The sequence below is a fragment of the Microbulbifer sp. HZ11 genome (assembly GCF_000708675.1).
Classification (GTDB): domain Bacteria; phylum Pseudomonadota; class Gammaproteobacteria; order Pseudomonadales; family Cellvibrionaceae; genus Microbulbifer.
The window spans coordinates 1209944-1440629 of the sequence record NZ_JELR01000002.1 but is presented as its reverse complement, the minus strand read 5'-3'; the positions used below and the strand labels follow the sequence as shown (position 1 = coordinate 1440629).

Below are 230686 nucleotides of genomic sequence, written 5' to 3'. Positions count from 1 at the left end.
TGTCGATCAGGGAGGACAGTCCCTCCAGCGCGTAGTACTCGCACTGCATAGGAATCAGCACGCCGCCGGCAGCACACAGGGCGTTCACCGTAAGCATGTTCAGAGACGGCGGGCAGTCGATAATGATGTAGTCGTAATCGTCGGCGATCTGTTCCAGGGCCTGGCGCAGGCGCGACTCGCGCCCGTCCATTTCCAGCAGCTCGACTTCTGCGGCAGACAGATCGATGTTGGCCGGCATCAGGTCGTAACCGCTGTCGGTGGGCACTATCGCCTTGCGCGGCGGCAGCAGGCTGGCGAGCACGTCGTAACTGGAGAGTTGCAGCTCGCTCTTGTCCACGCCGCTGCCCATGGTGGCGTTGCCCTGGGGATCCAGGTCGATCAGCAGCACCCGTCGCTTGTTGGCGACGAGGGACGCAGACAGGTTGACGCAGGTGGTGGTTTTACCGACTCCGCCTTTCTGGTTGGCTACCGCAAAAATCTTGCTCAAGGTTCTGATCCTGTTGTTCCCGGTGGCGCAGTTCCTCTGGCGGTCCGGGCTCGCCGCTAGGCCGGTGTCACCGGAAGATGCGGCAGCAAAAGCACACCCGCGAACATCGGCCCGGTGTGCTGTTATCGAATTCGTATATTGTCGTCGATCCCGGTGAGGGGAAGGATGGCCTGAGGCTCAATCCTCACGCTGGAGGACGATCAGATGGCGCTCGGCGTCGCACCCGGGTACACGCAATGGGTGCAGCTGTTCGACCTTAATGCCTTTTGGCAATGCACTCAACTCATCTTCCGGGATCTTGCCCTTCATCGCATAGAATCGGCCGCCGGGTGCGAGTAAGTGCTCACTGCCAGACACCATATCCTGCAGCGACGCAAACGCCCTCGAAACTACACCGGCGTACAGGTTCTGCGGCTCATAGGCCTCCACCCGCTGGTTCACCACGTTGATATTGGCGAGCTTGAGCTGACTGGCCACCTGGAACTGAAAGCGGGATTTCTTGCCGTTACTGTCCAGCAGGCTGATGGGGCGCTCGGGGTGGATGATCGCCAGGGGAATCCCCGGCAGGCCGCCGCCGGAGCCCACATCGATCAGCGGGGACTGATCCTCGGCACTGGTGCCGCACAGGTTCACCACGCTCAGGCTGTCGACGATGTGACGCTCGAGCATTTCTGCCGGATCGCGCACTGCGGACAGGTTGTACGCGGCGTTCCAGCGGGCGAACAGATCGAGATAGGCGAGCAGCTTGTCCTGCTGCGCATCGGTCAGATCCAGATCGAGCTGCGCGGCCGCCTGCTGCAGCCGGGTGCGAAACTGTTCCATGGCCTCAAACCGCCTTTTTGCGGTTCAGAAGACCACGTTTTTTCAGCTGGATCAGCAGCAGGGATACCGCCGCAGGTGTGACACCGGGCACGCGGCCGGCGCGGGCCAGGGTGTCCGGGCGCGCATCACTCAGTTTCTGGATCACCTCGTTGGAGAGGCCGGAAACGCCGGCGTAATCGAAATCCACCGGCAGCGGGGTGTCCTCGTAGGCCTGCAGGCGCTCGATTTCATCGCGCTGGCGGTCGATGTAGCCGGCGTACTTGACTGAGATCTCGACCTGTTCGGCCACCTGATCGTTGGTGACTGGCTCGCCTTTGAGACTGGCCACATCCGCGTATTCGAGTTCGGGGCGCTTGAGTAGATCCAGCAGGCTGTATTCCCGCGCCAGTGGCTGCGGCAGCTTCTGTTCCACGTTCTTGGCGGCGTCGGATCCCGGCTGGATCCAAGTATCTCTGAGACGCTGCTGCTCCAGGGCGATAGCCTCGCGCTTTTCACAAAAAGCCTGCCAGCGCACATCGTCCACCAATCCCAGCTCGCGGCCCTTCTCGGTCAGACGCAGGTCGGCATTGTCTTCCCGCAGCAGCAGGCGGTATTCCGCACGGCTGGTGAACATGCGGTACGGCTCTTTGGTGCCGCTGGTGATCAGGTCGTCCACCAATACGCCAAGGTAAGCTTCGTCGCGGCGCGGGCTCCAGGCGTCTTTGTCCTGGGCCTGCAGGGCCGCATTGGCGCCCGCCAGCAGTCCCTGGGCAGCGGCTTCTTCGTACCCGGTAGTGCCATTGATCTGGCCGGCAAAATACAGTCCACCGATAAATTTGGTTTCCAGCGACGGCAGCAGATCCCGCGGATCGAAAAAGTCGTATTCGATGGCGTAGCCCGGGCGGGTGATATGCGCGTTCTCGAAGCCCTTGATGGAGCGAACCAGGTTCATCTGCACGTCGAACGGCAGGCTGGTGGAGATGCCGTTGGGGTAGAGCTCGTTGGTGGTCAGGCCCTCGGGCTCGATAAAGATCTGGTGGCTGTTCTTGTCCGCAAAGCGGTGCACCTTGTCCTCGATGGACGGACAGTAGCGCGGGCCAATGCCCTCGATCACCCCGGAATACATGGGCGAGCGATCCAGGCCGCCGTGAATGATCTCGTGGGTGCGTTCGTTGGTATGGGTAATCCAGCAGCACACCTGATGCGGGTGCTGTTCGCGAGTGCCGAGGTAGGACATCACCGGAAGCGGCTCGTCGCCCCACTGCTCCTCCAGCCCGGAGAAGTCTACGGAGCGGGCATCGATGCGCGGCGGGGTACCGGTCTTCAGGCGCTCTACCCGGAATGGCAGCGAGCGCAGGCGCTCGGCTAGGGCGATGGAGGGCGGATCCCCGGCGCGGCCACCGGAATGGTTGTCGAGGCCGATATGAATGCGCCCGCCGAGGAAGGTACCCGCGGTGATCACCACGGTTTTGCCGAGGAAGCGCAGCCCCGCGTTGGTGACTACCCCGCAAACGCGGTCATTTTCGACAATCAAATCGTCCGCGGCCTGCTGGAAGATATCCAGATTGGGCTGGTTCTCGAGAATATTGCGAATCGCCGCCTTGTACAGGGCGCGGTCGGCCTGGGCGCGTGTGGCGCGCACCGCCGGGCCCTTGCGTGCGTTCAGCACACGAAACTGGATACCGCCGAGATCCGTTGCGGTGGCCATGGCACCGCCGAGGGCGTCAACCTCTTTCACCAGGTGACTTTTACCGATACCGCCAATGGCTGGGTTGCAGCTCATCTGCCCCAGGGTCTCGATGTTGTGCGTCAACAGCAGTGTGCGGCTCCCCATGCGCGCCGCCGCCAGGCACGCCTCGGTGCCAGCATGTCCGCCGCCAATCACGATCACATCATATTGGGTGGGGTAGTCCATAGGGTCCAGCTCTGAGGCCAGCGCGTGCTATTGGCGCCACTGGCTTGGTTGGACCGGCAAACGCTCGGTTTGGCCGGTAAACGATGAGTCACTAAAAATTTGGCCGCACATTATAGGCCTGTTGAGCTGTGCAAAAAAGCGGCATTTGGAAATTTCGTTTTCCGTGTTCTTTTCTATACATAATTAAAGTTATACATATCTCATGTATATGTACGTGATTATGTTTAATGTAATTATAGGGGGCGGCAGTTTTATGTATTTCTCCAAAAAAGTCTTTAAAAACAAAAGGTTAGGTCTAGGATAAGCAGGGGGGAAACCCTTGCTTGCGAGGGGGGACAAGCATGGTAGGCGGATGTGGATGAACGGGATAACTTCCGCCCTTACGCGGCCATTCGCAGTTTGTCCCCGGATTCGTACCGGCTTAGGCACCCACTCACCCATCTACTTGTCCACAGATCGATTTTTAGTACGCTCATATATTGAGTTTGTGCATAAGTCTGTGGTTTTTCGGGATAAATAGCTGTGTGGGAAGCTTGGATAGGTGGTCGATCTGGATAACCTTGTGGATTTTTGTGGGCAACTCTTGTGGTTTGAATGGGGGAGACCTGTGTTGGAGAATGCGCTCCCCTCTATTCGGCCATTGTTCTCGGGCCAAAATTAAGTGGTGCAGGAAATTCGAACCTCTTTTCGTAAAGCTCACCCATTCCTGTTTATTGCGGGGCTGGTGCTCATGGCGGCCTGTCTTCGCGCGCCGGTAACCGGGGTCGGGCCCCTTGTCGGTACGCTTCAATCCGATCTCGGTCTGGAAGCTTCCACCGCAGGCCTACTGACTACCCTGCCGTTGCTGATGTTCAGCGCGGGTTCATTGTTCGCAGCCTCCCTCGCGCGACGCTGGGGACTTACGGTGACCATTTTTATTGCACTAGTCGGCATTTTTGCCGGCATATTGTTGCGTTCAATGGGTTCCACATCGACGCTGTTTGCCGGAACCGCGGTGATTGGGGCGGGGATTGCCCTGGGTAACGTATTGTTGCCGAGCCTAGTAAAAGCGGATTTTCCCGAGAGTGTGGCGCAGGCCACCAGTGTCAGCGGCGTGTCCATGGGGACCGCAGGGGCGCTGGTGTCGGTATGTGTGGTCCCGCTGGCTTTATGGCTGGGCTGGCAGGGTGGCCTGGTTGCCGTAGCGTTGCTGCCGCTATTGGCGATTGTGGTCTGGGCCGTGCGTGTGCGGCGAGTGGGGTGGGGCTCTGGAGCGGCCGCCGCGGCACAGAGTTCTCCAATGATCGGGCGTGCCTCGAAACCCTTGTGGCGATCCTCCATTGCCTGGCAGATCACACTGTTTCTCGGGTTCAACTCGGTGATGTTTTATTCCATGGCGAGCTGGCTGCCGGCGATTCTGACCGATGCCGGTTTCTCAGCGGTGGTTGCCGGCTCGCTGCACGGCGAGATGCAGTTGGCATCAGCGCTCCCCGGCCTGTTTCTCGGGCCGGTGATCGCCCGTTTCGGTGACCAGCGGCTGATGGCTGTGGGGATGGCATTGCTGATGACGGTTGCGCTTTTCGGCCTGCTCTATCAGCCTGGAGTGGCGGTGCTGTGGGTGGCGCTGTTTGGGTTTGGTTCCAGCGGCTGTTTCCTGCTGGCGATTATGTTCATGGCGTTTCGCACCCATAGTGCCGGGCAGGCGGCAAGCCTATCGGGTATGGCGCAGTTTCTCGGTTATCTGGTGGCGGCCTGCGGCCCGACTCTGAGTGGAGCCATGAAAGAACAGTGGCAAAGCTGGCAGGCGCCGCTGGTGGTGGGGGTCTGCCTGACGCTGGTGATGGCGATCTGTGGTGCGCTGGCCGGGCGCAACCGAAAAATCCAGTAGGAAGGCCTCTCACCTGGCCGTTATTTACCGATACAGAAACTGCCGAAGATCTTGCCCAGAAGCTCGTCGGCGGTCATGGCTCCGGTTATCTCGCCTAATGCCTGTTGCGCCTGGCGCAAATCTTCGGCCAGGAGTTCACCGGCTCCCGTGTCACTCAGCTGTGCCTGTCCCTCTACTATGTACGCGCGTGCTCTTGCCAGAGCATCCAGGTGACGGCGTCTGGCACTGAAGGTACCTTCATTACCCGCTTGATAGCCCATGCATTGCTTCAGGTGTTGCTGCAGTTCCTCGATACCCGCACCAGTGCGAGCGCTGATGGCGATGACAGGCACGCCATCGCTGTGTGCCTGTAGACCCGCGGTGTAGTCGGTAAGGTCGATTTTATTCAGTACCAGAGTGAGCTTTTCCGGGTCCGGTAGTTGCCCGGTGAATGCCGGCCAGACTTTTTCCGGGTCCAGCTGGTGTACTTCCGCTGCATCCACCACCAGCAGTACACGGTCCGCGCGGCGGATTTCGTCCCAGGCGCGCTGCATACCGATCTGTTCCACCTGATCCGGGGACTCGCGCAAGCCGGCGGTGTCGGCGATGTGCAGGGGCATGCCGTTAATATGAATATGCTCCCGCAGAACATCCCGGGTAGTTCCGGCGATGTCCGTTACGATTGCCGTGTCTTTTCCCGCCAGCGCATTGAGTAGACTGGACTTGCCGGCGTTCGGTTTTCCGGCAATTGCCACCTGCATGCCCTCCCGCATGATGGTGCCCTGGCGCGCCTGGGCCTCCACCCGGTCGAGCTGTGCGAGCAGTGCCTCCACATCCGCCGCAACCTTGCCGTCGGCGAGAAAATCGATTTCTTCTTCTGGAAAATCGATCGATGCTTCTACATAGATACGCAAATGGGTTAGTTTAGTGGCTAATTCTTCGATTTTTTCGGAGAAAACGCCCTGCAGTGAACGCAGGGCATTCTGTGCGGCCTGGGCGCTGCCGGCGTCAATCAGGTCTGCGATGGCCTCGGCTTGCGCCAAATCCATCTTGTCATTCAGGAAAGCGCGCTCGGAAAACTCTCCGGGGCGCGCCTGCCGCGCGCCGAGCTCCAGCAGTGCAGACATCAGCGTATCCAGAATCACCGGCCCGCCGTGTCCCTGCAGTTCCACCACATCTTCACCGGTAAACGAGTTGGGGCCGGGGAAGTACAGCGCCAACCCTTGATCCAGCAGCAGCTCCCGGTGGGTGAAATCACAGTAGTGGGCGAAGCGCGGTTTGAAGGGGCGGTTGCTCAGCTGTTCACCGATCTCTTTTGCCCTGGGGCCGGAAAGGCGAATCACGCCGATACCACCGCGGCCCGGTGGGGTGGCGACAGCGGCAATGGTGTCTTTGCTGAGGCTTTGCTGGGACATACTTTTGAGTCTATCCGGGTTTCAATTGTTCTGGTGCAAATGTACGAAGGGCCGCTCAGTGCGGCCCAACGTGAAGCATCGGATTCGAAGTAGTTTACGCGGATGTGAAGGAAACCCGGTGTTTTCCCGCCACCGGGGTATTTCGAACCTATTTGCTTACTGTTACTTGCCGGCGCCTGCCGCTTCTACCTGTTTATTGATAAACCAGGTCTGGGCGATGGAGATCAGGTTGTTCGCAATCCAGTACAGAACCAGGCCAGCCGGGAACCACAGGAAGAAGAAGGTCATCATGATCGGCATCAGCTGCATGATCTTCGCCTGGGTGGGGTCGGTGGGCTGGGGCTGCAGTTTCTGCATCAGCCACATGGTGGCACCCATGATTACCGGCAGAATAAAGTAGGGGTCTTTCACTGACAGATCGTGAATCCACAGAATCCATGGTGCGTGGCGCAGCTCCACGGTTTCCATCAGCATCCAGTAGAGACCGATAAACACCGGCATCTGCAGCAGAATGGGCAGGCAGCCACCGACCGGGTTAATCTTCTCTCGGCGGTACAGCTTCATCGTCTCTTCCGCCAGTTTCTGGCGATTATCCTTATATTGCTCCTGCAGCTTCTTCATCTGCGGCGCAAATTTGCGCATGCGCGCCATGGACTTGAGACCCGCTGCGGACAGTGGGTACAGCAGTGCCTTGATGAATACGGTGAGCAGAATGATGGCCCAGCCCCAGTTAGCCACCAGGTGTTCGTGAATCCAGTGCAGAACACGGAACATGGGTTTGGCGAGCCACCACAGCCAACCGTAGTCCACGGTCAGGTCGAGGTAGGGCGATATCTCTTCGAGGCGGTAGACATCTTTCGGGCCCACGTAGAATGAAGCTTCGACGGTGCCCTGTTGGCCAGGTTCAACACGCAGCTGCGGGCTGGAAAAGCCCATGCTGTACAAGCCATTGCCGATCGGCTCCAGTTTAAAGGTGTTGCGTTCCTGCTGGTTGGGTACCCAGGCGCTCAGGAAATAGTGCTGCACCATGGCCACCCAGCCACCTTCGATGGTTTCGGCGGTCGGTTTTTTGGCAATGTCCTCGAAATCCTGTTTGTAATAGTTCTCCTCGCTGGTGTGTAACGCGGCACCAAGGAAGGGGGACATACCGATGCCCATATCCACTGGCGGTTCCAGGCTGTCACGTACAATTTCGCCACACATGCCGGCGAGCAGCGGTTTGTCGCGGCCGTTGTCCACCATATAGGAAACTTTGATTAGGTAGTCGCCGCGAGTAAAGGTGTAGCGCTTGGTAAAGCCGATACCGTTCTGGGATTGCTTCAGGTCCACGGTCAGGGTGTCTTTTCCTTCCTGTAGAGCGTATTCGCTGGCGTCACTGGTAAATACCGGGCGGCCGGCGGAACAGTTGCCCTTGCCGCCCACCAGGCCGCTTTTTGCCACATAGGTGTGACTGCGGGTCTGGTTGAGGAGAATGAGGGGTCGGTCCGGAGTGTCAATTTCCTCGTAAAACTCGCGCAACGCGACTTTGACGATATCGCCACCGTGGGGGTCGATCAGCAGGCTCAGGGTATCGGTGTTGACCGTAATCAGTTTTGGTTGGGCGCTGTGGCCCACTTCCGGCATCGCGCCTTCCGGCAGGTCGTTACCTGCACTGTTTGCGCTGGACTGGGCCTGGCTGCTGGGAAGGGTTTCCGTATCGGCGCTCTGGTGATGCACCACGGTTTTCTGGTCAATGGCGGGGGTGTGTTGCTCTTTGTAAGCATTCCACTGATAAATCAATGCCAGAAGGACCGCGGCGATGCCGCCGACCAGCGTATAGCGTTGCCAATCCATTATGTCGTTAGCCTTGTTGCTTGGGCGGCGCCTCGACGGTCGCCGGTGATTCGGGTGCGTGGTTTGCGGGGGGAACATGGTCTAGCCCCCCCGGGTGCCAGGGGTGGCATTTTATAAGGCGTCGCAGGGTTAAATAACCCCCTTTGCAGAATCCGTGCGTCTTTAATGCTTCTTCAGCATAACAGGAGCAAGTGGGGTAGAAGCGACACTGGTTGCCAACCCAGGGACTGGCGATCAGTCGATAGAGATGGATGAGCTTGATGGCCAGCCAGGTCACTGGTCGCTGCCCGTGGGTTTTGATGGTGTTTGTGGCGAGGTTTGGCTGGAGGACGGGTCTGGTCCGAGCCGTTTACCGGCAGATTTTCCTCGTTGGGACTTGCCGCGACCGCGATTTCGCCCACTAACCTGCTGTGGCTGTGGATCCCGCGCGCGTTGGTCAAGCTTGCGCCACAGTTTGTTGAAGATTTTGCCTAGAGCGGCATTGTCTAAATCACCGGCTCCGCCACGGGCCAGGACAACGGCATCCAGTGGAAACAGTTCGTGCTGACGCAGGCGAAAGGTTTCCCGGGCAATACGCTTGATACGGTTGCGGTCGGTAGCGTTGCGAACGTGTTTTTTGGCAATAACGAGGCCGAGCCTGGGATGTTCCAGCTCGTTAGGACGGGCGAGGATCAGGAATTGAGGTTGCGCGGCGCGGACCGGCGCAGAATCAAAAACGGCGCGATACTGCGCCGCATTGAGCAGCCGCAGCGGCTTGGCGAAAGCGAAGTCGCTGCGTGAGCACTGCATAGTGATTCAGTGGCAAGTATAAGGTTGCTCGCTGGGCGGCAATCTTACGCGCACAGAACCTTGCGGCCTTTGGCGCGACGACGAGCCAGAATCTTACGGCCGTTTTTGGTGGCCATACGGGCACGGAAGCCGTGGGTGCGAGCGCGCTTCAAGTTGCTGGGCTGAAATGTACGTTTCATCGTTTTACTACCTGGATAGTTGTCCTGGAGCCATGTCCGGGAAGTTTGGGTAATTCTTTACCGCGTTTGGCTATAGCCCGTATGCGGTGCGTCCATTCGCAATCAGCGGACAGACTTCGGAGCGGGCTATGCGCTGCGAAGGCGGCGGATTGTATAGAAAGAAGCCAATCAAAGCAACGCTTGCGGCGATTATTCGCTGCGCCACCGCCGTTGTATCACCGTTGTCTTGGGTGAGGGAATTCGTCAGTGGGGCATACCCTGCGTTTGTGTGTTTGATCTGTGCGGTATTGCTCCCTGTTTCTTTATCTGGAGGCAGATTGTCTCGCGCAGTTTAGGCGACCGTTCTGTTGTTTTTGGTGTCATTTTCGTAAGTGGTTGTATTTCAGGCGTTATTTGCGGGAGTGCACCGGTTTGCCCCAAGATATTCACAAGCATTTGTGGATAACTGTGTTGTCGTGCTAGTCAGTTGGCGATTACTAAGTAGACAAGTGATTGATATTTCAAGGCTTTCCTCAGCAAAACTTGTCCCCAAAACCTGCTGAATTGTGGATAACCCCTGGCCTAACGGATATACTGTCGCCCTTCTTTTGAGGTGATGCCCGGCGTATTTGGGGTGGCCCACATAGAATGTGGCGCCGGTTTTATTCGGGCGCAGTTTCACCTCGTTCCGTCGTTCTTAGGGGGTTCCTTGTCTGATTCCGTCTGGAAGCAGTGTGCTGCCTGTTTACAGGATGAGCTGCCACCACAGCAATTCAGCACCTGGATTCGGCCGCTTCGCGTCAGTGATGACAGCTCTGAAGGTGAGTTGCGCCTCGTGGCGCCTAACCGTTTTATCCTCAACTGGGTGAGCGACAAATTTCTTGATCGTATCCGTGAGCTGGTTCAGCAGTTTTCCGGTCGCTCCGTACCGGTAGAGGTTGTGTCTCTGGACAGGCGCACCTCACGCTTTCGTCGCAGTCTGAACGGGGATGGGGCCTACACCGGGCAGTCTCAAGCGCATAGTCAGGCCGCCGGTTTTGGCGGATACGTGCGCTCCGGTGCCGCTGGGCGCAGCGGTACCGATAACTCGCCCTCAGTGTATGGCGGTGCGGGCCCGGTTGGCTCCGGTAGCACATCGGTGCGCCAACAGACCGCGCCCGCTGGCGAGCGTATGCCTGTCGCACAGCCCGCAACACAATCTATCCCTGTTAACCGCAGCCTGCCCGGTATGGAAGCTCATAGCAATCTCGCGGCGGAAGAGGCCGGTGCCGATGCGCTAACGCCCGCGGAGCAGTTGCCGGCAGATTTGCACGGCGGCGAAGCGGCGGTACCGGTGGTACCCGCGGCCGGCGCGCAACGCAAAGTCGAGGTGGAGGGCGCGATCAAACACGGCAGTGCGTTGAATCGCGGTTTTACCTTCGCTTCTTTTGTTGAGGGTAAATCCAACCAACTCGGCCTGGCGGCAGCGCAGCAGATTGCCGACAACCCGGGGGGGGCCTATAACCCGCTGTTTATTTATGGCGGGGTGGGCTTGGGTAAAACCCACTTGATGCATGCGGTAGGTAATGCGCTGGTCGAGCGAAACCCGAACGCGAAGGTGGTTTACCTGCACTCCGAGCGATTTGTGGCGGATATGGTGAAGGCGCTTCAGCTGAATGCGATCAGTGATTTTAAGCGTTACTACCGCTCGGTGGATGCACTGCTGATTGACGACATTCAGTTTTTTGCCGGCAAAGAGCGCTCCCAGGAAGAGTTTTTTCACACCTTTAATGCCCTGCTCGAGGGCGGGCAGCAAATAATTCTTACCTGTGATCGCTACCCGAAGGAAATCGACGGGCTCGAGGAGCGCCTCAAGTCGCGCTTTGGTTGGGGGCTTACCGTCGCGGTTGAGCCGCCGGAACTGGAAACCCGGGTTGCTATTTTGATGAAAAAGGCGGAGCAGGTGGGTGTTGATCTGCCCCATGATTCTGCTTTCTTTATTGCACAGCGGATCCGGTCCAACGTGCGTGAACTGGAGGGCGCGTTGCGTCGCGTGATTGCGAACGCCCAGTTCACCGGGCGCGCAATTGACGATATTCTCGTGCGAGAGGCGCTCAAAGACCTGCTGGCCCTGCAGGATCGGTTGGTCAGTATTGATAATATCCAGCGTGTGGTCGCGGAGTACTACAAGATCAAGGTGGCCGACCTGTTGTCCAAACGCCGCAGTCGTTCGGTAGCCCGTCCGCGTCAGGTGGCCATGTCGTTGGCGAAAGAGCTGACCAACCACAGTTTGCCGGAAATTGGCGACGCGTTTGGTGGCCGCGATCACACAACGGTGCTGCATGCGTGCCGCAAGATCAAGGAGCTGCAGGAGTCCGACGGAGACATTCGTGAAGACGTGCGGCTGCTGACCCGGTCGTTGACGACCTGATACTCTAACGTATTGATATTTAATGATTTTTCGCGGGTGTCCGACGTAGCAACCGCGTCACAACAAGAATGACCTAACGTAGATCAAGGCGATATATATGAAATTCAGCGTAAGCCGTGATGCCCTGGTAAAACCCTTACAGCTGGTTGCCGGCGTGGTTGAAAAGCGCCAGACATTGCCCGTGCTGGCTAATGTTCTGATGCAGCTGCAGGGACAGGAATTGTCGCTGACCGGTACCGATCTGGAGGTGGAAATTGTCGGACGCCTGCAGCTTGAGCAACCCGCAGAACTGGAAGGCGAGGTTACGGTGCCGGCGCGCAAGCTGCTGGATATCTGTCGTTCCCTGCCCGACGGTTCCGAGTTGAAGTTTGAGCGCGATGGGGAGCGGCTCGTGTTGCGCAGTGGGCGCAGTCGTTATCAGCTGTCGACGCTGCCGGCCAGTGATTTCCCCAATCAGGAAGAGACCACCGCCCAGAGCCGTTTCTCCATTTCGCAGCGTGAGATTCGCCGTTTGATTGATGCCACCGGTTTTGCCATGGCACAGCAGGATGTGCGTTATTACCTGAACGGTTTACTGCTCGAATGCCGCCCTCAGCAGCTGCGTGCGGTAGCCACCGATGGCCATCGTCTGGCGCTTTGTGATCGCGATGCGCCCGGTCTGAATGTGGATGCTCCGGTACAGGCCATCGTGCCGCGCAAGGGTGTTCTGGAATTGGCGCGTCTCCTTGAGGATACGGATGCCAGTGCCGACGTTGTGCTTGGCAACAACCATATTCGTGTTGTTTGCGGCCAGTTCACGTTCACTTCCAAACTCGTGGACGGTAAGTTTCCCGATTACGAGCGCGTGTTGCCGCGTGGTACCGGTAATGAAGTATTTGCCGATCGCCTTGCGCTGCGCCAGGCTTTCCAGCGCGCCGCGATTCTCTCCAATGAGAAGTACCGCGGTGTGCGTCTGCAATTGTCCGAGGGGTTGTTACAGATTGTCGCGAACAACCCTGAGCAGGAAGAGGCGGAAGAGCAGTTGATGGTGGATTACCACGGTGATCCGCTCGAGATCGGCTTTAACGTGGGTTATCTTCTGGATGTGACCGGTGCCATCCACAGTGATCAGATTCGTATCGGCCTGGGGGATGCGAACAGTAGCGCACTGTTGCAGCAGCCTGAGCAGGGTGATGCGGTGTACGTGATTATGCCAATGCGGCTTTGAGGCGCCGGTGGGAGCGCCAGATAGCGTGTGCAAGGCTTGAGCCATTTTAGAGTGTTTCAGATAAAGACCGCCCTCCATTTCGGAGGGCGGTCTTTTCGTATTTGCGTGTCTTTGGCGTTTTTCTGTTTCCGTGGTTTGCCCTTGAGGAGGGCAGTTGTCGCTTGCTCAGTGGGGGTAACCCCTTGTCTGTGAGTCGACTCGTTTTGAGTAACTTCCGCAATATCGCGCACGCCGAGCTCAATCTTGCGGGTCAGGTAAGTCTTTTTTGTGGGGCGAATGGCAGTGGTAAGACGTCGTTGCTTGAAGCCGTACATATGCTCGCCAGTGGGCGATCTTTTCGCTCCCGTCAGCACCAGGCAGTAATTCGCTACGAGCAGGCCGCGCTCGCGGTTTTTGGGCGTCTCAATAGTGGTGTGACCCTCGGTGTCGAGAAGCGTCGAGACGGGCAGGGCAGGATTCGGATCAATCAGATGGCGGCTGAATCCAGCTCTCAGCTTGCCGCATGCCTGCCATTGCAGGTGATCAACAGCGAGAGCTTCGCTGCTCTGGATGGGGGCCCTGGGGTGCGTAGACAGTTGCTGGATTGGTCGGTGTTCCACGTGGAACACTCGTTTTCTTTGCACTGGAAGGTCTATCAAAGCGCGCTAAAGCAACGCAATGCACTGCTTCGTCGTGGTAAAATTGCCTCCAATTTGCTCGCACCTTGGGAACAACAGTTGTTACTTAGTGGCGAGGCGGTGGATACCCTGCGCCGCAGGGTTTTCGAGGATCTGAAGCGTGAGTTCGATTCACGTCTTTCCGATTTGCCGGCTGATGTATTCGGCGATCTCAAAGTTAGTTACCGCAGCGGGTGGAAGAGTGATCTCGCTCTTGCGGATGCGATTGATTTGGCCCGTGATGGAGATGCTGAACAGGGGTTTACCCGTGTGGGCCCCCATAGGGCCGATCTGCGATTCACTATTCACGGGCAGCCGGCACACGCCATTTTGTCTCGTGGGCAGCAAAAAATGGCAGTATGTGCTTTGCGCACGGCGATGGCATCGGTGGTTGCTGGCGCTGATAAGCCCGTGTTCCTGGTCGACGATTTGCCGTCAGAGCTCGACCAGGATAATCAGACGCTGTTTGCCCGCTGGTTGAGCCGGTGCGCCAGCCAGGTTCTCGTAACGGGTATCGAGCCTCAGATAACCGCGGCGCCCTGGCTTCAGTTTGAGGGCCCCTGGGGTAAGCCGAGAATGTTCCACGTGGAACATGGTGAGGTGACCAGTATCGCGCAGGCAGGAGACTGACAAAGGCCTCGGAATATATCGAATACCAGGCAGCAACGGATTGGTGGTTGGAAAGCAAGCCCGTAGTAGAACGCGGCGAGCAAAAAATTACCGGAATGACTGATCAAAGCAGGCCCGGCTATGGCCGGCGCGAATGGAGCAACAGAATGTCGCAAGAGAATAACTACGATTCCAGTAGCATCAAGGTACTCAAGGGCCTGGATGCGGTGCGCAAGCGCCCGGGAATGTATATTGGCGATACCGATGATGGCACAGGCCTGCACCACATGGTGTTTGAGGTGGTGGATAACTCCATCGATGAGGCGTTGGCAGGGCACTGCGACGAAATTCGGGTGACTATTCACCCGGACGAGTCCGTGAGTGTTTCCGATAACGGTCGCGGTATTCCCACCGAAATGCACCCGGAGGAGGGGGTTTCCGCCGCTGAAGTGATCATGACCGTGCTCCACGCTGGTGGTAAGTTTGATGACAATACCTACAAGGTATCCGGTGGTCTGCACGGTGTCGGTGTGTCCGTGGTAAATGCACTGTCAGAAGAACTGAAGCTGACCATCCGCCGCGGTGGCAAGATCCATGAGCAGGTATATCGCCACGGCGTGCCGGATGCACCCTTGACCATCGTTGGGGATAGTGAAACTACCGGTACCGCGGTGCATTTCAAGCCTTCCGCAGACACCTTCTCCAATATCGAATTCCACTTTGAGCAGCTGGCCAAACGCCTGCGGGAACTGTCGTTCCTGAACTCTGGTGTGCGTATCGTGCTGCGTGACGAGCGCTCCGGTAAGGAAGAAGTCTACGAATATGAAGGTGGCCTGCGGGCGTTTGTGGAGTTCCTGAACCAGAACAAGACCCCGATCAACAAGGTCCTGCATTTCCAGAATCAGCGCGAAGACGGTATCGCGGTGGAAGTGGCCCTGCAGTGGAATGATTCCTTCCAGGAAAACATCTACTGTTACACCAATAATATTCCCCAGCGGGATGGCGGCACCCACCTTGCAGGTTTCCGAGCGGCGTTGACCCGCGGTCTGAATAACTACATCGAAAAAGAAGGTGTGGGCAAGAAAGACAAGGTCAGCACCACCGGTGATGACGCTCGCGAGGGTCTTACGGCGATCATTTCCGTGAAAGTGCCGGACCCGAAATTCTCATCTCAGACCAAAGACAAGCTGGTTTCCTCCGAGGTGAAACCGGCGGTAGAGCAGGAAATGGGGCAGTCGTTCAACGATTACCTTCTGGAAAACCCGCAGGAAGCCAAGGCTGTGGTGGGTAAAATGATAGACGCCGCCCGGGCGCGGGAAGCCGCGCGCAAGGCCCGGGAAATGACCCGGCGCAAAGGGGCGCTGGATATCGCCGGACTGCCCGGCAAGCTGGCAGACTGCCAGCAGAAAGATCCGGCATTATCCGAACTCTACCTGGTGGAGGGTGACTCCGCCGGTGGCTCTGCCAAACAGGGACGCGACCGCCGCACCCAGGCAATCCTGCCCTTGAAAGGTAAGATCCTGAACGTGGAAAAGGCGCGCTTCGACAAAATGTTGTCCAGTGCCGAAGTGGGTACCCTGATTACCGCACTGGGCTGCGGCATCGGTAAGAGCGAATTCAACCCGGACAAACTGCGGTATCACTCCATTATCATCATGACGGATGCCGACGTGGATGGTGCGCACATTCGGACCCTGCTGTTGACCTTCTTCTTCCGTCAGATGCCAGAGCTGATCGAGCGCGGCCATATATTTATCGCGCAGCCTCCACTCTACAAGATCGGCAAGGGCAAGCAGGAACAGTACCTGAAGGACGAGGCGGCGCTGACCCAGTTCCTCACCAACGCGGCACTGGAGAGCGCTACCCTGTTTGTGAATCCGGAAGCCCCTGGCCTCTCCGGAACCGCGCTCGAATCTCTGGTGAAGGAATACCGCGCGGTGATGGCAACCATCGACCGCCTGTCGCGCCTGTATCCGCAGGAAGTACTGCAGAGCATGGTTTACCTGCCGAGCGTGAAACCGGAAGCCCTGCAATCCAGTGAAGCCATGGCGCAGTGGGCGGAAAGATTGCAGGCGCGCCTGGAGCAGGAAGGTGAGGGCGGTGGCCGTCGTCACACCGTCTCCGTGACCGAAGACAGTGAGCGCAACCTGTATCTCCCCACGGTTGATATAGTGGCACATGGTGTCAGCAGTCGTTACACCGTTAACCATGAATTTTTTGACTCGGCGGAGTATCGTGCCATCTGTCAGTTGGGTGAGAAAATGCAGGACCTTCTCGAAGAAGGCGCCTATATCCAGCGAGGCGAGAAGCAGCAGCCGGTATACAGCTTCCCGGAAGCGCTGACCTGGCTGATGAATGAGAGCCGTCGTGGCTACAGCATCCAGCGTTATAAAGGGTTGGGTGAGATGAACCCGGAGCAATTGTGGGAAACCACCATGAACCCGGAAACGCGCCGTATGCTTCAGGTAACCGTGGAAGATGCGATCGCTGCAGACCAGATCTTCACCACCTTGATGGGGGATCAAGTCGAGCCCCGTCGCGAGTTTATCGAGAGCAATGCCCTGGCGGTGGAAAACCTCGACGTATAAGTCCGCCCTCACTAATCGTAAGCCCGCCCGATACACCCCAAAGGTAATATCGCGCGGGCTCTTTCGTATCTAGATGTGTATCAAGAAACACCAAAGCCACTCAGGCCACCCGGCAGTGCATGGTGATTTCATCCTGATTGGCGGCGGTATTGAACATGCGTTCCGCCTCGCTGAAGCCATGCTGCTGTAAAAAATAGCGGCCGCGCAGATTTTCCTCCAACACCCGGGTTTCCAGCTGAATACGGCCGAACTTGGCCTGCGCCATCAGTTCGCTGCCGACTCCGTGCCCCTGCTCCCCTGGAGATACGAAAATCGTATCCACCTGGCGGTTCTGTGTGATTGTGACCAGGCCCTCGGGTGTTTCGCTCCCGGGGCGGGTATAGACCCAGTGGCTGCTCGTCCCAAGATCTGAGGGCGCGCCGAACCGGCATTGTTCTTTGAGTTTGCGCCGCATGGCGCGGCCCGTATCAGCCCAGTAGCTTACCGGCAGGCTCGGGTGACTACTGCAGGCCAAGTGGAGCCAGAGTTGCAGCAGACGCTCGATATCCGATTCCTGTATCGGTCTCAGCATAAGCTCTCCCATGTCAAACAGGGGTGTAACGGCCCATAGTAGTCTGATTGCTCGGTGCCCCAAAATGTCGCCAGCTTTTCTTGGACACATGTATAAGTAAAAGTCCAGGTCCTTGATGACAATATTTTGTTAAATAAATATAATCGTTCTCATTAATAATATTGATGAGAGATCTGGACTAAGGAGAGCCAATGGCCCGTTTTTACCTCACCCCACTGACCCTTGCGCTGTGTGCGACCTTGAGCAACCAGGGATTCGCCGCTGACGACTACCAGCCGCTGGAAACAATTTCCGTACTGGGCAACGGTGAACAACTGAACCGATTGCCGGGGTCTGCTCACCTGGTAAGCGACGAAGACCTGGAAAAGTTCGAGTTTGTGGACATCAACCGCATGATGCGCAATGTACCGGGGGTATACCTGCGGGAAGAAGACGGCTACGGACTGCGCCCGAATATCGGTATCCGGGGTGCTTTTGGTGAGCGTTCCGGAAAGATCTCCCTACTGGAGGATGGTGTACTGGTTGCCCCTGCACCTTACTCCGCCCCCGAAGCCTACTATTTTCCCACTGCCGGTCGCCTGCAGGCGATCGAGGTGCTCAAAGGTCCAGGCACTCTGAAGTACGGCCCTTTCAGCGTAGGTGGCGCTGTCAACATGCTGAGTACCCAGATCCCCGAAGGGAGTGCGGGTAAGGTGCAGCTGGAAGCTGGCCAGTATGGCGAAAACCGTCTGCATACTTATTATGGCGCCGGCAGCGAAACCAGCGGGTGGCTGATTGAAACCCACCAACAGCAGGCCGATGGCTTCCGCGATATAGACCGTGCTGGTAGCGCCGACATCGCCAAAGAAGATTATCTGATCAAGGGGCGGCTGAATTCCGCGGAGGGTGCCAGCTTCGCCCAGCAATTGGATATCAAGCTGCAGTACTCCGAAGAAGAGTCCGGCATGAGTTATTTGGGCCTCACTGACTCGGATCTCGCAGAAGACCCCAATCGTCGTTACGGCATCAGCGCTCTAGACGAAATGGAAAACCGCCACAGCACGGTGCAGCTGAATCACACAATTGCGCTAGGTGACGACTTCAGCCTGAGCACTCAGGCCTACTACAACAAGTTCAAGCGCGACTGGTTCAAGGTGAGCCTTGGAAGCCTGATCGATGCGGCAAATGCTGGCGATGGGGATGCTCAGGCTGTTCTGGATGGCACCCTCGACTACGCAGATGTCGGTATCAAACACAACGATCGCACCTATGTCTCTCGTGGTGTGCAGGTGAGCGCTAACTTACGCTTGGATACCGGCAGTATCGAGCATGACCTGGAATTCGGGGTTCGTGACCACTACGACGATGTGGACCGCTTCCAGCCGGTGGAAAACTATAGCCAGATCGATGGTGCGCTGGTGTTTCAGGGCATTACGGATCCCAGTGCCAGCAATAACCGCGTCGGCAAAGCCGAAGCCACGTCACTGTTCGTGTACGATCAGATACAGTTGACCAGTGCGCTGGCGGTGACTGCCGCGCTGCGCTATGAAGACATGGAAACCCGCCAACAGCGTTTCGAGAACAATGAGCGCACGGAAGAGGGCAGCAGCCGCGCCAACTCCCTGAGCGAGTGGCTGCCGGGACTGGGTGTGACCTACTCGATAAACGAAACGGTGACACTGCTGGCGGGTGTTCACCGTGGCTTTGCACCTCCGGGCAGCGGTTCCTCCGAGGGTGAAGCGGGTGACCTGTCCACAAACTATGAGGGCGGCTTCCGTGTCCACAGCGGCGACCTGCAACTGGAAATGATCGCCTTCTACAGCGATTATGAGAGCACAGTGCAGAACTGTTCCGTCGCCCAGCCCTGCGCCAACGGCCAGGACAGCGGAAACTATGCGCTCGGTGAATCGGAAATCCGCGGGTTGGAAGCCAGCGTCAGTAGCGAGTGGCAAATGACAAACGGTTGGCTGATTCCACTGCAGGCGAGCTACACCTTCACCGACGCCGAAATCAGTAAAGATAGCCTGGAGTACATCAGCTCCAATGGCGAAGACGGCTTGGCGGCAGGGGACAACTTTACCTATCTCCCGGAAAATGTGTTTGCCCTGACTACCGGTGTCGACAGTGGCGCCGCGTGGCGGATCAACCTGACAGCCGCATATCAGGATGATATGTGCGTCAGTAACTACTGCAACCGCGGTGATACGGACCGGTTCGATGTCACCGAATCTTTGTGGGTGCTGGACGCCGCCGCGCACTACGACTTCAGCAGCGATCTTGCAGGCTACCTCAAGGTGGACAACCTGCTGGACAAGCAGGCCATTATCAACCGCGCACCGGATGGCGCGCGCGTCAACCGCCCTCGCACCGCGTCCCTGGGAGTGAGTTATCGCTTCTGATCGATCATCGGATAGTGCGTAAAAACCCGGCACTTGCCCAATGATGTCCACTTAATGTAGCTGAAGGCGAAGGTGACGATACCGGGCGCGGTCTTGTGAGACCTTCACCGCCAGGGATGGCGGTGCAGAGCCCCCAGGGATGGGTTTACGGCGTGTCTCACATGACCGCACCCGGTAGCGGCGCCGCCACAGAATTACTTAAGTGATCAGTATTAGGCAGTTGCCGGGGTTTTTACTGGGTGGTACCAGTCAGGTGCACGAAATGCGCCTTCAGATAGCGGGTTTCAGGAATGGCGGGGTGGACGGGGTGATCCGCACCTTGTCCGCCACTGCCGATAATACTGATGTTCTTGTCCAGGTGGCGTCCCGCGCCACGCAAAATTTCCAGTAGCGTATCGGACTCAAGGTGCATTGAGCAGGATGCGCTCACCAGCAGGCCGTTCTTTTCCAGCAAGCGCAACGCCAGCTCATTAATATGGCGATAGGCCGCCTCACCGGACTTTTGATCCTTGCGGCGCTTGATAAAGGCCGGCGGATCCAGAACGATGGCGTCGTAACGCTCGCCGCTGGCGATCAGCTCTTTCATCGCATCGATGGCCTTGCCCTGAATGGTGATCAGGTCGCCCTTGCGATTGTTCAGTGCTGCGTTCTCCTCACACCAATCCAGCGCTTGGTCCGAAGCATCCACGCAGGTGACCTCACTGGCGCCGTGAGCAAGCGCTTGCACACCCCAGCCTCCAGCGTAGGAGAATAGATCTAACACCCGCTGCCCCTTGACCCACTGATTCAGTCGCGCGCGGTTGTCCCGATGATCGTAGAACCAACCGGTTTTCTGCCCCTGGTAAACCGGTGCCAGCAGTGACACGCCGTTTTCCTCGAACGGCACCATCTGTGGTACTTCACCGAAGGCCACTTCACAGAGATCCGGCAATTCTTCCACCTTACGCCCCTGGTGGTCATTGCGCAGCAAAATACCGGCAGGCTTCACCAGCGTGGTCAGCGCTTCGACAATATCCTGAATCAGAGTTTCCATTCCCCAGCTACTGACCTGGACCACCAGGTATTCACCAAAACGGTCGACCACCAGACCGGGCAGGCCGTCGGAATCTCCGTAGACCAACCGGTAGCTGGGGTGAGGGTAGTAGCGCTCGCGCAGTGCGAGGGCATTCTCGAGGCGACGCTTCAACTGCTTGGGAGTAAATGGTCCCTTGCGGGATACCAGCCTTGCGCAAATGAGCTGATTTGGGTTTACCAGCGCAAACCCCAGGCTTTTACCGTTGCTTTCTAGAATTTCACACTGACTACCCGGCTGGATTCCTTTGAGCGGACTGCGCTTGGTGTCCACTTCATTGCTGTAGATCCACAGGTGGCCCAATTTTAATCGGCGCTCGGCGCGGGGGTTGAGAATGAGTTGTTGCACGGGATAACTCCGCTTCGTCTGGGGGGCGCCATTGTTTGATTGTGATGGGCAGATTACAAGCATAAATAATCTGCCGTGATACACCCACTAACCATAGCGAAACGGCGGAAACCCCTGGGCAAAAAAAAAGCCCGGCAACCGTTACATTCTCCGGCGCCGGGCGGGTGCTTTTTTCCAGGTGGTGTTCAGACAGCCCCTTAGCGCGTACTGATGGATACCTCTGTGGTCGCTATGACACCACTGCCATCCTGGTGAGCTATAAGACCGAGTGCGCGGGTGTCGCTGCCGAGTCCCATCCATTCGAGGTGCAAGGTGCCCGTACCGCCAACGGTGGCGGTGGCAGGGGCTTCGAGTAGTGTATTGCCACTGTCACCCTGCAGGTTGAAATTAAACAGGGTGTAGGGCGTCGGACCTGGCGCTGATGCGTAATCCACAACGAACACGGCGTAGAGACCGGGTTCCGGATTCTGCATATCCACCTGTTCCGCGGAAGTTGGCGTACCGCTGGAGCCCACCAGCGGCCACCCGGCCGACGCGGGACCGAGTACCTGTAGATCCAGATCGTCGGAACCATCGCCCGCGCCAACGTCTTCATCAAACAGTGCGAAGCGGCTGAAACTGGTGCCAGCCGGGACCTCGAAGAAGATCAGGTCATCGAGACCGTCATCCACCGCACCATCCGCAGGGATACCTTCGACCAGTCCATTCATTGCGGCGCTATAGGTGCCGGAGTAGCCAAACGCGAGCGGTAGCGACAGGATACCTTCACTACCCGTACCCCGTACCGCAGCGGCTGTGGAAATGGGCACCGGACGAATGGCGATAGGGCTACGTACCTTGCGGAAGCCCTGTGACCAGCTGACGGCGCCAAACGCCCATTCGCCAAGCGCAGCTTCCTCAGTCGCGGTAAACGTTACCTGATAGGTAGCAGTCTCGCCTTCCCGCAAGCGCAGAATACGCGGTGTGATTTCCACGTCGATACCTGCTGGCGCATCGACTTCCGCCCAATACCAGTGCACACCTTTTTCCACGCTGGTTACCCGGCGAGTCACCGTCTGGCTGCCCACCAGTTCGGCGATTCCTATCGAAGGCAGGTTAAGGTCCGAAGAATCCGTGGAAAAGCCACTTGCCTCGAGATAATCGCAGTCGCCTGCGGGCACGATGGGGGTCTGCAATTCAGCTCCGCAGAGAAATGCCAGGTAATCGTAAAAACCAGCGTCATATACCAGGCCCGGGAAAAACGCGTTGGCCGGCTGCACCATGCCCGCTCCCAAGTCGAAGGGATCGGCACCGTCGTCGCCAAAGGACTTTCGCAAATTCTGACGTGCGCTGGTCATCATGGCAGAGCGCGCCATTGCCGGGGTCCACTCCGGATGCGCCTGCTTGAGCAGCGCCATGACACCGGCTATATGCGGACTTGCCATAGAGGTACCACTGAGGGCGCCATAAATATCTCCGGAGCCCACCGGCGAAATACCCGCGATGATTCCCACTCCGGGTGCCGCAATGTCTGGTTTGATGATATCGGGCGCGCCCGCGTTGGCACCGCGGGAGGAGAAGCCGGCGATGCGATTGTTCCGGGGAACCTGAATTTCAGGGCTTAGAGTTCCGCTGGGTGAAGACGCGGCAGCAAGCACTGCGCCATCGGGGTAGCGAATCATGATGCCAGGAATCGTAGTGTCCGGGGCCGACATGGTGATGGGATCGATACGGTCCGACGCAGTGCCGTCGTTATACACGATAATGGCACGTGCACCGGCAGCGGCGACCTGGTTGTACTTGTCACTGAACGCGCAGCCGCCGCGTACCACCAGAGCGATATTTCCCGCCATGGACTCTGCGTTAGTGAGGGGGGCACAGGCTTCCAGCGGCTCTGCGTTGATGATCGAGGAGGAAATGGTACCGCTATCGCTGAGCTGTACCGGCCCCGACCCCTGCAACCCTTCAAAGATACCGGCGAGTGCTGTGGGAGAGTCTATTTCGACACCAGTACCGAAGCTTTCGTTGTCTTCACTGGCCGCCACGGAGGTGATCCAGGGGACGCCGGAGGGCGTGCCAATAGTTTCACTTCCGGGGCCCGCATTACCGGCGGAAGTTGCCACGAAAACACCGGCATCGGCAGCGAACAGAAAGGCGATATCATCGGGGCCGGTAAACTGGGTGCTGGCACCGCCGACGGAATAATTGATGACATCTACTCCATCGGCAACCGCCTGATCGATGGCGGCCATGGAATCGGAAGAAAAACAGCCACTGTCATCCGGGTCGGGCGCGTCCCAGCAGACTTTGTACACCGCAACCCGCGCACGAGGGGCAACCCCGCTCAGAGTACCGGTACTTTTACCATTTAGTGTTCCCTCAACACCGTAATTACCTGCGGCGGTAGTTGCGGTATGAGTACCGTGCCCATCCGCATCCCGTGCGGAAAGAAATTCATAGTCCGCCAGAACATTTGCCGAAAGAAAACCTTCAGAAAAGGCCTGCGCCTTCACCAGCTTATTGTTGCAGTCGAAGGGTAGATCATTCGGATTGAAATCCAGGTTTCCGAACTCGCAACCTTCCCCGGTGAAGGATTCCGGAATCGCATCATAGAGTATCGGTCGTCCCATATGCCCGCGCTTGGGTGTACGCGTATCTTCAAGGCTGGGGTGCTCCGGGTGAATCCCTGAATCAATTACACCGATCACCACATCCTCTCCTGTAGCACCGAGTAACCAGGGCCCGGGAAAGTGGTTGAGGCGTAGATATTGATAGGTTGAATTGGTCTGGGGTTTCATAAGCTGATCTTCCCAGACACCGAGTACATCCTTACGGTTGCGCAACTGATCGGCCTGCTTTGCTGACATCTGCGCAGCAAATCCATTAAACGCGACTTCGTAGTTGTGCAGTGTGGGTGCGCCACCAATGGCGGAAAGCGCTTCACTTTTTCGCTGACGTAAATAGTTTTTGTACTGCTTTGCTGCGGCACTGGAAAAATCAATTTTCCGATTGTTCTGTGGCTTGGTGGCAGCGAGCCCCTGGATTGTTCCCTCGTAGGCGATCAGTGGTTTATCGGTAAATTGTACGATGTAGGTTTTTTTTGACACTTCCTGGCGAACCGGCGATTGGGTGTCATCAGTTGCTTGAGCGTGAAGTGAAAACAGCAAGCCTGCTACCAAGGCGCCCAGAAAACCGGCGCTCTTGGCTGCGGAATACCGGCCTTGAGATTGACCAAAAGAAATCATAGAAATTGTGCCCCGTAAAATACAAAGCCCGACCTTGCTCACTTGTGGCGAGCTGGTACGGGCGTTTCCGTGAGATAAGAGGAAAAGGTAGAGAGTGGAGCGTGTCGCGCCTGGTTATTTTCTTCCTTGAACGCTGCGGCACCAGGTCCCTCTCGTTGGTTTCTACGGAAACCAATCTAAGCGAGCAATAGGGTGGCGCCACATTCCTGTTAAGGGCAGCGCAGTATGCGAGCGGTCACAAAAGTGTCACCGGGATCATTCGAATACGGGGAATACAATTGGTACAGGAGATCCAGTCAGGTTTGCGTCCGACACGGGAATAACGTCGGATATCTGACGGTACTGTACGTGGCCATACTTTTCGTATTCACGACGAAAGAATATAAGGGGGAATAACGCGACGAAAAAATTAGCGCAAAATAAATTCTGAAAACTCGGCGAGATCTCGCATGACCCGAGTTTCGATCAGATGCGGGTCGGGATGTGCGATCAGTGTTGCCAGCGTCTGCTCACCAAAACCCGTTCTTACCAGTACCGGTTTGCAACCTTTCGTAACCGCACACTGTAAATCTCTGACCTGATCGCCAACGAAATAGCAGTCGTGCAGGCTGGTATCAAATTCGGCTTCGATCGCATCCAGCAGGCCCGTCTTTGGCTTGCGGCAGCGACAATTATCGTCGTCACTGTGGGGGCAATAAAAAATGCCGGCCACTTCACCACCGGCGTCTTCTACTAGTGCGCGCAGCTTAGCGTGCATGGCCTCCAGGTCGTCAAGATCGAACATGCCCCGGGCAAGGCCTTCCTGATTCGTCGCCACCACCAGTTGATATCCGGCCTGGCTGAGTTCTGCCATGGCCTCGATACTCCCGGGTATGGGGGTCCACTCGTCGACACTGGTCACGTGATCATCACTCTGGTGATTGATGACACCGTCGCGGTCGAGAACGATTATGGCCATGGGAATTTACGCTGGTAGTAGAGAAATCTACCCGTAAGGGCCTGCTTGCAGGCCCTTACGGGGTGGACGGCGATTTACTTGGCGGGTGCCAGCTGGGAAATATCGGCAACCTCAAGGAACAGCGCGCGCAGTTGCGCCAGTAGTGCCAGGCGGTTGTTGCGCAGCTGTTCGTCGTCGGCCATTACCATCACGCCATCGAAGAAGTTGTCCACGGTCTCACGCAGTCCAGACAGGCCTGCGAGGCCTTCGTCGAAGCGCGCTTCCGCGTACAGCGGTGCAACCGCTTCTTCCGCATCGCGAATCGCCAGGTACAGAGCCTTTTCTGCATCTTCCTGCAATAGCGCCTGATCCACTTCGCTCGGTGCCGGGCCGTCGAGTTTCGCAAGAATATTGGAAACCCGCTTGTTGGCTGCGGCCAGCGCTTCCGCTTCCGGTAGCTGGCTGAAGTTGTGCACCGCGTTGACGCGGTTATCAATATCCAGCGGACGGGAGAGTTTGCGCGCGGATACGGCGAGGAAAACTTCAGCCTTGATACCGGCGTCTTCGTAACGGGCGCGGAAGCGCTCGATCATATACGCCAGTGTCTGCTCGACGACGTTGTCGTGCTCCGCCAGCGCGGTGCGCGGGTAACCATCGCGCGCCAGAGTGAGCAGTTCACGCAGGTCCAGATCGATATTCTTTTCCACCAACAGGCGCAGTACACCCAGGCTGGCGCGACGCAGTGCGAAGGGGTCGCGGGAACCGCTGGGCGGTTGGCCGATACCGAAAATACCGACGAGGGTGTCGATACGATCGGCGAGGGCGACAATGGTGCCGGTTTCCGTTTGCGGTAATTCATCACCGGCAAACTTGGGCATGTACTGCTCGTACATGGCCTTGGCCACATCTAACGGTTCGCCATCATTTTCCGCATAGTAGTAACCGGCGATACCCTGCATATCCGCGAACTCGAATACCATTTCGGTAACGAGGTCCGATTTACACAGTTGCGCGGCGCGCTGAGCCAGTGCCGAGTCGCCACCGATTTTTTCCGCAATGGCGGCGGCCAGTTTCGCCAGGCGTTCGGTCTTGTCGTACACGGTGCCCAGCTTGTGCTGGAACACGATGGACTTGAGTTTTTCCCGACGCGCCTCGAGGCTGGTTTTTTTATCGGTCTCAAAGAAGAAAGCGGCATCTGATAAGCGCGGACGGATCACTCGCTCGTTGCCTTCGATCACCTGCTTGGCATCGGTACTTTCAATATTGGAAACGGTAATAAAAAACGGCAGTAGCTTGCCTTCTTCGTCGATCACGTGGAAATATTTCTGATGCTCTTTCATGGAAGAGATCAGTGCTTCTGCGGGTACATCCAGGAAACGCTTTTCAAAGCGTCCGGTCAGCGCCACCGGCCATTCCACTAGTGCGGTGACTTCGTTGAGCAGGTCGTCATCGATAACCGCTTCACCGTTTACATTGTTGGCTTCCGCCTGCACCTGCTCGCGAATCATTTCCCGGCGCTCGGCAAAATCCACCACCACAAAGCCCGGATCGCGCAGCAGCTGCACATAGTCTTTCGCCGATGCAACAGAGAGTTCGCGGTTGCAGTGGAAGCGGTGGCCGCGGGTGCTGTTGCCGGCTTTCAGGCCAAGCACTTCCGCGTCCAAGGTTTCGTTACCGAACAGCATGACCAGCCAGTGCACCGGACGCACGAATTCTTCTTTGCGCGCACCCCAGCGCATGCGCTTGGGGATCGGCAATTGAGCGAGCGATTTGCTAACGATACCGCCCAGCAGTTTCTGGGTGGCTTCACCTTTCTGTTCGCTGATAAACGCCAGACGCTCGCCCTTGTCGGTCTGCACCCGCGCCAATTCGTCGACACTGACACCGGCGCCGCGGGCAAAGCCCTGCGCCGCCTTGGTGGGGTTACCGTCTTTATCAAACGCCGCAGCCACGGCGGGGCCGTGTTTTTCAATCTGCTTGTCTTGCTGCTGCTCGGCGAGATCGCTCACGGCAACCGCAAGGCGGCGCGGGCTGGCATAGGCGTTGACGGCACCGTATTCCAGCTCGGCGTCTTTCAAACCCTGCTCGATACCTTCGGCAAAAGCTTGCATCAATTTGTTCAGCGCTTTCGGGGGCAGCTCTTCGGTGCCCAGCTCAACCAGAAAATCCTGAGCCATTACTTCTTCTCCTTCTGCGCATCGAGTTGAGCGATTACATCGTTGCGGGCCTGCTCGGTGGCCAGTGGGAAACCGAGGGCGTGGCGCGCATCAAAATAGGCCTGCGCCACGGCGCGAGCGAGGGTGCGCACGCGCAAGATAAAGCGCTGGCGCTCGGTAACGGAAATCGCGTGGCGGGCATCCAGCAGGTTGAATGCGTGGGACGCTTTCATCACCTGCTCGTAGGCGGGCAGCGGCAGACCCAGCTCGATCAGGCGCTGGCTCTCGCGCTCACAGTGATCGAAGGTGTTAAACAGGAATTCCACATCCGCGTGTTCAAAGTTGTAGTGGGACATTTCCACTTCGTTCTGGTGGAACACATCGCCATAGGTCACCGGGGTGCCGTCGGCGTTGCGGGTCCACACCAGGTCGTAGATGGATTCCACATCCTGCAGGTACATGGCGATACGCTCGATACCGTAGGTGATCTCGCCGGTAACCGGGTAGCACTCAAGACCGCCCACCTGCTGGAAGTAAGTGAACTGGGTCACTTCCATGCCGTTTAGCCACACCTCCCAACCGAGACCCCAGGCACCCAGGGTGGGGGATTCCCAGTTGTCTTCCACGAAGCGGATATCGTGTACTGCCGGATCAATGCCCAGGGCACGCAGGCTGTCCAGGTACAGATCCTGGATATTTGCCGGGGAGGGCTTCATTACCACCTGATACTGATAGTAGTGCTGCAGGCGGTTGGGATTTTCACCGTAGCGGCCATCGGTAGGGCGGCGGCACGGCTGTACGTAAGCCGCATTCCAGGTTTCCGGGCCGATGGCGCGCAGGAAGGTGGCGGGGTGGAAGGTGCCAGCGCCCACTTCCATATCCAGAGGCTGTAGAATGACGCACCCTTGGCGCGCCCAGTATTCCTGCAGGGTAAAAATCAGTCCCTGGAAGGTGCTCAGGTCCTGCGCCGGGGCAGAACTGCTGGTTTGTTGCTCGGACACCACAATCTCCGGTTTCAGCTGGGAGGGATAGACAAGGGGCGCAATTATAGCGGCAGGTGGTTGCGCACTAAACAGCGCGCAGGGGATTTGATGGCCACAATGGGGCTATTCCCCATAAAAAGATGAAACACGGCGGAGTGTCGCTGCAGTGAGAGGTATGTAACCGTTGGATATCAAAGGGCAAATGGCCGCAGGTGCATTGAAGTTGATCGGGCTACTCCCTCTGCGCTGGTCGCGCCGCCTGGGTAGTGTGGTGGGTTATTGCGCCGCGGTGACCGGGGGCAACAGCCTGCGGATCAGCCGCATTAACCTGCAACACTGTTACCCGGAAATGCCGCAGGAGACGCGAGACCAGCTTGCCCGGCAGAGTGTCATTGGCACGGCGCAAACCGGGTTTGAGGTGGCGAGCCTGTGGCGCAAGCCCTGGAGTCAGGCCGAGGACAATATCGAGCGGGTGCGCAACCAGCAGCTGCTGACCGAGGGAGTCGATGAGGGCCGCGGTGTCCTGGTATTGGCCCCGCACATCGGCAACTGGGAAATCTTCGGCCAATTCCTTGCCACGGTGGGTCCCACCACCAGCCTGTATGCCCCTCCAAAAATTCAGGCACTGGATCCGCTGATTCGCGCAGGTCGTGAGAAAACTGGTGCTAACCTGGTTCCCACCAATGTACGCGGCGTGCGCGCCCTGTTAAAGGCGCTCAAGGCGGGCGGAATAGTTGGCGTACTTCCCGATCAGGAGCCGGAGCTGTCTGGCGGTGAATTTGCGCCCTTTTTCGGGCATCCCACACTGACCATGACTCTCGCCTACAACCTGATTCAGCGGACCGGCTGCAAAGTGGTATTTGGCTTCGCCAAGCGTCTGGAGCGGGGGTTCGAGTTGGTATTTTTACCCGTAGAAAAAGCGATTTACAGCGAAGAAACCAAGGTCTCCCTCGCCGCCCTTAATCGCGGGGTGGAAGCCTGTATCGCGGAAGCGCCTGAACAGTACCAATGGGAGTACAAGCGATTTCGCAAGGGACCGGAAGGCCGAACGGGATTATATAAGAAGAAATAGGCCACTCCGCCGCCCGCTCTGTTGCAAAATCCCCCCCGATAATTTCACCCGGATGTAAATCATTTCTAGCCTCCAGGTCCCAGCGGCACTGGAGGGCCCTCCCTGTCAGATCTCCCAGCGCACTCACATCCCACTGATGGCCGATCCGGTCAGGGAGGATCAGGTAGAAGCGATAATTTTACCCCGGTAAAATTGACTGAAATTAAATTCAGGGTAATAATATTTTACCTGGGTAATAATAAAGTTGAATATCATGACAAATGAGTATGTGGCGATTTATGAGCAGTCGCTGATAGCGCAAGGCCCGCTGGAGACCATTGTTCGCGAAACCATGGCTCGTGGTGATGGGATAGAGCCGATCGTGCTGGAGATAGAATCCTGCAAGCGCATTGAGATCGAATGGCATGGCGATCCCGATACGGTGCTCGCGCGCCTGCACGGGCACTCAGACTCTGCCCGGGGAAAGCGCGGGCGACCCAAGCTCGGGGTGAAATCAAAAGAGGTCACACTGCTGCCACGCCACTGGGAATGGCTGGCAACGCAGCGCGGTGGTGCTTCGGTAACACTGCGCCGCCTTGTGGATGCCGCAATGAAAAACGCCACCGCAGAAGAACGTATCAGCATGAAACAGAATCAGTTGTACAGCCTGCTGTCTGTTTTCGCCGATGCACCGGGATTTGAAGAGGCCGCGCGCGCCATGTACCGCAATAGCCGCATCGGATATGAAAAGGCTATTTCCCCTTGGCCGGAGGATATAAAAGTTTTGCTTCTGCAGAAATTTGATGACATTGCTGCCATTCATCAGGGGAAGGATAGCGAAGCAAGCTAGTCCTCCACGCGAAATAACCGTCTGGCGGGTGGTTTCGCATTCCCGCATACCCGGGAATTTTCTATTAAGCTCATAAGTGCGCCTGCTCTTAAGCCCCGGGTGTACATTGCGAGCCAGTATGCGACGAACCAAGCACACACACATCCCGGACTCTGAATTCAGAGTGAAGAGCCCATTGCGCTACCTGCCCAATGCCCTGTCACTACTGCGTATTGCACTTATTCCGGTAATTTTCTGGCTATCGCTCACTCATCAGCATTTAGCCGCACTGGTGGTTTTCTGCGTGGGCGCATTAAGTGATTTGCTGGACGGGTGGGTGGCACAGAAATTTGGGCTTCAATCCCGGTTCGGATCCTATCTCGACCCCGTAGCGGACCGCCTGTATATCCTGTGTTTGATACCGCTGTTGTGGCACTTGGGTGCCATCAGCGGTACTTACACTGTGCTCCTCATCACGCGTTTTACGATTCAGCTAAGTGCATTTCCCGTACTGTTGTGGTGGCTGAAAAAAAACTTTTATGCGAAACCAGGGTGGCTGTCGCGCAGCGCTATGCTGATTGCGTTTTTAATACTGGGGATGGGTTTAGCTGATCAGGTTGCGATAGAGCGGTTTGATGAGTCATCCGCAGCGGAAAATATTTTTGATAGCACCGTGGAAGCGCTGACGGTGATCGGCTGTATTCTGGAAATCTGGGTGTTGATGAAATTTATTCCACGCTACTGGGATATTATTCGCGGGCGTGCCGATACCTTTGAATAAAAATACCGAAAAATACTGTGGTGGTATCAATGCCGCCAGAATGCGGGTGTGAGTAAAACCAGCAGCGTGAAAATTTCCAGTCGCCCCATCAGCATTGCCAGAATCAATAAGCACTTGGCCACACCATTGACTTCACCATAGTGAGATGCCGCATCCCCCAGTGCCGGGCCGATATTACTCAGGCAGGACGCAACTGTAGAAAATGAGGTGACAAAATTTTCGCCGGTTGCCATGACCAATATGGTCAGGATAAAAAACGACAGAATATAAATCGCAAAAAATCCCCACACCGCATCCGTTACCCGCGGCGGCACAATTTTCCGGTTCACCTTGATCGGCACTACGGCATTGGGGTGGACCAGACGATTGAGTTCGCGCATACCCGATTTTACGATCAGCATTACCCGCACCGCCTTGATGCCCCCGGAAGTGGAACCGGCACAGGCTCCCATAATGCCGAGCAATAGCAAAATATAGGGCAAAAACGCGGGCCAGATCGCGAAAGTCTCGGAGCCGAAGCCAGCGGTAGTACTGATGGAAACCACCTGGAATACACCGTGCAGGAAGCTGCCACGCATATCGAATGTGCCGGACATGTAGAGGTAGCTTATGATGATTGCACAGGCCCCGGCGGTAACGAGAATGTAGAAGCGAAACTCGGAATCCTTCCAGTAGTGCTTCACCGTACGATTGCCAAGTGCGTAGAAGTGCAATCCGAAGTTGATCGCGGCGGTGAGCATAAAAATGATGGCGATCGCCATGATGGCGTTATTGTGGGCGTAAAACCCCATGCTCGCGTCGTGGGTAGAGAAGCCGCCGTTGGCGACGGTGGAAAACGCGTGACCAATGGCGTCGAATACGGTCATTCCCGCCCACCAGTAGCCAATACCGCACAGCACCGTGAGCGCGATATAAATCACAAACAGCGCCCGCGCGGTTTCCGCAATGCGCGGGGTCAGCTTGGTGTCCTTCACGGGCCCAGGCATTTCTGCCTTGTACAGCTGCATGCCCCCGATACCGAGCATCGGCAGAATGGCCAAGGCAATTACAATCACGCCGATACCACCGAACCACTGCAGCTGCTGCCGGTAATAGAGAATGGCTGGTGGCAGGGTGTCGAGGCCGACAATGGTGGTGGCCCCGGTAGTGGTAAGCCCGGAGATGGATTCAAAAATGGAATCCACCACGTTGAGATCCGGCTCCGGGCTGATAATCAGGGGCAGGGCACCAAAACTGCCCAGGATAAGCCAGAACAGCGAGGTCACTACGAACCCGTCGCGGGTGCGGAGGTCCTGCTTTAGGTCGTGTACCGGCAACCACATCAGCAGGCCAGTCAGCAGGGTAATGGCAAAGGCGATGGTGAAGGCGATATGGGTGCCGTCCTCATACCACAGAGATACGCCGATGGGCGGCAGCAGCGTCAGGCTGAATACCGTCAGCAGAATACCGAAGACCCGCGCTATGACCGCTAATCGCATTAACTCGATTCCTGCCGTCAGAAGAAACTGAAGCCGACCTGGAACAGTTGCTCCACGTGGCGGGTATGGCGACGGTCGACAAGGAACACGATCACGTGATCGTCCGACTCTACGACAATATTGTCGTGCGCGATCAGTACCTGGCTCTCGCCATCCCGTTCGCGCACGATGGCACCAATACTGGCGCCTTCCGGCAGGTCGATATCCTCTATTTTTCTTCCCACCACTTTGGAGGTGCGATTGTCCCCGTGGGCGATGACTTCAATGGCTTCGGCGGCGCCGCGGCGCAGGGAGTGCACATTCACCATGTCGCCACGACGCACGTGGGTGAGCAGGCTGCCAATGGTGTTCTGTTGGGGTGAAATGGCAATATCAATCTCGCCGCCCTGTACCAGATCGACGTAGGCGCGATTGTTGATCAATGCCATCACTTTGCGGGTGCCAAGGCGTTTGGCCAGCAATGACGACATGATGTTGGCTTCGTCATCGTTGGTCAGCGCGAGGAACACGTCGGTGTCTTCAATGTTCTCTTCCAGCAGCAGGTCCTGGTCGGAGGCACTGCCGTGGAGGACGATGCTGTTGCTGAGCTCTTCCGAAAGAAAGATACAGCGGTCGTGATCCTGCTCGATGACTTTTACCGAGTAGCGATTTTCCAGTTTGGTAGCGAGACGCAACCCGATATTGCCGCCGCCGGCGATGGTGATGCGCTTGTAGCCCTGTTCCAGCCGGCGCAGTTCGCTCATGACCGCGCGGATGTCCTGCTTGGCGGCGATAAAGAAGACTTCGTCGCCGGCTTCGATGACGGTGGAGCCCTGGGGAATGATGGGGCTGTTGCGGCGATAGATGGCAGCGACGCGGGTGTCTACCTTGGGCATATGTTCGCGCAGGTAGCGCAGCTGATGGCCTACCAGTGGTCCGCCCTGGACGGCGCGCACGGCGACGAGCTGGACCCGACCGTCGGCGAAGTCGAGAACCTGCAGGGCACCGGGATGTTCGATCAGTCGGGAGATGTATTCGGACACGATCTGCTCGGGGCTGATAAGCACGTCGATGGGGATCGATTCGGTGGAGAAGAGTTCCGGATACTGCAGATACGCGGAGGCGCGTACGCGGGCAATTTTGGTGGTGACCCGGAACAGGGAGTGAGCGATCTGACAGGCGGCCATGTTGGTTTCGTCGTTGTTGGTGACGGCTACCAAGATGTCGGCGTCTTCGATGCCGGCTTCCTGCAGGATGTCCGGGTGGGAGGCGTGCCCCTGGACGACGCCGATGTCGATTTTGTCGCGGAGCTCGCGCAGGGTTTTCTCGTCGCTGTCTACCAGAACAATGTCGTTGCGTTCCGAGGCGAGGCTTTCTGCCAGTGATCCACCGACCTGGCCGGCGCCGAGAATGATGATTTTCATAAAATGCGATTGGGCCCGTGGTTTCTGGCCTTTGTGCCACGCTCGGCAAAATGTTCTTTTGTGAGCGCGGTGGCGGCCGGGCACCGGGTACGGGTTTTCAGGACCGCTGTGAACCCATCCCTGGGCGCTTCGGCGCAAACATCCTGTTTGCGACGATCCTGAAAACCCGCACCCGGCACCCGTCCTTCAATTTTTACTATTGTGCTTCGTTAGTGCGGACGAACCATTCTGTAGGGTGGATAAGCGAAAGCGCATCCGCCAAAGAATTACGCATCCTGTGCCTTTTCGAGCTTCGCGTAATAAAACCCATCACCCGCATGGATTCCCGGCAGCAACTGCATACCCGCATCCTGCGGCAGCCCCCAAGGCTGCTCAATCAGCAATTGCGGCGTATTGTCCCTCGCATCCGGTGTCTCCGCAATGAAGCGCGCCACTTGAGCGCTGTTTTCCTCGGGGAGTATGGAACAGGTGGCGTAGAGGAGGGTGCCACCGGGTTTTAACAGGCGCCACATTGCACGCAGGATTTTGCCCTGAAGCGCGGCCAGCTCGGGGATGTCTTCGGCGCGGCGCAGGAGCTTGATATCGGGGTTGCGGCGAATGACGCCGGTGGCGGAGCAGGGGGCGTCGAGGAGGATGCGGTCGAATTGTTCGCCGTCCCACCAGTGTTCGGGTTCGGCGGCGTCTGCACAGATGATCTGGGCGCCAACACCGAGGCGTTCGAGGTTTTCGATGACGCGGTCGAGGCGGTCTTCTTCGATGTCCAGCGCGCTCAGGTCGAGCTCCGGTTGAATCTCGAGCAGGTGGCAGGTTTTGCCGCCGGGGGCGGCGCAGGCGTCGAGGATTTTTTCGTTGGGCTGCGGGTCGAGCAGGGTGCCGGCCAGTTGCGCAGACTGGTCCTGGACGCTGACCAGGCCGTCTTCAAAGCCGGGCAGGCGGCTGACGGCGACGGGGTTTTCCAGCACAAGTCCGGCGGCGGAGTATTCGCATGGCTGGGCGGGGATGCCGGCGTCTTTTAGCTGCGCCAGGTATTCGTCGCGGGTGTTTTTGGAGAGATTCACCCGCAGGGTCATGGGCGGGTTTTCGTTGTTGGCGGTGAATACGGTGCGCGCCTCACTGCCCCAGGCGGCTTTGATGGCCTGCTGCAGCCACTCGGGGTGGGCGGAGCTGAACTGGGGGTTGCCGGAGAGTTTGCGCGTCAGTGTTTCCTTATTGCGCAGGGCATTGCGCAACACGCCGTTGACGACCCCACAGGCGTGGCCGAGTTTGAGGGCCCGTGCGGCCTCGACGGTGGCGCCGATGGCGGCGTGGTCGGGGATGCGCGTGTATTCCAACTGGTACAGACCTACCAGCATCAGTGCGGCCAGTTCTTCATCTTTAATAGGTTTTTTCGACAGTTTGCCGAGGATCAGCTCCAGTCGCGGCGCGAAGCGCGCGGTGCCGTAGCAGAGTTCGCGCAGCAGCGAGCGGTTCTTGCCGTTGCCTTCCGGGTCGTCCACTTGCTTTTCCGCCCACGGCAGCAGCCGCTGCAGTGAGCCGCGGTCCTGATAAAGTCGTGCGATTACCCGCGCCGCCAGTGCTCTCGGATCATTCATTAAAGGTACCCTTGTTTTCGGGACTCAGTGTGATGCCCGCGGCGAACAGCTCGCGGTAGCCTTTCAGAATCTCCGCCACCGGCAGCGCCTTCTTGCCCGGCAATTGTAGTTGCGTCAGACGCAACGCCTCGCGCCCGCAGGCCACAAGAATACCTTCATCGTCCGCACTCAGAATCGTGCCCGGTACATCGGTATGACAGCCCTGTTCCAGCTCTGCGGAATAAACCCGCAAGCGCTGGGGCTTACCCTTGCCATCGAGATATTCCGTCCAGCACACCGGAAATGGATTGAACGCTCGAATCAGCCGCTCCAGTTCCGCTGCTGGCCGCGCCCAGTCCAGACGCGCCTCTTCTTTGGATATCTTGCCCGCATAATTTGCCAGTGCATCGTCCTGAACCTGCGGCTGCGCCGTGCCGCTCTCCAGCAACTGCAAAGCCTCCAGCAGTGCCGGCCCACCGAGGCCTGCCAGCTTGTCGTGCAGGCTGCCACCGGTCTCACTTGCCGTTATGGCTGTACGGGCTTCTACCAACACCGGCCCGGTATCCAGCCCCGCCTCCATCTGCATAATCGCCACGCCACTTTCGGCATCCCCGGCTTCCACCGCCCGTTGAATCGGCGCCGCCCCGCGCCAGCGCGGCAACAGCGAGGCGTGAACATTCACACACCCCAGACGCGGCGTATCCAGTACCACCTGTGGCAGGATCAGCCCGTAGGCCACCACCACCATCAGATCCGCATTCAGCGCCGCCAGCTCCTTCTGCGCCTCTTCATCCCGCAGGGACAGCGGCTGATACACCGGAATATCGTGCTCCAGCGCCAGCTGTTTCACCGGGCTCGCCAGCAGCTTCTTGCCGCGCCCCGCGGGACGGTCGGGCTGGCTGTAGACCGCGATCACATTGTGTTCACTGTCGAGCAGGGTTTGCAGGTGTACGGCAGCAAAGTCGGGGGTGCCGGCAAAAATGATATTCAGGCTCATGGAAAATGCTTTCAGAAAAGAAGGTGTGGGCTCGACGACGAAGCTTAAAACTAGGATGCGAAGGCTGGGTGCCGGGGAGTTGCTTTCAGAAGCGTCGGCGACAGGGACGTCGCCGCCGCAGCGTACAAGGATGTATACACAGCGGTTCTGAAAGCAACTTCCCAGTGCCCTGCCGCCCAAAGACCGGCTTCAAGGCGCCGGCCTAGGGGATCAAGCTCTCTGGCGATGTGCCTTCTCAAGCTTGGAACGAATACGGTTGCGCTTGAGCGGCGAGATGTAATCCACAAACAGTTTGCCATCGAGATGGTCGATCTCGTGCTGGATGCACACTGCCAGCAGCCCCTCAGCCTCCAGCGCATAGGTTTCGCCATTGCGATCCAGCGCCTTCAGGCGGATCTTGCGCGGACGCTGCACCGTCTCGTAGAAACCAGGTACCGACAGGCAACCCTCATCGTACTTGTGAATCTCTGGGTCCAGCACCTCAACCTCCGGGTTGATCAGTACCAGCGGCTCACTCTGATCCTCCGACACATCAATCACCACAATGCGCTCATGCACATTGACCTGTGTCGCCGCCAGGCCCACGCCTGGCGCCTCATACATCGTCTCGAACATATCGTCGATCAACGTACGGTGCTCATCCGTCACCTCAGCAACGGGTTCCGCCACCTTGCGCAGACGGGGATCGGGGAATTCTAGGATTTCCAGTTTGGCCATAACACCTGTGACAAACTTCTAGTCTTAGTGGAACTTGCGCTGATAACATAATGATCGCGCTTGAAATTTGCTGAATTGGGGGGCTGTATCCGCACACTGGCCGACAAGCCAGCTGGCGTTCTATTGCTTCCCGCCCCGGCGACATCAGCCGCCACCGGTTCAGCGCTGTGAGATTATAGCGATATAAACCCGCAGTGATAGCCGTATAAAGATTCAGCAGATTCTTTAGCAGACAGTAAGGCCCCAGCGCTCGCGACAAAAAAAGCATAGGAATGCTTCCATGAAAAAAATAATCCTGGCCGCCGCCGCAACCCTGTTGGCGACCTTTGGCCTGCAGGCGCAAGACGCGCGCCTCAAGCCTGACCACCCGGACACCTATGTCGTACAGAAGGGTGACACCCTCTGGGACATCTCCGGTACCTTTCTCTCCCAGCCCTGGTACTGGCCAGAGATCTGGCAGGTGAACCCCCAGGTAGAGAACCCCCACCTTATTTATCCCGGTGACCGCCTGAACCTCGTATATGTCGACGGCCAGCCGCGCCTGCAGCTGGATCGCGCGCCTACTGCCTACAAGCTGAGCCCGGCGAGCAACAACCGCCTCGGTCCGTCCGTACGCCGCGAGCCTATCGGTACCGCCATCCCGGCGATTCCCCTGGATGCGATCAACGCCTTCCTGTCTCGTACCCGCATTGTGGGTCCGGGTGCTTTCCAGGGCGTACCTTACGTAATTTCCGGCCAGGATCAGCGCATCCTGATGGGTGCCGGTGAGAAGATTTACGCCCGCGGCGATTTCCGCGAGCCCCTCGCCTCCTATGGTATCTACCGTCCCGGTCCGGTCTACGCCGATCCCTTTACCGGGGAAGAGCTCGGCCAGCAGGCCCTGGACGTGGGCTCTGTGGACCTGCGTCAGCTGGATGCGGACAATGCCAACAGCGAATTTGCCGTCGCCACCCTGGATGTGACCCGCACCAGCCGCGACATCCGCCTGCAGGACCGCCTGTTGCCGGTTGAGGAGCGCGCTATTGCCGCGCTGTTCCAGCCGGGTGCGCCGTCTGTTCCGGTGGATGGCGTCATCCTCGGTGTGGAAGAGGGGGTCACCCAGGTTGCCAAATACGACGTGGTGGCCATCAACCGCGGCCTGCGTGAAGGCCTGCAGCCGGGTCATGTGCTGGCGATCTACAAACGCGGCGCCACCGTGCGCGACCAGATCGCCCGTCAGAACGTCAAGCTGCCGGACGAGCGCGCCGGCGTACTGATGGTATTCCGCAGCTTTGAGAAAATGAGTCTGGGCCTGGTACTGGAAGCGGACAAACCGCTGGCGGTGATGGACCTGGTGCGCAACCCGTAGGAATCACTGAAGAGCTACCGCGCGGGCGGCCACCACCAGCCACCCGCTGCGCTTTTCGGCGATCCCCACCTGGCGCCGAACACGATTAAATAAGGAATACGCATGGATGCGTTGACCGCGACTCTCGCACTCCTTCGTCTTGAGGGTATAGGCCCCGGCCTCTACTGGCAGCTGGTGGAGCGATTTGGCTCTGCCGAAGCCGCACTCCAGCAATCCCCGCAACAACTCCCCCGCAAATTGTCGCCACGTGCTCAGGCACAACTGGCAGAACTCCAGCGCCTTGCGCTGGATAGCGAACTCGGCCAGTGGGCCCTTGCCGAGCGAGAGCGCTGTGCGGAAGCCCGTATCTTTCAGCTGCATTGCGAAGACGACGGCTACCCATCGCTGCTGCGTGAAATCCATCGGCCGCCACCGTTACTGTATGTGGCTGGCGACCCCGCGGCACTGTCGCTGCCTCAGATCGCGGTGGGGGGCCCACGCCGCGCCAGCCGCGCCGGGCTCGACAACGCGGAAGCCTTTTCCGCCGACCTCGCTGCGGCGGGCTTTGCCATCACTTCCGGGCTGGCGCTGGGTGTTGATGCCTCGGCCCACAAGGGGGCCCTGCGCGGCGAGGGTAAAACCGTCGCGGTGCTTGGCACCGGTGTGGACCGCATCTACCCGGTGCGCAATGCGGTACTGGCCGAGCAGATTGTTGCCAGTGGCGGGGCTATTGTGAGTGAAATGCCCCTGGCGACGGCCCCGGAGGCCGCTAACTTCCCCCGGCGCAACCGCATCATTGCCGGGCTGAGTCTCGGTACCCTGCTGGTGGAGGCGGCGGTGCGCTCCGGCTCACTGATTACCGCGCGCCTGGCACTGGAGCAAAATCGCGAGGTGTTCGCGATTCCCGGCTCCATTCACAACCCCATGGCCCGGGGCTGCCATCATATGATCAAGCACGGCGCACACCTGGTGGAAACCAGCGCAGATATCGTTGCGCAACTGGGGGGACTGCTGTCGGGTATGGTGGAACAGCAATCGCTGTTCGATGGGTTGGCATCTCCGGCAGACCAGTTGTCACCGCAGCAGCGCGACATTATTGCTGCACTGGGGGGCGACCCCCGCAGTATCGAGCAGCTGGCTCGTGACACCGGAGGTGATACCGGTGATTTGATGGCGACCCTGTTGCACCTGGAACTGGAGGGCTTGGTGGAACAGCTACCCGGCGGTTATCAGCTTACCGGTAGCGGCGCCAAAACCCTGGCCGGACTGGTGGAATAACAAAAAAGCCGTTACGGTCACTCCTGAAATTTGATCGAAAATCCCATGGAGTGACCCCCGATGGATCTGTTCCGATTCCTCTCCCGCTTCTCCCCCCTGCAAAGCACCCTCGCGCCAATGGCGGCGGTTCTGGCAATGGGTGGTTCCCCTGGCGCGCTGGCCGCAGAAGTGCCGCTGGAAAAACTCAGTCTTCCCGAAGGCTTCAAGATCGAGGTTTATGCGGAGGATGTACCCAACGCGCGGCATATGGCCCGCGGAGAAAAAGGCACGCTGTTTGTGGGCTCCCGTCGCGCCGGTAAAGTCTACGCGATCGTAGACAACGACGGGAATCACAAAGCGGATGAGGTGAAAGTCATCGCCGAAGGGCTCAAGTTGCCCACCGGCGTGGCCTTCAAGGATGGCGACCTCTACGTGAGCGCGGTCACCAGCATCCTGCGCCTTGACGATATCGAGTCCCGTCTCGACAACCCGCCCAAGCCGGTCACCATCACCAATCAGTTTCCCGACAAACATCACGGTTGGAAGTACATCGCATTCGGCCCTGACGGCTGGTTGTATGTGCCTATCGGTGCGCCCTGCAATATCTGCGAAGAAAAGGATTATGCGAATATCCAGCGCCTCAAGATCGAGGGTGACAAGGTAGTGAAAACCGAAACCTGGGCCGAGGGCGTGCGCAACACCGTGGGCTTTACCTGGCACCCCGAGACCAACCACCTGTGGTTTACCGATAACGGCCGCGACATGCTGGGTGATGACACACCACCCTGCGAGCTGAATACCGCACCGGTTGCGGGCAAACACTTCGGCTATCCCTACTGCCATGGCAAGGATGTACTCGACCCTGCGTTTGGCGAGGGCAAACAGTGCAGTGCCTACGTTCCACCGGTACAGGAACTGGGCCCGCACGTGGCACCTTTGGGTGTGAAGTTTTACACCGGTGACCAGTTCCCAGCGGAGTATAAAAACCAGGTGCTGATCGCCGAGCACGGCTCCTGGAACCGCAGCAAGAAAATTGGCTATCGGGTGACCATGGTGACCCTGGATGAAAACGGTAATGCCACTTCCTATAAGCCGTTCATCGATGGCTGGCTGCAGGGTGAAGAAGCCTGGGGGCGCCCGGTGGATGTCTTGGTGATGCCCGATGGGGCCCTGCTGGTGTCCGACGACAAGGCCGGCGTCATCTACCGTGTAACCTATCAGGGCTGAGATAAGCTGGCTGACTGGCGCGGGCGGTTGCCGTTGACCGGCCGCGCTCCAGTGCGTTAGTTGTCTAGGCTGGTACTATCCGATAAATTGCCACGCAATTCCGCAGCACGACCCGAAAGAGTCCCAGTCTTGTCAGAAAAAGCCAAACCCGTCGCCCTGGGCGAAGAGAACCCATACAGTCCCCACCTGCCTCACGCCGGCTTTTCCCTGGCCAGTGCCGCGCGCATCCTGGCCGCCGGCGGCGTTATCGCTCACCCCACCGAATCCGTGTGGGGGCTCGCCTGTGACCCGAACAATCCAGAAGCGGTGGCGCGCCTTGTTGGCCTGAAAAACCGGCCATTGGAAAAGGGGTTGATTCTGGTGTCCGGTGATGTGGACCATTTTTCCGGCCTGTTGCACAACCTGTCCGGGGATCAGCGCGCGCGTATCGATGCCACCTGGCCGGGCCCGGTCACCTGGCTGGTCCCACACTTTGACCAGGTACCACCCTGGGTCACCGGGATTCATCACAGTGTCGCCCTGCGCCACACCAGCCACCGTTTTACCGCGGCGTTGTCCCGCGCCTTTGGCGGTCCCATTGTGTCGACCTCCGCCAACCCTGCCGGGTGCCAGCCGGCGCGCCACAAATTCCAGGTGCTGCGCTACTTTGGCAACGACCTGGACTTTGTCGGCGGCGGTAGCACCGGCGGTCGTGCCTCACCCAGCGAAATACGGGACGCCGCCAGTGGCCGTATCGTGCGCGCCGGCTAGCCCGGGGCGAGCTGTCAGTCCGCGAACCCATTGTGTGAGAAGTTTATGAGTACTATCGATATCCAGGCCGTCAAAGAGTATCTGCTGGGATTGCAGGATCGCATCTGCGCGGAACTGGTGGCCATGGACGGCCGTGAGTTCTTGGAGGATGCCTGGGAAAGAGACGGCGGCGGCGGTGGCCGCACCCGGGTGCTGGAAAATGGCAATGTGATCGAAAAGGGCGGAGTGAATTTCTCTCACGTGTTCGGCGATAAACTGCCCCCCTCGGCAACCGCCGCGCGCCCGGAGCTGGCAGGCCGCTCTTTCCAGGCCATGGGTGTCAGCCTGGTGATTCATCCGAAAAATCCCTACGCACCCACAAGCCACGCCAACGTGCGCTTTTTTGTTGCCGAAAAAGAGGGTGCGGAGCCGGTGTGGTGGTTCGGCGGCGGTTACGATCTGACCCCCTATTACGGCTTTGAGGAAGATGTGGTGCACTGGCACCAGACCGCCAAAGACGCCTGCGCACCGTTTGGCGAAGATATTTATCCGCGCTTTAAAAAATGGTGCGATGAATACTTTTATCTGAAACACCGCGACGAGTCGCGCGGTGTGGGCGGACTCTTTTTTGACGATTTTAGCGAAGGTGGTTTTGATAATGCCTTCGCGTTTATGCAGGCGGTTGGCGATTCCTATGTGGATGCCTATCTGCCGATTCTGATAAAGCGCAAGGACACCGAATACGGTGAGCGCGAGAGGGACTTCCAACTGTACCGCCGCGGTCGCTATGTGGAATTCAATCTGGTGTTCGACCGCGGCACCCTGTTCGGCCTGCAAAGCGGCGGCCGCACAGAATCCATTCTGATGTCCCTGCCATCGGAAGTGCGCTGGCGCTACAACTGGCACCCGCAAGCGGGCAGCCCGGAAGAAAAGCTCTATACGGATTTCTTGCCACACCGGGAGTGGGTGTAAATTAGCTCCGTGGCGGTGCCGCTACCGGGTGTCCCTTTGCGAGACACGCCGTGAACCCATCCCTGGAGGCTCTTCTAAAACATCCCTGTTTTAGAAGGTCTCGCAAAGGGACACCCGGCATCGGCACCTTCTCATCAAGCTCGGTAGCAATTAACGGAATATTTGGTTCTTGGAAGGAAATAGCCATGCACAAGGCCCGTCTCGAAGATATCAACAAACTGTTCCTCGAATACCGTCGCCTGTTCGAAGCCCGCAACGCGGAGCAGATCGCTGATTTTTATCGGTTTCCAATCCACTACTATTTTTCCGACGGTAAAAAATCCCAGCTCAGCCGCGAGTACTTTATTGGCCGGGTAAAAAAGCTTTTAAACCTGTACCAGAAACTGGGCGTTACCCAGATCGTCGGTGCGGTTACCGATGTCATCGAGCTGAACGAAAATACCAGTCTTGCTACTCTCAACTGGGTGCTGCTGGATGCGAGCGGTGAAAAGCCGAAGCAGATCTACAGCGCGATTACGCGCTATATGGTGTGTGATTTTGACGGCGAACTGAAAATTGATGGTTTGATCGGGGTGAATGAAACCAGCCAGATCAAGCAGGCGCTAAAAACGTAAAACAACTGAAAAACGGAAGCTGAGAGAAGTAAAACAACATGGACAAGTACGCCGTCATTGGTAACCCGATCAAGCAGTCGATGTCGCCAGTAATTCACACAGCCTTTGCCAAAGAAACCAATCAGGATCTGGAATACGGCAAGCTGTTCGCAGAAGTGGATGGCTTCAAGGCGGTGGTGGATGAATTTTTTATCAGTGGCGCGAGAGGGCTGAATGTCACCGCGCCGTTCAAGCTGGATGCGTTTGAATACGCCGATGAACTGACCGAGCGCGCGCGCACTGCGGGTGCGGTGAACACTCTGGCGCGACAACCGGACGGAACTTTCCTTGGCGACAATACCGATGGGCCGGGGCTGGTCTCGGATATCCGCGATCATCTGGGCTGGGCTATTGCCGGCAAAAAAGTGCTGGTACTGGGTGCCGGTGGTGCTACCCGCGGTACTTTGCTGCCGCTGCTGAACGAGAGGCCCGCACAATTGCATATCGCCAATCGCACCGCGTCCAAGGCGCAACAACTGGCAGAGGACTTTGCCAGTTATGGCCGCATTACCGCTGGTGGCCTGAACGAGGTGCCGGAGGGGTTCGACCTGATCATCAACGCCAGCGCAGCGAGCCTGTCTGGTGAACTGCCGCCCCTGTCACCGCGGGCACTGGGTGAAGGCTGTCGCGTCTACGACATGGTATACGGCGCTCAACCGACACCGTTTATGCACTGGGCCGTGGGCCACGGTGCTGAGGTGTCGGACGGCCTGGGAATGCTGGTTGGTCAGGCGGCGGAGGCGTTTGCCCTGTGGCGGGGAGTGCGTCCATCGGTAGAGCCGGTACTGGCCATGTTGCGGGAGCAGCTAAAGGCCAAGCCCTGACCCAGAATCCCTTTTCTTCGGTTTGCCCTGTCCGGGGGCGCACTCCAGGTGTCGTGACCATGCCGCCACACTATCGTTGGGGTGGCAAAAGCCGCGCGAATCCCACTCAGCAGCATGCAGATCCTGCGGACAGGGCCGCCGGCCTCCACTAAATGCCCACGAAAACCGGCGGAAAGCCCCGTACTGCGTGCTTTCTCGCTGAGTTTTGGTATCCTCACGCCCCTTAATTTGGGGCGGTCGGTCGCTTTTTGGGCGGCTCGGGACCGAAACCAGTGTGTTGACGAGCCACTGCCGGGTATTCCTTCCCTCAGCTCGCTCAACCCTGGCCCGTATAACCCTGGAGTGTGCAGCAAGTGAATCAGCTTCCGTTTGAAAAAGTCACCATCGTAATGGGCTCCCAGTCCGACTGGCCGACCATGGAAATGGCGACCAAGCCCCTGACCGATCTGGGCGTGCCCTTTGCCACTGCCGTGGTCTCTGCCCACCGCACCCCACAGCGCATGGTGGAGTTCGCCACCACCGCTCACGAGCGCGGCACCCAGGTGATCATCGCCGGCGCCGGCGGCTCCGCGCATTTGCCGGGCATGATTGCCGCGATGACCCCGCTGCCGGTGATCGGCGTGCCGGTGGCGAGCAAATTCATGACCGGCATGGACAGCCTGCTTTCCATCGTACAGATGCCCAAGGGCGTGGCGGTAGCCACCCAGGCCGTGGGTGCCTCCGGTGCTTTCAATGCGGGCCTGATGGCTGCGCAGATGCTGTCTCTGACCGATCCGGAACTGCAGAAGCGTCTTATTCAGTGGCGCGAACAGCAGAGCGCCGGCGTTCCTTTTGAAGTCGAATAAGCGACGTTGATTCAACCTGTTAGCGATTACTGAACGAGTACGAGGTGTAGCGGAAATGACAGCCAGACGTGTAGGTATTGTCGGTTGTGGCCAGCTGGCGCAGATGATGGCCCAGGAGGCCCGCCCGCTGGGTATCGAGTTCAGTTTTCTCGCCGAAGGTGGTGAGAACACTACCTGTGTGGAAGGGCTCGGCACCATTGTTAATCCTGGGGCGGTGAATGCGGAGAACAGCGCGGATATCGAAGTGCTGTACAAAGCCATGGGCAGCCCGGAAGTCATCACCGCCGAACGTGAGGGCGTCGATGCCGGCCTGCTGCGCGCGCTGGAAAAATTCTGCCCGGTGTACCCGCGCCCGGATGCGTTTGAAAAAACCCAGCACCGCGTGCGCGAGAAAACCGCGATTACCGACGCCGGCCTGCCGGTGGCACCTTTCCGCCCCGCCAACAATTACGATGATATTTGTGCGGCGGTAAAAGAGCTGGGTTATCCGTCGTTTATCAAAAGCTGTGAGAACGGCTACGACGGCAAAAACCAGTGGCGTGTGAACAGCGACGAAGATCTGGCGGCCATCGCCGACCAGGTGCCGGAACAGGAATACGTGGTAGAGAAGGGCATCAACTTCTCCCGCGAAGTGTCTTTAATTGGCGCGCGCACCGCGGACGGCAAGGTGGTGACCTATCCGCTCGCAGAGAACGATCACTACAACGGCACCCTGCTGGTTTCCACCGCGCCGGCGCCCCATGTGGATGAGAAGCTGCAGACCACCGCGGAAGAATATCTCTCCACTCTGATGAACGCCTGGGATTACGTGGGCGTACTGGCGATGGAGTGCTTCGTCACCGACGACGGTCTGCTGATCAACGAGCTGGCGCCGCGGGTACACAATAGCGGACACTGGACTTTGGCCGGTGCCAAAACCAGCCAGTTCGCCAACCATGTGCGCGCGATTCTCGGTATGGAACTAGGTGATACCACGGCAGAGCGCCCGGCTGTCATGATCAATATGCTGGGTGTGGACAAAAAGCCCGCGCTGCAGAATGAAGGTGTCTGGTCCTACGGTAAGGAGCTGCGCCCGGGCCGCAAGATGGGCCACGTAATCCTGCTGGACGAAAGCCAGGACGCACTGGCCACCCGTATCGACAGCATGCTGGAAGAACTCTACGGCCCCAGCAAACGCCCCGCCTGATATTCAAACCCGTTAGCGGTCTTTTCTGTAAGTTCTGGCATACTTTCCCCATTCCCCCGTCAGGAAATTTCCTGACGGGGCGCGAAAAATCGGGGGATGTTTATGCGCGAATTTATAAAAAATCTTTCCATCTGTTTTGCCGCCGGCGGCATCGCCGGGCTGGGCTATGCGCTCGGCCTGTGGGCGCTTGGCCATTACGGTATTACCCGCGCGCTGTCGGTCGATATCGCGCCGCACCTTTCTAATGCCTACATTTATCAGCGGGTGGTATGGGGCGGTATCTGCGGTCTGATTTTCCTGCTGCCCTGGCGCAAGAGCTGGATTACCCGCGGCTTTCTGCTTTCGCTGATTCCCGCGGGGATTCTGTTGTTGGTATTGCTGCCGATGCGCGGCCTGGGCATCGGCGCGCTGGCCCTGGGTACGATGACGCCGCTGGTGATTATTCTGGCCTGTGCGGCAGGTGGTATCGCCGGGTCGGGATGGCTCAGAGCGCAGGGCAAATAACGGAGGAGGGAAATCAAAATTTCGATTCCAAAGGTGGGTGCATGGCGGCTTACGGCTTTAATACCAGCCCCGCGGCAATGGTCAGCATCATGACCGCAATCCCCAGGTCGATAAACCGCCATACGGTCGGGCGAGCGAGCCAGGGTGAGAGCCAGGCGGCACCAATCGCCAGGCCAAAAAACCAGGTGATGGAGGCGCTGACTGCGCCCAGGGCATAGGCACCGGGTTCGGTTTGCTGCGCGCCGAGTGATCCGATCAAAAGCACCGTATCCAGATAGACATGGGGGTTGAGCAGGGTCACCGCCAGCGTCATCATCATTACGCTGGCCAGTGACCGGGCTCTTTCTTCCTTGCCGTTTTCCAGCCCCGCCGGGCGCAGCGCGCGGCGCAGTGCCCGGACGCCGTACCAGCCGAGAAAGGCGGCACCACCCCAGCGGGCAACACTGAGCAACAGAGGGCTTTCCGCCAGCAGTACCGCCAGCCCAAATACCCCGGCACAGACCAGTACCGCATCGCAGAGCGCACAGACTGCCGCGACCTGAAAGTGGTACTCACGCCGCACTCCCTGCGCGAGCAGAAATGCATTCTGCGCGCCAATGGCAATGATCAGGCCCGCGCCGAGCATCAGGCCGTTCAAATAGCTGTGGAACATCGTGTTTCTCTACCCGCTAAGTCAATTCGGTGGCCAGTTTGGCTCGACCTCTGGTATAAGAAAAACAACATTTCCTAATCCTACATTAGTAAAACTGATATGTTCGATTACAAGTTGCTGGCCGCACTCGCGGCGGTGGTAGAGCAGGCGGGCTTTGAGCGGGCGGCGCTGGCCCTGGGGCTGTCGCAGTCTGCGGTTTCCCAGCGGATCAAATTGCTGGAGGCGCGCGTCGGCCAGCCGGTACTGCTGCGCGGGTCACCGCCGAAACCCACGGAAGTGGGACGCCGCCTGCTGAACCATGTGCAACAGGTGCGCCTGCTGGAGCGGGATATTCAGGGGCAGATTCCCGCGTTGATGGAGGCGGGGTCGGGCCCGGAAAGACTGAGAATTGCCATCAATGCCGACAGTCTGGCGACCTGGTGGGGGCCGGCGATTGCGGATTTTTGTAGCGCGCGCAATCTGGTGCTGGATCTGGTGGTGGAGGACCAGGAGGTGGGGCTCAAGCGCATGCGCACCGGCGATGTGGCTGCGTGCGTGTGCGGTGCGGAGAAGGCGGTGTCAGGGGCGCGCAGTATTGCCCTTGGCGCCATGCGCTATCGCGCGCTGGCGAGCCCGGCATACCTGGGTCGATATTTTCCAGATGGGGTCGATACCTTCACGCTGTCAAAATCCCCGGCGGTGGTATTCGGGCCGGATGATTCCCTGCAGCACCGTTTCCTGGAATCCCTGGGTTTTAGCGGGAGTTTTCCCTATCACCTGTGCCCGTCTTCCGAGGGGTTTGTGCAGCTGGTGGCCAATGGTCTCGGCTGGGGGCTGGTGCCGGAGTTGCAGGCGCAGGACGCGCTGGCGCGGGGTGAGCTGGTAGAACTGTTACCCTATCGGCCCATTGATGTGCCGCTCTACTGGCATCATTGGCGTACAGGCGGGGAGTTGTTGGAGGCACTCACCGGCGAGCTGTTGCGCACCGCCGGTAAGCTGCTGATAGCCGGGGACGGCTAGCCGATCTTCGGCCTTAACCCGGTTTGCGCGCGAGCGGCTGGCACATGCAGTGCACGCCGCCACCACCGGCGGTGATCATGGAGATATCCGGGTCGATCACCTCTAAACCGTGGGCGCGGCACTTTTCTTTCAGTTCGATGTTGTCGGATGGCAGCATCACACGGTCGTTGCCCAGCGCCACCACGTTGACGCCGAGCTCCATCACCTGTGGGTAGGAGATGTCGATAATTTCGAAGTTGCGGGATTTGAACCACTGCACCAGTTCCGGCTCCACCGCATCCACGCACACCGCCACGAGTTTTTCCGCGAGCGCCGCTACCAGCACATCGATATGCAGGAAGTAGGGGTCGAATTCGTAGCCTTTTACTTCCCAGCCTTCCTTTTCGATCCAGCTTTTCATCTGGTTGAAGCCCTGCGGTGAGGTGCGCTCGCCGCTATAGCCGCACAGGATGACGCCGGGTTCGAGCACCATAAAGTCGCCGCCCTCTAAGCTGCCGGCGGTGATGATGTCGTAAATCGGGATATCCAGCTTCTGGTAGGTTTTGACCACGTCGACCCATTCGCCGCGGCGCCAGGGGGAGTACATCTGGGTGACGATGGGCCCCCAGGGGGTCATGACGCTGCTGTCGCGGGCGTAGAGCTGGTAGGGGAGGTTGCTGTCGGCGGGCAGCAGGTGGGTGTTTACCCCGGCCTGTTTGTAGGCGTCGAGCATTTCCCGATGCTGCTGTTTGGCGACGGCGGCGTCGAACTGGCGGCCGAGACGCACGGAGCGGCGGCTGGCGGCGTTGCCCATCTGCCAGGTGTAGTTGTCGATGGGGCCGACGAGGAGGTCGGTGAGCACGCCGTATTCGGAATCGATGCCCCAGTTTTTCAGCGGCGCAGTATCGCCGTTGTCGTTGCGGTGTTTGTAAGTAAATTCTGTCATTTCGGTTCTCGGCGATTTCAGTGGTTTTGGGGAGCTCTGTTTCGGCTCCGTGGCGCTCCTGCTACCGGGGGCCATTCGCGAGACACGGACTAGGCGTCCCCCCCCAACCCATCCCTGGGGGCTCTTCTAAAACATCCCTGTTTTAGAAGGTCTCGCGAATGGCCCTCGGCATCAGGAGCTTCGCGTTGAATTTATTTACGCTGTAAGAAAGTTGTTTAGGTCGCGTTGTTTGCCATCTTCAGCATCGCGTGCAGCAGCACATTCGCCCCCGCCTCCAGATCTTTCGGTTCCGCATTTTCCGCTTCGTTATGACTCAGGCCTTTTTCGCAGGGTACGAAGATCATGCTGGTGGGCGCGACGCGGGAGATATACACGGAGTCGTGGCCGGCGCCGGAGACCATTTCTTTGTTGCTGTAGCCGAGGTCAGCGACGGCGCTGCGTACGGCTTCGACGCACTTTGTATCGAAGGCGACGGCGGGGGAGCGCCATTCTTCGCGGATTTCGTGCTCGAGGCCGGTTTCCTCGGCGACGCTGGCGGCGATTTCGCGGAAGCGCTGGTCCATGGCGTCGAGGGTTTTCTGGTCCGGGTGGCGCAGGTCTACGGCGAGGACGAGTTTTTCCGGGACGGTGTTGCGGCTGCCGGGTTCGACGCGGATGTCACCGAAGGTGGCTCTTGCCCAGGGGGCGTGTTCTTCGGCGAGTTTGTAGAGCTGGTCGAGGATGCGGTGCAGGCCCATAAACGGGTCGCGGCGGCCTTCCATGGGGCTGGGGCCGGCGTGGCAGGGTTGGCCGATGAGGGTGAGGTCGTACCAGTTCATGCCCTGAACGCCGCTCAATACGCCGATGGTTTTTTCTTCGGCCTCGAGAATGGGGCCCTGTTCGATGTGGACTTCAAACGCGGCGGCGAGCGGGCGCGGTTTGGCGGGGGCCTGGCCTTTGTAGCCGATGCGTTCCAGTTCTGCGCCGAAGGTTTTGCCTTCCTTGTCCTGGCGGGCGTAGGCATAGTCGAGGTCGAATTCGCCGGCCCAGACGCCGGAGCCGATCATGGCGGGGGAAAAGCGCGCGCCTTCTTCGTTGGTCCACACGGCGACTTCCACCGGGGCTTCGGTTTCCACGCCAGCGTCGTTGAGAGCGCGGATGACTTCGAGGCCGGACAGTACGCCGTAAACACCGTCGAACTTGCCGCCGGTGGGTTGGGTGTCGAGGTGGGAGCCGGTGAGGACCGGTGGCAGATCCGGCCCGTTTTTACAACCAGTACCGGGACGCTGGGCGAAGATATTGCCCATTTCATCGACGGTGACACTGCAGCCGGCATCTTCGCACCACTTCACAAACAGGTCACGGCCCTGCTTGTCGAGGTCGGTAAGGGCCTGGCGGTTGCAGCCGCCTTTCTGTGTGGCGCCGATCTCCGCCATCTCCATCAGGGAGTCCCACAGGCGCTGGCCGTTGATACGCAGTTGGCGGTAGTCGTTCATCGAGTCTTCCAGGTGAAATGCCGCTGTAGAGTGCCCCCGTAGGGTTACACCAGTTTTAGTACAAATACACAGCGATATTCTGCCCGGCGAGCAGAGGCATGATTATTGAAGTCCACATGCTGGCAGCGAGATCCTGCGGAATTCAGTGGGGGAAAGTGCAGTAACTGCAGGTCCTTTATCCGGGCCCGGGCACTGGTGCGTTGGAATTACATGAGGTGTGATGGTGTGGCCTCGGGTCGGGTAGCCAACCGCTGTACGTCATACATATGGCACGACAGAAAATTTTGTATGACGGTGGGGGGCACAGTAATGCAGCGGGTTTTCATTGGGGTGGTGTTGTTTTTAGCCGGGGCTTTATCGCCGGTGTATGCCAGTTTCGATAAGGCGATGGAGGACTATACCGCTGGTCACTACAAAGAGGCGTATCGTAATTTCCACGCGCTCGCGGCCATCGGCAATTACAGCTCCATATTCAATATTGGGGTGATGTACTTTCGCGGGGAATACGTAGAGAAGAATCCGGCGGAGGCCTGGGCATGGATGCAACTAGCGGCCTCGCACACGGAATCGGACAGTATGTCTGCTACGGCAGAAAAAGTTTTTGCGGCACTTCCTGAAGAATCCCGAACGATAGCACAGGCGCGTCTCCAGGCACTGACCGAGGAGTATGCTGTAGAGAAGATTCAGGCGGATTTAAGCCCGGTGTTGCTCCCAGATGCGGAGTGCGATGTAGATCGCACTCCGGTGTTCAAGAAAAAACCTCGCTACCCTCGTTGGGAGTTGAATCGAGGTCGTTTTGGGCGGGTGGTACTGGAGTATTCGGTCATGCCGGCAGGTCACGTACGCGATATCGAAGTCGTGCAGTCGACAGGCGCCGAATTTTCCCGGGCTGCCGCCATTTCCGGCCTGTCGTACCGCTATGAACCACTGGCGGTGACCGAGCCGACGCAGGGTGTGAGCACCGCGGTTTCTTTCTCGATCCACGCGCGCCCCGGCGATGTTAACTCCGGCGAACTGGCTGCGGAGTTGAATGATTGGAAAGCGAAGGCGGAGACTGGAGATCCTATTGCCCAGTACGTCTACGCGCAACGGATTGGTGTGCTGCGTTCATTTCAGAAATATATGCGGGATGTAGATCTCGAATACCAGACCGCCAACCGCTGGTACCTGGAGGCTGCACGCCAGGGCGTCCCTCAGGCCCAGTTCCAGATAGGACGCAATATGGTTGTGGGACGGGGGTGTGAGGCGGATAGAAAGAATGGCCTGAGGTGGATCAGTGCCGCAGCGGTTGCGGGTATCCCGGAAGCGCAAAAATTTCTTGCCAGCCACGCAGGAGAAATGCCTGAGGCTGAACGCCGGGCCCATGCGCTCCGATGGTTGAAGAACGCCGCGGCGAATGGGCACTATTTTTCCGGCGTACTACTAGCCTGGGAGCTGGTGACCGGTGCGGTGGATGCCGGCCCTGGGGAGTTGCAGCTGGCGCAAGATATGATGGATGCCGAGCCGGAGAACTATTTCGATGAGGTCCGTATCCTCGAAACCAAAGCGGCGGTAGCCGCCGCGAACGGGGAATTTAAAAAGGCGCTGCAGTTGCAGCAACAGGCGCTGGATAGCGCAAAAGACCTGGAGTGGGATCTGCGTGACCTGAGGCATCGCCTTGAGGCGTATACCGGTGGTGATCGGTGGCGCGGTCCCTACTACTACGATATTGCGCTGGAATAACGATAAGCACAGGTGAATGCACTGAAAATCCCGGCGCATGCCGGATTCAGTGTTCTTTCGCCAGGTATTCATCCTTGAGTTTTACGTAGTTACCGGCGGTATAGGTAAAGAAAGACTTTTCTTTCTTGGTCAGCGGCCGTGCCTGTTTCGCCGGTGACCCTACATAGAGGTAACCGCTTTCCAATCGTTTCCCCGGCGGCACCAGCGCGCCGGCGGCAAGTACCACTTCGTCCTCGATCACCGCGCCGTCCAGTACGATGGCGCCAATGCCGATCAGCACGCGGCTACCCACGGTACAGCCATGCAGGCAGGCTTTGTGGCCGATGGTGACGTCTTCGCCGATGGTCAGTGGCCAGCCGCCCTCGTTGAAGTCGCTGGCGTGGGTGATATGCAGTACCGAGCCGTCCTGCACGCTGGTGCGGGCGCCGATGCGCACCCGGTGCATATCACCGCGGATCACGGTCATCGGCCACACGGAGCAGTCGTCGCCCAGCTCAACATCGCCGATCACCGTGCACTGGGGGTCGATAAATACCCGCTCCCCAAGCCTGGGGCTGTGGCCGCGGTGTTCGCGCAGGGTGTACTCGGTTGAATCGGACTTGGACAAGGCTGACCTCCACTGGCGCAATCCACTAGAATAATCCGCATATATTAACCCGTCTCCGTGCGCCCCGCGCTGTTGCGCAGCGCCCATCGACAAGGAATCCCGATGTCTGACATTTCCTCCGCCAATCCGCTGTTGACCGATCCGGTGCTGCCTCCCTTCGATCGCATCAAGCCGGAACATGCCGAGCCCGCCATTGCTGAGTTGATTGCCAAATGCCGCGAACAGCTGCAATCCTGTCTGAATAACGCCGGTGACGAACCGAGCTGGGATGAAACCATGGCACCCCTGGAGGAAGCACAGGACTCCCTCAGCAAGGCATTCTCGCCGGTGTCACACCTGAACAGCGTATTGAGCGGCGACTGGCGCGCGCCCTACGAGGCGTGCCTGGCTCGGGTGACGGAATACTGGACGGAGCTGGGCCAGAACCCGGAGCTGTATGCGGTGTACCGCGCTCTGGCCAAATCTGCAGACTTTGCCAGTTGGTCCCAGGCGCGCAAGCAGGCAGTGCGCCATGGCCTGCGGGATATGCATCTGGGTGGTGTGGCACTGGAAGGCGAGAAGCGCGAGCGCTATGCCACCATCAGCAAACGCCTGGCGGAGTTGAAGAGCAAGTTCGCCAACAATGTGCTGGATGCCACCAACGCCTGGAGCCTGATGGTGACCGACGAGGCCGAGCTGGCGGGGATTCCCGAATCCGCTCTGGCCGCGGCGAAAGCGGCGGCGGAATCCAAGGGGGAGCAGGGCTGGCGGCTGACTCTGGATGGCCCCTGCTTCCTTGCGGTGATGACCCACGGGGAGAATCGCCAGCTGCGCCACAAGATGCACTACGCGTTTATTACCCGCGCCTCGGATGTGGGCCCCAATGCGGGAGAGTTCGACAACGCCAATGTGATGGCTGAAATCCTCTCCCTGCGCGCGGAGCAGGCCCACTTGCTGGGGATGAAAAACTATGCGGAGCGCTCTCTGGCGAGCAAGATGGCGGGTTCTCCAGAGGAAGTGGAAACCTTCCTGTGGGATCTGGCCAAGCGCGCCAAGCCTGCGGCGGTCAAGGAGTTTGCCGAGCTGCAGGCCTTTGCGGCGGATCAGCTGGGTCTCGACAAGCTGCAGCCCTGGGATGTGGCCTTTGCGGCGGAGAAACTCAAGCAGTCCCGCTACGCGGTGAGCCAGGAGGATCTGCGCCCCTATTTCCCGTATCCCAAGGTGCTGTCCGGCCTGTTTGCGGTGGCGGAAAAGCTGTTCGGCGTGGTCGCGGAGCGTGATGATAGCGTGCCGAGCTACCACGAAGATGTGCACTTTTACTGGCTGAAGCGCGGTGGAGAACCCATTGCCGGCTTCTACCTCGACCCCTATGCCCGCGAGAAAAAGCGCGGCGGCGCCTGGATGGACGACGCGCGGGTGCGCCGCCAGACCTTGGCGGGTCTGCAGCTGCCGATAGCCTATCTGGTATGCAACTTTTCATCCCCGACCGCCGCAGGCGCTTCATCACCTGACAAAGACAAGCCGGCCCTGCTGACCCACTACGAGGTCACCACCCTGTTCCACGAATTTGGTCACGGTCTGCACCATATGCTCACCCAGGTGGATGTGGCGGCGGTATCCGGGATCAACGGGGTGGCCTGGGATGCGGTAGAGTTGCCCAGCCAGTTCCTGGAAAACTGGTGCTGGGAGCCGGAAGCGCTGGCGATGATTTCCGGGCATTATGAGACAGGGGAACCCCTGCCGCAGGCATTATTGGATAAAATGCTCGCCGCGAAGAACTTCCAGTCCGCCATGTTCACCGTACGGCAGCTGGAATTTGCCCTGTTCGACTTCCTGCTGCACTCGCGGCCTGAGGGCGCCAATGCCGATGAGATTCAGCGTCTGATCAATGATGTGCGCGCTCGGGTGTCGGTGGTGCCGGTGTCGCCGGACAACCGTTTCCAGAACAGCTTCAGCCATATATTTGCCGGCGGTTACGCGGCGGGCTACTACAGCTACAAATGGGCGGAAGTGCTGAGTGCGGATGCGTTTTCACTGTTTGAGGAAACCGGTATTTTCGATCCGGCCACTGGCAATCGATTCCTCACTACGGTGCTGGAACAGGGTGGCAGCCGCGATGCGCAGGATCTGTTCGCAGAGTTTCGCGGCCGCGCCCCCAAAATAGACGCGCTGTTGCGCCACTCGGGCATCGAGTGACGCTTGTTAAGCGACGTGGTTTGAACGAGGTAATTTTTTGAGCGACGAATTTGAAAAGCCGGTAAAGCGTCGGTTTATTGCCGGCGCGGTATGCCCACGCTGTAGTGAGATGGATAAAATCGTCAACTACAAGCTGGGCGATAAGAATTATCGTGAGTGTGTGGCCTGTGGGTTCAAAGATGAAATCCGCCTGCAGGCATCACCGCGGGAACTGGATACCCGCGTAAACCAGACTGCCGACAGGGAAGTGGAAGAAACCGCAGTAAAAATTTTGCTGCCGCCGAACGATAAAAAATAATCCACCGAACCATTTCTCAGAAGCCAGGCTCTTGAAAAAAATATACCCACTGATCGCCCTGGTGATCGTTCTCGCCATCGCCGGTCTCTACGGTCTCGATCACTATCGCAAGGTGCGCGAACAACAGCAGGCAACGACGGCACATCTGATTACCCGCTGTGTCAATCAGGGTCTGCTTTCGCTGTTCGTGTTGCAGGCCAATGACTGGAATAAAGAGCCCAAGCTACTCGTGACCGAAACCCAACGCCTGCGCGAGCGGGTGGCGGCATTGCCGGATGCGGTGTACGAAGGAAAACCCTATGCGGACTGGCAGGGCGCGTTGGAGGTATGTGACCGCCTGACGGTAAACAGTAATCGCCAGCACAAAACCATATTTCGTGCGCTGGCGGAAATGGCCAAGAAAGAAATCTGGGACCTCGACACCGCGAAAAGTGAGCCTTTTCAGGAGCGGCGCAAAAAAGCGATCTACCGCTCCAAGGTGGCCGCAGAAGCGGCAGACCGCTATCTCGATGATCTGCAGTCCGATATAAAACGCCTGTTGGACGTCAGTCGGGTTTCCCCGGAAGCGCGCGCGTTGACCGATCAGCAGCTACAGGAACATATTTTCCAGAAGTATCGCAAGGGCCGTTTCAGCAAGCATCGTGTGCTTCAGTATCTGGAGCGTCAGGAAGCCTTCTATCAATTGCTTACGGACAACCCCAAAGGATTTACTCTGCGCGGGGGCAGCCTGTATTTCTACAACACAAAGCTGCACCGTAAGGCGGACGACCTGAACCGTTCCCTCCTCCACGGAGAGGCGGACTTTTTTGCAAACTGGCGGCAGATCGTAGAACAGTAGTGCTCATTGGTTGTGAGTGCAAACAGGCCGCGTAGCCCGGAATAATATCAGTGGGAGAGGTCAATTTGCCGGTTGAGGGTGGGCGCCCGTAATTCAATTTGCATATGGTTGGCAAAGTCTGGCCACTCGCCGGGCACGTCTTCAAAGCGCTGTTTGTACAGAATCATCGAAACCAGTCGCGCGGGGTCCAGCTCCGCTGGCTCAAAGCGCTGCAGCAGCACTTCGGCAAGATCGTCCAGCTGGCAGGCAAGGGCTTCACCCAGTAGCTCACGCACCACCAGGTTGGCCACCATCGGATCCATTGGCAGCAATGGCGTGCCGCATACCGGCTGCAGAGTGTCGTTAATCTCTTCCATGATGCGGTGGGTCAGGTAGGCCTCGTCGAGTATCGAGCCGAGGCCGTGCTCCTGTGGCTGTCGTTCGGGTATTTCCCCGAAGCTATGCAGTATCAGATCGCGTACCGGACGGAAATCCAGGCCGCCGGCGTCACATAGTTGCTCCAGGCGCGCCAGCCAGGAAGGAATAACCTGGATATAGCGGATGACAAAACAGGTGATGTGCAGCGGGGCGTCCCGCTGTGGCAGGTGGATACTGCGATGCAGGTTCGGCAAGGTATCGTGCAGAGAACGCCGGAAGCGACTGCGGGCCTGTTCTGCGGCCACGGCGCGCTCGATACACAGTTGGATCAGGTGGTAATGGTCGGACATACGTCAAAACGAAAACGGCGAAACCGCGTCCTCGTTTCTTTGTTCGCCATCCCCCGGTTTGTGCCCGTCGGCGGGCTCAAAAAAGTGTGCGGACAAGACTGCTTAACGATGGATGAGGAATCGGTACCGTAGCTCCAGTTACAGCCAAACTTTGTTTTTAGTGTAGTTGTAAAAATAGACCATCAATCCGGAAGATCGTGCGCCAAACCACAAAAATAAGCTGAACCAGATGCCAGTGTTGCCCAAGTGTCGAGTAATCCACCAAGTTGGTATGAACACCATCACAGAAGCAATAAACATGGTATTGCGCATCTGCCGACTTTTTCCGGCGCCGATGAATACGCCGTCCAGTTGATAGCTCCACACAGCCACCAGTGGCAGCGCACAAAGCCAGGGATAGTATTTCGCGGTTGTCGCCAGTACGGCGGGGATGTCGGTAAACAACGGCAATATCCACGACTTTCCGCCCACAAGGGTGGTGGTAATTGCAACTGCGGTCGCTACGGCGCAGACCGCCGCGGCGCGATTGATACGCTGGAACTGCCCCATGGAGCCGCGACTTACCGCGCGCCCGATCAGTGATTCAGTGGCGTGGGCAAACCCGTCCAGCGCGTATGAGGTCATCATCAGTAGTTGCAGCAGAATGGCGTTGGCTGCCAGTACCGTGTCACCCTGGGCTGCACCCTGGGCGGTGAAAAAGGTGAGAGTGAACAGAAGCAGACAGGTGCGCACAAACAGGTCGCTGTTGATACGTAGCAACTCCAGCCAGGGGCTCACTTTCTGCCACGGCCAGAAGCCGGGGCGACGCAGCGTGTTCGCCATTTCGTCGCGCGCCTGCCGGTGGCGCAACCCCAGAAGCCACCAACCCATGACAAAGCTGCACAGATCTGCGCATACCGATGCCCAGGCAGCGCCGCGGGCGCCCAGTCCGAGCCCCCAGATCAATAACAGATCCAGGGCGATATTCAGCAGGTTCGCCGTCACCAGAATCGCCAGCGGCGCGCGGCTGTCCTGACGCCCGATAAAAAATCCCAGCAGGGCAAAGTTCGCCAGTGCCAGCGGCGCGCTCAACAGGCGGATTTGCAAATAGTCCCGGGCGTGCGGGCTCGCCTCCGTACTGGCATTCATCCATTGGGTTATCAGCGGCAGCAGTGGTGACGCCAGCAACAGCAGCAGCGCGCCCAGCGCAACAGCCAACGCGAGGGCGCGCAGCAACCAGGATGCGCCGCTGTCACTGGCGCGTGCCACCAGTCCCGTGGTGCCCATACGCAAAAAGCCAAACGCCCAAAGAAGCATGGAGATCACGCTGGCGCCAATGGCGACACCGGAAAGATATTCCGGACTGGAGAGGTGCCCGAGCACGGCGGTATCTACCGCGCCCAATAGTGGCACAGTGATGTTGCTCAGAATCATCGGCCAGGCGAGGTGCCAGACCCTCTGATAGGGGGCCATCGTACGGCGCGAAAAGGTACTGGAATGTACCGATGAATTTTTCATGTAAGTTGGCGGTTTAATTGACTTTCTTCTGGTGATGTGTTTCTTTTGAAAGTGCTAGATGCGACAAAAAGACACAGGTTGTTGGTTGTACCTTCCGGGCGACGACATCTGAAGTAAAAATAACAAGTTGCACTGACAGCAGTATCGCGCAGTCGAGGTCTTCGCCCGGTGTGCGAACAGTGTATGTAGTCTTGGTTTACTACAGCTTGTCCACATATCCATGTGGGCGTGTTACCGATTTTGCGATCGGGGCAGTCTCCAGTCCTCGGAACAGCCAGCGGCTGTTTACGGGTTTTGCTATTTTGTGGTTTGCGATGCCGCGACCGCGCACGGTTATATTTCCGTGTTGCATGGCCGTAGCGATCAAGCCGCAGGAAGCGGGCTCGCGAGAATAACAAACATGGAGATCTGCAGGCGATGTTGATGGGCTTCAAACGGCTGTTCGCCTTATTGACCATCTCGGCATGTGCACCCGCTGCGTTCGCGCAGGAGGCTTCGCAAGAAGCCGCGGAGGAAGTGCAACGCTGGGGGGTCAATATGACCCAGGGGGTAACCGAGGTTTCCCGTACCACTTACGACCTACACATGTTGATCTTCTGGATCTGCGTGGCGATCGGCGTTGTGGTGTTCGGGGTGATGTTCTACAGCATGTGGCGTCACCGCAAGAGCAAGGGTTACAAGGCCGCGCAGTTTCACGAGAGTCTCGGCGTGGAACTGGCCTGGACCATCGTGCCCACCCTGATTCTTATCGGCATGGCGATTCCCGCCACCAAAACCCTCTACGATATCTACGACACCAAGGAAGCCGATCTCGACATCATGATCACCGGTTACCAGTGGAAGTGGAAATACGACTACCTGGGTTCCGATGTCTCCTTCTTCTCCAATCTCTCCACCCCACAGTCGCAGATTCAAAACCAGCAACCAAAGACAGTGAACTACCTGTTAGAGGTAGACGAGCCGCTGGTGGTGCCGGTGAATAAAAAAATCCGTTTCCTGATTACCGCCAACGACGTGATCCACGCCTGGTGGGTACCGGATCTGGCGGTGAAGAAAGATGCGATCCCGGGATTCGTGAATGAATCCTGGACCCGCATCGATGAGCCCGGTATTTACCGCGGCCAGTGCGCGGAACTGTGCGGCAAGGACCACGGTTTTATGCCAATTGTGGTCAAGGCGGTGCCGGAAGATGAATACCACTCCTGGCTCAGTGATCGCGCTGCCGCAGCTGCGCGCATCAAAGAGCTGACCAACAAAACCTTCACTTTCGACGAGCTCTATGCCCGTGGTGAAAAAATTTACAACAGCGCCTGTGTTGCCTGTCACCAGGCCAATGGTCAGGGCATCCCCGGGACCTTCCCGGCCATTGCCGGTTCCAAGGTTGCCACCGGGCCCATGGACGGTCACATGAGCATGGTGGTCAATGGTTCTCCAACCAACCCGGCGATGCAGGCCTTCGGCGCGCAATTGAGTGAAGTGGACCTGGCTGCGGTCATCACCTATCAGCGCAGTGCCTTCGGCAACAATATGGGCGACACCGTGCAGCCCATCGACATTCTCAATTTCAAGAATAAGTAAGCAGGAGCCGAAAGGAGTTTAGTTATGGCACACGGTCCGAAACCCGGTTTTACCCGCTGGCTCTACACCACTAACCACAAAGACATCGGCTCGATGTATCTGTGGTTCAGTTTTGCGATGTTCCTGCTAGGCGGATGTATGGCGCTGGTTATCCGCGCCGAACTGTTCCAGCCCGGCCTGCAGATTGTGCAGCCGGATTTCTTTAACCAGATGACCACCATGCACGGGCTGATCATGGTGTTCGGTGCGGTTATGCCCGCGTTTGTGGGGCTTGCCAACTGGATGGTGCCGATGATGATCGGCGCTCCGGATATGGCGCTGCCGCGGATGAACAACTGGAGCTTCTGGATTCTGCCCTTCGCCTTCGCGATGCTGGCATCCACGCTGTTTATGGAAGGCGGTGCGCCCAACTTTGGTTGGACCTTCTACGCTCCGCTTTCCACCGAATACGCACCGCCCAGTGTGACCTTCTTTATTTTCGCCATTCACATCATGGGTGCGTCTTCGATCATGGGTGCGATCAATATCGTCGCCACCATTCTGAACATGCGCGCACCGGGCATGACCCTGATGAAAATGCCGCTGTTCGTGTGGACCTGGCTGATTACCGCTTACCTGCTGATCGCGGTCATGCCGGTACTCGCCGGTGTAGTGACCATGATGCTGATGGATATCCACTTCGGCACCAGCTTCTTTAGCGCCGCCGGTGGTGGTGACCCGGTACTGTTCCAGCACGTGTTCTGGTTCTTCGGTCATCCAGAGGTGTACATCATGATCCTGCCGGCGTTCGGTATCGTGTCGGCGATCATTCCTACCTTCGCGCGCAAGCCGCTGTTTGGTTACAGCTCCATGGTGTACGCCACCGCGTCCATCGCCTTCCTGAGTTTTATTGTGTGGGCGCACCACATGTTTACCGTGGGTATGCCGATTGCCGGTGAGCTGTTCTTTATGTACGCCACCATGCTGATCGCAGTGCCCACCGGGGTGAAGGTGTTCAACTGGGTGACCACCATGTTCCGGGGCTCGATGACGTTTGAGACCCCGATGCTGTTCTCCATCGCCTTCGTGATCCTGTTTACCCTGGGTGGCTTCTCTGGCCTGATGCTCGCCATAGCGCCGGCGGACTTCCAGTATCACGACACCTACTTTGTGGTGGCGCATTTCCACTACGTGCTGGTACCCGGCGCCATCTTCTCGATTACGGCCGGCGTCTATTACTGGCTGCCCAAGTGGACCGGGAATATGTACAACGAAACCATGGGTAAGGTGCATTTCTGGATGGCGTTTGTCGGCCTGAACGTGACCTTCTTCCCGATGCATTTTGTTGGCCTCGCCGGTATGCCTCGCCGTATCCCGGATTACGCGTTGCAGTTTGCCGACTTCAACCAGATCGCCAGTGTCGGTGCTTTCCTGTTCGGCGCCGCGCAGATCGTGTTCCTTTTCAATGTGATTCGCACCGTAAAAGGTGGCAAGAAAGCGACCGATGAGGTCTGGGAAAATCCGGAAGGGCTGGAATGGAGTGTGCCGTCACCGGCGCCGTACCACACCTTCAGCACGCCACCGGTTGTGCGTTAATTTCCTGAAAGAGTTGACGTTATGTCGCTGAGCGCAAACGCAAAAACCACAGCCAAGCTGCTCACCCTCGCGGTCGGCATGCTCGGCTTTGCGTTGTTCATCATGCCGCCGCTGTACGACGCCTTCTGTGAGATTACCGGCCTGAACGGCAAAACCGGTGGTCGCTACGAAGCGGTGCCGGCAGCGGTGGATACAGAGCGCACGGTGAAAGTCCAGTTTGTTGCCAGCCATAACGAAAACATGCCGTGGGAATTCAAACCCGATACGGTGGAAATCCGTGTGCACCCAGGGGAGGCGGTCGATACCGTCTTCCACGCGCGCAACCCCACCGACCGCGACATGATCGGTCAGGCGATTCCCAGTCTGGTGCCGTTCAAGGCCGCCAGCTATTTTCATAAAACCGAATGCTTCTGCTTTAACCAGCAGGCGCTCGCCGCCGGCGAATCCGCCGAACTGGGTCTGCGTTTTATCGTCGATCCGGATCTGCCCGCCGGGGTAAACACTATTACGCTTTCCTACACGCTGTTTGATGTCACGGAAAGAATTGCCAAACAAGCGAACAACAAAAATACCGACTCCGAGCGAGAGGGATAAAAGACTATGGCCACAGAAAGCAGCTACTATGTTCCCGAGCAGTCCCGGCTGCCTATCTTCGCCACCATCGGCATCTTCCTGACGGCCTTCGGCGCCGCCACCTGGATCAATGGCGGCAGCTCGTATATTTTCTTTGCCGGTGCTCTGTCCATGGCCACCGTGCTGTGGTTCTGGTTCGCTGCAGTGATCAAGGAAAACATGCAGGGCCTGAACAGCGATCAGCTCAAGCGATCCTATGTGTGGGGAATGGGCTGGTTTATTTTTTCCGAGGTGATGTTCTTTGCCGCCTTCTTCGGTGCGCTCTATTACATTCGCACCTTTTCACTGCCGTGGCTCGGTGGTGAAGGGGATCGCGGTTCCTCGAATATGCTGTGGGAGGGGTTTCAGAATACCTGGCCGCTGATGGTCACCCCGGAGCAGGCAGTCAGTGGCGAGGCGGCCAAGGTGGTCGGCCCTAAAGGCATCATCGATCCCTGGCATTTACCGCTGCTCAATACGGTATTACTGCTGGCTTCCAGTGTCACTGTACACATTGCGCACGTGTATCTGAAAAAGGATAAGCGGCAGGCCTTCAATCTCTGGCTGGGTGCCACCGTGGCACTGGGTATCGCTTTCCTGTTCTTCCAGGTGGAAGAATACCTGGAAGCCTACCAGCAGCTGGGTCTGACGTTGGAATCCGGTATCTACGGCACCACCTTTTTTATGCTTACCGGTTTCCACGGTGCCCATGTGACCCTGGGCACCATCATGTTGTTGATCATGCTGCTGCGCTCGGTCATCGCCCATCACTTCAAGCCGGACGATCATTTTGGATTTGAAGCGGCCAGCTGGTACTGGCACTTTGTGGATGTGGTCTGGGTAGGATTGTTTATCTTTGTCTACGTTCTGGGTGCGTAACTGGCGTGGGGTGGAGTGGTGGATAAGCGCAGCGCATCCACCAACTTCAACCCGATTTAATATTTGTTGGCCCAGGGCGCGGTGTTGGAAAGGATCCCGCTATCAAATCCATACCAGATAGCGATCAGTAACAATGCCGCCAGAGAGATGCGAATACCCAGCGCATAAAGGGTTCGCTTGGATTGCGGCGCGCCCATATCGCGCAGTAGAAAAATCAGAGCGCTGGTCAGGCTGGCCAGCACGGCAAGAAACAACAACACGATTATTGCTTTTAGCCACATAATAAAACGCCACTTATTGAAGTATTTATTGGCATGACAGCTCCCCAAAAATCGCAGCAACACCGCGATCACGCAGTAGAAGCCGGGAACGCCGAACGCTGTACGGACCACGCGATGGATGGCAACAGTTTATCGCGTGACGCCAGTGTAGCATTTATCCGAAACTGGCCCGTCACCCTTCTCAGTCTGTGCTTTTTTCCGTTGCTTTTGAGCCTCGGCAACTGGCAACTCAATAGAGCGGCGGAAAAACAGCAGATCCAGGACCAGATCAACGGACGACTCTCCACCCAGCCGATTAACCTGACCGGGCGGGTCCCGGAGCCCGGGACGCTGAGTGCCTACACGCCAGTGCGCCTACTGGGCTTTTACAGCGATGAGTACTTCCTTCTCGACAATCGCACCCGCAATGGAAGGGTCGGCTACGAGGTATTGCAGGTCTTTGAAACCGGCAGCGGCGATGCAGCGAAAGTACGCTGGTTGATCAATCGTGGCTGGTTACCCGCCAGTAGTCACCGAAGCGAGCTGCCGCAGGTGAGCTACCCGCTCGCGGCAAAAGTAATCACCGGCTTTCTGTATCCGGGCAGTCTCGAGGGGCAGGGCCTCACCAACCCGCACAGCCGTATTCAGTCCCCGAGGCAATTGAGCCCGGAGCAGCTGAATGTTGCGCAACCGGCATGGCAGGTACGCTTAAGCGCGGACTCGGACACGGCGTTCACAACCGACTGGCAATTGATTACTTCAAGCCCCCAGAAACACACGGGATACGCAGTGCAATGGTTCACCATGGCAGCAGCGCTGTTTGTGCTGTGGCTGCTGACAGCAAGCAACCTCCGTCAAATATTGCGCGAAAAGTGGTTTAAAAAAACAACAGAACAGACATAATCATCCCATAACAATAACGAGCGCATGTGCGGACATCTGGCCGTGAATGGCGCCCAATAGCGAGGTACATAAAGTGACTGAGCAAGTTCAGGCCGAACAGGCGACAGGTCTACAGGCGTCTTCCCGGGACAAACCATCGGGCTTGGGCCGCTGGACGGGTATCGGTGTGGTTGCCTCGGTAGTGCTCCCTATTGTCGCGGCATATGTCATTTTCTACACCGGTCTGGGTATGCCCTCGGACACGGTCAATCAGGGGGAATTGCTGATCCCGGCTCAGAGCGTGGCGGAAATAGATCTGCGGCAGGACGACGGTGCACCGCTGTCGCTGGTGGATGCGGAGCCCAGGTGGCGCTATCTGATCCTCGGTGACGCACAGTGCAGCGATGAATGTGAACAGCTTCTGTATACCACTCGCCAGGTGCATATCCGTCTCGGTGACAAGGCGCGGCGGGTGGAGCGGGTCCTCGCCACGGGAGCGCCGTTGAGCAAGGAGCGTCTCCGGGATCTTGCCAACCAGCATCCCAAACTGCGCTTTTCCAGCGTAGAGCCTCAGCAACTGGATCAGTGGTTAGCGGACAGCGATCACGCTGGGCTGACGCGCCCGAGCGTATTACTGGTAGACCAGCAGGGCTACGCCATGATGGTGTACAACAATTCGCACAGTGGCAACCAGCTGTTGAAAGACATTAAACGAATGCTGAAGTACTCCTACGAGAAGTAGTGGTCAGAGGAGAGCGCGAAATGGATGTGGAATCCGACATCACTGAATTGCGAAAAAACTACAAGAAGGACTGGCGCTTTCGCCTGGCTTTGGCGGGCACCGGCCTTGCCCTGGTGGTGGTAGTGCTCGGTGCTTTCACCCGTTTGTCGGACGCCGGCCTCGGTTGTCCGGACTGGCCCGGCTGTTACGGGCACCTGTTATGGCCGGATGAGCACCATGAAATTGCCGCGGCCAACGCCGCCTTCCCGGATACCCCGGTAGAAACCCATAAAACCTGGCCCGAGATGGTCCACCGGTATTTTGCCGGTCTATTACTGCTGCTGGTGGCCGGATTAACCTATCTCTTCTGGCGCCGCCGCGGTCACCGCGGATTTATCCAGAGTCATATCCTGCTGGGTCTGATTATCCTGCAGGCCGCCTTTGGTATGTGGACTGTCACCCTCAAATTGTGGCCGCAAGTGGTCACCCTGCATTTACTGGGCGGTATGGCTACCCTGTCGGTGTTGTGGATGTTGTCGGAGCGGCTGCGATACCGCAGGCGGTTGATACCGGCTCACGAGTACACCGCGCTTCAGAAACTGCGCCCGTTGGCGGTTGCTGCGGTGATTGTTGTAAGCCTGCAGATCGCTCTGGGCGGCTGGACCAGCTCCAACTACGCGGCGCTGGCGTGCCCAGACTTTCCCACCTGCCACAACCAGTGGTGGCCCGATGCGGATTTCAGGCAGGGATTTAATATTGCGCAGCATATCGGACCGAACTATCTGGGTGGTGCGCTGGAGAGCGATGCGCGCACGGCGATCCACCTGACCCACCGCATCGGTGCAATCATTGTGACATTGATTGTGAGTCTGCTTGCCATACTCGCCTGGCGTGCCGGATCGCCCCGCTGGGGTCAGGGCCTACTCGCGGTGCTGGGCTTGCAAGTGGCCCTCGGAATTGCGAACGTGGTGATGTTCCTGCCGCTGCCAATCGCCGTGGCACACAATGCGGGCGCCGCACTGCTGCTTTTGAGCCTGCTGACATTCTGCTACCGCATCAACACGGTGCAGCCGGCAATTGGAAATTTCCCGAAATGATGTAGTGCGTATGTGGTAGAGGGTTTTGTAGTACCTCAAATAATAATGACAATGAGGTGGTAACCATGAGTACCCAGGCTGTAAGTCTCCGTCGTGCCGGGTGGCGCGATTACTATGAGCTCACCAAACCGCGGGTGGTGATGCTGATGATCCTTACCTCGGTGATTGGCATGTTACTGGCCACACCGGGCATGGTGCCGCTGGATATATTAATTCTGGGGAATGTTGGAATCGCCCTATGTGCCGGTGGCGCGGCTGCGGTAAATCACCTCGTCGATCGGCATATCGATATCAAGATGGCTCGTACTACCAACCGTCCGGTGGCGCGGGGTCGGGTCGAGCCGCAGAAAGCACTGCTGTTTGCTCTGGTTCTGGGCTGCTCCGGCATGGCGATACTACTCGCCTACGTCAATGCGCTCACTGCCTGGCTGACGCTGGCCTCCCTGCTGGGCTATGCGGTGGTGTACACCATGTTTCTCAAGCGCGCCACGCCACAGAATATCGTGATCGGTGGCCTTGCTGGCGCCGCTCCGCCGCTGCTTGGCTGGGTTGCGGTAACCGGCGAGATGCACGGCCATGGGCTTTTGCTCGCGCTGATCATTTTCGCCTGGACTCCGCCGCATTTCTGGGCACTGGCTGTGCACCGTCGCGATGACTACGCCAAGGCAGAAATCCCCATGCTGCCCATCACCCACGGGGTGCAGTACACCAAAATCCATATCCTGCTGTACACCATTATTCTGCTCGCCGTCAGTCTTCTGCCATTTGCCACCGCCATGTTAGGTTGGCTGTATCTGCTCGGTGCGGTAGTGCTTGGGCTTGGCTTTCTGTACTGGGCTATCGAAATGCTGCGGGGCCGCAACCCCAACGCGGGAATGGAGACCTTCAAATACTCGATTATTTATTTGATGGCGCTCTTCTGCATCATGTTGCTGGATCACTATCTGGTGGCGTTGCCAACAAGCGGAGTCTGACATGGGTGAAAACCTGCATCACACACCGGCACAGAAGCGGGGCATCTTGCTTACCGTTGCAGTGCTGGTTCTGTTTATGATCGCCGTCCTGGCGGGTTTTTTAAATAAAATGAATCAGCCGCGAGTAATTACCGATGCGGAGTTGCGGGCCAATGGCGCAATCAAACTGGAGCGGCCGCGCATTCTGGACGAATTTGAATTGATTGCGGACAGTGGTGACGTGTTCAAAACCACACAACTGGCCGGGCGCTGGACATTGGTATTTTTTGGCTTTACCCACTGTCCGGATGTGTGCCCCACCACTTTATCCACTCTGAATAATTTTTATCAGACACTGGATGACGATACCCGGGAGAACACGGATATTCTGTTGGTATCGGTCGACCCGCTGCGAGATAAGCCACAGCAACTCCAGGAGTATGTGCGCTACTTTAACCCGGACTTTTATGGGGTGACCGGCGAATTCATCAACCTAAAACGTTTTGCCAACCAGCTGAACGTGCCGTTCAATAAGGTGCCTCTCGACGATGGGCAATACACTGTCGATCACGGGTCCCAGGTAGTATTGATCAACCCGCGCGGGCACTATCACGGCTTTTTCAAAGCGCCCCTGGATCCGGCGAAAATGAAACTGACGTACCGTTCAATGCGTGCCACTTATAACGGCTGAGCGACAGTGATCACGGTAGGGGAGTGTAGCAGGCGCTATGATGGCGCCTGTTCTTGTTTACCCACTCTGGTGAGCAGAACCGAACAATTCGCCAACGTGCTGAAAATGGATTTTCTATGTTTTCACTCAATGTACAGCGGGGGACGCCGGTGATTGCCGCGGACGCCCCGATTGATGGTAAGTCACTCTGGATGCCTGCGGCATTTCTCTGTCTGCTGGCAATTCCCTTCGGCTGGATCGGTATATTTGCCCCTGCCATCTGGCTCGGCCTGGTGGCGATGGACAGCGCCCAAGGCTGGAAAAAGGCGGTAAGCTATGTGATTACGGGGTTGCTGATGCTGGTGGTGACCAGTGGCGCCATCCCGGGTAACGATCACATCCTGTTGATGGAGCCCTACCTGCAGAACGGCAGTGAGATATATCCCAGCTTTCGCCCGGCCAAAGCGGTTATTGCGGTGACCCTGGTGCTGTTTATGCTGGTGCGGCCGCAACCGCTGAAACGCAAAGACCTGCCATTGATGGCCACCGCCATCTCCGCCCCGATTGTCGCGGGTGCTGTCTTTCTCGACTTCCAGCCTAAGCTCACTACTAGCATCGCCCTTGCCGCACTGCTCAACCTGGTGATTGTGTGTATCGCCGAAGAGGGTTTCTTCCGTTGGGTACTGCAGCGTGGGCTGGGCCAATGGCTACACCGCTGGCCGTGGATTCCGACCATTCTGGTAACCCTGCTGTTCACCTATCTGCACACGGGCTGGGCTGTTTCCACCACCATGTTGTCGCTGGTTGGGCTCGCGGGCCTGGGTTACGCGCTGATCTGGCAATTGCGTGGCAGCTTCTGGGCCTGCGTGTTAACTCACTGGGGGGTAAATCTGTTGCATATGACCTTGCTGCAATATCCGGGTTGAGCCGTTGACATGATATGAATCAGGCAGTTGTTTCCCGGTGAAACAACTGCCCAATCAAAAACAGGCAGCCCGCCGCCAGCACGATCGACGGCCCTGCCGGGCTATCCCACAGCACCGACGCCGCAAGGCCGACGGTCACCGAAATACAGCCGATCAGTGCGGCGAAGCCGGCCATCTGCTCCGGGGTGGTCGAAATACGGCGTGCGGTGGCGGCGGGGATAATCAGCAGGGCGGTGATCAGCAGTACCCCCACCACTTTCATGGCGATGGCAATCAGCAGTGCCAGCATTAGCATCAGCGCCAGGCGCACTCTTTCAACCCTGACGCCCTCGACTGCCGCCAGTTCCTCGTGCAGGGTGAAGGCGAGCAATTTCGGCCATAAAAAGACCAGCAGTAAAGCGATCACCAGGGTGGCGATGGCCATCAATACGAGATCCTGAGTGGTTACCGCCAACAGATCACCCAGCAGCAGCGATAAAAGATCCACATTGATATCCAGCAGGCTGACGGTGACGATCCCCAAGGCCAGCATGGAGTGGGACAGAATGCCCAGCAGGGTATCCACAGACAGATTCTGGCGGCGCTGAAAATAAACCAGTAGCACTGCCAGCAGACAGCTGCTTGCCACTACCGCCAGTGTGGGCTGGATATGCAATACGAAACCGAGGGTCACGCCAAGTAGGGCGGAGTGAGCGAGGGTGTCGCCGAAATAGGCCATGCGCCGCCATACCGCAAAACAGCCCAGGGGGCCACTCACCAGCGCCACCAGCAGACCGGCGGAGAGGGCGTACCAGAGGAAAGTCGATTGGAGAACGTGGGACCATTCCATCAGTCGATCTCTCCGGAGTCTGTCGAAGATGTCCGCGATGGAGGGGGGGTTATCGCGTGGTCGTGGTCGTGATCGCAGCCCTCGTCCACGATTTCACCACCGATGTCGTGGTGGTGATTGTGATGGTGGGTGTAGGGTGCCAGTTTATCGCCGAACATCTCCAGATAAGCCGGGTCCTTGCTGACCTGCTCCGGGTGACCGTGGCAGCAGATATGCTGGTTCAGGCACAGTACCCGGTCTGTGGCGGCCATCACCAGGTGAAGATCGTGAGAGACCAGTAACACGCCGCAGTCGAGTTCATCACGCAACTGGTCGATCAACTGGTAAACCTCGCTCTGGCCGCCCAGATCGACACCCTGAGTAGGCTCATCGAGCACCAGTAATTGCGGCCTGCGTGCCGCTGCGCGGGCCAGTAGCACCCGCTGCATCTCACCGCCGGACAGGTCCGCCAGGCGCGAATTGGCCAGATGTGGAGCGGCAACGCGGTCCAGTGCGTCCGCCACCTTGACCCCACTGATCCCCAGCTGCAGAAAGCGCGCCACGGTCATCGGCATGGTGGCATCGATCTGCAGGCGCTGGGGCATATACCCCAGACGCAGGCCCGGCAGCCGCTCTACCCGACCGGTGGTGGGTTTGGTCAGCCCCAGTAGCAGCCGCAGCAGGGTGGTCTTGCCCGCACCATTCGGGCCGATCACGGTAACGATCTCGGCGGGATGCAGCGTCAGGGAAATATCCTGTAACAGCCGCCGACCAGCGATTTCCAGGCTGACCTGGTGAGCGCGGATAAGCGGTGCGGTTGGGCTGAGGGGGCTCTCCTGCGGACTCTTCAAGGGACTTCCAGACTGGATGACTGACGGGTTTAAAAGGTGGGAATTGGCTGGCGAGTGTAAGCTGGCTGTGATTATATCGCATCCCCTAAATTGGGTGTCATTAACGGCACCTGCGTTACTTGATCCGAAATTGCACCGCTTGAGCCGCCTGTTGATGTCTGAAATAGCCCTTCGCCTGATTACCGCACTGACCATTGTTGCGACCAGCGTGTTCGCGACCGGCGGCTGCAGTCCACAGGAGCAGATCGAGAAGCAGGGGGCACTCAAGGTTGTCGCCAGTATAGGCCCGCTGGCCATGATTGCCCGTGAAGTGGCTGGGGACGACGCTACGGTGCAGCAGCTGATCCGCAATGGGGACCCGCACCATTTTGCCCCCAAAGTCTCTGACCGCCTGAACCTGGAGGCGGCGCAGCTGGTGGTGTGGATGGGACCGCCAATGGAGTCGGTACTGGCGCGGCAGATGGCACTGGTGCCCGCTGAACGTCAGCTGGTGCTATTGGCTGATGAAACGGCCTACGAATATGAAGGCGCGGAACCCACAGACCCCCACCTGTGGCTGCGGCCCCGCAATGCGGCGGTCATGGCCGCGATGATTGCCACGCGTCTTGCCAGCGCCGATCCGGATAATGCGGTGCACTACCGGCAGCGCGCTCGGGATTTCTCCCGTGCCATGTCCAACCTGCAAAAGGTGCAGGACCGCGCACTCTGGGCGTATAAAGATGCTCCTATCGTCACCACCCACCAGGCCTACAGTCATTTTTTTGGCGCAGCGGGTGTCGAGGTTGAGAGTCTGGCGGGATCGGCGGATCACCAGCATGGGGCGCGGACCCTGGTGCAAAAGCGCCGCAAATCAGAGGGAGACCAATCGGAAGGCGCCGTAGCTGGCTGCCTGTTTGGTGAGGCTCCCGCCAACGACCGTGACCGACAGACTGCCGCCAACCTCAATCTCGGTTATCAGGCGCTAGACCCGTTGGGGGTTTACCTACCGGGAAGCGCGGGTTATCGGGACCTGATGGAAAAACTGCTTGCGGACGCGCGCCTGTGCCTCGCGCGCATTCCGGATCGCAGCGAGTAATCCTCCAGCTTTGTGGCGCCACACCGGGTCAGGAGGGCTCCTGTTCCGGATCTGGCTGTTGCTCGTCCTCCACCTGCAGTTCGTCCAGCTTGAGTTCAAGCGTCGGTACCACCCGGTCGGCTCCCTCATCGAGGGCCGCAGGCGCCGCAGAGGCCGGTGCCGAAACATCGGTCTCAAGTGATGGTCGCGGCGCCGACTCCTGTGCCACCTGCTGTGTCTCCTGCGCCGGCTTCAGGAAAGCTTTGACCTGCTGTATCTGCACGCTGCGGACATTGTCCAGCAGCGCCCGCCGGTTCTGCTCTTTCAACATTTCCTGCCGATACTGTTCGCGGTTCTGCTCTTCGACCAGATACACGTTGCTGACGGTTTTCGCCTCGCTTAGCACTTCCGGTACGGCATATGTACTGGTCTCCACATGCTCCATGGTTTCGGCGGCGTAAGCCGAGCCTGTGTTTGCCTGCGTCCGCGGTACCTGCTGATCGGCGCCCTCGCCAAAGGCGGTACCGTTAAACCCCAGGACCAGTGCCAGGGGAATGAAAAGATGGGATTTCATGATCGTGTGCCTCGCTGCGACTTCCCTATACCAAGCCTAGAAGCTGCGGCCGAAACGGGGGTGACACTGAGATGACTGGCGCGGCGGTGACGATGGATTGAACGGCGCAGCGTCAAAATTCGCCGCCGGTGCACGAGCGAAATTCTTCCAAGGCGGGTATCCTGTCGCCCAACAATTCCGACCCACGCAAATCGAATTCCCAACTGTCTATGAGCAACGCCAAGACCTCTTCCGCGCCACTGATTCTGGTGGACGGCTCCTCCTATCTGTACCGCGCGTTTCACGCCCTGCCGCCGCTACAAACCAGCAATGGCCAACCCACGGGCGCTGTACGCGGGGTCATCTCCATGCTACGCAAGCACTTGAAGGAGCACCCGGACAGCCCGGTGGTGGTGGTATTCGACGCCAAGGGCAAGACCTTCCGCGACGAACTGTTTGAAGAGTACAAGGCCCAGCGCCCACCAATGCCGGATGATCTGCGCGCGCAGGTTCAGCCGATTCACGACATCATCGACGCCATGGGGCTGCCGCGCCTGGTGATCGACGGGGTGGAAGCGGACGATGTGATCGGTACCCTGGCGCTGCAGGGCGCAGAGCAGGGCATGGAAGTGATCATCTCCACCGGCGATAAGGACATGGCTCAGCTGGTGCGCCCGGGGGTGACCCTGGTGAACACCATGTCCAACACCGTACTGGATGTGGAAGGGGTGAAAGAGAAGTTTGGTGTGGGCCCGGAGCTGATCATCGACTTTCTCGCGCTGATGGGCGACAAGGTGGACAACATTCCCGGCGTCCCCGGTGTGGGCGAAAAAACCGCACTGGCGCTTTTGCAGGGGATCGGCAGCTTGAAAGACATTTATGCGGACCTCGATGCGATTGCGCCACTGGGTTTCCGCGGTTCAAAAACCCTGGCTAAGAAGATGGAAGAGCACAAAGACGCCGCAGAAATGTCCTATGTGCTCGCCACCATCAAGACCGATGTGGCAATGGACTACCGGCCCGAGAGCCTGAGCAACGGTGAGCCGGATACCGACAAGCTGCGCGAGCTGTTTAAAGAAATGGAATTCCGCAGCTGGGTGGAAGAGCTGGCCGGCGGAGGCGATGCCGAGTCCGCCGCCGAGGCCATGGCAGTTGAACGTATCTCTCGTAACTACAGCATCATCCTCGACGAAAAAGAGCTCGATAGCTGGATCGAAAAACTGAAAAAAGCCGACGTCTTCGCCTTCGATACCGAAACCACCAGCCTCAACTACATGCAGGCCAAACTGGTGGGCGTGAGCTTTGCCGTGGAAGCCGGCGAGGCCGCCTACCTGCCTCTCGCCCACGACTATATGGGGGCACCGGCACAGATCGATTTCGACAAGGCGCTGGCTAAACTCAAGCCGATTCTCGAGGACGAGCAATACAAAAAAGTCGGCCAGAACCTCAAATACGACAGCCACATTCTCGCCAATTACGATATCGAACTGCGCGGTATCGCCCGCGACACCATGCTCGAATCCTACGTGCTGAACAGCACCGGCAGCCGCCACGATATGGACACCCTCGCGCTGAAATACCTGGGCGAGACCACCATCAAGTTTGAAGACATCGCCGGCAAGGGCGCCAAGCAGCTCACCTTCAACCAGATCGAGCTGGACAAGGCGGGCCCCTACGCGGCGGAAGATGCGGATATCACCTTGCGCCTGCATCGGGAATTGAGCTGTCGTCTGGGCAAAGAGCCAAGCCTGGAAAAAGTCCTCGACGAGATCGAAATGCCGTTGGTGCCGGTGCTCACTCATATCGAGCGCAACGGGGCCTATATCGATGCGGCCATGCTGAAAAAGCAGTCCGGCGAGCTGGAAGAAAAAATGCGCGCGCTGGAACAACAGGCGTACGACGAGGCCGGCGAGGAGTTCAATCTCGGCTCCACAAAACAGCTGGGCACCATCCTGTTTGAAAAACTGGAAATCCCGGTGATCAAGAAAACCCCGAAAGGGGCACCGTCCACTGCGGAACCGGTGCTGCAGGAACTGGCGCTTTCCCACAAGCTGCCGGCGCTGATCATGCAGTACCGCGGTATGGCCAAGCTGAAAAACACCTACACCGACAAACTGCCGCTGATGATCGACCCGGCCACCGGCCGCGTGCACACCTCCTACCACCAGGCGGTGGCCGCCACCGGTCGCCTGTCGTCCTCGGATCCCAACCTGCAGAATATTCCGATCCGCACCGAAGAGGGCCGTCGAATTCGCCAGGCATTCGTTGCCGACCCACGCATCAATGGCGGCAGTGCAATCGTGGCCGCGGACTACTCGCAGATCGAGCTGCGCATCATGGCGCATCTGTCCGGCGACAAGGGATTGCTGGATGCCTTCGCTGAGGGTGCAGACATTCACCGCGCGACCGCGGCGGAAGTGTTCGAAGTGCCCGTGGACGAAGTGTCTGACGAGCAGCGCCGCCGCGCCAAGGCGATCAACTTCGGTCTGATTTACGGCATGAGTGCGTTTGGCCTCGCCAAGCAGCTGGATATTCCGCGGGGCGACGCCCAGACCTATATCGACCGCTACTTCGAGCGCTACCCGGGTGTGCTGGCGTATATGGAAAACACCCGCAAGCAGGCTGCGGACAAGGGCTATGTGGAAACCCTGTTCGGCCGCCGCCTGTATCTGCCGGAGATCAATTCCCGCAACGGGATGCAGCGCCAGGCCGCTGAGCGCACCGCCATCAACGCGCCCATGCAGGGCACCGCGGCGGACATTATCAAGCGCGCAATGATCGCGGTGGATGCCTGGTTGCGGGACGAGAAGCTAGAGACCCGCCTGATCATGCAGGTGCACGATGAGCTGGTACTGGAAGTGCCGGCGGACGAGCGGGCGCTGGTGGTAAAACGCATCCCGGAACTGATGCAGGCCGCCGCGGAACTGGACGTGCCGCTGATTGCCGAACTGGGTGAGGGTGCCAACTGGGACGAGGCGCACTAAAAATTTTTAATTTTTTTTAAATTTTTTGGTTTCCGGCGGAACTCCGCCGGAAACAGCCCCTCTAACTAAGCAAGATCGTTGGATTGCAACATCATCCCCCAAAGCTTAGTCAGAAGCCCCTCGCCCCGAAGCTACCCCCATCGGGGCTTTTTTTTGCCTGAAATTTGTACGACGGTGGTCAATAGCGCGGAATACTTTACCGGGTACTGTCTACAAATTGCGCGAAGAGTAGGGTTTTTAGAGTGCCTCGGGGAATAAAGTCTCAGAAACGGAATTTTTTGCCCGCACGGGCGAGATAGGTGGGATACAGTTGCAGCGTCCGAACAGCGAAAAAAAGTGGGGAACCTCGGTGCCCCAGCTTAGTCTTTGTACTGAAGGATTTGGTGTTAAAGGGTTCGCATCGGATGCAGTGGAATTTGGGTGAGAACCCAAGGTCGCGCCCGTCCCCCTGGGCGCGGCTCCCCAGTGTCCATCCCCAAGGACACTGACCCCTGGCCGGCAGCTGCAATCTGCCGGCTTTTTTTTGCCCGCGATTTCCGTCGGCCGCTGGACCGCCTGCCTGCGAGCCTCGCAACCCAACATCCCGTTTTAAGCCCAAAAGACATCCTGTGAGACCGCGTTCGCCTTCGCAGAGCGCGAAATAAGAGCGGCATGTTTTTAGTCTAGACGAATTCTGGCGGCGCAAGTCACCCGGCAATACCCCTGAGTGATCATTTAATTGCAAGTGATAATTAATCGCACTAAAGTGGTGTGAAGAATCCGGCCTTTCTGTTTGGGGGCCGAATACACGTGGATTTGCCATCGGATCGGCCCACATCCGCTCAGGGGATTGTGAAGGGGCCAGAGAGTGGCCAGACAGAGGGGGAGTCTTGTGAACCTGCGATTTCTATGTGCCAACCACCGCCAGTGGTTAATGGAGGATACCCGCCGGGCCGAACAGGCATGGCTGGAGTGGATGGAGCGCGGCAGCGTGCTGTGTGAGGAGGGGAATCAGTCCCGGGCCATTCCATTTCTCGGATGTGCCTTTGAACTGGCGGATTTCTTACTGTTGAAGCGTGCCCCGGGGTTTGCGGTTGCAGCACTGCGCTTTACCGACAGCGCGCGCCAGCTTATGGAGGCTTATCGGCGGCAGGGCGAAACCGGGCATGCAAACTATGTTCAGGTGACCTCCAGCTCGCGTTTGGCCCGTGAATTGGGGGACAAAGTCAATTACCAACTAACCGCGGACTGTATCCGCACCCTGTATACCGGTGAGATCGATCTGCCACCGGGGGTGGCGGAGCGCGTAAAGGCGAGCGGTGGTTGGCAACCTGTGGCGGGCGCCACGGGTGCGTCTACACCGTTGCATTGAGGGTGCAGCCGTGGCCACAACCGAGCACTTTCTCACGGTCCAGATCAGTCAGCGCACACTGGTATCTCTGATTGCGCGCCGGCAGCTCACCGCAGAGCAGCTGCGTGGACTGACCCCAACCGCCCGCCGCACTCTGCGGCGCATTCTCCTCGAAAGCCTGCGCGAGGACGCGCCGCTCGGGCGCCACTGATCGGGTAGCTTCAGCTATCGCCACCCTCCAGTTCGGTATCGTCTGCTTCGGTGGCGTCTGCCAGGGACAGCCACTGATTCAGCTGTCGCTCCAGTTTGTCGAGCCCCTTGCGCTTGGGGGCGGAGAAAATCTGCACCGTGACATTACGGTCAAGCTCCAGTGCCTTGAGTTCTTTTTCCACCGCAAAGCGCGCGTTGTTGGCGGGGCCGTTTTTCAGTTTGTCCGCCTTGGTGAGCAGAATGTGAGTGGGTAGCCCGGAGGTGGTAGCCCAGCTCAGCATCTGCAGATCAAACTCTTTCAATGGCTGGCGAATATCCATCAGCAGCACCAGACCTTTCAGGCAGTGGCGCTGTTCCAGGTAAAACGCCAAGTGGCGCTGCCACTCATCCTTCATTGAGCGGGCTACCTTGGCGTAGCCGTAGCCGGGAAGGTCCACTAACCGCTGCTGCTCACTCAGCCGAAAAAAGTTGATCAACTGGGTGCGACCGGGAGTTTTCGACGTGCGCGCAAGCTTGCCATTGTCGGTCAAAGCATTGATGGCACTGGACTTACCTGCATTGGAGCGCCCGGCAAAGGCGACTTCGGCGCCGGAATCCTCCGGACACTCTGCCAGGGTCGGCGCGCTGATAAGGAATTCCGCTCGGCGGAAATTGATTCGTTCTACATTGGATTCAGACATGGGCCTTCCCGGTACACTCAGATGGCGCGCAAGTATATAATGCCGCGGTTTTATCGTCGCTGATGGCTGCCCGGCGTTTGGTTGCCGTCGACAGCGAAGATCGAATGCAAAACTTCAGCGCGCAACAGGACGACGTATGAACAGCATTATAAAGAAGGCCGCTCTGGCTTTGGGGATGGTAGCTTTCGCCCAGGTGGGACACGCTGCCGGTGACGCCAGTGCGGGACAGGCCAAGGCTGCGGCATGTGTAGCCTGTCACGGTGTAGATGGCAACAGCCCGGCGCCGACCTTTCCGAAGATTGCCGGTCTCGGTGAAAAATACCTGCTCAAGCAGATGCACGACATCAAGGACGGCGCCCGCAAGGTACCGGAAATGACCGGCATGCTGGATAACCTGAACGATCAGGATATGGCCGATGTCGCCGCGTATTTTGCTGCCCAGAACATCCAGATTTCCGGGTCTGACCAGTTCACCGTGATGCTGAACAACGGCGATACCGTGAATGCGCTGGAACTGGGTCGCAAGATTTTCCGCGCCGGCAACGCCGACACCGGTGTGGCTGCATGTATGGGATGTCACTCGCCGACCGGTCAGGGCAATGCGCCTGCGGGCTACCCGCGCCTCTCCGGGCAGTATGCCGAATATGTGGAAAAGCAGCTGAAGGCTTTCCGCGAAGGCACGCGCGCCAACGATGGGGATGCCCGCACCATGCGCACCGTGGCGCGCCAGCTGTCGGACGCCGAGATCAAGGCGGTGGCCAACTATGTGGCAGGCCTGACCGAGTAACCACCACACGCAATAAATCTCAGCGTGTGAGCTATCCGACAAAAGACCGGTCTCAGACCGGTCTTTTTGTATTTGGCCGCCGCGCACGGGTTGCACCGGGCGGTGGGAACTTCAATAATCTTCGCGGTCTATATTCAGCCGGGCGACAGTTAGGCCTAAGTACCCTGTGGGTAATCTGTCCCCGTCACCCAGAATAAAAGTTTGGAGTAAGTACCTATGAGAGCCGTCGTCGCACTATTTACCATGCTGCTGAGCCTCGCAGCCTGCGCCCAGGAAGCCCCGGGCAAGTTCAAGGCCGGCCAGCACTACGAAGTGCTGCCCCAGGCCGTCGCCCAGGATGACGACAGCAAAATCGAGGTAACCGAGCTGTTCTGGTACGGTTGCGGTCACTGCTATCACTTCGAGTCGCCGCTGAAAAAATGGCAGAAGACCATGCCGGCTGATGTGTCACTGACCAAGATCCCCGCCATCTGGCAGCCGGTAATGGAAGTGCACGCGCGCATGTTCTACGTGGCTGACGCCATGGGCGTACTGGACAAGGTTCACGATCCGATCTTTGGCGCTATTGCCCAGCAGCGCAAAATGTTTGCCAACCGCGATGGCCGCGAATGGAAGCCGGATGATGCCGCCATTGCCGAAATTTTCACTCAGGCTGGTGCCGACGGCGACAAAGCGGTGAAACTGATGAACAGCTTCGCCATCAACAGCAAGGTCAAGCAGGGGCAGGCCAAACAGCGCGCGTATAAGCTGTCTGGAACGCCCGAGATGGTTGTCGCTGGTAAATATCGTGTCAGCACCTCACTGCCGGGCTTCAAGGGCAAGTCCAATGGTCAGCAGATGATGCTGGATGTGGTGGATTTCCTGGTGGAAAAAGAGCGCAGCGAAAAGGGCTGATTGCCATCGACCAAGTTCCTGAAAACCCCGCCTCTGCGGGGTTTTTTCTTGCCGGAAGGTGGGAAATCGCCACGAAATCTATGCGTCTCAACCCCGCACAGCCGAGCACTGCTAGGCTAAAAGCGGGTGCCGCCACCAATTCCACCAGAATCACAATGCACCAGACTCGCCCGTTGCCACAGAATGTCTCACTGATCGCCAAGGGGTTGTGCGGCCTGTACCTGCTGTTGCTCGCCGGTTTGGCCCTGGCGCAGACACCGGACAGCTCAGCCGATGCTCAGCAGAATACCGCGGCGCGGGCGGTCAGCCTGCTCTCGTTCGTGGCGGTAGATTACCCGGATGCGGTGCAGGACGGTGCGATCAGTGACCGTGGCCTGTACCGCCAGACGCGGGACAATGCGGAATTTGCCAGCGGTTTGGTAGAGCAGCTGCCGGACAGGCCTGGTCGCACCCAGTTGCTCGGAGCCTTAGCCTCACTGAACAGCGCCATAGCCGGCAAATCTTCCGCGCAATCAGTCCGGCGTCAGGCCAACGCTGCCGCCGATCGCCTGGCTGCCCTCTATCAGTTGCCGCGCTCGCCGGCGGAGTCTCTGCCTGCCGCCAGTGAAGCCCGCGCCCTCTATCAGGATCGCTGCCAGCACTGCCACGGAATTGACGGTGCCGCCGACCAGCCGGAGCGGGTTCTCAACGACCCGGTCCGTATGGCCAACCTGAGCCTTTACGATTTTTACAACGTGCTCGAGCCCACGCGCAACGACGCCCATGACGAAGCAGTGGACAGTGATCTCAGCAGCCGTCAGCGCTGGGCACTGGCGGTCAAGGTCGCCTCGTTTAGTGCACCAGCACTGGCACCAGCGCCGAAGCTCGCCAAGCGCTATCCCGCTCTGGTGGGGCTGCCGGGTATCGCCGTTCTGCGCCCGGCCACGCTTCCGGACGAAGCGCGAGAGTCCTTGATGTGGTGGCGCGCGCACCCGGTGGAAACCCGTGCTCTGCAGCATCCCCTGGCTCGCGCCGCCGGACTCGTGTACCTCGCCCAGACCACCTACCGCAGTGGTGATACCGCCAGCGCCTATCACCAGATCATGCTCGCGCTGCGCACCGGCTATCTCCCGGCCCGGGGGCAATTGGCCGCGCGTAACCCGGCGCTCGCCACCCAGCTCGATCAGCAGTGGCAGGAGCTGCGCACCGCAATCCTCGAGCGGGCACCCTCCACCGAGGTGATAGAACAGTTCCAGCGCCTGCTGGCGAATGTGGTGAAGGGGCGGGAACTGCTGCAGCCTACCGGTGGTAGTGCCATCTATGGTTGGGCGGCACTGATGTTTGTTGCCGCGGTGGGGGTGGGGGCTCTTTTGTGGTTTGGTTTGCGCCGTCGGCGAAAAACGTAGACCCATAGGCTGGTGTGGCGCGAAAACAAAGAAAATTGTCGCTTATGCTGCCACAGTTGAGATTTACGACTAGTCTTTTAATTAGGTTGATCAATTAACCGCCAGTCGTAGAACCCAACAGAGAAGAGTGCCGCATGAAGTTGTTGCGTCAGTTGTCCTTCCGTCCCGTTCTTGAATCACTGCTGCAGGCCTACGCCCTCACGTTTGCAGTCTTTCTAATCCTTCCCACCTTCGCCGAAGCCCAGGAGCATACCCCGGATCAGGCCGCCGCCAAAAACTGGGTGGGCAACTGGCTGGTGGTCGGCCAGGGGGATGAACAGCTCGTGTGGCAGCTCAAGGCTGACGGCACTGGCTTCGCCCACGGTTTCCGCAAAGACGGCCAGCTCACCCACGGTTTTGCCATTTCCTGGCGGTTCGAGGGAGATACCGTGCGTATCCGCACCGGCGGCACTCTGCACTGCAACAGTGGCATGGTGTATGCGCAATTTACCGGTTGGAGCCCCGTCACCCTAGACTTCAACGTGATCGACGGTCGCCATTGGCGCCAGCACAACGGCGGTATCCTGGCCTTCCAACGCCGTCTTGCAGACTGGGAAACCCCCAATCATGGTGCGGAGTGTCCCAACCTGTATCAGCGCGACCGCAGTGAGACCCAGCAGACCGCCTCGGCAGGGAACTGAGGGTTGGACCCAGCCAAGTCATTCGCCCGGCCCGTGCAGGTACCGACGTCACAGGTAACAGTATCCGGGTCCGTGCCGGCGAAGGAAATCGCCGGCTCCGGCCAGCGGGATCGGCAACTCTCTCAGGGACGAATAAAGCGCAAGCGGAGCCCGGCAGTTATGCAGCCACGCTTTATTCCAACACTTCGCGCCGCGAGTCACAGAGCTCTGTTACTCACGGCCATGGTACTGGCTCCGGTAGCCGTCACCACCGCCCAGGACAATGGTGCCGAAGCGGAGGAAACCGATACTGCAGAAGTGCAGAAACACAACCAGCAGGGCGATGCACAGCATCCCGGCTGGAGCGCAGAGTCCCGCCTTGAGGCGGATCAGTGGGTGGGCAGCTGGCTTATCTCCCGGGATGGTGAGGCCCAGCATGTATGGAGTCTCAATAAAGACGGTACCGGTCGCTCATACGCCTTCAGTCGCAGCGGCGACAAGATGAAATTCTCCTACGGTTACGACATCAGCTGGTATTTCGACCCGTTTACCCAGATGGCCAATATCAAGACCGAACGCCGTATCGTATGTCGCGGTGGGCGCTTGTACCCCTATTTCCTCACCCTCAAATCTTACGAAAGTGATTATGCCGTGAAGGGCAAGTACGCCTGGCAGACCACCTGGACGGAAGCGAGCATCGGCCGCAATTATCTGCACAAATCTCTGGTGGTGTTTGTCGCGCCGTTGTCCGGCTGGCACAACCCGGAGAAGGATGCACCCTGTCCCACCTTCCCGCGTATGGATATCGAAAACGATATCGACCTGGCGCTCGATCGCTGGGAGCAGGAAGCGCAGCAGGCGCAACAGTTGGTGGATACCACCCCGGTGGAAGGTGAGCCCGAGTTTGAGGGTGAGAGTTTCGAGACCGAAAAATCTGGCCCGGCGGTACAGAAGCCCAAGGGCAAACTGCCAAACCACAAACGCGACAAGAGCGCCAAGGCGCGCGTGAAAGACAAATCCAGGAGAGAACGCCGATGAATGCACAGGTAAAAATCGACCAGCTGTTATTGCGCCTTACTCCGATTCTGGACCGCGAACGGTTGGGTCTATGCAATCTGGACGAGACACAGTTGCAGAAGCTGTTGCCCGAGTGCCGGTGCATTTTCCGTGAGCGAGAAGGCATCTGTGCTCTGCTGCCGCGCCATATAGCTGAAGATGCAAAACTGGCTGTGGAAGACGATTATCGCCAGATTACCCTGCACTACGCCGCCGGTGTCCAGGTGCCCGGGCTCACCGCGATTATTCTGCGAGAGTTGGCGGATGCCGGGATTCAGGTCAACGTGGTATCCGCGCGCTGTCACGAACATGTTCTGGTGCGAGATTGTGATGCGGCTCAGGCCATGCAGATTCTGTATGGCATCAGCAATCGGCTGCAATACAGCTGAGACCCGGGTACACCGCATTTCCGAAAACCACTGATGGCAGGGAGTGCCGCACAGGAGCTCCTTGCCGACCATGCATATTGCCTATCCGCCGCCACTTCCTCACGGACCTATTCGCCAGCTATTGCCGGATTTTTTTGTCGTGCGGGGGCAGGCCCGTATTGCTCCCGGAGTACTGGTCAATCGCAATATGGGCATAGTGCGCAGCGGAGATGAGTTACTGCTGGTCAATCCGGTGCGCCTCAACGCGGCGCAGGAAGAGCGGCTCACTGAGCTCGGTACGGTGCGCCAGGCCGTGCGTCTGGGCTATTTTCATGGCTGTGACGACCTCTACTACCGGGATCGTTTTAACGTGTTTTTCTGGCGCCAGTCCCACTCCGATCACTATCCGCTTCCACCCGCCGACCAGTTTCTCGTCGACGGTGGCACCTGCCCGGTCACCGGCGGCCGGGTGTTCGAATTCAGTAACAGCAGCGTACCGGAAGCCGCACTGCTGATTCCCCATGCCGGGGGCCTGCTGCTGACCTGTGATGCGTTGCAATACTGGAACGGATGGACCGCGTGCAACTGGGCGGGCAAGTGGATGCTACGTCTCAGCGGCGTTCATCAGGGCATGCAGGTGGCGCCGGGCTGGTGCCGGCGCGCCACCCCGGACAGTGAAAACAATCAGCGCTGGCTGGCCGCAGACTTCCAGCGTCTGCTGCAGCTGCCTTTTCAGCATATGCTGGCAGGTCATGGGGACTTCTGCGCGGACCGGGCTCATGAACTGGCCGAGCAGGCGGTCGCCAGCAGCTTCAGCTGCCTGCAACCCGGCCACTGACCCCGATCCTGTTTGCCTTTGTCTACCTTACGCCGATGCTCCACCGGCGAGCGTGATAAGCTGGCGCCGATTCCAAGAACAGGTTTGAGTCCAGCATGCCCCGCGCCGAATTCTCCGATATCCGTATTGCCCGTAAAATCAAAACCGCGCGTTCCGCGCTGCTCACCGCGGCCCTCTGCACCGGCCTGATCAGCGCCTGCAATACGCTGTCGCGACCCGACGCGATTCCCGCCGCGAACATCGCCGCGATGCGCGTAGACGTGGATTACCTCGCCGCCGATGGCCTGCTAGGTCGCGAGACCGGCAGCCCTGGCTATCAACAGGCGGCAGAGTATGTGGCGGACCGCTTCGCCCACCTCGGCCTGGTATCGGTGACTGGCAACGACTACTTTCAGCAGGTGCCTTTCCGCAAAGCGCGCTGGCCACAACAGGGGGAACATCAGGCTACCCTGATGCTGCACAGCCGAGAGGGCGACATCACCTTTGAGCTGGGTACAGACTTTCTCGCCTCGCCGCCCACCATCAGCGAAGATACCGCCACCAGCGGCGGCCTGGTGTTTGTGGGCTACGGCATCGAGGCACCGGAGTTCGGGCTCGACGACTACGCAGGCCTGGACGTGCAGGGCAAGATCGTGGTGATACTGGACGGGCGCCCCCAGCACCTGCCGAACGAAGTGGGGGCCCACTTCGCCTCCGGTCGCACAAAGCGTGAAACCGCTGCCCGACACGGCGCCGTCGGCTATATCACGCTCAACACACCCGCGAGGGAATTTCGTCGCCCGTTTGCCCGCACCGTTGAACACCTGCAGAACCCGAGTTTTGACTGGGTGCGCGCGGACGAAATTCCCGGAAATGCGATTCCCGGTCTGCATCCAGGGGTGTTGTTGGATATGCCGGCGGCCAAGCAGCTGTTTATGGGTGCCGCGCGCAGCCTCGATACCATCTTTACCGAGATGGAAAATGGTCTGGTTCCCGCGGGGTTCCCACTGCCTTACACCGCCACCCTCACCAGTGCTGCCGAGCACCAGAAAATACTGAGCCCTAATGTGGTGGGCCTGCTTCCCGGCAGCGACCCAGACCTACGAGATGAATACGTGGTGTTCTCCGCACACCTGGATCATATCGGTGTCGATAACCAGGATGAGCACGGCGGACATGATGCACAGGAGGGCAACCACGAGCTGATAAACCGCGACCGAAACTCACTCGATCTCATCAACAACGGTGCCCAGGACAATGCCGCGGGTATAGCGGTGATGCTGGAGGTGGCGCGGCTGTTTGTGGAATCCGGCCGCGCTCCGCGCCGCTCCATCCTGTTCGTGGCGGTGACCGCCGAAGAGGAGGGGCTGCTCGGTTCCGACTACTTCGCGCAACATCCACCGGTACCTCCGGGTGCCATGGTGGCCAATATCAACCTGGATATGCCGATGTTGCTCTACCCCTTCCGGGATGTGATCGCCTTCGGCGCCGAGCATTCCAGCCTGGGCAAAACCGCCGCCCGCGCTGTCAAGCGCGCCGGCCTCAAGGTGAGCCCGGACCCTATGCCGGAGCAGGTGATTTTTGTGCGCAGCGACCACTACAGTTTTGTCCGCCAGGGCGTACCGGCGATATACCTGATCACCGGCCGCGACGCCATTGATGACGAGATCGATGGTGCCAGCGCCCAGATCGAATTCCTCAAAACCCGTTACCACCGGCCCAGCGACGAAGCCGACGATCAGATCAGCTATATCGCCGCCCAGCAGTTCGCGGAAGTGAATTACGCGATCGCGCGGGAAGTGACCGATGCCGACGAGAAGCCCCGCTGGAACCGGGGGGATTTTTTTGGGGACTTGTATACGAATTGAGCGAAGCTGGGGTGGCGCCCGAGGTGCATACCATCAAGGATGGCCATAATAACCTTATTAAACCCCGCATCGCTGCCAGGAAATTGCCGCACTTGCTCAGCTTTTCCGGACAACCACAGCGGTGCGGAGTTTCTCCCTGCCAAAACTCGACATCTGCGCAATATCTTCCCGCGCAATAGGCAAGTACTGGCTATCGAGCGGGTTGTCCTCGTCGTCCACATCCGGGTCGTGCACGTAGAAGCAAATATCATCCATTCCGGTCAGCGTGACCCAGTGCGGTACCTTCTTTCCGTCCAGGCGATAGGTACTGATCAGCAGTAAAACCAGCGCGCCATCTTCCAGCCATTGCTGGCACTGCTCCTGAGTAAAGTCATCGGCAATCACCGGTAAACTCGCTGCCTGTGCCTGCTCCCGGTAGTCCGTATCGACCTGCTCGATCACCCGTTTTTTCTCCTCACTGCGCACACCATTGATAAACAACGGACCGGTCAGATTCAGATAAACCTCGCAGTCAAAGCCCCGCTTCTGCAGCGCCAGCGCTAGGCCGATCGGGTGGCAACCACCGTGACCGGAAGTCATGAAGATGGTGGTGGCTTCCCGCCAGAGGGTGAGCTCGTCACTGCCGTTGGGTTCGTAACTGGAATCCAGTCCGGCCATCGCCATCATCGCCGCCGCCGGGCCACAGGTGAACTCCGTGCGCTGCCCGTACCAGGGCACCTCTGCGGTATGCAGATTCTCCGGGCGGTAGCGGATGCGCTTCTGCATACGCAGCGCATTACCCGAGTCCTCGTAGTAGTTGGCATAACTGCCGAAGGTGCGGTAACCCAGCTGTTGGTAGAGGGCGATGGCGGCGGTATTCTGCTCGGCCACTTCCAGGCGCATATACAGGCGGCCATTTCGGCTACTCGCATCCTCCGCCGCGCTCAACAGCGCCTTGCCAATCCCCTTGCCCCGCCCAGCAGGCCCCACTGCGAGAGAATACAGCCGTGCAAGCCGGGTTCCCCTACGCAGCAATACCAGCACGTAGCCGAGCAGTGCGCCTTCCTGCTCTGCCACCAGAAATACGCGGTTTTCGGTTTTCAGCCAGTGGCGGAAACGCCGGCGGCTCAGTCGGTCGCCGTCGAAGCTGGCCTCCTCCAGTGCGCACAGCTGATCGAGATCGGTGCTGACGGCGGGACGGATTGAGGGTGTCGGCTGTGAGGATTGGGTCATTTGAGGGGAGCTGATAGGCCGGGATGGCCGGGAAGGTTGTAAAGATAGTGCGATTAAAGCGCCGGTTGCGGGTTTGGGCAATATCTGCACAGAAATATTTTGATGAATATCGGCGACCCTGACCGCCTTTGGATGGCGGTCAGGTCATATCTGCAAAGCTCAGTTGGTGACACGGATATAGCTGACGTCAGTCATGGTGATCTTGGACTTGGTGATCCCCAGATCGTCAAAACAATCGGCAAAAGAGCCGGAATTTCCGGACTCCCCACAGTTTTCCAAGGTGTAGGTGTTCTGGGATTGCAGGTAATTACCAAACTTGAAGTAGGATTCCGAATCATCCTCTACCGGAATACCGAAGCTTCTTCCCAGTGCGGTCACGTACACTTCGCCGTAATTATTGAGGACCTTCAGATCAAAGGAATCTCCGCTTCTGATGGTGCCCAGCGCATACTTTTCTTCATTGCCACTGGTGTTACGCAGGCGTACGTAGACGTCAAACACACCGTTGCCCGCCACACTGTCGAAGAAGCCAGACTCCCTGGAGTCGGAAACATAGACTTTCATGATGGTGCCCGTGTCGCTGGCATGGTGCTGAGCGATGATGGTCTTGCCCGCATCGGACATCTCGACTTTCACTCTCGCCGAAAACTCCTCATAGGTGTCTGTCATGGCCACCCGCAGGCTGGATTTGATCTTGTACTCGTGACGCCAGCCGTTGCCATTTGGTGAGGTGTAGCGGGCCTCCAGGGGAAGAAAGACCAGTGTATAGTCATCCACCAGAGGATTGGGGCTACTGCCTTCAAGGTCAAAAATTGTGCCCTGAGCAATACTGGCCGGCACTTTCGTTCCACCGGAACTGGGTGGTGTGGTGGTGCCACCGGTTTCTACCAGTGAGAAATTATCAAATCGTACGTCGCTGCTATTGTTATTGTGCTTGGCAAACACCTGTAGCGAGTTGGTGCTGGCGGTTGTGAATGTGCGGGAAACCTTGGTCCAGCTACCGACATCAAATTTCTTGTTCTTGAATAGGCCATTCAAGTCATTGATACCGATTTGACCCTTGCCGTTCACATAAGCACTGAGGGTGTACTCGGTGTTGGGTTTTACGCTCACCACCTGGTGGACCCGACCGGGATTTCCGCCAATTTTCAGCGAGTTTGAACCGCTGTAAGCAACGCCGGAAATAGCAGCCGGATCCTTTTCAGTCCAGCCCTCCCAGCCGTTCTCAAAACCCGCGTTCTGAATCGTCGCCGCCTGGGCAAGCCCGGCCGCGCTTATCAGTGCCATGCCGGCAAGCATTGATTTGTACATGTGCATCATTGTTTTCTCTCTGATACGGCAATCTATAAAAACCAGTGCCGAGTATTTTTATTTATTTAAGAACGCAAAAATTTTAATGCGCTCTAGGGCTTCGCAATCACACGCCGAATCAAGCGTTGTAAATGCGGACGGAAGGCTAAAGGCTGCGCTAAAAATATGTCAATTTTTGTGGAGAATTGAGAAGTTGAAACAGTGATACCATCAAGCAAAGAAGACTGCAGAATGAGCGTTGTAAGTGCATGAAAAATAAAGAAATTATTTCACATAAAATACGGTTTCTGTTTGTGCGGAATTATCAATAAAAAATACCCTCTACTGGTTCAAAATAATTGGTCTTACACGTGCAAAAATATTGTCGCCAATATCGTCAGTGATTCATAATCATCCATGTACTGAGCGCTGAAGAGAGCCGTGAAAAAGTTATGAATAAACGAGCGAATATGAAAATCCTGAAAGATTTAATGGTTATCTTTGTGTTAGTAATCGCGTCTAAAAGTCAGGCGCGAAACGCTGACTGGATCCTGATCGACGACTTCGAAGAAAAGGGTGCCGTCACAGCCTGGACGCTCGCAGACACCAAAAATGAAACAGAACCGCTCGTGGAAAATCCACAGATCACGGTGCGGCGTGTGGAGTCAGAGAATGGCGTAAAGAATGCATATCTGCTGAAAAAGCCTGCCGCTGAAGGCGTAGTGGGAAATCGCAAGGCACTGACTTTCAAGCGGCTGCCCCGCGCGGTGGAAGTCGGTGAAGTCTACACCTTTTACTCTCGCATAAAGGTGGAGTCATTTCCCAATAATCACGTATTCGGGATCAGCAATCTGGATGCTGAAGGTATAAAGCAGCACGACTACAACGCCTTCGAGGCCACATTGCGGGTGACCGACAAAACAGAATCCTCTGGTCTGGTAAACACCGGCGCGCTGATGGTCAAGGTCGATGGTGGATATGCAAATATTGTCGATCTCGAAAGCCGCGCCGAAGCAAAACCACTGAGCCCCGGCGAGTGGTATGAAATCTGGTATGTAGTGAACAACGCACCAGTGTCCCTCGGCGGCCAAACTTATGATGTATTTGTACGGGGTGGGGAGTTTACCCGGCAAACCCAGGTTTATCGACAGGCGGATTTCCGCATGAAGCGGGAAGCTCCGCTTACCCACTTTCTAATGAACTGTAATACCGGGCCGCTGGACGCCCCCTATGGGAATGGAGGGTTAATGTATGACGATTTGTATATGAGTGCAGGGGTTAATTTGCTTGACCCTAAATCCACTAACTGACCCAATGTGTGCCTGCAACTAAACCGCTACTTGCGTAAACGGTTACACTGGCATCTGTATTTTGCGAATCAAAATCTAGGTTGCGCACATTAAGTATTTTTGAAGCTACAAAGTGCGAATTTCACTTTTGCTTCGCATACTGCCTATTGGCTATTTGAGAAACCAAAAATATTTCTTTCTACTCAGCTTGCGCGCAATCCATTCAGCAAAATAAAGAAATAAAACCGCACCGAAAGTCTCGAGCATCCAAAAGTATTCAGCCATACTTCGGCCTGGCTCGTCCCGGATTGCATGGATTGATGCGAAATAGAAAAGCATTACTAGAAAAATGAAGAAAAATCGTATCATAAGTGCATTCGGTACCCGCCAAAGGAATAAATATAAGCGTCAAGCACAACGCAATAAAGAGCAAGAAACCTATTGGGTAGGATATGAACTTCGACTGGCTATGTTTCAAATACCTAACAGTTGCATAATAATGTAGAAGTGTATGGGAGATAAAGCTGTATAAACTTGTACCAATAAAAAATGCAGAAAAGGCCATATAGATTTATGCCTGTATGTGACTTTGTTGAAATGTTCCAGCGCGTGACCATCTTGATGGTTCAAGAATTTTGGTCAAAGTTTTCTCGGTCAACGTTGTGCTTTCTCGGTAGCATAGCCTTCCCTATCGCACATATAGATCCAATAAATAGGTTGCCTATAAGTGCACATGTAAAAACGTATAGGGCGGTAGATAGATCTGCTTTTTCCAAAACTCTGCAATGATTGTAGGCTGGATCGTCGATGTTGAAGGAGAAACTAAAACCTAGACTCACGACGATGATGGATATGGCTGCAAACTTTTTTGGAATGGTGTCTTAATTCGGCGAACGGAGTGCCAGCCAATGAGTATCCCGGTCGATAAGCCAAGTGTATAAATTACTATCTCAATAAAGGTACACAAGAAATCTTACTGCCTAACAAGATAAAGTAGGCCCAGATTCTACCGGGGCAGAAATTGGATAATGGTTTATTTCTTGTCCTGACGGTCAATAGGAAACAGAAATATATAAATCAGCAGGAAAGCGACGGCTTGACATATCGACAGTAGAGCTAGCTTTACTGTGACAGCGAGCGACCACTGATGCGGCAAAAAGGATGAGTCCAACAACATCGAAATAAATAACGCTACCGAGAAATATTTTGCCGGTTGAAAATTATCTGATAAATACAGATATACAAATACCAGTGACAGTGCAAGATTCACGTAGCCCCACGTAGAAATGTGTACTTGTGAGAACTCCAGTTGAATCAGTACCACACCTACTATCGGAAGCAAGCCGAAAAAAACACAAGTTAATACTTTGCGCAGCAGCACGGATCTTATTAGCCCAGGATGGCGTGAGAAGAATATTTAGTCTTCGTATTCAGTGTGGCTGTTCTCAAGTGCATAAAAAGTCGCCTGCACATAGTCGCTGTCATCCCCGCTATTATTCTGGTTATACACCCCAGCCTTGAAGTACATATATTGATCCTCGGTGTCATAGCCGCTTTCACTCATATCGACCATCTGAATCACATCGTCTTTCCCTTCGCGGAAAATAGTGACGGTGAGTGTGTTGCCCTCGACCCTGATTTCATAACTGAAAATTTCATTCAGCGCGATTCCGTCTTCCGGATTTAATGCGCTACTGGAGCGGCTGCCGATCATTTCGTACCAGGTGTCATCACCGCCTTTGATTTCGTGAGCGATGTAGATACTGCCCTTGCTGTTGTCTGGCAGTTTGCGGTAGTAGAGGCGCAGAGGTTCGTCGTCGTTGGCGTGGATCTGGCCGACGATGACGCGGCCTGTCTGGCCGCTGTCCCCGGTTGTGGTGACGTGGTTGACAGCGAGGGTTGCACGCAGCACGCCATCTACGCCACCGGCGGTTTCACGGGCAGCGATGGGAGCGGAGCTGAATACCCAGTTGTTCTTGTTTACTCCTTGCGTGCTGATACTGGTATCGCCACGGCGCAGCATGCCGCGCAATTCGGTGCGGGTATATGAGGTATTGGTGGAGGTTTTGAAGCCGGCGATGGGGCAGCGGAATACCATACCGCCATCTTCGCCGGTGTAGAAATAATTACTGTTTCCGTAGCCGCTGTTTAATTCAGCTTCGTAGATAGAGTCGGCGCGTCCATTGCCGTCATCGTCAGTCGGTACACTGAGATACCAGGCCGCCAGGTCAAAATTGCTGGAGGGCGGGAGCATTGGGTCCAGCCCACTACCTGAACCGCCACCAGAACCACTGGAGCTGGATGACGAACCTGAAGAAGAGCTCGAAGAAGACCCTGATGATGAGCTGGAAGACGAACTACTCGCTCCGGCGTCGGTGTGATTCGGCTCAGAGTTGTCACTGCCGCAACCGGCTAAGCCTAAACTGAAAATACTGGCGAATAAAATTCGGCAGAGAGCTGGCTTCGATACCGCGTGAAGTTTCCAGATAGACACCGGTGGGGTTCCTTGTATTGTTGATTAAAAAGTTGAACGTCTATAAACCAAAAAGCCCGGAGCGGCGGAGATGAAACGACACCGCTCCGGGAAGCTTCCGCTGAGTGACCCCTTCCTTAAAACTACCTTTTGGGGGTAAGAGCCACCCGCATCACGCGCTCGGGGAAAGTTTATCCTGGCAGTTAATCGTGCGACTGCTCCAGGGCATAGAAGGTTGCCTGGACGTAGTCACTGCCATTGCCAGTGTTGTTCTGGTTATACACGCCGGCTTTGAAGTACTGGTATTGATCGGATACGTCGTATCCGCTGTTGCTCATGTCCACAATCTGCACGACATCATCTTTACCATCGCGCATGATGGTGACGGTGAGGGTGTTGCCTACCACCTTGACTTCATAGCTCCAGATTTCATCCAGCGCGATTCCGTCAGACGGGTTGGAGGCGCTGCTGGAGCGGCTGCCAATCATTTCATACCAGCTATCGCTGCCACCGTTGGGCTCGTGTGCGATGTACACAGAACCCTTACTATTACCGGGCAACTTGCGATAGTACAGACGCAGTGGTTCGTCGTCGTTGGCGTGAATCTGGCCGACAATGACGCGCCCGACCTGACCGCTGTCGCCGGTGGTGGTAACGTGGTTGACCGCGAGGGTCGCTCGTAGCACACCATCCACACCACCTGCTGCATCGCGGGCAGATGAAGGCGCTGAGCCAAATACCCAGTTGTTTTTATTCACGCCCTGGGTGGCAATACTGGTATCGCCACGGCGCAGCATCTCGCGGAGTTCGGTTCTTGTATAAGAAGTACCGGAAGAGGTTTTGTACCCGTCAATCGGGCAGCGGAATACCATACCGCCATCATCTGCGGTATAGAAGTAACTGCTATTGGCGTAGCCGCTGTTCAGCTCGTTCTCTTTGATGGAGTCCGCCTTTCCGTCTCCATTGTTGTCGCTGGGTACGCTGAGGTACCAGGCGCTCAGGTCGAAGTTACTGGAAGGGGGCAGATCCGGGTCGAGGCTACCACCGGAGCTTGAGCCTCCAGAGCCCGAGCCACCGCTTGAACCGCCACTGGAGCTGGACGAGGAGCTGGATGACGAACCACCGGAGCTGGACCCGCTACCGCCCTCACCGCAGCCGATGACATCCATCTCCAGCATGCTGTTCCAGCTATTGGCGGAGTTACCGCTACCGGTAACGCGCACGTAACGCGCGTTGGTATCGGCAACGTCATAGCTTTCCATGTCTGCACTGTTGCCGCTGGATTGCCCGCCGGAAAGTACCATCGTCCAGTTACTGTTGTCGGTGGAGGTTTCCACAGTGAAGAAGCTGGAGCGCTGATCCCCTTTAAACCAGGCGATATCCACGCCTTCTACGGTTTTCTCGCTACCGAGGTCCAGGGTGATCCATTTGATCCCCTGGGAAGACCAGCGCGACTCGTCCGCCAGGCTACCGTCAACAACGTTTGCTGGACCGTGGCCATCATTACTGCCGTCGTCAGTGGCGGATGCCACCGGGAGATTACTGCCGGAGGCGCAGGCGCTACCGCCGGAAGATCCGCCGGACGAACTGCTCGATGAACTACCTGATGACGAACCGCCACCGAGATGTTCAAGCGCAAAGGTATCGAAGCGGCCTTCGCTGCCGTTGTAGGTGCCGAATACGGTAATGCTGCTGGCGCTGCCGGAATTGAAGTCCACTTGCAACTGATCCCAGTCGCCATTACTGATACTGCTGTCGTAGGTAGTGCCGTTTACCACGGCGCCGATGGTACCCGCACCGCTGATATGGGCTGTCAGGCGATAGTTAGTATTAGGGCTGACGGAAACCTGTTGTTCCACCTTGCCACCGCTACCGGAAATTTTTGCGGACTTGCTACCACTATGGGCAACGCCAGAAACAGCGGAAGGGTCAGAGTCACTCCAGCTGTCCCAGTCGCTTTCAAATCCGGGGTTTTGAATAGATGCGTTGGCACCGGCCATACAGACCGACAGTGCGGCGGCGCAACTGATTTTCATCGCTAAGGTTTTTTTACTGCTTTTCATTGAACCCTCTTTATTTTTTGGGTGCTCTAATGGCTTGGGGGCGCAGCGATACCGACTGCTGCTGTTTCTCTCTTTTTATACTCGTTGTAATTTTCGTCCACAGCGAAGCCGCCGTTGGTACGGTGTATTTTTGTTTAACTTGATATTTGGTAAGAGCAGGAGGGCCGGCGACGGAGCGCCGCCGGCCCTTGCACCAGATTAGAACTTGGCGCGTACACCCAATACGAAGCGGCGGTCATTTTCCATAATCTGGAATGCACTGCCGTTGGTACCGGTGTTAATGGTGGGTTCACCAGTGAGGTTCACAACATTGCCGATAACGGTGATATTGTCGTTGATGTCGTAGCTGGCAGAGAGGTCCAGTTGCGCGAGATCTTCACGGTAGTCGTTACCCAGAGTCGGGTCATCGTCCTGTGAAGCGCCGGCCAGAACCAGCTCACCCAGTGGCAGCACCCGCTTGGTCTCTTCGTTGTCGAGGAAACGGTCGCGGTAGGTGTATGCCAGACGGATTCCCAGACCTTCATACTCGTAATACAGCTGAGTGTTGAAGGTGTTCTTGGAAATATCTTCCAGCGGAGTGCCGTCGGGATTTTCGCTATCTGCGTAGGTGTAGTTGGCACTGATACCCAGTCCAGACCAACGGCCCGGCAGGAAGTCGAACGCCTGCTGATAACCCAGTTCGAGACCTTGAATCTTGCCGTTCTCACCGTTGGTGATGAAGTCGGTCAGAATACCCATCTCGGATATCGGGGTGTTTTCGTTGGCGTACTGGATGCCGTTTGCCTGCCACAAACAGATTTTATCGTAGTCAGACACGTTGGTTTTGGTGCTGACGACATCTGGCTGGTTCTCACACTCGTAGGTGCGGGTCAAGAAGGATTCCACGTCCTTAAAGAACAGGGTGGCAGAAACCATGTTGTTGTCCCAGTAGTGCTCGGCGGCGATGTCGTACTGGGTTGCACGATACGGCTCAAGATCTGGGTTACCGCGGCTGGCAGCAATGTAGGCATCGCGGTAGGAGTATGCCGGGCTCAACTCATTGAAGTCCGCACGGCGCATTACTTTTGCGGCCGCAAAACGCAGCTGGGTATCATCGGTAAGTCCCCAGGTCACATTCAGGCTTGGTAAGAAGTCGTTGTAGCTGCTGCTATCGGAAACGATCTCACCTTCCTGGTAGGCACTTGAGCTTATCTCTGTTCCTACGTAGCGGCCACCAACAACGGCACGAACGTCACCGAAGTCCAACTCCGCTTGAACGTAGACCGCAGAGGTATCTTCGTTAACTTCGGAGTAGCCGCCTTCCTGATACTCGAGGTTGTCCGCCAGGCTGCCATTAATCGCCATATTGGTACCGGCGAGCAACTGCTTGACAATATCAAAGGTAGCCTGCTGATCTTGCAACAGCTTGGCATCGTAGGCAGTGAACTTCGCGAGATCATAGGCGCCGGCACGGCCGGAGTGCTCGAAGGCATCGCCAGTGAAGTCGTAGTCGGTCATCGCGTTGGGGAACTGGGCAACAACATCTTCCATCCAGATAATATCGGGATTGCCGTCTGCATCGGTCAGATCTTTAAAGATGTTGGTGATACGGAATTGCTCGCGGCTCTGCTCGTAGTCGCGGGTGGTTACGCGCACACCGGATTTAACTGCGCTTACCCAATCGAGTCCGAAGGGTTCCGCGTATTCCACATCAAAACGGAACGCATTTTCGTTGTTTTTGATGTAATCACGGGTGTCTTCGTAGCGGCGGAAGGCCTGATTCTGCTGATCGGTAAATACGTAGCCGTCGGCGAAGTCGACAACCGGCGCTCCGCTATCGTTACCGCGGTAGGTTACCGGGACCAGCCATTTGTTCTCACCTTCGGCCCCTTGACCTTCAAGAGAGCGATCGATACCGCGGAAACGGAACTCGGAGAACGGAATGTAGCTGTCAGATTCAGCGATAGAGAATTCCCCCTTTACGCTTAATTTCTCTGTGAAGTTCCACTCGCCACCAAAGGCGTGGCTGAAGGAATCACTTTGGCGGAAGCTGGAGCCGGTGGTCATCAGCGGCTGAACTTCGTCGTACATGAAGTTTTGCAGCTGGCCGTTTCCGTCCTCGTAGGTTTCCCCGGGAATCACGGTCGGATCGTCGAGAATATGCAGCAGGGAGAAGGTTTCCTGCGCACCGTCGCGCTCAACCATGTTCAGATCCAGATAGAACTGACCCTGTTCAGAGGCGGGGGCCCACTGGAACGCGAGGTTCAGTGCGGTGCGCTCGCGATCTTCGGTACGGGGATTGTAAGTGTGCTCGCGGGCGTACACATAGTTCCCGCTCGGGGTGTTTTGGGCCGGGCCCAGGCCTTCTACGGGGCCTACTGCGAGCTGTACCAGGGATTCGTCGCGGCGCAGGGTGCGGTCCTGATAAGCCAGTGACGCGATGACACCGAAGGTACCGGCATCACCGAGATCCCAGTTGTTACCCACACCGGAGCTGATGATCGGGGCCCAGTTCTCCGCTTTGTCGGCATATTCGCCCTGCACCGAGACGGCTGCCAGCGGCGCGTTCAGGTCCAGCGGGCGCGCCATTTTCAGGCTGATGGTGCCGCCGAGAGCGCCTTCGGTCATTTCAGGTGTCGGCGACTTAACTACTTCCACTTTCTGCAGGAATGCAGCGGGGAAATCCTGGAAGTCGATGCCGCTACGGGTGTCGCCAAGTACGGAGCGACCGTTCACTTCAACACGGTTCTGGGTAAGGCCGCGAATGGATACCGCAGAACCCACACCAAACTCGCGGTTAATAGAAACCCCGGTTACCCGTTGCAGTGCTTCGGCAATGTTGTTGTCGGGGAGTTTACCGATATCTTCCGCAACCACGGCGTCGACAACACGGGCGTCGTCACGTTTCGCGTCGGCGGCGGCTTCAAGACTGGCGCGAATACCCGTAACAGAGACTTCTTCCAGTGCGGCATCGTCGGTCTGGGCAAAAGTCATGGGGGTAAATGCCATAGCGGAGGCGGATAGCATCAGCACACTGAGGTCTCTCAGGGCGGTCTGCTTATCGAACTTCTTAAACTTCTTATAGTTATCCATCGAACAGTTTCCTCTCATTGTAAGAACGATTTTATTTTTATTAGCTCGCAGCATGGCGAGTTAAACGCGTTCGAGAAAACCTGTCAATAATATTGGTTAACGATATTGGTAAGATAGGTTGTTGTAAAACCCAATTAAATAATTGTTTTATATGGGTTTTTTAGGTTTTTTCAGTGAAAAAATATTTTTAAAGGAATTTAATTGTTTCTATGAACGACTCATCAAATACCCAAGGGTAAAACCAATTGGTTTGATAGGTCGGTAATGTCTGAGGCTGGTAGTAAACAAGGTAATTAACTGACATATAAAAAAAGCGGCTGAATAGCCGCTTATGGTCACTAAAATTACCGAGAGATTTTATGCGCTCTGTATAGCTTCCGGCATGGCAGTTTGCGCAATAATGGCGCCGCGATATTGAATTACCGTACTGGCCAGTAGGTGACCTTTTTTAGCGGCTGTTTCGGCACTGTCCCCCGACAGACGACTCGCCAGATAGCCGGCATTGAATGAGTCCCCGGCCGCGGTAGTATCTACCGGTACCACTTTATTTGCTGGAATCAGCTTGGGATCGCGGTTCTGCTGAACCACGAGGCAGCCATCGCCGCCGAGTTTCAACACAATTTCACCGACACCCCATTCCCGAATACGTGCCAGCGCAGCATCGGTATCCTTGTCCGCAAACAGCAACTGTTCGTCTTCAAAGGTGGGTAGGGCAATATCGGTCAAGCGTAATATCTGCTCGTAGGCTTTACGGGTCAGTGTTTCACTGCCCCACAATCGCGGTCGGTAATTACCATCAAAAATAACCTGCCCACCGCCCTGGCGGAATTCCGCCAGAAAATCGAATAGGCACTCGCGCCCGTAGGGCGAGAGGATGGCGAGGGAAATACCGGATAGATAAACCGCGTCAAACTGTTTTAGTTGCTCGAACAACTGCCTGGCCGCTTGCGGGTTATCCAGCAGGCGTTTAGCGGGTGCGCGATCTCTCCAGTAGTGGAAAGTCCGCTCACCCGTGGCGTCGGTCTCGATCAGGTAAAGCCCGGGCGTTGCATTCGCCTCACGCTTTACCAGATCACAGCCGATACCTTCCGCCTGCCATTGGCGGATCATCCAGTCACTCAGGTGATCATCACCTAGCGCAGTCACATAATCGACGCTGGTGCCGAGCCGGGACATATACAGTGCTGTATTCAAGGTGTCACCACCGAACGAGAGCCCTGCGTTCAGGCGGCGCTCACTGTGATGACTGCGACAGTCGCTGTCCAGGTTCATTTCCAGCATACATTCGCCGATGACTGCTATGCGCTTGTGCATGGTTTCCGCCTATTTACCTCAAAAATCTGAGTATCGGTGTCTTCTCCCTTAGGAGAAGAACAGGCCACCGTTGATGTCGATGTTGGTTCCGGTGATGAAGGAAGCTTCATCAGAGGCCAGGTAAGCAACGGCGTCAGCCACTTCCGGCGCCTTACCTTCACGTTTCAGCGGGGTGGCGTTGGCCACGTTTGCGCGTACCGCATCTTTGGTGAAGGTATCGTGGAAGGTGGTGCTGATCATGCCCGGGCACAGAGAGTTGACGCGAATATTTTTCGGGCCCAGCTCTTTCGCCATGGCGCGGGTGAAAGTCATTACCGCACCTTTGGAGGTGGCGTAGGCAGAAGCACCGGGGCCACCGCCATCACGGCCAGCCTGGGAGGCCAGGTTCACAATGGCACCACCGTCCATGTGCGGAACAACGGCTTTGGTCAGCAGGAAGGTGCTGTTCAGGTTCAGGGCGATCACCTTATTGAAGAAATCTTCATCCATTTCTTCAATGGTTTTGCGCTCTACCAGACCGCCGGCAACGTTTACCAGCACGTCGATGGTTTTACCATAGGCTTCCTGTGCGGCTGCTACAACGCTTTCAACGTCGGCCTGTTTGGTCATGTCGCCTTTGGCAATGATGGCTTCGCCACCGGCCGCTTTGATTTCCGCCAGAGTTTCTTCGGCGGTTTGCGCGTTGCTGAAGTAGTTCACGACCACCTTGGCGCCTTCTGCTGCCAGTTTCAGGGAAACCGCTTTACCGATGTCCCGCGCCCCACCGCTGACGATGGCTACTTTACCTTGAAGTTTCATAGTTACTCCTAACTGTAATTTTGAATTCCGACTTTTGATCGAAGAGTTTTTCAGGTTTGTGTTAGCTCGCTGCTTCAGCGAGTTGCTTCTTTTCCTGTTTGCTACGCACCGGTGCGATACGTCCCCCAACAAACAGAACCGAGATCAACATCAGCGGTACCAAAGAAGCACCGAGAATGAAGAAGGGCGGGTAATAGGTGCCATCGTTGGTAATGATCGGTACCAACTGGATAGCAGTAATCACACTGATCACACCAACCGCGCCGCTGATGCCGGCAAGGCTGGCAACGCTCTTGCCAGAGAAGTAGTCACTGGGCAGCGTCTGGATATTGTTAATGGCGGCCTGGAAGCCGAACAGGATCACGGTAATCAGGGCCAGCGCCGCAGCGGGTGTTGCCGCGACAGTAGTGGCCAGCAGTGCCGGCAGCATACAGCAGCCACCAACCAGCACGGCAAACTTACGGGATTTGTTCACGCTCCAACCGCTGCTCATCAGCTTGCCGGACAACCAGCCACCAAACAGAGCACCGGCTGCGGCACCGCAGTAAGGAATCCATGCGGATGCGCCGATTGCTTTCACGTCAAAGCCGAACTTGTCGTTGAGGTACAGCGGTAGCCAGGCTACGAACAGCCACCAGATCGGCTCGATGAAGAATCGCGCAGAAATCACACTCCAGCTCTGACGGTGTGACAGTAATTCCCGCAGCGTAGGAACATACTCATCTCCATCTTTTTCAGGAGCAATTTGACCAGACAGAATCAGTTCGCGTTCTTCCGGAGTGATCCAAGGGTGTGCGTCGGGGCCGCTCTTGTAGATGATCAGCCAGGGCACCAGCCAGATAAAACCGAGCAGGGCAATAACGATAAACGTTGCCTGCCAACCCATAAACGCATACAGGAAGGCGACCAGCGGGGGAGCGATGATATTGCCGGCAGAGGCACCTGCGCCGAATATACCCTGGGCAAGAGCGCGCTCTTTGGCGGGGAACCATTCGGCATTTGCCTTGGTGGCCCCGGGCCAGTTACCGGCTTCACCGAAGCCCAGCAGGGTGCGGAAAATACTGAAAGAGGTCACGGATGTGGCCAGGGCGTGCAGCGCGATGGACACAGACCAGACCACGATCGACAGCATAAAGCCGAGGCGGGTACCGATGGCATCAAACACGCGCCCAAATACCGCCTGACCGATCGCGTACGCAATCAGGAATACACTCATGATGTTGGCATAGTCATGACTGTCCATCCCAAGGTCTTCGGAAACCCCAGGCCACATAACCGAGAGTGCAGTGCGGTCGATGTAGTTAATGATGGTGGCCAGGGCCACCAGGGACACAATGGTCCAGCGTAAGTTCTTCATTATTATTGTCCTGTTTAGCTTTGCAGAAAGTCTTCCCGGTAGGGACTGAAGGTATCGAGCAGCACTCCGGCCTTTTTACACACGGCACCGTGTTCCAGATGTGGTGCAATGTAGAAGCTGTCGCCAGCTTTCAGCAGTTTTTTACGGCCATCCACCTGCACTTCAAACTCGCCACTTTCGACGTAGCTCACTTGAGTGTGCGGGTGCTTGTGTACGTAGCCGATACTGCCTTCCTCAAACCACACACGCACAACCATCAGGTTGTCGTCGTGGCCTAGAATCTGCCGCTTGATACCGCCGCCGAGATCCTCGACTTCAACATCCTGGGCCTGAACAAATGCATCAGTTGCGGGCATAGCGTTTTTGCCTTCCTCAATTTTTAATCTGAAAGAGCTTGGCACGGCCGTTGAAGTAGTATTCACTGCCGCCGAATTCAAATCGGTTTTCAACCGAATCGTCCACGTCGTTATTGCGGTTATACGCCAGTAACTGTGTAGTGCCGTTTTTACCGCCGATCGCAATCAGCTCCAGGTCACCGGTGCGTTGATGACTGAGGGCGCTTACCTGGCTTTCAGCCTTGAGGGTGAATTCCTTGGAGGGGTTATATTCACCGTGGGGCTCCAGAATGCTGATAAACGTGTGCTTATCTGTGTTATCCCGCCGCGCAATAAAGCTTTTTTCAGCACGCAGGTTAAAATTGGGATCGTTGGCACCGAGCTCGGTAAATAGAAGTTCGGTATTACCGTCTACCAGACTGGACTGAGTGTAAAAGCGGCCGTTATCGTTCAGCCAGGTGACCTGGGCCAGACCATTTGCCGGCTTTGCGTTGGCTTTCAGCCAAAGGTGTTGGTAACCATTGTCTTTACCCAGTGCTCGCAGGCTGTCGGTGAAGCCCTGAAGCTTGAAGTTGGTATCCACAAGCTGGCCGTTGTAGTGCACTGGCAGGTCCAGTTGGTGTTTTTTACGGGACTCCACATCAAACACGTCAATGGCGAAGGTGCTGCCGTTGTCCGGATTGTTGACCAGTGCGAGGGTACGCTTGAGGGTAACACCCGGGTAGGCGGAATCGATTGCCGCAGCGCTGATCTTGACCTGATCGTCCGCGTGGAAAAACAACAGCTCCGGGTGATTCTGATTGGCTACTTTCAGGTTGTTATCGAAGTGGGAGGTTTCGTCGACCACTACCGTATTATGAGCAACGGTCTGTTTGGCCCATGTCTCATTTTCTTCCAGATAGCGGCCACCATTTTTGGCTTCCACATTCAGAAAGCGGGCCGCACCGTAATCGGTGACGATTTCCGCGCCGCGATCGTAAAACTGCCAGGACAGTTTGTCGAAATGGCCGTGTCCCATTCCCTGTGCAGCGGGCTTGAATACCAACGCCTGGTCGCCATTGACCTGCTGGCGCAGAACCACCAGCGCGCCTTCGTCGCCATCTTTACCATCGCGGAAAGCAAAGGATTTGAATTCGTATGGTTGCTGCTGTCCAGCATCCAGTGCCTCGGCAATCTTGAGACCGTCACCGGTCAGCAGAATCTGATCCTGTCGCGCTGCGATATCCAGAAATTGCGGGTCGCCGGATTCGCCGTAGGCAATGGTCACACCCAATACCAATTCCGAGGTATCGATCCCCTTGCTCTTGATGGCATCGTTGATTGGGAAGAACAGATTGTTGTAGCTGAGCTGGATGGTGGTATCGATGGCTTTCATCACGATACCGTCGCGATACTCGAAAATTCCCCGCTCCGGCTCATTATTCTCGATGGCTTTTGCAAAGGTGACGAACGGCATCAGCGCATAGCGCTGATAATAGGGGCCTTCGTTATAGTAGCCATCGGGAGAAAACAGGGTGCTCAGCTGGCGAAGGAAGCCACCCTTACCGGATTTATCCAGATCCAGCAGCGCCTGCTCTACCCACTCCGGCTCATCCAGAACATAGCCGGCCATACCGACGCCGGCAGTGAGCCAGGTACCGTGGTTATGTACCTTGTTGAAGGTTTTTGGCGAATCAACTGAGAGAAATTTGACGACCGGGCGCAGAGCGCCCTGTTCAATTTTATTCGCTTCCTCTCGTGAGAGAGATGGACGAATCAGATCGTAGGCCTGAATGGTGTACACCAGCCAAACCGCTTCATTGAGGCTCTGCCAGAACAGCTTGCCGGGGTTGTCGGCCCCCGGGCGACGCTTGGGGTGTAATGGCAGCGTGGGATACATGTCTGCGTAGGCAAGCAGCATATCCCGTACGCGCTCGGCATACTTTGCCTCTTGGGTGATTTGGTACAGCACACCAGCGTTGTACATCAGCTGGTAATTTTTTTTGTGCTGCTCGTGGGTGTAACCACCGCCGGCATCGGCAGGTACTGGAACTGCAACAGGCGATTCCAGTGCGCGATCTACCGCGGACTGAGTGCTGAGAAAAGTGTTGCGAAAACGGCCGGGTTGTTCAACCGCGCCCTGCATGGCGTCTATATCGGCAGCGCTAATCACCAGGTTGGGATGATCGGCGGCAAATGCAGTCAGGGGATTCAGCGCCAAGAGGGCTGTGGACAGACCTGCCGCCAGTGTAATACCGGCGGCAAGGGATTTACGCGATTTTAAAGCTGGAGTGCCAAACATGATGTCGCTTCTTCTTTTCTTCAGTTCTTCACTTCATTGTTGGCGAGGACTGCGGTATGCGGGCCCTCCGCCACCAATTCAGTGATTTCCGGCAGCGGGGCCTTGAAGAACTGGTTGTTGGCAATATGTGTGACCGGCTCACCCACGGTGTGCTCCACCAGAATACCCGCGCTATCTTCAATGCGGTTGTCGTGGATGTTGGCGACTTGGGTCCCATGTAGCTTGATCAGTGCCTGCGCTTTGTTGCGCTTTCCTTTACCGGATTTGGTAACGGTGTTATCGCTGAAATCTATATGCGGGCCGAAGGTGCTTTCGTCGGTACCACCGCGGTACAGATCAACCAGTGCTCCCTGTACCTTGTTAAAGGTATTACCGGTAACGATCACGTACTCCGCGTTGTATACGCCAAGATCATCGGTCTCTTTATTCAGCTTGAGCAGATCACCGGTGATGTTCTCGAAGTGATTGTTGGTCAGAGTAATGGTATCGGCGAATGCACGCAGGCCAGAATCGAAGAAGTGGTAGGAGTGATTGATATCCAGGTTTTCTACCCGGCTATTGGTCATGGAAAAGCGATAGTTTTTCAGCATGCCCCAAACCGCTGTGCGAATCAGGATATTACCGGCATTATCCGGGCTGCTCGCTCCGGAAATGACCAGGCCATCCAGGGAAAGGCTGCCGCCGTCCTGAATTTCAAACATCACCGGGCGTCCGCTGGTCAGGGTAACCTTGCCGTGTTTTTTTGCCTTGATGGTCAGGGTCTTGTTGATATCCAGGCGCTTGGTTGCGTTGTAGACGCCGTTTTCCAGTACCAGTGTGTCGCCATCCGCCGCACGGGCAATGGCGTCGAACAGAGTATTCTCTCCGGGTCGCACGCTGATGGACTTGCCGCTGTCGAATGGGGTAACCGGTTCCGATTTGGGATACCAGGAGGCGCCGGTCATTTCCTTGGTGGTAACCACCAGGTCTTTGCTCGCGCCCTTATTCGCTACAGACTTATCGGTCGGGTAGAGCAGGCCGTTGTCGGCACGCTTCAGTTTGCCCACGCCTTTATCGATACCTTCGTGAATCTTCTTATCCACAAAGCCATTGGAAACGTTGTTGGCGAAGGTAATGCCGGAGATGTCGTCAAAAATGGAGAAAGGGGACTTACCGCTCTCGGTATAGAAAATATTGTCGGCAATAGTGGAGTCCTGCGGCGTCGCGCTGCGTTCCTGGTCACTGCCTGCGGCCAGGTGGATATGCTCCACATTGATAAAGCTGTTGTTCTCGATCTTCGCGTTCACTACCTGGTGGTAGCGATTGATGGGAGAGTTGGGAACACCGTTCATCACGGTGAACCCACTCCCAAACCGATAGCCTGTGAGACCCTCGAGATAATTGTTGCGAATCACCTGGTCCGCATTGATCACACGAATACCGCCGGTGTGGTCCACGCCGTTGCCCAGGAACACATTGCCTTCGATCAGGTTGCCGTTACCGTGACGCATGGTCAGGGTGCCGCGGGATTCAAAGAAGGTGTTGTTACGCAGAATATTTTTGCCGGATTTGACGGAGATGATTTCCACCTCGCCGTCGCAGCGGTCGAAGAAATTATTTTCGACCACCGTCAGTGAATCGGTCAGAGAGTAGTGGCTGGTGCCGATACGCAGGGTCTCACCGCCGTTGGAGCCCAGGACCGGACGCGGACCGAAGTAGTTGTGGTCAATGCGGTGACGATTTTCCTGGCTCGCTTCGGTGTTCAGGCGCACCGCCATGGTCACACCCTTGTTGCGCTTGCCCGACAGGTGGCTGTGATCGAAACGGTTGTTCTTGCCGTAAATGCTCACCCAGTAATCGGAGTCCATACGCTCCGGCTTGCTGAAGTCCTCGATCACCACTTCAGTCACACGGGAGTTATTGGCCAAGTGGTCTTTGTTGCGGCGAAAGGAGATTACCTCGCTGCTCGGCGTGTAGCCGTCTTTGAATACCAGGCCGGAAACCACCAGATATTCGCCCGCCAGGCGTAGGTTGGACTGGCCGCTAAGGACGACTTTACCCTTTTCTTCCGCAGTCAGCGTAATAGGTTGCTCTTTTTTGCCTTCACCGGTGAATAGGATTTCAAAATCTTTCCAGGTGCCATTAGCCAGTACCACGGTGTCGCCGGCCTCGAGGTCTTTGGCAACCTTCGCGTACTCCTGCGGGTTATGGACCAGGTACTCCTCGGCGGATGCCTGGACGCAGAACAGGGAGGCCTGCCCGCAGGTAAGCAGTGCGGCAGCCAGTAATGGTTTGATTCCTGAAGTTCTCATGATCACCTGAATGTTTTATTAGATTTTTGTTTTCGCGAAAGGCCTGCCCGGTTGCACCATCTCGGGGCGTTATATGGCATCGCGGAGTTATTATGGGGCCAGACTAAATTGGTCAAAAATAATTGTCAACCAATCGGGTTAACCAGTTTTCTCCAGATTTTTGACCGGTTTTGGTGCGCCGCGCAGAATTTTCCGATAAAATGCACAAAAAACACGCAGGGGTCAGTCCAAAATGTGAAGTTTTTCTGAAAATTGGTTGACTGGCTTGTGGGCAGGTGAGAATTTGTGCAAGCCAGATCGCGGACAGCCGATCAAATAACGGTAAAAACGGTTGTCACTGGTCAAGAGGCTGATAATAAAAACCGCGATATGAGCGATGAATAAGGCGCCAGAGCACGGCGCCCTTGTTACTATCAACTAGCGCAGACTTCCTTGGGGGTAATCATGCGTGATAATAATAAAGACGCGAGAGATGTAATGGCTAACGAGAAAACGTTTAAGAAGTCGCTTCTTGTAAGTGCAATTGCTGCAGTGACCTATGTTGGTGCAGCCCAGGCCCAGGACACTGCAATCGCAGAATCCGACCAGGCGCTGGAAGAGGTTGTCGTAACCGGCACCCGCGCCACCATCCAGACCACAATCGATATCAAGCGCAACTCCACCACCATCGTAGACGGTATGTCTGCGAACGAAATTGGTGACCTGCCCGCGCTGTCCATTGGTGAAGCCCTCGAATCTGTAACCGGTGCGTCTTCCCACCGCGAGAACGGTGGTGCCACCGAGATTTCCATCCGTGGTATGGGCCCATACCTGAGCGCGACCACCATTAATGGACGCGCTGCGTCCAACGGTAGTGGTGACCGCTCGGTAAACTTCTCCCAGTTCCCGTCCGAACTGATGAACAAAATTGCGATCTACAAAACCCAGGACGCCAGCCTGATTGAAGGTGGCGTGGCCGGTCTGATCGCTCTGGAAACCCTGAAGCCGCTGGAATATGGCGAGCAGCGTATCCAGATTGACGCTAAAGCGAATATCAACCCGAACCAGTTTAACGTGGAAGATTCCATGGCGGGTGATATGGGCTTCCGTGGCAGTGCCAGCTATGTCGACCAGTTTGAATTTGATAACGGCATGGCGTTCGGTGTGTCTTTGGGTGTGGAAAGAAGTGATATTTCCCAGCCGGAATCCGAGATGCGCTCTTCCAGCCCGAGTGGTACCTCCCTGTGGGCGTGTCTGAATGACCCCAGCAATACCAATGAGGGTTTCTACCGCGGCTCCGCCGGTGACTGTGAAGACCAGATTGATGGTTCCAGTAACCAGGGTTACCAGACTGCGGTGGACCCGGAAACCGGTAAAGCCATCAGCGACGGCACGCCGTTTGCATTTGTGGGCAGCTCTAACGGCTACCGCCAGAACGATACTTCTGACGAGCGCGACGCGGTATTTGTAGCGCTGCAGTTCCAACCGAATGATAAGACCGACATTAACTTCGATCTGCAGCAGTCCGAGCGCATTCAGGCCGAGCAGCGACACGACCTGAACTTTGCCAATATGAAGCGCGCTACTCCCGGTGTGACCGGTGAGAATCTGGTGGTATCTGACACCGGCACCGTTCTGGAGTGGATGGGTGAGACTGCTATCGAGTCCAACAGCGAAACCTATGAGCGTGCCGAAGACTACCTCGGTTACGGCTTGAACGTTGCCTACGCGTTTACCGACAAGCTTACCGTTTCCGCAGACTATTCGTTCTCGGAAACGACCCGTACTGAAAACCAGATTCTGCTGCGCACCCAGTCAGACAGTAAAGATATCTATGGCGAAAGTTCCAACTATCGCCCGCTGGTTGCCTGGGACTTCGACTCCGGTATTCGTCAGTACACTGTGACTGATTTTGATGTGACCGATCACACTCTGTTCTCCGATGCATACCGCATCCGTGTCGACAACGATGTAGACCGTCGTAACTCCACTGAAGCTTTCCGCACCGACTTCGATCTGGCGCTGGATCACGGATTTATCACCGGCGTTAAGGGTGGCCTGCGCTTCTCCGAACTGGAGTATGTGGATCTGGGCTCGGCGCGCGATGAATTCAGCATCAGTCTGGGCAGCGATCAGGAAAAAATTGCCGAGATCAACCAGGCCTGTGCGCTGGAGTTCGCGGAAAGCGATTTTCTGGCCAAGGAAGGTAGCGGCAACCTGATTACCAATGTTGATGAAAATGGCAACGTAATCGGCGGTTCTAACTCCTGGGCGACCTTCGATACCAATTGTGTGGCGGATATGCTGCTGGCGCATCTGGGCGAAGATTTTGCTTACCCGGAGCTTGAGCAGAAAAGTGGTGGTACCACTGACGTAACCGAAACTACGACTGCTGCCTACGTAATGGCGGACTTTGATGCCTCCATTTCCAGCCTGCCGGTACGTGGTAACTTCGGTGTTCGTGTTGTGCAGACTGAGGTAGAGTCTGTGGCTTATCGCACTCCCTATGCCATCACCACTAACGAAGACGGCACTCTGTCAATCGACGAAGTGGAGGGTGCGGAGCTTGAGCGCGTATCCGCCGGTGGCGACTATACCGAGGTGCTGCCAAGTCTGAATGTGATTGCAGACATTCGTGACGATCTGATGTGGCGTGGTGCGATTTATCGCGGCATGTCCCGTCCGGATCCGTCCAACCTCGGTTATTCACGTACTTTTGAAACCAACGGCTCCGAAGAAATCACCGATATCGCGGATTTGCTGGAAGACGTGAACGGCGACGGCAACCCGAATATGCAGCCGTTGATGTCCTGGAGTTTCGATACCGCGCTGGAATGGTATCCGAATGACGACTCCATGCTGACGTTTGGTATTTACCACAAGCGTTTCCAGGGTGGTTTTGAAACTGCGCACGTTACCGAAATGCTGAGTGTTGATGGTCAGCAAATCCCTGCATCTTTTGATATTACTCGCACTACTGAAGACACCAGTGCCTTGAGCGGTATTGAGATTACCGGTACTCACCGTTTCTCTTACCTGCCGGGCTATCTGAGCGGTCTGGGTGTGAAAGCGAGCTACAACTACGCGGACTCTGACTTCGAGTTCGAAGACAGCCTCTACGGTGACTCTGTTGTGCTTGATGAAAGTGGCAACGTGACTTCAGAGAAGCAGGGCATCATTGCCCCGGGTAACCTGCCCGGTTTCTCTGAGAACGTATTCTCCGGCCAGCTGTACTACCAGATCGGGGATCTAGATACGAGCCTGATCTACAAGTACCGCAGTGAGTACTTCCAGCCCTACACCACTAACGGTACCCGCCTGCGTTACGTTGGTGACACTGGTGTGTGGGAAATGAAAGCTTCGTACCAGCTGACCGAGGCTGTGAAGCTGAGCCTTGAAGCCATCAACCTGTTTGATGAGCCGAAGAAACAGTACTTCTTCACCACGGATAACCTGGGTGAAGTAAATAGCTATGGACCGCGTGTATTCCTTGGCCTGAAAGCCAAGTTCTAAGCGCTATCCTTAGGCCCTATGTACTGGGCATAGGAGATCTGCGGTCCAATACCCTCGGTGAGGGCTGCAGGTTTTCGGTTTTGTTTGATTGGTTGTCTCTTCTCCATCCGACAAGGTGCCGCCTGTCGGAAATGATTCGCCCGCCTTGTGCGGGCTTTTTTATGCCTGTGTTTTGGTGAGATATTTTCCCGTGCACTAAAAAGGCCATACCGCGGGTGGCGATATGGCCTGTAAATTTAGCGCTAGTTTTGGAGGGATCAGAAACCGGCGGTTTCTCCCAGGCGGTCAATGGAGAAGCGCTTGCGGCGTTCGGAGACTTCCCGGCGTACCACTTCCACTGCCCTGGCCTCCGAAGCATCATGCAGTGCATTCAGCGAACGGTTGAAGTGCAGGCGCATGGCCTTGCGCGCCGCGCAGGGGTCGTGATTTTCCAGGGCCTGCAGAATGGCTTTGTGTTCGGCCAGGCGTTTTTGCCCGTCTTTTTTGCACACGTTTTTGTGCACCGTCTGGATATCCGGGGAGTGCTCCTGAATATCCCACAGCTTGTCGATGGTGCTCATTAACACGCGGTTGTTGGTCGCGCGGGAAATGACTTCGTGAAATTTGCGGTCGGCGCGTTCGGAGGTCAGATTACCTTCCTCGTTTTCACGCACCATATCCCGGTAAGCGAGGCGCAGGTCTTCGAGCTGCTCTTCGGTAATCATGGTAGCCGCCAGGGCAGCCAGTTCACCTTCGATCAGCACTCGCGCCTCGGTCAGTTCAAACGGGCTGAAATCCTTGGTGTCGGTAAAGGAATTTACCGGCTCAATGACATAAACCCCGGAGCCGGTGCGCACGGCAACCCGGCCCATCACTTCCAGGGCGATGATTGCCTCTCGGATACTGGGGCGGCTGACGTCGAACATTTCCGACAGCTCCCGCTCGGATGGCAGGCGCACCCCGGGGGGATATTCGCCACTGTCGAGGAGGGTCAACATTTTTTCTACCACCTGCTGATAAATGCGGCGGCCATTTCCTACATAATCGCTTTTCATAGCACTAGATTCTATCGTTGTTATATAAGCCTTGCTGATGTGGCGACGTAGAGCCACAGGCTGAAAGTCACACTTGAGTCTACCACAATTGGTCTTACAGGCAATGTTTATTGGTATGATGGCTGATCGTGACAGCTTCGCCTTCCGGTGGCGTCAGCGGTCGGTTATGGCTCCGCAAGGTAGTCAGAATCGCGCTAAAAAACAGCATAAAAAGTATTAGGCAGAACCCCGCTTTTCTTCTATCTTTCGCACATCCAGCGGGCCAATTCTGACCCGCTATCCAGGCCCTCCCGAGATAGTGCATTTTCGTCTCCCGACGCCGCCCACCTTTTATTGAGGCAGACCCCCAACCGATGTCACAGATCCTGATCGTGATCGATGAGCCCGACGACTGGGCACCCTATTACCCCAGCGAGCGGGTAATCACCTTTGCCGACTACCTGGCGCTACCGCCCCGTTCCCAGCGGGTGCGGGTGATTAACCTGTGCGCGGATTACGACTACCGCAGCGAGGGCTATTACTGTTCTCTGCTGGCGGAGGCGCGCAACCACAATGTGCTGCCCAGTGTGCGCACTCTGAACGATCTGGCGCTGCCACAGCTATATAAGCTGCAACTGTCCCAGGCGATCCCGGCGCTGGCAAAACTACCGCTGCCGGAAGCCGGTACCCTGCGGGTAGTGAAATCCTATTTCGGCCGTTGCGCGGATCCCGCCCTACAGCCGCTGGCGCGTGCGCTGTTTGATCGCTTCGCCTGCCCGGTACTGGAAATCCATTTGCAGGCGAACCCCCAGTGGGAAATCGTCGAGTTGAAGGTGTGTTCGCACCGGGATCTCAGTGAGGCGGAGGAAACCGAATTTGCCGAGGCGCTGGACAATTTCAGCAACAAGGTATGGCGCCAGCACAAGAAGCCGAGCAATAGCCGCTACGACCTGGCGATTCTGGTGAACCCGGAAGAAAAACTACCGCCGTCCGATGGTGCCGCGATCAAAAAATTTGTCAGCGCCGGGCGCGAGCTGGGCCTGTCGGTGGAGTTGATCGGCCCCGGGGACTACATGCGCCTGTCGGAATTCGACGGCCTGTTTATCCGCGAGACCACGGCGATCGATCACCACACCTACCGCTTTGCCAAAAAAGCCGAAGCGGAAGGCCTGGTAGTGCTGGACGATCCGACCAGCATCCTGCGCTGTACCAACAAGATTTATCTGGCGGACCTGTTCAACACCCACAAGGTGCCGGCACCGCGCACGCGCATCCTGCGCCGCGGTGACGAGGAGAGCCTGAAGCTGGCGATGGAAGAGTTGGGGCTGCCAATGGTGGTCAAAATCCCCGACGGTTCCTTCTCCCGCGGTGTGGTGAAGGTCAATTCGGAAGACGAGTTGCACGGCAAACTGGAAGAGCTATTTGCGGAATCCAGCCTGCTGCTGGCTCAGGAATTCCTGTATACGGAATTCGACTGGCGCATCGGTGTGCTGGATAACAAACCCCTGTATGCCTGCCGCTACTATATGGCGAAGAATCACTGGCAGATCTACAACCACGGTAACAAGAAAACCGTCAGCGGTGGCTTTACCACACTGCCGACCTTTGAAGTGCCAAAGCCGGTGCTGCAGGCCGCACTGAAAGCCACAAAACCCATCGGCCGCGGTTTCTACGGTGTGGATGTAAAGGAGTCAGCGGGCAAGGGTTTTGTAATCGAAGTGAATGACAACCCGTCCATCGACAGTGGTGTGGAAGATAAATACCTGGGCAAGGAGCTGTACCGTTTGATCCTGCAGGAATTTATCCGCCGCCTGGACGCGCGCAAGGCGGGTCAGGAATAACCCATCATTTTTGTGGTCGTTCGCTAGGGCGCTTGCCGGCAAAGTTCCAGCCAGCGCTCGATACCCGCGCTGCGGTATTTCTGTCGGTGCAGGGCGAAGTAAAACTCGCGGCTGAAATCCCGCTGCGGCACTGGTAGTTCCACCAGGGCGCCGCGACGGAAGGCATCGGTCAGGGACACCCGGGACAGGCAGCTGATGCCCAGTCCCGCTTCCACCGCGCGCTTGATTGCCTCGGTGTGCTGCAGCTCCAGTCTTATATTCAGCTCAGGTAGAAGTCCTGCCAGTGCCCGTTCGAAAGTCTGGCGGGTGCCTGAACCGGTTTCCCGCAGAATCCACGTGGCCTCGCGCAGGTCTTCATCACTTAGCTGCGCGCGCTTTGCCAGGGGGTGGTCCGGTGCGCAGAACACCACCTGCTCGTCGTCCCGCCAGGGGATCATTTCCAGATCCGGGTGGTTGAGTTCACCTTCGATCAGGCCCAGGTCCAGTTCAAAATTGAGCACGCCCTGTGCAATGGCCGCTGTATTTGCCACTTCCAGCTCCACCCGTGCCCCCGGTTGCTCTTCCATATAGCGGGCCATAATCCCTGCCGCGAGGTAATTGCCAATGGTGAGGGTAGCGCCGATCTTCAGGCGGCCCAGGTCGCTGTGTACCAATAAGGTGGCCTCCAGCTCCCGCGCCCGTTCCAGGAGCTCTTCCGCCCGCGGCCACAGCTGACGCCCCAGTTCGTTCAGGCGTAAGCGCTTGCCGGTGCGCTCAAACAGGCGCAGGTCGAACTGTTGTTCAAACTCTTTGAGTGCGGTGGATGCCGCGGATTGTGACATGTTCAGGCTCTCGGCGGCACGGCTCACGTTCTGGTAATGGGCGCAGGCCAGAAAGACTTCCAGTTGGCGTAGGGAGTAGCGCATGGCATTAATCCACAAAATAGATAACGAATATCGAAATATCCCATTTTGCCAATAGATGTGCCAGCGCTAGAATTCACCCAGCAAAAAGGTCAGGAATAAGTGGTTCTATTGTTATGTCAAATTTGAATAAGGAGACGGTGCTCGAAGTCCATCATTGGAACGACACCCTGTTCAGCTTTAAGACCAGCCGCGACCCCGGTTTCCGTTTCGAAAATGGCCACTTCACCATGATTGGCCTGGAGCAGCCCAATGGTCGCCCACTGCTGCGCGCCTATTCCATTGCCAGCGCCAATTATGAGGACGAGCTGGAGTTCTTCAGCATCAAGGTACCCGATGGCCCCCTGACTTCCCAGCTGCAAAAGATCAAACCCGGCGACGAGATCTTCGTCAGTCGCAAGCCCACTGGAACTCTGGTGGCCGATCACCTGCTGCCGGGCAAGCGCCTGTGGCTGCTGTCCACCGGCACTGGTCTGGCGCCGTTTATGAGCATCATCAAGGACCCGGACGTCTACGAGCGCTTTGACCAGGTGATCCTAACCCACGGAGTGCGCTTCAAGTCCGAACTGGCCTATCAGGACTATATCGAGAAGGAGTTGCCAGAACACGAGTATTTTGGCGAGATGGTCCGCGAAGGCCTGCTGTACTACCCCACGGTAACCCGTGAGCCTTACCGCAACAACGGCCGTCTCACCGACCTGATGCTGTCTGGCAAGATGTTCCGCGACCTGGGCGTACCCCAGCCGAATGTGGAAGAAGACCGCTTTATGCTGTGTGGTTCTCCCGCCATGCTCAAAGATCTGACCAATATTCTCGACGACTGGGGGTTCAAGGAAACCCGCGCGGGAATTCCTCACGAATACGTGATCGAGCGCGCGTTTGTCGAGAAGTAAGTTAACCAGGAGGGGCAGGGCAGCGGCGTCGGTACTTAGAAGTAGTTGCGTGAAGGATTGCGCAAGGACAGAAATGGCATTCTGTGCTTCCAAGTGTCGACCCCGGTGCCCTGCCGATGTTTCGGCCGGACCTGCCAGTGAAAGGGTTAACCCCTGTATTGATAACCACCCATCGGGTGGTTTTTTTTCGTCTTCAGAAATTCCCTACGGCAAACATTTGGTGCCACGCCGAACTTTGCATGAATCTTGGGCGCAAAATTTCACCTGTTTCCGGTTGTAAGGGAATGTAATTGACCCGCCGCGCCGCAGTGTGTACTTTTGTATACATCGCAAGTCAGGGAATGCCATGCTCAACAAAAGCCAATCCATATCGGCGCGACTTTCCGCAGAAGACTACGCCTACCTGATGTCCATCGATCGCAATGGCGCCGTCACTCAGAGTGAAAAGGTGCGCGAGCTGATCGCCATGGCAAGGGAGTCTGTGGGTGTGGAGAGTTTTGCCCGCGCCTATCTCGCCTCGAATGAAACCATGTTGCCGGTGAAAGCCCGCTGTGCCGACGAAGAACCCCGCAGCCTGCTGGTGGAAGCCTTGCTGGAGCTGGTGAGCGAAGGCGCCGCTGCGATTCAGGTGTGCGCCGACCAGAAGCCGATGGCACCGGCGCTCGAGCAGAAATCGCTGCCTGCTGTAGAGGCATTTCTGGAAAAAATATTACTTATTGCGTTACAGGATGAACCGCGCATCGCGGAGCCACAAACGGCAGAAATAATCCGAACACGGCTGAAAGCGCTGTTGGAACGCTGACCATCAACAATCTGATTAACAAGAGGAAGGAAACTACAATGAAAGAAGGACTGATGAAACGTATCTCCCGCATTATCTCCGCCTCTGCCAATGCGGTGGTGGACTCGGTAGAAAATGCCACACCGCAACTGGTGATGGAGCAGGCCATTCGCGAAATCGATGACGCCATTGCCGATGTGCGCGATCAACTGGGCAAAGCCGAAGCGGCAAAATACCTGAGCAGCAAAACCCTCAACGATGAAAACACCCGTCACACCAGTCTCGGCGAGCAGATCGAAGTAGCGGTTCAGCAGGGCCGTGACGATCTCGCGGAGGCTGCGATCGCCAAACAAATGGATATTGAGGCACAGATCCCGGTACTGGAAAAAGCCATCGCGGAAACTGACCAGGAAATCGGTGAACTGAATTCCTACATATCCGCATTGCAGGGCAAAAAACGTGAGATGCGTGAACAATTGCGGGAATTTGTTAAGGCGAGCGAGCATGTGAGTAATGGTGCCACCGGCGAGCAGTCCGGTAGCAGTCGCGCTACTGCGGATAAGGTCGACCAGGCCACTGGTGCGTTTAACCGCATTTTGGAAAGTGCCGGTGTGCCCACCGCCGAATCTACTGCCGATGCCAGCAAGCTGGCGGAGCTGGAAGAGCTGGCGCGCAGCAATCGTATCAAGGAGCGTCTGGCGAAAATCAAAACCCAGACGGAGGCCTGATGGGGTTCTTTCTGCAAGACGGCAATCAGTTGTTCACCGGTGCCCTGGTACTGATGTTGATGATTGCCGTGCTCGAAGGTGTGATGTTGATGATTGGTGTTGGCATATCGGACATGCTGGACAACCTGCTGCCGGACATGGACATCGATCTGGATGCACCGGATACCGAAGCGGGAGGTGTACTCACCAAACTGCTCGGCTGGTTGCGTTTCGGGGAGGTTCCGGCACTGATACTACTGGTGGCGTTTCTGGTGAGCTTCGGCGTAACCGGACTGCTGATCCAGATGTTCAGTGAGTCACTACTCGGGGTGTTACTCCCCGGGTGGTTGCTGGCCATCCCGGTGCTGCTTCTGGCGCTGCCGCAAGTGCGCTTCGTGGGGAATATACTGCGCCGTTTTGCGGTTGGCGATGAAACCGAAGCGGTAGGTCGCAACACTTTTATCGGCCGCGTCGCAGTCATCACCATCGGTGAAGCCAGCGCGGGATCACCGGCAGAGGCGCGCTTTAGTGATGAATTTGGGACTACCCATTACGTCATGGTGGAACCGGATACTGGTGAAATTTTTTCACAGGGAGAGCAGGTCTTGCTGGTGGAAGAACGCGGAGCCTGTTTCCGTGTGATTCGACCCACCAACGAGCATCTGCTGCATAACAATTAAATTGGAGAAAACTCAGTGATTCAGAATCTATCCAACATTGCGATCATGGCGGGGGCGGTTCTTGTCGGCCTGATCGTTATCGGCACAATTTTCGCGCGCCTTTATACGCGTGCGTCCAAAGAGCGCTCCTTTGTGCGCACCGGTATGGGCGGGCAGAAGGTCATCATGAATGGTGGTGCGCTGGTGCTGCCGGTACTGCACGAAATCATTCCAGTCAATATGAACACCCTGCGCCTCGCGGTATCGCGCAAAGAGCACCAGGCGCTGATCACCAAAGACCGCATGCGTGTAGATGTGCTCGCCGAATTTTACCTGCGGGTTAAACCGGACACCGACGCCATCGCCAACGCAGCCCAGACCCTGGGTGTACGCACCCTGGACCCGGAAGCGCTGAAAGAAATGATCGAGGGTAAATTCGTCGATGCTCTGCGCTCTGTGGCCGCGGAAATGGAAATGGCGGAACTGCATGAGCAGCGCAGCCAGTTCGTACAGAAGGTACAGCAGGTCGTGTCTGAGGATCTGTTGAAAAACGGTCTCGAACTGGAGTCCGTGTCCCTGACTGGTCTGGATCAGACCGGCAAGGAATTTTTCAACCAGGATAACGTGTTCGACGCCGAAGGTCTTGCCAGCATGACGCGCTCCATTGAGGCGCGCCGCAAAGAAGTGAATGACGTCGAGCAGGAAACCCGCGTCCAGATCGAAACCAAAAACCTGGAAGCCGAGCGCCAGCGCCTGGAGATTGAAAAAGAAAAACGCTACGCACATCTCGAGCAACAGCGCGAACTGGAAAACCGCGAAGCCGCACAAAAGGCCGACATCGCGCGTGAAACCGCTGCCCAGGAACGAGCGGCTCGCCAGGCAGAAATCGAAGCGGAGCGCGAGATTGATCAGTCCCGCATTGCCGCCGAGCAGGCCACCCGCCTGCTGGAAATCGAGAAGGAAAAGCGTCTGCAGGAGCAGGAGATCGAGCGCGAGCGTGTGCTGGATGAGCAGCGTATTTCCAAAACCAAATCGGTGGAAATTGCCGAGCAGGAGCGCGCCATCGCGGTCGCGGAAAAATCCAAAGAACAGTCCCTGGCCGATCAGCAGGCCAATGTGGCGCGTGCTGAAGCGGTGAAAGCAGAAGAGCAGGTGCGCACCGCCAAAGACGTCGAAGTGGCCGAGCGTGACAAGCGCATCGAGATTATCGAAGCGCAGAAGGAAGCCGAGCGTCAAGCAACCTCCATCAAGGTCGCCGCAGAAGCGGAAAAAGCCGCGGCGGAAGACAAGGCCGAAGCCCTGCGCCTGCAGGCGAGCGCTGAAGCGGAAGCGGTGCGTATCAAGGTGGAAGCGGATCGCGAGAAATACGCGGTGGACGCAGAAGGTCAGCGCCTGATGAATGAAGCCATGAACAGCCTGAGCGAAGCGCAGATTGCTCTCAAGCGCGTACTCAGCCTGCACGAAAATCTGCCCAGCATCGTGCGTGAGAGCGTACGTCCGCTGGAGAAGATCGAGGGTATGAAGATCATCTCCGTGGAAGGCCTGAACGGCGTTGGCGGCCGCGCTGGTGGCGGTATTGGCGATGGCGAATCCCAGAGCCAGAGCCTGCCGGAAGCCCTGGTGGGCAGTGCGCTGAAACACCGCGCCATGGCACCACTGGTAGATTCCCTGCTGAAAGAGGCCGGGGTGGGTGACCTTGCCAAGGTGACCGAGCCGGAACTCTAGTTCGCACCTGTCTCCGGGCCCTTTGTGGCCCGGAAGTCTACCGTTCTCTACGCCTTCCCTCAGTTTTTCATCGCGGCCTTTATCTGGCCATTTTTGGCACTAGAATCCATTATTCAGTCACGAATTTCCCACCCAAACCCGCCCCCCGGATCTATCACTAGTTGAGCCTTCACTTCTACTCTCGAGCAGAGGTCTCCCCGGATGCTTGACATTAGTTACACGCGTAACTAAATTCGTTGCACCTGAAACCAAGCGGACCACCGTGGCCACAAGCCGCGTTACCGGTCTCGATAACGATTCCAATCATAAAATGGAGGATCACATGGCCGATTTATTTGAGAACCCCATGGGCCTGGACGGCTTTGAATTCGTGGAATTCACCGCGCCGGAGAAAGGCATCCTGGAAACCGTGTTCGAGGCCATGGGCTTCACCAAGGTGGCTCGCCATCGCACCAAAGACGTGGAGCTGTGGCGCCAGGGCGATATCAACTTCATCACCAACTACGAAAAAGGCAGTCACGCGGACTACTACGCGCGCGAGCACGGCCCCTCCGCCTGTGGCCTGGCGTTCCGAGTGAAAGATGCCACCTTTGCCTACAACGAAGCCATCAAGAAAGGTGCTCAGCCGGTGAACGTGGAAACTGGCCCCATGGAACTGCGCCTGCCGGCGATCAAGGGCATCGGTGGTGCCACCCTGTATCTGATCGACCGCTATAAGGAAGGCGAGAGCATCTACGATATCGACTTTCACTGGTTGGAAGGCGTGGACCGTCATCCGCAAGGCTGCGGTTTCCATACCCTGGATCACCTGACCCACAATGTATATCGCGGCCGTATGGACTACTGGGCAAAGTATTACGAAGACCTGTTCAACTTCCGCGAGATCCGCTACTTCGATATCAAGGGTGAATACACCGGTCTGCTGTCCAAGGCGATGACCGCACCGGACGGCAAGATCCGCATCCCGCTGAACGAAGAGGCCGCCGGTGGCGGCGGCCAGATCGAAGAATTTTTGATGAAATACAACGGTGAAGGTATCCAGCACATCGCCTTTGCCTGCGACGACCTGCTGGCCTGCTGGGACCGCCTCAAGGCGCAGGGCATGCAGTTTATGACTCCGCCCCCGGACACCTATTACGAAATGCTGGAAGAGCGTCTGCCGGGCCACGGTGAACCTACCGAGGAATTCCAGAAACGCGGCATCCTGCTGGACGGTACTACCGAAGGCGGCCAGCCCCGTCTGCTACTGCAGATCTTCTCCGCGAATATGCTGGGCCCAGTGTTTTTTGAGTTTATTCAGCGCAAGGAAGACGAAGGCTTCGGCGAAGGCAACTTCAAAGCTCTGTTCGAATCCATCGAGCGCGATCAGCTTCAGCGCGGTGTGATCGGTGGTGATAAAGGTAAGGAAGACGCGGCGTAATCGCAGCGTCTAACCCCGGAGGCCGTTTATGGCAATTCAACGCATTCATCACGTGGCCTACCGTTGCCGCGATGCCAAGGAGACCGTGGAGTTTTACCGCGATCTTCTCGGCATGGAATTCCAGCTGGCCATCGCCGAAGACCGGGTGCCCTCTACCGGGGCTCCGGACCCATACATGCACGTGTTTCTCGACGCGGGGCAGGGCAATGTACTGGCGTTTTTCGAGCTGCCCAATTCACCGGATATGGGCCGCGATGAAAACACCCCGCAGTGGGTGCAGCATATCGCGATGGAAGTGGAGAGCATGGACGAGCTGCTGGCGATGAAACAGAAGCTCGAAGATGCCGGTGTCGATGTACTCGGTCCCACCGACCACACCATTTTCAAATCCATCTATTTCTTCGATCCAAATGGCCACCGCATCGAGCTCGCCGCCAATACTGCCAAGCCCGGTATGCACAAAGAGCTGAAGCGAGTGGCCGAAGATATGCTGGAAGAGTGGTCGCGTACCAAGAAAGCGCCACATCACGCCGCCTGGATGCACGGCGAAGAAGAGTTCAAGGCGGTTGATCCGTAAATTCATTTGTTCAAAGAGGAAGGCACAGTGAAGTTAGCCAGCCTGAAAAGCGGTCGCGACGGCAAACTCGTCGTGGTCAGCGATGACCTGGCCCGCATGGCGGACGCCAGTGAAATTGCCCCAATGTTGCAAAATGCCCTGGATAACTGGGCAAGCGTTTCTCCGCAACTGGAAGATCTGCAAAAACAGCTCAACAATGGCGAAACCGCAGGGACCCCATTCGACCAGACCCAATGTCACTCACCTCTGCCGCGGGCTTACCACTGGGCGGATGGCTCTGCCTATGTCAATCACGTGGAGCTGGTGCGCAAGGCGCGCAACGCGGAAATGCCGGAAAGCTTCTGGACCGACCCACTGATGTATCAGGGCGGTTCCGACACCTTCCTCGCACCCCGCGAGCCGGTCAAAATGCCGCAGTCCGAAGGCTTCGGTATCGACTTTGAAGCCGAGATCGCAGTGATTACCGACGACGTACCCATGGGTGTTTCGCCGGGCGATGCGCTGAAGCACATCAAACTGGTGATGCTGGTCAACGACGTTTCCCTGCGCGGTCTGATTCCCAACGAATTATCCAAGGGCTTCGGTTTTTATCAGTCCAAACCTTCCAGCGCTTTTTCGCCGGTGTGTGTCACCCCCGAGCAGCTGGGTGACCACTGGAAAGACGGCAAGCTCCATCTGCCGCTGATTTCTGAACTGAACGGTGAAAAATTTGGCGAGCCCAACGCGGGTATCGATATGACCTTCCATTTCGGTCAACTGATCGCCCACGCCGCCAAAACCCGCCCCCTGGGAGCCGGCACCATCATCGGTTCCGGAACCGTATCGAACAAGCTCGACGGCGGCCCGGGTAAACCGGTAAAAGAGGGTGGTGTGGGTTATAGCTGTATCGCCGAGATCCGCATGATCGAAACCATCCAGAACGGCAAACCGAGCACGGCGTTTATGCAGTTCGGTGACAGGGTTGCCATCGAAATGCTGGATGAGCGCGGCCAGTCGATTTTCGGTCGTATCGAGCAGGTTGTAGAACAGCAATAACCTGTGTAATTGGCGCAAATTAAAAAAGGCCATCCTGTGATGGCCTTTTTTTGTGCGTGCAACCCATGTTGATCTCTTTACAGCTTATTGCAACAACTGCTGAAGTACTCCCCTGAATGCGCCGACTTCTTGTGCACCACTGATTACGTGTTCGCCATTGAAGATAAAAAGAGGCACACCGCGCACACCCTTATCGACAATAGCCTGTTCCAGCTGACGCACTTCGTCTGCATAAGTCTGCTTTGCCAACACGTCGCGGGCGGCATAGGTGTTGAGTCCCACCTTGTCTGCGGCGGCAATCAGTACATCAAAACTGCTGACGTCTTTGCGCTGGCTAAAAAATGCCTCGAAAAGCTGCAGGCTTAACGCGTTCTGCTTTCCTTCGTTTGCTGCCCAGTGCAGTAATCGATGCGCATGGAATGTGTTGACCATACGCATATCGTCAAAGTAGTCGAAGGTGAAACCCACATCGGCGCCGAGGGCCGTGATCTGCTGACGGGCTGCGATGCTCTCTTCTGGTGTCGTGCCGTATTTTTCGGCGATGTGCTCCCGTAGATTCTGCCCTTCGGCGGGCATATCTGGATTCAGTTCGAAGGGTAGCCAGTTGATGGTCGGTTCTATGGTGTCCGTGAAGTCATCCAGTGCTTTCTGCAACCGGTAATAGCCGATGACACACCAGGGACAAACGACATCGGAAACAATATCGATACGCAGGGAGAGTTTTTTTTGCATGGAAGATCGCCTTTCATCGGGTGTCTTGCGCTATGGAGTGGGGCGTGACCGCAATAGCATGGCCGGTTGGTCCAACAATCGCGTTGCAAACCAGTGGCCGGTAATCTGGCCATCTGGCCTTGATTGTAGGGGCGCAGACGGGGTTTTTCACAGGCGCCGCATGGACAGCAGCGGCATATTCCGGCGTACTTTTTCAAGGAGTGTGCTACTCAGGGTAGCAGTAATGACCGCTTCCCCTTCGCCTGCTTCCGCCAGAACATCCCCCCAAGGATCGATAATTACCGAGTGGCCCCAGGTGCGACGTTTGCGTGAGTGCTGCCCTCCCTGGTTGGCCGCGATCAAGTAACAGCCGTTTTCGATAGCACGCGCTTTTAGCAGGCTCAGCCAGTGGGCCTGCCCGGTAGTATGGGTAAAGGCGGCGGGGACCACGAGCACTTCGGCACCTCCTATGGCAAGCGCTCGATAGAGCTCGGGAAAACGAAGATCAAAGCAGATGCTGAGACCCAACTTCAGCCAAGGTGTGTCCGCAATGCAGATTTGATCTCCAGGCTCAATACTACGAGATTCCCGATAACTACCGGCGGCATCTTCAACGTCTACGTCGAACAGATGCATTTTATCGTAGCGCGCGCGCACTTGGCCGGTTCCGTCATAGACCAGACACGCAGAGCGACTGCGCTGCCCCTCTGTCGAATTTCCATCGGGTCTGTCGAGGAGCGGCGTCGCACCGGCGATCAGCCAGACCCCCAGTTCTGCGGACCAGCGCTGTAATGCGTGCTGTATAGGTTGTTTACGGGGGCAGGCGCGCCCCCTGGCAAAGGCTTCTGCCGCCGAGTAGCTACCGCTATCGGCGAGGTGGGCAAAGTTTTCCGGCAGCAGGACCATCTGCGCGCCAGCGCCTGCGGCTTTCTGTGCCAGACGGAAACCTTGAGCAAGGTTTGCCTCAACGTCTTCTCCACTGACCATTTGCAGTGCTGCAACCGTCAAATTTTTCAATGAACAATTTCCATGTCTGGTAAATAGGCACCCTGACGACACAGGCTTTCATCGAACCTGGCATGACCCTGTTTTCGGGCAAGAGTGCGCATGTTCTATGCTGTTCTGGTTCGACTTTTATAGTACAGGGTAATTTATCTTGTTGCGAAAGCTGCCATATTTACGGAAAGTCTTCATTCTGCTGTGCCTCGCGGCCGCCAATGCATACGGCCAGGGAACCGCTGAGCCCAGGTCAATCAATGTGGGTATCTATCTGAGCCCGCCTTTTGTAATGGAAGAGGGCGAAAGGCTATCCGGTATGTCGGTGGAGCTGTGGGAAAACATCGCTCAAAAGCAGAATCTTGCATCCAAATATCGTGTGTATTCGGATATTAAAAGTCTGGTAGATGGCGTGCACAGGGGTGAAGTGGATGTGGCAGTTACCAATCTGACCATTACAGAAGCCCGCGCGCGAAAAATCGACTTTACACAACCGTGGTTTGATGCGGGGTTGCGGGTAATGGTCGGTAAAAAGCGAAGAACCAGTATTTCCGATATTGTGCAAGGGCTAAAAAAAACCGGCATGTTCGCCAGCTACCTGTGGATTCTCGCGGTTATTATTCTGGCCACGCTCGCATTCACGCTTTTTGATCGGAAGTTTGACGCGGAGTTTCCCCGGCGCTGGCGTGATGGCCTGGCCGAGAGTTTTTACTCTGTCATGTCTATCGCCACATCCGGCAATGCCCATCGCAAGAATCTGTTTGGCTGGGTTGGAAAAATCTGGGCGGGTATCTGGCTTGTGTGTGGTGTTGCGGTTGTTTCTTTTATTACCGCGTCCATCACCAGTGTGATGACTTCACTGGCACTTACCTCACAGGTAAATGGGCTGCGGGACCTTCCGGGAAAGACAGTCGGTGTGCTTTCCGGTAGTGTCGCCGAGGAGTATGCCCAGGAAAATGGTATCAGTACCCGTGCCTATGAAAGTACGGAGCAGACGGTCTCCGCACTGCGCGCAGGAGAGATTGACGCGATTGTCGGAGATAGCCCGGTGCTCGCCTACTTTGCATTTCAAAACCCTGAGCTGGGGCTGCGCTTGGTAGGGAAACTGTTCAATCCGGATAAGTATGCGTTCGCCGTACCAAAGGATAGCCCACTTGGGCGCCCCCTAAGCGTGGAGATTATCGCCGCCCATGAACAGGGAACGATCATGGATCTCCGAGAAGAATACTTCGGTACCTTGAAATAGCCGTGCAGACGCTGGCGGAATGCGACGGGTCTACGGATCAGCCGGGTAACCTGTCGTCGTGACGCTGCGATACCGTGATATGGTTACCGCCTATCCAACTGCAAAGTATTACTGCTCGGGAGATCCTCGATGGCAAGATATTCGACCGCTATTCCTGTGCGAAACAGGCGTGGGTTAACCTTCTTTCTGATGACCTGCCTCTGGGTGCTGGTCTCGCCAGGGTGGGCGGCCGCTCCCAGCGAGCAACTACAACGGGTCATTGATGACCACTGGCAATTCTACCTGCAGGAAAATCCCACTACGGCCAGCCGTATGGGCGACAAGCGTTATAACAACCGGTTGCCCGGCGTTTCCGGGCAAGATCGCGCCCGTCGTCTGAAAGCAGAAAAACAATTTATTAAGCGGCTTGAAAATATTGATCGTGACAAATTGGATGCCGATGCCCAGGTGAATCGGGATCTGTTGTTGTGGGTGCTGAAAAACTCCGCTGAATCCAATGCGCTTTATCTGGAACGGATACCGGTCAATACGTTCTACAGTTTCTGGAATACTGCACTGAGTGCCAGTCGTGGACTGAGTATGTCACAGGTTTCGGACTACGAGGATTACATACAACGGATTGAGGATACCGGCCGTTTTTTTGACGAGAACATCGCGAATATGCGCGCAGGTATAGACGATGGTTTCGTGCTGCCTAAGATCGTTGTGAAAGGTATTGCACCCACCGTGCGCGCGCAGGTCTACGATGAACCGACCAGAAGTAGTCTGTACGAGCCGTTTGAAAAGTTTCCCGAAAGCTTTTCGGAAGCGGACAGGAAGCGGCTACAAGAGCAGGCAGCGCGGGCGATCCGCGAGCACGCAATGCCGGCGTTCGACCGAGTGGCCACCTTCTTGGACGGCGAATATATGAATGCCGCCACCGACAGTCTCGGTGCGGAGCAGCTGCCTGGAGGTAAGGCATACTACCGCCACGCCATTCGCACTTACGTCACCATGGATATGGACCCTGGGGAGATTCATAAAATCGGCCTCGCCGAGGTCAAACGTATCCGCGGTGAAATGCAACAATTGATCGAAGACAGCGGCTTTGACGGCAGCTTTGAGGAGTTCACCGAATTCCTCCGTACCGACCCGCAGTTTTATGCCAAAACGCCGGATGAGTTGCTGAAAGAAGCGTCCTATATCGCGAAGAAAATTGATTACCGCCTGCCGGAGTTCTTCGGCAAACTGCCGCGCCTGCCCTACGGTGTGGTTCCGGTACCCGATGAAATCGCGCCCAATTACACCACCGCTTCCTACAACCCCGCTGCTATTGGCGGAACCCGCGGTGGCGCCTACTGGGTAAATACCTATGCACTGGATCAGCGCCCGCTATACGAACTGGTTGCGCTGACGCTCCACGAAGCGGTGCCCGGCCATCATCTGCAGGGGGCACTTTCACTGGAACTGGAGAATGTGCCGGAGTTTCGTAAAAACCTGTACCTGAGTGCTTTTGGTGAAGGTTGGGCTCTGTACACCGAGCGCCTGGGTGTGGAGATGGGGGTATACGATACCCCCTATCAGCAGTTCGGCCGCCTGAGCTATGAAATGTGGCGCGCAGCGCGACTGGTGATCGATACCGGCATTCACTCCCAGGGCTGGACTCGCCAACAGGCGCTGGATTATCTCGCGGAAAATACATCGCTGTCGGAAGCGAATGTTCGTGCAGAAGTAGACCGCTATATCTCCTGGCCGGGGCAGGCGCTGTCTTACAAGATGGGTGAAATCAAAATCCGAGAGCTGCGCAAAAAAGCCGAGCAGCAGTTGGGCGACAGGTTTGACCTGCGTGCTTTCCACGATGCGGTACTGGCAAACGGTGCTGTGCCTATGGAAATGCTGGAGGTGCAGATGGATCGGTTTGTTGCGGAAAGTGATGCGGAAAGCAAACGATAATCCATATTCACTCTGTCGAGTGACAGATCTGATATGGAAATAATCAGCAGTAGCCCCCTGTTCTGGGGGTTGGCAATCATCGGTGTGATATTCACCGGCATTTCCAAATCCGGTTTTGCCGGTGGCGCCGGTGTGGTTGCGGTGCCGCTGCTGGCGCTGGTGGTCCCGGTGGAGACAGCGGTGGCGTTGATGCTGCCAATTCTGCTGGTGATGGATTTGCGCACCATCACCTACTACTGGCAACACCGCAGCGGGCTCGAGCTCAAAAAACTGCTGCCCGCGGCCCTGATCGGTATAGCGCTGGGCGGCTGGCTGCTGGCCTGGGTTTCGCCCTTTGCGCTGACCCTGTCCCTGGGCATTCTCAGCCTGCTGTTTGCCTTCTGGCAGAACCTTGCGCCGCTGGTGGCGCGGTTGCCGGGCAGCGCCTGGCTGTGGGGCGCGATGTCCGGTGTCACCAGTACACTGATCCACGCCGGCGGGCCACCGCTGAACATGTATCTGATCGGGCGCGGCCTGCCAAAGCTCGCCTGGCTCGCCACCGCCGGGGTGGTGTTCGGGGTAATGAACCTGATCAAACTGGTGCCCTATACCCTGGCCGGCTTCTGGAACCGGGAGTTGCTGGTGACCGCACTGATCCTGGTGCCGGCGGCTTACCTCGGTGTCTACCTCGGCTACCGACTGCAGTATTACTTCAATGAGTGGGTATTTCTGCTGAGCTGCCGATGGCTATTGGCCCTATCTGGTTTGGCCCTGCTGGGCAAAGCAGTCTCCGGCTGAGCCGGGGCTGTACTCTCCTGAAAGTTCTTTCCACCGCCGACGGAATAGCTGGCTCAGCAGTCAGAGTTGCGCGCGGCCATTTCATGTAATAATGTAAGTTACATGAAAAGAGACAGCAGATTGAGCGGAGTGCTGCACGTGCTCCTGCATATGGCGGAGTTTGACGGCCCGCTTACCTCCGATGCCCTGGCGGGCATGATGCAGACCAACCCCGTGGTGATCCGCCGCATCCTGGCAGGGCTCCGCAAGGAGGGGCTGGTGCACTCGGAAAAAGGCCACGGCGGTGGCTGGCGACTGGCCAAAGACCTGGAAAGCGTCACCCTCTACGACATCCATCTGGCGCTGGGCGCACCCGGTGTTCTGGCCCTCGGGCACCGCACCGAAGCCCCCGGTTGTCTGGTGGAGCAGGCGGTGAACAGTGCCATGGGGGAAGCGTTTGATGCGGCCGAGGCACTGCTGTTGTCGCAGTTTCAGCAAATCACCCTGGCGTCACTGAGCCGGGATTTTCACCAGCGACTGGATCAGCGCGGCATTACCCAGCAGGCACTGAGCGAGGCCGCCCATATGAGGAACTGTAGTGATGGCGACGATTGATGGGACTGAGTTTGATGTAGCGATTGTCGGCGGCAGCTACGCCGGCATGAGTGCAGCCATGCAACTGGCGCGCGGGCACCGCAAGGTGCTGGTGGTGGATGGCGGTCAGCGACGCAATCGCTTTGCCGCTCATGCGCACGGGGTACTCGGTCAGGATGGTCGCGCACCGGCGGATATCGCCGAAGATGGCCGCGCGGAATTGTGGGAGTACCCCACCGTCAGCTGGGCGGAGGCAACGGTGGAGTCCGTTAACAAAGCGGGTGACGGTTTTCATCTGGTCACCCATGCAGGCAAGCGCTACCAGGCGGCGCGCTTGATTCTCGCCACCGGGGTGCGCGATGTGTTACCCGACGTGCCCGGATTACTCGAGCGCTGGGGCACCTCGGTTTTTCACTGTCCCTATTGCCACGGCTATGAACTGCAACGGCAACCCATCGGTGTGCTGGCGGTTGGTGAAGTATCCATGCATCACGCGCTGATGTTGCCGGACTGGGGGCCAACGGTATTTTTCATCAATGAGTCGTTTGAACCGGACGCGGAACAGCTTCGTCAACTCGCCAGACGCAATGTGTGTATCGAACGCACGCCCGTATCAAAAATTGCCGGGGAACGAGCAGTCGTACACCTCACGGATGGGCGCAAGTTTGATTTGGCCGGACTGTTTGTCGCCTCGCGACTGGAGCACCCGATGCCGCTGGCGGAACAGCTGGGTTGTGCCTTCGAGGAGACGCCAGTCGGTGAGGTGATCCAGACCGACGCCATGCAGGCGACAACGGTTGAAGGTGTCTTCGCTTGTGGTGATGTCGCGCGCGGCGCGGGCAATGTGACATTCGCCATGGCGGATGGTGCTATGGCCGGTATCGCGGCACACCGATCGCTGATGTTTGATGGCCTCTGACAAAATCGACTGCAGCAAGTGAATAGTGGCGGGGTAGGCGGAATGCAACGGGAAAGAATACGAAATCTGTTCGAGCAACAGGCAGCGAACTACGATACCCAGTGGGAAAGACTTGCACCGTTGAATGATGCGTTGCATTTGTTGATGCAGAGCCTATTGGCAGGGCTTCCACAAGAAGCGAACTTCCTGTGTGTCGGCGCGGGCACCGGCGCGGAGCTGCGCTTTCTTGCCCGCCAGTTTCCCGGTTGGCGCTTCAGCGTGGTGGAGCCCGCAGAAACCATGATTGAAATCTGCCGGCAGCATGCCAACGTAGAGGGCTTTGCGTCACGTTGCGAGTTTCATCAGGGTTATGTGGAATCACTGCCAGAAAAGGAAAGGTTTCACGGCGCAAGTGCATTTCTGGTGTCACAGTTTATTCTAGAACGCACCGAGCGAACCGATTTCTTTGCCGACATCGCACGGCGATTGCGCCCTGCGGGTAAGCTGGTGAGCACGGATCTGTGCGCGGAGGAACATTCCACAGAGCAGGATCAGCTGCTCGATCTCTGGATACGGGTTATGCGGGGTGGAGAAGCATCCATTGAGGATGTGCAACGGATGCGCGAGGTCTACGACCGTGACGTTGCGGTGCTGACACCGCAGGTATTGCAGGCAATCATTCAGTCCGCCGGCTTTGAGCCTGTCGTTCCGTTTTATCAGGTGGGAATGATTCGCGGCTGGTTCTCTACACGGATTGGATAAGTGCGCGCCCCAGTGCGGAAAAATACCGGCGGAAGGCCGCGTTGATCCGCTCCCGCTGTACCCCGCTGGGGTAAAGCCCCATCTTCGCCTCTTCCGTTGCTTTGGTCCCCGCCACTAGAAAATTATTGGAGATACTCGCGTCCTGCACAAAGGCCTCGAAGGCGCGCGCGCACATTTCCGCCGGGTCCGCGTAGTAGATAGTGCCGTTGGCCTTGTCTGCGGCCTTGGATGCGCGAAACAGTTCGCTGGGGTTTTCCCCGCTTTCATCCAGCATCACCGCGCGGAAGCAGGCAAACAGCAGATCGTTGATCGGGTGGGGAATGGGCGTGGCATCGCGCAGCCAGGCTTCGGAAGCGAACATATTGCCGGGCGCGTCGCTGAAGGCCTTGTCGGCCAGGTAGTGATCCAGCGCGTGAAACCACTCGTGGGCAATGGCGCCGGGGCCCGCATTTTTAGCTAGGGCAAAGGTGCGCGAGCCGATTTCATAGTGGGCGGAAATACCCGGGCGACCACCGCTGCCGTACTGAAACGCGAGGGTGCCGCGCAGGGATACCAGCAGTTCCGGCCCCTGCAAAATGATCATCAGGTCCATCAGCGCATCGTAAAACAACCCTGCGGCACGGGTCTTTTCCGCCTCGGTTACCCAGCGCCCGATCTTGATGCCGCGAAAATCGAAACGCTTGCGCACATCGACAAAGCTCACGCGTTGCCCGCTATCCTGCTCGGTGCGCTGGTGGGGGCTGCGGCGATAAAACTTGCGGTCTAATACCATGGCGGATTAACGGGTTTCCCAGAATTGTTTGAGTGCGGCACCGAGTGTTTCGCCATTGTCGCAGATCCGGGGTTGCCAGTGTTGTGGATACAGGCTGCGATAAAACGGATCGGTAAAACGGTAGTCGGCCAGAATCACCACGCCGCGGTCACTCTCGCTGCGGATCACCCGCCCGGCAGTTTGCAGCACGCGGGTCAGGCCCGGGTAGCGGTAGGCGATATCAAAACCGTTTTCTCCGCGCGCGGCACTGGCACTGCGCAACAGTTCCTGTTCCTCGTTGACCTGGGGCAGGCCGGTGCCCACCACGATGGTCCCCACCAGCTGTTCACCCACGTAATCAATACCCTCACCAAAAATACCGCCCATAATCGCAAAGCCCAAGCTTTCTCTACCGGGTTGAAAAAACTCGAGGAAACGGGCGCGCTGCTGTTCGGAACTGCCGGACTCCTGTTGTACCAGCGCAATTTCCGGAAAGCGCTCGGCGAAAGACTTGGCGACCTGCTGTAAAAAGCGATAGGAGGGTAAAAAGACCAGATAATTGCCGGGCCGGCTGTGAAAAGTGCGCGCAATCATATCCACCAGGGCACTGGTCGCGCTCTGGCGCGCGCGGTAGCGGGTATCCACGTAGGGACACACAAACAGCCCCATTTGCTCCGGATGAAACGGCGACGGCAGTTGCAGGTACGGCGAATCCGCCTGCAGACCAAGCTGCCGGTACACAAAGTGCGCGGGGCGCAGTGTGGCGGAAAATAAAATTGCGCTGTGGAAAAGTCGGTAAGCCTGCTGCAGATATTCTGCGGCATTCAGGCACAGCAATTCGATTTCCTGTTCGTGCCAGCGGCTCTCGGGATTGCTGGAGCGCTGTGCGCGGGTGATATAGCGGTGTTCTTCACCTGCCAGTTGTTCGATCGCCTGGAAGCGGAACAGGTTTTTCAGCCAGTCGGCAATGGCGTCCGGCGGCGGTTGTGCGGCCTCCCACAGCTGGTTGGCCACGGTCAGCACTTTCTGTATCGCGGTGTTGACGGCCTGTGGCGTCTCGTCACCGGGCTGACTTATCCACAGCTCTGATTTTGCGGGCACTGGCTCGGTCGGGTGGTTTTGACTTGTCCGCGACTCCCGCTGCTCTACAACCCATTTATCCAGCGCTCGTACCAGCGACTGGATCGCGCGGCGTAGGCTCGGATGCGAACTTTTGCACTCGGCCGCCGCACGGCGGCTGTCACTGCGCGTGAGTTTTGCGCTGTACATACCGCGCGCGCGATCCCCCAGATTGTGCGCCTCGTCCACCAGCAATGCGCGCTGCCGCAGTGTGTCCCGCAGGTTGTGCATTTGCACCAGAGGGTCGAATACATAATTGAAATCACACACCACCAGATCCGCCCAGGGCAGCATCTGCAGCGAGAGTTCGAACGGACACAGCTGCAACCGGTCCGCTTCCTGCGCGATTATCTCGGGTGTGAGTAACGGTTGCGCGAGCAAAGCTTGGCGGGCCGGCGGCAGGCGATCATAGAATCCCCTGGTGCGCGGGCAGATACCGTCTTCATCGCGGCTACAGAGCCCGAGGCTGCAGGCACAGGTTTTGTCGCGGGCCTGCAGCTCCAGCACGGAAAGTCTCAGCCCCAGTTCGTGCAGGCTCGTTGTGGTTTCCCGCACCACCTGGCGGCCGGAATTTTTTGCGGTGAGATATATCACCTGATCGAGGCCGGTTTCTCCCATGGCCTTTACCGCCGGGAACAGGGTGCTGATGGTTTTGCCGATACCGGTGGGCGCCTCGGCCACCAGTTCACCGCCGTCGCGCAGGCAGCGGTAGGCCGCCACCGCAAGTTGCCGCTGGCCATCGCGATAGCGGCCGAATGGAAATTCCAGAGCCTGTGCCGATACGCGCACTGCGTGTTTATGTGCCTGCCAGCGATGATGCCACTGCACATACTGTGCAAGTGCCTCCCGGGAAAATTGTTCCAGCTCGCGCCAGGAAAATTCCTGTAACTCCGGATAGGTTTTTTTCTCTTTGAGGTTGTGCCAGAGCATTTGCAGCGCGACCGGTGTATCCGCGGAAAACTGCTGCTGCAGCCCATAGCAGAAACCGTAAATTTTCAGTTGCGCCCAGTGCAGCGCGCGGGTGGATTCCGGCAACTTGTGCGGCGGCACATAGGTGGTCTTGATTTCATCCAGTTGCACCGGCCGGTGCAGGTCACTTTGCGGGTGGAGAATATCCACACGACCGCTGAGCACTACAGACTGCGCCTCCTGCTCGATTTCCACCTGCAGGTAATATTCCGCCTCACTATCCGCGGGGCGTTTTTTCTGCAGTTTCTGGTGCGCGCGAATCCCTTCCAGGGCAGTGGGGCCGCCGGAAATATTCGAGACCAGGTCGCCGCTGCGGCAGGCGAACGCCACCAGCTCGCCAACGGAGATCTGAATATTGTCCTGCATTTTTTCACTCAAGGCTGCGTCATCACCGCTCAAGGCTGTTTTGTGTTCGCTCAAGGCTGCCACTCCACATGCAGCACCCGGTGGGGAATCTGGTGTTTGGCAAAAAAGGTCAGCCAGCGCTGCTGGTTCTGTTGCAGGCGATCTCCGGGGCCCTTGACTTCCACCAGTTCGTAACCTGCGGACGCGGGAAACAGAATCAGGTCCGGCAGGCCGCTGCGGTGGTTGGCAATATCGCCGAGCAGGCGACGAAAGATGGCCAGCCAGTGTTCTGTGGGAATCCGTTCCAGCGCCAGCTCTAGCAGAGCCTCCGGCAGGCCTTCCCAGAATACCAGCGGGTTGGCGATACTGCGCTTTTCACGAAAATGTCGCCACACCCATTTATCCAGGTCGCCATTTTCAAGTTCGGCGAGCCGTTGTTCGAAGGCGGCGCAACGCTGTGGATAGAAATCCGCGGTGCGGAAATCGCTAGGGGCAATTTGAAAGGGATTGAAAAAGGCACCGGGAATCGGTGCGAACAAAATATCCCAGATGGCGAGGCCGAGCACACCGTTAAACAGGGTGTTTTCCACGTAGTGGCACTGGTCGCCGGTAGACGGCGCTGCAAGGTGGCTTGCCGCGAGCATTTCCACCCGCTCTTCGGAAGGCGCGAGCATTACTGTTTCCGTCACCGGTTTGTGTTTTTTCGGTGCTGGCCAGGCTCTAGCACTTTCGGTTTTCTTTGCGGTGCGGTGGGCAAACGCCTCCGCAAAGGTGGCCTCCGCTTCGTTGTACGGGGCAGTGAGAATTTCCGCACACAGTGCCAGGCCGCCCTGGATATCGCCACGGCTCACTGCAATCCGTGCGCGCCGCTCCCGTGCCGGTGGGCGACGGCACTGCCGGTATAGCTGCTCGGCTTCCTCCAGTGCGTCTAACCGCTCCAGCTGGCGCGCCAGCGTCAGACGCAGCCTGTCCAGGCGCCGCTGCAGGGTGCCGTCACCATCTATCCCCTGAGGTAATTCGCCTGCAATGGTAGTGATGGCCTCTGTATCTGCCGCCAGTGCGGCCTCGGCCTCCTGCAGGCACTGGTAATAGCGCAGGTGCTGTTCAACTTGCGCTCGTGTCTGGAATGGCAGTTGCTCCCGTTCCAGCGGGTAGTGTTCATAGCGGAAAAGTCCCAGGTCGCGCAACACATAGTCGGTTAGATCCTGGTTGAGGTTGCCGAAAAATAACAGCTTGAAGGTGTCAAAGTGCTCCGCCGCTTGCGCCGCCAGCAGAGGCTCACTGGTCAATCTACATTGAATTGTCGACGCGTCCTGCTTGCACAGCGCCTGCTCCACCGCCGGGCGCTTCAGAGATTTTGTAAGCGGCTCAAGACTGTGGGCGAGCAGTTCGTTTTTGGTAAACAGTGGCAGCAGTTCCCGCAACGGCAAAACCGGATTGCGCAGCAGCAGGCCGGCTTCAATCAATTCTTCGACGGCTGCGTCCAAATCACCGATCTCGCTGTAGGCAAGCTTGCGCTGCCTGAACAGCGCACCGGACGAGGAAGGCACACCCTTGCGGGACAGCAACCGCACATAGAGTCGCTGGCTATCCGGCTGCAGCCGTCGGAAAGTCTGGTAAAACCAACGCTCCTGCGCTGACAACAATTGCCCGTAGCGCGACACCACAAACTCCACCAGCGAGCGGAAATTGTCGAGGTAATAATCGGGTGTCAGTTCGGCAGGTTCGGCCATAGCGGAAGTGGGGTACTCGGCGGGGTTTTGCGTAATGCTGTATGGTTATACAGCATCGGCAGTGACGGGACAAACGTGGATGCGACCGTCTGGACATTCACCGCCTGGTGGCGCAAATACCGATTGCCCGGTAGGCTGACCGGCGGCCGAAAAGCAGGATTACACATGGCACAGACCGCTGAACAAGACATGATAAAAAGAAAGGTATGGCGCACGGATAAGGCCGGGGCCATCAGCCGCCTGACCCTGCGGGAAGAGCCGCTGGGCCCGATACAGGGTGAGCATATCCGTGTCGCGGTGCGTGCGGTGGGCCTCAATTTTGCCGATATCTTTGCCCTGACCGGTCTCTATTCCGCAACCCCGGAGGGCAGCTTTATTCCCGGGCTGGAGTTTGCCGGTGTTGTCATCGCGGTCGGCGACAGGGTGCAAACAGGGTTGCAGGTGGGAGATCGTGTTTACGGCTGTACCCGTTTTGGTGGCTACGCCACGGTGGTGGATGTCCCTCCGCAGCACTGCCGCCACATGCCAGATGAGTGGAGCTTTGCTGAGGGGGCCGCCTTTCCTGCACAGAGTCTGACCGCCTACTACGCGCTGACCAGTCTGGGCGCGGTGAAACCCGGGCAGCAGGTGCTGGTACAGAGTGCCGCCGGTGGCGTTGGTTTGCAGGCCATGCGTATGGCGGTGAGCATGGGGGCAAATCCCATTGGCACCGTGAGCTCGGAAAGTAAACGGCAGTTTCTCGCCGAACAGGGATTCAATGAAATCATCGTGCGCGGCAGTAACTTCGCCGGCCAGTTAAAGCAGCAATTAAATGATCGGCCATTGCACTGCGTGCTCGACGGCATCGGTGGGGAAATTCAGAAGCAATCGTTCGCCGCACTCGCGCCCACCGGCCGACTGGTAGTGTTCGGTGCAGCAGAATTTACCCCGGGTGACAAACCCAACTGGTTAAAAGCCGCCTGGCTGTATCTGAAGCGCCCCCGTTATGATGTCATGGATATGATCAGCAGCAACAGATCCGTATTGGCTTTCAACCTGATCTGGTTGTGGCAGGAACAGGCACTTTTTAGCGAGCTTTTAAATGGTTGTGCTGCGCTCGGATTATCTGCACCCCATATAGGTCACGAATTCGCGTTTACCCAGGCCCATGCCGCAATCGAACAGCTGCGCAGTGGCCGCTCCGTGGGCAAGGTGATATTGAATGTCGGCAAATAATTCTGGCATCCGGATGCGGTTGCCATTTAATTTTTCCTTTTCTGTCATAAAGTCACGCTAGGCTGGTGGGCCAGATTTCATCACCAGGGAGCCGTCACCGTGACCAATCTCAAACGCCGCAGTTTTATCAAAGCTGCGTTAGCCACTACCGGCAGTGTCGCCGTATCCACACCGCTGCAGGCCATGAGCCGGCCGGAGTTACCCTCCAATGTCTCCTTTGATTACGGCGTGGCCAGTGGTGATCCCCTGCAGGACGCGGTGATTTTATGGACGCGGGCGACACCGCTGGACGCCAATCCCACCGGCCCGGTAAAAATTTCCTGGGAACTGGCCGAAGACGCGGGCTTTACCCGCGTACTGCGTGCCGGCACCGTGGAAACCGACCTGGCCCGGGACTATACCTCCAAGGTGGATGTGCGCGGCCTGAAGCCGAATACCCGTTATTACTATCGCTTTAGCGGTGCCAATGAGCAGAGCCCGGTCGGTCGTACCAAAACCTTGCCAGAGGATGAGGTTGACCAGATAAAACTGGCGATTTTCTCCTGCTCCAATTATCCCGCGGGCTATTTCAATGTGTATCAGCTGGCCGCCCAGGCGGATGACTGGGATGCGGTACTGCACCTTGGTGATTACATCTACGAATACGGCGATGGCGGCTACGCCACGCAGAACGCCGCAAAGATCGGCCGCGCGCTGCCGCAAGACAACAGCGGCGAGATCCTGACGCTGACGGATTACCGCAAACGCTACGCACTCTACCGCACCGATGCGGGCCTGCAGGCACTGCACGCCGCCGCGCCGTTTATTGCAGTGTGGGACGACCACGAGGTGACCAACGACACCTGGAAAGACGGTGCCGAAAACCACAGTGCCGATGAAGGGGATTTCTATTCCCGCCGCGCCGCCGCGGTGCAGGCGTACTACGAGTGGTTGCCCATCCGCCCACCCATGGGTGAGACCAATCCCCAGATTTACCGCAGCTTCCAGTTTGGTGATCTGCTGGATCTGCATATGCTGGACACCCGGGTAATCGGTCGCGATCAGCAACTGCAGTTTGCCAACTACATGGACGAGAAAGGGAATTTTGATACCCGCGCATTCAGTCTGGATGTGGCGAGCCCAAGCCGCACCCTGTTGGGAGAGGAGCAGCGCAAATGGCTGCGCAAGACGCTGGCCCGCTCCAAGGGGCAGTGGCAGGTACTGGGCCAGCAGGTACTGATGGGCCGTATGCACTTGCCCGTGGAGCTGATGACCAGCTTCTACCGGGGCGGAGACAAAAATCTGACCTCGGAACTGATTGGCCTGAAAGCCGCAAGCCTGCGCGGTGGGCAGCTCAGCGAACAGCAGCTACAGCGTTTACAGAATGCGGTACCTTATAACCTCGATGCCTGGGACGGTTATGCGGTGGAGCGGGAAACCCTGTATCAGGAAGTGCGCGAGCAGGGTAAGAATCTGGTAGTGGTAGCGGGAGATACCCACAATGCCTGGTATAACCACCTCAAAGACAACGATGGCCGCATGGTGGGCCTCGAGTTCGGAACCCCCAGCGTGACCTCGCCGGGTATGGAAACCTACCTGAAACTGGATGAACGGTCCGCGAAAGAGCTGGCGCGGGGCATGTCGGTGCTGGTGGATGATCTGCAGTACTGCAACCTGCACCAGCGGGGTTTTATGGCGCTCACCTTCCGCCGCGATGGCATCGAAGCGGAGTGGAAATATATCGACAATATCGACAGCACCGAGTTTGCCGAGGTCGACAGCCACCGGGTGACACACAAACTGGTGTAGTTCCTCAATCGGCAATTTATTCTGTCGCAAACGAAAAAAGCCAGCACCGGGGTGCTGGCTTTTTTGTGGTCTGGCGTCTGGACTGCCGCCAGGCAGGGAATCAGAATGCGCCGAAACGCTTGTTGAATTCCACACTGACCATACGCGGTGCACCCTCGATGTAGGTGGGGAAGCCGAAGGCGCCGCCGGTATTACCCGCATCCATGATGTACTCCTCGTCCAGCAGATTGCTGGCTGCCAGGGTAAGTGCCCAGTTGCGATCACTGGCGGCAATGCCCGCGCGCAGACTCAGCAGATCCACCGCATCTTCTTCGTACTGGTTGGCGATATCGAAGTACACGGAAGAGCGATAACTCCAGTTGCCGCTGCTGGTGAACAGCAGTGCGCCGTTGATCGGTGTTTCATAAATGTAACCCAGTGCGGCGGTCAGTTCCGGCTGCAGGCGGAACTGGTTGCCGGCATAGCTGCCGTTGCCGGAATCGTCGTCGATACCCGCATCAATCCAGGCGGCGTTGGCCAGGATCTGCAGCTGTTCTGTGGGATACCAGCGCAGTTCCGCTTCCAGACCGGTGTTGGTAGCGGAGCCCGCATTTTCCGTGCGGCTCTGGCCGCTTTCCTGATCCACCACATTGACCTGGAAATTTTCGTAATTCTGGTAGAAAGCCGCCAGGGTGTAATCCAGCGGTGTATCGCCCAGGCGCCCCTTGATACCCAGCTCGTAGTTGTCGATCTCCTCTGAAGGCAGAATGCTTTCGCTACCGGAGGACATATCCACAATTTCAGAGCGCTCGCCGCGGGACACGGTGCCGTAAACATTTATGTTATCGCTGACGCTGTAGAGCAGGTTGAAGCGCGGCAGCACGGCGGAGTTGTCGGTATCCCCCTGAATGAGGATGCCATCGGTGTTGGGCAGCAGGCCGAAGAAAAGGTCGCTGTCGATGCCCAGAGCTGCGAGCAGCATGGAATTGGGCAGGGTGCTGACATAGCCGGACTCGCGTTCTTCCTGCACCAGTCGTACGCCGGCGGTGGCCTCGAGACGTGAGCTGATCTGATAGGCGACGTCCGCGAACAGGTTGAGGTTGCTGTTGTCGGCGGTATTGGTGAACTCGCTTTCATACAGCAGCTCAGATACTGCGCCACCAGTGAGCAGGGCAGTGGTATCGACATTACAGCCGGCAATACCAGCCGCGGCGAGACCGCCGGAGCAGCTCAGGAAGGTGCCTTCGTCACTGGCGTAACCCACCGATTGCTGCGCGCTTTCTGCGAAATAGCTGGCGCCGACAAAGCCGTTGATCTTGTCACCGCTGAAATTCAGGCGCAGTTCGTGGCTGGTCTGGTCACCGGTGGCGTCTTCGGAAAAGTTCAGCATCTCAAACCCGGTGCCGTCAGCGTCGAAGGCTTCCAGAGAGTCGTAATCGCGCTGTGCGCCGATATAGGTGAGCGCGAGCTGGTCGTTCAGGTCCCAGCTGACCGTCGCATTGAAATCGCTTACGGTGCGGTCCACACCCACGTCGTTCATGCCCAGTACGTTATTGTCCGGAACACTGAGGGCGGCGTTGTCGGTGAACAGCAGTTCGCGGCTGACAAACGCCGTGCCGGGATCGGTGGCTTCATCGTGGTTGTATACCAGGTCAATGGTCAGATCGTCGCTGGGGGTGATGCGCAGGCTCGGGCGAAACGCCTGGCGTTCATAGCCGTTCAGATCCGCCTCGCCGCTGGTATTTTCCACGTAGCCGGCGCGCTCGCGACTGGTAAAGGCCACGCGCCCCTGCACTATGTCATTACCGCCGGTCACCATGCCCTCGACTTTCTGCATATCGAAGTTGCCCGCTGCCACCGTCAGGGACGAGGCAAATTCCTGCTGGGGCTTTGCGGTGATAAAACTCATGGCGCCGATGGAGGCTGCGGTGCCAAACAGGGTGGCCTGCGGTCCTTTCACCACCTCGATACGCTCCATGTCGTACACCTCGAAATAGGAGGCGCGCGAGCGCGATACATCGGTGCCGTTCAGATAGACCGAAACCCGCGCAGCGCCCGGCGCGCTGCCATCGTCCGAGGTGAGACCGCGGATCACATAGCCGTTGTTGTTGACGCTCTGCTGCTGCACCACCAGGCCGGGTACCATATCCGACAGGGTGTCGAAGCGGTCGATACCCAGCACTTCCAGGGTATCGCCATCCAGGCTGCTGATGGTTACCGGCACGTCCACTATGGACTGGGAGCGCTTTTGCGCGGTGACAATCACTTCCTCGATGTCTTCCGGCGCGGTCTGCGCCACTGCAGGCGCGGCAGAGGCCGCGATCAGGGTAGCGAGGATGGAAACGGGAAATTTCCCCCGGAAAAGATGATTCATGGTAACTCCAGCGTTGATGGTCTGTGCAAAAAGCCGGATGTTAGAGAGCAAATGCGTCGGGGCTGTGACTGGAATATGACATTCGTTCGCAACAGCCTTTTGCCAGACGATATTGGCTGGCGTTATTTTGATCGCCGCGCCCATGGCGATGACCCCGCTGGGCTGGTGAGAGATATCCAGCAGATATTCACAGGTCTACCCCGGGAAACTGTGGGGAACTTCATTGTGGATAACCGTGTGCGCAGACGGGGATATATCCACATCGACTTTAAATAAGCCGTATCTTCAGTCTGCTTGACCGGCGTGATGGGAAAACCACTGAGCAACTTGTCGACAGTCGCTGCAGCCAGGTGGCCGTAAGCGCATTGAAAGGCTACAACGCTGTGTAGGGGAGTCGATACCCTGAGGAGGCCGAAAGAATGCAGGTTGAAACGTGTCGCATATACGAAGACGGGACTACCGGAGGCTATCGCGTGCTGGTAGACCGCTTGTGGCCGCGCGGGATCTCCAAGGACGAGGCGAATCTGGATGATCACTGGAAGAGCCTGGCGCCCAGCGATGAACTCCGACAGTGGTTCGACCATGATCCCGAGAAATGGGGAAGCTTTCGGAAAAAATATCTCTCTGAATTAAAAGAGAATAAAGACGAAGTAAAAGCGCAGCTGGAAGAAGTTTCCGGTGAACCGCTGGTACTGCTCTACGGTGCCAAGGATGAAGAGCATAATCAGGCGCGTGTTCTGAAAGAGTATATAGAGAAGCTTAAATTAGAATAAGTGAAGCTGGCGCTAGTGGAGGAGGGGTCCGTTTTGAATATTGAGCTGTCCGCGCCGGTTTTCCGCTGTAGAGAGGAGGAGGCTATTTTTTACGAGCGGCTATCGGCGCTTGCGGGCTGCGAGAAAGTTGTGGTCTGTACCCAATGTGTCGCGGTAACGATAGGGGATGATTGTGCAGCTAGGGCACTGGATGAACTTGGGGAGATTTGTGCTATCTGGAATCTGAGTTTTGAAAGGGTCAGTGGGCGGGAGGATTAGCGCTGGCTTGGAGCGCCTGCGGGTCGAACCTGGGAATTGGGCGAAGCCCTAGGGCTTGGGGTGGCATAAACGCAATGCCCCCGAGAGGATTAGCTCCCTGCGGTCGCTGCTCTCCGGCGCTATGCGCCTCCGGGTCGAACCTGGGAATTGGGCGAAGCCCTAGGGCTTGGGACGATATAAAAGAAAGGCCACCCGTTGGGTGGCCTTTCTTTTATATGGCCCGCCCGAGAGGATTCGAACCTCTGACCTTCGCCTCCGGAGGGCGACGCTCTATCCAGCTGAGCTACGGGCGGAAAACTCTGATTTTTTACATTCGCGCCGTGCCTGAGTCAGGGCGGGAAGCCTGCGGCTTCCGGCGACGCTCCCCTCGCGTTGCTCGGGACCGGCCACCCATCATAGATGGGTGTCGTTCGGCTGCGCGCAAGGCGATGCCTTGCAAGCGCTTGCCTCACCCAGCTGAGCTACGGGCGGAATACACTGGCCTTCACAGCCAAATCGGCGCCAAATCAAGGGGTTAGAGAACCCTAGCGCGGGGGCGGATTATACAGAAGGGCTGTGGCAGGGCAAAGGAAATTGGGGGATTGGTCCAGTTATGGTGCACGGGCCTTCGCAGGGGCGGGCGCTATGCTTATAATGCGCGGCTGTTTGGTAGAGGTTTATGGCGATAGCGCCGAAATCTACGGGCCGGCTTGGGCCTTTAGGGGGAATGGATGAAAGGTGTTTTGAGTTTTATCGCGGCGCTGGCCGTAGCGGCTGGCGCGGCAGTAGCTGTGGCCCAGTCTTCTGTAGACGAAGAGATTGCAGAGCGCATCGCGCCGGCAGGCGAGACCTGCATGAAGGGTGACGAGTGTGCAGCGGCAGCGCCTGCAGCAGCCGCCTCATCTGGTGGAGCCCGTAGCGGCAGCGACGTATACAGTGCCCACTGTGCGGCCTGTCACGCAACAGGCGCTGCTGGTGCGCCGAAAATGGGTGATGCCGGTGCCTGGGGCCCGCGTGTAGCAAAAGGTATGGACACGCTCTACACCCACGCCATCAACGGTTTTAACGCCATGCCGGCGAAGGGTCTGTGTATGACCTGTTCCGACGATGAAGTGAAGGCTGCCGTTGATCATATGGTGGAAGGCAGCAAGTAAGCGACTGCTCGCTTACTGAATGAAAAAGCCGCTCACTGAGCGGCTTTTTTTGTGCGTGAATTTTGGCGTTTTCGGTTCCCCCGCTACCGTTACACCGGCGCAGGCCGGTGTCCAGGGGCTGGATGCCGGATCGAGTCCGGCATGACGAAGAAGAGGCTTTTCGGTGAGTGCTTAGTCACTCGGGCCGTCCCTGGTCGGTGTGCCGCATCACCTCGCCCTTCGGGCAGCCTTCGGCTGTGCTAAACGGCGTTCCGACCGCTCCAGGTACTCACGGCGCCTTCGGCCCTGCCGTTTAGTCAAACATGCTGAGCAGCGACCCCAGCGTCTCCGCCCCTTTGGCCTGATTCTGCTCAGGGGTCGCCTTGCCAAACCCTTCAAAAATACAGTCCTCCTCCGGCAGCTCTTCGAGAAAGCGGCTGGGGGTGGTGTCCTGGTTTTCGCCGAACATCTTGCGCTTGCCCGCCAGGGTCATGGTCAGGGTTTTCTGGGCGCGGGTGATACCCACATAGGTGAGGCGGCGCTCTTCTTCGATATTGTCGTCTTCAATGCTGTTGCGGTGGGGCAGCAGGTTTTCTTCCATGCCGATCATGAACACATGGGGGTATTCCAGGCCCTTGGAGGCGTGCAGGGTCATCAGGCTGACCTTGTCGGTGGCTTCCTCTTCTTCCTGGCGGTCAAGCATGTCGCGCAGGATCAGTTTGGAGATGGCCTGTTCCAGGCGTACGTCCTGCTCCAGCTCGTCGTCGGTGCCTTCCATGGTTTTCATCAGGCTGTCGAGCAGCCAGTAGACGTTTTCCATGCGCTTCTCGGCGACCTTCTCACTGCTGGCGTTTTGCGACAGCCAGCCGGCGTAGTCGATATCGTCGAGCATTTCTCGCAGTGCGGACTCCGGGCTGTTGTCGCGGCAGTTGCGCGCCACTCCTTCCAGCCAGTGGGCGAAGCGGTTGAGGCGCTCGTAGCCCGCTTCGGTAATGTGCTCCTTGAAGCCCAGCTCTGAACAGGCGCTCAGCATGGAGATCTCACGGCCCTTGGCGTAGTTGCCCAGCGCTTCCAGGCTGCTGGTGCCGATCTGGCGGCGCGGGGTGTTGATGATACGCAGGAAGGCGTTGTCGTCGTCCGGGTTGACCAGCAGGCGCAGGTAGGACATGACGTCCTTGATCTCGGCGCGGGCGAAGAAGCTGGTGCCGCCGGAGAGCTGGTAGGGGATCTGGTTTTCCTGCAGCTTCATCTCGATCAGGCGCGCCTGATGGTTGCCCCGGTAGAGCACGGCGAAGTCCTTGAACTGGCAACCGCGGCGGGCCTTCTGCAGGAAGATTTCGTTGGCGACGCGCTCGGCTTCCTCGTTCTCGTTGGCCACCTTCAGCACACGGATTTCGTCGCCGAGGCCGCGGTCGGACCACAGGGCCTTGTCGAACTCGTGCGGGTTGTGGGCGATCAGGTGGTTGGCCACCTTGAGGATACGGCTGGTGGAGCGGTAGTTCTGTTCCAGCTTGATCAGGCGCAGGTTGGGATAATCCTGCTTCAGCTGGCTCATATTCTCCGGGCGCGCCCCGCGCCAGGCGTAGATGGACTGGTCGTCGTCACCCACCACGGTGAGGCCGCCGCCGCTGCCCACCAGCATTTTCACCAGCAGGTACTGGGAGCTGTTGGTGTCCTGGTATTCGTCCACCAGCAGGTAGCGGATCTTGCGGCGCCAGCGCTGCAGCAGTTCGGGGTCGGTGTCGAACAGCTGCACCGGGATCATGATCAGGTCGTCGAAGTCGACGGAGTTGTAGGCCTTGAGGGCGTCGCAGTAGCGCCCGTAGGCCACCGCCATGGCCTGTTCGCCCGGGCTCTGGGCGGTTTCCAGGGCCTTTTTCGGGGGCAGCATGTCGTTCTTCCAGTTGGAAATCTGGTTCTGCACCCGGTCCAGCAGGTCGGTGTCCAGATCGCCGTCGCGCAGCATCAGTTCCTTGATCAGACCACGGGCGTCTTCTGAGTCGAAGATCGAGAAGCCGGGCTTGAAGCCGGCGGCGCGGTATTCCTTGCGCAGAATATTCAGGCCCAGATTGTGGAAGGTGGACACGGTGAGACCGTGGGAGGCCTTGGATTTCTTGCCGTCGGGACCGGTGATCAGCTTGCCGACCCGCTCTTTCATTTCCCGCGCGGCCTTGTTGGTAAACGTCAGGGCCGCGATATTTCGTGCCTGATAGCCGCACTGTTCGATCAGATAGGCGATTTTCCGTGTGATTACGCTGGTCTTGCCGGAGCCGGCGCCGGCCAATACCAGGCAGGGACCATCGATGTATTTGACTGCTTCCGCCTGGCGCGGATTGAGTTTGGTCATGGGTACAACTGCAGTGGAAGAGACGGAAAAGGACGAAGGGCGGATTCTATCAGCCGCAATGGAAATTGGCTGCGTCGCGCTGTGGGATAATATTGACCGCACCGTCGATCGGCGCTCGCAATACAGGAGGCTTTACCCCATGCGGCAGGCCATTACCGGTTATCATCGGGATGAAGAACACCACTGGGTGGCGCAGCTGGCCTGCGGTCACAACCAGCACGTGCGCCACGACCCACCCTGGCAGAACCGTCCCTGGGTGACCACGGTGGAAGGGCGCCGGGAAATGCTGGGTTTCGAGCTCGACTGCAAAAAATGTGACCAGGGTGCGCCCGCTGACCATCAACCGCCCTCACTATCGAGAGAGTCCGATTAATGCCAAAAATCTGGGTGGATGCTGATGCCTGCCCCACGGTCATCAAAGAAATCCTGTTCCGCGCCGCCGAGCGCACCGAAACTGAATTGACCCTCGTTGCTAATCAGCCTGTGCGGGTACCCCCGTCGAAGTTTATTCGTGCGTTGCAGGTTTCCTCAGGCTTCGACGTTGCCGACAATGAGATCGTACAGCGCTGTAGTGAGGGGGATCTGATCATTACCGCGGATATTCCCCTCGCGTCAGAGGTGATCGACAAGGGCGCCACCGCGCTCAACCCCCGCGGAGAAAAATACTCCAAAGCCAATATCCGCGCGCGTCTGAACATGCGCGACTTTATGGAGACCCTGCGCTCCAGCGGTGTGCATACTGGTGGGCCGCCGCCACTGGGGCAGCAGGAGCGCAAGGCGTTTGCGGATCAGCTGGATCGGTGGTTAATGCAGGCGAAAAAGCGCTGAGGCCAGAATCTCGCGGGCTCCCGCAGAGTACAGTGCTAGGCCGGCACGATAGGTTTACGATCCAGGTTGCGATAGGCCAGGGCTTCGGCGATCTGGCCTGTGCCAATCTCTTTCTGCTGATTCAAATCCGCTAGGGTGCGTGCAACTTTCAATACGCGGTGGTAGCTCCGCGCAGACAGGCCGAGTTTTTCCACCGACGCACGAAGTAAAGCACTTTCTGTTTTACCCAGCCGGCAGTGTTCATCCAGTTCGCGGCCCTGCAGTTCTCCGTTAATTTTCCCCTGGCGCTGCTGCTGGATTGCCCGCGCCGTGCGCACCCGCTCCCGCACCACCGCTGACTTCTCCCCGGCCGGGGCTTCCTGCAACTGTGCCGCGCTCATACTTGCCACTTCCACCTGCATATCAATGCGATCCAATAGCGGCCCGGACAGTTTGTTGCGGTAGCGGTCGATCTGATCCGGAGTGCAGCGACAGCGGGATTCGCCCAGATAGCCACAGGGGCAGGGGTTCATCGCGGCCACTAGTTGGAAGTCCGCAGGGAAGGTGACCTGGGCGCGTGCACGGGAAATGCGTACCTCGCCGTTCTCCAGCGGTTCCCGCAAAATTTCCAAAGCAGAGCGGGGAAATTCTGGCATTTCATCGAGAAACAGCACGCCGCGGTGCGCCAGGCTGATCTCCCCCGGGCGAGGGTTGCTGCCGCCGCCCACCAGAGCGGTGGGGGAGGCGGAGTGGTGGGGCGCGCGAAATGGGCGCTGGCGAATGCGGCTAAGCCCGGCGCTGGAATAGAGCGCGGCTACTTCAATCAGCTCACGCTCCGTCAATGGCGGCAGGATGCCCGGTAGGCGGCTGGCGAGCATGGTCTTTCCTGTTCCCGGTGGACCGTAAAAAAGCAGATTGTGGCTACCTGCGGCGGCGACCTCCAGCGCCCGCCGCGCCTTGAGCTGGCCGCGCACGTCCGCCAGATCGGCACAGAGCACTTCATCCTGGGTATCGTCCACCAGGGCGTCGGGCAGCGGTTCGCGCCCGTGTAGCTGGGCGCACACCTGCAACAGGCTGGACGCGGCTTTTACTGGCGCCTTGATCAGCGCCGCCTCGGCGGCGGACTCGGACGCGATCACCAGGGTGCGTCCGCTGTCGCCACAGGCGATGGCCGCGGGCAGGGCGCCGGGAATGGGGCGCAGGCTGCCCGAAAGCGCCAGTTCACCAATAAATTCAAACTGCTCGAGGGTTTCCCCCGGGATTTGGCCGGAGGCGGCCAGCACACCGAGGGCTATGGCGAGATCGTAGCGTCCGCCGGCCTTGGGTAAGTCTGCCGGGGCCAGATTGACGGTGATTCGCCGCTGCGGAAATTCGAAGTGGCTGTTGATGATGGCGCTGCGCACCCGGTCGCGGCTCTCGCGCACTGCGGCTTCCGGCAGGCCGACGATATTGAACGCGGGCAAACCGTTGGCCAGGTGGATTTCAACGGTTACCAGTGGCGCTTCCACGCCAAGTTGGGCGCGGGCAAAGGTAATGGATAGGCTCACTTTTTCTTCCCTGAAAAATAGTCTTCCGTGATGTGTTGTTTTTCACGCGTTGTCGCGCGCTCGCGGTCAGTCGCCGAGCCTGACTTCCAGTTCGCGCACTTGCGCTTCCAGCAGCGCGAGCTTCTCTTCTGCCCGGGCGAGCTTGGCCGCTTGGGTGTCGAATTCCCGCTGGCTTACCAGGGGCAATTTGCCCAGCGCCACTTCCAGGGCATCCCGCAGATCTGAGGTGATAACTGCCCCTTGTTGTTGCAGTTCATCGAGTAACTGTTGCAATTTTTCCGCTGCCAAGCGCAATTCTCCACTACGAAAACCCATTTCAATAGCGGTAAATAGTACCGCAGCCGGGTTTGACCACCAAGGCGTGAACAGTGTGCGCTGTATTGGTTCGCGCCTAGGTGGGCCTCACCACAAAAGTGCCCGCTTGCGGTGCAGGTTCCAAATTGGTGCGCACTGTAATCGGGCAGGGGCGCCGGTGACAGTCTTGGCAAGCCCGTGAATTCCCCTTCGAAACCCGCCTAAGTCGTTGAATTCCCGACGCCTTTTCAAAGTTGGCACCATCTCTGCAAGTACCCCTGTGCAAATCGCCCTGGCAATGCAGGCAGGGGATAGGTCTTCAGTGAAGTGCCTGGGCGAGTGCGGCGAGTGCCGTATCCCCGGCGAAGTCGAAGCCGCAATAAATAAAAAAAACCAAGACGAGTACTTCACACAGAGATCTAGGAGAACCAAAAAGTGGATTTTAATTTCAATAAAAAAGTTGCAGCGATCGTTTCCGGTAGCGTGCTGGCGATGGCTATTTCCAGTGCGGCTACTGCGGAAGATTCTGGCCCCAGTTTCAGTGCAAACGTTGGCGTGGTAAGTGACTATCGCTTCCGCGGTATTTCCCAAACCGACACTGGTCCGGCCATTCAGGGCGGTGTGGACCTCGACCTGGGCAACGGTGTGTACCTGGGTACCTGGGCTTCTCAGGTTGACTTTGCCTACGGCGCTGATGAAACCAAATTTGAGCAGGATTTCTACGGCGGTTACGCCGGAGAAACTGCTGGTGGCGTTGGCTATGACGTTGGCTACATCTATTACGCCTACCACGGCAGTGACTGGGATGAAGACTACCAGGAAGTTTACGGCAGCCTGAGCTTCGGCGATGCCTCCGTAGGCTTTGCCTACTCTGACGACTACTGGCTGCAAAGCGGTGCTTTTTACTATCTGAGTGCCGGCTACTCCTTCGCCCTGGCCAACGATATTTCTCTGGACCTGAGCGCCGGCCTCAACCTGTTTGACGAAGAAGTTTTCCTGGATGGATCTGATTCCTACATCGACTACTCCGTCTCTGTCGGCAAGGAGTTTGGCGGTCTCGCGCTGAGTGCTTCTCTGGTCGGAACCGATGTAAGCGACAAGGAGTGTTTCTACACCGACTGGTGTGAGCCAACCGTACTGGCTGGTGCTTCTTACAGCTGGTAACAGCAAAACGCATTGAGCCCACCTTTGTGTGGGCTCTCATATTTAGGGGGGAGACCATGAAACTGGTAACCGCAGTCATCAAACCATTCAAGCTCGACGCAGTGCGCGATGCGCTGGCAGAAGCCGGCGTCAGTGGTATTACCGTGAGCGAAGTCAAAGGTTTTGGGCGGCAGAAAGGGCATACCGAGCTCTATCGCGGAGCGGAGTATGTGGTGGATTTTCTGCCCAAAACCATGTTGCAGATCGCCGTTGAAGACAGCCAGGTCGACGCCGTGCTGGAAGCCATCGGCACTGCAGCGCAAAGCGGCAAGATCGGCGACGGCAAGATTTTTGTTGCAAACCTTGAGCAGGCAATCCGTATTCGCACCGGTGAGACCGGCGCGGAAGCGATCTAATTAATAGAACAGATTGCCAGAACGATTCTTTGATCAATAGACAATAACTGCCGGGGCGACTCGGGATAGTTTGGGTTAAACGGAGCGAAAAATGGAAAATCAAATTTTTCAATTGCAGTACGCAATTGATACATTTTATTTCCTAGTGTGTGGTGCACTGGTCATGTGGATGGCGGCAGGCTTTGCCATGCTGGAAGCTGGCCTGGTGCGTTCTAAAAACACCACAGAAATTCTTACTAAAAACGTAGCGCTGTTTGCGATCGCGTGCACCATGTATCTGGTCTGCGGCTACGCCATCATGTACGACGGCGGCTGGTTGCTGAGCGGCATCGAAGCCTTCGACCTCGAGGGTGTTCTCACTGCATCCGCAGAAAACGGTTTCGAAGGTGACTCCGTTTACTCCGGTGCTTCCGACTTCTTCTTCCAGGTTGTGTTTGTCGCCACCGCAATGTCCATCGTTTCCGGTGCCGTTGCCGAGCGTATGCGCCTGTGGAGCTTCCTGGTGTTTGCCGTTGTGATGACTGGCTTCATCTACCCGATGGAAGGTTCCTGGACTTGGGGCGGTGCGGAAGTATTCGGCCTGTACAACCTGGGCGACCTGGGCTTCTCCGACTTTGCCGGTTCCGGCATCGTGCACATGGCGGGTGCTGCTGCCGCTCTGGCTGGCGTTCTGCTGCTGGGCGCACGTAAAGGCAAATACGGCCCGAACGGCGAAATCTACGCCATCCCCGGTGCCAATCTGCCGCTGGCGACGCTGGGTACCTTCATCCTGTGGATGGGCTGGTTCGGCTTCAACGGCGGTTCCGTGCTGAAACTGGGCGATGCAGCCAACGCGCACTCTGTTGCCATGGTATTCCTGAACACCAACGCCGCTGCCGCGGGTGGTGCTGTCGCCGCTCTGATTACCGGCCGTATCCTGTTCGGCAAAGCCGACCTGACCATGCTGCTGAACGGCGCACTGGCTGGCCTGGTAGCGATCACCGCTGAGCCTTCTACCCCGACTGCCCTGCAGGCAACCCTGTTCGGCGCCCTGGGTGGCATCCTGGTGGTCTTCTCCATCCTCACTCTGGACAAGCTGAAGATCGACGATCCTGTTGGCGCCATCTCCGTGCACGGTGTGGTTGGTCTGCTGGGTCTGCTGCTGGTACCGGTGACCAACGACGGCTCCTCTTTCAGCGGTCAGCTGATCGGCGCAGCCACCATCTTCGTGTGGGTATTCGCCGCCTCCTTCGCGGTCTGGTATGCCCTGAAGCTCATCACCGGTATCCGTGTTACCGAAGAAGAAGAGCAGCAAGGTGTTGACTTGGCCGAGTGCGGAATGGAAGCTTATCCGGAATTTATGAGCAAATAAGCGCTCATAGGTAGCCGCCAGTGTCGGGACCACTCCCCGCTGGCGGTAAAATAATCTTCCGGTACCGGTTTTCGGGCCGGTACCCGCAAGAACCATAATCAGGGGATAAGCGAATGAAATTGATTACGGCTGTGGTTAAGCCATTCAAACTGGACGACGTGCGCACCGCACTGTCCGAAGTCGGCGTGCAGGGCATGACCGTGACCGAGGTGAAGGGCTTCGGCCGTCAGAAGGGTCACACCGAACTGTACCGTGGCGCCGAATACGTGGTGGATTTTCTGCCCAAGGTAAAACTGGAACTGGCGGTGGACGACAGCATGGTCGACAGCGCCGTTGAAGCCATTACCAAAGCGGCACAGACCGGTAAAATCGGTGACGGTAAAATCTTTATCACTGCGCTCGAAGAAGTTATCCGTATTCGTACCGGGGAAACCGGCAGCGAAGCGGTCTGATCAAAGAATCGGACACAGTGTTTTCTAAGCCCCGCTCTGCGGGGCTTTTTTGTGCCCGGAATAAATCGCTCGGTGGACTCAGGTTTCAAGGCGTGAAAAGGCTCTCTATCTCGAGTGTGACGTCAAAAGTGTGGCGCCCAAAAAAGCATAACCAACAGCAATAAATCGGGTAAAAACCGCACAAAAAAACTCTACCGGAAATGGGAACCTTTTCTGGCAGCCTGGTTGGACACTGCCTATAAATATTTCGCCGCAGGAAATCTTCTGCCCGGCGGATTTTATTTGCCGTTTTCTCGGTGGCTGATGTTTTAGCGACTGTGAAAAGTGAATGGGCCGCCGGTGGAACAGGATGTTCGTTAGAGACTTGCTGCGGCAGCAGGGGTATTCCCTCTGTAACAAGGGGTATCAAGTTACAGGGTAAATGACATGAAAGACGACCAGTCCAGTGCTCGAGTGAAAGACACCGAGGATTTTGCAGAAGAGCGCACGCTTTCCTCCCGCCAGCGGGCCCGCAGCCAACTGAGTGCCGAAGTCGAGGCTTTCCTCGCCAGAGGCGGCGCCATCGATGAGGTGGCACCGGATGTAACTGCAGACCCTCCGCGCAAGCCGCAGCCGAAGTACGGTAGCCGGCCTATCTAGTCTTGAGCGACTAGGCGCGCTGAACGAAGGAAAACACTGGGTGCCGGCACCGCCGGCAGGACGAGGGAATCGAACGGTAGTGTTCCACCAGGAAAGCCACCCGTAGATCGAATGCGTCACCCCGGCAAATGCCGGGGTCCAGTTCCCCTCCGCCCCCGCCACGCCCGATACCCGGGCATCTTCAAAAAAACCGAGCGGCAATGATCAATGGAGATCAGCTGCGTGCCAGCAGATCCGGTAGCAGTCGTTCGAGTACTTCTCCGATATACGACAGGAACATGGTGCCGAGGCTGGAGCGGTAATGATTGGGGTCACTGGAGCCGACCGCCAGGATACCCAGCTGGTCCGCCAGCGGGACCACCGCCGCAGAGGCCACCTTGTCCGCCCCGTCGCCGAACAGATAAGCGGTCTCTGAAGGACGCAGGGTGCCGCACACGGTGCGACCGTTGCGCAGAATGGAACCTATGGCGCTTTCCGCGCTGGTGCGTGAACTGCTGCGTACGGCACCGAGCTTGCTGCTGGAACCGGGCAGGGGGCCGAACAGGGTGAGGGCGGTAGTCTCGACCTGAAAATCTTCTTTAAAGCTTTTTAACAGTGCGTTGCCGGCTTCAGCAACGGTGCGCGCTTCCAGCAGTGCCAACACCAGCTGGCGGCTGTGGGTAAACAGCTGATCATTTTCCCGTGCGGCCTGCAGCAGCTGGTCGAGGCGCTGGCGCATCTCTATGTTGCGCTCGCGCAGCAGGTTGGTCTGGTGGGTCATCAGCGACACGGTCTTACCGGATTCCCTGGGAAGCTGGATGGTTTCCAGCAGCTCCATGTTCTCGGCAAAGAAGGTGGGGTTCTGGATCAGGTAGCGGGCCACCTGTCGCGAAAGCAGCTTCTTGTTGCGCTGGTTTTCGCTGTCGGCGGCTTCCTGGCGGTCCAAGTTGGCCTCGACTTCGCTATCGAGCAGGGGGGCATCGCTGTGATCGGTCATGGTCCGGGTCGTTATCTGGTTATCTGGGTGCGCTCGGTCGGCTGTTGCTAAGCAGAGCCTCAGAGCACGATCTGTCCGTGATATACCGCCGCAGTGGGCCCGGTCATGGTAACCGGCTCGCCGGGTCCCGGCCAGTGGATCGTCAGGGTGCCACCGGGGAGGGTGATCTGCAGCTCCTCGTCCACCAGGCCGCGCAGGCGCGCAGAGACCATGGCGGCACAGGCACCGGTGCCGCAGGCACGGGTCTCACCCACGCCCCGTTCAAATACCCGAAGGCACGCTTTGCCGCGATCCTCGATCTGCAGGAAGCCCACGTTCACCCTGGCGGGAAAGCGCGGGTGGCACTCGATGGCGGCGCCAAGGGTTTCCACCGGCGCCTTGGTGACATCTTCCACCAGCAGTACCGCGTGGGGGTTGCCCATGGACACGGCGCCGACGTTGTACATCTCGCCGTCGACTTCCAGCGGGTAGCTTTCGGCCTGAATGTCCGCCTGAAAGGGTACTTTGGCGGGCTCCAGAATCGGCTCACCCATATCCACGCTCACCTGGTCTTTCTCGCCCACTTTCAGCTCAAGAATACCGGCAGCGGTTTCCACCAGGATCTGCTCCTTGCTGGTCAGGCGGCGGTCGCGCACAAAGCGCGCAAAACAGCGGGCGCCGTTACCGCAGTTCTCCACTTCGCTGCCGTCCGCGTTGTAGATGCGGTAACGGAAGTCGACGTCCGGATTACGCGGGGCTTCCACCAGCAACAGCTGATCGCACCCGATGCCGGTGTGGCGGTCGGCGATCTGGCGAACCTTCTCCGGTGACAGCTTCACCCGCTGGGTGATGCCGTCGACCATGACAAAGTCGTTGCCGAGGCCGTGCATTTTGGTGAATTTAAGCCGCATTCTGTTTCTCTTGTTGGTGGATGCGCTTGCGCTTATCCACCCTACACCTAATTCCAAGCCATCCCGCAGGGTGGATCCGCAAAGCGCATCCACCAAACGAGCTCAATCCTTTTCTGTCAGTCCCTGGCCGGTACCGTAGTCTCGCCGCGCACCAGGTCCGCCAGGGTCTCCCGCGCGCGCACCAGGTAGGTCTTGTCCCCGTCCACCAGTACTTCCGCGGCGCGAGTGCGGGAGTTGTAGTTGGAGCTCATGGTAAACCCGTAGGCGCCAGCGGATAACATGGCCAGTAGCTGACCCTGCTCCAGTGCCAGCGGGCGGTGTTTGCCGAGGAAATCGCCGGTCTCGCACACCGGGCCGACAATATCCCAGCTCTCAGTGTCGCCATTGGACGGGGTGACCGCAACGATATCCTGCCACGCCTGGTATAGCGCCGGGCGCAGGTTGTCGTTCATGGCGGCGTCGACGATGGCAAAGTTGTGCTCGTCGGTGCGCTTCAGGTATTCCACCCGGGTCAGCAGGGCACCGCCGTTGGCGGCGATGGAGCGGCCCGGTTCCAGCACTAGGGCCAGATCGCGGCCGGCAAGTTTTTCCTTCACCGCGCCGAGGTAGTCGCTCACTTCCGGCGGTTCTTCACCGCGGTAGCGCACACCGAGACCGCCGCCCAGGTCCAGGTGCTTGAGTTTGGTGCCATCTTCGGCCAGCTCGTCGATCAGCGCCAGCAGGCGGTCGAGGGCGTCGAGGAAAGGGGAGATCTCGGTGAGCTGGGAGCCGATATGGCAGTCCACACCCACCGCATTGAGGCTCTCGGAAGCGGCAATGCGTGCGTACACCGCGCGGGCACGCTCGATGGCGATGCCGAACTTGTTCTCTTTCAGGCCTGTGGAAATATACGGGTGGGTCATGGCGTCCACATCCGGGTTCACCCGCAGGGATACCGGTGCGGTGACGCCCATCTCGGCGGCCACTGCTTCCAGCCGGTCGAGCTCGCCTTCGGATTCCACATTGAAACAATGCACGCCGACAGACAGCGCGCGGCGCATTTCATCGGCGGTCTTGCCCACGCCGGAAAATACGACTTTGCTGGGATCACCGCCGGCCATCAGTACCCGTTCCAGCTCACCGGCGGAGACGATATCGAAACCGGCACCCAGCTGTGCCAGCACCGACAGGATGCCGAGGTTGCTGTTGGCCTTGATGGCGTAGCAGATCAGGCCAGGATGATCGCCCAGGGCGTCGGCATAGGCCTGGTACTGGCGCTCGTAGTGGGCGCGGCTGTAGACGTAAGTGGGGGTGCCGAACTGCTCGGCAATCTGTTCCAGGCTTACGCCCTCGGCCCACAGGCTTCCCTGCTGGTAGGAGAATTCGCTCATTTGGTTACTGCTTCTGCTTCCGTGTGTTGCTCGGTTTGCTGTTCGGATTCCGTTTCGTCCTGACTGCTTTGTGGTGTCTGCACCGCCCCGGGTTGGCCGTGGCTGTGGATGCCGCTGGTGCTTGAACTCGTTGAGGGTGATGCGGGATCCTGAGGCAGGTAGAGAGGGCCCTTCTGGCCACAGGCGACTAACATCAAGGCGGCGGAGAGGGCGGCCATAAGAGTGACCTGTGAGATCATGGGTGTGCGCATCGGGGACTGCCTTGGCTATATCTGCCGCATTCAAGCGGGACGAGAAGACCGGAAAAGCCTGCTAGTATAGCGACCCGAGCTTCCCAACAACACAGTAACAGTAGTAACGACCCATGACCCAGGCCGATTCCCAGCCCGCATACAATGCCGCTATCGAAGAAACCCTGATTGCCGTCGAGGATGCCCTCGACAACTGCGATGTGGATATGGATTACGAGCGATCGGACTCGGTGTTGACCATCACGCTTGAAGATAATGGCACCCAGGTAATCCTGTCCCGCCAGAGTGCGGTGCAAGAGTTATGGGTCGCTGCGCGTTCTGGTGGTTATCACCTGAAATTCGAGATGCCTGGCTGGAAATGTACAACCACCGGTGAAGACCTGCCGACCCTGTTGGATCGGGTGTTGAGCGAGCAGCAGGGAGCGGCCGTTTCTCTCGGCCTATAAGTCTTAATTGTCATCCCGGAGTTGAGCCGGGCGTTGCCCGGCCTAATCCACGAAAACTTAGCGCGAAGCAATCAGCTTGCGGGCACGCTCGCAGGCAGCCCGCACCTGAGTCGGCGCAGTGCCGCCAATATGATCCCGGGCGGCGACGGAGCCTTCCAGGGTCAGCACGTCGAATACATCCTCCCCGATCACATCGGAAAACTTCTGCAATTCTTCCAGACTGAGATCCGCCAGATCGCAGTCCTTTTCAATGGCAAATGCCACGGACTGGCCAACAATCTCGTGGGCATCGCGGAAGGCCACGCCTTTGCGCACCAGGTAATCCGCCAGGTCGGTGGCGGTGGAGAAGCCCTTGCCGGCGGCAGCGAGCATATTTTCTTTCTTCGGCTTCAGTGCCGGCGCCATATCCGCGAAGGCGCGCAGGCAGTCCAGTACGGTATCGGCGGCGTCGAACAGCGGTTCTTTGTCTTCCTGGTTGTCCTTGTTGTAGGCCAGCGGCTGGCTCTTCATCAGGGTCAGCAGGGCAATCAGGTGGCCATTCACGCGGCCGGTCTTGCCGCGGACCAGTTCCGGCACGTCCGGGTTTTTCTTCTGCGGCATGATGGAGGAGCCGGTGCAGAAGCGATCGGGCAGGTCGATAAAGTCGAACTGGCTGGAGGTCCACAGCACCAGTTCTTCACTGGCGCGGCTCAGGTGCGTCAGCAGCAGGGCGCTGAAGGCGCAGAATTCGATGGCGAAGTCGCGGTCGCTGACGGAATCCAGGGAGTTCTCGGTGGGGGCGTCAAAGCCCAGCAGCTCGGCGGTGCGCGCGCGATTGATCGGGTAGCTGGTGCCGGCCAGCGCGGCGGCACCTAATGGCGAGCGATTAACGCGCTTGCGGCAGTCCATCAGGCGTTCGTAATCCCGGGTCAGCATCTCGTTCCAGGCCAGCAGGTGATGGCCGAAGGTGACCGGCTGCGCGGATTGCAGGTGGGTGAAACCCGGCATGATGGTATCCGCTTCCCGCTCGGCCAGGTCTACCAGGCCGGTCTGCAGGCGGGTTAGCTCAGAGGCTATCTGGTCGATGCGGTTGCGCAGCCACAGGCGGATATCGGTGGCCACCTGATCGTTGCGGGAGCGGCCGGTGTGCAGCTTCTTGCCGGTGGCACCGATGCGGTCGGTCAGCCGCGCCTCGATGTTCATATGCACGTCTTCCAGCGCTACGGACCAGGGGAATTCACCGGCCTTGATCTCCTCGGCGATGTCCTTGAGGCCACCCTCGATCTGCTTGAACTCGTCCCCGGTCAGTACACCCACTTCCGACAGCATCTGCGCGTGGGCCAGAGAGCCCTGTATGTCTTCCAGTGCCATGCGTTGGTCAAACATCACCGAGGCAGTAAAGCGCTCCACGAACGCATCGGTGGCTTCACTGAAGCGGCCGCCCCACAGCTTGGCTGCGGGGTTCTGTGCGGTATTTGCGGAGGAGTTATCGTTGCTCATGCTGCCTCTGGTCGAATGTGACTGGGTTTGTGAATGGTGATGTGGAAGTCGATCCGGGATGGCGGTATCTTCTTTGCCTAGTTGGCAGGTCCAGAATAAAGATAACGTGGTATGACATCTTCCCGGCCCGCGCAAGCGGCGGGCATTATAGCGCAGCAAATTCGCGAAATTGCCCCCAATGGCAAAGATTCTGCGCGTCTGGGCTCCGGGAACTCCCTCATCGAGGATGCTCATCACGACTCTCCTCACTTCCTCCCGGACCTGTGCAGCGTGACCGGTGTGGCTGCGCTAGTGTTGATGGGTGAATTGCTGGCGCTGGTGCTGGTGCTTGCCACCGACGGACTGGCGCCGTTTAACTGGCAGCGTCTGGGACTGGTATCCCTCACCGTGCAGTGGGCGGTACTGCCGTCTGCCGCGATCCTGTGCCGTATGCGTCCCATTCTGGCGCGTCTTTCCCACAAGGTTGCGGCGGCGCTCAGCTATTCCACGGTGCTCGCGGTCTTGCTTGGGGTGCTTGTAGCTCAGCACTGGTGGGCTGCGGATATGACCGGTATGCCGATCGCCTGGCTGTCGCTATTGGCCAACTTCCTGGTCGGCGCAATCTGTGCGGGAGTGGTACTGCGTTACGCCTATGTGCAGCAGCAGTTGCACAACCAGCAGCAGGCGGAGCTCGGCGCCCGTATCGAAGCCCTGCAATCCCGTATCCGCCCGCACTTTCTGTTCAACAGTATGAACAGCCTCGCCAGCCTGATCGCGGTGGATCCGGAGCGCGCGGAAAAACTGGTGGAAGATCTCTGCGTATTGTTTCGCGCATCCCTGGCAGACTCCAAAATGGTACCGCTGGAGCAGGAAATTTCGCTGGCGAAACATTACCTGGAAATTGAGTCCCTGCGACTCGGTGATCGCCTGCAGCAATCCTGGCAGGTGGATGATTTTTCCGGGCCTGCGGAGTTGCCTTCAATGCTATTGCAGCCATTGCTGGAAAATGCGGTGCTGCACGGTGTCGCGCGTTTGCGTCGCGGTGGCACCATTGAAGTTTCCATCCGTGAAAATATTGTCCCGAGTAAATTCGGTCGTCGTCAAAATGTCATTGGCAGAGAGTCCCGCGAACTGCTATTGTCGATTCATAATCCTATTGCAGAGTCTGACGGAAAAACTGGGACGGAAAACAACCGTAATGTCCATGTGGACCATGTTCATTCGGGAAATGGAATGGCGATGGAAAATATTCGCCAGCGTCTCAGTGCGTTTTACGGTGAGCGCTTCCACTTTATTGCGGAAAAGCGTGAAGAAAAATATGTCGTAGAAATACGGCTACCGTTAAACGCCCGTGCAGAAGCCAGAACAACTGAGCCAGTCGCAGTGCGTTCAGTGGAGGTGGTTGGATGAGTACTCTCGATGGTTCCCTTGAGAGTACCGCTGAACGTCCGCTGGGTGTTCTGATCGTCGATGACGAGCCGCTGGCGCGGGCCAGATTGGCCCGACAGTTGCAAACTATTCATGGTTGCCAACTGCTGGGAGAAGCTGCCGATGGGGAAAGCGCGTTACAACAGCTGGATTCACTCGACCCGGACCTGTTGTTACTGGATATCGAAATGCCCGGAGAAAACGGGCTCCAACTCGCCACCCAAATCACCAACCGACCCAACCCGCCTGCGATCATATTCTGCACCGCCCACGATGAGTTTGCGCTCCCTGCCTTTGCGGTTGCTCCATCGGGTTACCTGCTCAAGCCCGTCAATGTGGAACAACTGGCACAGGCGATTGCCCAGGCGCGAAGACTGAGCAAACCACAACTGCTGCAAGCCGAACCGAAATCATCACCTGCCAGCGGCGGCCGCCGCCAGATAAAAGCGGTGAGCCGCCGCGGTGTGCAATTGATTGACGTGGAAGATATCCGCTGCTTTATCGCCGAAGACAAATACGTCATCGCCCATCACTCTGGTGGCGAAACGGTGCTGGATGAATCCCTCAAGGAACTGGAAGCAGAATTCGGCGAGCGCTTTGTGCGTGTACATCGCGGCGCGATTGTTGCAGTGGAGTATATTACCGGCCTGCGCAAGCAGGCATCGGGGACGGTGGTCACGCTCGGTGGTACCGAGCAGACGCCTCCGGTATCCCGTCGTCTGCTTGGGCAGGTGAAAGCCTTGCTGGAAGAATTGGCCTGATATAAATGGAGGCCATCGCTATCGGTTTACAGGCTGCGCAAAACCATCCACAGGCCACTACCCACCAGTAACGCCCCGCCCACCTTATTGAGCGCTTCTCCTGCGCCGCGCTGCTGTACGCGAGAGTGTGCGTGCACCGTAATCCACGCGTATATCAGCATCACACCAACCACACTGACTGTCGTGATGGCAAAAATGATCACCATGTCAGTAAGCGTGATTTCCGCCAGTGGCAGAAACGCGGGGAAGAAACTGAGGTAGAAAAGAATCGCTTTGGGATTCCCGAGGGTGATGGTCAGTCCGATCAACACACTGGAGGTCAGTGAATTTGTCGACGTGGGTGCGACCTTGGTCTTCGTAGACTGCGCCCGCAACAGGCTGATCCCCAGCCAGATCAGGTAGGCCGCGCCGAGATACTGGATGGTGGTAAATACACTCCCCATCATATCCGCGACATAGGCGAGGCCCGAAAGGCACAGGGCGATAAAAATATAATCACCGAAAACGATGCCAATCGACGTAGCCACACCATGCGGCATGCCACCACTGGCCGAGCGCGCCATCACCGCAAAGATCCCGGGGCCGGGAATGGCAGCCAGCACGACCATGGCGCTGAACAGGGCGAGGGCACTCAGTAGTGTCAAAGCGGTACCTCTTCGGGGGAACGATCAATAGATCTGCGGGCCGCTGCCAGTATCGGTGTCGCTGGCGAGGCTCAGTCCGTCGGCGGCGCTGTTGAGGTACTCGGCGTCGGATTCGGATTTGAGCTTGATCATCAGGCGCAGGTCGTTGGCAGAGTCCGCGTGGGCGAGGGCGTCTTCGTAGGTGATTTCGCCGCGGTCGTAGAGCTCGTACAGGGCCTGGTCGAAGGTCTGCATGCCCTGCTCGGTGGAGCGCTTCATCAACTCTTTCATTTTGTGCACCTCGCCCTTGCGGATCAGGTCCGACATCAGCGGGGTGTTGATCATGATCTCGAGACAGGCGCGGCGGCCGTCGCCGTCCGGGGTGGGTACCAGCTGCTGGGCGACCATGGCCTGCAGGTTCAGCGACAGGTCCATCCACAGCTGCTGGTGACGGTCGGCCGGGAAGAAGTGGATGATCCGGTCCAGCGCCTGGTTGGCGTTGTTGGCGTGCAGGGTGCAAAGGCACAGGTGGCCGGTTTCGGCGAAGGCGATAGCGTGGTCCATGGTTTCCCGCGAGCGCACCTCACCAATCAGGATTACGTCCGGCGCCTGACGCAGGGTGTTTTTCAGGGCGGTCTCGAACGAGTCGGTATCCAGGCCCACTTCGCGTTGGGTAACGATGCAGCCGCGGTGCTGGTGGATAAATTCGATGGGGTCCTCGATGGAGATGATGTGTCCCTTCGAGTTCTCGTTGCGGTGGCCGATCATGGACGCCAGTGAGGTGGATTTACCGGTACCGGTCGCACCCACAAAGATGATCAGGCCGCGCTTGGTCATGGCCAGCTCTTTGAGCTGCTCCGGCAGGCCGAGGCCGTCGATGGTGGGGATCTTGGTTTCGATACGACGCAGCACCATACCCACCAGGTTGCGCTGGAAGAAGGCGGATACCCGGAAGCGGCCGACGTTGCGCAGGGAGATGGCGAAGTTGAGTTCTTTGCTCTCTGCGAATTCTTTTTTCTGGCGGTCGTTCATGATACCCACGACCATTTCCCGGGCTTTTTCCGGGGTCAGGGGGGTGGAGGTCACCGGGACGATTTTGCCGTGCAGTTTGATGGACGCGGGTACACCGGCGGTGATGAACAGGTCAGACGCGCCTTTTTCGGTGACCAGTTGTAGGAGTCGTTCGATTTCCATTTTTATTACCGCCTGGGGTAGTCGTTTTCTTCGAATCGTATGTGTTTACTTCGTAGCACTGGATCCCGGATCGAGTCCGGGATGACCAGGCTTTGTCATCCCGGCCTTGAGCCGGGATCCAGCTTGCGGAGGTTTAGAAATTCTCCGGCATTTTCGCTTTTTCGCGCGCGACTTCGCGGCTGATGATGCGCTTCTCGACCAGGTCCTGCAGGCACTGGTCCATGGTCTGCATGCCCACGTTGGCACCGGTCTGGATGGCGGAGTACATCTGCGCGATTTTATCTTCGCGAATCAGGTTACGAATCGCCGGGGTGCCGCGCATGATCTCGTGGGCGGCGACACGGCCGCCGCCGTTGCGTTTGAGCAGGGTCTGGGAGATTACTGCCTGCAGGGACTCCGACAGCATGGAACGCACCATAGCTTTTTCTTCCGCGGGGAACACGTCCACAACACGGTCGATGGTTTTGGCCGCGGAGGTGGTGTGCAGGGTGCCGAATACCAGGTGGCCGGTTTCCGCGGCGGTGAGCGCCAGGCGGATGGTCTCGAGGTCCCGCATCTCACCCACGAGGATGATGTCCGGGTCTTCACGCAGTGCCGAGCGCAGGGCTTCAGAGAAGCCGTGAGTGTCGCGGTGTACTTCCCGTTGGTTCACCAGACACTTTTTGGATTCGTGCACGAATTCGATGGGGTCCTCTACGGTGAGGATGTGCTCGTACTTATTGTCGTTGATGTAGTCGATCATGGCCGCGAGTGAGGTGGACTTACCGGAGCCGGTAGGGCCCGTCACCAGCACCAGGCCGCGCGGGGTGTCGGAGATCTGCTTGAACACCTGGCCCATGCCCAGGTCTTCCATGGTGAGAACCTTGGAGGGAATGGTCCGGAATACCGCACCGGCACCGCGGTTGTGGTTGAACGCGTTCACACGGAAGCGGGCCACACCGGGCACCTCGAAGGAGAAGTCGGTCTCCAGGAACTCTTCGTAGTCCTTGCGCTGCTTGTCGTTCATGATCTCGTAGATCAGACCGTGCACCTGCTTGTGCTCCATGGGCGGCAGGTTGATACGGCGCACGTCGCCGTCCACCCGGATCATCGGCGGCAGGCCCGCGGAGAGGTGCAAGTCGGAGGCGTTCTGTTTGGCGCTGAAGGCGAGGAGTTCTGTAATGTCCATACTGCTACCCTTTATTCTTCTCTTACGCTGCTCTCGTTGTGATATGACCGTCGATATGACGTGCGGGCAATGAGCGCATAGAATGCCCGCCGAGCAAAAGTTGGGTCCCAGTATATGCGCAAAGGGTCAATCCCCGAAAACCTCAATTCCGTCACTGAGCGGATCGTCACAGCCTGCAGTAGTTGTGACCGGCAGGCCGATACTGTCACTCTGCTGGCGGTGTCCAAAACCCGCCCCGCGGAAGACCTGCGAGTGGCCTACAACGCCGGCCAGCGCCACTTTGGCGAGAATTACCTGCAGGAGGCGCTGGAGAAACAGGAGGCGCTGGAAGACTGCGAGATCACCTGGCACTTCATTGGCCCGCTGCAATCCAACAAAACCCGCGATGTGGCGGAGCACTTTCACTGGCTGCACTCCCTGGAGCGGTTAAAAATCGCACGGCGATTATCTGAGCAGCGCCCGGCACATCTGCCGCCGCTGAATGTGTGCCTGCAGGTGAATATTGACGGTGAGGACAGCAAGTCCGGGGTCAGCCCGGAAAAGTTGCCGGAACTGGCGGCTGCGGTGGCGGCACTGCCCAACCTGCAGCTGCGCGGTTTGATGGCGATCCCCGCCCCCCGCAGCGCTCTGGACGACCAGCGCACGCCTTTTATACAGCTGGCAGGCTTGCTGGAAGATCTCAGGGCGCAGCTGCCGGAGCGGCCGCTGGACACCCTGTCCATGGGCATGTCCGGGGATATGGAGGCGGCGATCTTCAGTGGTGCCACCATTGTCCGTATTGGCACCGATATTTTTGGGGCACGGAAATAATTCAGAGGAGCTTATGGCTGACCAACAAAACGCATCTGATCACAAAATGGTCTTTATCGGCGGCGCCGGCAATATGGCGGGTGCGGTGATCGGTGGCATGGTGGCCAGTGGCTACCCCGCCGACAAGATTGTCGCCACCGGCCGCAACGAGCAGAAGCTGAAAGACTTCTGCAAGCGCACCGGCGTCCACGGCAGCACCGACAATCTGGCGGCGATTGAGGGCGCCGATGTGGTGGTGCTGTCGGTCAAGCCACAGGTGATGAAGGAAATGTGCGAGGCGCTTGCGGAAAAAGTAAGTGTTCACAAACCCCTGGTGATCACCCTGGCGGCTGGAATCCCACTGGCGGCCTATCAGCGCTGGCTGGGTGCCGGTGTGCCGATCGTGCGCGCCATGCCGAACACCCCGGCGCTGGTGGGCACCGGTGTGACCGGCCTGTATGCCGGAGATGGTGTCACCGATGAGCACAAGTCCGTGGTCACCCAGATGGCCGATGCGGTGGGTATTGCCCTGTGGGTGGAGCAGGAATCCGGCATCGATCAGGTTATCGCGGTGTCCGGTTCCGGCCCCGCGTACTATTTTCAGTTTATGGAATCCATGATCGACGCGGCGGAGAAAGCCGGCATGGACCGCGCGGATGCCGAGCGCCTTACCTTGCAAACCGCACTGGGCGCGGCGAAACTTGCGGTGGCCGCGGATGTGGATGTGGCGCAGTTAAAGCGCAACGTCATGTCGCCGAATGGGACCACCGAGCGCGCGGTAAAACGTTTTCAGGAGGGTGGCCTGCCACAACTGGTGGAGCAGGCCATGAGCGATTGCGCGGCGCGTGCCGCGGAAATGGCGAAAGAACTCGACAAATAACAGGCTGCAAAGAAAGGACGTTTGATGGTCAACACCTTCAGCAATATCGGCGTATTTATTCTCGCCACTATCGGGATTCTGTTTCTGTTTGCGGTGCTGCTGCGCTTTATGCTGCAGCTGGCGCGGGCGGATTTCTACAATCCGATTTCCCAGGGCATCGTCAAGGTCACCAATCCATTACTGCGTCCACTTCGCAAAATCGTACCGGGGTTGTTTGGCATTGATATGGCCTCCCTGGTGCTGGCGCTGCTGGTTGCCTGGGTGATGATTATCGGTGCGGGTTTCCTCGCCGGTGCCGGTATGCTCAACCCGCTGAGCGCACTGTTGTGGGCATTCCTCGGTGTGCTGATGACGCTGATCGCCATCCTGTTTGTGGGCATGCTGATCTCCATCGTGGTCAGCTGGATTGCCCCGCAGAGCTCTCATCCCGCGCTGATGTTGCTGCGCCAGCTGCTGGAGCCGGTTTACGCGCCGGTGCGCAAGGTGATCCCGCCGCTGGGGGTGATCGATATCAGCCCGATTTTTGTCTTTATCCTGCTGACGGTTGTGGATAAGTTGCTGGTTGGGTTCGCGCAAAGCGCGAATATGCCGCAGCTGGTGTACAACCTGTTCTGGCACATCCCCTTCTAAGAATCACCGCAGAGCTACTGCGCAAGCCTGTGGCGAATCCGGCGGTGCTATTGGTGCTCATGTACTGCGTGTACATTCCGCTCAATGCGCTCCGACGAATCCACCACAGGCTTGCTCGCTACGCTCTGCAGCGATTCTTATTGCACTCCTCAGAACTGTCTTAACTGTCACCTTTTTCGCTTCCCGCTCACTCCCCTTCTTTATTTCTTCTTTCTCTGTCTATCCAGTTCGCGAAATTGCGGTGTCAGGCTTTAACTCCATGGCGGCTTGCTGGAAAATGGCTGTCAAATCCGTAAGTAGTACCAACAAGAACTTATAAACATGGAAGATGCGACCTTGCGCCAGCACATTGCCGATTACGACCGTTGGAAGAAGGGGCTTGATACCCAGTTCAACCGGTTCAGCCACTGGTTGGAAGAACACTTCCCCAACTCCGCCGGCGCCCGGCAGGTGGTTCAGCAGGCGCGCCAGTTGCTGGTGGAAGATCAGTTTACCGTGGCGCTCGTGGGCGAGTTCTCCCGTGGCAAGACCGAGCTGATCAACGCGCTGTTGTCACACACTTACGGCAAGCGCCTGCTGCCCTCGCGCCCCGGTCGCACCACCATGTGCCCTACGGAAATCTTCAGCGATGGCACCGAACAGGCCTCCGTGCGCCTGCTACCCATCGAAACTCTGGCGACCAATACCAGCCTCGAGAGTTTCCGCCGCATCCCGCAGAAGTGGGTCAATTTCGACTTTGACCCGGACGACGCCGATGCCACCCGCGACGCGTTGATGAAGGTCGCCGCCACCAAAGCGGTAACCCCGGAAGAGGCCGCCCGCTACGGTTTCGATCGCCGCCATCTCGATGGCAACGGCAACCTGGTACAGATTCCCGCCTGGCGCTACGCGCTGATTTCACTGCCGCACCCGCTGTTGGCCCAGGGCCTGCGGATTATCGACACCCCCGGGCTGAATGCCCTTGGCAACGAGCCGGAACTGACCCTGTCCACCCTGCCAGGTTCTCAGGCGGTGGCCTTCCTGCTCTCCGCGGACGCCGGTGTCAGCGGTACCGACCTGAATATGTGGGAAACCCACCTGGTGCCACTGAAAGAACACCGCGGTACCGCGGTCATGGCGCTGCTGAACAAAATTGATGTGCTGTGGGATGACCCGGACGAAGATGCGGACCAGATGCTGCGCAAAATGCGTGCGGAAGTGAGCAAGCTCCTCGCGCTGCCGCAGGAAAATGTAGTGGGGGTCTCTGCGAAAAAAGCCCTGCTGGCGCGCGCCGAACGGGATCCGGTGATGCTGCAGCAAAGCCGTTTCGGCGACTTTGAAAAACTGCTGGTGCAGCGCCTGATGGAGCATCGCGACAAGGTCGCCAACCATCGCTCCCTGCACCAGGCCCTGACCCTGATGGCGGATACCCGCGATCTGCTCAAGCGCCGCCTCAACAGTGGCCGCGCAACTCTCGAGCACCTTAAGCGCCACGGTGCCACCAGTCCGGATCAGGTCGAAGAGCTGAAACAGCTGCATTCCACCGCCAAGGAGCAGCACAAATACTGTCACCAGGAACTGCTGACCCTGAAATCCAGTCAGCGCATGCTCGCCCGCCAGCGCGCCTCTCTGCTGGCTCCGGTTTCCAGTCAGCAGCTACAGCAATTGATCGATGAAACCCGCAGAGCGCTCAACGAGCGCTGGTCTCCCCTCGGTCTCGCCCGCGCCATCGACGGCTTTATGGGTGGCGTGGAACACCAGCTGGGCAATCTCGAGCGTGAAGTGGATCAGGCCAACCGCCTCGTCGACGCCATCTACGACCGCTCCACTCTGAGCAATATCATCTCCGCCGAACAGCATTTCGACATCGCCGGCTTCCGTGCCGCCCTGCGCGGCCTGCACCGCCAGGCGGCGCAGCTGCGTCGCTCGCCACAATTGCTGCTGGCCCGCCGCAATCGCCTCACCGAGCGCTTTGTGGCAACTCTCGCCAATGAGGTGGGCCGCATGTATAGCCAGATGATCTCGTCTGTGGATGGTTGGCTCGAACAGGTTCTGGAACCATTGAAACAGCATGTTCAGTACCAGAAGCACCTGCTCAACCGCCACTTGATCAAGCTCACCGAGCTTAAACAGAAAACCCAGAGCAAACGCACCGACCTGCGTGCACTGGAAGAAGAGCTGGTACGCAACCACAGTGCACTCGGTGCGCTGGAAGACCTGCTCAAGCACACCCACGCAGCCCCCCAGCCAATTCCACCGGCACCGGTTGCGAACAACGTGACTCCACTGAAAGCCCCGGCGACCACCTAAGTGCGTCTGTAGTAATACGGATGGGCGGTGTACTACCGCCCCCAGCTTTCGTAAACTTGGCGCCCCGCCCAGTAACCACATGCGAAAGATTTTGACCACGGAAGCGCACACTCCCCAAGCAGGAAAACCGGCAGGATTGCCCGCAAACTCTGTCGGCATCGTCGAGCCGAAAAGCCACACCTTCCCCGGCCCGTTCAAACTGGCCTGTGGCCGTGTACTCGATGAATACACTCTGGTGTATGAAACCTATGGCACCCTCAACGCCGATAAAAGCAACGGCGTACTGATCTGCCACGCGCTCTCCGGCCACCATCACGCCGCCGGTTACCACAGCGAAAGCGACAAGCGCCCCGGCTGGTGGGATCACTATATCGGCCCCGGCAAGCCCATCGACACCAACAAATTCTTTGTGGTCGCGGTCAACAACCTCGGCGGCTGCCATGGTTCCACCGGCCCGTCTTCCGTCAATCCGCAAACCGGTAAACCTTGGGGTCCGGATTTCCCGCCACTGCGTGCGCGGGACTGGGTCCACAGTCAGGCACAGCTGGCGGATTTGCTCGGCATCCAGCAGTGGGCCGCAGTGGTCGGCGGCAGCCTCGGTGGGATGCAGGCCATGCGCTGGTCCCTGGAGTACCCGGACCGGTTGCGTCACTGTGTGGTAATCGCCTCGGCGATGAAGCTGTCCGCACAGAATATTGCGTTCAACGAAACCGCCCGTCAGGCCATCACCTCGGACCCGGATTTTCGCGATGGCCGCTATCTGGAAGAGGAAACTCTGCCACGCCACGGTCTCTCGGTGGCGCGGATGATCGGGCATATCACTTATCTGTCCGACGACGGGTTGGGGAAAAAATTTGGCCGCGAGCTGCGCTCCGGTACTTTTGAGCAGGGCGTGGAAGAACTGGTGGAATTTCAGGTGCAAAGTTATCTGCGCTATCAGGGCGATACCTTTTCCGGTAGCTTCGATCCGAACACCTACATTCTGATGACCCGCGCACTGGATTATTTTGACCTGGCGCGGGAATACAACGACGACCCGGTGGAAGCGTTTTCCCACGCACGCTGCAAATTCATGCTGGTTTCGTTCACCTCGGACTGGCGTTTCGCCCCCGAGCGCTCGCGGGAGATTGTCGATGCGCTGATGCACGCAAATATTCCCGTGACTTACGCAGAGGTGGAATCTCCCATGGGGCACGACGCCTTTCTGCTACCCAATGAGCGCTACGAAAAGTTTTTCTCGGCCTATATGAATAATGTCGCCCGCGAACACAGTGCAGAGATTACCAGTGGGGTGGCCAAATGATTCGTCAGGACCTGGATATCATCTACGACTGGGTACCGGAACAATCCCGCGTGCTCGACCTTGGTTGTGGCGATGGCACCCTGCTTGAGCGGTTGACCAGAGAAAAACAGGTCAGCGGTTACGGCCTAGAAATTGATCCGAAGCAGATTCAGAAGTGCGTCGAGCGCGGTGTGAATGTGGTGGAGCAAAACCTGGACAACGGCCTGAAAAATTTTGCCGACCACAGTTTCGATACCGTGGTGATGACCCAGGCACTGCAGACCCTGCGTTTCCCACACCTGGTAGTGGAGGAAATGCTGCGGGTAGGGCGGGAGTGTATTATCACCTTCCCGAACTTCGGCCAGTGGAAGGCGCGCTGGCACCTGGCGGTGTCCGGTCGTATGCCAGTGTCGGACTTATTACCCTACGAATGGTACGACACGCCCAATATTCACTTTTGTACTTTCAAAGATTTTGAAGTGCTCTGTCGGGAGCACCGCTGGAAAATACTGCACCGGCAGGTGGTCTCAGAATCCCCAGTATCCGGGGTTTTGAAGGATTTTTTGCCGAATCTCTTCGGTGAAACAGCGATTTACCATCTGACTCGCTAATATTGGTAGCAGAAGGTTGTTTCTGGCGCCGCCGAGAAACCAAAGAAACCGATCTACAGGAGAACGCCGTGAAACGTTATTTTGCAGCATTTATTTCCATAGCGCTGTTGCTTTGGGCTACAGCCGCCGCGGCCCAGGGTGCGAAAACCATCGAGAACCACAAGGTCTTTGGCGATTACCGGGTTTCCTACTCGGTATTCAACAGTGACTTTATTTCCCCGGAAATTGCCCAGCACTACAAACTGGTACGCGCCCGGGACCGCGCCTTTGTCAACATCTCCGTCAGCAAGATTGATGAGACCAAAGGGAGCAGTGTTGGCGTGTCCGGAAATGCAACCAATCTGATTCAACAGTCCCGCCCGCTGGAATTTAAGGAAATTCGCGATCAGGGCGCGGTGTATTATCTGGCGCCCTTCCGCTTCGAGCACGAAGAGAGCCTTACGTTTAATATCGACCTGGTTATGCCCGATGGCAGTACCCAGGAACTGACTTTCCGTCGTCAGCTGCACAAGAACTGATGCACACCCGCCGGATTGCGCCGGAACAGTAGAATTTTCATGGATAAAATTGTTCTCGCCAGCGGAAACGCCGGCAAGCTGAAAGAGTTTTCCCAGCTGTTTTCCGGCTGGCAGATTGCGGTGTTTCCGCAGTCGGATTTTTTGCAGGAAGAGGCGGCGGAAACCGGCCTCAGCTTTATCGAGAACGCCCTGATCAAGGCTCGTCACGCCAGTAGAGCCAGTGGCCTGCCGGCGCTGGCGGACGACTCGGGCCTGGCGGTGGATGCCCTCGGTGGTGCACCGGGTATTTATTCTGCCCGTTATGCCGGTGCGGGCGCCTCCGATGCGGACAACAACCAGAAACTACTGCAGGCGTTGGAGGGCGTGCCCATGGAAAAGCGCGGTGCCAGCTTCCATTGCGCCCTGGCCTTCGTGCGCTCCGCCGAGGACCCGATACCCCTGGTCTGTACCGCGCGCTGGGCGGGCCATATTCTCAAGCGCCCGGCAGGTGATCAGGGGTTTGGGTACGACCCGCTGTTTTACGTCGAATCTGAACAGCTCACCTCCGCACAGCTGCCCAGGGAGGTGAAAAACCGGCTCAGCCACCGCGCCCTGGCGGTGCGGAAGTTCGAGCAACTGTGGCACGAAGAGATGGTGCTGCCACAGCAGCGCCGGCCCGACACCGGCAAGACACTGTTCTGACCTGTTTTGAAAACAACTCCACAGGCCACCGGGCTGGCAATGCAACTTCCTCCTCTGAGTCTCTATGTGCATATCCCCTGGTGTGTGCGCAAATGCCCCTATTGTGATTTCAACAGTCATGAATTCGCTGCGGGCGCTCACCAGATCACTGCGGGCGCGATCGAGCATGCCGAGGGGGCGACTGCCGGTGATCGGCAATTGCCGGAAGCCGAGTATGTGGACCAGCTGGAGCGGGATCTTCGCAGTCAATTGCCCTGGGTCCAGGGACGCAAGCTGGGTTCAATCTTTTTTGGTGGGGGCACTCCGAGCCTGTTCTCACCACTTGCCATAGACCGGATTCTGGATCTCGCCGAGTCCCTGACGGGCTTTGAAGAGGGGATCGAAATCACTCTCGAGGCCAACCCCGGCACCTTCGAGCAGGCCAAGTTCGCCGGCTATCGCGCCGCCGGGGTCAACCGCCTGTCGATCGGCGTGCAGAGCTTCGACCCGCTGCAACTGCAGAACCTGGGCCGGATCCACACCGGCGATGAGGCGCAGATCGCCGCCAGTCAGGCCCGGGCGGCGGGTTTCGACAATATCAATATCGACCTGATGCACGGCCTGCCGGGGCAGGGGGAGCAGGATGCGCTGAAGGATCTGGAGCGAGCGGTGGCGCTGGGCGTCGAGCATATTTCCTGGTACCAGCTCACCATCGAACCCAACACCGCCTTTTATTCCGCGCCACCGGTGACCCCGGGCTCGGAACAGATTGCCGCGATCCAGCGGGCAGGGCGGGCCTATCTGGCGGGCGAGGGCTACCAGCGCTATGAGATATCCGCCTATGGCCGAGCCGGGCTCGCCTCCCGTCACAACCTGAATTACTGGTCTTATGCGGACTATATCGGCATCGGTGCCGGCGCCCACGGCAAGTTCACACTTCCCGAGAGTGGCCGCATCATCCGCACCCAGCGCACCCGGGCGCCCAAGCACTACCTGGCCCTTGGCTGCGAGACCGGAGAGCGGGGTATCGCGTTCCCCCAGCCAAAAATCAAGGAAGTCACCGCGAAGGAGCGCCCGCTGGAGTTTCTGATGAACGCCCTGCGCCTGGAAGAGGGCGTGCCGTCGGGGACATATCCCGGCTACACCGGATTGCCACTGGAGGGGCTGGGCAAGGAGTGGCGCCACCTGGAAGCCATGGAGCTGGTGCGGCCACTGGGGCCCACCATCGCCACCACGCCCTTCGGCTATGACTACGTAGACGAGATCCTGCAACGCTTTCTGTCAGATGACTGATGCGGGCGATCGATATGGGAGCCCCACCCCTTGAAAAGGTGGCTGCGGCCCTCATATAGGGCGCAATGCCAATCTGTTGTAATGACGAGCCCGTACAATGGGACGAATTGCCAGTGGCGACGAGACCATATGCCTTGCGGGGCCAGCGTGCGGTACTTATGATGACTTCCGGCGCGGCCGCTGTATGTCTGCCGGCACAGCCGCTGGGCCCAAAGAAATTGAATCACAGGAAAGCACTATGAGCGCGAACATCGTCAACGTAACCGATGCAGAATTTGAAGCCGAAGTACTCAAGGCCGAGGGCCCGGTACTGGTGGACTTCTGGGCACAGTGGTGTGGCCCCTGCAAGATGATCGCCCCGGTACTGGAAGATCTGGCGGGCCACTACGGCGAAAAGCTGAAAATCGTCAAAGTGGACGTAGATGCCAACAAGGAAGCCGCTGCCAAGTACAATGTGCGTGGTATCCCTACCCTATTGCTGTTCAAAGGCGGCAATGTGGAAGGCACCAAGGTAGGCGCCCTGTCCCGCGCCCAGCTGACCGAGTTTATCGACAGCCAGATCTGATCCCTGCGAGCGGGGCGCCTTGGGCGCCCCGCCTGCCGTTTTATGGGCCGGAACGTATAAGAATTAGGCCTTGCAGGATGCCGAACTGCGGTTATACTGCCTAGTAATCAAATTAACTGTTCAGTCCAGACCTGAGCCAAGTCGCCAACCCCGCTGCTGACGCAGCCTCTCCGGCGCAAACTCCTCAAGTTGAACGATCCCCGCCTGGCACTTCTGCCGCATCCGGTGTGCCCTTGCGAGTGGTCATTCGTATTTAGCGAGTCGTTGAGTTCGTGACGAGTCGTTTAATCTGTGAAGAGTTGCGTGCGGTCAGTCAAACCGTCGGCATGTCGAACCGGGCAATATCACCATCGAAACTTCAGCTCCCTCCGCAGAAACGTCCGGCGCGTCCGCGCCAACCGACAGAAGAAACCGTAATAAAGCAATTGGTATGAACCTTTCTGAATTAAAAACCAAACCCATTGAAGAACTGATTGAAATTGCCAAGGGCATGGGGCTCGAAAACCTCGCCCGCTCGCGCAAACAGGACATTATTTTCAATATCCTGAAACGCCACGCCAAAAGCGGCGAAGATATTTACGGCGAAGGTGTATTGGAAATCCTTCAGGATGGCTTTGGTTTCCTGCGGTCTGCGGACTCCTCCTATCTGGCCGGCCCCGACGATATTTACGTATCTCCCAGCCAGATCCGACGCTTTAACCTGCGTACCGGTGACTCCATTTCCGGCAAGATCCGTCCCCCTAAAGAAGGTGAGCGCTACTTTGCCCTACTAAAAGTCAGCGAGATCAACTTCGACAAGCCGGAAAACGCCCGCAACAAGATTCTTTTCGAAAACCTCACCCCGCTGTTCCCCAATGACCGCCTCGGTCTTGAGTGTGGTAACGGCTCCTCCGAAGACCTCATCGGCCGCATCATTGACCTGGTTGCCCCTATCGGCAAAGGCCAGCGCGGATTGATCGTGGCGCCGCCCAAAGCCGGTAAAACCATCATGTTGCAGAACATGGCCCAGGCCATCACGCGCAACAACCCCGAGTGCCACCTGATCGTGTTGTTGATCGACGAGCGCCCGGAAGAGGTTACCGAGATGCAGCGCTCGGTGCGCGGTGAAGTGGTTGCCTCCACTTTTGACGAGCCGCCGGCGCGCCACGTGCAGGTCGCGGAAATGGTGATCGAAAAGGCCAAGCGCCTGGTTGAGCACAAAAAAGACGTGGTAATCCTTCTGGACTCCATTACCCGCTTGGCACGTGCGTACAACACCACCGTGCCGAGTTCCGGTAAAGTGCTCACTGGTGGTGTGGATGCCCACGCCCTGGAACGCCCCAAGCGCTTCTTTGGTGCAGCGCGGAACATCGAAGAAGGTGGCAGCCTCTCCATCATCGCTACCGCCTTGGTTGATACCGGCTCGAAGATGGATGAAGTGATCTTCGAAGAGTTCAAGGGCACCGGCAACATGGAACTACAGCTGGACCGCAAGATCGCTGAAAAACGTGTATATCCCGCAATCAATGTGCGCCGTTCCGGCACCCGCCGCGAAGAGCTGCTGATGCCGGAAGGTGAACTGCAGCGCGTGTGGATCCTACGCAAGCTACTGCACGATATGGAAGATCTCGCCGCCACCGAATTCCTGATCGACAAGCTCAAGGACTTCAAAACCAATGACGAATTCTTCCTGTCCATGAAACGGAAATAATTCCAATACAGAATAAAGGCCTGCGCAATATGCAGGCCTTTTTTGCATGGAATGAACAATTTTTGCAATGCGATAAAACAGGCGTGAAATTACGCCGAATTCAGTTGAAAAGGCATTGCGATAGGCATATAAAGGCCAACAACGAAGTGTTGAACAGTATTTCAACACTGACCGAATTGATCCCGCGCGGCTGGGAAGTCGAGCGACTCTGGATCAATCTCAAATGGTGAACTCGGTGGAGCTGGTTGCCATTTGTGTATTGCTCGACAGCCCACTGACTCTAGTGAGACTTTTTTGTGAATATCTATATCGGAAATCTGGCCTACGGCGTAACCTCTGACGAACTGCACGAAGCATTTGGTGCGTTCGGTGAAATCTCCCGGGCTACTGTAATCACTGACCGGGAAACTGGCCGTTCTAAAGGTTTTGGTTTCGTAGAAATGCCGAACGACGACGAAGCGCGTAAGGCTATCGAAGAAATGAATGATCAGCCGCTGTCTGGCCGTAACATCCGTGTTAACGAAGCCAAGCCGCGCGAAGACCGTCCGCGTCGCCCCCGCTTCTAAGACCTCTTAGAAGTTCGGCAGCCCGCAGCACACCCGCTGCGGGTTGTTCTCCTCCCCCCGTTTTCCCTCCGCCTTATACAAGCGCGGCGTTATTTTTTGCCCTGTCTGTTTTACACTGGCCGCTGCTTACAGTCATCGACCGGTAAAACATGAAATACAAAGACCTGCGCGACTTTATCCAACTACTGGAAAAGCGCGGCCTGCTCAAGCGTATCAAGCACCCCGTCAGCCCTGTGCTGGAAATGACAGAGATTGCCGACCGCGTTCTGCGTGCCGGTGGCCCCGCCCTCCTGTTTGAAAACCCCACTGGCTACGACACGCCGGTTCTCGCCAACCTGTTTGGCACACCCGAGCGCGTGGCCCTTGGTATGGGTAAAGAGTCCGTCAGTGAGTTGCGGCAAGTCGGTGAGCTGCTCGCTTTCCTGAAAGAGCCGCAACCCCCGGAAGGCTTCAAAGACGCCTGGCAAAAGCTACCCATTTTCAAGCAGGTCATGAACATGGGGCCGAAAGTGGTAAACAAGGCGGATTCTCAGCAATTTGAAATCGACACAGGGGGTATCGATCTCAACCGACTGCCGATACAAACCTGCTGGCCCGGCGATGCCGCCCCGCTAGTTACCTGGCCGCTTGTGATCACCCGTGGTCCGGAAAAAAAACGCCAGAACCTGGGCATCTACCGTATGCAATTGATCGGTAAAAACCGCCTGATCATGCGATGGCTGTCTCACCGCGGCGGCGCCCTGGACTTCCGCGAGTGGCAGCAACAGCACCCGGGGGAGCCCTTCCCGGTCGCCGTCGCTCTGGGTGCCGACCCTGCCACTATCCTGGGTGCGGTTACCCCGGTGCCGGATACCCTCTCCGAATACGCCTTTGCCGGACTCTTGCGCGGCAGTAAAACCGAAGTTGCCGACGCCAGGCTCAGTAACCTGCAGGTGCCGGCCAGTGCCGAATACGTGCTCGAAGGTTACATCTACCCCAACGATATGGCCGACGAAGGTCCCTATGGCGACCACACCGGCTACTACAACGAGGTTGATCGCTTCCCGGTATTCACGGTGGAGAAGATCACCCACCGCAAAGATCCCATCTACCACAGTACCTACACCGGCCGTCCGCCAGATGAGCCCGCGGTACTGGGGGAGGCATTAAATGAAGTGTTTGTACCAATACTGCGTAAACAGTTCCCGGAAATTGTGGATTTCTATTTACCACCGGAAGGCTGCTCTTACCGGCTTGCAGTCGTCACAATGAAAAAGCAGTACGCCGGTCATGCTAAACGGGTGATGATGGGGGTCTGGTCATTCCTGCGGCAGTTTATGTACACCAAATTTGTTATCGTCACCGATGACGACGTCAACGCACGGGATTGGAAAGACGTGATCTGGGCCATGACCACCAGAATGGACCCGGCCCGGGATACAGTGATGGTGGAGAACACACCCATCGATTACCTGGATTTCGCCTCGCCAGTCTCCGGCCTCGGTTCAAAAATCGGGTTCGACGCTACCAACAAATGGGAAGGAGAGACCACGCGGGAATGGGGGCGGCCCATCGAAAAAGATCCGGATATCACCCGAAAAATTGATGAAATCTGGGGTGAACTCGGCCTTTGAGAAAGAGATCATGACAACGCCAGGGAGGGCGTATGGAAATTATAAAAACAATCAAACCGGGAGATGATGGCAGCAAACGCTATCACGATAAATATGGCGAGCAACTGTGCGCGGTACGGTACCGGCGATCGCCATGTAAGAAAACCGTATACACCACGGTAGAAATCATCGTCGCACAGCGCGAGGCTTACCAAAAAAATCAATCCAAACGCATCGACAAAACCCACCCCCCACATACCAGCGAATGGGTGGCGGTAAAAGTTGCCTACGATGAGGCTGAGCTACGCGCAGCAGTCCGGAGAATGGGCGGCCGCTGGAGCAACCGCGCCAAAGCGTGGGTGGTAAAACGTAGCATGGCGACGCGTCGAAATATAAGCCACCGAATCGTCGAAGGCCTGATTGACGAATGCCTAGATATAGACATATAAACCGGTAAAGGAAATGTCTAAATATAGCCATACTGGGTATATCTAGACATGTCATGCCTATATGTAGACATTATGTCTATATCTGGGGCTATTGAATAAAACTGTTATAGCTAAAGAGAGTTATGGATTACTTATCACTATTCAGAATGCCAACCCCGATGAAAATCACGGGGCGGTCTTCAAGCATCACGAATTCATTTATTAACTCAATTATCCCAATAATTGTTCCAACAAATGAGCAAGTGAAGGAAGCATTGGAAATTCTTGGCATGGATCACGATAGTTTCCAATGCTCCTATTGTGGTGCCACTGCTTCGGAGTGGGATCACTTGCGACCTTTGGTTCTTAATAAAAAGCCAACGGGGTATATTTCAGAAATCCATAATTTGGTTCCAGCTTGTGGAAAATGCAATCAATCAAAGGGCAACAAGCCTTGGCATACTTGGATTACAAGTTCAGCAAAGTTATCGCCAAAATCTAGAGGCGTGCCAGACCTTAACCAACGCATTGATAAATTGCATAAATACGAGGCTTGGCTAGAGCCAACTAAAGTTGATTTTGAGGCAGTTGTCGGTAAAGAAAAGTGGGCGCAGCATTGGGCAAACTGGGAGTCGGTGCAAAATACTATGCGCCAGGCTCAAACGCTCGCAACTGAAATTAACCAAACAATAGCAAGAGAATATGCAAAGCTATAACAAGGCAATCAACTACGCGCCTGCGGCGCCGGACGCTCGTACCTCGCGCCGGTTATTGCGGCGTTAAGCGTCAGTAAGAGTCAAAATGATAAGGCAAGCTGAAAAATCGGATGCAGCTAACATTGCTGAAATCTATAACTACTACGTGTTGAATACATGCATCACGTTTGAAGTGGAACCGGTAACAGAAGAGGAAATGACCCTTCGTATATTGGAGTGCCAAGAGAATGGTCTGCCGTGGCTTGTCGCGGAGTATGAAGGTGAAGTTGTCGGTTACTCTTACGCAAGTAAGTGGAAGGGCCGTTGTGCTTATCGGCATTCTGTTGAAGCTACGGTATATCTAGATCGCACTGCTGTATCCAAAGGGTGGGGGTCAAAACTGTATTCAGATCTATTTTCAAAATTAGCTAAAAGTGGCGTGCATGCGGTAATCTCGGGTATCGCATTACCAAATGATGCCAGTGTTTCATTGCATGAAAAATTTGGAATGGAGAAAGTAGCTCATTTTAAAGAGGTCGGGCGTAAGTTTGATAATTGGGTGGACGTTGGTTACTGGCAGTGCCTGGTCCGCGCTTAACAAGGTGCTGCAGCTGACGTCTTACTTTATGCACGTTTCGCGCAGTCGCTACGCTCCTATTTTCGCGCAAAACGCGCACAAAGTAAGCCGCCGCTGAGCACGGCGTTAAGTGATTAGATGCAAAAAGAAAGTGCTAGCGTTAAAGAGACGTTGTCAGGGATTTTCTCAATGATCGGTGGCAGCGCGGCTGCAATTGCGCCTGTTCTAATTTGGGGGTCTGGGAAGTCCGTACTTGTAATCGGAATAATATTAGCTCTATTAGCTACTTCAGTTCTTCTGTATGCAATAGAGTATGGATATAAAGTTGCGCTGTATTTTTCGCTTTGTGTAGCTGCATACTCTGCGGGATTTGGGTTCGTCGTATTTATACCTTTATCCTTGTTTCGTGTTGACTATCCGGTTCCAATAGAGGTGTATCTGATCAGTATATTGATTGGTATAGTTGTTATTCTTGCCGGCTATTTTATCGGGCAAAGATTTAAATCACTTAACAAATCGCTGCAGGCCGACGTCTAACTTTGTGCACTTTATGCGCGGTCGCTTCGCTCTCATGTTCGCGCATAAAGCGCCCAAAGTTAGCCGCGGCTGAGCGCGGCGTTAACTGCTGAGGAAATCACTACATGAGTACAGTTGAAGTAGTCACATTGATAAAAGATATTATTCTCGCAGTTGCGGCAGCTACGACGGCATTCATAGCCTATAGGGGAGTAGCGCGGTGGCAGGAGGAGCTGAAGGGCAAAGCTAGTTTTGAGACGGCAAGATCCCTCATTAGAGCTACTTACAAACTGAGAGATGAAATTGATTACTGCCGATCTCCCTTTATTCCTGCCAGTGAGTTTCCGGAAAATTATAGCCCTTTGGGTGATCGCGACCCGAAAATAGAAGGTGATGCCTACTTACATATTTACCGGAATCGCTGGCAGCCTGTTTCAGACGCGGTACAAGAGTTCGAGGCTAGCATTCTTGAAGCAGAGGCATTATGGGGATCAGAGCTAAAAGAAAAATCAGAAATGTTAAGAACCTGTGTTCGTGATTTGAAATCAGCTATTCAAACTGTGATCGAAGATAAGTACTCTGGCGGAGAAGAATTCAAAGATATCGAGTTTCGCAAGGAAACTATGGCAAAAGTATCTGGTAGAAAAAGTGGGGACAATCTGCTGTCAAATAATATCGCAGCCGCGATTGAGGAACTTGAACTACGAGTGCGACCGCACTTGGGCCGCAGTTAACAAAGCAATGCAGCCGACGTCTTACTTTATGTACTTTTTGCACGGTCGCTGCGCTCTCATTTTCGTGCAAAAAGCACACAAAGTAAGCCGCGACTGATTGCGGCGTTAAGTTTCGATCAGTCATATGAAGAAATATATTCTGACAATTTTTGTTCTGGCTGCTACATCTTTAGCACATGGGTCCCTCCCGCCACCTTGCGGCTGGGAAATCATGAATATTCATGAAAAGAATCCTGGGCTAGAGGGGTTTGCAATTCAGCAATACCCAGATTGGGACAAGGATAAAAAGGTTTATAGAGACGGCCATCCCTATATTGTCTTCTTCAAGTTTAAGAGCGGTATGGATCACATCGTTTTCTATTCTGCTTCCGGTCAAGTAATGGGCGGTGAATGGACAAAACTACCTGATAGCCATTGGGAAGAGTATAAATTACGGGGTGTTGCTGACCTTTATCATGAATGCCGAGGCCATCATTCATTGGGCGCGGCGAGTAAAACTTAACAAGCAGCGGCAGTGCGACAGCCAACGCTACGCACCTTTTGTGTTACTCGCTGGCGCTCAAACATTAACACAAAAGCTGCTCCGCGCTGGCTGCGCCTGCGCTGGGCGTTAACTTTCTCAGGAGAAATCGTGGAATTCCCGAAATTTAAATATCATCCAGACCCGATTTCGACGGGTGCTATCAAAGAAAGTGATGAAACTTGTGAATGCTGTGGTGAAGCTAGAGGTTACATATATACCTCTAATCTATATGCTGAAGAAGAAATTGAGTTTATCTGCCCTTGGTGCATAGCCGATGGCTCAGCTGCTAAAAAATTCGATGGTATGTTCTCTGATGATTATCCGCTGCAAGAAGCAGGAGTGTCTGAAGAGGTAATCTCTGAAGTATGTGAGAGAACACCGGGTTATAACTCTTGGCAGCAAGAGGTATGGCAGGCCCACTGTGGAACCGCTTGTGAATTTCACGGCGACGCCGAGAAAGAGGAGCTGACTAATCTAAAAGGTGAAGCGCTAGAGATGTTCCTCCGAACAGAAATGATAAAACCAGATGTATGGCAAAATATCCTCGAGCATTATGAGAAAGGCGGTAATCCAGCAGTCTACAAGTTCAAGTGCACTGACTGTTCAGAAGTCATTTATACAATGGATTTTACATAGTGCCAAAAGTTAACAAGCGCATGTTGTCGGACTGGTTTTCCGCTGCGCTCCAAACCAGCCGCAAATGCGGGCGTTAAGCGTCAATACATGTCGAAAATTAAGATTCTAGTAAATTTGGGTTTGATCTGTATTGCTGTAGCGGCATTTTTATGGATCGATAATCTATTTTTCCGAGATAATTTCTCTGTAAGAGTGACAGATAACTCGGGTTGTAAACTTGAAAGATATGAAATATCTCTTCCGGAAAAAACTGTAGTTGTCAATGAAGAGCAGGCTATAAAAGGTACGATTGGAGCTCTCGGAAAAATTGATACCTTGATTCATGTATACGGTAGGGAAGATAGAGATGGAAAAATTTCTTACGTACTGAGGGCTAGGTACTCAGATTGTGATGATATCGTGGGTGAAAGAAGGGCTGTGAAAAAAGGGTATCTTTTGTATGAATATATAAAAGATGGAAAAGTACATTTTCAAGTGAGGTCCACGTAAGTGGACACGCTTAACAAACAGTGGCAGAGCGACAGCCAACGCTACGCACCTTTTGCGTTACTCGCTGGCGCTCAAACATTAACACAAAAAGTGCTCCGCGTTGGCTGCGCCTGCGCTGGGCGTTATGTGCAGTAAGGAGAATAATTTGAAGTCATCAGAGAAGAGACCGATTTTAGTCTGGCTAATATTTTTATGGTTCGTAGTGACTGGGATATCTGGCCTTTATCAGTTGTACGCGCTTTATTCAGGAGATATAGAAATTCCTGCAGGCATGGAAAAGCCTGAGGGCGTACTTTACTACTTCAAAGGAATTTTTGGCGTAGTTCTTGCTGTGCTCGCTGCAACTCTACTGTTCCTGAGAAAGCCAGCGTCACGATGGCTGTTTCTAGGATTGTTTATTTTCACTGTCCTTTCAGGAGTTTTTACACTTTTCACTCATGACTTTCCAGAAAGTCAATTCACTCTGTTAAAGTATATTTCCGTAATTACTTGGATAATTTACGGACTTATTGTGTGGTATGTTTTCACACTTGAGGAAAGGGGCTACTTCGTAGGGAGCCGCACATAACAAACAGCGGCAAAGCGACAGCCAACACTACGCGCCTTTTGTGTTACTCGCTATCGCTCAAACATTAACACAAAAGGCGCTCCGCGTTGGCTGCGCCTGCGCTGGGCGTTACATGTCCTATGGAATCTGAGATCATCAAATTCGTATCAGAATTTACAGCGATAAAAACGGAAAGAATTTCCAGAGATACTCTAGTTAATTTTGATCTAGGTATAGATGGTGATGATGGGGTCGAGTTTCTCGAGGAATACGCAAAGAATTTTCACGTAGATATAAGTGGAATTAATGAATCGTATTTTGGCTCTGAAGGCCTTCCTATATCATGGCCATACCATTTTTTGCGTTTGCTGGTTGGCTATAGGCCAAGAAACTTAGTGCCACTATCCGTCTCCAGGCTAATAAAGTCTGCGGAGGCCGGAAAGTGGGTCAACATGTAACAAGGCCGGGCAATTCGCTCCGGGCCTGCGGCCCTCCGCGGGACAGCTTACCTTGTGCGCGTTTTGCACGGGTCGCTTCGCTCCCATTTTTGCGCAAAACGCGCACAAGGTAAGCTGCCCCTGCCGGCGGCGTTAATGTTCAGATTCATCATGCCGCCGCCTAAAATTTTCAGTGTGCTTGATGAGCCATTTGGCGGCTTATGTCGTTGTAGAAGCTGCATCGCTAGCAGGGATTGACGGTTGATATAAATAGCCAGCAGTGGCTTCCCTTCGTTAAGGTATTTACTGGCGGCGGAAGAAATTTTGTAGGGTTTTCCTTTTGGGCGTATAAGCCGCTCCAGGGAAAGCGTGGTAGGGTACAGCCAATCGTGCCACCCGTAGTTCGCTGGTAGTTAGCGAGTTCAGGATTGGCGGTTTTTAAGTTGGTAAGTCACTTTCAGGCCTCCAACATTAACAATCACGGGCAGTGATGCTCCGGCCCTTCGGGCCTCCGCGGGACGGCTTACCTTATGCACGTTTTACGCGGGTCGCTTCGCTCCCATTTTCGCGTAAATCGCGCATAAGGCAAGCCGCCCCTGCCGTTAACGTGCTGAGGCAAGAAAGTAGTTCGTGGTTTGGCGGAGAGAAATTGGAGTTAAAAATTTAGAATAGTGGGCTTTGGTTAAATCCACGTTTGCATAGAAAGAACGCTGGTTCTTCGGGATTTTAGCTGCTATCTGAAATTACAGAGAGCGGCAGAGTTCGCTTAAAATTTCTGGCTTCAAGTTAGGTGGCTCGGTTCAACTAGCGTTTTAAAATCCAGGTTTGTTGTAAGGTGCTGAGAGATTTGTGCTAATTTTAACCCTTGCTAAAGGGTGCGTGTGGTAAGTCTCAAGCAAAAAATTTAGTCCGTGGCGGCCCGAAGGGCGGTGCACGTTAACAAGGTGCTGCAGCCGACATCTTACTTTGAGCACTTTGTTGCGCAGTCGCTACGCTCCTATTTTCGCGCAATAAAGCGCTCAAAGTAAGCTGCGGCTGAGCGCGGCGTTAGAATTTTATGAGACTAGTTGGCATAGAGAAAAATATAGTGCTTTTAGGAGCTGCCACTATTTTTGTTTTGGTGGCCTGGATCTACTTTGAAATTACGAAGAGTGAGGTCCAAATTGCGCAATATTCCGAACCCTCGACATCTCTCCTTCGCGGTGAAGCTGAAGCAGAAGAAGACTTCAGAAAAGGGCGGTGGGAATTTAAGATGGCTCGTAATGAGAGGGAAAAGCTTACCTTTCTCGGCGTTGAAGATTCAATAATTAAAGAACAATTTGACGTTGAGCCGTCGGCCTTTGCATACCTATGGTGTGTGGTTGTTACTGAGGGCTATGAATCTTGGAACGTGCCTGAGGATTACAAGCATAACCAGTTTTACGTTGTTGGTTACAATAGAAGATTGTTTGAGCTTCTGACCAAGTAGAATTCTAACAATCACGGGCAGTGAAGCTCCGGCCCTTCGGGCCTCCGCGGGACGGCTTACCTTATGCACGTTTTGCGCGGGTCGCTTCGCTCCCATTTTCGCGCAAATCGCGCATAAGGTAATCCGCCCCTGCCGTGGGCGTTATGAGTCGAATCATGATTAGAGCGATATCAATAGCCTTCATTCTTGCTAGCGCGAACGCATTTTCATGGGAACCTCATTTCCATGAGCTAATTGAGGCTAAATTGACCGCGGAAGTTGGGCGGGATTTAGGGCGAGCTTCTGTAGAAATGGTGCTGAATGAGCCAAATGGAAAAATTGAGAGCGTAGTTATTCGGTCAAACTACGGAGAAACAACCCTAGATGCGTCACAATTCATCGGAGTTGAAATCGTGAGGTTGAGTCAGCTAAGTATTGTTTCTTTTGATCTCGGTATCGAAGATATGGAGCCATCATTCTCTGCGTGTGTGCCATATGGTAAAGGAAAGTTTGTTGAGAAAGATGGCGAGAAAAAATTATTAATGCCTGTATTGGGTATCCGTACTACGGCACAAGGCAGCAACATATTCAAACTGCCGCTACCAGAAGATGGTGTCCGGCATGAAGACCGCGATGGTTGCTTCTACCTTTCGGAGCAGTAACTCATAACAATGCGCTGCAGACCGACAGCTTACTTTGCGCACCTTTTGCGCGGTCGCTGCGCTCCCATTTTCGCGCAAAAGGCGCACAAGGTAAGCTGCGGCTGAGCGCGGCGTTATGCAAAGACAGATGACTTGAAAGTATGATTTCAGAATCAGATTGGAAGAAATTCAAGAAGATAAAAGAGGCTGCTCTAGAGAGGTTCTGCAGTCGCATCTTGAAAGATGTCGAAGATGGACTGGATAGTGAAAAGATTGATACGAGCCATGGTAGGTATTTGTATATTTACAAGTTGATAGAAAACTATGATAAACAGATTGGTTTGCTTTTTAACGATCATAGTCGGTCCAAAGCAGTGATTCAGCTTATGATGTTGCGCGGGGAGGGTATGGTATTGGCTGAAGAGCTAGAATCTCTATCTGCCCAAATTATTGAAGATACAAATCCAAATAAGTATGCATAACAAGTGGCTTTTGGTAGCCGCACAAAATACGTGCGGTGGGACGGCTCCGCTGTCGCTCCGCCGCCCCAAAGCCAGGCGTTATGTGGCATGGAGATAAATTGAAAATCTCAAGGATAGTCAAGTACACATTCATCATGTTTGTAGCGCTCACGGCATTAAGTGCATTCACGACTATGGTAATAGGCGTTCTCGATACAGCTGCGCTGTCGATTGGCAAGGTTTCAATATATCTATTACTTCCGTCATTTGCATTAGCAGTCGCCATATATGCACTGATGGCCAAACGAGACGTAGCAAGAGCATGGAGCTATGCTGCCAGTGTGTATTTGTGTAATTTTTTATTGGGAACTATAAGCATTTCACTGCTAATGCAAGATCTACATATCCCAACAACATGGGTCGTAGATCTGCCTTTATCTTTAGTCTCAGCAGTTGTCGGCACTATAATTGGCTTGAAGTTGGGTGTAGAAAATGCGATTACCACATAACAAACGCAAGCATCCGACTCGCTACGCTCCCGGCTGTTGCGGGCGTTATGAGAATAGTTAGGGCCAAATATGAATTATACCCTTTACTCAATTTCTAAAAATAATATAGACGTAGTTCTCAACGATCACCTTGCAATGGCTTTAGTAATCGAGCCAGATGATAAGTCAATGTATCTTGATGCTTTAGAAGGGAAAGGAGCAAAAAAATCTGCTTTAGAAAAGGTACTTTCTATTTTTTCTAGAAGACACATTCCTAGTGTAGATAATGACCAAGAGAAGAGGTTCTCGTATCAGTTAGAATGGGAGTATCTTCCAATGCAGTATTGTTTCGAGAAAGAAAGCAAAGAAAAGAATACTCCATTTGATTTCATTGTTTCTGGTGGTCAAAGAATAGGTTATGAAATTGGTTGGGACAAAGTTAGAGTTTTTGCGCCATCTGAAGTTTCAAGTCTCATTAGAGAAGTGTCCGAAGTAGACAGTGAATTTATCGAGAAAAACTTCGATGCAGAAGATATGCTGAGTAGAGATCTCTTTTCTAGAAAATGGAAGATGGAGTACGCTGAGGATACAAAGTTGGATCTTAAGAGAGGCATTAAAGATCTGGGCAACTTTCTTGAACGCTGTAAAGTTAAGGGCTGCGGGTTTTATGTGGTTTTGAGCTAGCCCCGCTCATAACAATCAGCGGCAGAGCGACAGCCAACGCTACGCACCTTTTGTGTTACTCGCTGTCGCTCAAACATTAACACAAAAGGAGCTCCGCGCTGGCTGCGCCTGCGCTGGGCGTTATGCAATCAAGTAGAAACTTCACAAGGAGAATGTGATGCCAAAACTATATCAATACCTCGGAATTACTCTTTTCTTCTATAGCAATGAGCATGAACCTATTCACGTCCATGCAAAATATGAAGGAAAAGAAAGTAAGGCGGAAATTCATTTCTTCCACGGAAAAATCAGCAAGATTATCATCAAGGATAAAGGGCAGGGTTTAGATCCTAAGAAGAGAAAAGAGTTTGAAGAATTTGTCAACGTATATGCTGATGAAATCGTTGAGAAGTGGGTTTCATACTTCGTGAGAAAGCAGCCTATTGCTCCTAAAGTAATCACGCAGAGAGTTAAAAATGTCAGAAATTTTGGTTGAGTCTGTCCGTCACCTAAAATCTCACATTCTTGAAATAACTTTCAATGATGGCCACAAGCAGATCGTAGATTTTGCACCATTCATATTTTCTGTGGGTCATCCAGACTATGAACAGTATAAGTCTGAAAGAAAGTTTCTTGAGTATGAGATAGTGGATGGGAACCTAAATTGGGATGATTACACAATGATTTTCCCTGTAGAGGATCTCTACGCTAACAAAATACTCCGAAGTGCATAACAATCATCGGCAGAGCGACAGCCAACGCTACGCACCTTTTGTGTTACTCGCTGGCGCTCAAACATTAACACAAAATGCGCTCCGCGCTGGCTGCGCCTGCGCTGGGCGTTAAGCCACTACAAGAATGAGATACGTGGAATCAAACTGTTGGAGAATCATGGTATTAGTGCTGTCAGTTACGACAGTTCTAATATTTTTCCGATTCCATATTTACATGACAGTAACTCCATTTGAATGTTGGAGTATCGAAGACGTATGGGATTATCGCCCTGATACTTTGAATCCATTTTGGATGTATGCTTTGGTGTTCTTGTTGCTCGCAATCTGGTCATTTATTGAGCTTTTGATCGGTATATCCGCAAAAAATCTACGGTTTGTACCGTTCGTTTCGTTATTTTTAATGATCTCTGTTTTGTTTGGCCATTTACACTTTTGGCAGTCTTTCAAAATTTTGCGTGGCGAAGAGGAGTTCAATTACTTTACGCTTAAGCTGGTCCACTTTGTAGTGCCAGAACCAGCAGTAAGACTTTCGGGGTCTCCGCCTAGCTGGCAAGAATACCTGATTCAAAATAGGTGTAATAAAGGACTGGCAATTTCTAATATGTCAGAGCAAGAATACGCAGAGCTTCGCAATAGCTTCTTGGAGCTCTGGGAGTAAAGGCTTAACAATCAGCGGCAGAGCGACAGCCAACGCTACGCACCTTTTGTGTTACTCGCTGTCGCTCAAACATTAACACAAAATGCGCTCCGCGCTGGCTGCGCCTGCGCTGGGCGTTAATGTTCCGGTTCATCATGCCGGCGCCATCGAGAGTTGTGAGGCAATTTACTAGTGATTCGGCGGCTGTCGGCCTTGTTGCGGCGTAATCGCTGGCAGGATTTTACGGTTGATTTTAATCGACAGCAGTGGCTTCCATTCTTTGCATTTATTGGTGGCGCCGGAAGTAGAGTAGGGGAGCAGTCCTGTTTGGCTCATTAGCCGCTCCAGGGAAAGCGTGGCATGGTACAGCCAATTGTGCCGTTTGTAGTATGTTAGCCTTTGCTGGCTTCAGGTTTGGTGATTTAAAGAGGCAAAGTCACTTTAAGTTTCCCAACATTAACAATCACGGGCAGTGATGCTCCGGCCCTTCGGGCCTCCGCGGGACGGCTTACCTTATGCACGTTTTACGCGGGTCGCTTCGCTCCCATTTTCGCGTAAATCGCGCATAAGGTAATCCGCCCCTGCCGTGGGCGTTCAGGCTGTAGARAAACTCTAAAACCTAGTAGATTTTGATAAAATCTGCGGGCCCGGTTCCGAGATCCCGTCATGCCCAACTTCAAGCCCTATAATTACAGCCAGGACACAATGGTTGTAATCAATTTCGAAGATCAATTGCAGCCGAATACCTTCGAGTACACGCTGCATCACCTGATCGATAACCGTATCAATCTTTCCGCTTTCTACGACAAGTACAAGAATGAAGGTGGTGGGCGGTCTGCATACGATCCGGCTATTCTCTTGAAGATTATCCTGTTCGCTTACTCCAAAGGCATCACGTCTAGCCGGGAGATCCAATGGCAGTGTGAGCATAATATACTGTTCAAAGCTCTGTCCTGTGACAGCGTGCCGCACTTCACCAGCATTGCCAGCTTTGTCAGTAGTTATCCCGATGCCATACAGTCTGTCTTTGAGCAGGTGCTGATGGTTTGCGACCAGGAAGGTCTTTTGGGTAATGAACTCTTTGCCATTGATGGCTGCAAGATGTCGTCGAATGCCAGCAAGTCACACTCTGGAACTTTTAAAGAGCTCGAGCAAAAGCAGGCGAAGATCCGCAAGAAGATCCGTCATTGTCTCTCAGAGCATAAGAAGCTGGATGGAAGGAAGCCCGCCGAACGGGAGCGAAAGCAGCGTCTCGAGCAGGCGCAGAAGACCTTGGAGAAGCACTTTGAAAAGATCGACAACTTCCTAAAGACGCAAGCCCCAAGGATGGGGCAGGGCAAGAAACCGAAAGAAGTAAAAAGTAACATCACCGACAACGAGTCGGCCAAGATGAAGACTAGTAAAGGCACCATCCAGGGCTATAACGGAATTGCGGCGGTCGACAAGAAACATCAGATTGTCGTGGAGGCGCAAGCCTTCGGGGAAGGGCAGGAAGCGCATACCTTAAAGCCGATTCTTGACGGCATTAACACGCGTTATCGGAACGCAGGTATCGCCGAGGATATTCTTTCGGACCAGGTCATTGTTACCGCAGATACCGGATTCTCAAGTGAATCTAATAACGAGATGCTGAGAAGTGAAGGTGTCAATGCCTTCATTCCCGACAACCAGTTCCGTTCCCGCGACAAGGCGTTTGCCAAGCAAAAAGAAAAACACGGTAAGCGTCACCAAGATACGGTAAAGGGCGTTAAGCAGGTTCTGCCCGCTAGCGAGTTCAGACTCAATAAAAGAAGTAAGACCTGTATCTGCCCCGCCGGCAATGAAATGTTGCTCTACCGAGATGAGCGCGTCAGCGAGGGGAAGCAAAAACTTCACTTTGAAGGGCGACTCACAGACTGTCGACACTGCCCGCTAAAAAGCCAATGTATGCGCAATCCCGAATCGGCGGATACCCGGGATGGCCACGGACGACAAGTCTCTTTTACTTGGACGAATGGTAAAACAGCAACGGACTGGATGAAAAGACGGGTCGATAGCGTGGAAGGCAAGACAATTTACAGTCATCGCATGTCGGTGGTCGAGCCAGTCTTCGGTAATATTGGCACAAACAAGCGACTGAGTCGCTTCTCGTTGCGTGGAAAACACAAGGTGCAGGGACAGTGGCAGATGTTCTGCTTGGTGCATAATATCGAAAAGTTGATGCGATACGGCGCAGTACATTAATTCCTAGGGGCTTCTGCATTAATTTTGGGGCGATATGGTGAAAATACGCGCATGCGTGAGTAAGTGAAATTAGTGTGGTTAAATGGCGGTCAGTATGTAAACGAGAAAAGAGCCTTGAGGCGACGACTGCTGGGAGTTGTTTTTCTACAGGCTCGTTAATGTTTTTTAGAGCTGTGGAAGGGGTTTTAGATTCAAGGTTCCTAGGGTTTGGAAAAGTGGTAGCGGATGCTTCTGTGGTAATAGGCCGTTACGTGAAAACGTGGAACCAGCATTTGACTTCTGCTGCCGGGCTTCGTCATGCTTTTCAATTGCCCCATTTGTGCCGTGCCGCTGGTAGGTTCATCGTCGGCTTCGCCCACGATCGGTAATCTGAAATTCTGTGCCAAGTAGGGCGGCACCGCACGTTAGTTTTAAAGGTGTCCGCAAATGTTAATATTGGTAAGCGCTCAATAAACCCCATCTAAAACTCGGCAACCCTGCCCGGTACGCTTCTGATTTTTAACGATCAGGAGATCCACATGACCACCCAAAGTAAAACCGATTTCTGGCAGCAGCATATTGCGGACTGGCATGCTAGTGGTTTATCTCAGGCTGCCTACTGTGACCAGCACAATCTAAAGCTCAGCACCTTCACCTACTGGCGCAGCAAGCAGAGCAAGCCCCGGCCGAAATTGATCCCGGTATCTATGCCGACAACCTCCGATCTGGCTGAGCTCTCACTGCCGGGCGGGATTCAGCTTCAGCTTCCGGTCACCGCTCTTGAGCAAACGCTGCCGATACTGTGGCGCCTGCTGCGAGAGCAGCGTACATATTAAGGCCGGCACAGTCCGCCCAAGTTTACCTGTACATGGAGCCGGTGGACATGCGCAAGTCCATCGACGGCCTCGCGGCACTGGTGGAGCTGGAGATGGAGCTGTCGCCAGCGCTCGAGGCCATCTTCGTGTTCTGCAATCGCGGGCGCGACAAAATCAAGCTACTCTACTGGGAACGTAACGGCTTCGTGGTCTGGTACAAGCGCTTAGAGAAACAGCGCTTCCAGTGGCTGCGCGATGCGGACTTTGTCTATCAACTGCGCACTGGCCGCGATCTGAACCAGCTCCTCGACGGACTCAATATCTGGAGCCAAAAACCCCACCGATCTATCCAGTTCGACTCGGTTACCTGAGCCCGCGCTGCGATACAATGGCGGTCATGAAGAAGCTGACCGCCGAACAACTCCCAGATGATATCGATGCGCTGAAAGCGCTTCTGGTTCAGCAGCAATCTCAGTTGCTGCAGAAGCAGCAGCGTATCGACCTGCTCGAAGAGCAGATTCTACTGATGCGGGACACGCACTTTGCCCGCAGCAGTGAACAGTCCCCGGATCAGTACGGCTTCTTTGATGAGGCTGAAGTCGAATCGGAAACGCCTGCGCCGGATCTTGCCGCAGAACCCCCTTCTGAAAACGCCACAAAACCTCAGTCGAGAAAGACCTCCGGTCGCCGCGCCTTGCCGGCGGAACTTCCACGTGTCCGCCGTGAGCACGATCTGCCGGAGGAGCAAAAGAGCTGTACTTGCGGCTGCCAGCTCCAGGCTATTGGCGAAGAGATCAGCGAACAACTCGACATCATCCCGGCCAAAATCCAGGTCATCCAGCACGTACGCAAGAAGTACGGCTGCAAGACCTGCGAGTCCAATGTCAAAACGGCGCCACTACCGGCCCAGCCCATCCCGAAAAGCAATGCCAGTCCCGGCCTGCTGGCCCAGGTCACCGTTGCCAAATACCAAGATGCACTGCCGCTGGCCCGACAGGAGAAGATCTTCGCCCGATATGGCGTAGATCTCCCACGTAACACTCTGGCCAACTGGATTATCCGCTGCGGTGAGCTGGTACAGCCACTGCTGAACCTGATGGAAGACCGATTACGATCAGGTCCCATCATTCAGTGCGATGAAACACCAGTGCAGGTACTCAAGGAGCCCGACAAGCCACCGGAGAGCAAATCCTATATGTGGGTACGCCTCGGCGGCCTCCCGGATGAGCAAGTCGTACTCTACGACTACCACGCCAGCCGCAGTGGCGACGTGGCCGGCCGCCTATTGTCCGGCTACACCGGCTATCTACAGACCGACGACTATGCCGGTTACCACGCCGTGGGTAGTGAAAACACCATCACGCACATCGGTTGCTGGGCCCACGCGCGGCGGAAATTTATCGAGGCACAAAAGGTTACCGGCGGCAAAGATAAAAAGAGCAAAAGCAAATCGAAATCGCCCAGTAAAGCCGATATTGCATTGAATTACATCGGCCACCTCTATGGCATCGAGCGGCAAGCTAAAACGTGTACTGCGGAAGAGCGCTATCAGATCCGCCAGGCGAAAAGCCTGCCCGTACTGGACAAGCTGCGCGGGTGGCTCGATAAAAACCTACCGAAAATACTACCCAAGAGCACACTTGGCAAAGCAATGTCGTACCTCGATAAGAACTGGACGAAGCTCTACCGGTATACGGAAGATGGCCGCCTAAGAATCGACAACAACGCCGCTGAGAATGCTATCCGTCCGTTCGTAATCGGCCGCAAGAACTGGCTCTTCAGTGATACGCCAAAAGGTGCCAAAGCCAGTGCAGCACTGTATAGTCTGATTGAAACGGCTAAGCTGAATGGCCTGGAGCCGCACAAATATCTGGCTGCGGTATACAGCCGTCTGCCACAAGCCGAATCAGTGGAGGCCACCGAGGCATTGCTACCGTGGAAGATCAGAGCTGCTGGGCTACCTGAAAGCAATACTCGCGTCGAGGGCGGGGAAGACTGATCGTTTACTAATATTGTTCGTTCTATTCGGTGGCCGGCTCAAGCCCAGGTAAAATATAGCGGGTCAAAATTTGGCCCAACATTAACAAGCGCAAGCAAGAGTGCTCCGGCCCTTCGGGCCTGCGCGGGACGCCCAACGCTGTGCACCTTGTGCGCGGTCGCTGCGCTCCCATTATTGCGCAAAAGGCGCACAACATTGGGCGCCCATGTTGCGGGCGTTAATTCAATAGAAGCGAAGTATGGAAGAAATATACATAGAGAATTGGTCAGAAATTCTTGATTTGGAAGTTGAGTTTCCTCTCGACTATTTCCGAGGTCAATCTTGCGCAGATTGGCCTATTTCTTCTGCGTTACAAAGGTTACTCTCCGGTTCAGACTATGAGGATGATCCATGTAATCTTGAATATTGGATGCTAAGAGAATTTAAGCGTGGAGCCGGGCGATACCTTGAAGAAACGCCACCAAAAGAAGACTTGGTAACGTGGTTTTCCCTTATGCAGCATTATGGGGCTCCAACGCGATTGGTGGATTTCACTAGCTCATTCTATGTGGCATGTTATTTTGCTCTATCAGGTGCAAAATCAGATGCTGCAATCTGGTCTATTAATCCATTTCTCGGTTTCGATATAGTATCAGAGGTGTTTGGAACATCGCCGCACAATGAGCTGCGAGATAAATGGGATGACCATTCAACTCAATGTGGGAATGATTATTTAAATTCCGTTTTAGAATCTGCAAGCACCGCTTCACAAGCGGATCAAAAATTAGGGGTTATTGCAGTTGAACCGTATGAGCAGCATACAAGAATTGGCATTCAGCAAGGTATATTTTTGATGCCTTTAGATATTTCCGTTTCATTTATGGAAAATATAACGCCCTACCTTAAGGATGGAGATGGCAGATTAAAGAAAATAATTATTCGTGAAAATGTAATAGAAACTGGGCTGGCTCATTTAAAGGCTATGAATATCACTTCGGAGACCCTTTTCCCCGGCATTGAAGGTTTTGCAAAATCTATCGCCCATAAGTGCCTAAACAAGAATTAACAAGCGCAAGCAGTATGCTACGGCCCTGCGGGCCTCCGCGGAACGCCCAACGCTATGCACATTTCGTGCGGGTCCCTATGTGTCAGGGTAGTTGTCGCCTGAACTTTTCAGAGGACAACCATGCCCCACTATTCACCTGAACGTAAAGAGGCCATCCTCAAGAAGATGGCGCCGCCTCACAGCATGACCGTTGCCGAACTGGCGAGCCAGGAAGGCATCAGTACCGCTACCCTGTACAATTGGCGTAAAGCCGCCAGACAACGAGGTGCTGTTTTGCCTTCCAACTCTGCTACTCCCGATAATTGGAGTAGCGAAGAAAAATTCAAAGTCGTCCTTGAAACTGCCCCAATGACTGAGGCGGAGCTCAGTGAATACTGCCGCAAGAAAGGCCTTTACCCCGAGCAGATTGAGGCCTGGAAAACGGCCTGCATGTCAGCCAATGCTGTATCTGACGAGCAGTCTAAACGCAACCAAAAGGCCAGTAAGGCCGAGAAAAAGCGTATCAAAAAGCTTGAGGCAGAGCTGCGACGTAAGGAGAAGGCGCTCGCTGAAACCGCTGCGCTCCTCACACTGTCAAAAAAAGCCGAGGCGATCTGGGGCCACAAAGACGAGGACGAATGACCAGCCTCCCAGATCGCCAGCAGATCGTTGCTCTGATTGCCGAAGCCAATCGCAGCGGAGCCCGGCTGGCCAAGGCCTGTGCCTTGCTGAACTTGAGCGTACGCACCTATCAACGCTGGGTCACTGACGAGGTTGTCAGGGAAGATCAGAGGCCCGTGGTGCCGAGGCCGGAGCCATCGAACAAACTGACGGCTAAGGAGCGTCAAGCCGTAATAGCCCTGTGTAATCAACCTGAATACCGAAGCTGCCCTCCAGCATTTATTGTTGCTGACCAGCTGGATCAGGGCCATTATCTCGCCTCTGAATCAACGCTCTACCGGGTTTTACATGAATACAATCAAGTCCACCGTAGAGGCCGCCAGAAGGCGCCGGAGCGGAAGCGAGCAGCGACCACACACAAAGCATCAGAACCAAACTGTCTGTGGTCGTGGGATATCTCGTGGCTACCAGGACCAGCATGCGGAACCTGGTATTACCTTTACTTGGTTATGGATGTTTACAGCCGGAAAATTGTCGGCCATGAGGTGTATGAGCGTGAGACCGGAGAGTTGGCTTGTGAGTTTATCGAGAAAGCCTGCTGGCGTGAGCGCCTGACGGCGAAGAGCAAGCCGCTTGTACTGCACTCCGATAATGGTAGCCCCATGAAGGCGGCGACATTCCTGGAGAAACTGTATGACCTTGGTATAACCCCCTCGAACAGCCGTCCCCGAGTGAGCAACGACAATGCCTACTCTGAGTCATTGTTCAAGACGCTGAAGTTCCGACCGGGCTTCCCGGCAAGTGGCTTCAAAACGATCAATGAAGCTCGGAACTGGGTGCTGGCGTTTGTGCGATGGTACAACACCGAGCATCGCCACAGTGGCTTGAACTACGTAACACCTGAGCAACGCCATAATGGAGAGGCTCACGAGATACTGATTCAGCGCAAAGTTGTGCTTGAGGCTGCGAAGGCCAAGAACCCTCGACGCTGGTCAGGAGAAACCAGAAACCTCAGCTTGCCGGAGTCAGTAATGCTGAACCCGGACAAGGCGGTAAATTGTTAAAGAGCTGATACCTTAAACGCGACAACTACGTTGACAGATACCGGGCGACGACTGCCGGGAGTTGTTTTTCTACAGGCTCGTTAGGCGTCCGAGTTACTCATAAGTATTGTCATGAAATATTGTCTTATATTGGTAAGTATTTTTTTCATCGCCGGCTGTTTAGGATCTAAATACGAGTCAGCTTCAGGGGTGGTTGTGCAGACGCCTGATCCATTAATTAATACCTCCAAAGATGAAATCGAGTTAGCTTCTTGTATGGCTTCTCTTAAAAATAGGGCTTTATCAATTAAACTTGGCTCCCAGTCACGTGTGAAAGATCTATTTTATAAGCCCGATCTAGAAGAGGTGATTGGGTATCCGACTACTCTCGAGCGTTATATGAGTAGAGGTGTGGTATCAATTAATTACGCAGAGATAGAAAGTTTAGGTTTTGTGCCAATACCAAATGTAAGAGATGAAGTAGAGGCGTCCTATTACTTTGAATTTAATTTTATGGGGGATGAGTTCCCTGGATCTTTGTTAGTATGGGCTGGGAGCACCTCAGGGAAATGCTATTTTCTTGAAACCAAGTAGCCCGGTGCGCCTAACGAATAAGGATAGATCGCGCGCAGCCGCGATCTCATCCAGTTGTTGGACAAGCCCGGGCTTTCCGGAAAGTTCTTTATATAAGCAAATATATTTTTTTGGCGTGGTGGGTGTTTCGCACAAGCTGTGTTATTAATTTTTTGAAGGCGAGCGAGAGCCTTGGCCTTTTCCTGCAGCCAATATGATCGACATCAGTTGCTCATAGGTTGGTTTTCTCCTCGCTTATGACTGTCGGTGTTTAATACGATCCTGAAGGGTTATCCGGATAGCCAGCCAGGCCTGAAGGCCTGAACAAACTGCAGTGGTGCCGTGCATCTCGGGCAAGGCAATACAGGCTTTTCCTGTGCCTTGAATGAGTCAATGACCACTTTCAATGTCATTTGCACGAGCTGCAGCAATCGCTTGGCATTGCCGTGCAGGAACCCGTAATCGCGTACGCGCCGAAAGCCCTTGGGGAGTACATGCTGCAGTACCAGCCACAAGAAGTCGGCGCCAGGTAATGTTCGCGTTTTGGGGTTGCCGCTTTTGCTTTCGATATAGCGGAAGGTTACTTCGCCGTTTCGGTCAGTGAGAATTTGTTTCTCGCTGATTACACCGCGATAAAGGTATTTTGATAAATATTCCAGAGCGGGTTGTCCTCTGCCGACTGATTGGCACTGAACGATCCACTTTATTGGAGTGTCGGGTACTGGCAGTCCAGCCTCTTGCAGGGCCTGGAGCATCCTTGCACGGAAGACTTTGGCAAGTGCTTGGCCGTTGAACAGGTATTTACCCTTTACCTTCTTCCACTGCCGTCTACTTCGGTTCACCACACCGCCGGGAATCACGATATGGCAGTGCGGGTGGTAATCCAGACGTCGGCTATGGCTGTGGAGTACGCTGGTCATGCCGATCTCGCCGCTGAGCTGATCGTCGTTGAGGGCGAAGGTTTTGAGAATCCCGGCGGCAGCGGCCATTAACAGGTCATAGACTTTTTTTTGATGGCGCCAGGTCAGTGTACGAAGCTCCGCCGGGAGGGTAAAAGTTACCATGAAGTACTCCACCGGCAACAGCTTGCGGCGCTGCCGTGCCAGCCACTGGGTGACCTCGTGATTCTGGCACCGGGGGCAACTCCGGTGCCCACAGGGGCGCGGGTTCAACAGAGAGTGATTGCAATCGTTACATTGCCATAGTATCTCGCCAGCAGCGCTGGTACGGCAGCGTAGGATCGCCGCTATCGCCCGTCGCTGTTCCGGTAGCAGGCGCCCAGCATACTTTTGTAAGAGCGCCTCTTGATAGCGCTCAATCAGGTCGGCCAGATGCATTACGGCCTCCATAGATCGACATGCAGGGTGTTAACCAGCGCATTGATGGTGGCGGCAGTGTCCTGTTGGCTGAGCTCGGTAAGATGTTGTGTGGACTGGCGCCAAAAGATGCGGAGTTATTTCGAACAATGCGGTCTATGACTTGGCAGGTGTTTCTGAGCTCTTTGGGGTGACGGAGTGAGCTAGTTTCAGCTAACACGTAATTCGTGTCACCATCAAATTGAATAATCGCTTGAAAGAGGAGTAACTGTAATGCGTGCGCTTAAGTTCACTGTATTCAGCATGTTGCTGGTGGCGGCATTCGCGGCCAATGCCAGTGGTTCTTTTCGGCTGCCCAATGGAAAGCTCATTCAGGAAGGGAAGAGTAAGCAGGAGGTCATTTACCTTGCAGGGGCGCCGCTTTATTCCGAGGTGGAAACGATCGCGGTCGACGAGGGAAACGGCGGTACTCCGATTAAGCGGGAAGTTCTCACTTATCGCCTCCCTAGCTCACTCGGTGGTATGTCTCTCGTGGTTGTTACTGTCGAGAACAATACGGTGGTTGCCGTGGATTCGAAGCAAGAGAGCCGGATGTAGCAGAGATTGCGCCTGTACTGGAGGCACGCTTGGCAGCGTGAAAGTGGAAGATTCTGCCGCCCGTTTTGCGGTGATTCGTCAACTTTTTCTGGTTTGCCCGGATAAGGGCGTGAGTATGCGGGTACGATTCTATACTCTGAATTCTGCTTTGGTGGCGGTGCTGCCATCCTTAACACTTCGTTCGGGAGGATTCTGAAATGGAAGGTATCTTAGGGCTTATTATTCTGATTGCTGATATCTACGCGATCATCAAGATATTGCAGAGCTCGGCAAGCGGTCTCAAGAAGTTGATTTGGGTAATTGTAGTGTTGGTGCTGCCGGTTATCGGCTTGATTGCCTGGTTTCTTGCCGGCCCGGGAGGTAAGGCCGGCTAACGTACTTTTTACCCGGCTAAGATGTTTTTATCGCGGGGTCGCGACTCCCGGTTGCTGGGGATGCACCCGGGAGCCTGTTCGTCGAGTGGGGTAGTTGCCTGTCAGGACGTGCGTGTCGACAGTGCGCTGGTATGCTGTCCCGGTAGTGGCAGTTGCGGGAGTGACGACACCGCCTGGAGCAGGCCCTGTTCGTAAAGCCGTGCTGCTTGCTCTTTTTCACCGAGTGCAAACAGCAGGCGTGCGAGCTCCGCGGAGGTGACCGGGTCCGAGCGCAGCAGTAGGCTTTTTTCAAAGTGCTGGCGCGCTTTGCCCCAAATCTCGTTGCGCAGGCAGAGTCTGCCGAGGCAAGTCAGCAAGTCGGCATTTTCCCCGTATTCTTTCTGCCAGCCATCGGCAACGGACAGTTGCTGGCTGGCATCTGCACCGGTGAGGTGGCCGTACAGGCGCACGGTATCGGCGCGCCATTCGCGATTCAATATCCAGCGCAGATGCTTTTCCGCCTCTACATCTTCTCCCACTTGGTGAAGCATTTCGCCATACAGGTTGCGCAGCTCGATATTGCGCTGCCAACGGCCACTCAGGCTCTGCCAGGTTTCCCGCAGCTTTTCTTTGTCTTTACGGCTTGCCGCTTCCCGCATCAGGTTCTGATAGACCTCGAGTTCCAGCTGTTGTAGTTGGGACTCGGGCATGGTGCCGTGTTTTTCCAGGCGCGGGAGTAGTTCGCGCAGACCGTGCCATTCGCCGATGTGGTAGTACGCCTGGCGCAACAGTTGTAGCAGTGCTGGGTGGTTGGGCTCTTCCTGCATGGCCCGCTGTAAGCTGGCGATACACTGTTCGTAGTGCTTATCCAATAACTGCATGCGCGCCTGGCTGATGGCGACGGCCAGCTGGGTGTCGTCACCGGTGGCTTCCGCTTTGGCGAGCAACTCGTTGGCCTCGTCTCGGTAGCCGAGCTCGAAGGCGCTGCGTGCTGCGGCCAGGTAATTGATGATCGGGGCGTCGGAACGTGCGGCGCTTTTCAGAAGCAGGCGGCGGGCGCGTGCCCAGTTGCCCTCCATGTATTCCACCAGGCCGTTGGTCAGGCGCCGGCGCGCCATTCGGCTGCGGCCAAAGCGAATGCGGCTGACGCTGCCGCCGATGGCGCGGGCTAGGCTGCGTAACAGCCAGATAAACAGAAATACAGCGAGTAGGGTGAGTGCCAGGCCGCCGACCGCAACCCACAGGTTCATTTCAATACGTTTGCCGCTGTCGCCGCCGACCATTAACAGCAGGTAACCGGGGTAAGACCGCATGGCTTCTGCCAGTAGCGCGCCTCCGAGAAGCAGGACCAGGGTAAAAAAGAGGAAGCGTTTCACCAGTTGCTACCTCCGTTGTCATCATCGTTAGTCTGTCCGGAGGAGACCTTGTGCATTTTGTCGATAAAGTTGCGCAACGCGCTTTGTGATGCGCTGAGATCCGGCAGTTCTGTCTGGATTTTTTCCTGGCCGAGTGCATCCAACTCCCGCAGGATGACCTGTCTCTGTTGATTCTCTACGCCGTAGTCCAGCAACAATTGGCGGGCGTGATTGATCGCATCCTTGTAGACGGTGTCGTCTGCACGCAGTACGGCAAGCTCTGCCTGTTCCATATTCAGGCGCAGGCTCTGGCGGAATCGGGTTTCACTCTGCGGTGATAGCAGTACGGGGTCGACCTCGCCGTCGCGAATGCGCACGGATTCTTTGATAAAACTGACGAAATTTTGCCAGCTGGAGCGGAAGTGGGCTTCGCCAACGTCGGCGTTGTCTGCCTGATCTTGCGCTGTGGCGGCATCGCGTTTGGCGAGGTCAAACTGGGGCTGAATGTTGAGTTTTACCATTTGCTCTTCCAGTGCGCGCAGGCGTAGGTAGAGCCCTTCCCGGTCCACGGTTTCCACCAGCTTGAGTGCGGTAATATCGCGGGCGATCTGCTGGCGCACCCCGTAGAGGTCCGGCATATCTACGTTGCGAATGATTTTGTCGACTTCCTGTAGCAGGCCGAGGGCGGCGCGGCTGTCCTGTTCCAGCATCAGGCGCTGGTTGGCGAGGCGCAGCAGGTAATCGGCCTCTGCGAGTTGCCAGTCTTCGCGGCTGGCGTTCCCCAGTTGGCTCAATCGGTTGCCCTGGGCGGTGACATTGCGCTGCAGGCCGGCGATCTGTTGCTGTAGCTGCGCGATGGTCTGGTTGAGCTGTTCCACGGTCTGGTTTTGGGTGGCCAGTTGTTGGCGCAGGTTATTGATCTGCTCCTGATTCTGGTGTTGTGGTGGCTCTGGGGAGGTGGCGGATGGCTGGCTCGGTTGCGGTTCAACCGTTTGCCCCGTTGGTTGTTGCGGTACTGGGGTTGGCACCTGGGAGTCGTAGCCATCGCTGGGGACGGTACGGTCTGCTGTGGTCGCTGCGTCGGGTAGCCCTGTGTTATCGCGGCTGGTTTCGCTATTGCCGTTGGTGGGCGCGGTGTCGCTGATGGCCTTTGGGTTGGTTGCCGTATTGGCGGTGCTGTTGCTGCGCTGCACCCCGGCAGGATTGACCGTAGAAAAATGTCGGCCAATGAGCGGGAGATCCTGCAGGTGCGCGTTTACCTGAGTGCGTACGGTAGGGATGAAATACCAGGCGGCCAACGCAAGTGCGATCAATGCGATAACGAGCAGCCAGAACCAGAGCCAGCCGTGTCCTTTTTTGGTTACGCTTTTTTTGGTGGCGGCGCTGGCTTTGCTTTTTGTCTTGTCGCTACCTGTGCGGCTTCCGGCAGCCTTGGCGAAGTTGCTTTTGGGCTCCGCTTTTTCGGTCACCATCGGCACGTCTTTGTGATCGTCGCTCTGGGGGCCGTCTTGGTTGGAGGAAGCTGGGGCTTTTTTATCGCTCATGGGCTCGCTTGCTCAGGGTGAGTGCGTTTGGGGCATGGACCGCTAGCGGTAGTCAGGTCGATCGCGGGTGCGGCTACCGATAGAAAATTTGTCGCCAAATTATAGCGACTGCAGCCGCTCTTTATACGAAGTCTGGCGCGGAATTAAAATTTTTTACTGTTGTAGGCGTCAATTCAATAATCGTGGGCGGATAGTGCGCCCCGCAGCGCGGTGAGCATGGCACTGTCCCCGGCATTGGTGGCGGCAGACGCACCGGTAAAACCGAGGGTGCGGGCGTGATTGGCCACGCGCAGGCTGGGGAGAATGACCGGTTGCGCCATCAATGCGTGGCGCTTTTCGGCGTCGAGGGCGCTTAGCGCCCTGTGGAAATTTTCCAGAGTCTCGCCGCTGTGCAGGGTTATGGCGTCGGGAATATGGCGGTAATCACGCAGTTGCTGCTCGGCCTGCGGGGGCAGCAGGCGCTGGTACAGTTCGCAGTAATCGAGGCGTGCGCCGCGCTGTGCCAGTGTATCGCCCATAAGCGGGCGCCCGCCCTGACCGCGAAAGATGATCACCCGCTCGCCCTGGGGATTCTGCAATGACGCAAGGGAGAGCAGGGCCTCGGAATCCATGGTGTCGCCAGCGCAGGCCTCGGGCACGGCGCCACGCCGGCGGATGGCGCGGGCGGTGGCGGCGCCTACGGCGTAGTAGCGGGGTCCCTGTGGCAGTTGTGGCCAGTAGTCATCCAGCCAGTCGAACGCCTGCTGTACGGCGTTCTGGGATACGAAGATGGCGTGGTCGAACTGATCAAAGTCCATGATCAGGTTTTTAATCCCCTGCTTTGCTGCCGGGTCTTGCACGGGGGCGATTTGCAGCAGCGGTATGCTGTCTACGCGGGCACCCTGAGCTTCAAGTAACTGTTGCCAGCTCGCGCTTTGCTGTGCGGGGCGGGTGATAAGAATGCGCTTGCCGGCAAGTTCGTGAGTGTCTGGCTGGTGCATGCTGGTGTTCCAAACGCGAGGCCGCAGCCTCAATCAGATATCCGCGAGAATCTTGTCGGCACCGGCCTGTAGCAGCTGTTCGGCGAGCCCAATACCCAGCGCTTCCGCTTCCTCGATGCCGCCGTGTACCTCGGCGTTCAGCATGGTTCCGCCATCCGGGCTGCCTACCAGCCCGCGCAGATGCAGTTGGGTTTTTGCCGCGTCGGTAAACACCGCGTAGCAGCCAATGGGCACCTGGCAGCCGCCGTTCAGGCGTTTCACCATGGCGCGTTCGGCCACCAGCCGATGGCTGGTATCGGTGTGATGCAGGGGGGCGAGGAGGTCTTCCAGTGCCGGGTCGCGGCGGCACTCAATGCCCACCGCACCCTGGCCACCCGCCGGCAGCAGAACTTCGGGTTCAATATACTCCGCGATGCGCTCGCGCATCTCCAGGCGCAACAGGCCCGCGGCGGCAAGGATGATGGCGTCATATTCGCCGGCATCCATTTTTGCCAGACGGGTATTCACATTGCCGCGCAGGAACTTCACTTCAAGGTCCGGACGGGCGGCCAGCAACTGGCACTGGCGGCGCAGGCTGGAAGTGCCGACCACGGCGCCCTGAGGTAGGTCTTTGATGGAGGCGTAGTGATTGCTTACAAACGCGTCGCGGGGGTCTTCCCGCTCACAGATGACCGGCAGGTGCAGACCTTCGGGAAATTCCATGGGCACGTCTTTCATGGAGTGCACGGCGATGTCCGCGCGGCCTTCGAGCATGGCTTTTTCCAGCTCCTTCACGAACAGGCCTTTGCCGCCCACTTTGTTCAGGGGAATGTCCAGCAGCTGGTCGCCGCGACTGGTCAGTGGCAGTAGCTCGACGGTCAGTTGCGGGTGGTGGTGCTCAAGTTGCTGCTTGACGAAATTGGCCTGCCACAGGGCGAGAGCGCTCTCGCGGGTGGCGATACGGACAGTGGAAATGGGCGCTGAAGCGCTAGTGGAAGTTTGAGACATGCGAGGAACGAGACCGGCTTGAATTTCGCGCAAGTCTACCAGTTTGCCCTACGGATTAGCGAACCTGGCAGCACGGCTGGTGGCTACTTTTGGTTGGAATAGGTGCGCAGCCAGTCTTCGAGAAAGATGCGTGCGGCAATGGAATCCACTGGCTGATTGGCGTAGTCCCCGCGGTGTCCCCGTTCACGGGCCTCATCTTTGGCGGCGCGGGTGCTAAGGCGCTCGTCGGCGTACGCCACCGGCAGGCCCAGGCGGCCGTGCAGCCGCTGGCCAAACTTGCGCGCGCGGGCGCCAAAATCGCTTTCGCTGCCGTCCATATTCAGCGGTAGCCCGACCACGAGAATCTTGGGTTTCCACTCATCAATGATGCGCTGCACCCGGTCCCAGTCCGGTTTACCGTCTTTAGCCGGTAGCGGGTCCAGTTCGCGGGCACTGCCGGTCAGACTCTGGCCATAGGCGAGCCCAATGGATGAGGTACCGAAGTCGAAGGCGAGGGCGGAGATGGGCTTCATGGTGACGGCTCAGGCGTGACCGGATTGGGAACCCATCCCGGATAAATCGATGCCATGGCGGGCGGCGGCGGATTGCCAGCGGCTTTCCCAGGGGGTAGCAAACAGGATTTCCGGCTCCGCCGGCAGTGTCAGCCAGGCATTTTCGGCGATTTCCTGTTCCAGTTGCCCGGGCCCCCAGCCTGCGTAGCCCAGGGCCAGCAGTACGTCGTCGGGGCCGCGTCCGGCGGCGAGGGATTCGATGATGTCCTTGGAGGCGGTCAGGCTGATGTCGTCGGAGACTTCGGCGGTGGAGGCAAACTGCATCCCGCGGCCGTGCAGCACGAAGCCCTGCTCCTGTGCCACGGGGCCGCCAATGAGCACCGGTTCTTCGCCGCGCAGGCTGGCATCTTCCAGGTCCAGCTGTGAGAAGACTTCTTTCCAGGTCACCTTACTGGGTGCGTTGATCACCACACCCATGGTGCCCTCGGCGCTGTGCTCACAGATAAACGTAACCGCGTGTACGAAGCGCGGGTCTTGCATACCGGGCATGGCGATCAGCAGTTGCCCGCGCAGGCTGTTATGGGTGAGGTCGCTATCGATTGCGGAGGGGCTGTTTGATTGCATGGCTCTAGTTTAGGACCTGTCAGCCGCGACTGGGAGATTTACCAGCGGCGGTAGAGAACCCGGTCATTTCAAAACGCCAGGTGCGAATGATTTCCAGGCGGTCCGCCTGCTGGCGGATCTCTGCGGGAAAGGGCGCAAAGGGGGCCGCGAGGCGCACAATCTGTTGCGCGGCGTCGTCGAGAATGCGTTCGCCGGAGGATTCCAGAATGACCACTTCTTCCACTGCGCCAGTGGGCAGTAGCCGCACCATCATGCGCAGGTCACCGGTGATCTGGCGGGCGAGGGCTTCCTCGGGGAAGTTGTCGTTGCCGACGGCTTCCACCTTTTGACGCCAGTCGTGCAGGTAGGCGGCGTCGGCAGAGGCCTTGGTAGCAACGGAGGTCAGGCGTCGGACCCGCGGGCGCTGGGCGATGGTCTGGCGTATTTTGTCGAGACGCGCCTGTAGGCTGGCAATCTCCGGATTGCTGGGGGGCAGATCAGTGGGGGCGTCGCCGCGCTTCTCTTCCGAGCGCTTGTCTTCGGCCGGCAGCTCCGGGGCCTGGGTCGGGCTATCGCCAATCGTCGTGATCAACTGTCGCAATTGCTCCGCAGGGCGTGCGGCCTGCTGCTGGGGCAGCGGATTGACCTGGCGGATACTGGTATCGGCAATCTCCGCCTGGCGGTCGGTGGAGAGTTCCTTGGGGGTCTCGGCGGTGCCGCTGGCCTGCTGATTGTGTTGCGCCAGGTAGTCCGCGTCTTCCGGTGCATCGACGGATTTGTGCTGAGCGAGGGTGACCTCAAGCGTGGGTGGGGCCTCTCTGGCCTCGGGCGCGGTAAAGGCAACACCAAAAATAAGCAGCGCGTGCAGCGCGCAGGCCAAAAACAGGGCAAAGGTGAAGCGGTCTCCCGAAGAGGGCTGGCTGCCCGGGAATGACGCGGGTGCCGGTGGGAGGCTCTGTGATTGGCTGGCGACTGCGTTCATTGTGCTTATTGTTGTGATACGGCTTGTTTTGCTGCGGTTTCTGTTGGTGCGGCCTGTGCCTGCACACTTTGGGGTGGCTCCAGCCTGTTCTGGAGCCGCAGAAAAATTTCGAGGCGCCAGTTTATCCCTTTTTCGCCAATCGGTCTGTGATGGCGTGCATCAGCAGGTCGCCAATATTGGTTCCAAAGGCGGCGTCGATTTCCCGTACACAAGTGGGGCTGGTGACGTTTACTTCGGTGAGGTAGTCGCCGATTACGTCCAGTCCCACAAACAGCAGGCCTTTCTCTTTGAGGGTGGGGCCGACACGGCGGGCGATTTCAAGGTCGCGCTCGTTCAGGGGGCGGGCCTCGCCGCGGCCGCCGGCCGCCAGGTTGCCGCGGGTTTCACCACCCTGGGGAATGCGCGCCAGACAGTAGGGAACAGGTTCTCCGTCCACCATCAGGATACGTTTGTCGCCATCCATGATTTCGGGAATATAGCGCTGGCCCATGATCTGGCGTTTGCCATTGTCGGTCAGGGTTTCCAGGATAGCGCCAATATTCCCGCCGTCGGGCTTCACATGAAAGATCCCCGCGCCGCCCATACCGTCGAGGGGCTTGAAGATCACATCCCTGTGCTCGCTATGAAATGCGCGCAGTTGCTGCATATCGCGGCTGACGATCAGCGGTGGAATGCAATCGGCAAAGTGCGTGGCGAAAATTTTCTCGTTGCAGTCGCGCAGGGACTGAGGCTTGTTGGCGACCAGGGTGCCGGCGCGTTCCGCCGCTTCCAGAATGTACGTGGAATAGATGTACTCATTGTCGAAAGGTGGGTCTACACGCATCAACAGTACATCCAGGTCACCCAGGCTCACCGGGGCGCGCTCGCCCAGCGTGAACCAGTTTTGCGGGTCGTCGAATACCTGTAGGGGTGCGCCGTTCCCCATGGGGGTACCGCCATCCAGATAGAGGTCGCTCTGCAAAAAGTAGTGTAAGTCAAACCCGGCGCGCTGAGCCGCCAGTAGTAGCGCCAGGGTGGTGTCTTTCTTGAAGCTGATATTGGCGATGGGGTCCATGACCACGCCGAGAGTCTGGCTCATAGGATTTCCGTAACTCTGAATGTTGATTCGGATCTGTGCCGGGTGGGGCGGCGGGCCTGGGGCCTGCGCAAAGTGGGTAAGGTAAGAGGCTGCGACCCGCTTCGCAAGATGCGGTTTGAAAACGCGCGTCCAACAAAGTGCGGCACCGCTCACAAAATGACCATTGGGTGCAGCCCGGCTTGTACGTCGCTAGATTCACTCTGGTATCTGTGATACAAGTTTGCATCTGATCTGCGCCCGCCGGTCACCGGGTTTGTGAGATGGCTCGAAACCCGCCCCAGGTGGCTATCCGCAGCGACGATCGGACCCCGTAATGAGGTTGCACAGACAGGCCCGGCGCATTTTGCCGGTAAGCCTGAAAATAAGTAAAAGGGGATTTGGGAACACACTATGGAGCTCAACTGGGAAAGTCTCACCGTGATGGTGATCGACGACAGTAAAACCATTCGTCGCACCGCGGAAACGCTATTGCAGAAAGCGGGTTGCGCGGTGGTGACTGCCACCGATGGATTCGACGCCCTGGCAAAAATTGCCGATTCGCGTCCGGATATCATTTTTGTAGACATCATGATGCCGCGTCTCGACGGCTATCAGACCTGTGCACTGATCAAGAACAACAGCGAGTTCCGCAGTACGCCGGTGGTCATGCTGTCCAGTAAGGACGGCCTGTTCGATAAAGCCAAGGGGCGCGTGGTTGGCTGCGATCAATATCTGACCAAGCCGTTCAGCAAGAGTGAATTGCTTGGCGCTATTTCCGCTCACGCCAAGCCGCATCACGCCGCCTGAGAATAAGTTCTCAAGCTGGGCGTGAAACCCGTGGCAAAAATGGCGTAGACTATGGCGTCCTGCGTGGCTGAATGCGCGTGCCGCCTCTGATTGGGGTGGGTGGTGCAGAATCGCCGTACGCCGTACAGCCGCAGCAACGTAACGTATAACAAAGCGTAAGGTCGCGCTTCCCAGTGAGGGGCGATCGGTGCCGACAACATTCACCCGGCGAAATTGCGATGGCCGGAGTGGACAACACTATCTCGGGGGACAAGATGGCCAGAGTGCTAATCGTCGATGATTCACCAACCGAAACCCACAAGCTGACCACCATTCTGGAGAAGAATGGTCACGCTGTTATTACCGCCACCAATGGCGAAAATGGCGTGGATGTGGCGCGCGAACAGCGTCCCGACGTCATTTTGATGGACATCGTTATGCCGGGCCTGAACGGCTTTCAGGCGACTCGCCAGCTGAGCAAGGGCGACCAGACAGCGGGCATTCCGATTGTGATTGTAACCACTAAGGATCAGGATACCGATCGTGTGTGGGGCATGCGCCAGGGCGCGCGCGCTTACCTGACCAAGCCTGTCGATGAAGGCAAGCTGCTGGGAACCATCGAGGAGGTGTTGGCCTGAGGCCGACGTTGAGTCTCTGTGCAACCGACACTAACCCCCTACCTCGCACTCGTCGATATAGCCAAGCGCGCCAAGGCGCAGGCTAAGGGGCTGCCTGCCCGTCAGGAAGTCAAACCTTACTGGACGGGGATTGGATTCTCTTTGCTGGGGCATCGATTCGTGGCCGCCATGGAAGACGTGGTGGAACTGCTTGAAGTGCCCCAGTACACCTTTGTTCCAGGCTGTCAGCCCTGGGTGCGCGGTGTCGCCAATGTGCGCGGCCGGTTGCTGCCGCTGTTTGATATGGCGGCATTCTTCGGTGGGCACCTTGTCAGCCCGCGTCAGCGTCGCCGGGTGCTGGTGCTGGAACACGAAAAAATCTATGCCGGTCTGATCGTCGATGAACTGCACGGGATGCAGCATTTGGCGTTGGAGTACGGCCAGATGCCGCCGTCGGATCTGTCGGAGCCGTTCGCGCCGATGGTGGGTGGTCAGTTTGTGCTGCAGCAGGATCGCTGGCTGGTGTTCGATCTGCAGGCGTTGATTCACGATTTTCAATTTGCGGATGCCGCGGCTCACTGAGCTGCGGCATTCTGCGTTCAGGCGTGGGCTCCTCAGTCCGCGCCGGCCTGCCTCGGCGGGCCGCTGAGGGGAGGCGCGCTTTGTGCGTCAAACCAGTGTCCGGTAACGCGATTGTCCGTTGGGCTTGCGCGGATGCCGGGCGCAACCGTAGTCGGCAGTCGCCGGTTTGGGGGTGCCCACCCAGTGGGCAGACGGGGATCTGAGGCCGCAGTGCCTCAACAGTGGTGATAACAAGAATTGGCCTGAGGGACAGGTCCGCCAGGAGTAAATTATGAAAACAGGCTCCCAGAGTTCATTCTCCGCGCTGCGCAGTAACCCTGCCGCGCTGTTTATGGGTTTCTTGGTACTCGCCACACTGGCGGGGCTGATTGTCAGCATCTATTTGGTGCAGAGCCACGCTGATCGGGATCAGCAGTACCTGGAAGACGTAGCGGAACTGCGTGCACTGTCCTATCAGATGGTGTCTTACGCACCGGCGGCCACCGCGGGTGACGAGCAGGCGTTCGCAGACCTTGAACAGGTGGTGAACCAGATGGCGGCTACCTGGAGCGAGTTGCAGGGCATGGACCCGGGCAGCCGCCGTGCGCTGGAAGAGGAGCTGGCGGTGTATGGCCAGGTCTGGCGCCAGATGCGCGAACAGGCCGACACCATTATCGGTAACAAGGATTCCATTATCTTCCTGAACGACGTGGCGAGTACCCTGAATGACTCGCTGCCGGAATTGCAGGCGGAGCACAACAACATCGTGGAAATCCTGCTCTCCAACAACGCCCCGGCGAACCAGGTAGAGCAGGCCCAGCTGCAGGTGTGGCGTGCGGAGCGTATCGGCCGGAACATCGATAAGATGCTGCAGGGCGGTGACGACGCGGAAGCCGCAGCAGACCAGTTTAATACCGATGCCAGCCTGTTCGGTAAAGTGGTAGAGGGTATGAAAGGCGGTGACGTGGTGATGGGTATCTCCCGCGTAACCGACAGTGAGGCCCGTGAGTCCCTGGAAGAAATTACCGAGCTGTTCGAATTCGTAAGTTCCTCCGTACGGGAAATCTTCGAAGCGACTCCGGCACTGTTTGCTACCCGTCAGGCAGCGGATGGTATCTCCATATCTTCTCCGCAGCTGCTGGAAGCTCTGTCGACACTGAATGACCGCATCAGCGGCCTGTCCAGTGAGCGTCAGCCAAACAACCAGACCATCGCCATCGTTGCCGCTATTTTCGTACTGTTGATCTTCGGCATGATGGTTACCGCATTCTCCGGTACCCGCCGTAACCTGCGGGAAGAGACGGAAACCAACGAGCGTAACCAGCAGGCGATTATGCAGCTGCTGGACGAGCTGGCCGACCTTGCAGATGGTGACCTGACAACCTCCGCGACGGTAACCGAGGCCTTCACCGGTGCGATCGCGGACTCCATCAACTACACCATTGACCAGCTGCGGGTACTGGTAAGCCGAATCAACGGCGCGGCACAGGAAGTGTCTTCCCTGTCCCAGGAAACCCAGCAGACCGCTCTGCATCTGGCCGAGGCCTCTGAGCACCAGGCGCAGGAAATTGCCGGGGCATCTGCGGCGGTCAACGAAATGGCCGTGACCATTGACCAGGTATCTGCGAACGCCGCGGAATCTGCCCAGGTAGCAGAACGCTCGGTACAGATCGCGAGCAACGGTGCCAAGGTGGTACAGAACACCATCAAGGGCATGGACACGATCCGCGAACAGATTCAGGACACTTCCAAGCGAATCAAGCGACTGGGTGAATCCTCCCAGGAGATTGGTGACATCGTAAGCCTGATTAACGACATTGCCGACCAGACCAACATTCTGGCACTTAACGCTGCGATCCAGGCCTCCATGGCCGGTGACGCAGGCCGGGGCTTCGCGGTGGTTGCGGACGAGGTACAGCGCCTCGCAGAACGTTCCGCAGCGGCAACCAAGCAGATTGAAGGCCTGGTAAAAGCGATTCAGTCGGATACCAACGAAGCGGTAGTTTCGATGGAGTCCACCACCACCGAGGTAGTGCGCGGTGCCCGCCTTGCTCAGGACGCGGGTGTTGCACTGGAAGAGATCGAGACGGTATCCACCAACCTCGCATCCTTGATTCAGAACATTTCTAACGCGGCACGCCAGCAGGCCTCTTCCGCGGGTCACATTTCCAACACGATGAACGTGATTCAGGAAATTACCTCGCAGACTTCTGCGGGTACCCAGGCTACCGCACAGTCCATTGGTAACTTGGCACAGACCGCTTCCGCACTGCGCGACTCCGTTGCCGGCTTCAAGCTGCCGCAGGAAGACGATGTGGAAACCGAAAGCGAACTGTACGATGGCGATCTGGCGGACCTTTCCGAAGAGTTCCCAATGCTGGAAGACGAAACCGTGGAAAGTGTGGCGGCTGAAGAAGACAGCTTGGCTGCGTTGTCTAACGAAGAGCGCGAAGAGCGGGCGATGGCCTGATTTACCGCAGATATTCATAACGACAAATAGCGGGCATTCTCAACGCCTGTCGGTGAGTGGTTTACCGGCAGGTGCGTAGTGGGAATGAAAAGCAGCCCACCGGCGGCGGTCAGCGCGGTCGTGGCTCGTGGGCGGGCAAACTGAATTACTGAGGACTTGGCGTGCGTCACGACAATCCCAACTTTGTGGCCCTGGACTGGCTGATTGGTGAAATCAACGAAACGTTGGCCCAGGCGCGCCAGCAGTTGGAAACTTTTGCCTCGGATTCCTCTTCGTCGGATGCCACCAGCGGTGCCGCAGGTAATGATGCGGACAACCTGCTGAAAAACTGTCTCAACCTGATCCACCAGGTGCACGGCAGTCTGCATATGGCTGAGCTCACTGGCGCCGCCATGCTCGCCGAAGAAATGGAGCAGCTGGTTCACGCCCTCGCAAGCGGCGAAGTGGAAAACAGCGATGAAACGCGCGAATTTCTCATGCGCGCGTTGCTGGAACTCCCCCTCTACCTCGAAAAAATTGCTTTCCAGCGTCGCGATAATGCGGTGTTGTTGCTTCCCCTATTGAACGATCTGCGCGCGGTTCGCCGCGAGCGACTGATTACGGAAGGCGCTCTGTTTGCGCCGGATCTGTCTGCACTGGAACACGCCAGTGGAAATCGTCAGCCCCTGCTCGCCAACAACGCCAAGCTGCAGGAGCTGGTGGGCAAGCTGCGCAAGATGTACCACGTGGCGGCCGCCTCGCTGATTCGGGATGTAAACAGTGGTGAAAGTCTCGCTTACCTGAACAAGGTCAGCGAAAAAATGGCGCTGTTGTACAGCGGCAGCCAGCGTCAGCACCTGTGGGAAATTCTGCAGGGGCTGCTCGAGGGGATTGCCGATCATCGCGTCAATGTATTGCCCGCCTTGCGCCAGTTGCTGCGCCGTATCGATGTGGAATTCCGTCTGCTTTCTGGCCAGGGTGCGCGGGTGCTGGATGCGCGCCCGGATCGCGACCTGATTCGCAATCTGCTGTTCTATGTGTACCTGTGTGGACCCAATGGGCCGCGCACCACTGCGCTGTATCAGAAATACGCCCTCGATCAGGCGGTGCCGGGTACGCCGCGACCTGATACCGAAGATGCTCTGGCCATGGGGCCGGAAGCCATGGGCACCGCCGTCACTGCTCTGCGTGAAGAGCTTGCCAGTGTGCGCGAGTCCCTCGATCCCAGTATCAGTACCAGTGAGCGGGCGCCGCTGTCTGACACGGCGGTCGTTGCCAAGCGTATCGCCGATACCCTCGGCGTGCTTGGCCTGGAAAACCAGCGCACCCGTGCGCGCAGTATTTACGAATACCTCCGCGATGCGTCCCGCAGCGAGGCGCCGGATGACCTGCTGATGCAGGCCGCTGCCGAACTAGTTCAGCTGGACTCCGGGCTGGCCGCTGCGGCCGAACGGGATCGCAAGATCGATAGTGAATCGCCGCTGATGGGCGAAGCCACCGAGCAGGTGCTCCGTGAAGCGCGCATCGGTCTCGAGACCGTCAAGGAAGCAGTGGTCGAGTATATCGCCAGCCACTGGGATGCCGGTCACCTGTCGCAGGTACCCAAGCGATTGCAGGAAGTCTGCGGCGGCCTGGATATGGTGGGCTATCAGCGCGCCGGTGAGATTGTCGGCGCCTGCCGTAATTACATTGAAGAGCGGCTGATCAATGCCGGTGATCAGCCCGACTGGAAACTGCTGGATACCCTGGCGGACGCAGTGACCAGTGTCGAGTATTACCTCGAGCGTCGCGCCGATGGCATCGAAGATGCCGATATGCTGCTTGCATTGGCGGAAGAAAGTGTCGCGACACTGGGCTATGCGGTGGCCAATGGCGAGGGTGCGCTAGAATCGACCGCACAAGAAGAGAGCTCGCCCACTACCGCCACTGAGTTTGATACTACCGATGCTCTGGACGGCATCGAGCTGTTTGAGGAATGTGAGCAGCAGGCGCCCGTTGCAGAGGTGGAAGAAGAACAGCAGGCGCTGGACAGTTTTGAGTTTACGCTTGATCTCGATGAGGAGAGCGATAGCCCTGCTCCCATAGAGCCTGCCGATCCGCTGGCCGGTCTCTCTCTAACGGATTCCGAAAAGCCCGTTGAGGCTTCCCCTGAAGAGCCGGTTGCCGAGATAACCACTCAGCCTGTGGCGGATAGCGCTGCGGAAGAGCCCTCGCTTATCGAGGAGAGCTGGTTTGCGGAAGATGCAGCAGGTACCAGCGAAGCTGTCTCCGAAGAGCCCGCATCCCCCAGCGAAGAAATTTCGACTGCGGCGGTAACCCCAGCGGTTCTCGAGGAAGATGACGACACCAGTATCATCGACGACGAAATCGTGGAGATATTCCTCGAGGAGGCTGGCGAGGTCCTGGAGACCATCAATCACTATTTCCCGCAGTGGGCCTCGAATTTCGCTGATCGCGATGCGCTGGTGGAATTCCGTCGTGGCTTTCACACCCTCAAGGGCTCTGGCCGTATGGTCGAAGCACTGGAAGTGGGTGAGCTAGCCTGGGCGGTGGAAAATATGCTCAACCGGGTACTGGACGAAACCGTCTCTCCGGTGCGTGCGCACGTGCTGCTGATTGAGCAGGTGCTGGCGAAGTTGCCGTCGATGATCGATGGCTTCCGCACTCGCACAGGTGATCCTGACCCCGCGCGTACCGTGGAGCTGGAAGGCTGGGCGAAACAGCTTTCTCACGGCGAAGTACCCGATGCTCTCGCGCAGTCTGCGCCCGCCGAGGCCGCCGCGCCGGCGGAATATACTGCGGACGAAAGCCTGGTCGATGCAGATGACAATGCGCAGTTGTGGGAAATCTTCGCACAGGAAGCGGAAACCCACCTGGCTACCGTGGCCGAATTCCTCGCAGAGATGGACCGGCTTGCTCCCGTCTACGGTGTTCCATCGGACCCGCTGCACCGCGCCCTGCACACCCTAAAAGGCTCCGCGCATATGGCGGAAGTCACTCAGGTGGCCGAGCTGATGGCGCCGCTGGAGCGTTTTGCCAAGGAACTACGCACCTATCAGGTCGCTATCGACAGCGATATCTATGACCTGATCGCCGATGGTGCCAGCTATGTTCACGCGGTTCTCCAGCAGATCTATCGCAATGAGCCCCTGAGCGTCGAGCGCAGTGATCAGTTTCTGGCGCGCGTAGCCGAACTGCAGGAGCGCGCGGTTGGCCATCTGATCCGTGAGCGCGAGGCCAATGAACCAAAAGCGGTAGATCCTCAGCTGCTGGCGGTCATTATGGCCGACGGCATGAAAGTGCTGCTGGATGCCGACCAGATGCTGAACCAGTGGCGTGCACATCCGGGTGATAAATCCATTTTATTGCCGGTTGCGGAAGAGCTGGATGTGCTGCAGCAGGCCGCCGGTCAGGCGCAACTGCCGACGCTGCAGGAATTGTCTCAGTTGTTATTGGCGGTCTATCGCCAGGTGATTGACGGTCACCTGGAAGAGGAGCCCGCCTTGTGGGCGGCACTGGAGCAGGGCCACAACGAACTCCTGGATCTTGTGGATGCGGTCGCTGCATCTACGGATCTGCCTCAGGTCAGTGATGCCGTCGGCGAAGCCCTGCGCACACTGGCTCAGGGTGATGACAGTGTCGATGACGAAGATATCGACCTGTCCGAATACGGTATCGACAGCAGCGAGTTCAGCTTCGCCGATGTGGAAGAGGTCTCCGCGGAGCCGGTTGCCGAAGTTGCAGATGCGGGCGTCGAGGACGGCGTGCTGGCGGGTCTTGGGTTCGATGACCTGGTTGCCGAGGAGACTGCGGCGGATCAGGTTACCGCACTATCTGGCGGCGATAGCGACGGCTTTGGCGATATGGCCGGCGAGACAGAGCAGACAGCGCCTGCGGTTTCAGAGCCCGCGGAAGAAATCGCCCCTGGCATCAATGCAGAAGTGGACGACGAGCCGGAGCTCACCGTCGAATGGCTGGAGGCAGAGCTCTCCGCCACCAATACCGTTAGCGAGGAGGCAGAACTGGCGCCCGCAATGCCAGCTGTCGAATCGGCCACAAATATCGAGACCGTCGCCCCGGCGCCTGAAGAGCCTGCGCAGCACCGCGAGGCGCCAGCTGCCACCCCAGTGGCTGCCGGCGCCCCTGTGACATTGTCTGACGATGACATCAGCGATGTGCAGCGTGCACTGCTCGCGGACATCGACCCGGATGTGGTCGAGGTGTTCCTGGAAGAGGCGGTGGACCTGATCGACGAGCTGGAAGAGCTGATCCAGAACTGGGAGCAGGCGCCCGATGACCATGCCATGCCCGAGGCGCTGAAACGCGTGCTGCACACCTTCAAGGGTGGTGCGCGTATGGCGGCTCTGATGGGCCTGGGTGAGGTGGCACACCGCTTTGAAACCGATATCGAAAACATGCAGAGCGGAAGCGCTCCGTCGAGTTCCTTCTTCGCCGATGCTCACGGTATTTACGACCGCATGGCTGCAGGTGTCGAAACCGTGCGCGCCTGGATGGGCGGTGATGAATTGCCGGCCTTCTGTGCATTACTGGAAACTCAGTGGGCGGATGTGGCGGCAACCGACGTAAGTGCGCCCGCAGATTCGACACCGGCGACAGAAGGGATTGCTCTCGATATGCCTGTGGTCGAGGAGATTGTACAGGCCGACGTGGAAGCGCAGCCGCCCGCGCCGACCGAGCCGGAGCCCCAAGCGCCTGCGGAAGTTATCCCCGCTGCCGACAACAGTAATGTTCTGCCGTTTATACGCAAGGGAAAAAACGTTTCCGACCGCGACGGCGGCCAGCCGCGCAATCAGCCCCAGGAAATGGTCCGGGTTGCATCGGAGTTGCTGGAAGAGCTGGTAAACCTGGCCGGTGAGACCTCGATTTCCCGTGGTCGACTGGAAGAGCAGGTGAGTGAATTCGGACTGGCGCTGGACGAGATGGACTCTACCCTGTCCCGTCTGAACGAGCAGTTGCGCCGTCTCGACAAGGAAACCGAAGCACAGATCCAGTTCCGCCAGGAACAGCTGGCGGAACAGGATGTGGACTTTGACCCGCTGGAGATGGACCGCTATTCGTCTTTCCAGCAGCTGTCCCGCTCCCTGCTGGAGTCCACATCGGACTTGCTGGAGCTGCGACAGACTCTGGGCAATAAGGCTCGGGATACCGAAACATTGTTGCTGCAGCAATCGCGGGTAAATACCGAGCTGCAGGAAGGCCTGATGCGCAGCCGCATGGTTCCTTTCTCCCGACTGGTGCCGCGACTGCGCCGTATCGTGCGTCAGGTCAGTGCGGAGCTTGGCAAGCAGGTGGACCTGGTGTTCTCCAACGTGGAGGGCGAACTGGATCGCTCCATGCTGGAGCGCATGGTTGCGCCGTTGGAGCATATGCTGCGGAATGCGGTGGACCACGGTATTGAGTCCCCGGAAAAACGTCGCGAAGCGGGTAAACCCGAGCGTGGCCGCATCGCCGTGGCTGTGGCGCGGGAAGGCAGTGAGGTAGTACTGACCATCAGTGATGATGGTGCCGGTATCAACCTGATGCGCGTACGCGAGAAGGCCATCGAAAGCGGCTTGATGCGCCCGGACGCGGAACTGTCCAACAGCGAAATTATGCAGTTTATTCTGCAGGCGGGCTTCAGTACCGCCGACCAGGTAACGCAGATTTCCGGTCGTGGTGTGGGAATGGACGTGGTATCTGCGGAGATCAAGCAGATCGGCGGCTCCGTCTCCATTGATTCCCAGGCCGGTGCGGGTACGGAATTTGTGGTGCGTCTGCCATTCACGGTGTCGGTAAACCGCGCGTTGATGGTGCGGGTGGGAGACGATCTGTTCGCCCTGCCACTGAATACCATTGAGGGTATTGTGCGCCTGAGCCCGTTCGAGCTGGAGCACTATTACCGCTCCCCGGAAGCACGTTTTGAATACGCCGGCGAGCCCTATCAGGTGAACTACTTCGGCAGCCTGCTGCAGTCTTCGGCCCAGCCACGACTGGCGGTGGAGGATATGCAGATGCCGGTGCTGCTGGTGCGCTCCGACAATACGGCGATGGCACTTCAGGTGGATGCCATCATGGGCAGTCGCGAGATCGTAGTGAAGAGCCTCGGGCCCCAGTTTGCGACGGTACAGGGGGTCTCCGGTGCTACGGTTACCGGTGACGGTACGGTGGTTGTGATCCTGGATGCCCACGCATTGCTGCGCAAACACTCGGCGCTGCTGGCGCGTCCAGAAACGCCATTGCTGCAGGAGATGCCGGAGGTCAGCACGCGCGAGGAACCGGAAGCCCAGAAACTGGTTATGGTGGTGGATGATTCGGTTACCGTACGCAAGGTGACTACGCGCTTCCTCGAGCGGGAAGGTTTCCGCGTGATCACCGCCAAAGATGGTCAGGACGCCATTATCCAGCTGCAGGACGTGATTCCGGATGTGATGCTGCTGGACATCGAAATGCCGCGCATGGACGGCTTCGAGGTGGCGCGGAATATTCGCTCCAGTAGCCGGCTGCGGGATATCCCGATCATCATGATCACCTCACGAACCGGTAAGAAGCACCGCGATCACGCGCTGTCGCTCGGGGTCAACCACTACCTCGGTAAGCCCTACCAGGAAGAGGTATTGCTGGAAGCCATCCATGATTTCACCCTCGCGGAGTCAGACGCGTGATGGCAATGGGTAACAACAACATCGAGACGCCAGCAAGCGGCGGAGAGCACACAGCATGAGCGGAAATGGCATAGAAGCCCTGCCAACCACCGAAATGCCCCAGGAAGTCAGCAGTCTGCTGTTGCCACTGGCCGACGGCCAGCTGCTGGTGCCGGTGGATACTCTGTCGGAAATTATCGCGCTGCAAAGCCCGGTTTCGGCATTTGACGCGCCGGACTGGTATATGGGGGAGTTGCACTGGCGCGAGTTGCGTCTGCCACTGGTTTCTTTTGAGGTGATGCGTGGTAACGCCATGCCGACTCTGCGCAGTAACTGCCGTATCGCGGTACTGAGCAGTGGCAATCCCGATGGTGATCTGCCGTTTTTTGCGGTTGTGCTTCAGGGGACGCCAAGACTGGTGCGGGTGACACCTGAAGAGCTTGCCGGTCGTGAAGGCGCATGCGCCATGGGTGAATTGATGCACGTGGCCCTGTCCGGGGAGGCGGCGGTGATCCCGGATCTGGGGACCATGGAAGAGGCCTGTCTCGCGTACCGCAGCTCCCGCTGACCACGGCCCCAAACACCATAAACAAAAACGCCGCCCTCAGGGGCGGCGTTTTTGTTTATGGGACAACGCTGAATTAGAACAGCTCTTCCGGCAGAGATTCCTGCGCCTGCTCATTGCTGCTGTCCGGCGTATCCGGGCTGTCGGAGTAGATCGATGGATAGTTGCTGTAGGTCTCGCGGCCGGGTACCCGATCGGCGCGGAAAATCTCAAAAATACCACCGCGGGAAGTGCGCAACCCGGTGCGCGGGTTGATGCGCATGGTCACTATGCCGTCCGGTTGTGGCAGGTGGCGCTCCGGCAAGCCGTCCAGGGCGACGGTCATAAAGTCGATCCAGATCGGTAGCGCCGCGGTGCCGCCATATTCATTGCGTCCGAGGGGGGTGTTGGCATCAAAGCCGACCCACGCACTGGTGGCCAGGTGCGGACTGTAGCCGGAGAACCAGGAGTCGCGAGGGCCATTGGTGGTACCGGTCTTACCGGCGATATCACCCCGGTTCATCGCCAGCGCCTTGCGGCCGGTGCCGCGCTTGACCACGTCTTTCAGCATGGAATCCATGATAAAGGCGGTTTCCGCAGACATGGCGCGGGGCGCGCGCGGGCGCGCCTGCTCGTCGGCACTGAGGGGGGCTACGGGCAGAGTGCGTAGCTCCAGTGGCTCTTCTTCATGGGCGTTGGCAACGGCTTCATGCTGCACCGACTGCAGGTCAATGGGTTCTGGCGCCGGGCCGCGGTCCTCGCCCATCTCCGGGCAGTCCCGGCAAACGGTCAACGGTAGTGCCTGATAGACCGTATCCCCGTGTACGTCCAGAACCTGATCCAGCAGGTAGGGCTCCACTCGGAAGCCGCCATTGGCGAAGGCGGCGTAGCCACGCACCATTTCCAGCGGTGTCAGTGCGGAGCTGCCGAGAGCGATAGACAGGTTGCGTGCCAGTTTAGCGCGCTCGAAACCGAAGCCTTCGGCGAATGCCAGTGCACGATCCAGCCCGAGGGACTGCAGCAGGCGAATCGAGACCATGTTGCGCGACATATACAGCGCCTTGCGCAGGCGGGTCGGGCCGAGGAAGGTGCCGCCATCGTTTTCCGGGCGCCACACATCTTCCAGGTTGGTCTGCTCGAAGATAATCGGGGCATCATTGATGATACTGGCGGCGGTATAACCGTTCTCAAGCGCCGCCGAGTAGATGAACGGCTTAAAGCTGGAGCCCGGTTGGCGCGCGGCCTGGGTCACACGATTGAAGTGGCTTTGACGGAAATCGTAGCCCCCCACCAGCGCGCGAATGGCACCGTCTTCCGGCTCCAGGGATACCAGCGCACCCTGCGCCTCTGGGACCTGGGCGAGGTGCCACTCTTCCCGCGCCTGGGGCTGCTCCTGTGCCTCTTCCTCGTCAAGGCCTTCTGGACTGGAGAACGGGTCTTCGGTCACCTCGGTGTTTGCCAGCTGGTCTGCGGCGGATGCCAGCTCGGCCTCGCGGGCAGACTTCTGTTCTTCTGCCACCTGCTCCGCACTGATCAGTACCCGGCGCAGGCGCACTACGTCACCGGGTGCGAACATCTCGTCGGCGGACTTGAGGCGCGCGCCGCGGGCATTCTCGGAAATATAGGGGCGGATACTGCTAAGCCCATTCTCCCAGGGAATCTCGACCACCCGGCGGTCACGCAGCTGCACCCTGAGGCTTTGTGGGTTTACCGCGGTCACCACCGCTGGTTGCAGGCCGCCGAGTACCGGGATTTCCTGCAGCAGGTCCACCAGCTGATCGTTGTCCGCCAACAGCTCCGTATCCAGGCGCTGCTCCGGACCGCGATAACCGTGGCGGCCATCGTAGGTTTCGAGGCCGTGTTGCAGGGCTTTGCGGGCTGCGTCCTGTAACTTGCTGTCGACGGTGGTAATGACCTGATAGCCGTCGGTGTAGGCGGCATCGCCAAACAGGTCCACCGCCTCCTTGCGCGCCATTTCAGCCACATAGGGGGCGCTGAGGTCCAGGTCGCGGCCATGATAGCGGGCGGTGACCGGTGCGGTAATCGAGTTCTTATATTCGTCCTGGTCGATGTGACCCAGGTCCAGCATGCGTTTCAGAATCCAGTTGCGACGCACCAGCGCCCGGGATGGATTGGCGATCGGATTGTAGGTGGAAGGTGCCTTGGGGAGGCCCGCCATCATTGCCCATTGGGCAAGGTTCAGCTCGTTGATGTCCTTGCCGTAATAGACGTGAGCGGCCGCCTGGAAGCCGTAGGCGCGATTACCGAGGAAGATTTTGTTGATGTAGAGGGCGAGAATTTCGTCTTTGCTGAGTTCCTGCTCTATCTGCAGGGACAGTAGAATCTCGTTGAACTTGCGGATAAAGCGCTGTTCGCGGCTCAAAAAGAAATTTCGCGCCACCTGCATGGTCAGCGTACTGCCGCCGGACTGGATTGAGCCACTGGCCACCAGCTGACGTACCGCGCGCATCAGACCTTTGATGGAAACCCCGCTGTGGGAGTAGAAGCCATCGTCCTCCGCGGCCAGAATGGCCTTGATGAACATGTCCGGAGTCTGTTCGATGGTGATGGGGCTTCGGCGCTTCTCGCCGAATTCGCCGATAAGCTTCATGTCCCGCGAATAGATCCGCAGCGGGGTCTGCAGGCGGATATCGCGCAGACTCTCGACCGAGGGCAGGCCCGGTTTCAGGTACAGGTAGATGCTGGAAAACGCCATGGCACCGGCGGCGGCGCCGGCCAGAGCCAGCCACAGCAGAGACAGCAGGCGGTTGCGGGCTTTTTCGGTCATTGAAATGCTTCTGTATACGTCTTGATCAAAATTATCGGCACTGTTCGACAATTATACGAATAATGTGCACTGATACCTATGCAAAAGGCGGTTGCGACGGTAATTTAAAGTGCTATACCATCAAACCTCCATAACCCACGGAAAAGATAAGAAAAATGGGGATGCTCCCTTTTCTCAACAAGGGCCCGAAAGCCATGCTTGGGCTCGATATTAGCTCCACCTCGGTCAAGTTGCTCGAACTGAGTCGCAGTGGCGAAAAATACCGCGTGGAAAGCTATGCAACCGAGCCTCTGCCACCCAATGCGGTGGTGGATAAAAATATCAATGACGTGGGAGCGATTGCCGAGGCGATACGCAAGGTGGTTCGCCGGTCCAAGACTCGGCTGCGTCAGGCGGCGGTGGCGGTTTCCGGCTCTGCGGTCATCACCAAGACCCTGGATATGCCTGCGGACCTCTCTGACGATGCGCTGGAAGCCCAGATCGCGCTGGAGGCGGATCAGTACATCCCCTACCCGCTGGATGAGGTCAACCTGGACTTTGAAGTGCAGGGGCCGTCCGAAAAGGGTGAGGGGCAAGTTGAGGTGTTGCTGGCAGCCTGCCGCAGTGAGAATGTGGAGCAGCGCATCTCTGCGCTGACGGAAGCGGATCTGCAACCGGGGGTCGTTGACGTAGAGGCCTACGCTATCGAGCGCGCCTATACCCTGCTGGATAACCAGTTCCCCGCCCAGGAGCAGCTGGTGGTTGCGGTCATCGATATCGGCGCCACCATGAGTGCTCTCTCCGTGATGGTAGATGGGCGCACGGTCTACACCCGCGAGCAGCTGTTCGGTGGCCGCCAGCTTACCGACGAGATCCAGCGCCGCTACGGCCTGTCCGCTGAAGAAGCCACACTGGCCAAGCGTCAGGGTGGCAGCGGTCTGCCGGACGACTACTACCCGGAAGTGCTCGAGCCCTTCCGCGATGCGGTGGTTCAGCAGGTGACCCGTTCGCTGCAATTTTTCTATTCCTCAACCTCCTATAGCGACGTCGATTACATCCTGTTGGGTGGCGGCGTTGCCGCGATGGAGGGGCTCGCCGAGCTGGTGGGCGAAAAGCTAAACAAGCCCACGCTGGTAGCCAATCCCTTCCGGGATATGAGTGTCGCATCCCGGGTCAACCGTCAGGCGCTGGCGAGTGAAGCGCCGTCGCTGATGATCGCCGCCGGCCTCGCCATGCGCGAAAGGGAGTTCTGATCAATGGCAAAAATTAACCTACTCCCCTGGCGCCAGGAATTCCGGGCACAGAAGCAGAAAGAGTTTCAGCAGGTTGCGGTGCTTGTGGTGATCGCTGCCGGCTTCTCGGTATTTATGTGGATGAAGACGGTGGATGCGCAGATTGCCAATCAGAATGAGCGCAATCAGCTGCTGAATACCGAGATCACTGCGTTGAACAAACAGGTCCGCGAGATCAAGGATCTGAAGAAGCGTCGTCAGGAGCTGATCGACCGCATGCGCGTGATTCAGGAGCTGCAGGGCAACCGTCCGCTGGCGGTGCGCTACTTCGATGAGATGGTTCGCGCTGCGCCGGAGGGGCTGTGGTTGACCAGCCTCAAGCGTTCCGGCCGCACCCTGCAGATCTCCGGCGTTGCGGAATCCAATAACCGGGTTTCCTCGTTTATGCGCAGCCTGGACCAGTCAGAGTGGTTTCAGTCACCGAACCTCACCGGTGTGACAGCCAAGCCTGAATTTGGTGAGCAGGCCAGCGCATTTGAAATGACGGTCAGTGTCAGCGGCCGCAAAAAAGAAGAGGGCGCTGACGGCGCCAATAGTGGAGCGTAATCGTGGCGCTTGAAGATACTCTCAAACAGCTCAATGAGCTGGATATCAACGATATCGATTTCTCCCGGGTCGGTGTCTGGCCGCTTGCCGGGCGAATCGCATTGCTGGTTATTATTGCTGCGGCGCTTATTGGCGGTGGCTATTTTTTCATGATCAAAGATCGCTACGGTCAGCTGGACTTTGCCGCAAATAAAGAGCGTGAGCTGTTTGCCCAGTTCGAGCGCAAGTCTTTTGAGGCGGCCAACCTGGACGCCTATCGCGAACAGCTGGCGGAAATGGAAGAGACTTTCGGGGCACTGCTCAAGCAGCTGCCCAAGGACACTGAAGTGCCCGGTCTGCTGGAAGATATCGACGAATTCGGCCGCGGTAGCGGCCTTACCATCCAGAAGGTGGCGCTGGAAGGGGAGCAGGTAGGTGAGTTCTACGTGGAGCTGCCCATCCGCATTGAGGTGCAGGGCGGTTATCACGAGTTCGGTGCGTTTATTTCCGGTATTGCGGGGATGCCGCGGATCGTGACTCTGCACGATTTTGATATCAACACCAGTAAGGATGGCAAGGCGCTACTGAATATGGTGGTGAACGCCAAAACCTATCGCTATAAGGATCAGGGAGAAGAAGGATGAAAAAATACTTCGCTCTGACCGCGGCACTGCTGGCGATGACCGGCTGTAGTCTGGATGGTAGTCACAGTGATCTGCGTCAGAAGATGGCGGCGGTGAAGCACAAGCCCAAGGGGCAGATCGAGCCGATTCCCACATTTACTCCTTACAGCCCCTATGTATACAGCGCGGCCGCCATGCGCAGCCCGTTCATCCGTCCGGTTCTGGAGGCGGATCAGCGTCTTGTGGGGCGCAAGCTGGATGTGGCACCGGATATGAATCGGCAGAAAGAACTGCTGGAACGATACTCGTTTGATGCATTGTCTATGGTTGGTACCCTCTCGCGGGGCGGACAGCTTTGGGCGCTGGTGAATGATGGCGACGGGGGGATCCATCGCATCACCATCGGCAACTATATGGGTAAAAATCACGGGCGTGTGGTCAACGCCTCATCGTCACAACTTGATGTATTGGAAATTGTGCCGGACGGCACCGGCGGCTGGATAGAACGGCCGCGGGCTCTGACTTTGGAAGACAAGGACAACTAAAAATGATCACCAAGCAACTCGCCAGTGTATTGGCATGGGGAGCCAATAGGCTGCCGCGCGCGAAAGCGTTGCTGCTGGGCCTGATGATTCTGCCCCTGGCTGCGCCGTCTCTGGCAAGCCAATTGAATGACATCCAGTTCTCCGAGCTGCCGGGAAGCCGTCTGCAGCTGCGCCTCACGTTCAGTGATGTGCCTCCGGAGCCCACCGGCTACACCATTGAACAGCCCGCGCGTATCGTGATGGATTTTGCCGGCGTCGAGAGTGTACTGCCGCAGAAAAAATACAGCATGGATATCGGCGCCGCGCGCAGTGCGGTGATTGTGTCCGGTGAGGACCGTACGCGCCTCATCCTGAACCTGGACGAGCTGCCGGTGTACACCAGTGAGCGCGTTGGCAATCAGGTGGTGCTGGAGGTGGGTGCCGATACTGCGACTACCGCAGCGGTTACCACCGCGCCGGTACATAGCAGCACCAATATCGGCGGCAATGCCCAGTTCAAGCCTGCGGGCAATGTGGGTATCGACAACGTGGACTTCCGTCGCGGCGAGGGTGGCGAAGGCAAGGTCATCGTCAGTCTGAGCGATCCGGCGGTGAACATCGATGTTGAGCGCACCCGCGGCAAGATTGTGTTGACCTTTCTTGGCGCCGAGTTGCCGCCATCCCTGCGCCAGCGTCTGGATGTAACCGACTTCGCTACGCCGGTGAATGCCATCAGCGTCGATTACGACGGTCGCAATACCGTAATCACCGTAGACCCTCACGATGGCGAGTACGATTATCTCGCCTATCAGGCAGACACCGAGTACGTTCTGAGCGTCAAGCCTCTCACTGTGGCACAGGTGCGCGAGAAGCAGAAAGAATTCGCGTTTACCGGCGAGAAGCTGTCCTTGAATTTTCAGGACATCGAAGTGCGTTCGGTGCTGCAGTTGATCGCAGACTTTACCGATCTCAATCTGGTAGCCAGTGATACCGTGCAGGGCCGTATTACTCTGCGTCTGGACGGCGTCCCCTGGGACCAGGCTCTGGAGCTGATCCTGAAGGCCAAAGGGCTGGATAAGCGTCAGGAGGGTAACGTGATCATGGTGGCACCGGCGGCAGAGATTGCCGAGCGCGAGCGCCGTGAGCTGGAAACCCGTAAACAGCTGGAAGAACTGGCGCCGCTGCGCACCGAGTATATCCAGATCCGTTATGCGGATGCCCGTGAGCTGTTTACCCTGTTTGCCGGTAATCAGGGCGGCCAGGGTGGCGGCTTTGGACAGGGCAGCTTTGCTGGCGGTCAGGAGCAGCAGGACGGGCGCAGCATCCTGTCATCCCGCGGCAGCGCTATTGTCGATGAGCGCACTAATACCATTATCCTGACTGACACCGAAGAGAAAATTGCCCAGTTCCGCGACCTGATCGGCGCCATCGATATTCCGATTCGCCAGGTAATGATCGAGGCACGCATCGTGACCGCGAATACCGATTTCGAGAAGAGCCTCGGGGTGCGCTGGAGCTACCTGGAAGATCACAATATCAGCGATGATTCGATCGGTATTGGTTCCGGTTCAATGCTGCCGGGAATTTCTGATGGCGACGGCAATGGTCCGGACCTGTCTGCGCCGGAAACCTCCCATGATCCCATGTTGGTGGATCTGGGCCTGAGCAACCCGGCCGGCAGCGTCGCTTATGCCATCCTCAAGGAAGACTTCCTGCTGGGTCTGGAGTTGTCTGCACTGGAAGATGTGGGCAAAGCGGAAATCGTGTCCCAGCCCAAGGTGGTCACCGGGGACAAGCAGGAAGCGAGCATTCGCTCCGGTGTGGAAATTCCCTACCTGGAAGCGACGTCCTCCGGTGCGGCATCTGTGACCTTTAAAGAAGCGGTGTTGCTGCTGAACGTGACCCCGCAGATCACGCCGGATGACAATATCATCATGAATCTGAATATCGACCAGAACAGTGTCGGTGAGTTGTTCACCAACGTGATTACTGGGGCGCAGATTCCGGCAATCAATGTGAACTCGCTACAGACCAAAGTCTTGGTCGCTAACGGTGAAACCATCGTGCTCGGTGGTATTTTCGAGGCGCAAGCCATCGAAGGTGAGGTGAAGGTGCCAGTGCTTGGTGATATTCCCTTCCTGGGCCACCTGTTCAAAACCACCACCAAGCAGGAAGACAAGCGCGAACTGCTGATCTTTATCACCCCGCGCATCATGCAGGACGAGTTCCTCTCCTTCAGCAAGTGATTACCCAACCCATCTTCCTTGTCGGTCCCATGGGGGCCGGCAAGTCCACTATCGGCAAATTACTGGCAGCCCAACTCGGGCTGCCTTTTGCCGATTCGGATAAAGTACTTGAAGACCGCACCGGCGCCGATATTCCCTGGATCTTTGATGTGGAAGGGGAGGCCGGTTTCCGCCGTCGTGAGAGCGAGGTTTTGGCGGATCTGTGCAATGGCGAAACGCAGGTGGTCGCCACCGGTGGTGGTATAGTCCTGATGCCGGAAAACCGGGCGCTGCTGAAAGGGCAGGGCTTCGTGGTGTATCTGCGGGCCAGTCTTGATCAGCTGGTGGAGCGCACTTCCAAAAACAGCAACCGCCCGTTACTGCAAGTGGATGATCCGCGGGCCAAGCTCGCCGAAATTCTCAAGCAGCGCGAGGCGTTTTACGCGGAAGTTGCGGATCTGGTATGTGATACCGACCACTGCACCCCCAAGCAAGCTGCGCAAATGGTCGCGGACCGCTTGCAGGGCGAAGCCCCCGGTTGACCCCGGTTTTCCGACTCGAATTCTTCTTGCTTCTAGAATTCCCTTATTTTTATTCCGTGCACGTTAGGGAGTAACCATGCACCGTCTGAATGTCGACCTGGGCGAGCGCAGCTATCCGATTCTGATTGGTTCCGCGCTGTTGGATAACCCGTCTTATTTTGAGCAGGCCATTCGCGGCAAACAGGTACTCGTCGTCACCAACGAGACCATTGCGCCGCTGTATCTGGAAAAAATACTCGAGGGGCTGAGGAGGTTTGGCAAGGTCGATTCGGTCCAGCTACCCGATGGTGAGGCATTCAAGACTCTGGATACCCTGAACCGGGTGTTTGATACCCTGCTGGAAAAGCGCCACGATCGCTCCACCACAATTGTTGCCCTCGGCGGCGGTGTGGTTGGCGATATGAGCGGTTTTGCTGCCGCCTGCTACCAGCGCGGTGTGGATTTCGTGCAGGTGCCTACTACCCTGTTGTCCCAGGTGGATTCGTCGGTGGGAGGCAAGACCGGTGTCAATCACCCGCTCGGCAAAAATATGATCGGTGCTTTCTATCAGCCGCAGCTGGTGCTGATCGATATTGATACCCTGAATACGCTCCCCGATCGCGAACTTTCAGCCGGCATCGCCGAGGTCATCAAATACGGCATGATCTGCGATAAGCCATTTTTCCAGTGGCTGGAACAGAATATGCACAAGTTATTGGCGCGGGATCCGGAAGCGCTCGCTTACGCGGTGAAGCGAAGCTGTGAGGACAAGGCGGCAGTGGTCGCCGAAGATGAGCGCGAATCCGGCCGCCGTGCCATTCTCAATTTCGGTCATACCTTCGGTCACGCCATTGAAGCGGTTCAGGGCTACGGCAAATGGTTGCACGGCGAGGCGGTGGCCGCCGGTATGGTGATGGCTGCGGAGCTGTCGCGCCTGCGGGGCTGGATTGGTGAAGATGAGGTTTTACGCCTGCGCACCCTGCTAACTCAGGCGAATTTGCCGCAACAATCTCCTGAGGATATGGCTGTCGACGACTATCTGACGGCAATGTCTGTGGATAAAAAGGTGCAGGATGGCAAATTACGCTTGGTACTACTTCACGGGCTGGGTGATGCGCAGATTATCGACGATACGCCCAAAGAGCAGCTGATGGAGGCTTTGCGCGCCTGCGGCGCTCGGTGACAGTTTTGTAGTTTTACTACCAACCTGAGGATTCTTTGACGATAAGTGGTCGCAAAAGAAGATAAATCGGTTAAACCTGCTGCCAACAGCGAAAAAAACTGGCGAATCTTGCAATTGCAGGGGGGCGCGAGTAATATTGCGCGCCCCCTCGGTGAAAGCCGGGAATAGGAGCCGATAACAACAAACGCAGGCTTGCAATGTGCAGGCGACCCCAAGCCCCTCACGCGGGCTTTTTTTGTCATTGGGGAACACAAATCTCAGTGAAATCTGCGGCACCTTTGGCTCGAGAGTAGATAAATATACCCCCAGGGGCAGTCTATGGACTGTGAACTGATGGCCACTGTGAATTATCCAGGGCCGTCAGGGCGTAGGGGGTAGCGATAACACTTTGAGGAATTCTATGGGTAGCGGTCTGTATCGATTGGATGAGTTCAAAGATAACTGTGGCTTTGGACTCATCGCCCACCTGAAGGGCCAAACCAGTCACAAGTTACTGCAGACAGCGATCGAATCGCTGACCTGTATGACTCACCGCGGTGGTATTGCCGCCGATGGCAAAACCGGTGACGGCTGCGGCCTTCTGCTGCAGAAGCCGGACAGCTTTTTGCGCACTGTGGCCAAGGAGCAGTTTGGCCAGGACCTGACCGACCTGTACGCGGTTGGCTCTATCATGTTGCCGCTGGACGAGGCGGAAGCCGCCGGCGCCCGAAACATTCTCGAGTCAGCGGTGCATGAACAGGGGCTGCGCGTGGCGGGTTGGCGTGTCGTGCCCACCAATGAAGATTGCCTGGGCCCTATTGCCAAGGAGTCACTGCCACGTTTCGAGCACCTGCTGATCAACAACGCAGAGACTGCACTGGAGCAGCAGCAGTTCAATGCGCGCCTGTTTGTTGCTCGCCGTAAAGCCGAACAGCAGCTCACCGACGCCACTTATATCGGCAGCCTTTCCACATCCGTACTTTCCTATAAAGGCCTGATGATGCCGGCGGACCTGCCGGCGTTTTTCCCGGATCTGGCAGACCCGCGCCTGGAAACCGCCATCTGTGTATTCCACCAGCGCTTCTCCACCAACACCATGCCGCGCTGGCCACTGGCGCAGCCATTCCGCATGCTTGCGCACAACGGTGAGATCAACACCATTACCGGCAACCGCAACTGGTCTGTGGCGCGTACCAACAAATTCATTACCGAGCTGGTGCCGGAGCTGTCCGAGCTGACACCGCTGGTGAACCGCGTGGGTTCCGACTCCTCCAGCCTGGATAATATGCTGGAACTGCTCACCGTGGGTGGCATCGATATGCACCGCGCCATCCGCATGCTGGTTCCGCCGGCGTGGCAGAACGTGGACACTATGGACTCGGATCTGCGTGCCTTCTATGAATACAACTCCATGCATATGGAGCCCTGGGATGGCCCCGCCGGCCTGGTACTGACCGACGGCCGCCACGCTGTGTGTACCCTGGACCGCAACGGCCTGCGTCCGTCCCGCTGGGTGATTACCAAAGACGATTTCATCACCGTTGCTTCCGAGGTGGGTACTTATCAGTACGACCCCGCGGACGTGGTTGCCAAGGGCCGTCTCGGTCCGGGCCAGATCTTGTCTGTAGATACCCTGAAAGGTGAACTGCGCCACACCGCCGAGGTGGATGGCGAGCTGAAAAAAGCCCAGCCTTATAAAAAGTGGCTGAAGGAAAAGGCCCGCCGTATTCGTTCCACTCTGGTCACGGCGCCGGTGGACAACAATTTTTCTTTCGAGCAGTTCAAGGTTTACCAGAAGCTGTTCAGCTCCTCTCTGGAAGAGCGCGACCAGGTGATACGCCCGCTGGCGGAAGCCGGTCAGGAAGCCGTGGGTTCCATGGGCGACGATACGCCGATGGCGGTGCTGTCCGAGGGTAACCGCTGCCTGTACGACTACTTCCGTCAGCAGTTTGCACAGGTGACCAACCCGCCCATCGACCCGCTGCGGGAAACTATCGTCATGTCCCTGGAAACCTGCCTGGGCCGTGAAAAATCCGTATTTGAGGAGACCGTCGAACACGCCGACCGCGTGATTCTGTCCTCCCCGGTACTGTCGCACATGAAGTACACCGCGCTGCTGGATCTCGGCCGCGAGGAGTTCACCGCGAAAGTATTCGACCTGAATTACGATCCCGCGCAGCTGGACCTGAAGAGCGCCATCGAAAAGCTGTGCAGCGATGTCGCGGATTCCGTGCGCAAAGACGGTACCGTGATCGTGGTGCTGTCGGACCGTGAAATCGAAGAGGGCAAACTGCCCATCGACGCGCTGATGGCCACCGGTGCGGTGCACCACCACCTGGTGCACAACGGTCTGCGCTGTGACTCGAATATCGTGGTGGATACCGCCACCGCGCGCGACTCGCACCAGCTGGCGTGCCTGATCGGCGTGGGCGCCACTGCGGTACACCCGTATTTCTCCTACAGCATCATCAATCACCTAATCGAAACCGGTGAGCTGCTGCTGGACGCCGCCACCGCGCAGAAGAATTACCGCAACGGCATTATCAAGGGCCTGCTGAAGATCCTGTCGAAGATGGGTATCTCCACCATCGCCTCCTACCGCGGTGCGCTGTTGTACGAACTGGTGGGCCTGTCCCAGGACGTGATCGACCTGTGCTTCCCGGAAGCGCCCGCCCGGGTTCTGGGTGCGGGCTTTAAAGAACTGGAAGACGATATGCGCGCGCGCGCGCAGCTTGCGTGGAAACCGCGCAAGAAGGTTTCCCCCGGCGGTCTGCACAAATTTGTATACGGCCAGGAATACCACGCGTTCAACCCGGACGTGGTCAAGGCGCTGCAGGAAGCGGTGCGCACTGGCGATTACGGTGCCTGGCGCGACTACGCGACCCTGATCAACCAGCGCCCGGTGGCCACCCTGCGCGACCTGCTGGGTCTGAAAAAAGACGTACAGCCGATTCCTTTGGAAGAAGTGGAGCCCGCGGAAAATATCCTGCGCCGCTTCGACTCCGCTGCCATGTCCCTCGGCGCTCTGTCGCCGGAAGCCCACGAGGCATTGGCCCAAGCCATGAACCGACTGGGTGGCCGCTCCAACAGCGGTGAAGGTGGTGAGGACCCGGTGCGTTTCGGTACCGACAAGGTATCCAAGATCAAGCAGATCGCCTCCGGCCGTTTTGGGGTGACCCCGCACTATCTGGTAAATGCCGAGGTGTTGCAGATCAAGGTTGCCCAGGGTGCCAAGCCCGGTGAAGGCGGCCAGCTGCCCGGCGGCAAGGTGAACGAACTGATCGCGCGCCTGCGCTACTCCGTGCCTGGCGTGACCCTGATCTCGCCACCGCCGCACCACGATATCTACTCCATTGAGGATCTGGCGCAGCTGATCTACGACCTGAAACAGGTTAATCCGGATGCGCTGGTGTCGGTGAAACTGGTATCCCGTCCCGGTGTCGGCACCATTGCCGCGGGTGTGGCCAAGGCCTACGCGGACCTGATCACCATCTCCGGTTACGACGGCGGTACCGCGGCGAGCCCGATTACCTCCATCCGCTATGCCGGTTCCCCCTGGGAGCTGGGCCTGGCGGAAACCCACCAGACCCTGCGGGCCAACGACCTGCGCGGCAATGTACGGGTGCAGACCGACGGTGGTCTGAAGTCTGGTCTGGATGTGGTCAAGGCGGCCATGCTGGGTGCCGAGAGCTTCGGTTTCGGCACCGCGCCCATGGTGGCGCTGGGCTGTAAATACCTACGCATCTGTCACCTGAATAACTGCGCCACCGGCGTCGCCACCCAGAACAAGGACCTGCGCGACGAGCACTACATCGGCACCGTGGAAATGGCGATGAACTTCTTCAAGTTCGTGGCCGAGGAAACCCGCGAGTGGATGGCGAGCCTGGGTGTGCGCACCATGGACGAACTGGTGGGCCGCGTGGACCTGCTGGAGACTCTGGAAGGCCGCACTGCCAAGCAGAAGACTCTGGACCTGTCGCCGCTGCTGCATACCGATGCGCTGCTCGACAGCAAGCCCCAGACCTGCCAGCAGGCCAAGAACGAGCCCTGGGACAAAGGTCTGCTTGCGGAGCGCATGGTGAAAGAAACGCTACCGGCGATCGAAAACCTGGCCGGTGGCGAGTTCAGCTTCAAGCTGACCAACTGCGACCGCTCCATTGGCGCGCGCCTGTCCGGGGAGATCGCCAAGCGCCACGGTAATCAGGGCATGGCGGATGCGCCGATCAAGCTGCGCCTCACCGGCGTTGCCGGTCAGTCCTTCGGTGTGTGGAACGCCGGTGGTCTGGAAATGTATCTGGAAGGCGACGCCAACGACTATGTGGGCAAGGGTATGGCCGGCGGCAAGCTGGTGATCCGTCCGCCTCAGGGTAGCGAATTCGCTTCTCAGGAAACCAGTATCGTCGGCAACACCTGTCTGTACGGTGCTACCGGTGGCAAGCTGTTCGCCTCCGGCTGTGCAGGCGAGCGTTTCGGCGTGCGCAACTCCGGCGCCTTCGCGGTGGTCGAGGGTGCGGGTGATCACTGCTGTGAATATATGACCGGCGGCATGATCGCGGTACTGGGCAAGACCGGCGTCAACTTCGGTGCCGGTATGACCGGTGGCTTTGCCTACGTGCTGGATATGGATCGGGACTTCTTCGACAAGTGCAACCACGAGCTGATCGAGCTGCGCCGTATCAGCAGTGAGGCCCTGGAGGAGTACCAGAGCCACCTGCGCGAGGTGATTGAAGAGTTCGTCGCCGAGACCGGCAGTGCCTGGGGTGAGGAGTTGCTGGACAACTTCGACGACTACCTCAACAAATTCTGGTTGGTGAAGCCGAAGGCTGCCAGCCTCGCCGGACTGCTGTCCGATGTACGCAAGCGCGGCGAATAAGGGGGATATTTACTTATGTCACAGCGTCTCAACAACGATTTCCAGTTTGTCGACGTGGGCCGAGTGGACCCCGCCAAGAAAGACATCATCACGCGTACCAACCAGTTCGTGGAGATCTACCAGCCGTACACCCAGAAGCAGGTGGCCAGCCAGGCGCACCGCTGCCTGGATTGCGGTAACCCTTACTGCGAATGGAAGTGCCCGGTACACAACTACATTCCGAACTGGCTGCGCCTGATCAGCGAAGGCAACATCATGGAAGCGGCGGAGTTGAGTCACCAGACCAACTCCCTGCCGGAAGTGTGCGGTCGCGTATGCCCGCAGGATCGCCTGTGTGAAGGGGCCTGTACCCTGAACGACGGTTTCGGTGCGGTGACCATCGGCAACGCCGAGAAATACATCACCGATACCGCCTTCGCCCTGGGCTGGCGCCCGGACCTGAGCGCGGTGAAGAAGACCGACAAACGCGTCGCCGTGGTCGGCGCCGGCCCCGCGGGCCTGGCCTGTGCGGACGTGCTGGTGCGCAATGGTGTACAGCCGGTGGTATTCGACAAGTACCCGGAAATCGGCGGCCTGCTGACCTTCGGTATTCCGGAGTTCAAACTGGAAAAATCCGTGATGCAGCAGCGTCGCGCGATCTTTACCGAGATGGGCGTGGAGTTCTGTCTGGAAACCGAGATCGGCAAGGACATCACCTTTGACCAGCTGATGGCCGACTACGATGCGGTGTTCCTGGCGATGGGTACCTACAACTACATGAAAGGTGGGTTCCCGGGTGAAGACCTGCCGGGAGTGTACGATGCACTGCCGTTCCTGGTGGCCAATGTGAATCGCAACTTGGGCTTTGAGAAGAGCCCGGAAGATTTCATTTCGGTGGAAGACAAGCGCGTTGTGGTCCTCGGTGGTGGTGATACCGCGATGGACTGTAACCGTACCTCCATCCGGCAGGGCGCCAAGCGCGTGACTTGTGCTTACCGCCGTGACGAGGAGAACATGCCGGGTTCCCGCCGCGAGGTGGCGAATGCGAAGGAAGAGGGCGTACGCTTCCTGTTCAATCGCCAGCCGGTTGAGATTGTCGGTGACGGCAAGGTGGAAGGCGTTAAGGTGGTAACCACCAAGCTCGGCGAGCCCGATGAAAACGGCCGTCGCCGCCCGGAAGTGGTACCCGGCTCCGAGGAAATCATCCCCGCAGATATCGTACTGGTAGCCTTCGGTTTCCGCCCGAGCCCTGCTGAGTGGTTCGGTGACCACAATATCGAAGTGGCCGACTGGGGTGGCGTTGTTGCGCCTGAGAAGCAGGAATACAAATTCCAGACTTCCAACGAAAAAGTCTTTGCCGGTGGCGATATGGTTCGTGGCTCTGACCTCGTTGTTACTGCTATCTGGGAAGGCCGCCAGGCTGCTGAAGGTATTCTCGACTTCCTCGAGGTTTAATCTCCTCGTTTATTTTGCCTCCGTGGTACCGCTAGCTGGCTCAGTGGCGGTACTGCTGCCGGTAAACGTTTGCCAGACTCGAGCTAGGCGCCCCCCAGATAACCCATCCATGGGGGCTCTTCTAAAACGTCCCTGTTTTAGAAGGTCTGGCAAACGTTTACCGGCATCAGCGCCTTCTCATCGTATTTCAGTGCTGAGCCGGAACCTCGGACGGGGTTCTCCATGGTTCCGGACTTCTCATCGGCCTGATGCGCAGGCTTTGATAGCGGGTGCACCTACGCGGGACCGTCTGCGGCCTGGACGGCCGCAGCCGAGCCCCCTGGGAAGGGTTCACGGCGTGTCCCGCGTAGGTGCACCCGGTAGCAAAGCCGCCACCGTCCTGCCCAAGTGGGTACCACGGATGCCCAAAACCGGGGCCAAAATACAGATCCATAGCTCGCCCCAATCAACCACATAAATCCTGAGTCAGGCGAGTCTCTGTCCTAATAGAGACCTCGAGAGTACAATGGCCGGCCATTTACCCAGCCCTTGTGATCATGTCTGATACCCAGTTCGCCCCCCTTCAAAACGACCGTTTCCTCCGCGCCTTACTGCGCCAGCCCGTCGATCGCACACCCATGTGGATGATGCGTCAGGCCGGTCGCTACCTGCCCGAATACCGTGCCACCCGCGCCAAGGCCGGCAGCTTTATGGACCTGTGCCGCAATACCGAACTGGCCTGCGAAGTGACCCTGCAACCGCTGGAGCGCTACCCCCTGGATGCTGCCATCCTCTTCTCCGACATCCTCACCATCCCCGACGCCA

Annotated in this window: 203 protein-coding genes and 1 tRNA gene (2 of these 204 cut by a window edge); 133 read left to right on the top strand and 71 right to left on the bottom strand. The window is 57.0% G+C overall.

Annotated elements, in window-relative coordinates; genetic code table 11:
* From AU11_RS13690 to mnmG, 3 genes are all read right to left on the bottom strand, one after another.
* A protein-coding gene (locus AU11_RS13690; RefSeq protein ID WP_043319863.1) for a ParA family protein crosses the window boundary here: on the bottom strand, positions 1 to 487 show its 5' portion. It extends 335 nt beyond the left edge of the window; the window shows 487 of its 822 coding nt (coding positions 1-487); its start codon is at positions 485 to 487; the stop codon falls past the left edge of the window.
* A 177-nt stretch (positions 488 to 664) separates the two neighbouring features.
* Entirely contained in the window at positions 665 to 1309 is a 645-nt protein-coding gene (rsmG, locus tag AU11_RS13685) for a 16S rRNA (guanine(527)-N(7))-methyltransferase RsmG (protein WP_043319862.1), read from the bottom strand.
* A gap of 4 nt (positions 1310 to 1313) precedes the next feature.
* Entirely contained in the window at positions 1314 to 3203 is a 1890-nt protein-coding gene (gene mnmG / locus AU11_RS13680) for a tRNA uridine-5-carboxymethylaminomethyl(34) synthesis enzyme MnmG (RefSeq protein ID WP_043319861.1), read from the bottom strand.
* 730 nt (positions 3204 to 3933) lie between these two features.
* On the opposite strand from mnmG, the gene AU11_RS13675 reads away from it, so the two are divergent.
* Positions 3934 to 5070 carry an MFS transporter gene (locus AU11_RS13675; protein ID WP_081848190.1) on the top strand — a complete coding sequence of 379 codons (1137 nt, stop codon included), beginning with the start codon at positions 3934 to 3936 and terminating at the stop codon, positions 5068 to 5070.
* Between the two features lie 20 nt (positions 5071 to 5090).
* Here AU11_RS13675 and mnmE read toward each other — a convergent pair whose 3' ends face one another.
* The 5 genes from mnmE to rpmH all read right to left on the bottom strand — a co-directional run bounded on the left by mnmE (position 5091) and on the right by rpmH (position 9265).
* Positions 5091 to 6464, bottom strand: coding sequence for a tRNA uridine-5-carboxymethylaminomethyl(34) synthesis GTPase MnmE (gene mnmE, locus AU11_RS13670; protein WP_043319860.1), 1374 nt, complete (start codon positions 6462 to 6464; stop codon positions 5091 to 5093).
* 162 nt (positions 6465 to 6626) lie between these two features.
* A complete protein-coding gene (yidC, locus tag AU11_RS13665; protein WP_043319859.1) occupies positions 6627 to 8297 on the bottom strand; it encodes a membrane protein insertase YidC in 1671 nt (556 codons plus the stop codon).
* Positions 8298 to 8304: 7 nt separating this feature from the next.
* A complete protein-coding gene (gene yidD / locus AU11_RS18145; protein WP_231491928.1) occupies positions 8305 to 8574 on the bottom strand; it encodes a membrane protein insertion efficiency factor YidD in 270 nt (89 codons plus the stop codon).
* Entirely contained in the window at positions 8571 to 9086 is a 516-nt protein-coding gene (rnpA, locus tag AU11_RS13660) for a ribonuclease P protein component (protein ID WP_081848119.1), read from the bottom strand. The genes yidD and rnpA overlap by 4 nt, the downstream gene beginning before the upstream one ends.
* A 44-nt stretch (positions 9087 to 9130) precedes the next feature.
* Positions 9131 to 9265, bottom strand: a complete 135-nt coding sequence (gene rpmH / locus AU11_RS13655; protein ID WP_043319858.1) for a 50S ribosomal protein L34 — start codon at positions 9263 to 9265, stop codon at positions 9131 to 9133.
* Positions 9266 to 9953: 688 nt separating this feature from the next.
* On the opposite strand from rpmH, the gene dnaA reads away from it, so the two are divergent.
* The 4 genes from dnaA to gyrB all read left to right on the top strand — a co-directional run bounded on the left by dnaA (position 9954) and on the right by gyrB (position 16714).
* Complete coding sequence (gene dnaA / locus AU11_RS13650) at positions 9954 to 11654, top strand: chromosomal replication initiator protein DnaA (RefSeq protein ID WP_043319857.1); 1701 nt, start codon at positions 9954 to 9956, stop codon at positions 11652 to 11654.
* 97 nt (positions 11655 to 11751) lie between these two features.
* Complete coding sequence (gene dnaN / locus AU11_RS13645; RefSeq protein ID WP_043319856.1) at positions 11752 to 12861, top strand: DNA polymerase III subunit beta; 1110 nt, start codon at positions 11752 to 11754, stop codon at positions 12859 to 12861.
* A 188-nt stretch (positions 12862 to 13049) separates the two neighbouring features.
* Positions 13050 to 14147, top strand: coding sequence for a DNA replication/repair protein RecF (recF, locus tag AU11_RS13640; protein WP_231491926.1), 1098 nt, complete (start codon positions 13050 to 13052; stop codon positions 14145 to 14147).
* Between the two features lie 146 nt (positions 14148 to 14293).
* Positions 14294 to 16714 carry a DNA topoisomerase (ATP-hydrolyzing) subunit B gene (gene gyrB / locus AU11_RS13635; RefSeq protein ID WP_043319855.1) on the top strand — a complete coding sequence of 807 codons (2421 nt, stop codon included), beginning with the start codon at positions 14294 to 14296 and terminating at the stop codon, positions 16712 to 16714.
* A 100-nt stretch (positions 16715 to 16814) separates the two neighbouring features.
* On the opposite strand, the gene AU11_RS13630 is transcribed toward gyrB, so the two are convergent.
* Positions 16815 to 17285, bottom strand: a complete 471-nt coding sequence (locus AU11_RS13630) for a GNAT family N-acetyltransferase (RefSeq protein WP_043319854.1) — start codon at positions 17283 to 17285, stop codon at positions 16815 to 16817.
* Positions 17286 to 17476: 191 nt separating this feature from the next.
* Between AU11_RS13630 and AU11_RS13625 the strand changes: the two genes are divergently transcribed.
* Positions 17477 to 19663, top strand: coding sequence for a TonB-dependent receptor domain-containing protein (locus AU11_RS13625; RefSeq protein ID WP_043319853.1), 2187 nt, complete (start codon positions 17477 to 17479; stop codon positions 19661 to 19663).
* A gap of 232 nt (positions 19664 to 19895) precedes the next feature.
* On the opposite strand, the gene AU11_RS13620 is transcribed toward AU11_RS13625, so the two are convergent.
* The 5 genes from AU11_RS13620 to glyQ all read right to left on the bottom strand — a co-directional run bounded on the left by AU11_RS13620 (position 19896) and on the right by glyQ (position 28401).
* Positions 19896 to 21083: a class I SAM-dependent rRNA methyltransferase gene (locus AU11_RS13620; protein ID WP_043319852.1), complete on the bottom strand. Its 1188-nt coding sequence runs from the start codon at positions 21081 to 21083 to the stop codon at positions 19896 to 19898.
* Between the two features lie 197 nt (positions 21084 to 21280).
* Positions 21281 to 24169, bottom strand: coding sequence for a S8 family serine peptidase (locus AU11_RS13615; RefSeq protein ID WP_231491924.1), 2889 nt, complete (start codon positions 24167 to 24169; stop codon positions 21281 to 21283).
* Between the two features lie 547 nt (positions 24170 to 24716).
* The gene (gene gmhB / locus AU11_RS13610; RefSeq protein ID WP_043319851.1) at positions 24717 to 25265 is read right to left on the bottom strand and encodes a D-glycero-beta-D-manno-heptose 1,7-bisphosphate 7-phosphatase; all 549 of its coding nucleotides are present in this window, start codon (positions 25263 to 25265) and stop codon (positions 24717 to 24719) included.
* Between the two features lie 74 nt (positions 25266 to 25339).
* Positions 25340 to 27421: a glycine--tRNA ligase subunit beta gene (glyS, locus tag AU11_RS13605; RefSeq protein WP_043319850.1), complete on the bottom strand. Its 2082-nt coding sequence runs from the start codon at positions 27419 to 27421 to the stop codon at positions 25340 to 25342.
* Positions 27421 to 28401: a glycine--tRNA ligase subunit alpha gene (gene glyQ / locus AU11_RS13600; protein ID WP_043319849.1), complete on the bottom strand. Its 981-nt coding sequence runs from the start codon at positions 28399 to 28401 to the stop codon at positions 27421 to 27423. The genes glyS and glyQ overlap by 1 nt, the downstream gene beginning before the upstream one ends.
* A 184-nt stretch (positions 28402 to 28585) precedes the next feature.
* Here glyQ and AU11_RS13595 point away from each other — a divergent pair, with 184 nt between their 5' ends.
* From AU11_RS13595 to AU11_RS17830, 3 genes are all read left to right on the top strand, one after another.
* Positions 28586 to 29455 (top strand): lysophospholipid acyltransferase family protein, encoded by an 870-nt coding sequence (locus tag AU11_RS13595; RefSeq protein WP_043320543.1) that lies wholly within the window; start codon positions 28586 to 28588, stop codon positions 29453 to 29455.
* A gap of 253 nt (positions 29456 to 29708) precedes the next feature.
* Positions 29709 to 30284 (top strand): DUF2239 family protein, encoded by a 576-nt coding sequence (locus AU11_RS13590; protein ID WP_043319848.1) that lies wholly within the window; start codon positions 29709 to 29711, stop codon positions 30282 to 30284.
* A 175-nt stretch (positions 30285 to 30459) separates the two neighbouring features.
* Positions 30460 to 31044: a CDP-alcohol phosphatidyltransferase family protein gene (locus tag AU11_RS17830; RefSeq protein ID WP_051687252.1), complete on the top strand. Its 585-nt coding sequence runs from the start codon at positions 30460 to 30462 to the stop codon at positions 31042 to 31044.
* A 26-nt stretch (positions 31045 to 31070) separates the two neighbouring features.
* Here AU11_RS17830 and AU11_RS13580 read toward each other — a convergent pair whose 3' ends face one another.
* The 5 genes from AU11_RS13580 to def all read right to left on the bottom strand — a co-directional run bounded on the left by AU11_RS13580 (position 31071) and on the right by def (position 37210).
* A complete protein-coding gene (locus AU11_RS13580; protein ID WP_043319847.1) occupies positions 31071 to 32522 on the bottom strand; it encodes a TrkH family potassium uptake protein in 1452 nt (483 codons plus the stop codon).
* 17 nt (positions 32523 to 32539) lie between these two features.
* A complete protein-coding gene (trkA, locus tag AU11_RS13575; protein WP_043319846.1) occupies positions 32540 to 33925 on the bottom strand; it encodes a Trk system potassium transporter TrkA in 1386 nt (461 codons plus the stop codon).
* Between the two features lie 266 nt (positions 33926 to 34191).
* The gene (gene rsmB, locus AU11_RS13570; protein WP_043319845.1) at positions 34192 to 35517 is read right to left on the bottom strand and encodes a 16S rRNA (cytosine(967)-C(5))-methyltransferase RsmB; all 1326 of its coding nucleotides are present in this window, start codon (positions 35515 to 35517) and stop codon (positions 34192 to 34194) included.
* Positions 35510 to 36493: a methionyl-tRNA formyltransferase gene (gene fmt, locus AU11_RS13565; protein WP_043319844.1), complete on the bottom strand. Its 984-nt coding sequence runs from the start codon at positions 36491 to 36493 to the stop codon at positions 35510 to 35512. The genes rsmB and fmt overlap by 8 nt, the downstream gene beginning before the upstream one ends.
* Before the next feature lie 210 nt (positions 36494 to 36703).
* Positions 36704 to 37210 (bottom strand): peptide deformylase, encoded by a 507-nt coding sequence (gene def, locus AU11_RS13560; RefSeq protein WP_043319843.1) that lies wholly within the window; start codon positions 37208 to 37210, stop codon positions 36704 to 36706.
* 280 nt (positions 37211 to 37490) lie between these two features.
* Between def and AU11_RS13555 the strand changes: the two genes are divergently transcribed.
* The 10 genes from AU11_RS13555 to AU11_RS13510 all read left to right on the top strand — a co-directional run bounded on the left by AU11_RS13555 (position 37491) and on the right by AU11_RS13510 (position 46734).
* Positions 37491 to 38558, top strand: a complete 1068-nt coding sequence (locus AU11_RS13555; protein WP_043319842.1) for a LysM peptidoglycan-binding domain-containing protein — start codon at positions 37491 to 37493, stop codon at positions 38556 to 38558.
* 102 nt (positions 38559 to 38660) lie between these two features.
* Positions 38661 to 39815 (top strand): DNA-processing protein DprA, encoded by a 1155-nt coding sequence (gene dprA / locus AU11_RS13550; protein ID WP_043319841.1) that lies wholly within the window; start codon positions 38661 to 38663, stop codon positions 39813 to 39815.
* Between the two features lie 60 nt (positions 39816 to 39875).
* Positions 39876 to 41021 (top strand): sorbosone dehydrogenase family protein, encoded by a 1146-nt coding sequence (locus tag AU11_RS13545; RefSeq protein WP_081848115.1) that lies wholly within the window; start codon positions 39876 to 39878, stop codon positions 41019 to 41021.
* Between the two features lie 129 nt (positions 41022 to 41150).
* The gene (locus AU11_RS13540; protein WP_231491922.1) at positions 41151 to 41771 is read left to right on the top strand and encodes an L-threonylcarbamoyladenylate synthase; all 621 of its coding nucleotides are present in this window, start codon (positions 41151 to 41153) and stop codon (positions 41769 to 41771) included.
* 45 nt (positions 41772 to 41816) lie between these two features.
* Positions 41817 to 42722: an oxygen-dependent coproporphyrinogen oxidase gene (gene hemF, locus AU11_RS13535; RefSeq protein WP_043319840.1), complete on the top strand. Its 906-nt coding sequence runs from the start codon at positions 41817 to 41819 to the stop codon at positions 42720 to 42722.
* A 185-nt stretch (positions 42723 to 42907) separates the two neighbouring features.
* Positions 42908 to 43336, top strand: a complete 429-nt coding sequence (locus AU11_RS13530; RefSeq protein ID WP_043319839.1) for a hypothetical protein — start codon at positions 42908 to 42910, stop codon at positions 43334 to 43336.
* Positions 43337 to 43374: 38 nt separating this feature from the next.
* Complete coding sequence (gene aroE, locus AU11_RS13525; protein ID WP_043319838.1) at positions 43375 to 44199, top strand: shikimate dehydrogenase; 825 nt, start codon at positions 43375 to 43377, stop codon at positions 44197 to 44199.
* A gap of 353 nt (positions 44200 to 44552) precedes the next feature.
* On the top strand, positions 44553 to 45044 hold the full coding sequence (gene purE / locus AU11_RS13520) for a 5-(carboxyamino)imidazole ribonucleotide mutase (protein ID WP_043320539.1): 492 nt from the start codon (positions 44553 to 44555) through the stop codon (positions 45042 to 45044).
* Between the two features lie 55 nt (positions 45045 to 45099).
* Positions 45100 to 46230, top strand: coding sequence for a 5-(carboxyamino)imidazole ribonucleotide synthase (locus AU11_RS13515; RefSeq protein WP_043319837.1), 1131 nt, complete (start codon positions 45100 to 45102; stop codon positions 46228 to 46230).
* 102 nt (positions 46231 to 46332) lie between these two features.
* Complete coding sequence (locus AU11_RS13510) at positions 46333 to 46734, top strand: hypothetical protein (protein WP_043320538.1); 402 nt, start codon at positions 46333 to 46335, stop codon at positions 46732 to 46734.
* Between the two features lie 49 nt (positions 46735 to 46783).
* Here AU11_RS13510 and AU11_RS13505 read toward each other — a convergent pair whose 3' ends face one another.
* The gene (locus AU11_RS13505; protein WP_043319836.1) at positions 46784 to 47386 is read right to left on the bottom strand and encodes a LysE/ArgO family amino acid transporter; all 603 of its coding nucleotides are present in this window, start codon (positions 47384 to 47386) and stop codon (positions 46784 to 46786) included.
* Between the two features lie 99 nt (positions 47387 to 47485).
* On the opposite strand from AU11_RS13505, the gene AU11_RS13500 reads away from it, so the two are divergent.
* Entirely contained in the window at positions 47486 to 48385 is a 900-nt protein-coding gene (locus AU11_RS13500; RefSeq protein ID WP_043319835.1) for a LysR family transcriptional regulator ArgP, read from the top strand.
* A 13-nt stretch (positions 48386 to 48398) separates the two neighbouring features.
* Here AU11_RS13500 and AU11_RS13495 read toward each other — a convergent pair whose 3' ends face one another.
* Both AU11_RS13495 and AU11_RS13490 read right to left on the bottom strand, forming a co-directional pair.
* Positions 48399 to 49310 carry a dimethylarginine dimethylaminohydrolase family protein gene (locus tag AU11_RS13495; RefSeq protein ID WP_043319834.1) on the bottom strand — a complete coding sequence of 304 codons (912 nt, stop codon included), beginning with the start codon at positions 49308 to 49310 and terminating at the stop codon, positions 48399 to 48401.
* A 215-nt stretch (positions 49311 to 49525) separates the two neighbouring features.
* Entirely contained in the window at positions 49526 to 50785 is a 1260-nt protein-coding gene (locus AU11_RS13490; RefSeq protein WP_043319833.1) for a Zn-dependent hydrolase, read from the bottom strand.
* 309 nt (positions 50786 to 51094) lie between these two features.
* Between AU11_RS13490 and AU11_RS17825 the strand changes: the two genes are divergently transcribed.
* On the top strand, positions 51095 to 52507 hold the full coding sequence (locus AU11_RS17825; RefSeq protein ID WP_197023842.1) for a TonB family protein: 1413 nt from the start codon (positions 51095 to 51097) through the stop codon (positions 52505 to 52507).
* Between the two features lie 46 nt (positions 52508 to 52553).
* Here AU11_RS17825 and AU11_RS13480 read toward each other — a convergent pair whose 3' ends face one another.
* Entirely contained in the window at positions 52554 to 53114 is a 561-nt protein-coding gene (locus AU11_RS13480; RefSeq protein ID WP_231491915.1) for a gamma carbonic anhydrase family protein, read from the bottom strand.
* A 102-nt stretch (positions 53115 to 53216) separates the two neighbouring features.
* On the opposite strand from AU11_RS13480, the gene AU11_RS13475 reads away from it, so the two are divergent.
* From AU11_RS13475 to AU11_RS13465, 3 genes are read left to right on the top strand one after another with little or no spacing between them, the layout of a single operon-like run.
* Positions 53217 to 55289, top strand: a complete 2073-nt coding sequence (locus tag AU11_RS13475; RefSeq protein WP_043319832.1) for a M3 family metallopeptidase — start codon at positions 53217 to 53219, stop codon at positions 55287 to 55289.
* A gap of 37 nt (positions 55290 to 55326) precedes the next feature.
* Positions 55327 to 55587, top strand: coding sequence for a YheV family putative zinc ribbon protein (locus AU11_RS13470; RefSeq protein WP_043319831.1), 261 nt, complete (start codon positions 55327 to 55329; stop codon positions 55585 to 55587).
* A 31-nt stretch (positions 55588 to 55618) separates the two neighbouring features.
* Positions 55619 to 56425, top strand: coding sequence for a hypothetical protein (locus AU11_RS13465; RefSeq protein WP_043319830.1), 807 nt, complete (start codon positions 55619 to 55621; stop codon positions 56423 to 56425).
* Between the two features lie 47 nt (positions 56426 to 56472).
* On the opposite strand, the gene AU11_RS17820 is transcribed toward AU11_RS13465, so the two are convergent.
* Positions 56473 to 57132: a hypothetical protein gene (locus AU11_RS17820; protein WP_051687250.1), complete on the bottom strand. Its 660-nt coding sequence runs from the start codon at positions 57130 to 57132 to the stop codon at positions 56473 to 56475.
* A gap of 138 nt (positions 57133 to 57270) precedes the next feature.
* On the bottom strand, positions 57271 to 58629 hold the full coding sequence (locus AU11_RS13455) for an MATE family efflux transporter (protein ID WP_231491913.1): 1359 nt from the start codon (positions 58627 to 58629) through the stop codon (positions 57271 to 57273).
* 417 nt (positions 58630 to 59046) lie between these two features.
* Between AU11_RS13455 and coxB the strand changes: the two genes are divergently transcribed.
* Genes coxB through AU11_RS13435 form a run of 4 tightly spaced genes read left to right on the top strand, consistent with a single transcriptional unit; the run spans position 59047 to position 63273 of the window.
* Entirely contained in the window at positions 59047 to 60207 is a 1161-nt protein-coding gene (gene coxB / locus AU11_RS13450; RefSeq protein WP_043319829.1) for a cytochrome c oxidase subunit II, read from the top strand.
* 24 nt (positions 60208 to 60231) lie between these two features.
* Positions 60232 to 61782, top strand: coding sequence for a cytochrome c oxidase subunit I (ctaD, locus tag AU11_RS13445; RefSeq protein WP_043319828.1), 1551 nt, complete (start codon positions 60232 to 60234; stop codon positions 61780 to 61782).
* Positions 61783 to 61803: 21 nt separating this feature from the next.
* Positions 61804 to 62376 carry a cytochrome c oxidase assembly protein gene (locus tag AU11_RS13440; protein WP_043319827.1) on the top strand — a complete coding sequence of 191 codons (573 nt, stop codon included), beginning with the start codon at positions 61804 to 61806 and terminating at the stop codon, positions 62374 to 62376.
* Between the two features lie 6 nt (positions 62377 to 62382).
* Positions 62383 to 63273 carry a cytochrome c oxidase subunit 3 gene (locus AU11_RS13435; protein ID WP_043319826.1) on the top strand — a complete coding sequence of 297 codons (891 nt, stop codon included), beginning with the start codon at positions 62383 to 62385 and terminating at the stop codon, positions 63271 to 63273.
* Between the two features lie 56 nt (positions 63274 to 63329).
* Here AU11_RS13435 and AU11_RS13430 read toward each other — a convergent pair whose 3' ends face one another.
* Positions 63330 to 63554 carry a DUF2909 domain-containing protein gene (locus AU11_RS13430; RefSeq protein ID WP_043320533.1) on the bottom strand — a complete coding sequence of 75 codons (225 nt, stop codon included), beginning with the start codon at positions 63552 to 63554 and terminating at the stop codon, positions 63330 to 63332.
* Positions 63555 to 63587: 33 nt separating this feature from the next.
* On the opposite strand from AU11_RS13430, the gene AU11_RS13425 reads away from it, so the two are divergent.
* The 6 genes from AU11_RS13425 to AU11_RS17815 all read left to right on the top strand — a co-directional run bounded on the left by AU11_RS13425 (position 63588) and on the right by AU11_RS17815 (position 68782).
* Positions 63588 to 64436, top strand: a complete 849-nt coding sequence (locus AU11_RS13425) for an SURF1 family protein (protein WP_081848113.1) — start codon at positions 63588 to 63590, stop codon at positions 64434 to 64436.
* A 73-nt stretch (positions 64437 to 64509) separates the two neighbouring features.
* The gene (locus AU11_RS13420) at positions 64510 to 65157 is read left to right on the top strand and encodes a hypothetical protein (RefSeq protein ID WP_043320532.1); all 648 of its coding nucleotides are present in this window, start codon (positions 64510 to 64512) and stop codon (positions 65155 to 65157) included.
* Between the two features lie 20 nt (positions 65158 to 65177).
* Positions 65178 to 66233 carry a heme A synthase gene (locus tag AU11_RS13415; protein WP_051687249.1) on the top strand — a complete coding sequence of 352 codons (1056 nt, stop codon included), beginning with the start codon at positions 65178 to 65180 and terminating at the stop codon, positions 66231 to 66233.
* Between the two features lie 65 nt (positions 66234 to 66298).
* A complete protein-coding gene (gene cyoE / locus AU11_RS13410) occupies positions 66299 to 67207 on the top strand; it encodes a heme o synthase (protein ID WP_043319823.1) in 909 nt (302 codons plus the stop codon).
* Position 67208: 1 nt separating this feature from the next.
* Positions 67209 to 67877 carry an SCO family protein gene (locus AU11_RS13405; protein ID WP_043319822.1) on the top strand — a complete coding sequence of 223 codons (669 nt, stop codon included), beginning with the start codon at positions 67209 to 67211 and terminating at the stop codon, positions 67875 to 67877.
* Positions 67878 to 67993: 116 nt separating this feature from the next.
* Positions 67994 to 68782, top strand: coding sequence for a CPBP family intramembrane glutamic endopeptidase (locus AU11_RS17815; RefSeq protein WP_051687248.1), 789 nt, complete (start codon positions 67994 to 67996; stop codon positions 68780 to 68782).
* A gap of 19 nt (positions 68783 to 68801) precedes the next feature.
* On the opposite strand, the gene znuB is transcribed toward AU11_RS17815, so the two are convergent.
* A complete protein-coding gene (gene znuB / locus AU11_RS13395; RefSeq protein WP_043319821.1) occupies positions 68802 to 69611 on the bottom strand; it encodes a zinc ABC transporter permease subunit ZnuB in 810 nt (269 codons plus the stop codon).
* Positions 69611 to 70441, bottom strand: a complete 831-nt coding sequence (znuC, locus tag AU11_RS13390; RefSeq protein WP_081848112.1) for a zinc ABC transporter ATP-binding protein ZnuC — start codon at positions 70439 to 70441, stop codon at positions 69611 to 69613. Before znuC ends, znuB begins: the two co-directional genes overlap by 1 nt.
* A gap of 154 nt (positions 70442 to 70595) precedes the next feature.
* On the opposite strand from znuC, the gene AU11_RS13385 reads away from it, so the two are divergent.
* Positions 70596 to 71516, top strand: a complete 921-nt coding sequence (locus AU11_RS13385) for a metal ABC transporter substrate-binding protein (RefSeq protein WP_081848188.1) — start codon at positions 70596 to 70598, stop codon at positions 71514 to 71516.
* Between the two features lie 28 nt (positions 71517 to 71544).
* Here AU11_RS13385 and AU11_RS13380 read toward each other — a convergent pair whose 3' ends face one another.
* Positions 71545 to 72069, bottom strand: coding sequence for a hypothetical protein (locus tag AU11_RS13380; RefSeq protein WP_043319820.1), 525 nt, complete (start codon positions 72067 to 72069; stop codon positions 71545 to 71547).
* A 209-nt stretch (positions 72070 to 72278) separates the two neighbouring features.
* Here AU11_RS13380 and polA point away from each other — a divergent pair, with 209 nt between their 5' ends.
* The 3 genes from polA to AU11_RS13365 all read left to right on the top strand — a co-directional run bounded on the left by polA (position 72279) and on the right by AU11_RS13365 (position 76573).
* Positions 72279 to 75032: a DNA polymerase I gene (gene polA, locus AU11_RS13375; protein ID WP_043320527.1), complete on the top strand. Its 2754-nt coding sequence runs from the start codon at positions 72279 to 72281 to the stop codon at positions 75030 to 75032.
* A gap of 871 nt (positions 75033 to 75903) precedes the next feature.
* Complete coding sequence (locus AU11_RS13370) at positions 75904 to 76383, top strand: hypothetical protein (RefSeq protein ID WP_156035318.1); 480 nt, start codon at positions 75904 to 75906, stop codon at positions 76381 to 76383.
* 10 nt (positions 76384 to 76393) lie between these two features.
* Positions 76394 to 76573 carry a hypothetical protein gene (locus tag AU11_RS13365; protein WP_043319818.1) on the top strand — a complete coding sequence of 60 codons (180 nt, stop codon included), beginning with the start codon at positions 76394 to 76396 and terminating at the stop codon, positions 76571 to 76573.
* Between the two features lie 10 nt (positions 76574 to 76583).
* On the opposite strand, the gene yihA is transcribed toward AU11_RS13365, so the two are convergent.
* Positions 76584 to 77252 carry a ribosome biogenesis GTP-binding protein YihA/YsxC gene (gene yihA / locus AU11_RS13360; protein ID WP_043319817.1) on the bottom strand — a complete coding sequence of 223 codons (669 nt, stop codon included), beginning with the start codon at positions 77250 to 77252 and terminating at the stop codon, positions 76584 to 76586.
* A gap of 136 nt (positions 77253 to 77388) precedes the next feature.
* On the opposite strand from yihA, the gene AU11_RS13355 reads away from it, so the two are divergent.
* The 8 genes from AU11_RS13355 to AU11_RS13320 all read left to right on the top strand — a co-directional run bounded on the left by AU11_RS13355 (position 77389) and on the right by AU11_RS13320 (position 85086).
* The gene (locus AU11_RS13355) at positions 77389 to 78039 is read left to right on the top strand and encodes a cytochrome c (protein ID WP_043319816.1); all 651 of its coding nucleotides are present in this window, start codon (positions 77389 to 77391) and stop codon (positions 78037 to 78039) included.
* Positions 78040 to 78255: 216 nt separating this feature from the next.
* Positions 78256 to 78933, top strand: coding sequence for a thiol:disulfide interchange protein DsbA/DsbL (locus AU11_RS13350; RefSeq protein ID WP_043319815.1), 678 nt, complete (start codon positions 78256 to 78258; stop codon positions 78931 to 78933).
* A 155-nt stretch (positions 78934 to 79088) separates the two neighbouring features.
* Positions 79089 to 80318 (top strand): hypothetical protein, encoded by a 1230-nt coding sequence (locus AU11_RS13345; RefSeq protein ID WP_156035316.1) that lies wholly within the window; start codon positions 79089 to 79091, stop codon positions 80316 to 80318.
* A gap of 134 nt (positions 80319 to 80452) precedes the next feature.
* Complete coding sequence (locus tag AU11_RS13340; RefSeq protein ID WP_043319813.1) at positions 80453 to 80998, top strand: hypothetical protein; 546 nt, start codon at positions 80453 to 80455, stop codon at positions 80996 to 80998.
* A gap of 159 nt (positions 80999 to 81157) precedes the next feature.
* Complete coding sequence (locus AU11_RS13335) at positions 81158 to 82015, top strand: hypothetical protein (protein ID WP_156035314.1); 858 nt, start codon at positions 81158 to 81160, stop codon at positions 82013 to 82015.
* Positions 82012 to 82422, top strand: coding sequence for an ACT domain-containing protein (locus AU11_RS13330; protein WP_043319810.1), 411 nt, complete (start codon positions 82012 to 82014; stop codon positions 82420 to 82422). Before AU11_RS13335 ends, AU11_RS13330 begins: the two co-directional genes overlap by 4 nt.
* A 70-nt stretch (positions 82423 to 82492) precedes the next feature.
* Positions 82493 to 83239 carry a hypothetical protein gene (locus AU11_RS13325; RefSeq protein WP_043319809.1) on the top strand — a complete coding sequence of 249 codons (747 nt, stop codon included), beginning with the start codon at positions 82493 to 82495 and terminating at the stop codon, positions 83237 to 83239.
* A 95-nt stretch (positions 83240 to 83334) separates the two neighbouring features.
* Positions 83335 to 85086 (top strand): M28 family metallopeptidase, encoded by a 1752-nt coding sequence (locus AU11_RS13320; protein ID WP_081848111.1) that lies wholly within the window; start codon positions 83335 to 83337, stop codon positions 85084 to 85086.
* A 96-nt stretch (positions 85087 to 85182) separates the two neighbouring features.
* Here the strand turns inward: AU11_RS13320 and AU11_RS13315 are convergent, their stop codons facing one another.
* Both AU11_RS13315 and AU11_RS13310 read right to left on the bottom strand, forming a co-directional pair.
* Positions 85183 to 86298: a GNAT family N-acetyltransferase/peptidase C39 family protein gene (locus AU11_RS13315; protein ID WP_051687247.1), complete on the bottom strand. Its 1116-nt coding sequence runs from the start codon at positions 86296 to 86298 to the stop codon at positions 85183 to 85185.
* A 159-nt stretch (positions 86299 to 86457) separates the two neighbouring features.
* On the bottom strand, positions 86458 to 87618 hold the full coding sequence (locus AU11_RS13310) for a polysaccharide lyase family 7 protein (RefSeq protein WP_197023841.1): 1161 nt from the start codon (positions 87616 to 87618) through the stop codon (positions 86458 to 86460).
* Between the two features lie 440 nt (positions 87619 to 88058).
* Between AU11_RS13310 and AU11_RS13305 the strand changes: the two genes are divergently transcribed.
* Positions 88059 to 88898: a hypothetical protein gene (locus AU11_RS13305; protein WP_043319808.1), complete on the top strand. Its 840-nt coding sequence runs from the start codon at positions 88059 to 88061 to the stop codon at positions 88896 to 88898.
* A 1396-nt stretch (positions 88899 to 90294) separates the two neighbouring features.
* On the opposite strand, the gene AU11_RS13290 is transcribed toward AU11_RS13305, so the two are convergent.
* From AU11_RS13290 to AU11_RS13250, 9 genes are all read right to left on the bottom strand, one after another.
* Positions 90295 to 91131: a polysaccharide lyase family 7 protein gene (locus AU11_RS13290; RefSeq protein WP_081848110.1), complete on the bottom strand. Its 837-nt coding sequence runs from the start codon at positions 91129 to 91131 to the stop codon at positions 90295 to 90297.
* 422 nt (positions 91132 to 91553) lie between these two features.
* Positions 91554 to 93413 carry a polysaccharide lyase family 7 protein gene (locus tag AU11_RS13285; RefSeq protein WP_231491910.1) on the bottom strand — a complete coding sequence of 620 codons (1860 nt, stop codon included), beginning with the start codon at positions 93411 to 93413 and terminating at the stop codon, positions 91554 to 91556.
* Between the two features lie 198 nt (positions 93414 to 93611).
* Positions 93612 to 96485: a TonB-dependent receptor gene (locus tag AU11_RS13280; RefSeq protein ID WP_043319805.1), complete on the bottom strand. Its 2874-nt coding sequence runs from the start codon at positions 96483 to 96485 to the stop codon at positions 93612 to 93614.
* Between the two features lie 357 nt (positions 96486 to 96842).
* Positions 96843 to 97799 (bottom strand): sugar kinase, encoded by a 957-nt coding sequence (locus tag AU11_RS13275; RefSeq protein ID WP_043319804.1) that lies wholly within the window; start codon positions 97797 to 97799, stop codon positions 96843 to 96845.
* A 48-nt stretch (positions 97800 to 97847) separates the two neighbouring features.
* On the bottom strand, positions 97848 to 98597 hold the full coding sequence (locus AU11_RS13270; protein ID WP_043319803.1) for an SDR family NAD(P)-dependent oxidoreductase: 750 nt from the start codon (positions 98595 to 98597) through the stop codon (positions 97848 to 97850).
* A gap of 61 nt (positions 98598 to 98658) precedes the next feature.
* Entirely contained in the window at positions 98659 to 99954 is a 1296-nt protein-coding gene (locus AU11_RS13265; protein ID WP_043319802.1) for an MFS transporter, read from the bottom strand.
* A 14-nt stretch (positions 99955 to 99968) separates the two neighbouring features.
* A complete protein-coding gene (locus AU11_RS13260) occupies positions 99969 to 100310 on the bottom strand; it encodes a cupin domain-containing protein (protein WP_043319801.1) in 342 nt (113 codons plus the stop codon).
* 16 nt (positions 100311 to 100326) lie between these two features.
* Complete coding sequence (locus AU11_RS13255) at positions 100327 to 102570, bottom strand: alginate lyase family protein (RefSeq protein ID WP_051687246.1); 2244 nt, start codon at positions 102568 to 102570, stop codon at positions 100327 to 100329.
* A 20-nt stretch (positions 102571 to 102590) separates the two neighbouring features.
* Positions 102591 to 104861 carry a chondroitinase-B domain-containing protein gene (locus tag AU11_RS13250; RefSeq protein ID WP_043319800.1) on the bottom strand — a complete coding sequence of 757 codons (2271 nt, stop codon included), beginning with the start codon at positions 104859 to 104861 and terminating at the stop codon, positions 102591 to 102593.
* Between the two features lie 444 nt (positions 104862 to 105305).
* Between AU11_RS13250 and AU11_RS13245 the strand changes: the two genes are divergently transcribed.
* On the top strand, positions 105306 to 108353 hold the full coding sequence (locus AU11_RS13245) for a TonB-dependent receptor (protein WP_043319799.1): 3048 nt from the start codon (positions 105306 to 105308) through the stop codon (positions 108351 to 108353).
* 257 nt (positions 108354 to 108610) lie between these two features.
* Here AU11_RS13245 and AU11_RS13240 read toward each other — a convergent pair whose 3' ends face one another.
* On the bottom strand, positions 108611 to 109387 hold the full coding sequence (locus AU11_RS13240; protein WP_043319798.1) for a FadR/GntR family transcriptional regulator: 777 nt from the start codon (positions 109385 to 109387) through the stop codon (positions 108611 to 108613).
* A gap of 353 nt (positions 109388 to 109740) precedes the next feature.
* On the opposite strand from AU11_RS13240, the gene AU11_RS13235 reads away from it, so the two are divergent.
* Complete coding sequence (locus tag AU11_RS13235) at positions 109741 to 111207, top strand: RimK family protein (RefSeq protein ID WP_043319797.1); 1467 nt, start codon at positions 109741 to 109743, stop codon at positions 111205 to 111207.
* A gap of 23 nt (positions 111208 to 111230) precedes the next feature.
* Here the strand turns inward: AU11_RS13235 and AU11_RS13230 are convergent, their stop codons facing one another.
* Positions 111231 to 112112: a LysR family transcriptional regulator gene (locus AU11_RS13230; RefSeq protein WP_043319796.1), complete on the bottom strand. Its 882-nt coding sequence runs from the start codon at positions 112110 to 112112 to the stop codon at positions 111231 to 111233.
* Positions 112113 to 112225: 113 nt separating this feature from the next.
* On the opposite strand from AU11_RS13230, the gene AU11_RS13225 reads away from it, so the two are divergent.
* The 8 genes from AU11_RS13225 to AU11_RS13190 all read left to right on the top strand — a co-directional run bounded on the left by AU11_RS13225 (position 112226) and on the right by AU11_RS13190 (position 119906).
* Positions 112226 to 113002 (top strand): ferredoxin--NADP reductase, encoded by a 777-nt coding sequence (locus AU11_RS13225; protein ID WP_043319795.1) that lies wholly within the window; start codon positions 112226 to 112228, stop codon positions 113000 to 113002.
* Positions 113003 to 113348: 346 nt separating this feature from the next.
* Positions 113349 to 113804, top strand: coding sequence for a hypothetical protein (locus AU11_RS13220; RefSeq protein WP_043319794.1), 456 nt, complete (start codon positions 113349 to 113351; stop codon positions 113802 to 113804).
* A gap of 38 nt (positions 113805 to 113842) precedes the next feature.
* Positions 113843 to 114511 (top strand): PspA/IM30 family protein, encoded by a 669-nt coding sequence (locus AU11_RS13215; RefSeq protein WP_043319793.1) that lies wholly within the window; start codon positions 113843 to 113845, stop codon positions 114509 to 114511.
* Complete coding sequence (locus tag AU11_RS13210) at positions 114511 to 115170, top strand: YqiJ family protein (protein ID WP_043319792.1); 660 nt, start codon at positions 114511 to 114513, stop codon at positions 115168 to 115170. The genes AU11_RS13215 and AU11_RS13210 overlap by 1 nt, the downstream gene beginning before the upstream one ends.
* Before the next feature lie 15 nt (positions 115171 to 115185).
* Positions 115186 to 116874: a flotillin family protein gene (locus AU11_RS13205; RefSeq protein ID WP_081848108.1), complete on the top strand. Its 1689-nt coding sequence runs from the start codon at positions 115186 to 115188 to the stop codon at positions 116872 to 116874.
* Between the two features lie 322 nt (positions 116875 to 117196).
* Positions 117197 to 118294, top strand: a complete 1098-nt coding sequence (gene hppD, locus AU11_RS13200; RefSeq protein ID WP_043320519.1) for a 4-hydroxyphenylpyruvate dioxygenase — start codon at positions 117197 to 117199, stop codon at positions 118292 to 118294.
* 28 nt (positions 118295 to 118322) lie between these two features.
* Positions 118323 to 118871 (top strand): VOC family protein, encoded by a 549-nt coding sequence (locus AU11_RS13195; RefSeq protein ID WP_043319791.1) that lies wholly within the window; start codon positions 118323 to 118325, stop codon positions 118869 to 118871.
* A gap of 27 nt (positions 118872 to 118898) precedes the next feature.
* A complete protein-coding gene (locus tag AU11_RS13190) occupies positions 118899 to 119906 on the top strand; it encodes a fumarylacetoacetate hydrolase family protein (RefSeq protein WP_043320518.1) in 1008 nt (335 codons plus the stop codon).
* Positions 119907 to 119990: 84 nt separating this feature from the next.
* On the opposite strand, the gene AU11_RS13185 is transcribed toward AU11_RS13190, so the two are convergent.
* Entirely contained in the window at positions 119991 to 120638 is a 648-nt protein-coding gene (locus tag AU11_RS13185) for a DsbA family oxidoreductase (protein ID WP_043319790.1), read from the bottom strand.
* 147 nt (positions 120639 to 120785) lie between these two features.
* Positions 120786 to 121634, bottom strand: coding sequence for a carbon-nitrogen hydrolase family protein (locus AU11_RS13180; protein ID WP_043319789.1), 849 nt, complete (start codon positions 121632 to 121634; stop codon positions 120786 to 120788).
* Between the two features lie 139 nt (positions 121635 to 121773).
* Between AU11_RS13180 and AU11_RS13175 the strand changes: the two genes are divergently transcribed.
* The 6 genes from AU11_RS13175 (at position 121774) to AU11_RS13150 (ending at position 127801) form a co-directional block, all read left to right on the top strand.
* Positions 121774 to 122859 (top strand): transporter substrate-binding domain-containing protein, encoded by a 1086-nt coding sequence (locus AU11_RS13175; RefSeq protein WP_197023840.1) that lies wholly within the window; start codon positions 121774 to 121776, stop codon positions 122857 to 122859.
* A gap of 129 nt (positions 122860 to 122988) precedes the next feature.
* Complete coding sequence (locus AU11_RS13170) at positions 122989 to 124791, top strand: DUF885 family protein (RefSeq protein WP_051687245.1); 1803 nt, start codon at positions 122989 to 122991, stop codon at positions 124789 to 124791.
* A gap of 33 nt (positions 124792 to 124824) precedes the next feature.
* A complete protein-coding gene (locus AU11_RS13165; protein ID WP_051687244.1) occupies positions 124825 to 125568 on the top strand; it encodes a sulfite exporter TauE/SafE family protein in 744 nt (247 codons plus the stop codon).
* Between the two features lie 102 nt (positions 125569 to 125670).
* On the top strand, positions 125671 to 126162 hold the full coding sequence (locus tag AU11_RS13160; protein ID WP_043320516.1) for an Rrf2 family transcriptional regulator: 492 nt from the start codon (positions 125671 to 125673) through the stop codon (positions 126160 to 126162).
* Positions 126149 to 127060 carry an NAD(P)/FAD-dependent oxidoreductase gene (locus tag AU11_RS13155; RefSeq protein ID WP_043319786.1) on the top strand — a complete coding sequence of 304 codons (912 nt, stop codon included), beginning with the start codon at positions 126149 to 126151 and terminating at the stop codon, positions 127058 to 127060. The genes AU11_RS13160 and AU11_RS13155 overlap by 14 nt, the downstream gene beginning before the upstream one ends.
* A 42-nt stretch (positions 127061 to 127102) precedes the next feature.
* Positions 127103 to 127801 (top strand): class I SAM-dependent methyltransferase, encoded by a 699-nt coding sequence (locus AU11_RS13150; RefSeq protein WP_043319785.1) that lies wholly within the window; start codon positions 127103 to 127105, stop codon positions 127799 to 127801.
* Here AU11_RS13150 and AU11_RS13145 read toward each other — a convergent pair.
* The 3 genes from AU11_RS13145 to AU11_RS13135 are packed head-to-tail and all read right to left on the bottom strand — an operon-like array spanning position 127785 to position 132718.
* Positions 127785 to 128573 carry a CLCA_X family protein gene (locus AU11_RS13145; RefSeq protein ID WP_043319783.1) on the bottom strand — a complete coding sequence of 263 codons (789 nt, stop codon included), beginning with the start codon at positions 128571 to 128573 and terminating at the stop codon, positions 127785 to 127787. The two genes, AU11_RS13150 and AU11_RS13145, sit on opposite strands and share 17 nt — an antisense overlap.
* A 6-nt stretch (positions 128574 to 128579) precedes the next feature.
* A complete protein-coding gene (locus AU11_RS13140; protein WP_231491908.1) occupies positions 128580 to 131060 on the bottom strand; it encodes an ATP-dependent DNA helicase in 2481 nt (826 codons plus the stop codon).
* Positions 131057 to 132718, bottom strand: coding sequence for a VRR-NUC domain-containing protein (locus AU11_RS13135; RefSeq protein ID WP_043319782.1), 1662 nt, complete (start codon positions 132716 to 132718; stop codon positions 131057 to 131059). The genes AU11_RS13140 and AU11_RS13135 overlap by 4 nt, the downstream gene beginning before the upstream one ends.
* A 189-nt stretch (positions 132719 to 132907) precedes the next feature.
* On the opposite strand from AU11_RS13135, the gene AU11_RS13130 reads away from it, so the two are divergent.
* Positions 132908 to 133933, top strand: a complete 1026-nt coding sequence (locus AU11_RS13130) for a zinc-binding dehydrogenase (protein ID WP_043320514.1) — start codon at positions 132908 to 132910, stop codon at positions 133931 to 133933.
* Between the two features lie 99 nt (positions 133934 to 134032).
* Entirely contained in the window at positions 134033 to 135721 is a 1689-nt protein-coding gene (locus AU11_RS13125) for an alkaline phosphatase (protein WP_043319781.1), read from the top strand.
* 100 nt (positions 135722 to 135821) lie between these two features.
* On the opposite strand, the gene AU11_RS13120 is transcribed toward AU11_RS13125, so the two are convergent.
* Positions 135822 to 138074 carry a TonB-dependent receptor gene (locus AU11_RS13120; RefSeq protein WP_043319780.1) on the bottom strand — a complete coding sequence of 751 codons (2253 nt, stop codon included), beginning with the start codon at positions 138072 to 138074 and terminating at the stop codon, positions 135822 to 135824.
* 51 nt (positions 138075 to 138125) lie between these two features.
* Between AU11_RS13120 and AU11_RS13115 the strand changes: the two genes are divergently transcribed.
* Positions 138126 to 138350 (top strand): hypothetical protein, encoded by a 225-nt coding sequence (locus AU11_RS13115; protein WP_156035312.1) that lies wholly within the window; start codon positions 138126 to 138128, stop codon positions 138348 to 138350.
* A 143-nt stretch (positions 138351 to 138493) separates the two neighbouring features.
* Positions 138494 to 138847, top strand: coding sequence for a DUF488 domain-containing protein (locus AU11_RS13110; RefSeq protein WP_043319777.1), 354 nt, complete (start codon positions 138494 to 138496; stop codon positions 138845 to 138847).
* A gap of 474 nt (positions 138848 to 139321) precedes the next feature.
* Here the strand turns inward: AU11_RS13110 and AU11_RS13100 are convergent.
* Positions 139322 to 139398, bottom strand: a tRNA-Arg gene (locus AU11_RS13100).
* Positions 139399 to 139815: 417 nt separating this feature from the next.
* On the opposite strand from AU11_RS13100, the gene AU11_RS13095 reads away from it, so the two are divergent.
* Positions 139816 to 140238, top strand: coding sequence for a cytochrome c5 family protein (locus AU11_RS13095; protein ID WP_043319775.1), 423 nt, complete (start codon positions 139816 to 139818; stop codon positions 140236 to 140238).
* A 292-nt stretch (positions 140239 to 140530) separates the two neighbouring features.
* Here AU11_RS13095 and rep read toward each other — a convergent pair whose 3' ends face one another.
* Positions 140531 to 142564, bottom strand: a complete 2034-nt coding sequence (gene rep / locus AU11_RS13090) for a DNA helicase Rep (protein WP_043319774.1) — start codon at positions 142562 to 142564, stop codon at positions 140531 to 140533.
* Between rep and AU11_RS18590 the strand changes: the two genes are divergently transcribed.
* Positions 142563 to 142937: a DUF3565 domain-containing protein gene (locus AU11_RS18590; protein ID WP_231491906.1), complete on the top strand. Its 375-nt coding sequence runs from the start codon at positions 142563 to 142565 to the stop codon at positions 142935 to 142937. The two genes, rep and AU11_RS18590, sit on opposite strands and share 2 nt — an antisense overlap.
* Positions 142937 to 143392, top strand: coding sequence for a YaiI/YqxD family protein (locus AU11_RS13080; RefSeq protein WP_043319772.1), 456 nt, complete (start codon positions 142937 to 142939; stop codon positions 143390 to 143392). Before AU11_RS18590 ends, AU11_RS13080 begins: the two co-directional genes overlap by 1 nt.
* A gap of 35 nt (positions 143393 to 143427) precedes the next feature.
* Here AU11_RS13080 and AU11_RS13075 read toward each other — a convergent pair whose 3' ends face one another.
* Positions 143428 to 144918 (bottom strand): YifB family Mg chelatase-like AAA ATPase, encoded by a 1491-nt coding sequence (locus AU11_RS13075; protein WP_043319771.1) that lies wholly within the window; start codon positions 144916 to 144918, stop codon positions 143428 to 143430.
* Between the two features lie 66 nt (positions 144919 to 144984).
* Entirely contained in the window at positions 144985 to 145206 is a 222-nt protein-coding gene (locus AU11_RS13070; RefSeq protein ID WP_043320513.1) for an accessory factor UbiK family protein, read from the bottom strand.
* Positions 145207 to 145647: 441 nt separating this feature from the next.
* Here AU11_RS13070 and AU11_RS13065 point away from each other — a divergent pair, with 441 nt between their 5' ends.
* From AU11_RS13065 to AU11_RS13045, 5 genes are all read left to right on the top strand, one after another.
* Complete coding sequence (locus tag AU11_RS13065; protein WP_043319770.1) at positions 145648 to 146376, top strand: TorF family putative porin; 729 nt, start codon at positions 145648 to 145650, stop codon at positions 146374 to 146376.
* 56 nt (positions 146377 to 146432) lie between these two features.
* Positions 146433 to 146771: a P-II family nitrogen regulator gene (locus AU11_RS13060; RefSeq protein ID WP_043319769.1), complete on the top strand. Its 339-nt coding sequence runs from the start codon at positions 146433 to 146435 to the stop codon at positions 146769 to 146771.
* Positions 146772 to 146862: 91 nt separating this feature from the next.
* Positions 146863 to 148122, top strand: coding sequence for an ammonium transporter (locus tag AU11_RS13055; protein ID WP_043319768.1), 1260 nt, complete (start codon positions 146863 to 146865; stop codon positions 148120 to 148122).
* Positions 148123 to 148235: 113 nt separating this feature from the next.
* Positions 148236 to 148574, top strand: a complete 339-nt coding sequence (locus AU11_RS13050) for a P-II family nitrogen regulator (RefSeq protein WP_043319767.1) — start codon at positions 148236 to 148238, stop codon at positions 148572 to 148574.
* A gap of 426 nt (positions 148575 to 149000) precedes the next feature.
* Positions 149001 to 149213, top strand: a complete 213-nt coding sequence (locus tag AU11_RS13045) for a hypothetical protein (protein WP_043319766.1) — start codon at positions 149001 to 149003, stop codon at positions 149211 to 149213.
* A gap of 214 nt (positions 149214 to 149427) precedes the next feature.
* Here AU11_RS13045 and AU11_RS13040 read toward each other — a convergent pair whose 3' ends face one another.
* The 4 genes from AU11_RS13040 to AU11_RS13025 form a co-directional block, all read right to left on the bottom strand.
* On the bottom strand, positions 149428 to 150189 hold the full coding sequence (locus tag AU11_RS13040) for a DUF484 family protein (RefSeq protein ID WP_081848107.1): 762 nt from the start codon (positions 150187 to 150189) through the stop codon (positions 149428 to 149430).
* Between the two features lie 59 nt (positions 150190 to 150248).
* Positions 150249 to 151079 carry a diaminopimelate epimerase gene (gene dapF / locus AU11_RS13035; protein ID WP_043319765.1) on the bottom strand — a complete coding sequence of 277 codons (831 nt, stop codon included), beginning with the start codon at positions 151077 to 151079 and terminating at the stop codon, positions 150249 to 150251.
* Positions 151080 to 151195: 116 nt separating this feature from the next.
* Complete coding sequence (gene lysA / locus AU11_RS13030) at positions 151196 to 152449, bottom strand: diaminopimelate decarboxylase (protein ID WP_043319763.1); 1254 nt, start codon at positions 152447 to 152449, stop codon at positions 151196 to 151198.
* Positions 152446 to 152667, bottom strand: a complete 222-nt coding sequence (locus tag AU11_RS13025) for a lipoprotein (RefSeq protein WP_231491904.1) — start codon at positions 152665 to 152667, stop codon at positions 152446 to 152448. The genes lysA and AU11_RS13025 overlap by 4 nt, the downstream gene beginning before the upstream one ends.
* 146 nt (positions 152668 to 152813) lie before the next feature.
* Between AU11_RS13025 and cyaY the strand changes: the two genes are divergently transcribed.
* On the top strand, positions 152814 to 153146 hold the full coding sequence (gene cyaY, locus AU11_RS13020; protein WP_043319761.1) for an iron donor protein CyaY: 333 nt from the start codon (positions 152814 to 152816) through the stop codon (positions 153144 to 153146).
* Between the two features lie 57 nt (positions 153147 to 153203).
* Here cyaY and argH read toward each other — a convergent pair whose 3' ends face one another.
* Entirely contained in the window at positions 153204 to 154625 is a 1422-nt protein-coding gene (gene argH, locus AU11_RS13015) for an argininosuccinate lyase (RefSeq protein ID WP_043319760.1), read from the bottom strand.
* A gap of 111 nt (positions 154626 to 154736) precedes the next feature.
* Between argH and AU11_RS13010 the strand changes: the two genes are divergently transcribed.
* On the top strand, positions 154737 to 156014 hold the full coding sequence (locus AU11_RS13010; RefSeq protein WP_051687241.1) for a sensor histidine kinase: 1278 nt from the start codon (positions 154737 to 154739) through the stop codon (positions 156012 to 156014).
* Positions 156011 to 156793 (top strand): LytTR family DNA-binding domain-containing protein, encoded by a 783-nt coding sequence (locus tag AU11_RS13005; RefSeq protein WP_051687240.1) that lies wholly within the window; start codon positions 156011 to 156013, stop codon positions 156791 to 156793. The genes AU11_RS13010 and AU11_RS13005 overlap by 4 nt, the downstream gene beginning before the upstream one ends.
* A 26-nt stretch (positions 156794 to 156819) precedes the next feature.
* On the opposite strand, the gene AU11_RS13000 is transcribed toward AU11_RS13005, so the two are convergent.
* The 3 genes from AU11_RS13000 to AU11_RS12990 all read right to left on the bottom strand — a co-directional run bounded on the left by AU11_RS13000 (position 156820) and on the right by AU11_RS12990 (position 159778).
* Positions 156820 to 157437 carry a LysE family translocator gene (locus tag AU11_RS13000; RefSeq protein WP_043319759.1) on the bottom strand — a complete coding sequence of 206 codons (618 nt, stop codon included), beginning with the start codon at positions 157435 to 157437 and terminating at the stop codon, positions 156820 to 156822.
* Positions 157438 to 157461: 24 nt separating this feature from the next.
* Entirely contained in the window at positions 157462 to 158610 is a 1149-nt protein-coding gene (locus AU11_RS12995) for a PilT/PilU family type 4a pilus ATPase (protein ID WP_043319758.1), read from the bottom strand.
* A gap of 133 nt (positions 158611 to 158743) precedes the next feature.
* Positions 158744 to 159778 (bottom strand): type IV pilus twitching motility protein PilT, encoded by a 1035-nt coding sequence (locus AU11_RS12990; protein WP_043319757.1) that lies wholly within the window; start codon positions 159776 to 159778, stop codon positions 158744 to 158746.
* Positions 159779 to 159892: 114 nt separating this feature from the next.
* On the opposite strand from AU11_RS12990, the gene AU11_RS12985 reads away from it, so the two are divergent.
* From AU11_RS12985 to AU11_RS18335, 37 genes are all read left to right on the top strand, one after another.
* Positions 159893 to 160588 carry a YggS family pyridoxal phosphate-dependent enzyme gene (locus AU11_RS12985; RefSeq protein WP_043319756.1) on the top strand — a complete coding sequence of 232 codons (696 nt, stop codon included), beginning with the start codon at positions 159893 to 159895 and terminating at the stop codon, positions 160586 to 160588.
* A 13-nt stretch (positions 160589 to 160601) separates the two neighbouring features.
* Complete coding sequence (gene proC / locus AU11_RS12980; protein WP_231491902.1) at positions 160602 to 161447, top strand: pyrroline-5-carboxylate reductase; 846 nt, start codon at positions 160602 to 160604, stop codon at positions 161445 to 161447.
* A 24-nt stretch (positions 161448 to 161471) separates the two neighbouring features.
* Positions 161472 to 162077, top strand: a complete 606-nt coding sequence (locus tag AU11_RS12975) for a YggT family protein (protein WP_043319755.1) — start codon at positions 161472 to 161474, stop codon at positions 162075 to 162077.
* A gap of 321 nt (positions 162078 to 162398) precedes the next feature.
* Entirely contained in the window at positions 162399 to 164366 is a 1968-nt protein-coding gene (locus AU11_RS12970; RefSeq protein ID WP_043319754.1) for a dynamin family protein, read from the top strand.
* 79 nt (positions 164367 to 164445) lie between these two features.
* The gene (locus tag AU11_RS12965; RefSeq protein WP_051687239.1) at positions 164446 to 165669 is read left to right on the top strand and encodes a homoserine O-acetyltransferase; all 1224 of its coding nucleotides are present in this window, start codon (positions 164446 to 164448) and stop codon (positions 165667 to 165669) included.
* Entirely contained in the window at positions 165669 to 166259 is a 591-nt protein-coding gene (metW, locus tag AU11_RS12960; RefSeq protein ID WP_043320507.1) for a methionine biosynthesis protein MetW, read from the top strand. The genes AU11_RS12965 and metW overlap by 1 nt, the downstream gene beginning before the upstream one ends.
* Positions 166260 to 166327: 68 nt before the next feature.
* The gene (locus AU11_RS12955) at positions 166328 to 166777 is read left to right on the top strand and encodes a DUF4426 domain-containing protein (protein ID WP_043320506.1); all 450 of its coding nucleotides are present in this window, start codon (positions 166328 to 166330) and stop codon (positions 166775 to 166777) included.
* Positions 166778 to 166816: 39 nt separating this feature from the next.
* Positions 166817 to 167458 carry an RdgB/HAM1 family non-canonical purine NTP pyrophosphatase gene (gene rdgB / locus AU11_RS12950; protein ID WP_043319753.1) on the top strand — a complete coding sequence of 214 codons (642 nt, stop codon included), beginning with the start codon at positions 166817 to 166819 and terminating at the stop codon, positions 167456 to 167458.
* A 39-nt stretch (positions 167459 to 167497) separates the two neighbouring features.
* Positions 167498 to 168730: a radical SAM family heme chaperone HemW gene (hemW, locus tag AU11_RS12945; RefSeq protein WP_081848106.1), complete on the top strand. Its 1233-nt coding sequence runs from the start codon at positions 167498 to 167500 to the stop codon at positions 168728 to 168730.
* Positions 168731 to 168968: 238 nt separating this feature from the next.
* Positions 168969 to 169295, top strand: coding sequence for a thioredoxin TrxA (trxA, locus tag AU11_RS12940; RefSeq protein WP_043320505.1), 327 nt, complete (start codon positions 168969 to 168971; stop codon positions 169293 to 169295).
* A gap of 430 nt (positions 169296 to 169725) precedes the next feature.
* Positions 169726 to 170985, top strand: coding sequence for a transcription termination factor Rho (gene rho / locus AU11_RS12935; protein ID WP_043319751.1), 1260 nt, complete (start codon positions 169726 to 169728; stop codon positions 170983 to 170985).
* Between the two features lie 296 nt (positions 170986 to 171281).
* A complete protein-coding gene (locus AU11_RS12925) occupies positions 171282 to 171551 on the top strand; it encodes an RNA-binding protein (RefSeq protein WP_010133764.1) in 270 nt (89 codons plus the stop codon).
* A gap of 149 nt (positions 171552 to 171700) precedes the next feature.
* On the top strand, positions 171701 to 173164 hold the full coding sequence (ubiD, locus tag AU11_RS12920) for a 4-hydroxy-3-polyprenylbenzoate decarboxylase (RefSeq protein ID WP_043319749.1): 1464 nt from the start codon (positions 171701 to 171703) through the stop codon (positions 173162 to 173164).
* A 32-nt stretch (positions 173165 to 173196) separates the two neighbouring features.
* Entirely contained in the window at positions 173197 to 173592 is a 396-nt protein-coding gene (locus AU11_RS12915) for a hypothetical protein (protein ID WP_043319748.1), read from the top strand.
* A gap of 122 nt (positions 173593 to 173714) precedes the next feature.
* On the top strand, positions 173715 to 174287 hold the full coding sequence (locus tag AU11_RS12910; protein WP_197023839.1) for an HNH endonuclease: 573 nt from the start codon (positions 173715 to 173717) through the stop codon (positions 174285 to 174287).
* An 85-nt stretch (positions 174288 to 174372) separates the two neighbouring features.
* Positions 174373 to 174864 (top strand): arsinothricin resistance N-acetyltransferase ArsN1 family B, encoded by a 492-nt coding sequence (locus AU11_RS12905; protein ID WP_043319746.1) that lies wholly within the window; start codon positions 174373 to 174375, stop codon positions 174862 to 174864.
* A gap of 117 nt (positions 174865 to 174981) precedes the next feature.
* Positions 174982 to 175380, top strand: a complete 399-nt coding sequence (locus tag AU11_RS12900) for a hypothetical protein (protein ID WP_156035310.1) — start codon at positions 174982 to 174984, stop codon at positions 175378 to 175380.
* Positions 175381 to 175484: 104 nt separating this feature from the next.
* The gene (locus AU11_RS12895; protein ID WP_043319744.1) at positions 175485 to 176093 is read left to right on the top strand and encodes a hypothetical protein; all 609 of its coding nucleotides are present in this window, start codon (positions 175485 to 175487) and stop codon (positions 176091 to 176093) included.
* A gap of 124 nt (positions 176094 to 176217) precedes the next feature.
* Entirely contained in the window at positions 176218 to 176595 is a 378-nt protein-coding gene (locus tag AU11_RS12890; protein WP_156035308.1) for a hypothetical protein, read from the top strand.
* 129 nt (positions 176596 to 176724) lie between these two features.
* Positions 176725 to 177252 (top strand): CbrC family protein, encoded by a 528-nt coding sequence (locus AU11_RS12885; RefSeq protein ID WP_043319742.1) that lies wholly within the window; start codon positions 176725 to 176727, stop codon positions 177250 to 177252.
* Positions 177253 to 177339: 87 nt separating this feature from the next.
* A complete protein-coding gene (locus tag AU11_RS12880) occupies positions 177340 to 177741 on the top strand; it encodes a hypothetical protein (protein WP_043319741.1) in 402 nt (133 codons plus the stop codon).
* A 145-nt stretch (positions 177742 to 177886) separates the two neighbouring features.
* Positions 177887 to 178309: a hypothetical protein gene (locus tag AU11_RS12875; RefSeq protein WP_043319739.1), complete on the top strand. Its 423-nt coding sequence runs from the start codon at positions 177887 to 177889 to the stop codon at positions 178307 to 178309.
* Positions 178310 to 178428: 119 nt separating this feature from the next.
* A complete protein-coding gene (locus AU11_RS18695; protein ID WP_081848105.1) occupies positions 178429 to 178746 on the top strand; it encodes a DUF1493 family protein in 318 nt (105 codons plus the stop codon).
* A gap of 1066 nt (positions 178747 to 179812) precedes the next feature.
* Positions 179813 to 180193 carry a hypothetical protein gene (locus AU11_RS12870; RefSeq protein WP_156035306.1) on the top strand — a complete coding sequence of 127 codons (381 nt, stop codon included), beginning with the start codon at positions 179813 to 179815 and terminating at the stop codon, positions 180191 to 180193.
* 155 nt (positions 180194 to 180348) lie between these two features.
* Positions 180349 to 180834, top strand: coding sequence for a hypothetical protein (locus tag AU11_RS12865; protein ID WP_156035304.1), 486 nt, complete (start codon positions 180349 to 180351; stop codon positions 180832 to 180834).
* A gap of 140 nt (positions 180835 to 180974) precedes the next feature.
* Positions 180975 to 181295, top strand: a complete 321-nt coding sequence (locus tag AU11_RS12860; protein WP_043319736.1) for a hypothetical protein — start codon at positions 180975 to 180977, stop codon at positions 181293 to 181295.
* Positions 181296 to 181852: 557 nt separating this feature from the next.
* Complete coding sequence (locus AU11_RS12850) at positions 181853 to 182446, top strand: DUF1877 family protein (RefSeq protein WP_043319733.1); 594 nt, start codon at positions 181853 to 181855, stop codon at positions 182444 to 182446.
* 157 nt (positions 182447 to 182603) lie between these two features.
* Positions 182604 to 182921 (top strand): DUF4160 domain-containing protein, encoded by a 318-nt coding sequence (locus AU11_RS12845; protein ID WP_043319732.1) that lies wholly within the window; start codon positions 182604 to 182606, stop codon positions 182919 to 182921.
* Entirely contained in the window at positions 182902 to 183159 is a 258-nt protein-coding gene (locus tag AU11_RS18690) for a DUF2442 domain-containing protein (RefSeq protein ID WP_043319731.1), read from the top strand. The genes AU11_RS12845 and AU11_RS18690 overlap by 20 nt, the downstream gene beginning before the upstream one ends.
* A 157-nt stretch (positions 183160 to 183316) precedes the next feature.
* Positions 183317 to 183817 (top strand): hypothetical protein, encoded by a 501-nt coding sequence (locus tag AU11_RS12835; RefSeq protein WP_156035302.1) that lies wholly within the window; start codon positions 183317 to 183319, stop codon positions 183815 to 183817.
* 645 nt (positions 183818 to 184462) lie between these two features.
* Positions 184463 to 186019 (top strand): IS1182 family transposase, encoded by a 1557-nt coding sequence (locus tag AU11_RS12830; protein WP_043315428.1) that lies wholly within the window; start codon positions 184463 to 184465, stop codon positions 186017 to 186019.
* Positions 186020 to 186537: 518 nt separating this feature from the next.
* A complete protein-coding gene (locus AU11_RS12825; RefSeq protein ID WP_043319729.1) occupies positions 186538 to 186834 on the top strand; it encodes a hypothetical protein in 297 nt (98 codons plus the stop codon).
* A complete protein-coding gene (gene tnpB, locus AU11_RS12820) occupies positions 186801 to 187184 on the top strand; it encodes an IS66 family insertion sequence element accessory protein TnpB (RefSeq protein WP_255343224.1) in 384 nt (127 codons plus the stop codon). The genes AU11_RS12825 and tnpB overlap by 34 nt, the downstream gene beginning before the upstream one ends.
* 26 nt (positions 187185 to 187210) lie before the next feature.
* A complete protein-coding gene (locus tag AU11_RS12815; RefSeq protein WP_051687358.1) occupies positions 187211 to 188812 on the top strand; it encodes an IS66 family transposase in 1602 nt (533 codons plus the stop codon).
* 238 nt (positions 188813 to 189050) lie between these two features.
* Positions 189051 to 189857: an FRG domain-containing protein gene (locus AU11_RS18135; RefSeq protein ID WP_081848104.1), complete on the top strand. Its 807-nt coding sequence runs from the start codon at positions 189051 to 189053 to the stop codon at positions 189855 to 189857.
* Positions 189858 to 189977: 120 nt separating this feature from the next.
* A protein-coding gene (locus AU11_RS12800; protein WP_156035283.1) for an IS3 family transposase occupies positions 189978 to 191521 on the top strand; the annotation gives its coding sequence in 2 pieces (ribosomal slippage) (positions 189978 to 190449 and positions 190449 to 191521; 1545 coding nt in all).
* A gap of 111 nt (positions 191522 to 191632) precedes the next feature.
* Positions 191633 to 192094 carry a hypothetical protein gene (locus AU11_RS18335; RefSeq protein WP_156035300.1) on the top strand — a complete coding sequence of 154 codons (462 nt, stop codon included), beginning with the start codon at positions 191633 to 191635 and terminating at the stop codon, positions 192092 to 192094.
* A 269-nt stretch (positions 192095 to 192363) separates the two neighbouring features.
* On the opposite strand, the gene AU11_RS12795 is transcribed toward AU11_RS18335, so the two are convergent.
* On the bottom strand, positions 192364 to 193410 hold the full coding sequence (locus AU11_RS12795; RefSeq protein ID WP_043320502.1) for a transposase: 1047 nt from the start codon (positions 193408 to 193410) through the stop codon (positions 192364 to 192366).
* 252 nt (positions 193411 to 193662) lie between these two features.
* On the opposite strand from AU11_RS12795, the gene AU11_RS12790 reads away from it, so the two are divergent.
* Both AU11_RS12790 and AU11_RS18130 read left to right on the top strand, forming a co-directional pair.
* Complete coding sequence (locus tag AU11_RS12790) at positions 193663 to 193986, top strand: hypothetical protein (protein WP_043319727.1); 324 nt, start codon at positions 193663 to 193665, stop codon at positions 193984 to 193986.
* Between the two features lie 197 nt (positions 193987 to 194183).
* The gene (locus AU11_RS18130; protein WP_081848103.1) at positions 194184 to 194360 is read left to right on the top strand and encodes a PLDc N-terminal domain-containing protein; all 177 of its coding nucleotides are present in this window, start codon (positions 194184 to 194186) and stop codon (positions 194358 to 194360) included.
* A 101-nt stretch (positions 194361 to 194461) separates the two neighbouring features.
* Here the strand turns inward: AU11_RS18130 and AU11_RS12785 are convergent, their stop codons facing one another.
* The 8 genes from AU11_RS12785 to gshB all read right to left on the bottom strand — a co-directional run bounded on the left by AU11_RS12785 (position 194462) and on the right by gshB (position 202359).
* Complete coding sequence (locus tag AU11_RS12785) at positions 194462 to 195715, bottom strand: heme biosynthesis HemY N-terminal domain-containing protein (protein WP_043319726.1); 1254 nt, start codon at positions 195713 to 195715, stop codon at positions 194462 to 194464.
* Positions 195712 to 197238 carry a uroporphyrinogen-III C-methyltransferase gene (locus AU11_RS12780; protein ID WP_043319725.1) on the bottom strand — a complete coding sequence of 509 codons (1527 nt, stop codon included), beginning with the start codon at positions 197236 to 197238 and terminating at the stop codon, positions 195712 to 195714. The genes AU11_RS12785 and AU11_RS12780 overlap by 4 nt, the downstream gene beginning before the upstream one ends.
* A gap of 173 nt (positions 197239 to 197411) precedes the next feature.
* On the bottom strand, positions 197412 to 198218 hold the full coding sequence (locus AU11_RS12775; protein ID WP_051687238.1) for a uroporphyrinogen-III synthase: 807 nt from the start codon (positions 198216 to 198218) through the stop codon (positions 197412 to 197414).
* A 33-nt stretch (positions 198219 to 198251) separates the two neighbouring features.
* A complete protein-coding gene (hemC, locus tag AU11_RS12770; protein WP_043319724.1) occupies positions 198252 to 199205 on the bottom strand; it encodes a hydroxymethylbilane synthase in 954 nt (317 codons plus the stop codon).
* 83 nt (positions 199206 to 199288) lie between these two features.
* A complete protein-coding gene (gene ruvX, locus AU11_RS12765; protein ID WP_043319723.1) occupies positions 199289 to 199717 on the bottom strand; it encodes a Holliday junction resolvase RuvX in 429 nt (142 codons plus the stop codon).
* 9 nt (positions 199718 to 199726) lie between these two features.
* Complete coding sequence (locus AU11_RS12760) at positions 199727 to 200320, bottom strand: YqgE/AlgH family protein (protein ID WP_051687237.1); 594 nt, start codon at positions 200318 to 200320, stop codon at positions 199727 to 199729.
* 19 nt (positions 200321 to 200339) lie between these two features.
* The gene (locus AU11_RS12755) at positions 200340 to 201281 is read right to left on the bottom strand and encodes an energy transducer TonB (RefSeq protein WP_043319722.1); all 942 of its coding nucleotides are present in this window, start codon (positions 201279 to 201281) and stop codon (positions 200340 to 200342) included.
* A 121-nt stretch (positions 201282 to 201402) separates the two neighbouring features.
* Complete coding sequence (gshB, locus tag AU11_RS12750; protein ID WP_043319721.1) at positions 201403 to 202359, bottom strand: glutathione synthase; 957 nt, start codon at positions 202357 to 202359, stop codon at positions 201403 to 201405.
* A 390-nt stretch (positions 202360 to 202749) separates the two neighbouring features.
* Here gshB and pilG point away from each other — a divergent pair, with 390 nt between their 5' ends.
* From pilG to AU11_RS12720, 6 genes are all read left to right on the top strand, one after another.
* Positions 202750 to 203145, top strand: coding sequence for a twitching motility response regulator PilG (gene pilG / locus AU11_RS12745; protein WP_010132439.1), 396 nt, complete (start codon positions 202750 to 202752; stop codon positions 203143 to 203145).
* 254 nt (positions 203146 to 203399) lie between these two features.
* The gene (gene pilH / locus AU11_RS12740) at positions 203400 to 203762 is read left to right on the top strand and encodes a twitching motility response regulator PilH (RefSeq protein WP_043320499.1); all 363 of its coding nucleotides are present in this window, start codon (positions 203400 to 203402) and stop codon (positions 203760 to 203762) included.
* Between the two features lie 18 nt (positions 203763 to 203780).
* Positions 203781 to 204323 (top strand): chemotaxis protein CheW, encoded by a 543-nt coding sequence (locus tag AU11_RS12735; protein ID WP_043319720.1) that lies wholly within the window; start codon positions 203781 to 203783, stop codon positions 204321 to 204323.
* 271 nt (positions 204324 to 204594) lie between these two features.
* Entirely contained in the window at positions 204595 to 206772 is a 2178-nt protein-coding gene (locus AU11_RS12730) for a methyl-accepting chemotaxis protein (protein WP_043319719.1), read from the top strand.
* 161 nt (positions 206773 to 206933) lie between these two features.
* Positions 206934 to 213413: an Hpt domain-containing protein gene (locus AU11_RS12725; RefSeq protein WP_043319718.1), complete on the top strand. Its 6480-nt coding sequence runs from the start codon at positions 206934 to 206936 to the stop codon at positions 213411 to 213413.
* 55 nt (positions 213414 to 213468) lie between these two features.
* Positions 213469 to 213960 carry a chemotaxis protein CheW gene (locus tag AU11_RS12720; RefSeq protein ID WP_043319717.1) on the top strand — a complete coding sequence of 164 codons (492 nt, stop codon included), beginning with the start codon at positions 213469 to 213471 and terminating at the stop codon, positions 213958 to 213960.
* 73 nt (positions 213961 to 214033) lie between these two features.
* Here the strand turns inward: AU11_RS12720 and AU11_RS12715 are convergent, their stop codons facing one another.
* Positions 214034 to 216724: a penicillin-binding protein 1A gene (locus tag AU11_RS12715; protein WP_043319716.1), complete on the bottom strand. Its 2691-nt coding sequence runs from the start codon at positions 216722 to 216724 to the stop codon at positions 214034 to 214036.
* 155 nt (positions 216725 to 216879) lie between these two features.
* Between AU11_RS12715 and AU11_RS12710 the strand changes: the two genes are divergently transcribed.
* The 10 genes from AU11_RS12710 to hemE form a co-directional block, all read left to right on the top strand.
* Entirely contained in the window at positions 216880 to 217956 is a 1077-nt protein-coding gene (locus AU11_RS12710) for a pilus assembly protein PilM (RefSeq protein WP_043319715.1), read from the top strand.
* A gap of 3 nt (positions 217957 to 217959) precedes the next feature.
* Complete coding sequence (locus tag AU11_RS12705; RefSeq protein ID WP_043319714.1) at positions 217960 to 218541, top strand: PilN domain-containing protein; 582 nt, start codon at positions 217960 to 217962, stop codon at positions 218539 to 218541.
* A gap of 2 nt (positions 218542 to 218543) precedes the next feature.
* Positions 218544 to 219164: a type 4a pilus biogenesis protein PilO gene (locus tag AU11_RS12700; RefSeq protein ID WP_043319713.1), complete on the top strand. Its 621-nt coding sequence runs from the start codon at positions 218544 to 218546 to the stop codon at positions 219162 to 219164.
* Positions 219161 to 219688, top strand: a complete 528-nt coding sequence (locus AU11_RS12695) for a pilus assembly protein PilP (RefSeq protein ID WP_043319712.1) — start codon at positions 219161 to 219163, stop codon at positions 219686 to 219688. Before AU11_RS12700 ends, AU11_RS12695 begins: the two co-directional genes overlap by 4 nt.
* 2 nt (positions 219689 to 219690) lie before the next feature.
* Complete coding sequence (pilQ, locus tag AU11_RS12690; protein ID WP_081848102.1) at positions 219691 to 221913, top strand: type IV pilus secretin PilQ family protein; 2223 nt, start codon at positions 219691 to 219693, stop codon at positions 221911 to 221913.
* Complete coding sequence (gene aroK / locus AU11_RS12685) at positions 221913 to 222434, top strand: shikimate kinase AroK (protein WP_081848185.1); 522 nt, start codon at positions 221913 to 221915, stop codon at positions 222432 to 222434. Before pilQ ends, aroK begins: the two co-directional genes overlap by 1 nt.
* A gap of 76 nt (positions 222435 to 222510) precedes the next feature.
* Positions 222511 to 223596, top strand: coding sequence for a 3-dehydroquinate synthase (gene aroB / locus AU11_RS12680; protein WP_043319710.1), 1086 nt, complete (start codon positions 222511 to 222513; stop codon positions 223594 to 223596).
* 400 nt (positions 223597 to 223996) lie between these two features.
* Positions 223997 to 228448, top strand: coding sequence for a glutamate synthase large subunit (gene gltB, locus AU11_RS12675; RefSeq protein ID WP_043319709.1), 4452 nt, complete (start codon positions 223997 to 223999; stop codon positions 228446 to 228448).
* A gap of 15 nt (positions 228449 to 228463) precedes the next feature.
* Positions 228464 to 229882, top strand: a complete 1419-nt coding sequence (locus AU11_RS12670) for an FAD-dependent oxidoreductase (RefSeq protein WP_043319708.1) — start codon at positions 228464 to 228466, stop codon at positions 229880 to 229882.
* 536 nt (positions 229883 to 230418) lie between these two features.
* Positions 230419 to 230686 carry the beginning of a uroporphyrinogen decarboxylase gene (hemE, locus tag AU11_RS12665; protein WP_043319707.1) on the top strand. It continues 815 nt past the right edge of the window, so only the first 268 of its 1083 coding nucleotides appear in the window; its start codon is at positions 230419 to 230421; its stop codon lies beyond the right edge, outside the window.

What these genes read in the sequence shown, in the direction of transcription:
- AU11_RS13490 (WP_043319833.1), bottom strand. Translation starts at nt 50,785, where the DNA reads ATGAACGACTACCGCCAACTGCGTATCAACGGCCAGCGCCTGTGGGAC.
- AU11_RS13515 (WP_043319837.1), top strand. Translation starts at nt 45,100, where the DNA reads ATGACAGCCAGACGTGTAGGTATTGTCGGTTGTGGCCAGCTGGCGCAG.
- AU11_RS13475 (WP_043319832.1), top strand. Translation starts at nt 53,217, where the DNA reads ATGTCTGACATTTCCTCCGCCAATCCGCTGTTGACCGATCCGGTGCTG.
- AU11_RS13345 (WP_156035316.1), top strand. Translation starts at nt 79,089, where the DNA reads ATGCACCAGACTCGCCCGTTGCCACAGAATGTCTCACTGATCGCCAAG.
- AU11_RS13285 (WP_231491910.1), bottom strand. Translation starts at nt 93,413, where the DNA reads ATGAAAAGCAGTAAAAAAACCTTAGCGATGAAAATCAGTTGCGCCGCC.
- AU11_RS13055 (WP_043319768.1), top strand. Translation starts at nt 146,863, where the DNA reads ATGGAAAATCAAATTTTTCAATTGCAGTACGCAATTGATACATTTTAT.
- gshB (WP_043319721.1), bottom strand. Translation starts at nt 202,359, where the DNA reads ATGAGCCAGACTCTCGGCGTGGTCATGGACCCCATCGCCAATATCAGC.
- AU11_RS13040 (WP_081848107.1), bottom strand. Translation starts at nt 150,189, where the DNA reads ATGACCGATCACAGCGATGCCCCCCTGCTCGATAGCGAAGTCGAGGCC.
- AU11_RS13045 (WP_043319766.1), top strand. Translation starts at nt 149,001, where the DNA reads ATGAAAGACGACCAGTCCAGTGCTCGAGTGAAAGACACCGAGGATTTT.
- AU11_RS12975 (WP_043319755.1), top strand. Translation starts at nt 161,472, where the DNA reads ATGGTCAACACCTTCAGCAATATCGGCGTATTTATTCTCGCCACTATC.
- AU11_RS18690 (WP_043319731.1), top strand. Translation starts at nt 182,902, where the DNA reads ATGTCAGAAATTTTGGTTGAGTCTGTCCGTCACCTAAAATCTCACATT.
- AU11_RS12755 (WP_043319722.1), bottom strand. Translation starts at nt 201,281, where the DNA reads ATGAACGCAGTCGCCAGCCAATCACAGAGCCTCCCACCGGCACCCGCG.
- coxB (WP_043319829.1), top strand. Translation starts at nt 59,047, where the DNA reads ATGTTGATGGGCTTCAAACGGCTGTTCGCCTTATTGACCATCTCGGCA.
- AU11_RS13320 (WP_081848111.1), top strand. Translation starts at nt 83,335, where the DNA reads ATGCCCCGCGCCGAATTCTCCGATATCCGTATTGCCCGTAAAATCAAA.
- AU11_RS13165 (WP_051687244.1), top strand. Translation starts at nt 124,825, where the DNA reads ATGGAAATAATCAGCAGTAGCCCCCTGTTCTGGGGGTTGGCAATCATC.
- aroE (WP_043319838.1), top strand. Translation starts at nt 43,375, where the DNA reads ATGGACAAGTACGCCGTCATTGGTAACCCGATCAAGCAGTCGATGTCG.
- AU11_RS13625 (WP_043319853.1), top strand. Translation starts at nt 17,477, where the DNA reads ATGGCCCGTTTTTACCTCACCCCACTGACCCTTGCGCTGTGTGCGACC.
- AU11_RS12715 (WP_043319716.1), bottom strand. Translation starts at nt 216,724, where the DNA reads ATGACCGAAAAAGCCCGCAACCGCCTGCTGTCTCTGCTGTGGCTGGCT.
- AU11_RS13505 (WP_043319836.1), bottom strand. Translation starts at nt 47,386, where the DNA reads ATGTTCCACAGCTATTTGAACGGCCTGATGCTCGGCGCGGGCCTGATC.
- AU11_RS13590 (WP_043319848.1), top strand. Translation starts at nt 29,709, where the DNA reads ATGACAAATGAGTATGTGGCGATTTATGAGCAGTCGCTGATAGCGCAA.
- AU11_RS12860 (WP_043319736.1), top strand. Translation starts at nt 180,975, where the DNA reads ATGATTTCAGAATCAGATTGGAAGAAATTCAAGAAGATAAAAGAGGCT.
- AU11_RS12890 (WP_156035308.1), top strand. Translation starts at nt 176,218, where the DNA reads ATGAAGAAATATATTCTGACAATTTTTGTTCTGGCTGCTACATCTTTA.
- AU11_RS12995 (WP_043319758.1), bottom strand. Translation starts at nt 158,610, where the DNA reads ATGGAAATCGAACGACTCCTACAACTGGTCACCGAAAAAGGCGCGTCT.
- pilH (WP_043320499.1), top strand. Translation starts at nt 203,400, where the DNA reads ATGGCCAGAGTGCTAATCGTCGATGATTCACCAACCGAAACCCACAAG.
- ubiD (WP_043319749.1), top strand. Translation starts at nt 171,701, where the DNA reads ATGAAATACAAAGACCTGCGCGACTTTATCCAACTACTGGAAAAGCGC.
- AU11_RS12760 (WP_051687237.1), bottom strand. Translation starts at nt 200,320, where the DNA reads ATGCAATCAAACAGCCCCTCCGCAATCGATAGCGACCTCACCCATAAC.
- AU11_RS13060 (WP_043319769.1), top strand. Translation starts at nt 146,433, where the DNA reads ATGAAACTGGTAACCGCAGTCATCAAACCATTCAAGCTCGACGCAGTG.
- AU11_RS12710 (WP_043319715.1), top strand. Translation starts at nt 216,880, where the DNA reads ATGGGGATGCTCCCTTTTCTCAACAAGGGCCCGAAAGCCATGCTTGGG.
- AU11_RS13290 (WP_081848110.1), bottom strand. Translation starts at nt 91,131, where the DNA reads ATGCTCCCGCCCTCCAGCAATTTTGACCTGGCGGCCTGGTATCTCAGT.
- cyoE (WP_043319823.1), top strand. Translation starts at nt 66,299, where the DNA reads ATGAGTACCCAGGCTGTAAGTCTCCGTCGTGCCGGGTGGCGCGATTAC.
- rdgB (WP_043319753.1), top strand. Translation starts at nt 166,817, where the DNA reads ATGGATAAAATTGTTCTCGCCAGCGGAAACGCCGGCAAGCTGAAAGAG.
- AU11_RS13315 (WP_051687247.1), bottom strand. Translation starts at nt 86,298, where the DNA reads ATGACCCAATCCTCACAGCCGACACCCTCAATCCGTCCCGCCGTCAGC.
- AU11_RS13235 (WP_043319797.1), top strand. Translation starts at nt 109,741, where the DNA reads ATGTCACAGATCCTGATCGTGATCGATGAGCCCGACGACTGGGCACCC.
- AU11_RS13340 (WP_043319813.1), top strand. Translation starts at nt 80,453, where the DNA reads ATGAAGTTGTTGCGTCAGTTGTCCTTCCGTCCCGTTCTTGAATCACTG.
- AU11_RS13110 (WP_043319777.1), top strand. Translation starts at nt 138,494, where the DNA reads ATGCAGGTTGAAACGTGTCGCATATACGAAGACGGGACTACCGGAGGC.
- gyrB (WP_043319855.1), top strand. Translation starts at nt 14,294, where the DNA reads ATGTCGCAAGAGAATAACTACGATTCCAGTAGCATCAAGGTACTCAAG.
- dnaN (WP_043319856.1), top strand. Translation starts at nt 11,752, where the DNA reads ATGAAATTCAGCGTAAGCCGTGATGCCCTGGTAAAACCCTTACAGCTG.
- rsmB (WP_043319845.1), bottom strand. Translation starts at nt 35,517, where the DNA reads ATGAATGATCCGAGAGCACTGGCGGCGCGGGTAATCGCACGACTTTAT.
- polA (WP_043320527.1), top strand. Translation starts at nt 72,279, where the DNA reads ATGAGCAACGCCAAGACCTCTTCCGCGCCACTGATTCTGGTGGACGGC.
- AU11_RS13080 (WP_043319772.1), top strand. Translation starts at nt 142,937, where the DNA reads ATGCCAAAAATCTGGGTGGATGCTGATGCCTGCCCCACGGTCATCAAA.
- AU11_RS13435 (WP_043319826.1), top strand. Translation starts at nt 62,383, where the DNA reads ATGGCCACAGAAAGCAGCTACTATGTTCCCGAGCAGTCCCGGCTGCCT.
- pilG (WP_010132439.1), top strand. Translation starts at nt 202,750, where the DNA reads ATGGAGCTCAACTGGGAAAGTCTCACCGTGATGGTGATCGACGACAGT.
- AU11_RS13380 (WP_043319820.1), bottom strand. Translation starts at nt 72,069, where the DNA reads ATGAAATCCCATCTTTTCATTCCCCTGGCACTGGTCCTGGGGTTTAAC.
- AU11_RS13050 (WP_043319767.1), top strand. Translation starts at nt 148,236, where the DNA reads ATGAAATTGATTACGGCTGTGGTTAAGCCATTCAAACTGGACGACGTG.
- AU11_RS13010 (WP_051687241.1), top strand. Translation starts at nt 154,737, where the DNA reads ATGACATCTTCCCGGCCCGCGCAAGCGGCGGGCATTATAGCGCAGCAA.
- AU11_RS12895 (WP_043319744.1), top strand. Translation starts at nt 175,485, where the DNA reads ATGAGTACAGTTGAAGTAGTCACATTGATAAAAGATATTATTCTCGCA.
- AU11_RS13155 (WP_043319786.1), top strand. Translation starts at nt 126,149, where the DNA reads ATGGCGACGATTGATGGGACTGAGTTTGATGTAGCGATTGTCGGCGGC.
- AU11_RS13335 (WP_156035314.1), top strand. Translation starts at nt 81,158, where the DNA reads ATGCAGCCACGCTTTATTCCAACACTTCGCGCCGCGAGTCACAGAGCT.
- AU11_RS13225 (WP_043319795.1), top strand. Translation starts at nt 112,226, where the DNA reads ATGTCAAATTTGAATAAGGAGACGGTGCTCGAAGTCCATCATTGGAAC.
- AU11_RS12905 (WP_043319746.1), top strand. Translation starts at nt 174,373, where the DNA reads ATGATAAGGCAAGCTGAAAAATCGGATGCAGCTAACATTGCTGAAATC.
- AU11_RS13260 (WP_043319801.1), bottom strand. Translation starts at nt 100,310, where the DNA reads ATGCCCGCAACTGATGCATTTGTTCAGGCCCAGGATGTTGAAGTCGAG.
- AU11_RS12825 (WP_043319729.1), top strand. Translation starts at nt 186,538, where the DNA reads ATGACCACCCAAAGTAAAACCGATTTCTGGCAGCAGCATATTGCGGAC.
- AU11_RS12845 (WP_043319732.1), top strand. Translation starts at nt 182,604, where the DNA reads ATGCCAAAACTATATCAATACCTCGGAATTACTCTTTTCTTCTATAGC.
- AU11_RS12790 (WP_043319727.1), top strand. Translation starts at nt 193,663, where the DNA reads ATGCGTGCGCTTAAGTTCACTGTATTCAGCATGTTGCTGGTGGCGGCA.
- AU11_RS13170 (WP_051687245.1), top strand. Translation starts at nt 122,989, where the DNA reads ATGGCAAGATATTCGACCGCTATTCCTGTGCGAAACAGGCGTGGGTTA.
- rsmG (WP_043319862.1), bottom strand. Translation starts at nt 1,309, where the DNA reads ATGGAACAGTTTCGCACCCGGCTGCAGCAGGCGGCCGCGCAGCTCGAT.
- AU11_RS13500 (WP_043319835.1), top strand. Translation starts at nt 47,486, where the DNA reads ATGTTCGATTACAAGTTGCTGGCCGCACTCGCGGCGGTGGTAGAGCAG.
- rnpA (WP_081848119.1), bottom strand. Translation starts at nt 9,086, where the DNA reads ATGCAGTGCTCACGCAGCGACTTCGCTTTCGCCAAGCCGCTGCGGCTG.
- AU11_RS13545 (WP_081848115.1), top strand. Translation starts at nt 39,876, where the DNA reads ATGGATCTGTTCCGATTCCTCTCCCGCTTCTCCCCCCTGCAAAGCACC.
- AU11_RS12880 (WP_043319741.1), top strand. Translation starts at nt 177,340, where the DNA reads ATGTCGAAAATTAAGATTCTAGTAAATTTGGGTTTGATCTGTATTGCT.
- AU11_RS12965 (WP_051687239.1), top strand. Translation starts at nt 164,446, where the DNA reads ATGCGAAAGATTTTGACCACGGAAGCGCACACTCCCCAAGCAGGAAAA.
- AU11_RS12850 (WP_043319733.1), top strand. Translation starts at nt 181,853, where the DNA reads ATGAATTATACCCTTTACTCAATTTCTAAAAATAATATAGACGTAGTT.
- AU11_RS13350 (WP_043319815.1), top strand. Translation starts at nt 78,256, where the DNA reads ATGAGAGCCGTCGTCGCACTATTTACCATGCTGCTGAGCCTCGCAGCC.
- AU11_RS12720 (WP_043319717.1), top strand. Translation starts at nt 213,469, where the DNA reads ATGAGCGGAAATGGCATAGAAGCCCTGCCAACCACCGAAATGCCCCAG.
- ruvX (WP_043319723.1), bottom strand. Translation starts at nt 199,717, where the DNA reads ATGAAGCCCATCTCCGCCCTCGCCTTCGACTTCGGTACCTCATCCATT.
- AU11_RS13405 (WP_043319822.1), top strand. Translation starts at nt 67,209, where the DNA reads ATGGGTGAAAACCTGCATCACACACCGGCACAGAAGCGGGGCATCTTG.
- mnmG (WP_043319861.1), bottom strand. Translation starts at nt 3,203, where the DNA reads ATGGACTACCCCACCCAATATGATGTGATCGTGATTGGCGGCGGACAT.
- proC (WP_231491902.1), top strand. Translation starts at nt 160,602, where the DNA reads ATGGCTGACCAACAAAACGCATCTGATCACAAAATGGTCTTTATCGGC.
- argH (WP_043319760.1), bottom strand. Translation starts at nt 154,625, where the DNA reads ATGAGCAACGATAACTCCTCCGCAAATACCGCACAGAACCCCGCAGCC.
- AU11_RS12815 (WP_051687358.1), top strand. Translation starts at nt 187,211, where the DNA reads ATGAAGAAGCTGACCGCCGAACAACTCCCAGATGATATCGATGCGCTG.
- AU11_RS13025 (WP_231491904.1), bottom strand. Translation starts at nt 152,667, where the DNA reads ATGGCCGCCCTCTCCGCCGCCTTGATGTTAGTCGCCTGTGGCCAGAAG.
- AU11_RS13440 (WP_043319827.1), top strand. Translation starts at nt 61,804, where the DNA reads ATGTCGCTGAGCGCAAACGCAAAAACCACAGCCAAGCTGCTCACCCTC.
- AU11_RS13430 (WP_043320533.1), bottom strand. Translation starts at nt 63,554, where the DNA reads ATGTGGCTAAAAGCAATAATCGTGTTGTTGTTTCTTGCCGTGCTGGCC.
- ctaD (WP_043319828.1), top strand. Translation starts at nt 60,232, where the DNA reads ATGGCACACGGTCCGAAACCCGGTTTTACCCGCTGGCTCTACACCACT.
- trxA (WP_043320505.1), top strand. Translation starts at nt 168,969, where the DNA reads ATGAGCGCGAACATCGTCAACGTAACCGATGCAGAATTTGAAGCCGAA.
- AU11_RS13580 (WP_043319847.1), bottom strand. Translation starts at nt 32,522, where the DNA reads ATGCGATTAGCGGTCATAGCGCGGGTCTTCGGTATTCTGCTGACGGTA.
- AU11_RS13130 (WP_043320514.1), top strand. Translation starts at nt 132,908, where the DNA reads ATGATAAAAAGAAAGGTATGGCGCACGGATAAGGCCGGGGCCATCAGC.
- gmhB (WP_043319851.1), bottom strand. Translation starts at nt 25,265, where the DNA reads ATGGCCATAATCGTTCTCGACCGCGACGGTGTCATCAATCACCAGAGT.
- yidC (WP_043319859.1), bottom strand. Translation starts at nt 8,297, where the DNA reads ATGGATTGGCAACGCTATACGCTGGTCGGCGGCATCGCCGCGGTCCTT.
- AU11_RS18695 (WP_081848105.1), top strand. Translation starts at nt 178,429, where the DNA reads ATGGAATCTGAGATCATCAAATTCGTATCAGAATTTACAGCGATAAAA.
- dprA (WP_043319841.1), top strand. Translation starts at nt 38,661, where the DNA reads ATGGATGCGTTGACCGCGACTCTCGCACTCCTTCGTCTTGAGGGTATA.
- hppD (WP_043320519.1), top strand. Translation starts at nt 117,197, where the DNA reads ATGGCCGATTTATTTGAGAACCCCATGGGCCTGGACGGCTTTGAATTC.
- AU11_RS13325 (WP_043319809.1), top strand. Translation starts at nt 82,493, where the DNA reads ATGCATATTGCCTATCCGCCGCCACTTCCTCACGGACCTATTCGCCAG.
- AU11_RS13385 (WP_081848188.1), top strand. Translation starts at nt 70,596, where the DNA reads ATGTCTGAAATAGCCCTTCGCCTGATTACCGCACTGACCATTGTTGCG.
- AU11_RS12910 (WP_197023839.1), top strand. Translation starts at nt 173,715, where the DNA reads ATGGATTACTTATCACTATTCAGAATGCCAACCCCGATGAAAATCACG.
- AU11_RS13115 (WP_156035312.1), top strand. Translation starts at nt 138,126, where the DNA reads ATGCGTCGGGGCTGTGACTGGAATATGACATTCGTTCGCAACAGCCTT.
- AU11_RS13675 (WP_081848190.1), top strand. Translation starts at nt 3,934, where the DNA reads ATGGCGGCCTGTCTTCGCGCGCCGGTAACCGGGGTCGGGCCCCTTGTC.
- AU11_RS13245 (WP_043319799.1), top strand. Translation starts at nt 105,306, where the DNA reads ATGCGTGATAATAATAAAGACGCGAGAGATGTAATGGCTAACGAGAAA.
- AU11_RS13265 (WP_043319802.1), bottom strand. Translation starts at nt 99,954, where the DNA reads ATGAAGAACTTACGCTGGACCATTGTGTCCCTGGTGGCCCTGGCCACC.
- AU11_RS13215 (WP_043319793.1), top strand. Translation starts at nt 113,843, where the DNA reads ATGAAAGAAGGACTGATGAAACGTATCTCCCGCATTATCTCCGCCTCT.
- AU11_RS13270 (WP_043319803.1), bottom strand. Translation starts at nt 98,597, where the DNA reads ATGAAACTTCAAGGTAAAGTAGCCATCGTCAGCGGTGGGGCGCGGGAC.
- AU11_RS13150 (WP_043319785.1), top strand. Translation starts at nt 127,103, where the DNA reads ATGCAACGGGAAAGAATACGAAATCTGTTCGAGCAACAGGCAGCGAAC.
- AU11_RS12990 (WP_043319757.1), bottom strand. Translation starts at nt 159,778, where the DNA reads ATGGACATTACAGAACTCCTCGCCTTCAGCGCCAAACAGAACGCCTCC.
- hemW (WP_081848106.1), top strand. Translation starts at nt 167,498, where the DNA reads ATGCAACTTCCTCCTCTGAGTCTCTATGTGCATATCCCCTGGTGTGTG.
- AU11_RS13310 (WP_197023841.1), bottom strand. Translation starts at nt 87,618, where the DNA reads ATGATGCACATGTACAAATCAATGCTTGCCGGCATGGCACTGATAAGC.
- yihA (WP_043319817.1), bottom strand. Translation starts at nt 77,252, where the DNA reads ATGTCTGAATCCAATGTAGAACGAATCAATTTCCGCCGAGCGGAATTC.
- trkA (WP_043319846.1), bottom strand. Translation starts at nt 33,925, where the DNA reads ATGAAAATCATCATTCTCGGCGCCGGCCAGGTCGGTGGATCACTGGCA.
- AU11_RS12795 (WP_043320502.1), bottom strand. Translation starts at nt 193,410, where the DNA reads ATGCATCTGGCCGACCTGATTGAGCGCTATCAAGAGGCGCTCTTACAA.
- AU11_RS17815 (WP_051687248.1), top strand. Translation starts at nt 67,994, where the DNA reads ATGTTTTCACTCAATGTACAGCGGGGGACGCCGGTGATTGCCGCGGAC.
- AU11_RS18590 (WP_231491906.1), top strand. Translation starts at nt 142,563, where the DNA reads ATGGGTACAACTGCAGTGGAAGAGACGGAAAAGGACGAAGGGCGGATT.
- AU11_RS13305 (WP_043319808.1), top strand. Translation starts at nt 88,059, where the DNA reads ATGAAAATCCTGAAAGATTTAATGGTTATCTTTGTGTTAGTAATCGCG.
- def (WP_043319843.1), bottom strand. Translation starts at nt 37,210, where the DNA reads ATGGCCAAACTGGAAATCCTAGAATTCCCCGATCCCCGTCTGCGCAAG.
- rho (WP_043319751.1), top strand. Translation starts at nt 169,726, where the DNA reads ATGAACCTTTCTGAATTAAAAACCAAACCCATTGAAGAACTGATTGAA.
- lysA (WP_043319763.1), bottom strand. Translation starts at nt 152,449, where the DNA reads ATGAGCGAATTCTCCTACCAGCAGGGAAGCCTGTGGGCCGAGGGCGTA.
- AU11_RS12730 (WP_043319719.1), top strand. Translation starts at nt 204,595, where the DNA reads ATGAAAACAGGCTCCCAGAGTTCATTCTCCGCGCTGCGCAGTAACCCT.
- AU11_RS18135 (WP_081848104.1), top strand. Translation starts at nt 189,051, where the DNA reads ATGGAAGAAATATACATAGAGAATTGGTCAGAAATTCTTGATTTGGAA.
- AU11_RS12775 (WP_051687238.1), bottom strand. Translation starts at nt 198,218, where the DNA reads ATGCACCAGCCAGACACTCACGAACTTGCCGGCAAGCGCATTCTTATC.
- AU11_RS13425 (WP_081848113.1), top strand. Translation starts at nt 63,588, where the DNA reads ATGACAGCTCCCCAAAAATCGCAGCAACACCGCGATCACGCAGTAGAA.
- AU11_RS18130 (WP_081848103.1), top strand. Translation starts at nt 194,184, where the DNA reads ATGGAAGGTATCTTAGGGCTTATTATTCTGATTGCTGATATCTACGCG.
- AU11_RS13275 (WP_043319804.1), bottom strand. Translation starts at nt 97,799, where the DNA reads ATGCACAAGCGCATAGCAGTCATCGGCGAATGTATGCTGGAAATGAAC.
- AU11_RS13185 (WP_043319790.1), bottom strand. Translation starts at nt 120,638, where the DNA reads ATGCAAAAAAAACTCTCCCTGCGTATCGATATTGTTTCCGATGTCGTT.
- AU11_RS13330 (WP_043319810.1), top strand. Translation starts at nt 82,012, where the DNA reads ATGAATGCACAGGTAAAAATCGACCAGCTGTTATTGCGCCTTACTCCG.
- AU11_RS12670 (WP_043319708.1), top strand. Translation starts at nt 228,464, where the DNA reads ATGTCACAGCGTCTCAACAACGATTTCCAGTTTGTCGACGTGGGCCGA.
- AU11_RS13135 (WP_043319782.1), bottom strand. Translation starts at nt 132,718, where the DNA reads ATGGCCGAACCTGCCGAACTGACACCCGATTATTACCTCGACAATTTC.
- AU11_RS12900 (WP_156035310.1), top strand. Translation starts at nt 174,982, where the DNA reads ATGCAAAAAGAAAGTGCTAGCGTTAAAGAGACGTTGTCAGGGATTTTC.
- AU11_RS12985 (WP_043319756.1), top strand. Translation starts at nt 159,893, where the DNA reads ATGCGCAAAGGGTCAATCCCCGAAAACCTCAATTCCGTCACTGAGCGG.
- AU11_RS13630 (WP_043319854.1), bottom strand. Translation starts at nt 17,285, where the DNA reads ATGCTGAGACCGATACAGGAATCGGATATCGAGCGTCTGCTGCAACTC.
- pilQ (WP_081848102.1), top strand. Translation starts at nt 219,691, where the DNA reads ATGATCACCAAGCAACTCGCCAGTGTATTGGCATGGGGAGCCAATAGG.
- AU11_RS13455 (WP_231491913.1), bottom strand. Translation starts at nt 58,629, where the DNA reads ATGAAAAATTCATCGGTACATTCCAGTACCTTTTCGCGCCGTACGATG.
- fmt (WP_043319844.1), bottom strand. Translation starts at nt 36,493, where the DNA reads ATGAGCCTGAATATCATTTTTGCCGGCACCCCCGACTTTGCTGCCGTA.
- AU11_RS13160 (WP_043320516.1), top strand. Translation starts at nt 125,671, where the DNA reads ATGAAAAGAGACAGCAGATTGAGCGGAGTGCTGCACGTGCTCCTGCAT.
- AU11_RS12695 (WP_043319712.1), top strand. Translation starts at nt 219,161, where the DNA reads ATGAAAAAATACTTCGCTCTGACCGCGGCACTGCTGGCGATGACCGGC.
- AU11_RS12705 (WP_043319714.1), top strand. Translation starts at nt 217,960, where the DNA reads ATGGCAAAAATTAACCTACTCCCCTGGCGCCAGGAATTCCGGGCACAG.
- AU11_RS13595 (WP_043320543.1), top strand. Translation starts at nt 28,586, where the DNA reads ATGGCCGCAGGTGCATTGAAGTTGATCGGGCTACTCCCTCTGCGCTGG.
- hemF (WP_043319840.1), top strand. Translation starts at nt 41,817, where the DNA reads ATGAGTACTATCGATATCCAGGCCGTCAAAGAGTATCTGCTGGGATTG.
- AU11_RS13255 (WP_051687246.1), bottom strand. Translation starts at nt 102,570, where the DNA reads ATGTTTGGCACTCCAGCTTTAAAATCGCGTAAATCCCTTGCCGCCGGT.
- AU11_RS18335 (WP_156035300.1), top strand. Translation starts at nt 191,633, where the DNA reads ATGAAATATTGTCTTATATTGGTAAGTATTTTTTTCATCGCCGGCTGT.
- glyS (WP_043319850.1), bottom strand. Translation starts at nt 27,421, where the DNA reads ATGGCTCAGGATTTTCTGGTTGAGCTGGGCACCGAAGAGCTGCCCCCG.
- AU11_RS12970 (WP_043319754.1), top strand. Translation starts at nt 162,399, where the DNA reads ATGGAAGATGCGACCTTGCGCCAGCACATTGCCGATTACGACCGTTGG.
- AU11_RS13230 (WP_043319796.1), bottom strand. Translation starts at nt 112,112, where the DNA reads ATGCGCTACTCCCTACGCCAACTGGAAGTCTTTCTGGCCTGCGCCCAT.
- dapF (WP_043319765.1), bottom strand. Translation starts at nt 151,079, where the DNA reads ATGCGGCTTAAATTCACCAAAATGCACGGCCTCGGCAACGACTTTGTC.
- AU11_RS13240 (WP_043319798.1), bottom strand. Translation starts at nt 109,387, where the DNA reads ATGAAAAGCGATTATGTAGGAAATGGCCGCCGCATTTATCAGCAGGTG.
- AU11_RS13250 (WP_043319800.1), bottom strand. Translation starts at nt 104,861, where the DNA reads ATGAGAACTTCAGGAATCAAACCATTACTGGCTGCCGCACTGCTTACC.
- AU11_RS12865 (WP_156035304.1), top strand. Translation starts at nt 180,349, where the DNA reads ATGATTAGAGCGATATCAATAGCCTTCATTCTTGCTAGCGCGAACGCA.
- AU11_RS17825 (WP_197023842.1), top strand. Translation starts at nt 51,095, where the DNA reads ATGCAGCGGGTTTTCATTGGGGTGGTGTTGTTTTTAGCCGGGGCTTTA.
- AU11_RS13210 (WP_043319792.1), top strand. Translation starts at nt 114,511, where the DNA reads ATGGGGTTCTTTCTGCAAGACGGCAATCAGTTGTTCACCGGTGCCCTG.
- AU11_RS13120 (WP_043319780.1), bottom strand. Translation starts at nt 138,074, where the DNA reads ATGAATCATCTTTTCCGGGGGAAATTTCCCGTTTCCATCCTCGCTACC.
- aroB (WP_043319710.1), top strand. Translation starts at nt 222,511, where the DNA reads ATGCACCGTCTGAATGTCGACCTGGGCGAGCGCAGCTATCCGATTCTG.
- hemC (WP_043319724.1), bottom strand. Translation starts at nt 199,205, where the DNA reads ATGTCTCAAACTTCCACTAGCGCTTCAGCGCCCATTTCCACTGTCCGT.
- rpmH (WP_043319858.1), bottom strand. Translation starts at nt 9,265, where the DNA reads ATGAAACGTACATTTCAGCCCAGCAACTTGAAGCGCGCTCGCACCCAC.
- znuB (WP_043319821.1), bottom strand. Translation starts at nt 69,611, where the DNA reads ATGGAATGGTCCCACGTTCTCCAATCGACTTTCCTCTGGTACGCCCTC.
- AU11_RS13495 (WP_043319834.1), bottom strand. Translation starts at nt 49,310, where the DNA reads ATGACAGAATTTACTTACAAACACCGCAACGACAACGGCGATACTGCG.
- mnmE (WP_043319860.1), bottom strand. Translation starts at nt 6,464, where the DNA reads ATGTCCCAGCAAAGCCTCAGCAAAGACACCATTGCCGCTGTCGCCACC.
- AU11_RS13530 (WP_043319839.1), top strand. Translation starts at nt 42,908, where the DNA reads ATGCACAAGGCCCGTCTCGAAGATATCAACAAACTGTTCCTCGAATAC.
- AU11_RS13005 (WP_051687240.1), top strand. Translation starts at nt 156,011, where the DNA reads ATGAGTACTCTCGATGGTTCCCTTGAGAGTACCGCTGAACGTCCGCTG.
- AU11_RS13555 (WP_043319842.1), top strand. Translation starts at nt 37,491, where the DNA reads ATGAAAAAAATAATCCTGGCCGCCGCCGCAACCCTGTTGGCGACCTTT.
- cyaY (WP_043319761.1), top strand. Translation starts at nt 152,814, where the DNA reads ATGACCCAGGCCGATTCCCAGCCCGCATACAATGCCGCTATCGAAGAA.
- AU11_RS13280 (WP_043319805.1), bottom strand. Translation starts at nt 96,485, where the DNA reads ATGGATAACTATAAGAAGTTTAAGAAGTTCGATAAGCAGACCGCCCTG.
- AU11_RS12780 (WP_043319725.1), bottom strand. Translation starts at nt 197,238, where the DNA reads ATGAGCGATAAAAAAGCCCCAGCTTCCTCCAACCAAGACGGCCCCCAG.
- gltB (WP_043319709.1), top strand. Translation starts at nt 223,997, where the DNA reads ATGGGTAGCGGTCTGTATCGATTGGATGAGTTCAAAGATAACTGTGGC.
- AU11_RS13145 (WP_043319783.1), bottom strand. Translation starts at nt 128,573, where the DNA reads ATGGTATTAGACCGCAAGTTTTATCGCCGCAGCCCCCACCAGCGCACC.
- AU11_RS12830 (WP_043315428.1), top strand. Translation starts at nt 184,463, where the DNA reads ATGCCCAACTTCAAGCCCTATAATTACAGCCAGGACACAATGGTTGTA.
- AU11_RS13355 (WP_043319816.1), top strand. Translation starts at nt 77,389, where the DNA reads ATGAACAGCATTATAAAGAAGGCCGCTCTGGCTTTGGGGATGGTAGCT.
- AU11_RS17820 (WP_051687250.1), bottom strand. Translation starts at nt 57,132, where the DNA reads ATGTCCGACCATTACCACCTGATCCAACTGTGTATCGAGCGCGCCGTG.
- AU11_RS12835 (WP_156035302.1), top strand. Translation starts at nt 183,317, where the DNA reads ATGGTATTAGTGCTGTCAGTTACGACAGTTCTAATATTTTTCCGATTC.
- AU11_RS12915 (WP_043319748.1), top strand. Translation starts at nt 173,197, where the DNA reads ATGGAAATTATAAAAACAATCAAACCGGGAGATGATGGCAGCAAACGC.
- AU11_RS13415 (WP_051687249.1), top strand. Translation starts at nt 65,178, where the DNA reads ATGGATGTGGAATCCGACATCACTGAATTGCGAAAAAACTACAAGAAG.
- rep (WP_043319774.1), bottom strand. Translation starts at nt 142,564, where the DNA reads ATGACCAAACTCAATCCGCGCCAGGCGGAAGCAGTCAAATACATCGAT.
- AU11_RS13510 (WP_043320538.1), top strand. Translation starts at nt 46,333, where the DNA reads ATGCGCGAATTTATAAAAAATCTTTCCATCTGTTTTGCCGCCGGCGGC.
- AU11_RS13095 (WP_043319775.1), top strand. Translation starts at nt 139,816, where the DNA reads ATGAAAGGTGTTTTGAGTTTTATCGCGGCGCTGGCCGTAGCGGCTGGC.
- AU11_RS13195 (WP_043319791.1), top strand. Translation starts at nt 118,323, where the DNA reads ATGGCAATTCAACGCATTCATCACGTGGCCTACCGTTGCCGCGATGCC.
- AU11_RS13220 (WP_043319794.1), top strand. Translation starts at nt 113,349, where the DNA reads ATGCTCAACAAAAGCCAATCCATATCGGCGCGACTTTCCGCAGAAGAC.